Genomic DNA, 226,136 nt, shown 5'->3' on the forward strand with positions numbered 1-226,136 from the left:
CAATTTTGTCGTGAATAGACTCGCCCGCGGCCTGCGCTTCCTGGCTCATCAGCTTAATTTTTTCCCAGGCTTCCAGACCGGTGTTAAACATCAGCGCCGGAATGCCCATGCTCTTCAGGCCCTGCTCCAGCAGCTGACGCGCCACTTTGGAATCTTCTGCCACAATCGCCACCGCACCCGGGCGGTAGTTGAAGGCACGCGGTCTGGCCGCTTCAGGTTCGACGCCGCGTACTGATGGGATGATGTCATACAGGATTTGCTCAACGTCGAGCACCATCGCCAGCTCATTGCTCTGCTTGTCAGTGTCCAGGCAGGCGATACTGGTGATATTGCGGCCGCCGATACCGGCTTCGGCGGTATGCACCTGACTCCAGTCGAGACGCACAATGTTCTCCACTGACTCCACCGCAAACGCCTGGGTGTTACGGGCATACTCGGTGACCAGCAGCAGGTTAAGACCGGTTTCCGGCACACAACCCGCCACGGCCGGCAGGTCGATAACCGGAATGAACTGACCACGTATACTCGCCATCCCCAGTAGCGGCGAACGCATGCCTGCAGCTTTGGTGATGGTCGGCATCGGCACAATTTCACGCAGCTTGAAGACATTAATGCCAAACAGCTCAGATTTGCCTTTTAGCTGATCGGAACCTAAGCGAAACAGCAGTAGCTCAAACTTGTTCGATAACGCGAGGTTCGCTCTTTCATCGATCTCTTTCTGAAAATTATCCATGGTTGCCTCTGCATTAACGCAGCTGGTGAAATAGGGTGTGAACAGTTTATCGGCAGCAAACGGAAAAAGGTGAGAAGAGAAAGGTGAAATAAAACGGACGCCAATTATTGTGCCAGGCTTAACCCTGAAGGTTCAACATGGACACCTTTCCAATAAAGGAGTGTGAAATGAAAAAAGTGATTTTAGCATCGTTGCTGGTGATGATGAGTGCGGGTGTTTCGGCCGAAGAGGGCGGATACAAAGCGGGCGATACGCCGCCGCCGCAACACAAGCAGGATGCCGGCTATAAAGGATCAGAAGATACCGGTCAGACGCATATCGATCAGATCCGCGATTTCCGTCAGGGCGGATATGTGACACTCGAAGGTTACATCGTGAAGAAAGAGCAGGGCGAGCGGTATCAGTTCCGCGACAACACCGGAACCTTACCGATTATCGCGCCGAAGAAAACCTTTGGTGGTAAAACCTACACCGCAGAAGACAAAGTCCGCGTCAGTGGCAAAGTTCAGGGCAAAGGGCACAAAACCACGCTGCATGTGACACAAATCGAAGAGCCGTAAGAAAACGGGCGAGGTCATTACCTCGCCCGTTTTAATTTAGTCCTTCAGCAGAATCGCCCGGCAGGTTTTACCTTTGATTTTGCCCTGCTTGAGTTTCACCAGCGCAGCTTTAGCGTGGTTAGCCTCAATTGCCACGTAGGCATGGGTCGGCGTCAGGACAATTTTTCCGATCTGCTCGGCCCGATAACCCGCTTCACCGGTCAGCGCCCCCAGAATATCGCCCGGACGTATCTTGGCTTTACGGCCACCATCAATACACAAGGTCATCATGGCTGCAGGCAGCGGTTTACTGCTGCCCTTTTTCAGCGTGCTGGCAGAGACCCATGGCAGCTTCTGCTGCAGGAAATCTTCCAGCGCATGCGCGCGAGCCATCTCATCGGCAGCGACCAGGCTGACTGCGACGCCATGTTCGCCTGCGCGTGCCGTACGACCGATGCGGTGCAGGTGAATTTCAGGATCCCAGGCGAGCTGATAGTTAACCACCATCGCCAGCGATTTGATGTCGAGTCCGCGTGCGGCGACATCGGTGGCGACCAGCACGCGACCGCTGCCATTAGCGAAGCGGATCAGCACGCGTTCGCGATCGCGCTGCTCCAGATCACCATGTAAAGGCAGGGCGCTGATATCACGCGCGTTAAGCGCCGCGGCGACATCATCACATTCACGTTTGGTGTTGCAGAAGACCACACAGGATGAAGGCTGACGATCGCTGAGCAGTGCTATCAGCAGACCCAGTTTTTCATTGTGGCTGGCTTCAAAAAACTGCTGGTCGATTGAAGGCAGTTCGCTGACATCTTCAGTCACCACGCTCAGCGCATCACGCTGAAAACGGGTGCTAATGGCGGCGATGCCGTCTGGCCAGGTGGCGGAAAAGAGCAGCGTCTGGCGCGAGGCGGGCGTAGCTTCAATGATCGTTTCCATATCATTCAGGAAACCCATCTCCAGCATCCGATCCGCTTCATCCAGCACCAGCGTATGGAGCTGGTCCAGTTTGAGGTTTTCACGATGAATATGGTCAAGAATACGACCCGGCGTGCCAACCACGATATGGGGTGGATGCACCAGCGAATCACGCTGTGCGCTCATCGGCTGTCCGCCACATAGGGTGAGAACTTTGATGTTGCGGGTGAAACGTGCCAGCTGGCGCAGCACATTGCCCACCTGATCAGCCAGTTCACGGGTCGGACAGAGAATCAATGCCTGGGTCTGAAAGCGGGCACTGTCGATATGGTGCAGTAAACCAATCCCAAAGGCAGCCGTTTTACCGCTGCCGGTTTTCGCCTGCGCGCGCACATCGCGTCCCTGCAGAATGGCGGGCAGCGTAGCGGCCTGCACGGGCGTCATGGTGGTATAGCCCATCTCGCGCAGGTTATCGAGCTGGCTGTCAGGAAGCGAATTGAGGGTAGAAAAAGCGGTCACGGGCGCGGCCTCTGAGGCTGAAAGTGTAGGGCATTATTGCGGGGCAAGTCTGGCAGAAAGCACGCCTGACAGCAACGGGAACCTCGATGGTTAGCGGTATGAAACTATATACACCGCAAGGCTTAGGAATAGACTGAAGTTTACGGGAAAAAGGTGGTTTATTTTTATCGATTAACCCATGGCTGAATGTGACCAGGCTAAAAAGGTGATCGCTTAAGGCCAGTAATTATTTTATAAGTGGCCGTTTTTGAAAATTTATTTCATTGTTAATCAGATAAATCCTGAACTGCTACTCCAGTAATAGAATTAATCATTAAAAAATATTACCCCTGGTGCCGATAAAAATCCTGAGCTAATTGCTTTATATTTAGCGCGCCATATTCCTGGTACAACCACCGGTAGAGGGTATTTGCATTGAGTAATCGCATCCAGGGACCACATGAAAATGTGCTTAAAATAGTAGGCCGCGCCGTACTGACACTGCATGTTCATGGAGAGAGCTTATCAGCTGATAAGATCGCTTCGATGATTGCGTGTTATGCGGAAGATGAGCCCTGTGATCAGGAAGATCGTCGCTTATACGCGCTAGCAATGGAACTAATGTCGAATGATAAATGGGCCAAAAGCGCGTAATCCGCACTCCGCTCAGGTAAATGCAGAGCCTCCCCTGTGGAGGCTCTTTTTTTTGGTAAGGGGCTGTCTCCAGCAGCGTTGAGTCTGAGGCTGTGGAACAGGCGCTAGCTCAGGGAGCCTGCACCTTCCGCAAAGGGGCAATATCGTCATCCCTGGCGGCTCAGCGCGGGCTATCTCTGTCCCGCGATGCTTTGCTCCAGGGTGACTGACTGCGCAGTTTGGCGGGCAGGGTGCCAGGTCGTTGGACCTTGCCGTTGGTGCTGGCCACACTGTTCGGGCTGTTGCTCACCCCCAGACCAATAGCCTGAACAGAGGTCGCCGCGCTGCCTCTTTACTATCGCGGGCAGTATGCCGTTTATCGCCGGACAAAGGCATGTGCTCACCGGCCACTTTACCCGCGTCGGGTTATTGCAGGCGTCGGTCACGCTGCTACGGGTCGTACTTACTCTGCGTTTCCATCCGCGCAGCTATCAGCGCGTCTTCCCCGAGGTGAATCGCTGATTTTGGTCCGACCAAAACCGGCAATATTTTTTCTCTGGTTCACACTCCAGGAAAATTCGCGCAACTTCTGTTGCCATTGGTTAACAATGCATTAACTATCTGTTGCCATAAGCTCTGGCTAACCTTTTTTTGGTCTGACCACTCTGCCGGGGCCGAGGGTATGCAGCACTGGGGCTGCGTTCCACGTCACCTCTTCCTCTGGAGATACTGGCATGCAGGTCTGGCAACAAAACTACGATCCGTTGGGTAATATCTGGCTTTCAAGCCTGGTCGCACTGATCCCGATTCTCTTTTTCTTCTTTGCGCTGATTAAGCTGAAGATGAAAGGCTACCTGGCAGCCACTACCACCGTGGTGCTGGCGCTGCTGGTAGCGCTGTTTCTCTATCAGATGCCGGCTGCGCAGGCGCTGGCCGCCGTGATATATGGCTTTCTTTATGGGCTGTGGCCGATTGCGTGGATTATTGTCGCCGCGGTGTTCGTCTACAAAATCTCCGTCAAAACTGGCCAGTTCGATATTATCCGCGCCTCTATCCTGTCGATTACCGCCGATCAACGTCTGCAGATGCTGATTGTCGGTTTCTCGTTCGGGGCCTTCCTTGAAGGTGCGGCGGGCTTTGGCGCGCCGGTGGCGATTACCGCCGCGCTGCTGGTGGGGCTGGGTTTTAATCCGCTCTATGCCGCCGGACTCTGCCTGATTGTCAATACCGCGCCGGTGGCCTTTGGCGCAATGGGTATCCCGATTATCGTGGCGGGGCAGGTCACCGGGCTGGACAGTTTTGCCATCGGCCAGATGGCCGGGCGTCAGCTGCCACTGCTGACTATGATTGTGCTGTTCTGGATTATGGCGATCATGGATGGCTGGCGCGGGGTGAAAGAGACCTGGCCCGCAGTCGTTGTGACTGGCGGATCCTTTGCCATTGCCCAGTTCCTCAGCTCCAATTTCCTTGGCCCGGAGCTACCGGACATTATCTCGTCACTCGCCTCGCTGATTTCGCTGACGCTGTTCCTGCGGGTCTGGAAACCGGTGCGCATCTTCCGCTTTACCGATGCGGAGGCAAAGCCGGACGATCCACTACAGCCGCCGCAAAACTATCGGCTGGGGCAGGTGATCCGCGCCTGGATGCCGTTCCTGTTTCTCACCGCCACCGTCACGCTCTGGAGCATCCCGCCGTTTAAAGCGCTGTTCGCTAAAGGCGGTGCGCTCTATGACTGGGTGCTGAGCATGCCGGTACCGATGCTGAATGAGCTGGTGGCACGGATGCCGCCGGTGGTCGGCAGTGCCACGCCGTATCTGGCCATCTTCAAACTGGATCTGGTTTCTGCCACCGGCACCGCCATTTTAATTGCGGCGATCATGGCGATAATTTTCCTGCGCATGAAGCCAACATCGGCGCTGCAGACCTTTGGTGAAACGCTGAAAGAGCTGGCGCTGCCCATTTACTCTATCGGGATGGTGCTGGCCTTTGCTTTTATCTCGAATTACTCCGGCCTGTCCGCAACGCTGGCCCTGGCGCTGGCACACACCGGCCACGCGTTTACCTTCTTCTCGCCGTTCCTGGGCTGGCTGGGTGTCTTCCTGACCGGATCAGATACCTCATCGAATGCGCTGTTTGCCGCCTTACAGGCCACCACCGCCCAGCAGATTGGTGTCTCTGATATTCTGCTGGTGGCGGCCAACACCACCGGCGGCGTGACCGGTAAGATGATCTCGCCGCAGTCGATCGCCATCGCCTGTGCGGCGGTCGGGCTGGTGGGGAAAGAGTCCGACCTGTTCCGGTTTACCGTTAAACACAGCCTGATTTTCACCTGTATGGTGGGTGTGATTACTACGCTTCAGGCCTATGTCTTCCCCTGGATGATCCCATGACCCACACCGCAGATCCGCTGGTGATGCGCCTTCGGGCGTATATCACCGAACGTCAGCTTGAACCGGGCATGCGTCTGCCCGCCGAACGGCAGCTCTCTGCGGAACTCGGCGTCTCCCGTTCCTCACTGCGTGAAGCGATACAGCGGCTGATCAGCAGTGGGATGCTGATCAGCCGACGCGGCGGCGGCACCTGGCTACGTCAGCAGTTGGCTCCCTGGTCGGAACAGCGCATTGTCGAGCCGATTCGCCAGTTGCTGCACGACGATCCTGACTACCGCTACGACATTCTGGAAGCGCGTCACGCCATTGAGGCCAGCACCGCCTGGCATGCAGCCCTGCGCGCCACCGACGCCGATAAAGAGAAGCTGCAGTACGCCTTCGATGCCACCCTGAAGCTGAAAGAGAGTGACGATCCCGATCTCGCCGCCCAGGCGGATGTGCGCTTCCATCTGGCGATTGCCGAGGCGTCGCACAACGTGGTGCTGTTGCAGACCATGCGTGGCTTTTTTGAGCTGCTGCAATCGTCGGTGATGCAGAGCCGGCAGCGCATGTATACCCAGCCCGCGATTTTCGCTCACCTGACTGAACAGCATCAGATACTGCTTAATGCGATTCTCGCTGGCGATGCCGACACTGCCCGTCACGCGGCGATGCAGCATCTGGGATTTGTGCATACCACTCTGAAAAGCCTGCATGAAGATGAAGCGCGTCAGGCGCGCATCACCCGCTTACCGGATAATGACACACGCAACCCAAAGGAATCTGACTGATGATTATCTCCGCTGCCAGTGACTATCGCGCTGCCGCGCAACGTATCCTGCCGCCGTTCCTGTTTCACTATCTTGATGGCGGTGCCTATGCCGAGCACACTTTGCGTCGCAACGTAGAGGATCTTTCTGACGTCGCGCTGCGCCAGCGCATTCTGAAGAACATGTCGGAACTGAGCCTTGAAACAAAATTATTCAATGAAACCCTGTCGATGCCGGTTGCGCTGGCACCGGTGGGTCTGTGCGGCATGTATGCCCGCCGCGGTGAAGTCCAGGCGGCGCGCGCAGCGGCGCTGAAAGGCATTCCGTTTACCCTGTCGACGGTCTCGGTCTGCCCGATTGAAGAGGTGGCCCCGCAGATAAACCGCCCGATGTGGTTTCAGCTCTATGTGCTGCGTGACCGTGGTTTCATGCGCAATGCGCTGGAGCGCGCCAAAGCTGCGGGTTGCTCAACGCTGGTGTTTACCGTGGATATGCCCACGCCAGGCGCACGCTATCGCGATGCGCACTCCGGCATGAGCGGCAATCACGCGGCGCTGCGTCGTTACTGGCAGGCGGTCACGCATCCACAGTGGGCGCTGGATGTGGGCCTGCAGGGGCGTCCACACGATCTGGGGAATATCTCCGCTTATCTGGGCAAGCCGACCGGGCTGGAGGATTATATCGGCTGGCTGGCGAACAACTTCGATCCCTCTATCAGCTGGCAAGATCTGGAGTGGATCCGCGAGTTCTGGGATGGGCCGATGGTGATCAAGGGGATTCTCGATCCGGAAGATGCGCGGGATGCGGTGCGTTTTGGCGCTGATGGCATCGTGGTCTCTAATCACGGCGGACGCCAGCTGGATGGCGTGCTCTCCTCGGCGCGTGCGCTACCGGCGATTGCCGATGCCGTAAAAGGTGACATCACCATTCTGGCCGATAGTGGCATTCGCAACGGGCTGGATGTGGTGCGGATGATTGCGCTGGGTGCAGACAGCGTGCTGCTGGGACGGGCATTTATCTATGCGCTGGCAACGCACGGTCAGCGCGGTGTGGAAAACCTGCTGAATCTGATTGAGAAAGAGATGCGCGTCGCCATGACGTTGACCGGCGCGAAGTCGATCAGTGAAATCACCCGCGATTCGCTGGTCCAGGCAGAGGCATTACTGGCACCGCAGAGTCTGTCGCCCCGGCCGCGCGCGGTGAGTTAAGCCTGCGAAAATGAATGTGTTGTCTATACTTAGCTTTTTTACCAACAGGAGGAATGACATGACCATTCATAAGAAAGGTTCGGCGCATTGGGAAGGCGATATTAAAGGCAAAGGCACCGTTAGCACCGAGAGCGGGGTACTGAGCCAGCAGCCTTATGGCTTTAACACCCGTTTTGAAGGCGGCAAAGGCACCAACCCGGAAGAGCTGATTGGTGCAGCGCATGCAGCCTGTTTCTCTATGGCTCTGTCGCTAATGCTGGGCAACGCGGGTCATCCGCCAGAAAGCATTGATACCACCGCTGACGTGTCGCTGGACAAAAAAGGCGACGGCTTTGCCATCACCAAAGTGGCGCTGACCAGCACCATCTCTCTGCCAGGCATTGATGAGTCGACCTTCGACGAGATCATTAATAAAGCCAAAGCGGGCTGCCCGGTTTCTCAGGTACTGAACGCGGAAATTACGCTGGATTACACGCTGAACAACTGATGCCGGCAACGGATCGCCTTTTAGCGGCCCGGACGTTATGCTATGCCCTACCGGTCCTGTGGCTGACCGGAACAGATGCGCCTTCTGGCGCATCTTCGCTTTCTGACAGAGGGGAAACCGAGGTGACAAGATACCGGGCGGCCAAAAAGTACTGGAAAATGGTACTGGTTCTGTTGTGCATCTGCGGCGCGCTGCTGCTGATACGCTGGTCTGCCATGATCTGGGCCTGAGCAGATGAAGGGGATGGGCCGCCACACGCTGGGAATATTATTGATGGTGATTATTGTGCTGGAAGCGATTCACTTTCTGCTCACCGCTTCCTGGTTGCCGTGGCGATAAACGCGCTCACACATAGGCATCTTCGCGCCGTTTAGCCCGCACATCACTGCGTGCAATGCGATAAGCCTTACGCGGATCGCCCACCACAAACTCAAAGGTTGGCGTGTAGTAAAAAGGCAACCAGCCGCCATAGCTGCTCTCCCACTCCCATCGGACGGGGCAGGGCCACAGAATGCCATCATACAAAAGATAGTAGACCCAGCGTCCACCAGGACGACGGGGGCGTGATGTTTTCATGGGATTCACAACGATAATGGTTAACAACAGCTTATATTTTGTACGCTAAAGCCCCAGCATGCAATGTTGTGGCCCTGCTTTATTGACGCTGGCCTCGAATTAGCGATGTACCTCACCACACAACAGGACCACATTCGGTCTGACTTTATGAATACGGTTCGCCATCGTTTCACAGTCGACTTTCGTCGGATAGATGCGCTCCGAGACCGGCAGCGCCTCGCAGGCATCGTAGCCGCACGCGCTCACTAACAATACAAATCCTATCAACATAGACCCTCTCCTTTACGCGGTCTGGTGGCCCGGACTCTGGTGCTTATTATTCCTTTTTAACATGCAGTATAGACAAACGTGCCTGGGCGGTATTGTCAGAGTGAGCTTTGGCGCGCCACTCGGCGGTTGGTCGGCGTGTCAGAAGAGGACGTATGCTGGAACTAGCTAGCGAAATACCAGGCGGGTAGCAGCGCAATCAGGTTATTCAGGGTGTGCAGGAAGATCGGCAGCGCCAGACTGTTACTCCGCAGCCGGGCATAGCAGAGCAGCAGCGAAAACAGCGTCAGGGCGATAAGGGTCTGCCAGTGCACATACTGCGTATGCATCACCGCAAACAGCAGTGAGGTCAGTAGCATACAGGCGAAGCGGCTGCGCGGCGCCCACAACAGAAAGCCCTGTAGCAGAAAACCGCGGAACAGCACCTCTTCAAATACCGGCGCCAGCAGCACGGCGGTGAGCAACAGGATCAGCAGCGAATTACGTCCCTGCTGGGCTTGCATCACCAGCCATCCTTCCGGTTGCATGAACTGCATCTGTGCTGCCATCAGAACAAACAGCGCGCCGGTAAACAGCAGGGTCTGCAGCGTGCAGAGTTCGCCCAACGGCAAATCGGTACGGCGCTGGCAGTAGAAGCGGTAAAGCGGGTAGATCACAGCAAATTCAAACAGGCAGAGCACCGGCACCAGCAGGCCGTCATTACGCAGCACGCTGTAATTAGGGAACAGCGTGATCAGCATGGTAATCAGGTAATAGACCACAAAGCTGCCGACGTAGAACAGCGTCAGGGTCACTCTGTCGGAATTGGTGTTCATAGGCGACTCTGCCAGCGAAGATTAGCGCATAGTAGCAATGCACCAGATCGCTGTCGAGTCAGCCTGTAACACAATAGTTAATCACGAAATTTTAGCCGCAGACTAAACACCAGGGCGTGCAAGCCGATAACTGAGGAAACGCATCTGGTCAGCACCGCGTGTTGTATTGCAGGCCCGTCATCTCAAACCCTGGTTGTGTAGTGAGCACTCTTAATGACTTCTAACCCTCCGGCACCCCCCTCGCCGCCATTCAGACATGTCGCTGAAGACCGCACTGTCCGCTTTACGCAGCGTAGCCTGCGCACGCTCTCGCTGCTGCTGTTTGGCGTGCTGGTGCTCTCGCTGCTGATGGTGCTGACGATTGCGCAGCGGCAAAACAGCCTATCGGTTGAGCATGACCGGCTGCTGTTGCAGCAGGCCTGGAAAAATCGTCAGGAGGCGATGGTCACGGATATCCGGGATTATGCGTTCTGGGGCGAAGCCTGGCGCAATCTGCATGTCAGGGTGAACAAAGTCTGGGCTTATGACCAAGAGAACTTTGGCCCGGGCCTCTACGATGAGTATCACTATGAGGGCGTGTTTGTGGTCGACGGCAAAGGCCACACCACCTAAAGCGTGATTAATGGGCAACGGATGGATATGCCGCTGGAAGCCTGGCTGGGTAAAGAGAGCCGGACGCTGATTGCGGCGGCACGTCAGCTCAACAATAAGGCGGTGACCCGTGATGTGCTCATCAATCATCTGCCCGCCATTGTGGTTGCCGCCCCCATCAGCAGCGGCAAAATTGCCACTGTGCCTCAAGTGACGGGATCTGCGTCAATCATGGTGTTTGTGAATCTGTTTACACCTGCCAAATTACAGGCGCTGGGGGCAACGCTCGATATACGCGAACTGCGTTTGCCTGCCAGTAAAGAGGATGCGCTGCGTGAGCCGAGGAGGGTGCAGCGGTTGCCAGCCGGTGACCCGATTGTGCTGCGCTGGACGTCAAAGATGCCAGGTATGGGCTTGATCGGGTTTCTGCTGCCACTGCTGACGCTGATGGCGGTCATCATCGGCATGATCACCCATCGTGTCAGTCGCCATGCCCTCTCTAATGCAATTATCTCTGACCGGCGCTTTGCCCTGCTGGCGATCAGTCAGCAGGAGCTTGCCAGCAGTGAAGCGCGTTTTCGCGATCTCGCCGAGGCGGCGTCAGACTGGATCTGGGAAACAGATGAAGAAGGCCGCCTGATCTACCTGTCAGCGCGCTTTCATACGGTCACCGGCCACGACATTACACACTGGCTGGGACGTCACATCGATCACCTGCTGACCCATCCCAGTCATTCGCTGGTCGCCTGGCTGCGGCGTCAGGAAGAGGAAGGGCAGCAGATGCCGCTGCGCTGTCAGTTTATGTCGGCGCACGGCAATCGCCGTATCGGACAACTGGTCGCGAAAACAATCTGGCATGACGCGCGATGCATCGGGTTTCGCGGCACGGTATCGGATATTACCGTGGGCATGGAAGCGGAGGCGCGCATTCAGTTTCTTTCGCGTCACGACGTCTTAACCGGACTGTCGAACCGCGTACAGTTGCTGGAGTTTCTGACGCTACACCTTGAGCTGCCTGATGGCGCTGCACCGCTGACGCTGATTACCCTTGATCTCGATCAGTTCAGGCCGATCAACGACACCTGGGGCCACGCAGCGGGCGATGAGGTGCTGAGTCAGATAGCGCAGCGTCTGAAGCGCAGTATCGGCCCCCAGGAGCTGGTGGCGCGGCTGAATGGTGATGAGTTTGTGCTGGTATTGCATGAAACGAACCGTGAGCGGGTCGATCAGCGTTGTGCTCAGCTGGTGCATGAGGTTCAGCAGCCGATTAACACCGGCCAGCATGTCCACTATCTCACCGTCAGCATGGGTATTGCCTGTGTACCGCAGGATGCCAGCCATCCGGAAGCGCTGCTGCGAATGGCTGATATCGCGCTAAATGAAGCGCGCGAAGCGGGACGTAATCAGTGGGTCTGGTATGCCAATGAGATGGCCAGCCAGTATGAGGATAAACGTGAAATGGCGCGGCGGATTGAGAAAGCGCTGAAGAGCAATGAATTTCGTCTGCACTATCAGCCCCGTTATCAACTGCTGACCGGCCAGCTGGCGGGTGCCGAGGCGCTGATTCGCTGGCAGATTGCGCCGGATCAGTGGATTACCCCCGACCACTTCATTCCGCTGGCGGAAGAGAGCGGTCTGATCGCCACCCTCAGCGACTGGGTGCTGATGCGCGCCTGTGAGGATGCGCTGGGGTGGGGTGGCGATCGCTATGTTTCCGTGAATATTTCGCCCATGGAATTCCGCACCAGCGACCTGGTGAAGCGCGTGGCGTATGCCCTTGAGAAAAGTGGCCTGCCGGCTGCACGGCTGGAGCTGGAGATTACGGAGAATGTCACCTTTGAACATCCGCAGCATGCACTGGAAGTGATGCAGGGCTTACGATCACTGGGGGTAAGGCTAACCGTTGACGATTTCGGAACCGGCTATGCCGCGCTGGGCTACCTGAAGACTTTTCCGTTTAATGGTCTGAAGATCGATCGCTCCTGGATGAAAGATTTTCCGGAGTCGCAGCAGGCGCAATCAGTCGTGGCGGGGATTATTGCGCTGGCACGCGCCTTTGCCCTGACGATCACGGCGGAGGGGATTGAGACAGAAGCGCAGCTGAACCAGCTAAAGCAGCTTTCATGCGAAGAAGGGCAAGGTTACTTCCTCGGTCGACCCATGCCGCTGGCTGCATTCAGAACGCTTCTGGAAAGAACGACGCAGAATCGGGCTGAGCCGGTTTAACGGACTTTCACCGCTACGGCGGTCATCAGCATCGCGCAGACAACAAAAATAATCAGTTCCATCATCACCTCCACAGGACTAAGAAGATTCTTAAGATAGTGTAGCGGCTCACTGTGCTTTTTTTAGGCAGTGAGTGCGATTAATCTTAAAAACCGGGCCTGTACGACATCCTGATTCGCGCTGACTGTAACAACTTTACCTTTTCTGGCTTCTGGTCAGCAGGCACGCTTTGCTACTCTTGGGACAGGTTTTACACGTCCAACAGGAGAACAAACGTGAAATTTTATGGAAAAGGGCTGCTGGTAGTCGGTCTGTTTGCATTAACCGCCTGTCAGTCTGCCAGTAAACCTGACACCGCCAGCGTGCCGCAGGATCCGGAAGCGGACCGCTGTGGAGCCTCTCAGTTTCAGCACTATGTTGGCAAACCGTTAACCGCGCTGCAGGGTCCACACTTCGAACAGCTGGTGCGTCCCATCCCCTATAATTCTGCCGTCACCATGGACTTCAACCTCAACCGGCTTAACTTCCTGGCCGACAAAAATGGCAATATCAGCTCAGTTTATTGTGGCTGACGACCAGTCTGTCATCGGCTTGTCATAACGGCAGGCGAGGATAGCCGCACGTTTAAGAAACGTCCTCGTCACACAATAGAGAGTGCTCGTCTTGTTTATTCCCGCCCCGGCGGGAATTTTTTTCGCGCCGTTGGGCAGAAACAGGAGCAGAGAAGAGGGAACGCATCATCGGGTCGCTCCTGCCTGCGTTGTTACTCAGTCGTACAGGGGTGCAGGTGTCCAGGCGTCCAGTGAAAGCCCTGGCAAAAGCGCCGTCAGGTGATGGTTGCAGGCATGCATTAGCGCCTGCCACCGGAGCAACGTCAAGGTGCCGGGCGAGCCGATCGACTATGGCGATATCACAGGTTACAGCGTACGAGTGCTGGAGGGACGCTCTCCTCAGCAGTATATGAAAAATACGTATGGGCGGGACTCTGCCTGTTTTAGCGCAGCAGCGGACGGATCAGCATCAGTGAAATGGATCAATGGCGCTGGGTGAAGTAGGCGGCGGATTTACACCGCCGGTTGCGTGTCGATCAACTGTGCCAGCAGGGTGCGATAGCGCTGTAACTGCGTCTCATCACCTTCGACTTTCAGCTTATCGATAACCCGCGCAATAATGGCTTTATTGGTGGCGGGTTCTCCCGCTTCCATTATTTCACGCAGAATCACCGCCAGCAGATCGGACTCTGGGGGTAGCCGCCAGTTCGGGCTATTAAAATAGTCGTTGATAGCACGGCTGGCGCTGTCAGGTTGTACTCTCATTCCCCACCTCCGTTTAAACGCCTACCTCGTCCCTTACCGCTGAGTTTAAGGGCGTAGATTGATAAATATGCTGTTCGCCTCAGCGTAGCCGGACGGTCTTCACCGTGTTGTGCGGAGGACGTCGCGCCGATCAGAAAGATCGCCACAGCGCCGCGGCGGGCGGTTTTTTTAAACATAGAAGCGGCGTGAAGTGTTGTCAGTAACAGAATGACATATTTTTCCATATTGATGAGGCCGGGTTCAGGAAGATGGCCTCCGGGCAGGCCGCTGCCCGCGAGGTTTGCGCTATAAACCTTTAGGTCGGGAAAATTAGCGCCGGTGATCAAGCAGAATCAAAGAGGAATTCGGTATTTTGCCGTTTGTGCCATGTTTTGTCGGTCACGCAGGGAATGCCCGCGTTAGACTGAATATTCCTTCCCTCTGAATCATCTGCTCATGCCACGCATTATTGAACCCTGGAAGATAAACCTGATCTCGGTCTGGTTTGGCTGTTTTTTTACCGGACTGGCAATCAGCCAGATTATCCCGTTTCTGCCGCTCTACCTTGAGCAACTGGGCGTGACCGGTGGCGAATCACTGAGCCTCTGGTCGGGTCTCACCTTCAGTATCACCTTTGTGGTCTCAGCGGCGGTCGCGCCGCTATGGGGCAGTCTGGCCGATCGTAAAGGCCGTAAACTGATGCTGCTGCGCGCCGCGTTTGGCATGGGAGTGGTTATCCTGCTCCAGGCTTTTGTCACTGAGGCCTGGCAGTTGCTGCTGCTGCGTGCCCTGATGGGGCTGACCTCCGGATATATCCCCAATGCCATGGCGCTGGTGGCCGCCCAGGTCCCGCGTGAACGCAGCGGCTGGGCGCTGAGCTGTGTCTCAACCGGTCAGATTGGCGGGGTGATTCTGGGACCGATGCTGGGCGGGCTGCTGGCAGACTGGGTCGGTTTGCGCACGGTATTTATTGTAACCGCGGCTCTGCTGATGGTCAGCTTTCTGGTGACGCTGTTTTTGATTAAAGAGACGGGTTACACCCCGGTCAGTAAAAAGGAGAAGCTCAGCGGACGCGAGGTTTTCCGCTCGCTGGATAACCCAAAGCTGATGCTCTGCCTCTTTTTCACTACCATGGTGATTCAGATGTGCAACGGATCGGTGAATCCAATCCTGACGCTGTTTGTGCGGGAGCTGGCGCCCACCGCAGAGAACATCGCTTTTCTTAGCGGAGTCATCGCCGCGCTGCCTGGCGTCTCAGCACTACTGGCCGCGCCCCGGCTGGGACGACTCGGCGATCGCATCGGCACGCAGCGTATCCTGCTGGCAACGATGGTCATCTCGCTGCTGCTGTTCATCGCCATGTCCTTTGTCACCAGCACAACGCAACTGGGTGTATTGCGTTTTCTGCTGGGCTTCGCCGATGGCGCGATGATGCCCGCGGTACAGACCCTGCTGGTGCGTCACTCGCGCGACAACATTACCGGCCGGATCTTCGGTTATAACCAGTCATTTATGTATCTTGGCAATGTCGCTGGCCCGCTTCTGGGGGCTGCGGTTTCGGCGGTAGCGGGTTTCCGCTGGGTCTTTTTCGCCACCGCCGTGGTGGTGCTGATTAATGTGGTGTTTCTGAAGCGCTTTTACCGGCGACCGAAGACTGCGCTGCCTGCATCGGCTGGCAAATCGTCAGTTCAGCCTGCCAGCGCTGCTGAGTCAGCAGAAACTCAGGACTGACGCTGGGGCTCCAGGAGTCATCGCCGCCAACGCCCATGTGGAAGGCATCCAGATGCAGCCAGCAGCCCGCTTCCGGACGCAGGTGATGGCGGTGTGACGTCTCCCGCAGCTGCTCCAGACTGAAACGGCTCAGTGAGAAGGCAAAATCGCCGCTGACCTGCCAGCTGCCGCTGTCGAGCTGACGGGTGCCGCCTCGCAGACCGTTTTCACTGGGAAAAACGTAGGGCGTTGAAAGCTGATCCAGCGGCAGTTGCCAGCGGGAAAACTGCGCGGCCAGCTGGCGGTCGGGATAGTTTTCATGCGGACCCAGGCCGAGCCAGCTTACCCGCTGCGGGATCTGCGCCAGTGCGCAGCGCAACCCGATACGCGCGGGCGGCGGCAATCCGCGCGACTGCTCAGCAGAAAGCTGCAACTGCAGCTCACCCTGCGCGTTGATCAGATAACGTTTACGGCTGATAAAGGCGATCTCTCCGTTGGCGAGCCAGCAGTGCAGCGTCTCAATCTGCACCGCCTGCGACAACGCATTCGCCGCAATTGACACCAGATTGCTGCTCATCTGGTCATACCCTGCCGCTTTCCAGCGCTCGACCCAGGCATTTGGATCAACCCGTTCCGCTTCGCTGGTGCCGATATCATTGTCCAGCGGCGCGCGAATAAAGCAGTCCTGGAGTGGGGAGAGCAGCGTCGGCTGTTCATCAACAAACCACTGCGTCAGTTCGCCACAGTGGCGTGAAAAATGCCAGCGTTGCTGCTGATGGGTAACAATAATCTCACTGGCATCATCGTGCAGTCGCGGTGCTTCACCCGTCTGTGGCGCGGGAGGGAGCGCCAGTACCGAGGGCAGCGCCCACTGGTGCCAGGCGACACGCCAGTCAGCGGCGCTCCAGCGGGTCGGGTGAATCTGATGAACCGCGACGTTAAGCCAGCATTCGCCTTGTAACACGGGCGGTGACGGCAGCGTGATCCGCTGCTGGCCCTGTGCAGCGATATCCAGCCGCACCTCACCTTCTGTCACCACATGACCCGCCCGTTCGATGCGCCAGCGCAGCACTTCATTGTCACTGTGGCGGAACAGATAGTCGCTGCTGACCGTAAAGCTCAGTGGATCGCCGGGATCAACCGTAAACTGATAGAACTGCTGGGCGCGCTGCGCCTCATAAAGCGCCGGGTGCGGGGTGCGATCGGCAAACACCAGCCCGTTCATACAGAACTGGCGGTCGTTGGGTTTATCGCCAAAATCGCCGCCGTAAGCCTGCCAGGGGTGGCCCTGATCGTCATAGCGGGTCAGGCTCTGATCAACCCAGTCCCAGACAAAGCCGCCCTGCAGGCGCGGAAACTGGCGGAAAGCCTGCCAGTACTTCGCAAAACCACCGAAGCTGTTGCCCATGGCATGCGCGTACTCACACAGGATCAGCGGACGCGTCTCACCCGGCAGACCGACCCACTTTTTCAGTGACCATTTCGGCACCGCCGGAAACGGCTGATCTTCATCAACCCTGGCATACATCGGACAGATGATATCGGTTGCGGCGGTATCCGCACCGCCGCCTTCGTACTGAACCGGGCGGGTTGGATCGCTGCTTTTCACCCAGCGGTAGAGTGCGTCATGCGTAGCGCCATGTCCCGACTCATTGCCCAGCGACCAGATAATAATGCTGCAGTGATTACGATCGCGCTGCACCATGCGGGTCACGCGTTCGCTGTAGGCGGCAAACCAGCGGGGATCGTCTGAGAGCCGGTTCATCGGCTGCATGCCATGCGTTTCGATATTGGCCTCATCCACCACATAAAGCCCATACTGGTCGCACAGTCGATACCAGAGTGGATGATTAGGGTAGTGCGAACAGCGTACCGCGTTAAAATTGTGCTGCTTCATCAGCTCGATGTCGCGGCGCATCGTCGCCTCATCCATCACCTGACCCCGCTCAGGATGATGTTCATGACGATTAGTGCCGCGGATCAGCAGCGGTTTGCCGTTCAGACAGAGCAGGCCGTTGTCGATGGTGACCTGGCGGAAGCCCACATCATAGGCTTCCACCTCGATCAGCTGCAGGTTCTCATCCAGCAGCGCCAGCGTGGCACGATAGAGGGAGGGCGTTTCGGCGCTCCACAGCGCGGGCTGTTTCACCGGAAGGCTGAGCAGGGCACGTTCGGGATAGTGACCCCGTTCGTCAATAATGGCGCTGCCCAGCGGCTGCTGACACTGAGCAATCTGTTCTTCTCCCTGCCATAGCGTCAGGCGCAGCTGATAACGCGATGTGACAGCTGACGGCAGAGCGACGCGAACCTGGGCGCGCAGTTCGGCACGATAACACTCCGGACTAAGCCGGGTCTCAAGTTGAACGTCTGCCAGATGCACCTGCGGTTTATGCAACAACGTGACATCGCGGAAAATGCCGCTCATCCGCCACATATCCTGATCTTCCAGATAACTGCCGTCGCTCCAGCGCAGCACCATGACTGCCAGCCGATTTTTGCCCGGCCGCAGATAAGGACTCAGGTCGAATTCAGCAGGCAGACGGCTGTCCTGGGAGTAGCCAACCCAGTGTCCATTGCACCACACGTGAAAGGCCGAGTTGACGCCGTCAAAAATGAGGCGTGTCTGCCCGCACGTCAGCCATGCTGCATCAGGGCTGAATGTGAGCGAGTAACATCCGGTCGGATTTTCTGTGGGTACGTGCGGAGGGTTCACCGGAATCGGATACTGTACGTTGGTATAAATGGGGGCATCAAAGCCGTGCATCTGCCAGTTGGCCGGTACCGGAAGCGTGCTGGCATCCGGCAGATCCTGAAGTAACCAGCTTACCGGTACCGCTTCAGGCTGCATAAAGTAACTGAAACCCCACTCTCCGTTGAGACTTTTCAGTGACGCTGAAGGGCTATCATCACGCGCTGCCGCTTCATCGCGCCAGCTGGCGAAAGGCGGGTGTGCATCCAGCCGATTCAGCGAGGTTACGACCGGATTTTCCCAGTCGCGCCGTGAGAGAATGTTAGTGAAAGCAGCCTGAGCGAGAATCATGTTGATATCCTGAAAATGTGATGCGCTCACATTGCGCAAAATTAGTCAGACTGTAAAGCGTTACTCCTCCCGATTTGCACAAATAATGTGTCCCGCAAGCCGGCAGGGATGTTGAGAATGTGTTGGTTTACTGGTTGTAAAGCGTTAAGCCTGGTCAGCAAAGATGAATAGCTGCCGGATGCGGAAGAATCTCACTTGTCGCCATGCAGGTGGCTACATACACTCAGCCCGATTTCTTCACCCTGAGGTAGATATGGTACGAATCGTTAAGCTGGCTGCCGTTGTGGCATTGGTTACTGCATTAAGCGGATGTATTTTCCCACCTCCTGGCGGCGGCGGCGGTGGTGGTGGCTGGGGCGGACATGGCGGCGGGCCGGGCCGCGGATTTGTCGATCCGCGTTAAGCCTCACCACCTCTTCGGACAGGCGGAACGTTTAACAGCGGCACTCTTTACCCGTAAAACGTTTCGCCTGCTGGGTTAGCCGGAAATCGCTGAAAACAGGGCGAGAATGTCAGCTCACTCGCTGAAAAAGAGGGGGCAGTGAAAGAGCAAATGGCGCAGATCGAGGCGCTGGAGATAGTCGTCACCGCATGGGTTTGTAAACTGCAATCGCAACAACCTGGCGATGACCTGCAATATTGAAACCGCAATGGACAATGTGGCCGATAACGATGACACGCTGCGCACCTGCTGCACAATGACATCGTAAAAGCGATTCCGTCATCCACGCCAGTGACGACGCCAGTGCCAATAGGTAATGGGATCATCACATCACTTTGACCTGAAAATTTTCCGCTTTGCTTATTCGCTGCCAGAATAATAAAGGACAATCCACTGTGGAGATAACAAGATGAAAGTCGGTTTAATGGCGATGATGATGGCGGGCCTGCTGGTCAGCGGGCTGGCAGGTGCGGCGGAGAAGACTCCGCAGCAGGAGAAGATGAGGATGTGCAACCAGCATGCTAAATCGCAGGATCTTAAAGGCGATGCGCGCAAAACCTTTATGAGTGAATGCCTGAAAAAGGACAGCAAGTTGTCGCATATGTCACCGCAGCAGATGAAAATGAAAAACTGTAACGGCGAAGCTGGCGATAAAAAGCTGGCGGGCGATGCGCGTAAAAACTTTATGAGCCAGTGCCTGAAAAAAAGCTGATTACTTCCCCGGCCACCCAGGTGGCCGTTTCTCCTTTCCGCTCACTGCTGATTGAATTCCCACCTACTGCTGATTAAATTTCCTGCCATAACAGCAGGTTAACTTTCTGATAAACATTCATCGTCAGGCTTCCCGGTTCCTTTGCCACACTTACTGTTTGTGGGGATTTGCGCAGCGCTTTGTTTTACCGCGCATTACCAGACCCGAACAGCGAAAGGAGCCATGCCGTGAACTATCAATTTACCGTCAACCTGAAAGATCTGCCTCAGCGACAGCCGGTTAAAAAAACGCTTGGCGAGGTCGATCTTTTATTGATTCGCGATGGGGACAACGTACGTGCTTATCAGGCGAAATGCCCGCACGCGGGCGCGCCGCTGGAGCAGGGCGCGATCTGCGGCGACCGGCTAATCTGTCCATGGCACAAAGCAGCGTTTAATCTGGCCGATGGCAAAATGTGTGAACCACTGGCGTTAGCCGATCTCAAACAGTATCCGCTGCGCATTGAAGAGGGACAGGTGCGGGTGAATCCGAAAGCGATGTCGCCAGCTGCGCCGATTGGCAGCGGGGGAGCCGCGCCGGTTTATGTGGTGCTCGGCGGTGGAGCCGCAGGGAGCGCGGCATTGTGGCGTCTGCGTCATGACGGTTTTAAAGGTCGCCTGATTCTGGTGGAGCGGGAAGCGGACGCCCCTTACGACCGCACCGCGCTGACCAAATTTGTACCGTCGGGCAAAATGGCTATCAGCGAGGTGCCGCAGCTGCTGAAAGCAGACGTGATGGATCACGTTGAGCGTGTTCAGGCCACGGTGAGCCGACTCGACGCTCAGCAGCAGCAACTGATCTTCGAGGATGGCGGGACGCTCGCCTTCGACAAACTGCTGATCGCCAGCGGCGCAACGCCCATCCGTCCCGATTTACCGGGCAGCGATCTTGATGGGGTTTATCTGCTGCGCAGCAAAGAGCAGACAGATAAGTTGCTACAGGCGGTAGATGCCAGCCATAAAATCGTGATTATTGGCAACAGTTTTATCGGCACTGAACTGGCGTCTGCACTGCGCAACCGTGACATTGACGTTACGGTCATTGCCCGTCAGGCGTTGCCCTTTGCTAAACAGTTTGGCGATCAAATTGGCCGCTATTTCCATCAGTTGCATCAGCAAAACGGTGTGAAGTGGGTGCAGGGCGAGATCGAAGCGTTACAGGGCGACCAGCAGGTGAGTGGCGTGCAGCTCAGGGGCGGACGGCAGTTGGCCGCAACAGTCGTGCTGTTTGCCACGGGCGTTGAACCGGCAACCGATTTTATCCACGATCTGCCGCTGGCAGAGGATGGCAGCCTGCAGGCGGATGCGCAGTTGCGGGTCGCTGACAATATCTGGGTGGCGGGTGATATTGCTACCTATCCATCGGCACAAGGGCCGCTGCGCATTGAGCACTATCGCGTCGCCCATCAGCAGGGGCAGACCGCCGCATGGAATATGCTGGATCAGACTGTCGCCTTTGATCGTGTGCCGTTCTTCTGGACAACCCAATATGGCACCCGTTATGAGTATGTTGGCCACGCGGCAGACTGGGATAACGTCCAGCTGATCGGCTCGCTGGAGGATAAAAAGTTTATGGCGTTTTATGGTCAGCAGGGGCAACTGGCGGCGATCTGCTCATGCGGCATGTATACGCTGACCGCTGAGCTGGTGGAGCGGATGCAACAACCGCTGACGCTTGCGGACGCGGTGGCGCTTTGCCAGGCCCAGATCCGTTAAGCTGTGCGCAAGGCGGTTCTGCACGTCAGACTGCCTTGCGCAACGCCAGATCAGTTAGCTGCGACTCAGTTTCTCTGATTTCGCCATGCATTGCTGCATCGCTTCAATCACCGCTGAGCGCATCCCTTTTTCTTCCAGCACTCTCACTGCTTCTATGGTCGTGCCACCTGGGGAGCAGACCATATCTTTGAGTTCAGCCGGATGTTTACCGGTGGTTAGCACCATCTGCGCTGCCCCTTTCACTGCCTGCGCCGCAAACTGATAGGCCTGAGCGCGCGGCATTCCGCCTGAAACGGCGGCATCTGCCATCGCTTCGATAAACATAAACACGTAGGCTGGCGCAGAACCGCTGACGCCGACCACCGAGTGAATCAGATATTCATCCACCACGGCCGCTTTGCCGAAGCTCTCGAATATCGCCACGACGTCGTCGATTTCAGCCTGCTCAACCAGCACATTGGGGGTGACCGAGGTCATGCCTTCGCTCACCAGCGAGGGGGTATTCGGCATCGCCCGGACAATTTTACGATCGTAACCCAGCACCGATGAGAGCGAATCCAGCGTTACGCCAGCCGCAATCGACACCACCAGCGCCTCTTTTTTCAGGCTGCCCGCCAGCTCTTTTAATACTTTCAGGATAACATTGGGTTTTACCGCGCCGAACAGAATGTCCACTTCGCGCGCCAGCGACTCAGCGCTCTCCGCTGCGTTGATGCCATACTGCTTAGCCATCGCCTGGTTGGTCTCTGCTTTGCGATCGTAAACGAAAATATCAGACGGAGCGATTTTGCCGCTGTTAACCAGCCCGCCGATAATGGCTTTCGCCATATTTCCCCCGCCGATAAACCCGATTTTCTTTGCCAGCATCGCCATCTCCTTAAGACGTTATTCGTTTTTCTCAGTGGGCTAGCTTACTTCAGTCAGCCTGAATAACAAGTCAGCCGCGTGTGGGCCGGAAAGCGCGCCGCAAATAAAATTTGCCATTTAAGGGGAACCCGGCAAGATCTCAGGCTTCTCTGACTGTAAGGAATCATGATGTTTATCTGGGTTGATGCTGATGCCTGTCCGAATGTGATCAAAGAGGTGCTCTACCGTGCGGCCGTTCGCACCACGACCACGGTCACTTTTGTGGCGAACCAGTTTCTGCGTGTGCCGCCATCGCCTTATCTGCGCACCCTGCAGGTGCCTGCCGGGTTTGATGTAGCGGACAATGAGATTGTCAGACGTGTTCAGCCTGGCGATCTGGTGATCACTGCAGATATTCCGCTGGCAGCCGAGGTGATTGAAAAGGGGGCGGCGGCGTTGAATCCACGTGGCGAGCGTTACTCACCGGCGACGATACGTGAGCGTCTGACGATGCGGGATTTTATGGATACCCTGCGGTCAAGCGGCGTGCAGACTGGCGGCCCCGCAGCGATGAGTCCGCGTGACCGCCAGCAGTTTGCGAATGAGCTGGATAGCTGGCTCACCCAGCAGAAACGCTGAATTTAAACGAAGCTGTCGTCGTCGTCGAAATCATTGCCGCCAAAATCGTTAAGATCGCCGTTGTCGGCATAATTACTATCCCAGCCCGTATTCTGATCAAGGAAAGCGCTGTCGCTACCGCCGTTAAGGGTATCAGCATTGTCATCGCCACCATTGAAGGTGTTGAGATTATCATTCACCTCCGGCAGCGGGGGCTCATTGATAATGTTCACAATCTCTTCCGGCTGTGAATGATGAAACATGCTGGTCAACATATCGGCCATCACCACCCCGCCCGCTACGCCCACCGCCGTTTGCAATGCGCCGCCAAGGAAACCGGTGCCGCGTGGCGCTTGTGCAGGGGCATATTGCTGCTGGGCCGGTTGCTGTGGCGCACTGTTCCACGGTGACTGTTGTTGTGACTGTTGCTGCTGAACGGGCTGCTGCTGACGCGAACCGCTGCCAAACAGCCCCGACAGAAAGCCGCCGCTGCTCTGGGCGGGTTGCTGCTGTTGCTGTGCCCGCTGGCTTTCCAGCGCCGACACGCGCTCATTAAGTTTTTTCAGCGCCGCTTCCTGAATCAGGATCGCCTGCGCCATGTAGTAAGGCGCGCCTGGCTGCGCCTGAAGATGTTGGTTAATCAGTTGTTCGGCAGCGGCATCGCGTGCCACGGTCTGGCTTTCAGCCTGTTTCAGACGGCTGAACAGCCCTTCAATCAGTTGTTGTTCTTCGCGTTGCATAATGACTCTCCTGTGGCGATTGTTACCAGTATATGTGGGCGTCAGCGTGAAAAGTAAAATCGGGGCGGTAAGAAAATATTGCCAGCGCATTTTAGCCGCTATTTTGCATGTTTTTTATCGCGCTGTTGTAACTCTGATGCACAAAACGTGCATGCGTTTCTCCTTGAAAACATGAAGATTATCGCTCTTCAGGTAACGAAAATGCGTAAATCATGCCTGACAGGTAGAGGCCATAATAATTTCCAGTTATTATGCGACGCATAAATAAACTAACCCTGCAGCCGCATCGCGCGGTCAGGCGGAGGAACGGCCCTGATGTCACTACCCATCTTTTTGATTGGCGCTCGCGGTTGCGGCAAAACTACGGTCGGAGAGGCGCTGTCGCAGGCGCTGGGCTATGCCTTTACTGATACCGATCACCATCTGCAACTCAGTACGCAGCGCAGTGTGGCCGAGATTGTGGCGACAGAAGGCTGGGAAGGTTTCCGCGCTCGTGAAACCGAATCGCTCAGGGCCGTGACGGCACCGAAGACCGTCATTGCCACTGGCGGTGGCATGATTCTGGCTAAAGAGAATTGCCGTTTTATGCAGGAGCAGGGCCAGGTGATCTGGCTTAGTGCATCCCCCGAGGTACTGGCAGAGCGGCTGGAAAGCGAACCGGAAGCGGACCAGCGTCCAACCTTAACCGGACGCCCGATTGCTGATGAGATGAGCGATGTCCTGCGTGAACGCGCGCATCTCTACCAGGCTGCGGCCCACCATCAGGTGAATGCCATGCAATCGCCTGAGTGCGTGGTAGAGGACATTCTGCTGTCACTTTCCCTGGCGCGCGCCAGCTAACCCTCAGATTTTTCCCGCTTTGATCCCGCTTCAGACGGCATTGTCTATACTTATCCTATGACAGGCAGCAGCCTGTCCTGTGGAATGCTATTCAGACAAGAGGGACACAGTATGCCGACCAGACCACCCTACCCACGTGAAGCGAAAGTTGTGCCTGTTGAAAAGGGCCCTGAAGGTAATAAAGTTACTTCGTACGAATTGCGTGCTGATCATCCCAAGCCGAATTCATTAATCAGTGAGCACGAAACGGAAGAAGAAGCGCGTGACGCCAAAGAGCGCTACGAAGATGTTGAAAAAGAGTAAAACTTTGCTGCTGGCAGGGACGCCAGTCTGTGATTCAGCTTTAGTTACGCACGTTGTCAGCATACTGCTTTAGCATTCGGCATCATTTCATTACTCCATATTTTCTTAAACCTGTTTAAAAAGAAATATGCGCAGATTTACTGCTGAATGCCTTCTGCCTGAGCGTCTGCTCTGCTCCGTCTCACCCCCGCCAGATAAAGCCCCACCAATCATTTCTATTGCCTTATTATCTCTTCAGCCGACCTGGAAAAGGGGGCTTGACCGCTTCAGCACCACGCTTTAATTTTACCCATCCGGCAGAGGATTCAGCGTAGTGTCATACCGTGGAACAGGTTAACTGGCTGCCGTACAGAAAGCTGCCGCTCTCGGTCATGATTCGCAGCCAGCATCAAGGCAGAACGGTGGCACTCAGCCTCTTTTCTGTCACTGTAGACTGCATCGGTTATCTGGCCGCACTTGTCCAGCCATTACGCGTAACAGCCAAAGAGATAATCAAAACAGGGCGCGTAACAGCATCACGATTTAATCGGCGTAATACTTTCGCCACACCAGGGAAAATCAAGGCCTTCGGGCCTTTTTCTCTCGATCTTAATGTCACGCCAGATGCGGCAATCCGGTTGCCTTTCTCCCCCTCACTGCTCGTTTGTCACGATTTAGCCTCCGGGAGATAAAAGGTCGGATTAGCTGGCATACCCTGAGTATTACCCGCAGCATCGGGCAGAGAGGCGCAGCGGTCGGCTGTATCGTTGCTGCTCTTAAAACCGTGGATCGCCCGACGGCTGACGGAGACGCTGGCGCGAAGGATAAGATCACAAACGATCATCATTTCGCGTGACAGATCAGCGGGTTCCCTTCTACACTGCCCGCACACACAACATGTGCTCTGGAGAACTATTATGCTCAATGTAAGTGAGTATTTTGACGGAAAAGTTAAATCTATCGGTTTTGACAGTGCGAGCACCGGTCGTGCCAGCGTGGGCGTGATGGCTGAGGGCGAATACACATTTGGTACCGGGCAGCCGGAAGAGATGACCGTAGTCAGCGGCTCGCTGAAGGTGCTGCTGCCAGGTGAAACCGAATGGAAATGGTTTGAAGCGGGTTCGGTGTTTAATGTGCCGGGTCACAGCGAATTTCATCTGCAGGTTGGCGAGCCAAGTTCCTATCTCTGCCGTTACCTGAAAGATTAAAAAAAGGGCCGCTAAGCGGCCCTTTTTTTAGCGAACAATTTTCACATCGGTAAGCGTGATGGTATCCAGCGGCTTATCACCGACTTTAGCACTGACCGGTGCTAAAAGCCTTAAATCTTCAAGCCAGGCGTTATGCGAAATGATGAGAGGCTGTTTGTCTGACGCAATTTTACATATGACCTGCAGGTAACGTCCGCTAAAGGCCGGATTGATCTCCCGTGCCTCGCCACCGCTGGAGACCTCACAGGTTTCCCGCTGATAGCTTTCCTCTCCCTTGTTCACGCCCCCCTCACTGATGGCGCTGTTCTGATACTGCTGCCCGGCAGTCAGCGGATAGCGCAGCGTCGAACTAAGCTGTTTTAACCGGGCGGGGGAATTAGATATCGACATGGCAGATGCGAGCTGGACATCATTGGCAATCGAAAGGCGCTGCACTTTCCAGATACCGTAATCTTCCAGCTTGCGTATAAAGCCCGCCTCATCTGCCACCATCTGTACGCTGACACGACCTGCCCGACTGGTTTCGACCCAGCTGATCTGGCGAAAACGTGGCGTAGCCCAGGGATGAACGATGGCTTTCACCTGTTGCAGCAGGTCAGGGGCGAGCGGGACGGAGGCCAGCACCGAGGCCGGATTGCCGCCTAAGTCGGGCAGCGCGTGCTGTGCCGTAACACCAGGTGATTTATGCGAAGCGGGTCTGAAGCGCCCCAGCGCATGAAAAGTCTTCACCTCTGGCAGCTTACAAAGCTCGACAAAGGTTTCTTGCAGCAGAGGCGACAAACTAAAGGCGGCTGAACGTCGCGCCATTTCGCCGCCATCCAGCGAGTCGGTCACGTAACCCTTGTCATCAACATCCATAGCGGACAGCGGTTTGCTCGCACCGGTTTTGCAGTTGAAACGGTAATTTTCGACCTTCAGGCTATAGGGCGCATCATACGGTGGATCGAAATCGGTGGCCGCATAATCGGTGCCCACCCGGACCCGCAATGTCTCTGCCTCACGCTTCAGGCTGGCAACGTCAATCAGCGTCGTGGCGCCAAACTTATCAGCAGAGTCGATTTTTTCCCAGACCACTGACAGTTCAGGTAATCCGCAGATTTTTTCCAGAACAGCCGGATCCTGATTGGGGCCAGGCTGCGGCGCGCGGTAGCGGCCGTATTCATTGCCGTAAAACCGGCCCTGAGGAGTGCCTTCTGCATCGACCAGGTGGCGGTACAGCGCCTCGGCATAAGGTTTTTTGCAGTCATAAGCCTGCCAGATCTGCATTGCGCCCCCGTCTTTGCCGGGAATAGCCACCATGACATTCAGGCGATCGTTGATGCGCACGGCATTGAAACGACTGATGCTGGAAGGATCATCAGAGGCGGGCTGGCTGCGTGCAGAGAGTGATAGAAGCGACAGCGTGCAGAATAAAAAAAGGTGCTGAAATAAGCGTTTCATTCATGGAATTCCTTTGCCAAAGAAAGGGTTATCGGCAAAAAGAATTAAAACTACAGGGCGGAAAGGCTCCGCCCTGTATCAGGGCATTAACGCTGGGCTTCGCCGCCTAACGCTTCCACCAGATTGCTGGTCAGTGCTGCGAGTTCACTGGTCATCAGAATAAAGTCCGCATCAAAGCGCTGTGCAAAATCTTCGCGATCGATATCGTCGTTCTGGTCGCGCAGCGTGTCGCTGAATTTCAGACGCTTCACTGAACCGTCATCGGCCAGCACGAACTGAATGCGCTCCTGCCAGTCGAGAGCCAGTTTAGTTACCCGCTTGCCAGCCTCGATGTGGTTGGCGATCTCGTCGCACACCAGATCCTGTTTCTTACAGCGGATGACGCCGCCATCTTCCAGTAGCGCTTTCAGCTCCGCTTCATCCATCAGGGCGAAACCGGCTGGCAGATCGCCTGAACGCACCCACTCGGTCAGGGTCAGTTCAATCGGGCTTTCCAACGTCAACGGCACCACCGGCAGTGAACCCAGGCTTTTGCGCAGCAGCGCCAGGGTATCTTCCGCTTTTTTCGCGCTGGCACAGTCAACCATAATCAAATTATTGACCGTGTCGATCCAGAGATACGTCTGGCTGAAACGACTGAAGGCGCGCGGCAGCAGGCTGTGCAGCACTTCATCTTTTAGTGAATCTTTTTCAGTCTTCCTGAGCTTGCGGCTCTGCTCAGATTCCAGCTTGTCGATTTTCGCTTCCAGCGCTTGCTTCACCACCGGCGAGGGCAGGATTTTCTCTTCTTTGCGAGCGCAAATCACTATCTGGCCTTTGTTTTCGTGGGTCAGCGCGTCGCTGCGATTACCCATCGGCGAGACCCAGCCGGTCTTACTCATATCCTGACTGCCACACGGTGAAAAAGTGAAGGCGTCGAGCTGTTTTTCCATCTCATCTGCGGACAACGGAATGTCACGATTCAGACGATAAACCATCATATTTTTAAACCACAACATCGGGATTCCTTACCGTGGCGCGATCGGGCGCACAAGTCTGCGAGAGTCAGCGCGCATGATAGCGAAACATCGGAGTGGTTTCATTGCCTTTCCGGGAAACGCCTTTTACTGTATCTCCCACCTGAACGAATAACGAGGACGTAACCTTGCGCATAGGCATAGATCTGGGTGGCACCAAGACAGAAGTGATTGCTTTGTCAGATAAGGGACAGGAGCTGTTCCGCCACCGGGTGAATACCCCGCGTGATGACTATCAGGCCACGGTGCAGGCAATAGTGGGTCTGGTCACACTGGCGGAGCAGAAAACCGGCGAGACCGGGACGGTTGGCCTCGGTATTCCTGGCTCGCTGTCGCCTTACAGTAAGCGGGTGAAAAATGCGAACTCTACCTGGCTCAATGGTCAGCCGCTGGATAAAGATCTGGCGCAGGCGCTGAACCGGGAGGTACGTATCGCCAACGACGCTAACTGTCTGGCGGTATCGGAGGCGGTCGACGGGGCCGGTGCCGGACAACCGCTGGTGTTTGCTGTGATCATCGGCACCGGATCGGGCGCGGGCGTGGCGATCAACGGTGAATCGCGTATTGGTGGCAACGGCAATGCCGGTGAGTGGGGCCACAATCCACTGCCGTGGATGGATGAGGATGAGCTGCGCTACCGTCAGGAAGTGCCCTGTTATTGCGGGCAGCAGGGCTGCATAGAGACCTTCGTTTCAGGAACGGGTTTTGGTATCGACTATCAGCGGCTGAGTGGCGTACATCGCAAAGGCGCGGAGATCGTTTCACTGCTGGCGCAACAGGATCCGATCGCCGAACTGGCGATGAGTCGCTATGAGCTGCGGCTGGCAAAATCGCTGGCGCAGGTGGTGAACCTGATCGATCCCGACGTGATCGTGCTGGGTGGCGGGATGAGCAATGTGGATCGTCTCTATCAAACTGTGCCGGTGCTGATGAAGAAGTGGGTATTTGGCGGGGAGTGTGAAACGCCGGTGCTGAAGGCGCAGCATGGCGATTCCAGCGGCGTACGCGGTGCTGCATGGCTCTGGCCGCTCAACGGCTGATGCCGCAGGCACGCCCCTGCTGATGATTCAGCGCCGGACGCTGCAGGCGCTGAATCGTTAACTTCCGACGCGGCCCTCTGCCGCGCCGGTTTTATTCGCCAGCCAGCATACTGTCCTGCGGTGCCCGTTCGCGTTGCGCTTTGGTGGCGAGGAAATAGAGATAGCCCACCAGCATGATGACGAAAAACAGTGCGCCAATGACCGGATTAAACCATAACATCGCCAGCAGACAAACCACCGATAACAGCAGGGCGATGCCCGGCACTATTGGATAGCCAGGCGCGCGAAAACTGCGCGCCATCTCCGGCGCGCTGCGACGCAGTTTAAACAGACTCAGCATGCTCATGATGTACATCACAATCGCACCAAACACCGCCATGGTGATCATCGCCGCCGTCAGCGTCATCCCCTGCAGATTAATCACGCCATCGCTGTAAATTGCCGCAATACCCAGCACGCCGCCGATAATAATCGCGCGATGCGGCGTCTGGAAACGTGACAGTTTTGCCAGAGCCGGTGGCAGATAGCCTGCGCGCGCCAGCGCAAAGAATTGCCGTGAATAGCCGAGGATGATGCCGTGGAAGCTGGCAATCAGGCCAAACAGTCCAATCCACACCAGCATATGCATCCAGTTAGAGTGTTCGCCGACAATCATTTTCATCGCCTGGGGCAGCGGGTCGTTAATGTCAGAGAGTTTGCGCCAGTCACCTGCTCCGCCTGCCATCAGCATGACGCCAATCGCCAGCACCACCAGTGTCAGAATCCCGCTGATGTAGGCGCGGGGAATTGTCCGTGTAGGATCTTTCGCCTCTTCGGCCGCCATCGCTGCGCCTTCGATGGCGAGGAAAAACCAGATGGCGAAAGGAATGGCTGCGAAAATGCCGGAGAAGGCGGGCATACCGAAGCTGTCGCTGCCCGCCCAGCCGTGCGCGGCGAAGTTCGCCAGGCTGAAGCCGGGTGAAACCACGCCCATAAACACCAGCAGTTCAATGACCGCCAGCACCGTCACAACCAGTTCGAACATTGCCGCCAGTTTTACGCCGAGAATATTCAGCGTCATAAACAGCAGGTAGGCCCCGACCGCCGCGGTTTTCGGATTCAGTTCGGGATATTGCACGTTGAGATAAGCGCCAATTGCCATGGCAATCGCCGGAGGTGCAAAGACAAACTCGATCAGCGTTGCCAGACCGGCAATCAGTCCGCCGGTTTCGCCAAAAGCACGACGGCTATAGGCAAACGGCCCGCCCGCATGGGGGATCGCGGTGGTCAGTTCGGTGAAACTAAAAATAAAGCAGGTATAGAGTGTGGCGATCAGTGCGGTAGTGACCAGAAATCCCAGCGTGCCCGCCACAGCCCAGCCGTAACTCCAGCCAAAATATTCACCTGAGATGACCAGGCCAACCGCAATCCCCCACAGATGCAGGGTGCCCAGTGTGGGCTTGAGTCTGTTTGTCATACTGTTATCCCCGTCGTTGTTGGTCTCACGCGGCGTTATACCGCCATTACGCTACAGTAGAGGAATAATGCCGAAGCCTGACGCACCGCGACTTGACGCGGGCGCAGTGACTTCTGTCTTCCACGGTCAACTCACAGGCAACATCCGGGCCAGCTGCACGCTGCGGTCAACTTTATCTCCTCTGGGGTCAAGCAGCTCACCTTCTGGCAACGCATGCTGAGACAACGCAAGTGACAAGGAACCGGACTGATGAACGCGAAACAATATGACAACCTGACTGATTCCCAACTCACCCTGATGGCACAGCAGGCGCTGACCTGTTATCCCGCCGCGTTGCAGGGTCAGCTCAGCCTGCTGTGCCGCTCAGAGAACGCTACGTTTCTGCTGCAGGCCGCAGGCCAGCGTTATGCGCTGCGACTGCATCGCGGCGATTATCATCAAAAGGCGGACATCGTCAGCGAACTGCTATGGCTCGATGCGCTACGCGAAACCGGTATTAGGGTGCCGCAAGCGATTGCCGACAGTCAGGGCGAAAAGGTGCTGACACTGCGGTTGGCGGATGGCAGTGAGCGCTACGTGGTGCTGTTTCACTGGATCGACGGGGAAATGCCGACCACCGATGTCGATCCCCGCGCCTTTCAGCAGTTGGGCCAGATTACCGCTCGATTGCATCAGCACAGCAAGCAGTGGCAGCCGCCTGCGGGTTTCCAGCGGATTATCTGGGATCACCACACCATGACCAGCGCAGAGAGTCACTGGGGTCGCTGGCAGGATGCACCGAATCTGAATCCCGCCGATCACGGAGTGGTAGAGCAGGCGGTAAGCCAGGTTGGCATGGCGCTGGCGGAGTTCGGCAAAGGATCGGATCGCTACGGCCTGATCCATGCCGATCTGCGGCTGACCAACCTGTTACTGCACAAAGGCGAAACACGCGTGATCGACTTCGATGACTGCGGGCTTGGCTGGTATCTGCACGATCTGGCGGCGGCGATCAGTTTTGTTGAGCATCATCCGCGTGCGCCAGAGTGGATCGATCACTGGATCCGCGGTTACGAGCAGGTGGCGCATATCAGCGACGCGGAGATGGCACTGCTGCCCGCGCTGCTGATCCAGCGTCGCATCCAGCTCACCGCCTGGGTGGGATCGCATGCCGAAACCGGAATGGCGCGCAGTCTGGGCCCGGAGTGGGCCAACCACTCGGTGCGCCTCTGCCGCCGTTATCTGGAGGGTAAACAGCTGCCGGTTGGCGTCTGATGCACCAGCGGCGGGCGTCGCTGCGCCGCCGCAGTGCCGGATTCAGTGCTCGCGCACACTCCAGCCCGCTGGCAGGCGGCCCGTTGGGCCTTGGGGAACCTGGTATGGAATTTGCTCTGATCTTTAGTGACGGGTGATCCACCTGAATTCTGACTGAGGCGACCATGAATCCGACACTGATAAAGCCCGATGCGTTTGCGGCCTGCTCTGCGGCTGCGGGCGCAGGCAATCACGGCGTGCTGGCAGCGGCGGCGACCGGTTTAAGCGAGTTTATTCACACCCAGGGCGGCGATGTTGACCGCATCTTCGGCATCAGCGGCATTGATCCTGAACGGCTGGCCAGCCCGACGCTGAGCCTGGGGCTGGTTAACTACTGTCGGGTGCTGGAAGAAGCGGCGCGTCACTCCGGTTTTGATAACTTCGGTTTGCACTACGGCAGGCAGTTTAAACCGCAGTCATTAGGCTTGATCGGCTACATCGGTTTGTGTTCCGACACGCTGGAACAGGCGCTGCACAATGTGGTTAACGCATTTCCCTGGCACCAGCACGACACCTTAACCCGGCTGGTGGATAAGGGAGAGTGCTGGCGGCTCGACTATCAGGTGCGACATGGGGCGATCCTGTCGCGCCGTCAGGATGCGGAGCTGACGCTGGGGATGTTTATGAATCTGATCCGTCATGTGGCGGGCAGGCACTGGGCGCCGCGCGAAGTCCATTTTGAGCATCCGCGTCCCGGCCAGTGGCACGATCACTGCAAAGTGTTTGATGCGCCGGTCTGGTTCGATCAGCCGTTTAATTCACTGGTGATCCCGAAGCGCGATCTGCTGCGCGCCATGCCGGAGAGTGATCCGATCCTGCTGATGGTCATGCAGGATGCAATCCGGCGGCTTAACCGCGGGACATCGCAACAAAGCATGGTTGAGCAGGCGCGTTCGCAGGTTAATTTATCGCTGATGCAGGGTGAGCCGGTGCTGGAAGAGGTGGCTGATAAACTCGGACTGTCGAGCTGGTCACTGCAGCGGCGGCTGCGAGAAGAGGGCAGTAGCTTTACCGCGCTGGTGGATCAGGTGCGCTGCGAAATGGCGACGCACTATCTGCAGCAGAAGCAACTGCCTATCTCTGAGATGGCGCTGTTGCTGGGCTACTCTGAAGTCAGTGCGTTTTCACGCGCGTTCCGCCGCTGGTTCGGCATCAGCCCGCGGCAGTGGCGTCAGGAAGGTCTGGCCAGCTAACCACGCGGCGCAAAGCCGAACCACGCTGGCTGTCCAGGCGCCGGCGGTGGTGGCAGATCGCGAGCCTGTGCCACCAGCTGCCAGGCGCGCAGGCAAAGCGCTTCATCACCTTGTGTCTGGGTCACCGCATAACGTCCGCTCTGTTGCCACTCCATCCGTACCAGACATTGCTGACCCGCGTAACGCGCTGCATCGCTGAACTGCCGGTTGAGAACCGGTTGCATTTGGTTCGTCCAGTGACAGGATTGGCTGTTGGGATTTTTCGCAGGATCACACAAGTTTGCCACGCTATCCCGTTGCTTTAAAACAGGTTGCTGACAGGCGCTGAGCGACATTGCAATAATCACTCCCACGAGTCTTCTCATCTTTACATTAATTAAATTCATTTTACTGGCCAATTTTCCTTAACGATCTTCCGGTCTGCTGTCGACAGTCTACAGCCCGGCCTGCTGAATGCTATGGCATTCCTCCGACTGTCGGCAGAACCAGAATTTACCGCCCCTGTGCGGATGATGTTTCCTTCAATTTATGGCTTAGCCATGCAGAAAAAATTCGTGTTTGGGGGAGCCAGCAGCGATGACTCTATGCTGAACGGCAAAGTGAGGGATCTGGCGATTCGCGACGCGGTCGATCATTGCGTGGATGGAATTAACAACGGCGCATGGCGTCCGGCCAAATAAGCAAAAGCCCGTGCCGCTGGCATGTCCAGCTCGGCCTGCTCTATGCCAACACCGGCGATACCAGTAACGCCTTTAGTCAGTACGCCAGCGGGAAGTCGCGGTTTCCCGAATCGACTCCTTACGTGGATTATCTGATGAGTAAAAAAACAAGGAGTGGTACGGTGAAAAGCAGATTGCCCTGAGCGGCGTGCTGATGGTGGTGGTGCTGACCAGTTGTGCGCAGCCAAAATAGCCGTATGACGCCAGGGCGTTCCGTGCCAGCAAGCCGGCCTCGATTCTGGTGCTGCCTGCGGATAACACCTCGCCGGATATCAACGCTGCTCATCGCGTAACCTCGCTGGTGATGCGCCCGCTAACCGAAGCCAGTTACTACGTCTTCCCGGTCGCCGTGGTCGAAGAGACGTTTCAGCAGAATGGCCTGACCAGCGCCACTGACGCACAGGCTGTCAGCGCCGCGATCAAACAGATGTGGTACAACGTGTCTGACAAAGCACACACCGTGGCCTGACTGACCAGCCATCGTCTGCTGGCACAGAACGAGCAGGGCAGGTTACTCACCGGCCCTCGCTACAAGCTCGTCAGCGCCCGCTGATCGCACGTAAACGGGCGCTCTGGCGCCCTTTATCCCTGCGGCAGTTCCAGTTGGCTGTAACCCAATCCATTCATCTTGCGCACTTTGATCTGCACCGGAATACGCTCTTTCATCGCCTCAACGTGGCTGATCACCCCAATGGTTTTACCGCTGGCGTTAAGCGCGTCGAGGGCATCCAGCGCGGTGTCCAGCGTCTGCGCATCGAGCGTGCCGAACCCCTCATCCAGAAACAGCGATTCGATGCGCGTTTTGTGGCTGACCAGATCCGATAACGCCAGCGCCAGCGCCAGACTCACCAGGAAGCTCTCGCCACCCGACAGCGTGCGGGTATCGCGCGCCGCATCGGCCTGCCAGGTATCGATCACATCCAGCTCCAGCAGATCCTGCGCCCGGCGCTGCAACAGATAGCGGCCATGCAGCCGATCGAGCTGACGATTAGCGAGCGCGACCAGGTGATCCAGCGTTAAACCCTGGGCGAAGCGCCGGAATTTATCGCCGCTGGCGGAGCCAATCAAATCGTTGAGCAGGCTCCACTGCGCCAGCGCCACACCATCCTGTTCAATCTGCGTCATCAGGCTCTGCTGGCGCACACGAAGGCTGGCATCGCTGTGCAGCTGTTGCTGAATCTGACCCTGCTGGCTGGCGTTGTCGCGCAGTGCCAGCCGTAACTGCTCCAGCTGCTGCGGCAGTACCTCGGCGGATTCCGGCAGCGCATCGGGTTTCGCCTGCTGATGGACACTGAGCCGCTGACGCAGATCCGCCAGACGAGCCTGCTGCTGCTGGCATTGCTGATCGAGCTGCTGCAGCTGCTGACGCAGTTGCACTGCGGTCTGCTCATCCAGCAGCGCCGCGCGCAGGCTGGCTTCATCCACGAATCCGGCGCTCTCCAGTGCCTGCTGCAGCGCGCTTTCCGCCTCTGCCAGTTTGCTATTGAGCGTCTGACGCTGATTTTCCAGCCCCGCGAGTTCACCCTGCAGGCGACTGACTTCGGCCTGCGCCTGTTGCAGGGCGGTGAGTTGCTGTGCCAGTTGTTCATCAGCCTGCTGAACGCGGGCCTGCATCTGCTGACGGGCGTAGGGAATATCGCGATCGCCAAACAGCGCCTGACGGGCACGGCGCATCTCGCTGAGTTGCGTCTGGCTCTGGTGTTGCTGTTGCAGACGGGTCGCGAGTTGCTGCTGCTCCAGCTCTGCCTGTTGTTGCAGGGCAGTGAGCTGGGTTTCGCCCTTTAACAGCTGCGGCTGCAGGTTAGCGAGCAACTGCTCACTTTCCTGCCAGCGCTGCCAGCGCCGCTGCTGTTCTGTCAGCCACGCATCGCGATGGGCGGCGTCGGGCAGGGCAAGATTGTGCGCACTGAACTGCTGCTCCAGCCGACCCTGCAACTGCTGCCAGGCCTGCTGTTCCTGCTGCTGACGCTGTTGCAGCGCATCCAGCGCCTGTTGCAGGCTGGACAGCGACTGCTGCGCCAGTTGCTCAGCCTGCAAATGCTGCTGCCAGGCCTGCGACTGCTGAAGATGGTAATCCTTTGCGGCCTGACGCGCCTGTTCGGCGGCTTCCTGCGCCTGTCGCTGTTGCTCAAGCTGGCTTTCGCGTTCGCTTTGTTGCTGCTCCCACGCGGCTAAGGCATCCCGATCGGCGAGCGGGAAGGTAAGTGCCAGCTCACTGCTCAGCGCCTGCCATTGCTGCTCAAGCCGATCGAGTTGTTGCTGCATCTCCGCGATCTCATCACGCAGGGTCTGCTGCTGCACCGCTGACTGCTTCAGCTGTTCGCTTTTTGCGGTGCCTGCTTCGCGCAATGCCTCGGTCTGTTGTTGCAGGGCAGCCCGGCGCTGCTGGTTAGCACTTACTTCCAGCGTGCTGTAGGCCTCAACGGCGGGATGGGTACAGGAGCCGCACAGCGGACAGGGTTGATCGGCGGCGAGCCGGGCGCGGTAATCGCTAAGATCGACAATCTGCTGCTCCAGCGCGCAGATTTTTTCGACATCATCCAGCTGCTGTTTTTCGCGTTTCCACGTCTCGCGCAGCGCCTGGCGTTCCGCTTCACTCTGCTGATGCGCTTTTGCAAGCGTAGTCAGCCGCTGCTGGCGCTGGCCCAGCAGCTGGTGCAGCGGCTGCCACTGGGTTGAAAGCAGCAGCAGTTGCTGACGGGCCGGACGGCTGCTCTGCAACTGGCTCAATGCCTGACGCAGTGCGGCAGGCGGATGCTGCTCCTGTAACGAAGTTAGTGCTTGCTCCGCCTGCGACAGCGCCTGGCGGGCCTGTTGCTCCGCCTGCTGGCGCGGCAGCGCCTGTTGTGCCTGCTGTTGCTGTTTCGCCTGCTGCATGGCGATCTGCTGCTGCTGCTGCTCACGCTGTTGCGCCAGTCCGGCCAGCGTTGCTTCACGCTGCGCCAACAGGGCAAAGTTCTCCTGCCACACCGGCAGCGAGGCGCCCCATTGCGCCAGATCGGCAAGCTGCTGGCGTAACTGATGCTGTTCTGCAATCGCCTGCTGCCACGAAGTCACCTGGCGCCTGTGCTCCGCAAGGCGGGATTGCGTCTGGTCGGCATGTTGCTGCTGTCGGGCATTTTCCTGCTGCTGCTCCGCAACATGCTGCTGCAGTGTAGCCATCCGCTGATCCAGCGGCAGCACCTGTTCCGTCAGCAGGCTCTCCTGCTGCTGCTGTTCCTGCAATGCCTGCTGGCGGGCAGTGTGTGTGGCCGCGTAGTGCTGCTGATGCTGCTGCTGGTGGGTCTGCGCCTGCCGCTCCGCCGCCGTAAGCTGCTGACAGCGGATTTGTACCTGTTGCTGCTCAGTGCGTAAGGCGTCACGCTGCTGCAGTTTTACCCGCAGCTTTTCCGCCGGTTCGCTGCGTGCCAGCCGCTGACGATCCGCCTCTGCCGCCTGGGATGCCGCCTCGGCCTGCTGTAACGCCGTTTCAGCCTGTGCAATATCCTGCTGTAATTGTTGTGCCTGCTGTTGCCACTGCTGCTGTTGCTGCGCCTGCTGATAATGCGTGCTGAGCCGCTGTTCAGCATCGGTCAGATCGGTGAGCTGCTGTTGCAATGCGGCACGCGCGTCGCCATCCAGCAGCGCCATCGCACCCGCCTGACTGCGTAGCAGATCCAGCTGGGTTTTCGCCTCTTTGTGGCGCTCGTAGATGGCGGCGGAAATCAGACCGTAAATTTCGGTGCCGGTCAGCTCTTCAAGGAGTTCGGCGCGCTCACTGGCTTTGGCATTGAGAAAAGCGGCGAACTGACCCTGAGACAGCATCATTGAGCGGGTAAAGCGTTCGAAATCAAGGCCGGAGAGGGTTTCGATCAGCTTCAGCTTGTCACCGACTTTATCGGCAACAATGGTGTTGTCGGCGCAGCGCGCCAGCTCAACGCGCGGTGCCTGCAGCTTGCCGTCGGCGGTACCGCGCGCGCGGTTCTGGCTCCAGAAGGCGCGCCAGGCTTCTCCTTTGATCTCAAACTCCACCTCAGCCAGGCATTCCGCGCAGTCGCGGGTCATTAGCGCATTCTGGCTCTGGGAAATTGCGCCCAGCCGCGGCGTCTGGTGATAGAGCGCCAGGCAAATGGCGTCCAGCAGGGTAGTTTTACCGGCGCCGGTGGCACCGGTAATGGCGAACAGGCCGTTGCTGGCAAAGGGTTCGGCGCGGAAGTCGATAAACCATTCACCGCGCAGGGCATTGAGATTTTTAAACCGTAGCGTGAGGATCTTCATTGGGTCTCATCCATGGCGGCCAGTGTCTGGAGGAACAGGGTTGTCATCTCATCGATTTGCGCCGGTTGCAGCGCCTCATCCAGCGCCAGCCGACGGGCAAAGACCTCTTCCACCTTCAATTCACTCAGGGTTTCATTGTCGAGCCGCGTCAGGCTCTGCTGCCGCTGTTCGCGACTGCGGCGTAACAGCAGCACTTCGACCGGCAGGGTGGCAGTCAGGCTCTCCACCTGACGTTGCAGATCGCTGAGATACTCCTGCGTGGTAACTTCAATGTCGAGCCAGGTCGGTTTATCCTGCTCTGCCGTGCTGAAGGCGTTTAACTGTTCAGCAATCTGCGCCAGCGATCCTTTCAGCACCTGCATGGGCTGCGCCTGCGGCACCACCAGTGGTGTGACCGATTGCAGGCCGCTGGCCACGAGTTCCAGCAGGAAGACACTTTTTTCGCTGCCCAGCTCATCAAAACTCAGCGGAATGGGTGAGCCGCTGTAGCGAATATGCTCGCTGCCTGCGACGCGCTGGGCGCGATGAATATGGCCCAGCGCAATGTAGTCAGCAGCCGGAAAGGCGCTGGCGGGAAAGGCGTCCAGCGTGCCGATATAGATGTCGCGCACCGAATCGCTCTGGCTGACGCCGACGGTGGTGAGGTGACCGGTAGCGATAATCGGCAGTGCATGGCCCAGTGCCTGGGCCGCGGCGAAACGCTGCTGATAGTGGTGGGCGATTGCTTCCAGCAGCGAGGTCTGTTTGTCGCGTCCCGACTGACCCGCCCGGCTGCGCAGGATGTCGCGCGGCCGCAGATAGGGAATGGCACACAGCAGCGCGCCCGGTTCGCCCTGACGGGTATTGAGCAGCAGCACATCGCTGTTTTCCTGCGGCGTGGCGATGACCCGGGTATTGAGACAGGCCAGCAACTCGCGCGACTCATTGAGCGTTGCTACCGAATCGTGGTTGCCTGCCAGCACAATCAGCTGACAGCCCGTGGGCTGTAGTGCCACCACAAAGCGGTTAAACATTTCTCGGGCATAGCTGGGCGGCGTGCCGGTATCAAACAGATCGCCTGCGATGATCAATGCATCCACCTGGTGCTGTTCAATCTGGATCAACAGCCAGTCGAGAAACGCCTGATGTTCCGCCGCCCGACTTTTGTTGTAAAAGAACTGCCCCAGATGCCAGTCCGCAGTATGAATGATGCGCATGATGAGTCCCTGCTGTTGTGATTTGCCCGGCGATTATACTGGCTCTGGGGCCAAAGCAAAAAATTGTCGCTACGCTGTCATAAATGATTACCCGCGTGGTTACAGGCAGGTTATGTTTTTCATAAAAGTGTCACAAATCTGACGCATAATGGCGCCGCGAATCTCAGTGACAGCCGTCATAATCAGCAGGAGTAATAATGGCTAAGCGCATTTTGGTTGTGGAGGATGAAGCCCCCATCCGTGAAATGTTGTGTTTTGTTCTGGAGCAGAACGACTATCAGCCAATCGAGGCGGAAGATTATGACAGCGCCGTTGGCAAGCTGATTGAACCCTGGCCCGATCTGATTTTACTGGACTGGATGTTACCCGGAGGCAGCGGTATTCAGTTTATTAAGCATCTGAAACGCGAGGCGATGACACGCGATATCCCGGTGATGATGCTTACTGCGCGCGGCGAAGAGGAAGATCGGGTTCGCGGCCTGGAAGTGGGTGCCGATGATTACATTACCAAGCCTTTCTCACCCAAAGAGCTAATGGCGCGGATTAAAGCGGTAATGCGCCGTATTTCGCCGATGGCGGTAGAAGAGGTGATTGAGATGCAGGGGCTGAGTCTGGATCCCTCCTCACATCGCGTGATGTCCGAAACCACGCCGCTGGATATGGGCCCCACCGAATATAAGCTGCTGCACTTCTTTATGACTCACCCGGAACGCGTTTACAGTCGCGAACAGCTGTTGAACCACGTTTGGGGTACCAATGTGTATGTGGAAGATCGCACTGTCGATGTTCACATTCGCCGTTTACGTAAAGCGCTGGAACTCTCCGGCCACGATCGCATGGTACAAACCGTCCGTGGAACAGGGTATCGTTTCTCTGCCCGCTACTAAACGGAGCCTTTACCGTGCTGGAACGCCTCTCCTGGAAGAGATTACTGACAGAACTGCTGCTGGCCTGTCTGCCTGCAGTGCTGCTGGGCCTGCTGTTCGGCGGTCTGCCCTGGTGGCTGCTGTTGATCGTGCTGGCGGTGCTGTTGTGGCATTTCCACAATCTGATGCGGCTGTCGCACTGGCTATGGCTCGACCGCACCATGACGCCCCCTGCCGGACGTGCCAGTTGGGAACCGCTCTTTTATGGTCTTTACCAGATGCAGTTGCGCAATCGGCGGCGGCGGCGAGAGTTGGGCAATCTGATTAAACGTTTCCGCAGCGGTGCCGAGTCGCTGCCGGATGCGGTGATCCTGACCACGGAAGAGGGCACCATTTTCTGGTGTAACGGCCTGGCGCAGCAGCATCTTGGCCTGCGCTGGCCGGAAGATAATGGCCAGAATATCCTCAACCTACTGCGTTACCCGGAATTCTCCCGCTATCTGCGCCAGCGCGATTTTGACAAGCCGCTGACGCTGGTACTGAACAACAATCTCCACATGGAGTTCCGCGTCATGCCCTATAGCGAAGGTCAGTGGCTGCTGGTAGCGCGTGATGTGACGCAGATGCATCAGCTGGAAGGGGCGCGCCGCAACTTCTTTGCCAACGTCAGTCATGAATTACGCACACCGCTCACGGTGCTGCAGGGCTATCTGGAGATGATGAACGACTCCGTGATGAGTGAGCCTTCGCGCAGCAAAGCGCTGCACACGATGTCGGAACAGACGCGCCGCATGGACAGCCTGGTCGAACAGTTGCTGACGCTGTCGCGCATCGAAGCCGCGCCAGCGATCGATCTGAAAGAGAAGGTCGATGTGCCCGTAATGCTGAAACTGCTGCAGCATGAGGCCGCGACGCTGAGTGGCGGTCGCCACGATATCCATTTCCATACCGACCCTCATCTGAAAGTGTTCGGCAACGATGAGCAGCTGCGCAGCGCCATTTCCAATCTGGTTTACAATGCGGTGAATCACACCCCAGATGGCACGCGGATTGATATCAGCTGGCTGCGCGGCAAGCAGGGCGCCATCTTCCGGGTGTGTGATAACGGGCCGGGGATTGCGTCAGAACATATCCCGCGTCTGACCGAGCGTTTCTACCGGGTCGATAAAGCGCGTTCGCGTGCCACCGGCGGCAGTGGGCTGGGTCTGGCAATTGTAAAACATGCCCTGAGCCACCATAACACGCGGCTGGCGATCACCAGCGTGCCGCACAAAGAGACCTGTTTTACCTTTACGCTGCCCGCGAGGTTGATTGTCAGCAGCGTGATGCAGGAGAATGCGGTCAATTAATCGCTGCCGGATCTCCCTGATGCGCCTCCTTCTTTTGTTGATCGTCACTCTGCTGCCGGGCCTGGCAGTGGCTCAGCCCGGCACGCTCTCCGGCAATCTCAGCAGCGTTGGATCCGATACGCTGGGCTATCTGATGACCCTGTGGAGCGAAGATTTCAGTCGCCAGGCGCCGGGCGTCAATGTGCAGGTTCAGGCCTCCGGTTCATCGACCGCGCCGACCGCGCTGGCGGCGGGCGCAGCACAGTTTGGGCCAATGAGCCGTCCGATGCAGGCAGATGAGCGGCAGGCCTTTGAGGCGCGCTATGGTTATCCACCACTGGCGGTGCCGGTGGCGATGGATGCGCTGGTGGTGGTGGTGAATCAGCGCAATCCGCTGCAGCAGATTGAACCGCGTCAGCTCGACGCCATCTTCTCGGTTACCCGTCTGTGTGGCGCACACAGCGTGCCGCTGCGCTGGGGTGATCTTGGTTTAGCGGGCGCGGAATGGAGCCAACGGCCGATCCAGCGTTATGGCCGTAATTCCGCCTCCGGCACCTGGGGTTTCTTCAAGCAGCAGGTGCTGTGCAAAGGCGATTTTCGTCGTGACGTGGCGGAGTTCCCGGGATCGGCCGCGGTGGTGCAGGCGGTGGCCGGTAATCCGCGCAGTATCGGCTACGCCAGTTTTGGCTTTCATCTCAGCGGCGTAAAAATGCTGGCGGTAATGAATGATCAGGGCCAGGCGATTACCCCGGATGCCGATGCCATCCGCAGTGGCCGCTATCCCTGGGCACGCCCGCTCTATCTCTATGTTAATAAACCCCCCGGCAAACCCCTTCCGCCGCTGGTGGCCGCGTTTCTGCAGCAGGTGCTTTCGGTGCAGGGACAGCGGCGGGTTAGCGAAGCGGGCTATCTCCCCCTCTCTGCCAGCCAGATGGCGCAGGCGCGTGAAGCCCTGCGTTAATCCCTTAAGTTGAATTTTTTTCACCCTTACTGAATTTTCTTCAGTTGCAGATGAAAGCCACTCATGACACTCTGTGTTCAGACATGTAGCCATCCAGATGGCTATTTATATCAGGATGCAATTATTTCCTGCCGTCATTACCGGCAGGAGAGTCAGGAGTGATCATGCAAAGAGAAACCGCCCCGTTCCGTGCCGATACCGTTGGCAGCTTCCTGCGTCCCGCCGCCATTAAGCAGGCGCGCGAACAGTTTGCTGCCGGAGAGATTGATGCGGCGGCCTTGCGTCAGGTTGAAGATGATGCGATTCGCGATGTGGTAGCGAAACAGCGTGAAAATGGCCTGAAAGTCGTCACTGACGGCGAGTTTCGCCGCGGCTGGTGGCACTTCGATTTCTTCTATGGGCTGAATGGCGTAGAACGCTATGAAGCGGAGCAGGGCATTCAGTTTAATGGCGTGCAGACCAAAGCGCATGGCGTGAAAGTGGTGAGCAAACTCGGTTTCCCGGCAGATCATCCGATGCTGGCACATTTCCGCTTCCTGCAAACTATTGCCGGCGATGCGGTGCCGAAGATGACCATTCCCAGCCCCAGCGTGCTGCACTTCCGCGGTGGCCGCAAAGTGATCGACGCTGAGGTTTATCCCGATCTGGCAGAGTACTTCGACGATCTGGCGCAGACCTACAAACAAGCAATCAGGGCGTTTTATGACGCGGGCTGTCGCTATCTGCAACTGGATGACACCGTCTGGGCTTATCTCTGTTCCGAAGATCAGAAGCGCGATATCCGCGCGCGTGGCGACGATCCTGACCTGCTGGCACAGACTTATGCGCGGGTACTCAATAAAGCGCTGGAGGATAAACCTGCCGATCTGACCGTGGGTTTGCATGTCTGTCGCGGTAATTTCCGTTCAACCTGGATCTCTGAGGGGGGCTACGGCCCGGTGGCAGAAATTCTGTTCGGCAGCGTCAACGTGGATGCGTTCTTCCTGGAGTATGACAACGCCCGTTCCGGCGGCTTTGAGCCACTGCGTTATATTAAGCCGGGCCATCAGCAGGTGGTGCTGGGTCTGATCACCACCAAAGTGGGGGAACTGGAGGATCCGGCGCAGGTTAAAACCCGGCTGGAAGAGGCAGCGCACTATGTCAGCCTGGATCAAATCTGCCTCAGCCCGCAGTGTGGCTTTGCCTCAACCGAAGAGGGCAACAGCCTGAGCGAGGCGCAGCAGTGGCAGAAGATTCGTTTAGTGGTCGATATTGCTAATCAGATTTGGTAGCGTTGTAACGTTGTGCAGACAGGCGCGTAAAACGCGCCTTTTGTGTATCTACAGGCCCGTTTATGCGGAGATTTCTTACCAGCTGTTCATTATTCAGACATATCATCTTGTGTGCCTGCGGAAAAAATTAACGCTATCCACTGCCTTTTGACTAAATGGCGGGATAACCTTCTGGTTTTCCGATCCTGTATTGCCTTTCACCGCTATAAACGTTTTACTTAGCGCCGTTGTCAATCCATCCCTCTGTGAACAGAATAAAAGCAGCTTAAATCACCTGCGCTTTACACTGCGATGAGCATAATGCGCTGACATTGTCAGCCAGGTCGCGGTTTACACGCAGTAAGGGACAACACTAACCCAACTTCCACCGCAACATCAGTGACAGGCCGTATGACACATCGTTTAACTTCGAAGGACATTCTCGCGCTGGGCTTTATGACATTCGCCCTGTTTGTTGGCGCGGGCAACATCATTTTCCCGCCCATGGTTGGTATTCAGTCTGGCGAACACGTCTGGACTGCCGCGATGGGTTTTCTGCTTACCGCAGTCGGTCTGCCCGTGATAACCGTGATCGCACTGGCCCGTGTCGGCGGCGGCGTGGATGCGCTCAGCACCCCGATCGGCAAGGTTGCTGGCATTGTGTTGGCCACCGTGTGCTATCTGGCTGTCGGGCCGCTGTTTGCCACACCGCGCACGGCAACGGTCTCGTTTGAGATGGGCATTGCGCCTCTGACCGGTGATGGCGCGCTGCCGCTGTTCATCTATAGCCTCATCTACTTCGCGTTGGTGATTGGCGTGTCGCTCTATCCGGGTAAGTTGCTCGACACGGTAGGGCACTTTCTTGCACCATTAAAAATTATCGCATTGACCGTTCTGGGCGTTGCTGCACTGGTGTGGCCGGCAGGCGGGACGATTCCGGCTACTGCTGATTATCAGCATGCAGCCTTCTCCAGCGGTTTCGTCAATGGCTATCTGACCATGGATACGCTGGGCGCGCTGGTGTTTGGCATCGTGATTGTCAACGCCGCCCGTTCACGTGGCGTCGACAATGCCGCGCTGCTGACCCGCTATACCGTGCTGGCAGGGTTAATCGCCGGTCTCGGCCTGACGCTGGTCTACCTCTGTCTGTTTAAGCTGGGCGCGGGCAGCGGTGCGCTGGTAGATCAAAACGCTAACGGCGCAGCGATTCTGCATGCTTATGTTCAGCACACCTTTGGCAATATGGGCAGCTTCTTCCTTGCCGCGCTGATCTTCGTCGCCTGTATGGTGACCGCCGTGGGCCTGACCTGTGCATGTGCGGAATTTTTTGCGCAATACCTGCCATTATCGTATAAAGCGCTGGTGTTTATTCTGGGTCTGTTCTCTATGGTGGTGTCGAATCTCGGCCTGAGCCACCTGATTCAGATTTCCATCCCGGTACTGACGGCGATTTATCCGCCCTGCATCGTGCTGGTGGTGCTGAGTTTCACCCTTAACTGGTGGAATAAGAGCAGCCGGATTATCGCACCAGTCATGCTGGTAAGCCTGCTGTTTGGTATTATTGATGCGATTAAAACCACCGGGTTTAAAGATTTGCTGCCTGCATTCTGTCAGCATCTGCCGCTGGCCGATCAGGGTCTCGCCTGGTTGCCGCCGTCGCTGGTGATGCTGCTGATTGCCGCTGTTGTCGATCGGGTGAAAGGGCCGGAACAGGTGACGGTTCACTCGTAACAGAGAGCACTGATTCTTCTTTAACCACGGGCTTGCCCGTGGTTTTTTCATTTCACAGGTACAAGTTGTTATGCAAGAAACCAACAAGCTTAAACGCGGACTGAGCGCGCGCCACATCCGCTTTATGGCGCTGGGCTCGGCGATTGGCACCGGGCTGTTTTACGGTTCCGCTGATGCGATAAAAATGGCCGGACCGAGCGTGCTGCTCGCCTATATCATTGGCGGGGCTGTGGCTTATATCATTATGCGCGCGCTGGGTGAGATGTCCGTTAACAATCCTCAGGCCAGCTCCTTCTCACGTTACGCTCAGGACTATCTAGGGCCGATGGCAGGCTACATCACTGGATGGACGTACTGTTTTGAAATCCTGATTGTGGCGATTGCGGATGTCACCGCGTTCGGCATCTATATGGGCGTATGGTTCCCCGATGTGCCGCACTGGATTTGGGTGCTGAGCGTGGTGCTGATCATCGGTGCCGTGAATCTGATGAGCGTGAAGGTGTTCGGCGAAGTGGAGTTCTGGTTCTCCTTTTTCAAAGTCGCCACCATTATCGTAATGATTCTGGCCGGTTTCGGCATGATCATCTGGGGGATTGGCAATGGCGGCCAGCCGACCGGCATCCACAATCTGTGGATGAACGGCGGCTTCTTCGCCCATGGCGTAATCGGCATGCTGCTGTCGCTACAGATGGTGATGTTTGCCTATGGCGGTATCGAAATTATCGGTATCACCGCCGGTGAAGCGAAAGATCCGGAGAAGTCGATTCCGCGCGCCATCAACTCGGTGCCATGGCGCATTCTGGTGTTCTACGTCGGCACGCTGTTTGTGATTATGTCGATCTACCCGTGGAATCAGGTGGGTACCTCGGGCAGTCCGTTTGTGCTGACCTTCCAGCATATGGGGATCGCGGCGGCTGCGTCTATTCTCAATTTCGTGGTGCTGACCGCGTCACTCTCGGCGATTAACAGCGATGTGTTTGGCGTGGGCCGTATGCTGCACGGGATGGCGCAGCAGGGTCATGCCCCAAAAATCTTCATGAAAGTCTCTTCGCGCGGCATTCCATGGGTGACAGTGTTAGTAATGATGTTCGCCATGCTGATTGCGGTTTATCTCAACTACCTGATGCCGGAAAAAGTCTTCCTGGTGATCGCCTCGCTGGCGACCTTTGCGACGGTGTGGGTGTGGATCATGATTCTGCTGTCGCAGATCGCGTTTCGTCGCAAAATTGGCAAAGAGGCCGCCAGCAAGCTGCAGTTTGCGTTGCCAGGCGGCAGCTGGACCGCGGGCGTCGGCGTAGCCTTCCTCTGCTTTATTATCGGTCTGATTGGTTATTTCCCTGATACCCGCATCTCCCTCTATGTCGGTATGGTGTGGATAGTGGTGCTGCTGCTGGGCTATAAGCTGGTTCGTAAAGCCCGCTAATCTCCTCTTTTCTGCTCTCCCGATTTACGGGGGAGCAGATCCCGCCATTTCCCTCTTTTATTTCCTCCTGCCTCTGATTATTTGTGTGATTTGCTCCACAACAGGCTTTCCTTTTAGCCAGAGTTTAATCCTGTCTGCGAAATAAGATTAAGCGTCGGTTTATTTCGGCGAAGGTATCCGGGAATGATTATTTAAACTGGCAGTGAATATCGCTGAGGGTTATGAGCGGGTAAAGGGAGATAAAGGCGCTTCAGACGAGAGAGCGACCACACAGGTGCTGGATGGCAGCAGAAAAGGGAGGGTAAGGGAAATAAAAAACGGCGAAACCAGTCGCCGAAATATTCAAGAATTACAGGAAAAGAGTTAATAAAGGGATGATTGACGGGACTATCGTAAATCAAAATGAGTGGCGCTGATAGTCGGGCGATTTAAATAAGAAAAGGTCGGAATGGCGTTAATTAACAGAGGTTAACATTATTAAGGCCGCATTGCGGCTGCGGCCTTAATTTGATTAGCCACAGACTCAGGGCAATATAACCGAAACCGGCAGGACAGCGCTGTTATCCAGGTTTTTTCGCAGCTGAGTCAGCGTGGATTGATAAGGGCAGAGCAGACCGGTATCGGTGACTCTGCAGTCGGGCTGATGCCACTCCTGACGTAATAACGGGTGTTTATCATCGATCGGTTGCAGCTGACGGAGTCCATCCAGACTCTGCGCCTGAAAATAGAGCCGCAAAAAACGTTCGCCGCTGCGGGTATCGCGCCAGCGCTCCAGCACCAGACTGCTGCCTGGGGGTATGTTACCGCGTGAATAGCCGGGCAACTGCCAGCTAAAGCCCATCAGGGTGCGTACCATCGCAATATTGGTGTCATGCGCCACCAGAATCAGCCAGCGGGTCGGCGAGTTATCGGAAGTGATCGCCTCCAGCAGGGTGTTGAGCAGTATCGAGCCATGGCGCTGTGCCTGATAGAGGATGTCATTACTGAGATCGTAGTTTGCGGTCAACAGCGGCAGCAGCGAGGTAATTTGCGCGGCCGAGTTGATATGTCCCCAGGCGAGCTGATCAAATGGCAGATTTTCGCTGTAGCCCAGGCGCAGCGTTTCCACCATGCTCGCCATCACGCTCAGCCCGTAAACGTAACTGTTCCCGGTGCGGGTTTGCCGGAATGACCAGGGGATATCAAAGAAGGTGCAGTCTGTTGCGGGCGGGCAGACGCCGGCTTTCAGCTGCTGAATTGCGGGTTGCAACTGCTGTTGCAGCAGCGCCAGATCGCCCGCTTTCTGCTGTTTAGCCGCCAGCTCCTGAACGGGATCGGACCGGGTAACCGTCAGCTTTTCACTCTGAAACAGGGGATCAACATCGCCCGCTACGTGATGCACCGGTACGTCACAGTCGGGAAAGGCCCCGTCAGCCAGCGCTGCGGCGGTGGCGCGGGTACGCTGCAGCGGACTGGCGCGCACGTAAACCTGTGTCGCATCAGGACAGCCTGCACCCAGCAGGCCGAGCTGACGATAATGGTCGCCTTCCCAGCGTCCCTTATTCACCACTGCGCTGTAGCCGTGATGGGTCAGCTCGCCATCGGCAGTGCTCCACTGCGTCCAGGGGCGCTGGCTGGCAGCTTCAATCTCTTTGCGATTGCCCGGTGTGGGCGGACGCACGCCATGACGGCTCAGTTCGACCACTTTCTCCAGCTGGTAATCTGCCGCCTGTGACACTGAGCTTAGCAGCCAGAGAGAACTGAGGATCAGCGCACAGCGGCACAGGGTTGGCAAGGTCATTTACTCATCCAGTGCGCGATTACCGGTCAGCGCTTTAATTTTCGGATAAAGGGCCGCATTCGCCAGCAACACCGGGTTGCCATTTTTCAGTCCATCATTACGCAGATAATCGTTGGTGACACCGCCCGCTTCGCGCATCAGAACGATGCCCGGCAGACTATCCCAGGGATGCATATGCGCTTCGTAGTAGCCAATCAGTCGCCCGGCGGCAGCCCAGGCGCTGGTCAGCGCGCCAGAACCGATACGAATAAACATACCACCCTGTTCCATTAAGCCGCTAATCAGGCGCGAGACACTTTCGCCTGGCGTTCGGCTGGAGTTGCTGATGCCGAGTAAACCCTCATTAAGATGCTGAGCGCTATGAACCTGCAGTCGGCTCTCATTGACCCACGCGCCATGACCTGCTCGTGCGTGAAACAGCTCCTGATGGTTAGGATCGCAGACCACGCCGATGACCGGTTCGCCCTCACAGACCACTGCCAGCGAGACGCACCAGTTCGGCAAGCCATTGACGAAACAGGCGGTGCCATCAATCGGATCGACAACCCAGATAAAGGGCGCGCCCTGAACCTCCCCGCCGCTCTCTTCCCCATAGACGGCATCGTCAGGGAAACGTTCAGCGATTAAAGTCTTGATTAATGCTTCAACGTTACGATCAGCTTCGCTGACCACGTCCTGCAAATCCCTTTTGTGTTCCACCACCAGTGTCTGACGCTGCTGATACCATGACAAGCCCCGACTACCCGCCGCACGGGCGATGTCGCAGGCGTAACGGTAACGCGCGTCAATTTCAGAATGCGAAGCGGATGACATCTTTTCCTCTTATGATTTTTTGCCATAACGAACGGAAGGTGCACCTGAACAGGCGGTCTGACTGTGACGTTTACTTAGCTATTGTTAAGAAAGGCTTCATTAAGCCGCAGATAAGCAGCAATGGCAAGATGGTACGGAGCGGGTCGGCGGGCTTTTTTATTAGGTAAACGCTGGCGTCTGCCAGCCCGGCAGCAGAGGATCGGGTTTTACAGGGTTCTGCTGGACGCCAGCGCCATTAAACGCGGATAAAAATCAAAAAACAGCGCTTCAAGCTGATCATAATGTTGCGTGAAATCGTGGTAAGAGTCGCGCAGCGCCGCCAGGCGTGGGCGGCGGCAGGCCATGCCGTGCAGCACCCGCGCCAGCCGCGCTGGCTGGGCATAATGCTCAAACCAGCGCTCGCGCCACATCACCGCGTTGAGTGCCTGAAATTCAGGAGGGGTGTCTGCCAGTTGCGGCATAATTTCGTGCTCGGCGACGGCAGAAAACTGCACCAGCGTCTGGTTGGGTGTGAAATGCTGCCAGTGGCGGGCCAGAAAATGGTCCCAGATGACGTCCAGCGTAATCGGTGCCACGCGATAGGTTTCCGCCCGAAATAGCTGACGGGCGCTACGTACTTCCGGCAGCGCATCGGTCATCACGTCGAGACGACGATGCATCAGAATGCCGTCTGCGACAGGCGCAGACCAGTGCTGGTGCGGGTTGCCACGCACAAAGTCGGCCATCAGATTGCCAAGTAAGGAGCTGTCGGCCAGCTGAGCCAGATGGAGATGAGCAAGAAAGTTCATGCCGCATTATAGGCTGAACTGCCTTTGCGCAGCCAGTTGTTCAGAATTGATCGATTTTCCGCTAAACTATGCCGCCTGTTTTTGCCTGAGAAAGAACATTTCCATGCGTGTCGCCGATTTTGCTTTTGAATTGCCCGAATCCCTGATTGCTCACTATCCCCAGGCGCAGCGCAGCGGCTGTCGCCTGCTGTCGCTCGATGGGGCCAGCGGTACGCTGTCGCACGGTGTTTTCACCGATGTGCTGGATAAGCTTAATCCAGGCGATCTGCTGGTGTTCAACAACACCCGTGTGATTCCGGCACGCGTCTTTGGCCGTAAAGCCAGCGGCGGCAAAATCGAGATTCTGGTGGAGCGGATGCTCGACGACAAGCGTGTGCTGGCGCACGTGCGTGCCTCAAAAGCGCCGAAGCCCGGTGCAGAACTGCTGCTGGGCGAAGATGAGAGCGTGAAAGCGACCATGGTGGCACGCCGCGATGCGCTGTTTGAAATTGTCTTTAATGATGAACGCGCCGTACTCGACATCCTGAACAGCGTCGGGCATATGCCACTGCCGCCCTATATTGACCGTCCTGATGAAGAGGCCGATCGTGAGCTTTATCAGACGGTTTATAGCGCCCGTCCGGGTGCCGTTGCGGCACCAACCGCCGGTCTGCATTTTGATGAACCCCTGCTGAAGGCGCTGAAAGAGAAGGGCATTGAGATGGCGTTTGTGACGCTGCATGTCGGGGCGGGCACCTTCCAGCCGGTGCGCGTCGAGACCCTCGAAGAGCATCACATGCACGCGGAATATGCCGAAGTGCCGCAGGCGGTCGTCGACGCGGTACTGGCCTGTAAAGCACGCGGCAACAAGGTGGTCGCCGTGGGCACTACCTCCGTCCGGTCGCTGGAGAGCGCCGCCAAAGCGAGTCAGGATGCCCTGATTACGCCGTTCTTCGACGATACCCAAATTTTTATCTATCCGGGCTATGAGTATCAGGTGATCGATGCGCTGATCACCAATTTCCATCTGCCTGAATCAACTCTGATTATGCTGGTCTCGGCGTTTGCCGGTTATCAGCACACCATGGCCGCGTACCGCGCAGCCGTGGCTGAGGAATATCGTTTCTTCAGTTATGGTGACGCGATGTTTATCAGTAAAAATACGCAGGCGCCGCTGGAAAAAGTGGGCGACTGATTTATTAACCGATAGCCGGAATCGCCTGTAACGCGACTAAAGGCTATCTGCATCGGACTGTTTCTCCGATGGAGGCGTTGTGAAATTTGAACTTGATACCACAGACGGGCGCGCACGCCGTGGCCGTCTGATTTTTGATCGCGGCGTGGTGGAAACCCCTGCGTTTATGCCAGTGGGCACTTATGGCACCGTTAAAGGCATGACGCCGGAAGAAGTGCAGGAGACCGGTGCGCAGATCATTCTGGGTAATACCTTCCATCTTTGGCTGCGTCCGGGTCAGGAGATCATGAAACTGCATGGCGATCTGCATGACTTTATGCAGTGGAAAGGACCGATTCTGACCGACTCTGGCGGCTTCCAGGTCTTCAGCCTTGGCGACATCCGTAAAATCACCGAAGCGGGCGTTCATTTCCGTAACCCGATCAATGGTGACCCGATTTTCCTCGATCCGGAAAAATCGATGGAGATTCAGTACGACCTCGGGTCTGACATCGTCATGATTTTCGATGAATGTACGCCTTATCCGGCGGACTGGGACTACGCCAAACGCTCCATGGAAATGTCGCTGCGCTGGGCGCAACGCAGTCGTGATCGTTTCGATAGCCTCGGCAATAAAAATGCGTTATTTGGCATTATTCAAGGCTCGGTTTACGAAGATTTACGAGATGTGTCGGTGAAAGGTCTGGTAGAGATTGGCTTTGATGGGTACGCTGTGGGCGGCCTGGCGGTGGGTGAGCCTAAGCAGGATATGCACCGTATTCTTGAGCACGTCTGTCCGCAGCTTCCGCAGGATAAACCGCGTTATCTGATGGGCGTCGGCAAGCCAGAAGATCTGGTTGAAGGCGTACGTCGCGGCGTTGATATGTTTGACTGCGTGATGCCGACCCGTAACGCCCGAAATGGTCACCTGTTTGTGACCGAGGGCGTGGTGAAGATCCGCAACGCCCGCTACAAAGATGACACTGCGCCACTGGATGCGGAGTGTGATTGTTACACCTGTCGCAATTATAGCCGTGCCTACTTGTATCATCTCGACCGTTGTAACGAAATACTGGGCGCGCGTCTGAATACTATCCACAATTTGCGCTATTACCAGCGTCTGATGGCAGGTTTACGCCAGGCCATCGAAGAGGGTAAATTAGAGCGCTTTGTAACCGAGTTTTACCAACGGACGGGCAAAGAAGCTCCGCCATTAACGTCTGACAATTTATCAATGAGGGAATTTTAATGAGCTTATTCATTTCTGACGCCGTGGCAGCAGCTGGCGCACCGTCTCAGGGAAGTCCGTATTCTCTGGTGATCATGCTGGTGGTGTTTGGTCTGATTTTCTATTTCATGATCCTGCGTCCGCAGCAGAAACGTGCGAAAGAGCACAAGAAGCTGATGGATTCCATCTCTAAGGGTGATGAAGTGTTGACCAGCGGTGGGCTGGTAGGCCGCGTAACAAAAGTCTCTGACACGGGCTACGTTGCTATTGCGCTGAATGACACCAATGAAGTGGTCATTAAACGTGATTTCGTTGCCGCCGTGCTGCCTAAAGGCACTATCAAGGCGCTGTAATTCTTTCTTCCCTAAGGGAACTGCCGTGTTAAATCGTTATCCTTTGTGGAAGTACGTAATGCTGGTCGTCGTGATTCTCGTCGGCCTGCTCTATGCGCTTCCCAACCTGTATGGTGAGGATCCGGCCGTTCAAATCACTGGTGCGCGCGGAAGCGCCGCCAGTGAGCAGACGTTGGATCAAATTCAGTCCGCATTAAAACAAGACAATATCCAGAGCAAATCTGTTGCGCTGGAAAATGGTGCCATTACCGCGCGCTTCGCCAATACGGATGTGCAGTTACGCGCCCGTGAAGCGATCATGAAAGCGCTAGGTGAAAACTACGTTGTCGCGCTGAACCTTGCGCCAGCCACGCCTCGCTGGCTGACGATGCTGTCAGCCGAGCCGATGAAACTCGGTCTCGATCTGCGTGGTGGTGTGCACTTCCTGATGGAAGTGGACATGGACACCGCGCTTGGTAAGCTGCAGGAGCAGAATGCTGACACGCTGCGTAGCGACCTGCGCACCAAAAATATCCCTTACACCACCGTCAACAAAGTCGCGAACTACGGCGTGGAAATTCGTTTCCGTGACGCTGCAAGCCGTGATGCGGCGATCTCCTGGCTGACCTCGCGTCATCAGGATCTGGTGATCAACAGCAGTGGCAGTGATGCCCTGCGTGCCACCATGAGCGATGCCCGTCTCAGCGAAGCGCGTGAATATGCGGTTCAGCAGAACATTACGATTCTGCGTAACCGTGTAAACCAGCTGGGCGTGGCGGAACCGCTGGTACAGCGTCAGGGTTCCGATCGTATCGTGGTTGAACTGCCGGGCATTCAGGATACGGCGCGCGCTAAAGAGATTCTGGGCGCAACCGCGACGCTGGAATTCCGTCTGGTGAACACCAGCGTGGATCCAACGGCGGCGGCCAATGGCCGGGTTCCAGGTGACTCTGAAGTGAAAGACATGCGTGATGGCCAGCCGGTGGTGCTCTACAAGCGGGTGATCCTGACCGGTGACCACATCACCGACTCGACCTCCAGCATGGATGAGTACAACCAGCCACAGGTGAACATTTCACTGGATGGTGCAGGCGGTAACATCATGTCGAACTTCACTAAGGACAACATTGGCAAGCCGATGGCGACCCTGTTTGTGGAGTACAAAGACAGCGGTAAAAAAGATGCCAATGGCCGTTCAATTCTGGTGAAACAGGAAGAGGTGATTAACGTCGCTAATATCCAGTCTCGCCTGGGGAACAGCTTCCGCATTACCGGAATCAACAACCCGAACGAAGCACGTCAGCTCTCGCTGCTGCTGCGTGCCGGTGCGCTGATTGCGCCAATCCAGATTGTGGAAGAGCGTACTATCGGGCCGACCATGGGTCAGCAGAACATTACTCAGGGTCTTGAAGCCTGCCTGTGGGGGCTGCTTGCCTCAATCCTGTTTATGGTGGTGTTCTACAAGAAGTTTGGTCTGATTGCGACCAGCGCACTGTTGGTAAACCTGGTGCTGATTGTCGGCATTATGTCTCTGTTGCCGGGCGCGACCCTGACCATGCCGGGTATTGCCGGTATCGTGTTAACCCTGGCGGTGGCGGTTGATGCCAACGTACTGATTAACGAACGTATTAAAGAAGAACTCAGTAACGGGCGTTCGGTTCAGCAGGCAATTCATGAAGGCTATAAAGGCGCCTTCTCAAGTATTGTCGATGCGAACGTGACTACCCTGATCAAAGTTATCATTCTTTACGCGGTCGGCACCGGTTCGATCAAAGGTTTTGCCATTACCACTGCAATTGGTATCGCGACCTCAATGTTCACCGCGATTATCGGTACCCGTGCCATTGTTAACCTGGTTTACGGTGGCAAACGCATCAACAAGCTGTCTATCTGAGGAGTGCGTTGTGGCACAGGAATATAACATTGAGCAGTTGAACCACGGGCGTAAAGTCGTTGACTTTATGCGCTGGGATAAGCTGGCCTTCATCATTTCAGGACTGCTGATTCTGGCCGCGATTGCAATCGTGGGTGTGCGTGGTTTTAACTGGGGCCTTGATTTCACCGGCGGGACGGTGATTGAGATCGCGTTGGAAAAACCGGCCGAACTCGACATGCTGCGTAGTGAACTGGTGAAAGCGGGCTTTGACGAGCCGCTGGTGCAGAACTTTGGCAGCAGCCGCGACGTGATGGTGCGCATGGCACCGGTTACCGGCCCGGCGGGTACCGAGTTAGGTAACAAAGTGGTCTCGGTGATTAACCAGACCACTCAGCAAAACGCTACCGTTAAGCGCATTGAGTTCGTTGGCCCGAGTGTGGGCAGCGACCTGGCGCAGGCGGGAGCGATGGCGCTGTTGTCCGCGCTGATTGCGATTCTGATCTATATCGGTTTTCGCTTTGAGTGGCGTCTGGCGCTGGGTACCGTGCTGGCGCTGGCGCATGACGTAATCATTACCTGCGGCCTGCTGGCGCTGTTCCGCATTGAAATCGACCTGACGATTGTCGCCTCGCTGATGTCGGTGATTGGCTACTCGCTCAACGATAAAATCGTGGTGTCGGACCGTATTCGTGAAAACTTCCGCAAGATCCGTCGCGGCAGCTCTTACGATATTACTAACGTGTCACTGACCCAGACGTTAAGCCGTACGCTGATTACCTCGCTGACCACGCTGGCGATGATCCTCATCCTCTTCGTATTTGGTGGTGCGTTGCTGAAAGGCTTCTCACTGACCATGCTGATTGGGGTGACGATTGGTACGATTTCATCGATTTATGTCTCTTCAGCGCTGGCGCTGAAGCTGGGCATGAAACGTGAACATATGCTGGTGCAAAAAGTCGAGAAAGAGGGTGCCGATCAGCCTTCTATCCTGCCTTAATCGCGCGAAGAAATAAAAACGGGCAGCCTTGTGGCTGCCCGTTTTTTTTGCACTGCTTACTCAGGGCTAGCGGGTGAGGCAGGTGAGGTCTGGGTCGTCGCGTCGCCGGTAACGTTATGCACGCGGACATAACCTAATTGCTCCGGTGCAAGGCCGCTGAGGCGCAGTAGTATGCTCGCCGAATGCTGCGGTAACAGTGAGGCTGGCACCACGACTGTCTGGCTCAGACTGTCATTACTCAGCGGTTTACCGGTCGACGGGTCGAGTTCACCCCAGATTACCGTCGTGCGCAGGGCGGGCAGGGGCCGATCGTCCATTGAGCGTACGGTCAGGGTGGCCCGCGAGCCGCTGGCTTCAGCGGTAACAGGCGACAGTGTCAGTCGCAGCGTACCAAGCTGTGTTTGCAGCGCCACGGGCGTATTTGCCTGCGGCACCAGCCATGCACCCTGCTGCGAGTGGTTGTTGAGCTGCCCCTGAATCTCCAGCGCGCTGGCCTGCGTGGTCAGATGCTGCATCTGCTGATTAAGCTGACTCACTTCCTGATGCAGTTCTTTGACCTGCGGATTGCTGGCAGTGCTGCTGCAGCCGCTCAGCGTCACCAGAGCGAGCGCCACCGGAACCCAAACCATCCTTTTCATAAGTTATCTTTGTCCGTTATTTTGGAATACGTAAAACCTGGCCAGGATAGATCTTATCAGGATGAGTGAGCATTGGCTTATTCGCTTCGAAAATCTTGTTGTATTCGTTCGCATTTCCATAAACCTGCTTGGAAATGGCGCTCAGCGTATCCCCTTTTTTCACGGTATAAAGTTCTGACTCGGTCGCGCTGTCTGTCACGGAAACCTTATCTTCCACTTTAGTGATGCCTGCAACGTTACCTGCAGCGATCAGAATCTTCTCTTTCAGCTCCTGGGAGAGGCCCTCACCGCTCACGGTCACCGTATCGCCATTGACCTTAACGTCAACTTTGTCACTGTCGGGTAAACCGAGTTTGTTGATGTGATCCTGCAGCTTTTTATTCTGGTCATCACCGCCGTTGACAGCATCCCATAGTTTTTCACCTGCTTCTTTCACAAAGTTAAACAGACCCATACAACCTCCAATGTGTTAGTGGAAAATTTTAATTGTAGCTCTTAAAGCGTAGTCCCTTTTGCTGCAGACGAAATTTAGCATCGTTTATCCTGCGAGGAGATCTCCAGGAAAGGCACGGAAGAGATTTTGTTGATCCGCAGTTCGCGCTACACTGTCTGACCCATCTATTTCGCGTCAGGAAACGTCATGCATTGCCCATTCTGCTCCGCTGTGGACACCAAAGTGATTGATTCTCGTCTGGTTAGTGAAGGCTCCTCGGTGCGACGCCGCCGCCAGTGTCTGATGTGTCATGAACGCTTCACCACCTTTGAGGTGGCGGAACTGGTGATGCCGCGCGTGGTGAAAAGCAATGACGTGCGCGAACCTTTTAATGAAGACAAAATGGCCAGCGGGATGATGAAAGCGCTTGAGAAGCGTCCGGTCAGCGCCGACGCGGTTGAAAGCGCCGTTAACCATATTAAAACTCAGTTGCGCGCCACCGGCGAACGTGAGATCCCCAGTAAGCTGATTGGCAATCTGGTGATGGATGAGCTGAAGAAGCTTGATAAAGTCGCCTATATTCGCTTCGCCTCGGTTTACCGCAGCTTTGAAGATATTCGCGATTTTGGCGAAGAGATCGCCCGGTTACAGGATTAAACCATGGATGAACTTTATATGGCGCGCGCGCTGGAACTGGCGCGACGTGGTCGTTTTACGACGATGCCGAACCCCAATGTGGGCTGCGTAATTGTGCGGGATGGCGCCGTGGTGGGTGAGGGCTGGCATCAGTGCGCCGGTGAACCTCACGCTGAAGTTCATGCCCTGCGCCTGGCTGGTGAGAAAGCGCGTGGCGCAACTGCCTATGTCACGCTGGAACCGTGCAGCCATCATGGCCGCACGCCACCCTGCTGTGATGCGCTGATCGCTGCGGGCGTGACCCGTGTCGTGGCCGCCATGCAGGACCCTAATCCGCAGGTGGCGGGTCGCGGACTGCACCGTCTACATCAGGCTGGCATTGACGTGAGCCACGGTCTGATGATGCCGGAAGCGGAGGCGCTGAATCGCGGCTTTCTCAAGCGGATGCGCACCGGCTTTCCCTGGATTCAGCTCAAGCTGGGCGCGTCATTGGATGGTCGCACGGCAATGGCCAGCGGCGAAAGCCAGTGGATCACCTCTGAGGCTGCCCGCCGTGATGTGCAGCGTCTGCGTGCGCAAAGTGCCGCGATCCTGAGTAGCGGCGCCACGGTGCTGGCGGATGATCCTTCCCTGACGGTACGCTGGTCTGAACTCAATGCTGACAGCCAGGCACTGCTCAATGAGCAGCAATTGCGTCAGCCGGTGCGGGTGATTATCGACAGTCAGAATCGCGTCACACCCCAACATCGGCTCATTTCGCAGCCGGGCGAAACCTGGCTAATGCGTCATCAGCCGGATCAGCAGACCTGGCCTGCTGATGTGACGCAGATTGCTGTTCCGCTGCGTGAACAGCAGCTGGATCTGGTGGCGATGATGATGTTGCTGGGACAGCGACAGATTAACAGTGTCTGGGTTGAAGCAGGCGCAACGTTGGCCGGCGCGCTGTTGCAGGCCGGGCTGGTCGATGAACTGATCGTTTATCTGGCACCTAAGGTGTTAGGTCATGAAGGACGCGGCCTGTGCCAGCTGCCGGGACTCAGCCAGCTGGCTGATGCACCTGCCTTCCGTTTCAGTGACGTCCGGCAGGTTGGTGACGATTTACGCCTGACCCTGACACCACAATGACGCGGTCGGAAAAGCAAGAGCACGCCGCCCAAGAGTATGATAGAATCCGCCCCCCTGCGCGGGGCCAACCAAACCCCTGAAAGGATAAGTATGAAAGTTATCGAAGCTGCTGTTGCAACGCCTGAGGCCAATGTTGCCATCGTTATTGCGCGTTTTAACAACTTCATTAATGACAGCCTGTTGGATGGTGCAGTTGATGCCCTGAAACGTATCGGCCAGGTCAAAGATGACAATATCACTGTAGTCTGGGTGCCTGGTGCATACGAACTGCCTCTGGCAGCACGCGCCCTGGCCAACTCCGGCAAATATGATGCCATTATTGCACTCGGCACCGTCATTCGTGGTGGCACTGCGCACTTCGAATATGTGGCGGGTGAAGCCAGCTCCGGTATCGCCAGCGTTGCTATGAACAGCAACATTCCTGTCGCGTTTGGCGTGCTGACCACGGAAAGCATTGAGCAGGCCATTGAGCGTGCTGGCACCAAAGCGGGTAACAAAGGTGCTGAAGCGGCACTGACTGCGCTCGAAATGATCAACGTATTGAAAGCCATTAAAGCCTGATTTTTGTAAGGGGAATTTTGTGAAACCTGCTGCTCGTCGTCGCGCCCGTGAGTGCGCTGTTCAGGCGCTTTACTCCTGGCAGTTGTCGAATAACGACATTGCCGATGTGGAATACCAGTTTCTGGCGGAACAGGACGTCAAAGACGTCGACATTACCTACTTCCGCGAACTGCTGTCCGGTGTGGCGACCAACAGTGCGTATCTGGATGGACTGATGAAGCCCTACCTGTCGCGTCAGCTTGAAGAGCTGGGGCAGGTAGAAAAAGCTATCCTGCGCATCTCGCTGTATGAGCTGAGCAAACGTAATGATGTGCCTTATAAAGTGGCCATCAACGAAGGCATCGAGCTGGCGAAAGTTTTCGGTGCTGAAGACAGCCATAAATTTGTTAACGGTGTGCTGGATAAAGCCGGTCCACAAATTCGACCCAATCGCAAATAAACAAAAAGGCCGGCTTGCCGGCCTTTTATCATTAAGGGTTAAGCGGAACGCAATTATGTCTTGTGGTGAATTTGAACTCATCGCACGCTACTTCAACCGCAGAACACGCAGCCGCCGTGATGTCGAGCTCGGCATCGGTGACGATTGTGCGTTACTTAGCGTGCCGGATAAACAGACGCTGGCGATCAGCACCGATACCCTGGTCGCGGGTATGCACTTCTTACGGGATATTCATCCTGCCGATCTGGGCTACAAAGCCCTGGCTGTTAATCTCAGCGACCTTGCTGCCATGGGCGCTGATCCCGCCTGGCTGACGCTGGCCTTAACGCTGCCGCAGGTCGATGAAAGCTGGCTGTCTGCCTTCAGCGAAAGCCTGTTTGAACTGCTGGAATATTACGATATGCAGCTGGTGGGCGGCGACACCACGCGGGGTCCGCTGAGCCTGACGCTGGCGATTCACGGTCTGGTGCCGCAGGGACGCGCGCTGAAACGTTCCGGTGCGAAGCCGGGCGACTGGATCTACGTGACCGGCACGCTGGGTGACAGCGCGGCAGGTCTGGCGCTGCTGCAACACCACTGTCGCATCCACGATCCGGCGGTGCATGAAGCACTGATAAAACGTCATCTGCGGCCGATGCCGCGCATTCTGCAGGGTCAGGCACTGCGTTCGCTCGCCTCCTCAGCGGTAGATCTTTCCGACGGCCTGATTTCCGATCTCAGCCATGTGCTGAAAGCCAGCGGCTGCGGTGCACGGCTTAACCTCGATGCATTGCCCCTTTCGGCTGCGCTAAGCGACCATTTCGAAGCTGAACAGGTGTTGCGCTGGGCGCTGAGTGGCGGAGAAGACTACGAACTCTGCTTCACCGTGCCCGAGGTCAATCGCGGTGCGCTCGATGTGGCGCTGGGTCACCTGGGCGTGCCCTATACCTGCATCGGACAGATAGCACCGGAGTCGGAAGGCTTAACGCTGCTGGATAATGGCAAGCCAGCTAGATCCCGTCATAAAGGGTTTGATCACTTTGATACTAAATAACGACGTGGCGAAGCGTCGCTTGCGAATGAGCAATCCCTGGCATCTGCTGGCGACCGGCTTCGGCAGCGGATTAAGCCCGGTGGTGCCCGGCACCATGGGATCGCTGGCGGCCATCCCATTCTGGTGGCTGATGACTTTTCTGCCGCAGGATCTCTATTCGCTGGTGGTGCTGGTCGGCATCTGCGTTGGGGTTTATCTCTGTCATCGTACCGCCAAAGATATGGGCGTACACGATCACGGCAGTATCGTCTGGGATGAGTTTATCGGCATGTGGATTACGCTGATGGCGATTCCTGTCAACAGCTGGCAATGGGTATTAAGTGGCTTTGTGCTGTTCCGTATTCTTGATATGTGGAAGCCGTGGCCGATTCGCTGGTTTGACCGCAATGTGCATGGTGGCATGGGCATTATGGTGGATGACATTATTGCCGGCGTGATTTCCGCTGCCATGCTGTATGGCATTGGGGTCTGGCTGGCGGGTTAACCGCCGATGCTAATCATTTGATATAAGGTGCCGCCCGTGCCGGGCGCCACCTTCCTTTCAACGTTACTCAAATCCTACCGCCTGATGCGGCTGATAGTCCTCTTCCAGCTGTGCAATTTCCCCGTCACTCAACGTGACATTAACGGCCTTCACCAGATCCTCAAACTGCTCAGCACGCGACGCGCCAATAATCGGTGCTGTGACGGCAGGTTTACTCAGCAGCCAGGCCAGTGCCACCTGCGCCCGTGTGACGCCTTTACTGTCGGCAACCTGCGCCAGCCGCTGCGCAATAACGGCATCATTCTCTTCAGTACTGGCATAGAGCGACGACATCACCTTATCAGAGGCCGAACGCGCAGTGCTTTCACCCCACGGGCGGGTCAGCTTACCGCGCGCCAGCGGACTCCAGGGTAGCACGGCAATCTGCTCTTTCAGGCAGAGCGGATGCATTTCACGCTCCTCTTCGCGCTGAATCAGGTTGTACTGGTCCTGCATGCTGACAAAACGATGCCAGCCCTGTTCTGACTGCATCTGCAACGCGCGGGCAAACTGGCTGGCGTGCATTGATGAGGCACCGATATAGCGTGCTTTGCCAGACTGTACCACCTCATGCAGTGCTTCCAGCGTCTCTTCGAGCGGCGTGTCGTAATCCCAGCGGTGAATCTGCAGGAGATCGACATACTCCATGCTAAGACGCTGCAGGCTGTCATCAATGGATTGCAGGATATTTTTACGCGACAGGCCCTGTGACAGATTGGTCAGCGGGAAATAAACTTTGGTGGCGACCACAATCTCTTCACGGCGGGCAAAATCTTTCAGCGCCCGGCCCAGGATCTCTTCACTGCTGCCATCTGAATAGCTGTTGGCGGTATCGAAAAAGTTGATCCCCGCATTCAGTGCCTGCTGGATCAACGGACGGCTGCTTGCTTCCGGCAGCGTCCAGGCATGGTTGCCGCGCGTTGGCTCCCCATAAGTCATACAGCCAAGGCAAAGACGCGATACCTGCAGATCGGTGGTACCCAGTTGAATCGTTTTCATAGTGGAGGCTCCTGCGAAAGTGCAAAGGTTTTAGCATAGCAGGATGTTGCGCTCCCCGAGAGGAGAGCGCAGAGAAGGAGAAGGGAGGTTATTGTGCCAGCCAGCGGGCGATCTGTTGCTGAATGCCCTTTGCGTCCAGCAGATAGTCATGACGGACTTCATCCTGCGTACCCTGCGGGATGAATTCATCGGGCAGGCCGATGTTCAGTACCGGAACAGCCAGACGTTTCGCCATGATAAATTCATTTACGCCGCTGCCAGCACCGCCTTTAATTGCGCCTTCTTCCAGCGTAATCAGTGAGTCGTGCATGGTGGCAAGCTCGGCGATCAGCGTCTCATCCAGGGGTTTCACAAAGCGCATATCGACCAGGGTTGCATTCAGTGCTTCTGCCGCGGCGGCCGCTTCTGGCAGCAGGGTACCAAAGTTCAGAATTGCCAGCTTTTCACCCTGACGTTTCACAACCGCTTTACCCAGCGGCAGGCTCTGCAGCGGTGCCAGTGGCGTACCGACACCGGTTCCGCGCGGATAGCGCACCGCACTGGGACCATCCTGATGATGATAGCCGGTGTAGAGCATCTGCCGACACTCGTTTTCATCGCTGGGGGTCATGATCACCATATCCGGCACACAGCGCAGATAGGCGAGATCAAACGCGCCCTGGTGAGTCTGACCATCCGCGCCAACAATACCACCGCGATCGATAGCAAACAGGACCGGCAGTTTCTGGATAGCCACGTCATGGATCAGCTGATCGTAGGCGCGCTGCAGGAAGGTAGAGTAGATGGCAACAATCGGCTTATAGCCGCCAATTGCCATACCGGCAGCGAAGGTGACTGCATGCTGCTCAGCAATCGCCACATCAAAATATTGCTTCGGAAATTCGCGTGAGAAGGCCACCATACCGGAGCCTTCGCGCATCGCCGGCGTAATTGCCATCAGCTTCGGATCGTCCGCGGCCATTTCGCACAGCCAGTTACCAAAGATTTTAGAGTAGCTCGGCAGACCCTCTGCGCTTTTAGGCAGTTCGCCAATCGCCGGGTCAAATTTTGGTACGGCATGCCAGGCAATCGGATCTTCCTCTGCCGGGGCGTAGCCTTTGCCTTTCTTCGTCATGATATGCAGGAACTGCGGCCCTTTCAGGTTGCGCATGTTGCTCAGCGTATTCACCAGCGTCAGCACGTCGTGACCGTCAACCGGCCCGATGTAATTAAAGCCTAACTCTTCAAACAGGGTGCCCGGCACGACCATGCCTTTGAGGTGCTCTTCGGTGCGTCTTACCAGCTCTTTAATTGGTGGCAGGCTGGTCAGCACACGCTTGCTGCCTTCGCGCAGTCGCGCGTAGGTTTTACCCGACAGGATCTGCGCCAGACGGTTATTCAGCGCGCCAACGTTTTCGGAGATGGACATCTCGTTGTCGTTGAGAATAACCAGCATGTCCGGCTTGATATCACCGGCATGATTCATCGCTTCAAACGCCATGCCTGCGGTGATGGCACCATCGCCAATAATACAGGCGGTGCGACGGCCCTGACCTTCACGTTCTGCCGCTGCTGCCATGCCGAGACCGGCACTGATTGAGGTCGACGAGTGACCCACGCTCAGCACGTCATATTCACTTTCGCCGCGCCACGGAAATGGATGTACACCATTTTTCTGACGAATAGTGCCGATGCGATCGCGGCGACCGGTCAGAATTTTATGCGGATAAGCCTGATGACCCACATCCCAGACCAGATGGTCAAAGGGGGTGTTATAGACATAATGCAGTGCGACCGTCAGTTCGACTACGCCCAGACCCGATGCAAAATGGCCGCTGGAGCGGCTCACACTGTCTAACAGATACTGACGCAGTTCATCACACAGCGCAGGCAACTTCTCTTTTGGCAGGGCGCGCAGCGCCTGAACCGTGTTTGCCAGCGACAGTGTCGGGTATTTAGCAATATCAAAACTCATCAGAGACTCATTATGGAAGTTATTTGTCGCGTTCAATTATGAAGCTCGCCAGCGCCTGCAGTGCTGTGGTGTTATAAGAGTGCGCAGCGAGCAATTCTAAAGCATCAAGGGCTTCCTGATACAAATCCCGCGCTTTGGCACGGGCATGTTCAAGGCCTAACAGTGAAGGATAGGTGCTTTTTCCCAGGTGCTGATCGGCACCCTGACGTTTTCCAATCACCGCCGTGTCACCCACCACATCCAGAATATCGTCCTGCACCTGAAACGCGAGGCCGATAGCTTCTGCATAACGATCGAGCAGCGGCAGGACTTCACGGCCAGCATCGCCTGCCGTTAATGCACCTAACCGCACCGCTGAGCGAATCAGCGCGCCGGTTTTATGACGATGAATCTGCTCCAGCTGGTTGAGATCCACGGATTTACCTTCCGCCGCTAAATCGAGCGCCTGTCCGCCACACATCCCGGCTACCCCGCTGGCTTTTGCCAGTTCTGAAAGCATCATCAGACGATATTCAGCGCTGACACCCGGCATCACTTCGTCTGCCAGAATGGAAAAGGCCAGCGTCTGCAGGGCGTCGCCTGCCAGGATCGCGGTATCTTCGCCATATTTAATGTGACAGGTTGGCTGCCCGCGACGCAGTGCATCATCGTCCATCGCAGGAAGATCGTCATGAATCAGAGAGTACGCATGAATGCATTCAACCGCGGCTGCGGGGGCATCCAGACTCGCCGGGTGGGCGTGGAGCATTTCGCCAGTAGCGTAGACCAGAAAAGGACGCAGGCGTTTACCGCCTAATAATGCCCCATAATGCATGGCATTCACCAGAGGAGAACTCTGAAAAGGAAGTGGCTCTATAAAACGCGTCAGCGCGGCGTTCACCTGCTGCTGATATGCGTCGAGTAATCGGGCGAAATCCATTAGTCGTTTTCCGGCGTGAAAGCAGTGAGGTCGGCATCTTTATCATCGTTCAGCAGAATTCGAACCCGCTGTTCAGCCTGCTGCAGCGTCTGCTGACCAGTCCGCGCCAGCTGCACGCCGCGCTCAAATTCGTTCAGGGCTTCTTCCAGCGGCAATTCACCACTTTCCAGACGGCTGACAATCTGCTCCAGCTGCTGCAATGACGTTTCAAAGCTGGCTGGCTGTTCGGCTTTTTTCGGCATATTTCGTGTCGACTCACGGTTGGGACATTATCTCGCAATCGGTCATGGTAGCTGAGACCCTATGATTAGCAAAATAATCAATGCGGCGGCTGATGAAGAAGCAGTCACCTGACAAAAGTGATATACTCCCGCGCCTCGGATGCGGTTGCGCCTTGCAGCCCGCAATTTTGTGATTTTACCAGCTAAGTGCTGCCTGTTTTAGCACTTATTTGCCCAACGAAGCTGTGTCGCCATGAAGTTTATTATCAAGTTATTTCCTGAAATCACCATCAAGAGTCCATCGGTGCGTTTGCGCTTTATTAAGATTCTTGCCAGCAATATTCGCAACGTCCTGAAAACCGTTAGCGACGAAATCGCCGTTGTGCGTCACTGGGATCACATTGAAGTGCGTTCGAAAAATCCGGTGCTGCGGGACATTATTCCCGATGAGCTGACGCGCATTCCGGGGATTCATCACGTTTTAGCGGTTGAAGATCGCGAGTACACCGATATTCATCACATCTTTGAACAGACGTTAGCGCAGTATCGCGACAGCCTTGAAGGGAAGAGCTTCTGCGTGCGTGTTAAACGTCGTGGTAAGCATAGCTTCAGTTCACAGGATGTGGAACGCTATGTTGGCGGGGGGCTGAATCAGCATATTGAAAGCGCCCGCGTGCAGCTTAAAAACCCGGACGTGACGGTAAATCTTGAAGTTGAAGAGAATCGCCTGACGCTGGTGACTGCACGCTACGAAGGATTAGGCGGCTTCCCGATCGGCACGCAGGAAGATGTGCTGTCACTTATTTCCGGCGGTTTTGACTCCGGCGTCTCCAGCTATATGTTGCTGCGTCGCGGCAGCCGCGTGCATTACTGCTTCTTTAATCTTGGCGGCGCCGCTCATGAGATTGGTGTCCGTCAGGTTGCGCATTATTTGTGGAATCGTTTTGGTCGTTCACACCGCGTGCGGTTTGTGGCTATTAATTTTGAGCCGGTAGTGGGTGAAATCCTTGAAAAAGTGGATGACGGCCAGATGGGCGTGGTGCTAAAGCGCATGATGGTGCGTGCCGCCTCGACGATTGCAGAGCGCTATGGCGTGCAGGCGCTGGTCACCGGTGAAGCGGTGGGTCAGGTGTCGAGCCAGACGCTGACCAACCTGCGCCTGATTGATAACGCGTCTGATACGTTGATTCTGCGTCCGCTGATCTCTCATGATAAAGAGCACATCATCAGGATCGCCCGGGCGATCGGGACCGAAGATTTTGCCAGCACCATGCCGGAATATTGTGGGGTGATTTCAAAAAGCCCCACGGTTAGAGCAGTAAAAGCGAAGATTGAGGCTGAAGAGCAGAATTTCGACTTTACGATTCTGGATCGGGTAGTGGAAGAAGCGACCAACGTCGACATCCGAACCATCGCTGAGCAGACAGAAGAAGAGGTAGTGGAAGTTGAGACCGTCGCCCTGCTGAGTGAAAATGACGTGGTGCTGGATATCCGGGCCATCGACGAGCAGGAAGAGAACCCACTGAAGCTGAAAGAGACGGAAGTGAAATCGCTGCCGTTTTACAAACTCAATACGCAGTTTGGCGACCTCGATCAGAACCGGACCTGGTTGCTCTATTGCGATCGTGGTGTCATGAGTCGTCTGCAAGCGCTCTATCTGCATGAGCAGGGCTTTAAAAACGTTAAAGTCTACCGCCCGTAGTCATGCACTGGTGCCAGTCAGCGCCTGTTAAGGTCTGACTGGCTGCATTGTTTATACCCAGATGGCTTTAAGCCTGATAGTCATAAATGCCCGGTGCCACCACCAGTTGCGCGGCAACCTCGCGCGCCATCTCTGTTCCCACCAGCAGATCAATCAGCTTCAGCGCAAAATCTATTGCTGTGCCGGGCCCCTGGCTTGTCAACAGATTGACGCGTGGATCCCAGACGACACGTCGTTCCATCCACTTGTCTGCCGGGATGGTCTCTTTTAAGCCCGGAAAGCCGGTCATGTTGCCAACCGGAAAAAGATCATGAGGGATCAGTACCGTACCTGCCGCTGCGCATATTGCGGCGACAATCCTCTGATTGAGGTGAAACTGACGTACCGTTTCGACTAACAGTGGACTGTCACGAAAGGTCTCGGCGCCTTTCAGTCCGCCGGGTAAGACGAGGGCGGCGAAATTATTGTCGGCTACCTCGACCAGCGGCACGTCAGCCAGCAGACGAACACCCCGTGAGCAGACAATCTCCCGATTGCCATCGCTTTCGACGCTGGCGGTGACGACCTTCATCCCGGCCCGAACCAGCAGGTCAATGGTGGTGACAGCTTCGATCTCTTCACTGCCATGTGCCAGGCAAACCAGCACCGATGCGTTCGCGGTCATAATGCGACTCCTTGCGTTTAACAATGTCATACAGACGGGTATTCTCTGTCAGCATCAGGCCATGCGTCCGGGCGCGGCGCAGCAGAAACCCGCTGATGTAGTCTATCTCGGTCAGCCGCTGGGCGCGTACGTCCTGCAGCATTGAAGAGGTGTTAGCCGCGGTGCTTTCAATCACGTCGAAGATAATGTCCTGCAGGCTTTCGCTGGCAACGCTCTGGCCTTCGCGCTCCATGACCCAGCTGATCTCTTCACACAATTGCGCAATCTGCTCCGGATAAGCGCGCAGTGCGCCGTTCTGGCACTCATACTCCACACTGAGCGGGTTGATGACGCAGTTGACTGCCAGCTTGCGCCAGCAGGCCGCGCGGATATTGTCATGCCATGCGACGTCGGGCAGGGCAGGGTGCAGGATGTCAGCGAGATCACTGTAAGCGGCGCTTTTACGATTACCGGGGCCGATGTGGGTGATGCCACTGGCAATGTGTTTGATGACGGTGCCATCGCGCATCGCCGCATGGGTGGTGACGCCGCGCAGCAGCGGTTGCGTGAGTCCTTTCAGTTCTTCCAGCGTTCCCATGCCATTGTGCAGCAGCATTACCGGACAGTTTTCTGGCAGAACACTTTCCAGATTTTTCACCGCGGGCGAGACCTGCGGGGCTTTGAGCGTGACCAGCAGCAGCTGGCTTTCCGCCAGAAACAGCGGATCGTTGGCGATAAAAGTGCGATTCGAAATGTTGCCTTGTGGATCGATCACATTGGCTGAACAGTAGGGCTGCGGCACCCGCAACCATCCCTGTACCTCATGTCCCTGGCGGGCAAGCGCTGTCAGCCAGATCTGACCCAGAGCACCGCAACCTAACACGGTAATTTTCATGCTGCCTCCCGCTGGCGGGCTATCCATTTGTTATTCACTGTCACAACTTCATTATAGCGTTGTGTGCAGCCTGATTTTATTTAGCACCCTAAGACGCGTATTATGCATGTCACTTTAGCGTCAGGAGAAGAAGAGATGCCATCTTTCGATATCGTTTCAGAAGTCGATCTGCAGGAAATTCGCAATGCGGTGGAGAATGCCAACCGTGAAGTGTCTACCCGCTTCGATTTCCGCAACGTGAGCGCCGAGTTTGAGCTCAACGAAAAGAATGAAACCATCAAAATTACCAGCGAGTCTGATTTTCAGGTTAAGCAGCTGGTGGATATTTTGCGTGAGAAGTTGCTGAAGCGCGGGATTGAAGGTGGCGCCCTGGAGGTGCCGGAAGAGATTGAGCACAGCGGCAAAAGCTGGGCGGTCGATGCCAAACTGAAAAAAGGCATTGAAAGCGACGTGGCGAAGAAGCTGGTGAAGCTGATTAAAGACAGCAAGCTGAAAGTGCAGACCCAGATTCAGGGTGAGGCGTTGCGGGTAACCGGCAAAGCGCGTGATGATTTGCAGGGTGCGATGGCAGTCGTGCGCGGCAGCAATCTGGGGCAGCCGTTCCAGTTTAAAAACTTCCGCGATTAAGCGGGCAGGCTGAATTTAAGCATGAATGCAGTGATAAAAACCCGGCTAAGGCCGGGTTTTTTGTTGTTGAGTTTGGGTGGGCTTCTATTGCTTTAAACAAGTCGAAATTCTGGGGTGAGTTGGATGGCGTCTGTGCGATCGCGCGCTTGCTCAGGGAGCCTGTGCCTTTCGCAAAAACGCAAAAGCGCCCTCCATGACGGCTCAGCGCGGGCCATCCCTGGCCCGCGATGCTTTGCTACAGGCACAGTCTCCCGTCGCTTTAAGTTTATGAGTCGTCTGCAACAGAACGAGTGCGTGTTTGAAGCTTAAGCTCGTGCTTGCTCCCATCAAGCCGGTTTCTAATGCACGCACGATCTCACAGCTAACCGGCCAGATTTAACCGCCAGAATCGGTGTTAAATTAGCAACTACCCAGCAGAGCTTCCAGTTGGGGGCGGCTGGTGACCTTACTGTCGATTTTGATGTAGGCGCTTTTCTCTTCAGGCACGATAAACACAGAGTTAACCCCCGGCTGCGCTTTCAGACGCTGCTCAAGATTCGGCACAGCCAGTGCGGCATCACTCAGCACAATGCGCAGGCTGCTGACATAGGGCGGCTCCTGCATTGTCATGCTGACAAACAGCCAGGCCGCAGCCACCATCGCGCCCACCAGAAACACGGTTTGTGCATCGAAATGCCCAAATACCCAGCCACCCATGCTGCCGCCAACCGCCACGCCCAGGAACTGGCTGGTGGAGTAGAGCCCCATCGCCGTGCCTTTATAGCCCGCGGGCGACTCTTTACTGATCAGTGAAGGCAGAATGGCTTCCATCAGATTGAAGGCAAAGAAGAAGAGCTGAACACCAACGACCAGCGTCCAGAAATGACCTTCTGCGCCCCACAATATGATCTCGGCAATGACAATCATCCCTACGCAGCCAATAAATACGCGCTTCATACGCCGCTTGACTTCGGCATAAATGATGAAGGGTACCACGCCGGCAAAGGCGATCAGCATGGTGGAGAGATAGACTTTCCAGTGTTCGGGGGCGGGGAAACCTGCCTGTTCAAACTGCCCCGGCAATGCAACAAAGCTCGACATCAGCAGGACGTGCAGGCAGAAAATACCGATATTGAGCTTCACCAGACGCGGGTTAGCCAGCACTTTACGGAAGCTGCCTTTAACCATGCCCGATTCACGGTTCAGTACATGATGAGACGAGGATGGAACCACCAGCAGGGTGATTATGATACCCAGCGATGCCAGAATCGCAATCATCCAGAACAGCGCCTGCAGGCCCAGTGCGTGAGTGACAATCGGGCCGACCACCATGGCAATCGCGAAGGTGACGCCAAAACTGATGCCAATAAACGCCATCGCTTTGGTGCGGTTCTGCTCACGGGTTAAATCAGATAACAGTGCCATCACGGCAGCGGCAATCGCCCCCGAGCCCTGCAGCGCACGGCCCAGAATAATGCCCCAGATAGAGTCGGTGCAGGCAGCGATAATACTGCCAAGGACAAACAGTAACAGTCCGCCGACGATCAACGGCTTACGACCAATGCGATCGGAGAGCAAACCAAAAGGAATCTGAAATATTGCCTGGGCAAGGCCATAAATGCCTATTGCCAGGCCAATTAAGGTTTCACTCGCGCCCTGTAATGCCATGCCATAAGTGGTCAGTACCGGCAGGACCATAAACATTCCCAGCATTCGCAGGGAAAAGACCGTACCGAGGCCCCATGTGGCGCGCAGCTCCACCGGAGTCATTTTATTATCGTTCATTCCAACCTCTGTTAATGTGCTGCATTTATTCTAGGGGGCGGGGCAGGGCGGGTAAAACAATAGTTTTTAAGCAGTGGTAACAAAAAGAAAGGGCGCGAAAATCGCGCCCTTTTCATACTGTATCGGTACCGGTTACCAGACGTAAGTCAGCAGATCCTTCGAGGCCGGAGCCATCGAATCTACCGACATCATCACGCTCAGCGCGGTGATGGTAACGATAGAGAAGACAAACAGTTTACGCGCCCAGACACGGTCATCTGCGGTTTTGTAACCCGATAATGCCATGCCGAGCCACCAGACGCTGACCGCAGCGGCCACCACCAGATATTTGTAGCCCGCGTAGCCTCCCAGCGTCAGCATCAGCGTGGCAATCATAAATGCCAGGATATAAAGCGTAATATGATTCTTAGCCACGGAAATGCCTTTCACCACCGGCAGAACCGGGATGTTTGCTGCCTGATAATCTTTAAAGCGGAAGATAGCAATCGCGTACGAATGCGGCATCTGCCACAGGCTAAAGATAGCCAGCAGGATCAACGCGCCAGCATCAAACTGGTTGGAGACCGCGCAGTAGCCGATAACCGGCGGCGCAGCACCCGACAGGCTTCCAATCAGCGTACCGTAAACGGAGTTACGCTTCATGTAGAGGCTGTAAATGCCCACGTAAACCACGAAGCCCATTACCGCCAGCCACATGGCCAGCGGATTAGCACCGAAGTAGAGCAACGCAAAGCCAGCAATACCCAGCACAGTGGCATAAACCAGGCTTACTTTCGCGGAGATGAGGCCTTTTACCAGCACCCGATTCCTGGTTCTCTCCATCTTGATATCAATGTCACGGTCAATCACATTGTTGAAAACACAACCGGATGCAACCACCAGTGACACGCCCACCAGGGTGATGAGAAACAGGGCGTAATCCGTGTTGCCTTTAGAAGCCAACAGAAATCCGCCGATCACAGAAATTAAATTCCCGAAAATAATTCCTGGTTTTGTAACTTGCAGGTATTGCTTAAACATTACGCGTGACTCTTTAGTGAGGCATCATGTTGTAGTTGAGGTTCCACATGATCCACAGTGAGCCTACTACGACAATCAGGATGATGATGGCCGAGAAAACAATGGCTACCATGTTCCAGCCACCCTCAGATTTGCTGTCTAAGTGCAGGAAGTAAACCAGGTGAACCAGCACCTGAATCACTGCGCAAACCAGAACAACACCGAGGATAGTACCGTGAGATGCACTGCCATCCATTACCATCCAGAACGGGATTGCTGTCAGGATGATAGAGAGGATGAAGCCAATCATGTAGGACTTCACGCTACCGTGTGAAGCACCATGTTCGTTAACAGAATGACTCATTACATGGCTCCCATCAGGTAAACAACGGTGAAGACGCAAATCCAGACCACGTCCAGGAAGTGCCAGAACAGGCTCAGACACATGATACGGGTGCGGTTAGTCGCGTTCAGGCCACGTTTGGAAATCTGGAACATCAGGACCAGCATCCAGATCAGACCTGAGGTCACGTGCAGACCGTGGGTACCGACCAGTGTAAAGAAGCCAGACAGGAAGCCACTGCGATTCGGACCAAAGCCTTCAGCAATCAGGTGATGGAACTCATAGATTTCCATCCCGATGAAGCCCAGACCGAACAGGAAGGTCAGCGCCAGCCAGCCGATAACGGCACCTTTTTGCTCCTTGTTCATGGAGATAACAGCCATGCCGTAAGTGATCGAACTCAATAGCAGCAGGGCGGTTTCTACCAGAACAAACGGCAGCTCAAAGATATCTTTGCCTGCCGGGCCACCGGCAGTGTTATTGACCATGACGGCATAGGTCGCAAACAGGGTTGCGAAGATAATGCAGTCACTCATCAGGTAGATCCAGAAGCCAAAGACTTTATTGGCTCCTGCATCGTGATGCCCATGTTCCGCATGGGCGTCGTGGTGATGTTTAAGAGTTTCAGTTGACATTATTTCAGACCTGCTTTGCTGATTTCGTCAAAGTGCTGGTTCTCAATCTTCTGAACCTCGGCAACAGGAACATAGTAGTCCACGTCTTCGTCGAAGCTCTTCACGATCCAGGAAACGATCATGCCGAGGAATGAAACACCCGCCAGCCACCAGATATGCCAGATCAGCGCGAAACCCATCACCGTCGCGAATGCGCAGATGACAATTGCGGCACCGCTGTTTTTCGGCATATGAATCTCTTCATACGATTCCGGCTGTTTGTACGCTTCGCCTTTCTCTTTCATTTCCCAGAAAGCGTCACGCTCATGCACATGTGGGATGACAGCAAAGTTATAGAACGGTGGTGGTGAAGAGGTTGCCCACTCCAGCGTACGACCGCCCCATGGGTCACCTGTCACATCACGGTTCTGATCGCGGTCACGTACAGAGACGTAGAACATGGTCAGCTGACACAGGATACCCAGTGCAATCAGACCGGCACCGCCCGCAGCCACTACCAATAAGGTGTGGAACTGTGGATCGATATCCTGGCTCAGACGACGGGTCATACCCATGAAGCCCAGTGCGTACAGCGGCATGAAGGCGACGAAGAATCCAATGATCCAGAACCAGAATGCGCGCTTGCCCCAGGTTTCGTTCAGGGTGAAGCCGAATGCTTTCGGGAACCAGTAGGTTACGCCTGCCATACAACCGAACACCACGCCACCGATGATAACGTTATGGAAGTGTGCAATCAGGAACAGGCTGTTGTGCAGAATAAAGTCAGCACCTGGAACGGCCAGCAGTACGCCAGTCATACCCCCTACGGAGAAGGTTACCAGGAAGCCAACGGTCCACAGCATGGCAGAGTGCATCTGAATGCGGCCCTGATACATGGTGAACAGCCAGTTAAAGATTTTCACCCCGGTTGGAATGGCGATGATCATCGTCATGATACCGAAGAAGGCGTTAACGTTGGCACCTGCACCCATGGTGAAGAAGTGGTGTAGCCAGACGATAAACGACAGCACGGTAATGGCGATGGTCGCCCACACCAGTGAGGTATAACCGAACAGGCGTTTTTTGGAGAAGGTCGCGGTAATTTCTGCGAATACACCAAACACCGGCAGAACCAGGATATACACTTCCGGATGGCCCCAGACCCAGATCAGGTTGACGTACATCATCATGTTCCCGCCCATTTCATTGGTGAAGAAATGGAAGCCGAGATAACGATCAAGGGTCAACAGTGCCAGAGTCACCGTCAGAACCGGGAACGCAGCGATGATCAGGACGTTGGTGCACAGCGCGGTCCAGGTAAATACCGGCATTTTGAACAGGCTCATGCCCGGTGCGCGCATCTTCAGAATGGTCACGAAGAAGTTAATACCGGTTAAGGTCGTACCAATACCTGAGAGCTGAAGGCTCCAGATCCAGTAATCGACCCCGACCCCGGGACTGTACTCCGCACCAGAGAGCGGCGGATACGCCAGCCAGCCGGTCTGTGCGAACTCGCCCACACCCAGCGACAGGTTAACCAGGATCACACCGACCGCAGTAAACCAGAAGCTCAGGTTGTTCAGGAACGGGAACGCGACGTCACGTGCGCCAATCTGCAATGGAACGGCGATGTTCATCAGGCCAACCACGAAAGGCATCGCTACGAAGAAGATCATAATCACGCCATGCGCGGTGAAGATCTGGTCGTAGTGGTGCGGTGGCAGAATGCCTGCTTCACCGGCCGAAGCCATAACCTGTTGGGTACGCATCATAATGGCATCAGCGAAACCACGAATCAGCATGACGAACGCCATGATGATATACATGATACCCAGTCGTTTGTGATCGACTGACGTCAGCCATTCAGACCACAGATATTTCCACTTACCAAAATAGGTGAGCGCAGCGACCAGCGCCAGACCACCTATGATGATAGCGGCGACCGTAACCATGATAATCGGCTCATGATACGGCACTGCATCCAGTGTTAATTTTCCGAACATCGTATTATTCCTCGGCTCCCGCGGAAGCGGCGTGACTCATGTCCATACCTTCATGCTGAGGCATGTCCATTTTCCCGTGGCTCATCTTGAACTTGTCGATGACTTGCATGAACAGTTTCGGATCAGCTGAAGAGAAATATTCCACCGGGTGATTTTCGCTTGGCACGGCCACTTTCTCGAAATCATCCATAGTGCTCAGCGTGTTAGGGGCTGCTTTAACTTTAGCCACCCACTGCTGGAATTCCGCATCATCTTTGGTTGCAATGGCTTTAAACTTCATGCCAGAGAAACCACGACCACTGAAGTTCGCAGAGATACCGTCAAAAATGCCCGGCTCATTCGCAATCAGATGCAGCTTGGTCTGCATACCAGCCATCGCATAAATTTGGCTGCCGAGCGTTGGGATGAAGAAAGAGTTCATGACGGAATTAGACGTGATTTTAAAGTTCACCGGAGTATTTGCCGGGAAGGCAATCTGGTTCACGGTCGCAATACCCTGTTCCGGGTAAATAAACAACCATTTCCAGTCCAGCGCAACCACATCGATCTCAACCGGTTTCACATCAGATTGCAGCGGTTTGCTGGGCTCCAGTGCGTGGGTTGATTTCCAGGTCAGCACGCTGAGGAAGAGAATGATCAGGATTGGAATGGTCCAGACCACGGCTTCCACTTTGTTAGAGTGTGACCAATTGGGGCTGTACTTCGCATTCGTGTTGGACGCCCGATATTTCCAGGCAAACACCACGGCCATCAGGACTGCGGGAATCACGACGATCAACATCAGGCCAAAGGCAGTCAGTATCAGCGAACGTTGCTCCAGTGCAATCTGTCCTTTGGGATTCAACAATGCACTATCGCAGCCACTCATTAATAAAGTGCCTGCAATTAATGACAAAATCCCCAAACTTTTATTGTATTTACTGAGTCTCATTTAACGACCTCAATGACAAAGGGCTCTATTGTCGTTTAAGTGTGCGCGCATTTTACGGGAAGGTTTATGCAGTGTAAACCAGCTTAAGGATGTGTCAGATACGTGTTGACACCTTTTGCTAAGGGTGTCACAGATGTTGCGTCAGGTGACAAATAATTAACGCAGACAAGCAGTTGGCGTCAATATAACAAAAACCAGTGGAAGTAACCGTAAAAAAATCAGGGAAAGGAATAACCCTTACTTTTAACTCCCAAATATTTAACAAGTCTGCATCATTTCCGCGATGAAATTTAACTAAAGTAATTGCTCACCGTTTTTTAGTATTTCCGCTGCGCCTCCTCAGGCCATATTGTTATTTTTTAAAAATAACACGCGATGATAAATGACGGCGACTTATCCGTTTGTCATAAAATAAGCCGCAGCCCGTTAACCTGTCGATTTCTCTTGAGCGTCTGATGCAGGTAACACAGGGGTTCTCTTCAGCGCCCGATAGTCCAGCAATACCCCCAAAAGCACCGCCAGCAGAGAGAGCGTCATCCCCAACTCAAAAAGGCGGGTGAGCAGCGGTGTCAGTACAGTGACTTCCAGGGCATTCAGTGCCAGAGCGACCAGCCAGAGAGCCAGTACGCCACATCCTGCTGCAAACAGACGATTAGTCCAGCGATAGCCATGAGGATAGTAGCTACGTGTGGGAAAATTGCCACTTTGCTCGACCTGATTCAGCGTTTGCCGGCAAAAAGCCAGAAGCACCAGGCCTGGCAGTCCCGCCACCACCGTAAAAGCATAAAAGGTTGGCCAGCCCCAGAGTTCCACCAGCCAGCCCGCTGCCGGGCCGACATAGACACGGCCTACCGCTGAGAGCGCCGATAACAGGGCAAACTGGGTCGCTGAAAATGATTTATTGCACAGCGTCATTAATAGCGCCACAAAGGCCGCGGTACCCATGCCGCCACAGAGATTTTCGACAAAGACTGCGCTGGCCATGCTCCACAACTGTTTGTCTGTTACCGCCAGCAGCCAATAACCAAAGTTCGAGACCGCCTGCAGTGCGCCGAAAATCATCAGCGCCCGGAACAGACTCAGGCGCTGCATCAGCACGCCCCCATAGAGTGCCCCGATAATGGTTGCCAGCAGACCCAGCGTTTTGTTGACCAGGCCGACGTCACCGGCATTGAACCCAACGCCGCGAATCAAAAAGGTGGTGGTCAGCGAGGCGGCAAACGCATCGCCCAGCTTATAAAGAATGATCAGAGTGATCAGCAGCCAGGCATTGTTACGCTGAAAGAAATCGTTTAGCGGATCGACAACCGCCTGACGCAGCGAATGGGGGGGAGAGGAGCGTGTGTCTGGCTCGCTCGCCATCAGTGTCGCGATAATGCCCGGCACCAACATGAGTGCCATCAACCAGTAGGTCACCTGCCAGCCCAGATAGCGGTCAGCGAGCCACAGCGCAAGCCCGCCTGAAATCAGCATCGCCAGTCGATAACCCAGCACGGTGATAGCCGCGCCGCTGCCGCGCGCTTCAGGCGGCAGGATATCGGTTTTCCAGGCGTCAAAAACAATGTCCTGAGAGGCGGAGCAGAAGGCGATCAGCACCGCCAGCGCTGCCATTAGGGTAAGGTCGCGCCCTGGTTGCAGAAATCCCATTGCGATAATGCCGCCAATCAGCGCCAACTGACTGACCAGTAACCAGCCGCGACGCCGGCCCAGAAAAGGCGGCGTATAACGATCCATCATCGGCGACCAGAGAAACTTAAAAACATAAGCCTGGCCGACCAGCGAAAAGAAGCCGATGGTTTTCAAATCGACATTTTCCACTGTCATCCACGCCTGCAACGTGCCCGAGGTCAGTGCCAGCGGCAGTCCGGATGCAAAACCGAGGAGCAGTAACACGGCTGCGTTTTTCTGGCTGAAGAGGCGAAGATAGTGATTCATGCGGATCCTGCAGATAACAAGAAGCCCTGCGCAAGGCAGGGCAGAGGAGAGACTGGATTAACGGGCGTTCTGCTTAATGAAGTCGTTGACGCTGGTGTCCTGAGCCATGTCCGCGATCACATCGCTCATGGTCGCATTCACCGCGTTAGTAATCTTCTGGTTATTAGCGCTGAACGCGCCTTCTACACTGTAAGTCTGGCGGTAGTTTTTAACCTGCTTGTTGCCATTTTTCGCTGTCGCGATAATGGAGATGTCCGCTTTAGTGGTAATGCTGTAGCGCACATTGCCCTGGGTGACATCAGCATAAAGGTTGTTAACCACAATCTGCAGATCGACAGCGCCATTAGGACCAACCATATAGCCGCGGGCTGTCATCTGTTTCTCCAGCACTTCCTGCAGCAGGAAACGCAGATCACGCGATGGCGTTAAGGTCACTAACTGACCATCACGGTTAACTTTTGCCAGCGCCTGATCTTTACGCTGATCGGCACCGTTAATACTAACGGTCACGCCCATCAGGCCTGGATCCTGCTGCGGAAGCTGAATTTTAGGCTGGATAGTCAGGGTATTATTGCTGGTTGCACAGCCAGCTAAAATGAACGCAGCCAACAGGGGTAATAACAGTTTTTTCAACATACTTTTTCTCGTTGATGTCAGGGGGTTGGTTTGCAAAAACTGCGGTCATCATAGCATTGCCCTGCTGTGAAAAAAGCCCTGTTCCAGGGGAATTTGTGTCTGAAACTATTTTAAGCGGGGCGATGGGTAGGACAGTTTGCGGTTCGTTTCAGCTGCGTTATTATGCGCGTCGTCGGCATGCAGCCTACAAATGCAATATTTAGCGTCAGCTGGCGGGTAAGCGCACTAAAAGCGACTAAGATTGAATGAGATGGGGCACCGCGCTCGCCATTGAGGAGTAATAGCCATGATCCGCGAACAAATAGAAGAAAAGCTGCGTGTGGCGTTTCAGCCAGCTCATCTGGAAGTGCATGACGAAAGTTACCGGCACAACGTTCCTGCCGGATCGGAAAGTCACTTTAAAGTGGTCATTGTCAGCGACTGCTTTGCAGGTCAGCGCTTTCTGGCGCGTCATCGCCTGATTTATGGCGAACTGGCGGCTGAATTAGCGGGCAGTGTACATGCCTTAGCTCTGCATACTTATACTTTGAAAGAGTGGGAAGGGCTGCAGGATACCGTACTGGCATCGCCTAACTGCCGTGGTGCCGGAACACTCGCCTGATCTCCCTTCTCTGAAACGGCCCACGGGCCGTTTTTTCTGTAATTTAGCGAAAAACGCGATCCCCGGCTCAAAAAAGCAGCAAACCTGCTGAAAAGTGGTGAGTTAGTATCCTCGACTCATTCCAGCGATGCCGCTATAATGCTGCGTCTATTTTTCCGGAATGTCTTCGGGACGCTTCTGGTAACAGGGATCAGGTTCTCTTCACGGAAGCCGTCCCGGTTGTTGGATACGGCGCATTTCACTATGTGTGGTGTCTGAAGTTGACCGAGCACGTGATTTTTTGAGGTAACAAGATGCAAGTTTCTGTAGAAACCACTCAGGGCCTGGGCCGTCGCATTACGATTACTGTCGCTGCTGACAGCATCGAAAGCGCAGTAAAAAAAGAACTGGTTGACGTTGCCAGGAAAGTTCGCATCGATGGTTTCCGTAAAGGCAAAGTGCCGATGAACATCGTGGCGCAGCGTTACGGCGCTTCTGTCCGTCAGGACGTGCTGGGCGAGCTGATGACGCGCAACTTTGTTGACGCTATCATCAAAGAAAAAATCAACCCGGCTGGCGCGCCTAACTATGTGCCGGGCGAATACAAAGAAGGTCAGGATTTCACCTACTCGGTTGAATTCGAAGTCTATCCGGAAGTTGAGCTGAAAGGCCTGGAAAACATCGAAGTTGAAAAGCCATTGGTTGAAGTGACTGATGCCGATGTGGATACCATGCTGGACACCCTGCGCAAGCAGCAGGCCAACTGGATCGAGAGTGACGCTGCTGCAGGTCCGGAAGATCGTGCCACTATCGATTTCAACGGTTCCGTTGACGGTGAAGAATTCGAAGGCGGCAAAGCCGCTGATTTCGTTCTGGCCATGGGCCAGGGCCGCATGATTCCAGGCTTTGAAGAAGGCGTTGTGGGTCACAAAGCGGGCGAGACCTTCACTATTGATGTGAAATTCCCGGACGACTACCACGCAGAAACCCTGAAAGGGAAAGAGGCGAAGTTCGAGATCGTGCTGAAGAAAGTCGAAACGCGCGAACTGCCAGAGCTGACTGAAGAGTTCATCAAACGTTTCGGCGTTGAAGATGGTTCAGTTGCCGGTCTGCGCACTGAAGTGCGTAAGAACATGGATCGCGAGCTGAAAGGCGCTATCCGTAACCGCATCAAAACTCAGGCGATCGACGGCCTGGTTGACGCTAACGAAATCGACGTGCCAGCGGCACTGGTTGACAGCGAAATCGACGTTCTGCGTCGTCAGGCTGCACAGCGTTTTGGTGGCAACGAACAGCAGGCGCTGGAACTGCCACGCGAACTGTTTGAAGAGCAGGCTAAACGCCGTGTTGTTGTCGGTCTGCTGCTGGGCGAAGTGATTCGTACCCACGAGCTGAAAGCTGATGAAGCACGCGTAAGCACAATGATTGAAGAGATGGCTTCTGCGTATGAAGATCCGCAGGAAGTGATTGAGTTCTACAGCAAGAATAACGAGCTGATGAACAATATGCGCAACGTCGCGCTGGAAGAGCAAGCGGTTGAAGCGGTCCTGGCGAAAGCTAAAGTGACCGAGAAAGAGACTAACTTCCAGGATCTGATGAATCAGACCACTCAGGCCTGATTACGCATTTAACCGTCAGTGCTAAGCCCGTGGCTGAAAAGTCGCGGGCTTTTTTGTGTTTTGCGTCCAGATAGCAACTCTTTGCCGCTATTTGTCTAATTAATCGGCAAATTATTCACGCATCGCTTTTTGCGGGTTAGCGAACAGGGAAAAGATTGTTATGCTTGAAACATGCGTGCAGTACCCCCAGATAAAGGGAGTATGCAGGAATGAGAGTGAGGCTGGCTGATTAACCGTCCTGAAGGTGTCGGAAAGGGGCGCCGCGTGGAGTTTCCCGTGCGTCTTACGTAGAATCGGTACAGAATGTTGCCAATGAATTTTTTCCAGGAGACGGTAATGTCATACAGTGTCGATCGTGAATATACTGCACCGCACAATGCGCTGGTGCCAATGGTGGTTGAACAAACTTCGCGTGGTGAGCGTTCTTACGACATCTACTCCCGTTTGCTAAAAGAGCGTGTAATCTTTCTGACGGGTCAGGTTGAAGACCACATGGCTAATCTGATCGTGGCGCAGATGCTGTTTCTGGAAGCTGAAAACCCGGAAAAAGATATCTATCTCTACATCAATTCACCGGGCGGTGTGATCACGGCCGGTATGTCGATTTACGACACCATGAAATTTATTAAACCGGATGTCAGCACCATCTGTATGGGGCAGGCCTGCTCAATGGGCGCCTTCCTGCTGACGGCGGGTACCAAGGGCAAACGTTTCTGTCTGCCAAACTCACGTGTGATGATCCACCAGCCACTGGGCGGCTATCAGGGTCAGGCATCAGACATTGAAATCCATGCGCGCGAGATCCTTAAAGTCAAACAGCGTATGAATGAACTGATGGCTGAGCACACCGGTAAAACGCTGGAAGAAATCGAGCGCGATACTGAGCGTGATCGTTTCCTCTCTGCAAGTGAAGCGGTAGAGTACGGATTAGTCGATTCAATTCTGACGCATCGCCAATAAGACCCGACTGACCCCTGTCCCTGGTCTATAGTTAACAGGACAACGGGTCTATTATGGGTTGAATGAATTTCGGTCGTCCATGTACGGCCTGAGCCGTACGCGGGTATGGCCTGAGAACAAGAAGAGGTTAACTGATGACAGATAAGCGCAAAGACGGTTCAGGAAAGTTGCTGTACTGCTCTTTTTGCGGCAAAAGCCAGCATGAAGTGCGAAAGCTGATTGCCGGGCCGTCAGTGTATATCTGCGATGAGTGTGTTGACCTGTGCAACGACATCATTCGCGAAGAGATTAAAGAAGTTGCTCCGCATCGTGAACGTAGTGCATTGCCAACCCCACATGAGATTCGCCATCACCTCGATGATTATGTCATCGGTCAGGAAAGAGCGAAGAAAGTGCTGGCGGTCGCGGTCTATAATCACTACAAGCGTCTGCGCAACGGCGATACCAGTAATGGCATCGAGTTGGGTAAAAGTAACATTCTGCTGATTGGCCCGACCGGTAGTGGTAAAACGCTGCTGGCAGAAACTCTTGCACGCCTGCTGGATGTGCCGTTCACCATGGCTGACGCCACCACACTGACTGAAGCCGGTTACGTGGGTGAAGATGTTGAAAACATCATCCAGAAACTGCTGCAGAAGTGCGACTATGACGTACAAAAAGCGCAGCGCGGCATCGTCTACATTGATGAAATCGATAAAATCTCACGTAAGTCTGATAACCCGTCGATTACCCGTGACGTGTCAGGTGAAGGCGTACAGCAAGCACTGCTTAAGCTGATTGAAGGCACCGTGGCTGCCGTTCCACCGCAGGGTGGACGTAAGCATCCACAGCAGGAATTTTTGCAGGTTGATACCTCTAAAATTCTGTTTATCTGTGGCGGCGCATTTGCCGGCCTGGACAAAGTGATCTCCCAGCGTGTGGAAACCGGATCCGGTATCGGCTTCGGTGCAACCGTAAAAGGGAAATCGCAAAAAGCCAGCGAAGGCGAACTGCTTTCACAATGTGAGCCAGAAGATTTGATCAAGTTTGGTCTGATCCCTGAGTTTATCGGTCGTCTGCCTGTGGTTGCGACCCTGAGTGAGCTGAGCGAAGAAGCGCTGATTCAGATTCTACGTGAGCCGAAAAACGCGCTGACAAAACAGTACCAGGCGCTATTTAACCTGGAAGGCGTTGAACTGGAGTTCCGTGATGAGGCGTTAACCGCCATTGCTAAAAAAGCAATGTCACGTAAAACCGGAGCGCGTGGTCTGCGTTCAATTGTAGAAGGTGCGTTGCTGGAAACAATGTATGACCTGCCTTCCATGGATGACGTAGAAAAAGTAGTGATTGATGAATCAGTTATTGAAGGTCAGTCTGAGCCCATGTTGATCTACGGTAAGCATGAAGCGCAGGCATCTGGCGAATAATTAAACAGATCATCCATGTTGTACTATTAAAAAAGGGGAAAATGTTTCCCCTTTTGCTTTTCTCGCCTCTGTGACGTTGAATGTCGGACAATCATCCCCATATACTCAGATACCTGTGGGTTTAACTGCATACCTGCCTGATGCGGTTCCCATCACCTGGCGGACATTAAACAAAGAGAGAGCTCTATGAATCCTGAGCGTTCTGAACGCATTGAAATCCCCGTGTTGCCGCTGCGCGACGTGGTGGTTTATCCGCACATGGTAATTCCGTTGTTTGTTGGCCGGGAAAAATCAATTCGGTGCCTTGAAGCCGCAATGGATCATGATAAAAAAATCATGCTGGTCGCACAGAAAGAGGCTTCAACGGATGAACCTGGCATTAACGATCTTTTTTCAGTAGGGACCGTTGCATCAGTACTGCAAATGCTGAAACTGCCGGATGGCACTGTCAAAGTTCTGGTCGAAGGTTTACAACGCGCCCACATTACGACGCTGGCCGATAACGGTGACCATTTTGTGGCACAAGCTGAATATCTGGTTTCGCCAGAGATTGAAGAGCGTGAGCAGGAAGTGCTGGTGCGCACGGCGATCAATCAGTTTGAAGGCTATATCAAACTCAATAAAAAGATCCCACCTGAGGTTTTAACCTCGCTGAATAATATTGATGATGCGGCCCGCCTTGCCGACACCGTCGCAGCACATATGCCACTGAAGCTGGCAGACAAACAGTCTGTGCTGGAGATGTCCGACGTCAACGAACGTCTGGAATATCTGATGGCGATGATGGAATCTGAAATCGATCTGCTGCAGGTTGAGAAGCGTATTCGCAACCGTGTTAAGAAGCAGATGGAGAAGAGTCAGCGCGAGTACTATCTGAATGAGCAGATGAAGGCGATTCAGAAAGAGCTGGGCGAGATGGACGATGCGCCTGACGAGTATGAAGCGTTAAAACGCAAAATCGACGCGGCGAAAATGCCGCAAGATGCGCGCGAGAAAGCGGAAGCTGAGCTGCAGAAGCTGAAAATGATGTCCCCGATGTCTGCTGAAGCGACCGTGGTTCGTGGTTACATTGACTGGATGGTTCAGGTTCCGTGGAACGCACGCAGTAAAGTGAAGAAAGATCTGCGTAAAGCGCAGGAGACGCTGGATACCGACCATTACGGCCTGGAGCGCGTGAAAGACCGTATTCTTGAATATCTTGCGGTTCAGAGTCGCGTCAGCAAAATTAAAGGGCCGATTCTGTGCCTGGTCGGACCGCCAGGGGTAGGTAAAACCTCCCTTGGTCAGTCGATCGCCAAAGCCACCGGACGTAAATATGTGCGTATGGCGCTGGGTGGCGTGCGTGATGAAGCTGAGATTCGCGGTCACCGTCGTACTTACATTGGCTCTATGCCGGGTAAATTAATCCAGAAAATGGCAAAAGTCGGGGTTAAAAATCCCTTATTCCTGCTGGATGAGATCGACAAAATGTCCTCTGACATGCGCGGTGATCCTGCGTCAGCGTTGTTGGAAGTGCTTGACCCTGAGCAGAACATTGCGTTCAACGACCACTATCTGGAAGTCGATTATGACCTCTCTGATGTGATGTTCGTGGCGACCTCGAACTCAATGAATATCCCGGCACCGCTGTTGGATCGTATGGAAGTGATTCGTCTGTCGGGTTACACCGAAGATGAGAAACTGAACATCGCCAAGCAGCATCTGCTGACCAAGCAGATTGAGCGTAACGCCCTGAAAGCCAGTGAGATTACGGTCGAAGATAGCGCGATTGTGGGCATTATCCGCTACTACACCCGTGAAGCTGGCGTGCGTAGCCTGGAGCGTGAGCTGTCAAAATTGTGCCGTAAAGCGGTGAAATCACTGCTGATGGACAAGACGAAAAAGCATATCACTATTAACGGCGAAAACCTCAAGGACTTCCTGGGCGTACAGCGCTTTGATTACGGTCGTGCTGACAGCGAAAACCGTGTAGGTCAGGTGACGGGGCTGGCGTGGACGGAAGTGGGTGGCGATCTGCTGACTATCGAAACCGCCTGCGTACCGGGTAAAGGCAAGCTGACTTACACCGGTTCTCTGGGTGAAGTGATGCAGGAGTCGATTCAGGCTGCGCTGACTGTGGTGCGTGCACGTGCCGAGAAACTGGGTATCAATGGTGACTTCTACGAAAAACGTGACATTCACGTTCACGTTCCTGAAGGCGCTACACCGAAAGATGGTCCAAGTGCCGGTATCGCTATGTGTACTGCGCTGGTCTCTTGTCTGACCGGCAACCCGGTGCGGGCAGATGTGGCGATGACCGGTGAGATTACCCTGCGTGGTCAGGTGCTGCCGATTGGCGGGTTAAAAGAGAAACTGCTGGCAGCACACCGTGGTGGTATTAAAACCGTGCTTATCCCGGATGACAACAAGCGTGACCTGGAAGAGATTCCGCAGAACGTGATTGCCGATCTGGAAATCCATCCGGTGAAACGCATTGAAGAGGTGCTGAATCTGGCACTGGAAAATGCGCCTTACGGTATGCAGGTCGCAACAGCAAAATAGTGATTAACGGCATAAACCGTTAAAAAGCGGAGCTGGCAAGGCAATTGGCGCTTGCCAGCTTTTTTTTGTGCCGCTAATTTAGGTGGTTGCCGACGCAACGTTCTCAGAGAAATTCCGTTGTTTCGGCTCCACAGGCTTGATATAACTTGCTGCGCGTTCGTACCAGGCCGGAATCCGGGTACGATGTGAAATAATAAAAGAGGGGATGAAGAGAGTGAATAAGTCACAATTGATCGACAAAATTGCTGCGGATGCTGATATTTCTAAAGCGGCAGCGGGACGTGTTTTAGATGCATTTATGGGCTCAGTTTCAGATGCGCTGAAAGACGGTGATGAAGTGGCTCTGGTGGGTTTCGGCACATTCTCTGTGCGTGACCGTGCTGCACGTACCGGCCGCAACCCGCAAACCGGTAAAGAGATCACCATCCCGGCCGGTAAAGTACCAGGCTTTCGTGCTGGTAAAGCATTGAAAGACGCTGTCAATTAATAACAACGAATAGATTCATTGACGCATTTTCTTCAGTGGATTAGAGGACGATTAACGCGTTCTCATGTAACATACGGGCACATCAATCAGATGTGCCTTTTTTGTTTTAGCGCCGGTGAGATATCGGGCCGTAAGATGGACCTGGACCGGATTGAGACTGCCAGTTAAGCCAGCAGTTGCGTGAGTCGCCAGCCAGTGGCGAATTGCGACCGAGCTTTACATTCACACTACAGCGGAGCGTTGCCATACCATGATGGACAATTTACGCGCGGCGTCGAACCATGTCGTGCTCAAGATTATTTTGGGGCTGATTATCTTCTCCTTTGTGCTGACGGGCGTTGGCAACTATCTGATTGGCGGCAATAACGATTATGCGGCCAAAGTTAACGGCCAGGAGATTAGCCGGGGACAGCTGGAGCAGGCGTTCAACAGCGAACGCAGTCGTCAGCAGCAGATGCTGGGCGATCAGTTCTCGCAACTGGCCAGCAACGATGGCTACATGCAGCAGATTCGCCAGCAGGCGTTGTCGCAGTTAATCGATCAGGCGCTGCTCGATAGCTACATTAAAGATCTCCACCTCAGCATCAGTGATGATCAGGTCAAGCAGGCTATCTTCAATCAGCAGGCTTTTCAGACCAACGGCAAATTCGACAATGCTAAATATCTGTCTCTGATCGGCAACATGGGTTTCAGTGCCGACCAGTATGCTGAAGCGCTGCGTAAGCAGCTCTCCAATCAGCAGCTGATCAATGCCGTGGCTAACACCGACTTCACGCTGAAAGGCGAAGCCAGCAAACTTGTGGACCTGGTTTCACAGCAGCGCGATATTCGTCAGGCGACGCTGGACGTCAATGCGCTGGCGGCGAAACAAACCGTCACCGACGGCGAAATCAGTCAGTACTATCAGCAGCATAAAACCAGCTTTATGGCACCGGAACAGTTCCGTGTCAGCTACATCCTGATGGATGCCGCCAGCATGCAGCAAAATGCCAGCGAGGCCGATATTCAGGCCTGGTACGACCAGCATAAAGCGGACTATTCGCAGCCACAGCGTACGCGCTACAGCGTCATTCAGACCAAAACTGAAGCCGATGCGAATGCGGTTCTGGCTCAGCTGAAAGGTGGTGCCAGCTTCACAGATGTGGCGAAAGCCAAATCAATTGACCCTATCTCTGCGCGTCAGGGCGGTGATATGGGCTGGCTGGAACCGTCAACAACGCCGGATGAGCTGAAAAATGCCGGTCTGACCGAGAAAGGTCAGATGTCAGGTGTGATCACATCTTCAGTGGGCTTCCTGGTGGTTCGTCTCGACGATATCCAGCCAGAGCAGGTTAAGCCACTGAATGAAGTTCGCAATGCCATTGCAGCGAAAGTGAAGCAGGAGAAAGGTGTTGATGCCTTCTACAAACTGCAACAGAAAGTCAGCGAAGCGGCCAGCAATGACAATGAGTCACTGGCGGGTGCCGAGCAGGCTTCGGGTTTGAAAGCGAAAGAGACAGGTTGGTTCAGTCAGGATACGCTGCCAGACGATCTTAACTTCGATGCAGTGAAGCAGGCGATCTTTAACGGTGGGCTGGTAGGGCAAAACGGCGCACCGGGCAATAACTCCGATATCATCACTGTCGATGGCGATCGTGCCTTTGTGCTGCGTATCAGTGAACATAAACCGGAAGCGGTAAAACCGCTGGAGCAGGTTAAGGCGCAGATCACTGACACGCTTAAGCATGATAAAGCGACGCAGCAGGCGAAAGCTCAGGCCGATAAGCTGCTGGCCGATCTTAAAGCAGGTAAACAGGATGCGCTGACTGCCGCAGGTCTGACGCTCAGTGCCAGCAAGACCGTTGATCGTAATGCACAGGATCCGGTGGCACAGGCCGCCTTTAATCTGCCTCAGCCTGCGGAAAATAAACCTTCCTGGGGTGTCAGCGAAGATATGCAGGGGAATGTGGTACTGCTGGCGGTTGATAAGGTTAAAACCGGCAGCATGCCGCAGGCGCAGATTGACGAAATGGTCAAAGGCGTCACGCAGAATAATGCGCAGCTGACGTTCGAAGCGTTACTGCAAAACCTGCGTAAAGAGGCCAAAATTAAGTACGGCGCTGCCGCACAAATGCAGTAAGCCTCGCAAAAACTGCGCAACAACTGTAATAACAAAAGGCCGCATTCGCGGCCTTTTCCATTTCTGTCATCTCGCTTTTGAGCCTTGTGCGCAGTAGTGACACTCTGTCGCTGCTGTTTACACACAAGGAGAAACACAGCATGGCTAAACCTAAACTCGTTGCCCTCTTTTTTTCACTCGCGCTGGGCGGTGCATTCTGTCACAGCGGCGTCGCTGCGGCCCCTGAACCTGTCAGCACTGCCGACGCAGCATTGCCTGCGTCGAAGCCAGAAGCATCCGCACTGCCACAGCATGAGCAGGAGCAGGTCAGCATCAATGAAGCGACAGCTGAACAGCTCTCTGCCGTCATGAATGGTGTGGGACTGAAAAAGGCGCAGGCGATTGTGGGCTATCGTGAACAGTACGGACCATTTAGCGCGATTCAGCAACTCAGTGAAGTGCCGGGTATCGGTAATGCGCTGATAGAGCGGAATGCGGCTCGGCTGAAATTGTGAGGCAGTACGCATCTGTGATGCTTAACCCACGATAACCAGGCGACTCTGCTAAAGTGAACAGGTCCAACCAGTTCATTCACAGCAGCAGGAGAGCATGATCATGCAGACCACCCTCAAAGTGCGCGGCTATCATCTGGATGTCTATCAGCACGTTAACAATGCGCGCTATCTTGAGTTTCTGGAGGAGGCGCGCTGGCAATGGCTGGAAGAGATTGAAGCCTTTCACTGGTTGCAGGAACAGAAACTGGCTTTTGTGGTGGTAAACATTAACATCAATTACCGTCGCCCTGCCGTGCTGGGCGACGTACTGACCATAGACAGTGAAATCACGCAGTTAAATGGCAGGAGCGGTATTATTGCACAGCGGGTGATGCTGGCAGACCAGGAGACACTCGTGGCTGATGCTGCAATCACCTTTGTCTGTATTGATTTGCAGACCCAAAAGGCAGTGTCGCTGGAAGGGGAATTACGTGAACGACTGATGCGTTTGATGACATGAGCTGACAAAAGGCGGCAAACCGGGGTTCTGTGCCGCCATGCCAGACGGCCTCAGTTAAGGCCGCTCTTTGCCTTCAATGCGGCCATCACGCCAGCACGATCATTGAGATAACCCTGCAAACCATTGGCGCGTAAATGACAGGCGGCACACTCGCCACATCCGTCACCTTTTATGCCGTTATAGCAGGTCAACGTCTGTTCGCGTACCAGCGAAAGTTGCTGCCAGTAATCTGCCAGCGCCCAGGTTTCCGCTTTGTTGAGCCACATCAACGGCGTTTCAAAACGGATATTGCGCGCCATACCAAGTGTGACCGCCTGGTTCAGCGCTTTGACAAACTCATCGCGGCAATCGGGATAGCCGGAAAAATCGGTCTCACAAACGCCGGTGATTATCGCTTCCGCTTCTACCTGATACGCATAAACCGAGGCCAGCGTCAGAAAGAGAATGTTGCGTCCCGGCACGAATGTACTGGGTAATCCACTGGCATCGGGATTGTAAGCCGGCACCGGAATATTATCTCGCGTCAGGCTGCTGACGGCGAGGTCGTTCAGCATGGTGACATCCAGCACTTTATGCGCACGCGCACCCAGCTTAATGGCCAGATCCTTTGCTACATCGATCTCTTCCCGGTGGCGTTGCCCATAATCGAAAGTGACGCAGTGGACTTCATCATATTGCTGTAAAGCCTGAATAAGGCAGGTAGTGGAGTCTTGTCCACCGCTGAAAACTACAACAGCGCGTTTCATGGCGTTTTCCTGATAATTAAATTTTGCGCTTATGGTAATGCCTCATTCCTCGGCTGAACAGCTGTAGGGCGAATCAATAGGCGGCGGAATCCATGCGCGACTGAAATCGAACCAGCCTGGCGTATTCAGTTCAATCCCTTCAACGCAAGGCGGTGCGTAAATCTGGTAGCGATAATTGAAGAGTGGCAGCAGGATGCCGCCCGTCATAGCAATATTGTTATTGCCGCACCAGTCGGTGGCACATTCAGCATAGGTAAACTGATCCATAAAATGGCCGTTAAGCTCTCGCGCCAGCCGTTCAGACTCAACATAAAGCTGACAGGGATGCTCGACAAAATGGCACTGCCCGCCATAAAACGTGATCTTTTCAATTTTACTCTTCGCGGTACTGGCGGCCATTACCGCAATAAAGGGCAGCCCCAGCAACTTTGCGAAGTAAGCCTCAGAAACAGCAGTACTGCCTGACGAGGCTTCAATAATCGGCGTGTGCTGTTTGATCCAGCCGTTGGAAAGGCCGTAGAGGAACAGGGATCGTGCCAGCCGGTGTTTAAGACTGCCACTGGGATGGGTGCTCTCATCTTTCAGATAGAACCAGATGCCGGGATGCCGGGAAAGTCCGCCAGATCGAAACGGATCAAATGGGTCTCAGCCGATCGTTGAAAATCAGCGTTAATTTCGTTGATAGCGTGATGAATCCAGCAGGTATGCACCTCAGGCGTCCGGTAAAAAATGATGCAGCGATTTTATGGCACGTGCAGGAAAAAGAGATGGCGAAATTACCGCTAAAATCGCGGTAATGGAGAAAATGATTCTCTCGGAGTTCCTAATGCTAGACAAAACTGACCTGAAATTGCTCTCACTGCTGCAGCATGACTGTGCGCTGTCGCTGCAGTCGCTGGCGGATGCCGTCAACCTCACCACCACACCCTGCTGGAAGCGACTGAAAAAGCTTGAAGATGATGGCATTATCCGCGCACGGGTGGCGTTATTGGATGGGGACAAAATCGGACTGTCACTGACGGCATTTATGTTTGTTAAAACACAGCAGCATAGCCGCGAATGGTATCAGGCATTTGTCTCGATGGTGAGCAGCATGCCAGAGGTGATGGCCTTCTACCGTATGGCAGGCGAGTATGATTACCTGCTGCGCATCCAGGTGGCTGACATGAAAAGCTATGATGCTTTCTACAAGCGATTAGTGAATGGTGTGCCAGGCCTGATTGATGTGACATCCAGCTTTGCCATGGAAGAAATTAAATACACCACGGCTTTACCTGTCGCCCCCTAAGGGCCTGAGATTGAGAACAGCGTTGTGCGATTATTCAGTCAATTAAGTTGGTATTTTCTGCGGGAGTGGCGGCGCTATCTGGGCGCGGTCATCCTGCTGATTGTTATTGCTATTTTGCAGTTGCTGCCGCCACATGTGGTCGGGGTAATTGTTGATGGTGTAACGCATGACAACATGAGTACCAGCCGCATTATGATGTGGATTGGGATCATGCTGGCAACGGCACTGGTGGTCTATCTGCTGCGCTATGTCTGGCGCGTACTGCTGTTTGGTGCTTCTTACCAGCTGGCGGTTGAACTGCGCGAAGATTTTTATCGCCAGTTGAGTCGTCAGCAACCAGCATTTTATTTGCGTCACCGCACCGGCGATCTGATTGCGCGCGCCACTAACGACGTGGATCGGGTGGTGTTTGCCGCTGGGGAAGGCGTACTGACGCTGGTCGACTCGCTGGTAATGGGCTGCATGGTATTGCTGGTGATGAGTACTCAGATCAGCTGGCAGCTGACACTGCTTGCGCTGGTGCCGATGCCCATTATGGCAATCGTGATCCATCGCTGCGGTAATCAGTTGCACCACCGCTTTAAGCTGGCACAGGCGGCATTCTCCAGCCTGAACGATCAGACACAGGAGAGCCTGACCAGCATCCGAATGATTAAATCCTTTGGTCTGGAACAGCATCAGTCGCAGCAATTTTCTGACATCGCCCGTGATACCGGTGAAAAAAACCTGCGCGTGGCGCGGATCGATGCCCGTTTCGATCCCACTATCTATATCGCTATCGGCTTCTCAAACCTGTTGGCGATTGGCGGCGGCAGCTGGCTGGTGTGGCATGATCAGATGACGCTGGGGCAACTTACCAGCTTTGTGATGTATCTCGGCCTGATGATCTGGCCAATGCTGGCGCTAGCGTGGATGTTTAATATTGTTGAACGCGGCAGCGCCGCCTGGAGCCGCATCGGCGCGCTGCTGGCGGAAGCGCCAGCGGTGGAAGATGGCGATAATTCACTGCCACCTGAACCGGGCACGCTGCAGGTAGCGATTCGCGCCTTTCACTATCCGGCCAGCGCTGGCCCGGTGTTAAGCGATGTCAGCTTCCAGCTGAAACCCGGCCAGATGCTGGGGCTGTGCGGGCCAACTGGCAGTGGCAAAAGTACACTGCTCAGCCTGATTCAGCGCCACTTTGATATTCAGCAGGGCGACATCCGTTATCATCAGATCCCGCTGCCGCAGCTGCGGCTGGATAGCTGGCGCAGCCGTCTGGCCGTGGTCAGCCAGACACCGTTCCTATTCTCAGACAGTGTGGCGAACAATATTGCGCTGGGGAAACCAGGCGCAACCCAGCAGGAGATTGAACATGCCGCCACGCTGGCCTGTGTTCATGACGATATCCTGCGTCTGCCGAAGGGCTATGAAACGGAAGTCGGGGAGCGTGGTGTGATGCTGTCAGGTGGACAGAAGCAGCGTCTTTCGATTGCCCGGGCGCTGCTGCTGAATGCCGAAATTCTGATTCTGGACGATGCGCTTTCTGCGGTGGATGGGCGTACCGAACACGAAATCCTGCATAACCTGCGCATCTGGGGGCAGGGTCGAACGCTGATTATCAGCGCGCACCGCCTATCGGCGCTGACGGAAGCCAGTGAAATTCTGGTGCTGCAGCAAGGCAGCGTGGCTCAGCGAGGCGACCACGACGCGCTGACCGCCCATGCTGGCTGGTATCGTGATATGTACCGTTACCAGCAACTGGAAGCAGCGCTGGATGATGATGAAAATGAGAAAGGAGTGCCGCATGGCTAAGTCTGCACGCTTGTGGCCTACCCTGAAGCGCCTGCTGAGCTACGGTAAGCCATGGCGTAAATCCCTGTCGCTGGCGGTAGCCATGCTGTGGATCGCTGCCGCGGCTGAAGTGACCGGTCCGGTGCTGGTCAGCTACTTTATCGATAATCTGGTGGCGAAACATCAGATGCCCTGGGGGCTGGTCGCGGGGCTTGTAGTTAGTTTTATCCTGCTTCAGCTGCTGGCCGCCGCGCTGCACTACTGGCAGGCGCTGTTGTTCAACCGTACTGCTATCGGTGTGGTACAGCAGTTACGCAGTGATGTGATGAATGCCGCCCTCTGTCAGCCCCTGAGCGCTTTTGATACTCAGCCGGTCGGGCAGATTATTTCGCGTGTAACTAACGATACGGAAGTGGTCCGCGATCTCTATGTCACGGTGGTTTCAACTGTGCTGCGCAGCGCCGCACTGGTTGGCGCGATGATGGTGGCGATGTTCAGCCTTGACTGGCGAATGGCGCTGGTGGCGATGATGATTTTCCCGCTGGTACTGGTGGTGATGTTTATCTATCAGCGCTACAGCACACCGATTGCGCGCCGGGTTCGCAGCTATCTGGCAGACATCAATAATGGCTTTAACGAAGTGATCAGCGGGATGAGCGTGATTCAGCAGTTTCGTCAGCAGGCGCGATTTGGTGAGCGGATGGGCGAAGCGAGCCGCTCTCACTATCTGGCACGAATGGAAACGCTGCGTCTTGATGGCTTTCTGCTGCGTCCGCTGTTGAGTCTGTTTTCAGCAATGGTGCTGTGCGGGCTGTTGATCCTGTTTAGTTTCTCAGTGCCTGGCGTGTTTGAAGTGGGTGTGCTGTATGCCTTTATTACTTACCTGGGTCGCCTGAATGAGCCGTTGATTGAGTTGACTACTCAGCAATCGATGCTGCAGCAGGCGGTAGTTTCAGGCGAGCGTATCTTTGAGCTGATGGATGCCGCGCAGCAGCAGTATGGTGCCGATGAGCAGCCACTGGCATCAGGTCATATCGCCCTGCACAATTTGAGTTTTGCTTACCGTGAAAACCGTGATGTGCTGAGTGATATCAATCTTGAGGTCGCACCGCGTGAGTTTGTGGCGCTGGTGGGACATACCGGCAGCGGCAAAAGCACCCTGGCTAACCTGTTAATGGGTTACTACCCGGTGACGCGTGGCGAAATCCGTATTGATGACCGACCCATTGGCGAGCTGAGCCATGCCGTGCTGCGACGCGGTATCGCGATGGTGCAGCAGGATCCGGTGGTGCTGGCCGATACACTGCTGGCGAATGTCCGGCTGGGCCGCAACATTAGCGATGAGGCCATCTGGACAGTGCTGGAACAGGTGCAGCTGGCTCCGCTGGCGCATGCCCTACCGGAGGGTGTTCATACCCGGTTGGGCGAGCAGGGCAACAATCTGTCGGTTGGGCAGAAGCAGTTGCTGGCGCTAGCCCGGGTGCTGGTTGATCTGCCGCAGATACTGATCCTTGACGAGGCGACGGCTAATATCGACTCCGGTACTGAGCAGGCCATTCAGCAGACGCTGACGACGCTTCGCCAGCACAGCACGCTGGTGGTGATTGCTCACCGACTCTCAACGATTACTGAAGCGGACAAAATTCTGGTGCTGCATCGCGGTCGAGTGGTTGAGCAAGGCACCCATCAACAACTGCTGGCGATGCAGGGACGTTACTGGCAGATGTATCAGCTGCAGCAGGCAGGTGATGAACTGGCGTCGGGCGTGACGATAACAACTGAAAGCTAAGTTGCACCTTTTTTGCACATCTTTCTCGGAATAATCTGTACTAACGCACTCTTTTGATGCCTGTGGCACCAAAGGGGTGCACTCCTCCGCTGCAATCCCTGCCACAAGTTAACCCTGTTGCAGTACTCCTATAAAACATCCCTTGTCATGTCTCGCCTGAATAACTGATTAACGACAGTTTTACACTCTGGCACAGGCTTTGCTTATATCCCTGCGTGTCCGTAAACGTTACCTATTTACTCGCTGGAGGGGATCCAATGAAGCTGGTTACCGTCGTAATTAAGCCATTTAAGCTGGAGGATGTACGTGAAGCTTTATCCTCTATCGGCATTCAGGGACTGACTGTCTCCGAAGTGAAAGGTTTTGGCCGTCAGAAAGGCCATGCAGAACTCTATCGTGGCGCAGAGTACAGCGTGAACTTCCTCCCGAAGGTCAAAATTGATATCGCTATTGCCGACGATCAGTTAGACGAAGTGGTGGATGTCATCAGTAAAGCGGCTTACACCGGTAAAATTGGCGACGGTAAAATTTTCGTGGCTGAACTGCAGCGCGTCATCCGTATTCGTACCGGCGAAACCGACGAAGCCGCTCTGTAATTAAGACTCAGTACTGTGAAGGGATGGAATAAAAATGAATAGAATTTTCGCTAAGTTGGGCCTCACCAGCCTGGCACTGTTACCCTCACTCGCGATGGCAGCGCCTGCCGTTGCGGACAAGGCTGATAATGCATTTATGATGATTTGCACCGCGCTGGTGCTGTTTATGTCAATTCCAGGTATTGCATTGTTTTACGGCGGTTTGATTCGAGGCAAAAACGTCCTGTCAATGCTGACGCAGGTTGCTGTCACCTTCTCACTGGTGTGCGTTTTGTGGATGGTTTATGGCTATTCACTGGCGTTCAGTGAAGGCAACGCTTTCTTTGGTGGCTTTGGCTGGGCAATGTTGAAAAATATTCAACTCACCGCCGTTATGGGCAGCTTCTATCAATATATCCACGTGGCATTCCAGGCTTCCTTTGCCTGTATTACGGTGGGTCTGATCGTTGGTGCCATTGCAGAACGCATCCGTTTCTCTGCCGTACTGATTTTTGTCGGTGTCTGGCTGACACTGGCTTACCTGCCAATCGCGCACATGGTGTGGGCAGGCGGTTTCCTGGCACAGGATGGCGCTCTGGACTTTGCAGGTGGCACCGTGGTGCATATTAACGCTGCTGTGGCGGGGTTGGTGGGTGCTTATCTGGTTGGCAAACGTGCTGGCTTTGGTAAAGAGGCATTCAAACCACATAACCTGCCGATGGTCTTCACCGGCACCGCCATTCTCTATGTCGGCTGGTTCGGTTTTAATGCCGGTTCTGCTTCTGCAGCAAATGAAATCGCGGCGCTGGCCTTCCTGAACACTGTTGTCGCCACAGCGGGCGCGGTGTTGTCATGGACCTTTGGCGAGTGGGCGGTTCGTGGTAAGCCTTCACTGCTGGGTGCCTGTTCAGGCTTTATTGCCGGACTGGTGGCGATTACGCCAGCTTGTGGTTATGTCGGCGTGGGCGGTGCATTAATCATTGGCCTGGTCGGCGGCCTGGCGGGATTGTGGGGCGTGACTACCCTGAAAAAATGGCTGCGTGTGGACGACCCCTGCGATGTGTTCGGCGTGCATGGCGTGTGCGGCATTGTCGGCTGTATCCTGACTGGCGTGTTTGCCTCCTCTTCACTGGGCGGCGTCGGGTATGCTCAGGGCGTAACCATGGGCCATCAGGTCTGGGTACAACTCTTCAGCGTGGGGCTGACTATCGTCTGGTCGGGCGTTGTCGCCTTCATCGGCTTCAAGCTGGCTGACCTGATTGTCGGTCTGCGTGTGCCGGAAGAGCATGAACGTGAAGGTCTGGATGTAAATAGCCACGGCGAGAACGCTTACAACCAGTAATGGGTGGACACTGAAGAACAATCGGGGGCGAGCAATCGCCCCCTTTTTTTATTCGCTGCGCAGACGCATCACCCCTTCCTGAACCGTTGAAGCCACCAGCACACCCTGCTGATTGTAAAACTCGCCGCGAACAAACCCCCGAGCGCCAGAAGCCGAGGTACTGACCACGCTGTAGAGCAGCCATTCGCTGAAGTCGAATGGGCGGTGGAACCACATTGAGTGGTCAATAGTAGCGACCTGCATATCCGGCTCTAAAAAGCCTTTGCCGTGCGGCTGGAGTGCGACCGGCAGGAAATTGAGATCGGACGCATAGCCGAGTAGGTACTGATGGATGCGTAAGTCGGCGGGCAGTGGGCCGGTGGCACGGATCCAGACCTGGCGCTCAGGCTTATCCACATGTCCCCGAAGAGGGTTGTGAATTTGCACCGGACGGATCTCCAGAGGACGTTCAGCAATGAATTTTTCGCGTAATTTTTCTGGCAGCAGATGCGCCATTTTCTGCGCCATCGCTTGTTCAGTTAACAGATTCTCTGGGCCCGCCACCTGTGGCATCGGATTTTGGTGTTCAAACCCGCTTTCCGGTGACTGGAATGAGGCGGTCATATAAAAAATCGGCTGCCCATTCTGAATGGCACTGACGCGTCTGGCGCTGAAACTTTTGCCATCGCGCAGGGTTTCAACATCATAAATAATTGCTTTCTGGCTATCGCCGGGCCGCAAAAAATAACTGTGGAAAGAGTGAATAACGCGATCTTCCGCAACGGTTTGCTTTGCGGCGTACAGCGCCTGACCCACCACCTGTCCGCCAAACACCTGGCGCAGACCCAGATCTTCACTCTGGCCGCGATATAAACCCTCTTCCAGTTTTTCCAGATTCAACAAATTCAGCAGATTTTGCAGTGCCTGACTCATGGCGCATTCCTCGATATAGTGACCCGCTCAGTGTGAAAGATCGGACCAGTTGACGTCAATCAGACTTTGCGCTTTACCGGTCCCAGGCAAAATTTCATTTTTGTGCCAACATTAAGGACATACGGCGAGTGAAGCGCTGTAAGCAGGATTCGCTGCCGACAATCATTTTGATCAAATGGAGACGACATCAATGAAGCTCAGGCATGTGTTCAGTGGAGTAGTTATGGCGGTTGCTGTTGTGGGATGCGCCGACAAGAGTAAACCAGTACCAACGCCAACCCTGGGTTCAGCGGTTGCAGGACAGACGGCGGCGATTGCGCAGCCTAATGTAAGTGGTTCCGTATTTATCCGCCAGCGTATTGCGTTGCCGCCGGATGCGGTGTTAACCGTGACGCTATCTGATGCGTCCGTTGCCGATAAGCCATCAAAAGTTCTGTCGCAGCGCGTGGTGCGTACCGAAGGCAAACAGGCACCGTTCCAGTTCGTGCTGCCGTTTAACCCAGCCGATATCCAGCCTGATGCACGCATTCTGTTAAGTGCAGCCATCTCAATCGACGGCAAGCTGGCATTTGTCACTGATGGCGTGAAGCCGGTGATCAACCAGGGTGGCACCAAAGCAGAGCTGCTGCTGGTACCGGTACCGTCAATGGCGATGCCAACCCAGCCGGGCGCAGCGACCACTGTTCCTTCGACTTCACCGACTCTGGTGACACCGTCTGCTGCTGTTCCTGCACCAACGCGTATTTAATTATCTGTCGGGGCGACATTGTCGCCCCTTTTCCTGCCTAAAATCGCCAGCGGTAAGTCTCAAGATCGAGCTTTCCATCATCACTCATCTCAATGCCTTCCGTTTCCAGTGCATCTCGCTGCCGTAACAGACGGTCGCCCTGAAGTGAAAGGGTGCCGTGACGATTGACTACGCGATGCCAGGGAAGGGTAGTGTGCTCGGGTAACCGGCTTAGTACACCACCGACCTGACGTGCTGCGCGCGGAGAGCCGGCCAGCAGTGCAACATCGCCATAGGTGGCGACGCGGCCAGGGGGAATCGCGGCAACAATTTGCCAGATGCGTTGCTGAAAAGTGTCTGGCTGATCCATGTGCTTATTTCATCAGGAAAAAGAATTTTAACTCTAGCATGGAGAGAGGACGATGAAAGCGTCAAAACGGCGGTTGTTCAAGAAAACAACGGTTGTCCCGACTACGCTTGCAATTGCCACCCCCTTCCCCGATAATGCCCCCGCTCTCGTAAAGAGGGCTTGTCAATGGGGGCCCTGTTGGTTCTCCCGCAATGCTAGCTTGTGAACTCGGTCAGATCCGGAAGGAAGCAGCCGTAGCAGGTGATGCGTGTGCCGGGATGTAGCTGGCAGGGCCCCCACCACTTTATCCCTTCGATAACCCCTTTCCCAGAAACTGCAGACAGGCAAAACCCGCCTGAGCCGATCCTTTGCTGGCAGGCAGGAATATCCGGTACTAACCTGGGGTCAAGCTAAACAGTAAACGATCGGATTAACGGACAAATTTCCATACTGAACCCGGGACTTTATCGTAGAGCTTGTTCATCGTCAATTCTGCTAAACGATGGTCCGCTGCCGAATAAAATACCGCTAACTCGTCTTCCGGTAATTCATACTTATTTTTTTCAATTACCCTTTCCAGGGTATCAAGTGAACGGCAACGCCGTAGTCTCATCAAATAATCGGTTTTAGTCAGGGTTTTGTTCATAAATAAACCGTTCTCATGTCTGTACTATAATGAATGGCTCGGTTGCTGGAGAAAAGCGCACTCTTCAGTGAACAGATTAAATAAGCGTTTCGCTGAACGTTGCCACCGTTGAAGATCCGGACTATTGACACCATAGTTGCTGAATAGCATAAAAGTATCATCAAGATATTCATCGATTTGCGAAATCAGCGCTTCATCTTCAACGTGCTTAATTTTGTAATTCATGGTGTAAGAGGCGATATGTTCAATCAAATCGTTAAGCTGCAAATTGCTTTCAGAAGTGGGATCATTTACCCAGCCATGATGGCTGTCGGTCAACGTTGCCATGCTGTCGTCAAACAGACTTTCACACAAGAATTTAAGCTGGGCAATATCATGCCGTTTCGGTGAGTATTCGTCCATCTTTTTCCCCTCCATAGCTAGCACAGTTGCCGCAGGGCGGCGATATAGGAGAACGCGGCCAGGAAGCGATTATTCGGGCAGTTATTAAATGGGATGCTTTAAAGATAGTGTAAAACCATTAGTTCTGCTCACCTCCATTACTAAATATTACAATTCATCACCAGGGGAGGGTTGCTGATTGTCAACCACATCAAACTCAAGTGCACCGGGCTTAATGTGAAAATTTACCCGCTCTGACTGAGTAACGGTTTCATTTAGATCCTGACAAGGACTAAATAAATTCCAGTCAAAATCGTAAAGTAATTTAAAACTATTCAGATCCAGGTATTCAACCGAGACAATTTTCAAACTGCCTGGAACTAACCGGGCATTTTGTGAGTACCAGCGTAAATCCCCCACCAGCAAATCAGTTATTTTGAGAATATTCCGCTGAATAATCTCTGCTATTTTTGTACAGTCTGATTCACCCGCAGCAATATCACATTCAATTCGTGACAGCATATCCGACCCGCTAATAACCGCTAATAAACCTATCATTGGTTTTCTGCAACCGGTTTGCAAGTCAATTGAGCACCAAACTCTTCATTTCTGCGATCTGCCAGACGCAGCCGCGGGCCGTTCTGCCTGTATACGTCTACCTGTGAGTGCAGGCGGTATTTATCTTTTGATACACAATCACCCATTCAACTGATGGCAACATCGGGTATGCTTGTTGTTATGTTATAACATATTGTTGGAATGATGCGTCGGAGTGGATTACTTATGTCATGGGTTGAGCGGCTGGGAGTCGCACTGCTATTCATTGCGCTGATTGCCGTGGCGATAAAATGGGGGATGAGTGCATGATCCTGTTTAACGCGCTTCGTGCTGGTTATCGGGGACAGGTTGTGACTCCGGCCATCACTGGCCAACTCGCCGCAGGATCAATGACCGCTCTGGTCGGGGCTAACGGCAGCGGCAAATCAACCCTGCTAAAAACCATTGCTGGCTTACTGCCACCCATAGCCGGGCGCTGTGAGCTGCAGGTTGCGCGCCGGGATATAGGCTGGTTGCCGCAGCGCACCGAACTGGAGACGCGTTTACCTCTGACGGTATTTGAACTGGTCTCAATTGGCTGCTGGCCACGCTGCGGCTGGTTCGGTGGCATTAACCGGATACTGCGCCGCGAAATCTGGCAGGTACTGGACGCGGTTAAGATGAGTGATTATGCGGATGCGCAGCCAGCGACGTTATCAGGAGGACAACTTCAGCGGGTATTGTTTGCGCGGCTCATGTTGCAGCGCAGTCAGCTCTGGCTGCTCGATGAGCCTTTTAACGGCATTGACAGCCAGACGGTCACATTGCTGATGTCGATCCTTGAGCAGCAGCAACAGTCCGGTACAACCCTGCTGGTGGTGCTGCACGATCGTCCGCTGGTGGCACGTTACTTCAATAACATCATGTCGATGGATGAGAGTAATGTCAGCTGCACCGGTATGCCTGTTTCCCCTCTACGGAGCGTTGTGCCGTGACCCTGATGCAGCCTTTTATTGAGTTTGGTTTTATGCGGCGCGCGTTGGTCGCCTGTCTGGCGCTGGCTGTCAGCGCTACGCCGCTCGGCGTATTTCTCTCGCTGCGTCGTATGAGTCTGATCGGTGATGCCTTATCACACGCAGTGCTGCCCGGAGCTGCCATTGGCTATCTGATCTCTGGACTGTCACTGGTTGCGATGGGTATCGGCGGCCTGATCGCCGGTTTAGCTGTGGCGCTGCTCTCTGGTGCGGTCAGCCGCTACACGCCCCTGAAAGAGGATGCCAGTTTTGCCGGGTTTTATCTCGGCTCACTGGCGCTAGGCGTCACGCTGGTTTCATTACGCGGCTCAAGTGTGGATCTGCTTCACGTGCTGTTTGGCTCGCTGCTGGCGGTAGATAACACTGCGCTGTTGCTGGTGGGCGGCATCGCTGCCTTTACGCTGATTCTGTTGGCGCTTATCTATCGTCCGCTAGTCATAGACGCGTTTGACAGTGACTTCCTGCGAGCGCAGGGAAGATGGAGCGCACCGCTGGTGCATGGGCTGTTTTTAATGCTGGTAGTGCTGAATCTGGTGGCGGGCTTTCAGGTACTGGGCACCCTGATGTCGGTGGGTTTAATGATGTTGCCCGCTGCCAGCGCCCGTTTCTGGAGTCGCCATCTTGACGCGATGCTGGTTATCGCCATTTTCATGGCAATGATTTCAGCGCTGGCTGGCCTGATGCTCTCCTGGCATTTTTCATTGCCGGCCGGTCCCGCTGTGGTGCTGAGCGCTGCCATGCTGTTTTTTTTCTCCATTCTTGCAGGGCCATGCGGCGGAATTTTGCGCCGCCATTAATTTAAAGGGGTATCTATGAAAAAATTACCGGTTAGCCTGGCGCTCGCTGCGCTGTTTGCCACACCACTAACGATGGCAAAAACAGTGGATGTGGTAGCCAGCTTTACCGTGCTGGCAGACATCGTTAAGCAGGTTGGCGGCGATCATGTCGAAGTAAAAAGCCTGGTGGGGCCGAATGGCGATCCCCATTCGTTTGAACCGACGCCACAGGACAGCCAGGCTCTGGCGAAGGCCGATCTGGTGTTTGTCAGCGGATTGGGACTGGAAGGGTGGATGGATCGGCTGGTTAGCGCCTCGGGGTATCGCGGCCAGCCCGTTGTGGCCTCAAAGGGTGTCACCACCCGCAGCATGCAGGAGGAGGGCAAAACCGTTACCGATCCTCATGCCTGGAACAGCATGCAGAACGGCGTTATCTACGCGACCAACGTGATGAACGCGCTGGTCAAAGCCGATCCCGAAGATGCTCCGGCAATTCGTCAGCGTGGCCAGAATTACATACAGCAGCTGCAATCCCTGGATCGCTGGGCAAAAACAGCCTTTGACGGCGTGCCAGCCGACAAGCGTAACGTGCTGACCAGTCACGATGCGTTTGGTTACTTTGGACAGCGATATGGCGTGACTTTCCTGGCACCCGTGGGGTTCTCTACTGAAGCTGAAGCGAGTGCCAGCAACGTGGGTAACTTAATCACTCAACTGAAGCAGCAGCACATCAACCGCTATTTCATTGAGAACCAGACCGACCCGCGCCTGGTAAAACAGATAGCCAGCGCCACCGGAGCCGAGCCGGGGGGGGAGCTTTATCCGGAAGCGTTATCCACGGGCTCTGGCCCGGCGGCCACTTATCAGGCGGCCTTTAAACATAACGTGAATGCGATGCTGAAGAGCATGCGCTAAGCATAAAAAAGGCCGGGCAAGCCGGCCAGTTATCACGACACAAACTAGCGTCTTTTCTTTCTTCCCTGTACGGCTTTAAAGCGTGGGTTCGTTTTACAGATCACGTAAATCCGTCCCTTACGGCGGACGACCTTACAATCGCGATGACGATTTTTTGCTGAACGCAGCGAGCTTAATACCTGCATGAGACTCTCCCTTATTTACGGCCAAGAAAGCGCCCGAAACGCTGGTTGAAGCGCGCGGTGCTGCCTTCTTTAGCAAAATCTTTTTGTTTGCCGGTGTAGAAAACATGCGAGGCCGACGACACATCCAGGGTGACGTAGGGCAACGTCTCGCCTTCAAACTCTACGGTGCGATCAGTTTTGATGGTCGATCCGATTTTGAACCAGACATCTGCCGATGTGTCATGGAAGACCACCTGACGATAGTGAGGATGAATATTCGCTTTCATAATACCTGTCTATGTAATGTTATAATATAACAATATTATGCGCTGCACCGGTCTGGATTGCAACTACCAGAGCGTCAGCAAAAGTGAAGAATCAGGAAAGGAGAAGGGCAGAATCGCAGGCATAAAAAAGGCCGCTTGCGCGGCCTTAGAGGAATGACAGTTTAGTGAGTCTGGTTATGCTCAACCGGATGACTGTTCCCCGGTTCCTCTTTGTTCTTACTGAAGCGGCGGCGAACCACTACGAAGAAGACCGGAACGAAGAAGATAGCCAGTGCAGTTGCGGTCACCATACCGCCGATAACACCGGTACCCACGGCGTTCTGCGAACCAGAACCGGCACCGGTACTGATCGCCAGCGGCAGTACCCCAAGGATAAACGCCAGTGAGGTCATCAGGATCGGGCGCAGACGCATACGACAGGCTTCCAGCGACGACTCAACCAGGCCTTTACCCTCTTTATCCATCAAATCTTTAGCAAATTCGACGATAAGGATGGCATTCTTCGCCGAGAGGCCAATGGTTGTCAGTAACCCCACCACGAAGTAGACGTCATTACTCAGGCCACGCAGGGTCGTGAAGATCAGTGCACCCACAACCCCCAGCGGAACAACCAACATGACCGCGAACGGAATTGACCAGCTCTCATACAGGGCCGCGAGGCAGAGGAAAACCACAATCAGCGAGATAGCGTAGAGCGCGGGGGCCTGATTACCTGACAGACGTTCCTGATAGGACATCCCCGTCCAGTCATAGCCGATACCGGCAGGCAATTTCGACGCCAGCTCTTCCATCAGGTCCATTGCCGCACCGGAGCTTTTGCCAGGTGCAGCCTGTCCCAGGATTTCCATCGCAGGCAGACCGTTGTAACGCTCAAGGCGCGGTGAACCATATTGCCATTTCGCCGAAGAGAAGGCGGAGAAGGGCACCATAGTTCCGCTGCTGTTGCGCACGTACCATTTACCAATGTCGTCTGGCAGCATGCGGGAATCCGCTTTACCCATGACGTAAACTTTCTTCACACGACCACGGTCGATGAAGTCATTGACGTAGGAACCACCCCAGGAGGCGGCCAGTGTGGTATTGATATCGCTTAACGCTACGCCCAGCGCCTGTGCTTTCTCCTGATCGATGATCAGCTTGTACTGCGGGGTATCTTCCATACCGTTAGGGCGCACCCCAACCAGCGTATCAGGATGCTGGGCAATCATGCCGAACAGTTGATTACGCGCTTCAGTCAGCTTCTCATGGCCAAGGTTGCCCTGATCGATGAGTTCAAAATCGAATCCGGTGGCATTACCCAGTTCGATAATGGCGGGCAGGTTGAATGGGATCACCATTGCATCTTTGATGGCACCCAGCGCCTGCATGGCGCGGCCAGCAATCGCCGGTACTTTCATATCGCTGCTGGTACGTTCATCCCATGGCTTCAGACTGACGAAAGCGATACCGGTGTTCTGTCCGCGACCGGCAAAACCAAAGCCGTTAACGGTGAACACCGATTTAACCGTGTCTTTCTCCTGCGTCAGGAAGTAATCAGTCACCTGATCCAGCACTTTCTGTGTACGTTCCTGCGTTGCGCCAGCAGGCAACTGCGCCTGAGCCAGCAGCAAGCCCTGGTCCTCTTCCGGTAAGAACGAAGAGGGCAGGCGCATAAACAGAAACGCCATGCCGACTACGATCACCAGGTAGATCACCATATAGCGGCCAGTACTGCGAATGATGTGGCCTACGCTATCGACATAGTGGTTGGTGCTTTTATCGAACATACGGTTAAACCAGCCGAAGAAACCGGTGGTTTTGCCGTGGTCGCCTTTTTTAACCGGCTTCAGCATAGTGGCGCAGAGCGCCGGTGTCAGAATCAATGCAACCAGTACCGACAACGCCATGGCCGAAACGATAGTGATGGAGAACTGACGGTAGATAACACCGGTCGATCCACCAAAGAACGCCATCGGGATAAATACCGCAGCCAGCACCAGGGCAATACCCACCAGCGCGCCCTGAATTTGTTCCATGGAACGCTTGGTCGCCTCTTTTGGCGGCAAGCCTTCTTCCGCCATAACGCGCTCAACGTTCTCAACCACCACGATGGCATCATCCACCAGCAAGCCGATGGCCAGAACCATTCCGAACATCGTCAGGGTGTTTATCGAATAGCCAAAGATGCTGATTACCGCGAAGGTTCCTAATAACACCACCGGTACGGCGATCGTTGGGATCAGTGTTGCACGGAAGTTCTGCAGGAACAGATACATCACCAGGAAGACCAGCACTATGGCTTCGATCAGCGTTTTCACCACTTCGAAAATGGAGATCTTAACGAACGGCGTAGTGTCGTACGGATAAACCACTTTCATGCCAGCAGGGAAAGTCGACTGCATTCTGGCCAGTTCAGCTTTCACCGCATTCGCGGTATCCAGGGCATTCGCACCGGTTGCCAGCTTGATACCGATACCGGAAGCAGGCTTGCCATTATAACGGGCAACGATCTCGTAGTTTTCAGCCCCGAGTTCAATTTTTGCCACATCACGCAGACGTACCTGCGAGCCATCTTCATTCACTTTCAGCAAAATTTTGCCGAATTCCTCAGTCGAGGTGAGACGGGTTTGCGCAATAATTGAGGCGTTAAGCTGCTGGCCCGGCACCGGCGGTGTGCCACCTAACTGACCGGCAGCGACCTGGGTGTTCTGGGTGTTCAGCGCACTGATAACATCAACCGGCGTCAGGTTGTAATTGTTGAGTTTGTGCGGATCCATCCAGATGCGCATTGCATACTGCGCACCAAACACCTGGGTATCACCAACACCTGTAGTTCGGCTCAGCGGATCTTTGATATTAGAGGAAATATAATCAGAAATATCATTCTGGGTCATATTGTCATCGTCGCTGATGAACCCCGCCACCATCAGAAAGCTATTGGACGATTTTTTAACCTGAATCCCCTGTTGCTGGACTTCCTGCGGTAACAGCGGCGTCGCCAACTGCAGTTTATTCTGCACCTGGACCTGCGCGATATCTGCATCTGTGCCTGACTCAAAGGAGATCGTCAGGGTCAGCGTACCGGATGAATCGCTGCTCGAGGACATATACATCAGTCCATCGATACCGTTCATATTCTGTTCAATGACCTGGGTCACCGAGTCCTGCAGGGTTTTAGCATCCGCACCAGGGTAGGAAGCCTGAATCTCAATTGCCGGCGGCGCAACATTAGGATATTGCTCGATCGGAAGTTTGAGAATCGACAGCGCACCGGCCAGCATGATGATGATGGCAAGGACCCACGCAAAGATGGGGCGATCGATAAAGAACTTAGCCATGAATCAACGGCTCCTGTTATGACGATGACTTGTCAGACTGCGGTTTTGAATCGGGTGCCGCTTTCGCATCGTCTGAGACTTCTTGTGGGGTAACCTGTGCGCCTTGCTTGGCGCGCTGCAGACCCGTGCTGATCACACGTTCACCCGCTTTAACACCGTCGGTGACTAACCATTTGTCGCCAATCGCCTGAGAGGTAGTGACCTGACGTGCCTCCACTTTGTTATCTGCACCGACCACCATAACCGTTGCCTGACCCGTAGGGGTACGGGTTACCGCCTGTTGTGGAATCAACAACGCATTTGGATTAGTGCCTTCATCCAGACGCGCACGAACAAACATGCCCGGTAACAGGACATGGTTCGGGTTCGGGACAATGGCGCGCAGGGTGATAGAACCTGTGGTTTCATCAACGGTGACGTCAGAGAACTCCAGCGTACCTGTTTGTGCATAGCTGCTGCCGTTCTGCATCAGTAGTGTCACGTTGGCTTTGCCATCGTTCTGCTTCAGCTGACCCGACTCCAGCTCTGAACGTAAGCGCATAAAATCTTCGCTCGACTGGGTGACGTCGACATACATCGGATCAAGTTGCTGCACGGTAGCCAGCGCAGTCGTTTGTGCGCTTTGTACCAGCGCACCTTCAGTTACCGACGATTTGCCAATACGGCCACTGATAGGCGAGGTGACTTTGGTATAAGCCAGGTTAATGCGGGCCGTTTCTACGTTGGCTTTTGCCACCTGAACCGCAGCATCATTTTGCGCGGCCGTGGCAACGGCGGTGTCGTAATCCTGCTGACTGATATATTTGGTGCCGAGCAGCGGCTTATAGCGCTTGACGGTCAGCTGAGCGATTTGTGCATTGGCCTGCGCCTGCGTTAAATCCCCTTTGGCGCTGTCGTAGGCTGCCTGGTAGGTAGCAGGATCGATCTGATAAAGAGACTGACCTGCTTTGACATCGCTGCCCTCAACAAAGTTACGCCTCAGAATGATACCGGAAACCTGCGGACGGACTTCGGCCACACGATATGCCGAGGTGCGGCCAGGTAATTCAGTCGAGATTTTCAGGGGTTCAGTTTTCAGTGTTACAACACCCACTGCTGGCGGTTGCTGGGCGGCTTGTTCGGATTTATTGTTGTCACATCCTGTTAATAAAAAGCTGCCTGATAGCATCAGGACGGCCGCCAGAGGCGATAATCCTCTGATTTTATTCATAAATAAACCTCTAGTGTCCGATATCAATTGGTTAATGGATCACAAACTGAAAAACCCATTGCTGTGTCAAGTCGCAGGTCATGCTATGGTACATACATTCACAAATGTATGTAAACTTACCTGTTTGTAAAAAAAGCCCCTTATGGCACGAAAAACCAAAGCGCAAGCACTTGAAACGCGACATCAAATTCTGGATGCCGCCATTGTTCTTTTTTCAGAACAGGGCGTTTCTGCCACTTCTCTGGCGGATATTGCAACGGCTGCCAGCGTCACGCGAGGGGCTATTTACTGGCACTTCAAAAATAAAGTCGATGTGTTACATGAAATATGGCTTCGTTGTGATGCCGGTCTGGATGATGTGGAACTTGAGTATCAGACAAATTACCCTGGTGATCCACTCTCTGTGTTGCGTGCAATGCTGGTCTATATCTTTGAAGCCACAGCAAAGGATCCGCAGCGCCGCGCTTTGATGGAAATCATTTTCCACAAATGCGAATTTGTGGGCGAAATGTCAGCACTAAAAAATATGCAGCAGAGCTTACTGCTGGAATCCTACGATAAAATCGAAGATGTCCTGCGCCAGTGTATTGAAGCCGGACAACTTCCGGACACTCTGAGCACGCGTCAGGCAGCCTTTATCCTGCGCGGTTACGTCAACGGCATGATAGAAAGCTGGCTGTTTGCACCGGATAGTTTTGATTTAGCCGGTGACGCACCTGTTCTGAGCAATGCCTTTATCGACATGCTGCGTCTCAGCCCTACGCTGACAGCCCGGCGCTAAGCAGGCTGTCGGTCACGCTTGTTCTCGAAATCGCGCTGCACGATGACCAGCGCTGAGAGCACGGTTTCCACCGGCAACTGATGCTCTTCCAGTAGCTGAATCAGATCAACGGCCAGTTTGATGTCGTCAGGGGCGTTTTCCAGAGGCATTTTTTCTCCTAAATACGTAATCGGGCCGCGACCAGTAGCATCAGCAATGCGCCAATAATCGCCATGCCCAGCGCGCCGACATGCAGCGTTGCCAGCGTGCCCAGTTCAAAGTAAGTGGCGACATAGCCGCCAATCAGAGCGCCGATCATCGACAGCGTCAGGGTCGCTATCAGGCCACCGGGTCGTCCCGGCATCAGCAAACGCTTCAGCAATCCCAGCAGTAGTCCGCATATCAGCCAGGTTAGTAAACCCATGGTTTTTCTCCGCGCAGAATCACACCCAGTATAGAAGCGCTTTTGTCACGCTGCGCTTTATTCGCTGTGCTCGCTATCGCGCAATGAAGAGGCCCATTCAACCGAGCGAATGGCCTGCCGACAGCGTGCCAGTCGTCCCTCTAACGTTTCCAGATCCTGTTTCAGCTGATGCTGTACCGCCAGCGTTTCGGCCAGCGCCAGTCGCTGCTCACGATTCTCGATCATCGCCAGCAAACGCCGTTCAAATTCACGGTACTCCTGATATTTTGTGGCGCGTGGATTAACGAGCGGCTGTTCGCGTCGGGTACGCAGCTGTTGGGTACCTGCCTCACGTTGCAGGGCGGCAATCTGATCGACCAGGCGTTCAGCCAGCCAGGCACTGCGGGCCAGATCGTGGCTGTTGTCGCACAGCCGGGCAAAGTTTTGTTCCACTTCCAGCAGGTAATCAGCCAGCCGTGTGCCTTTGGTGCGGAACAGCTGAGTGTCAAAACGAGGCAGACGGCAATATCCATCGGGATGGCGGACAATCTCCTGACGCAGGCTGATAAGGAGCTGTTGCAGGCGTTGTTCTGTAGAGATCGCACTCATCGCGTGACGCTCAATTGTGCTAACGTAAGCAAATGAGGAAAGAGCTGGGCGGCATTCATGCAACGCATTCTGTTATTAACCCTCGGCTGGCTGGCGATTGTGCTGGGGACGCTGGGCATTGTATTACCTTTATTACCCACCACGCCATTCATGCTGCTGGCCGCCTGGTGTTTTGCCCGTTCATCACCGCGTTTTCACCATTGGCTGCTGTGGAAATCGCCCTTTGGTCGTTATCTGCGTCACTGGCAACAGTATCGCGCGATGCCGCCGGGTGCGAAAGCGCGCGCTATCTGCCTGATCGTGGCGACCTTTAGTCTCTCACTCTTCCTGGTGCATCAGCTCTGGGTACGCATCATGCTGCTGATCATGCTGGCGGGGTTGCTACTGTTTATGTGGCGTATTCCGGTGGTGGCAGATGCAGCAGACGCACCACCGCCGCCGCGATAAAGTTGCATTTAGCCGGTCATTTGCTTAGATTTGGGCGTCTTCGTGCGTGGCTTCCCTTTGTGAATTGACTTCCGCTGAGCCTTTTATCAGGTATTAGCGCTTTTGAAGCTGCGCGAAACAGAATTTTTTACCAGGCGTATCATTATGACCGACACTGCGCAGCAGCTTGAATTCATTAAAAACAGCATTAAAAGTATCCCCGATTACCCCAAGCCAGGCATCCTGTTCCGTGATGTCACCAGCCTGCTGGAAGATCCCAAAGCCTATGCCGCGTCAATTGCGCTGCTGGTTGAACGTTACCGTAATAAAGGCATCACCAAAGTGGTGGGCACAGAAGCGCGCGGTTTTCTATTTGGCGCACCGGTGGCATTAGGTCTCGGCGTTGGTTTTGTACCGGTGCGTAAGCCCGGCAAACTGCCGCGTGAGGTTTACAGCGAATCCTATGCGCTGGAATACGGCACCGATCAGCTGGAATTGCACAAAGATGCTATCCAGCCAGGCGATCAGGTGCTGGTGGTTGACGACCTGCTGGCAACCGGCGGGACAATTGAAGCGACCGTTAAACTGATTCGTCGTGCAGGCGGTGATGTTAAAGACGCAGCTTTCATTATTAATCTGTTCGATCTCACCGGCGAAACCCGTCTTAATGCCCTGGGTGTTGAGAGCTATAGCCTGGTCAAATTCCCTGGTCACTAAGGCCACACTTTCGGCCTTGTCATCCGGCGAGGCCGTCACGCCGTTGGCGTCAGATAACGAGTGCCAGCCTAAAGCGTAGCTGGTAGACTACTGCAATCTTAAGGGGTTGCAGAGCGTCTGCGCTCATCTTTCCATCCAACTTCGTCGAATCCACATGAGCTATCAGGTACTTGCGCGAAAATGGCGTCCCCAGGCTTTTGCTGATGTTGTCGGTCAGGAACATGTTCTGACGGCGCTGGCGAATGGATTATCTCTGGGACGCATCCATCATGCTTATCTCTTTTCCGGCACCCGCGGCGTAGGGAAAACCACCATTGCGCGTCTGCTGGCCAAAGGCCTTAACTGCGAAACCGGTATCACTGCCACACCCTGTGGTCAGTGTGATAACTGCCGTGAAATCGAGCAGGGCCGCTTTGTCGATTTGATTGAGATTGACGCCGCATCGCGTACAAAAGTTGAAGACACCCGCGATCTGCTCGACAACGTGCAGTACGCCCCGGCGCGTGGCCGCTTCAAAGTCTATCTGATCGATGAAGTGCATATGCTGTCGCGTCACAGCTTCAATGCGCTGTTAAAGACGCTCGAAGAGCCACCTTCACACGTTAAATTCCTGCTGGCGACCACCGATCCGCAGAAACTGCCGGTGACCATTCTCTCGCGCTGTCTGCAGTTCCATCTCAAAGCGCTGGATGTTGATCAAATCCGTCAGCAGCTTGAGCATGTGCTGAAGCAGGAACAGATTGAAAGCGAAACCCGGGCGCTGCAGCTGCTGGCGCGTGCCGCCGATGGCAGTATGCGCGATGCGCTGAGTCTCACCGATCAGGCGGTTGCCATGGGGCAGGGCGCGGTGACCAGCAGCACGGTCAGCGTCATGCTCGGCACGCTGGATGATGAGCAGCCGCTCGGATTGCTGGAAGCGTTGGTTGACGGTGACGGCCAGCAGGTGATGAACCTGCTGAGCCAGGCCGCGTCACGCGGTGTTGAATGGGAGGCGCTGCTGGTAGAAATGTTGCGCTTGCTGCACCAGATTGCGATGGTTCAACTGCTGCCGACCTCGCTCAACGATGACGATGAGAGCAACGCCCTCAGGCTGCGTGAACTGGCACGCGTGGTGCCCCCCGCCGATCTGCAACTCTATTATCAGACCCTGTTGATGGGTCGCAAGGATTTGCCGATTGCGCCCGATCGTCGCATGGGGGTGGAGATGGCGCTGCTGCGCGCACTGGCGTTTCATCCCAAAGCTGCGGTGGCTGAACCCATTGCACGTCCCGCGTTAACCCAGCAGATGGCACCTGTGGTACCTGCGCAGACATCGTCGGCAGCATCTCCACCTTCACCGGTAGCACGGCAGCCGGCAGCACAGCCCGCCACACCGCCACCTGCCGCCGAAATGCCGCAAACAGAGTTGCCTGTAGCGCAGCGGACTCAACATCAGATGTCTGGGCCGCAGAATGTTGCCGCTCAGCCGCAGATGGCCGCGCCCGATCCTGCCCCGCAGAGTTCACCGCCGCCGGATGACCCCGCACTCTCCAGTTCAACCAGTCAGCTCCTGCAGGCGCGCACTCAGTTGTTGCGTCAGGGAGCGAACAAGCCAAAAAAGAGTGAGCCGGCAGCGCCAGGTGCGCGGCCGGCCAACTCTGCGCTAGAGCGGCTGGCCTCAGTCACCGAGCGCAGTCAGCAGCGTATCCGCGATCGCGATCCTGCCGCTCCGGTAAAAGAGGAAGCGTACCGCTGGAAAGCGGTAAATCAGCCGGTTGAAGTGGCGGAGCCGGTGGCGACACCAAAGGCCTTGCGTTCTGCTCTGGAGCATGAGAAAACCCCTGAGCTGGCGGCGCGTCTGGCCGAAGAAGCGCAACAGCGCGATTCCTGGGCTGCAGAGATTGCGACCCTGCCGCTGCCGAAACTGGTGCAGCAGCTGGCGTTAAATGCCTGGAAAGAGACCACCGAAAGCGGGGTCTGCCTGCATTTGCGTAGTAGCCAGCGTCACCTTAATTCACCATCGGCACAGCAGGTGTTAAGCGATGCGTTGAGTCAGCGTGCCGGGCAGAGAGTTGAACTCTCGGTAGTTGAAGACGATAATTCATCGGTGTTGACGCCATTAGAATGGCGTCAGGCCATTTACGAAGAGAAACTGGCGCAGGCGCGTCAGTCGATCACCTGTGATACCCACATCCAGACGCTACAGCGATTTTTTGATGCCGATCTGGATGAGGAGAGTATCCGACCTGTTTGAACACGCTACTGCTATTTTAACAATAGCGCTGTAGCCTCAGCTGAGAGAGAAAACTATGTTTGGTGGTAAAGGCGGATTGGGCAACCTGATGAAACAGGCCCAGCAGATGCAGGACAAAATGGCCAAGGTTCAGGAAGAGATCGCCGCGATTGAAGTGACCGGTGAATCGGGTGCTGGCCTGGTAAAAGTTACCATTAATGGCGCGCACAACTGTCGTCGCGTGGAAGTCGATCCCAGCCTGCTGGAAGATGATAAAGATATGCTGGAAGATCTGATTGCGGCAGCATTCAATGATGCTGCACGTCGCATTGATGAAACCCAGAAAGAGAAGATGGCTTCCGTTTCCTCAGGCATGCAGTTGCCACCAGGCTTTAAGATGCCGTTCTGATGCAAACCAGCCCACTGCTTGAATCATTGATGGAGTCGCTGCGCTGTCTGCCCGGCGTTGGGCCGAAGTCGGCACAGCGCATGGCGTTTCAGTTGCTGCAGCGCGATCGCAGCGGGGGCATGCGGCTGGCGCAGGCGCTAACCCGGGCTATGTCGGAGATTGGTCACTGTGCCGATTGCCGGACATTCACCGAGCAGGAAATTTGCACCATCTGCGCCAATCCACGGCGTCAGCAAAATGGTCAAATCTGCGTGGTGGAAAGCCCGGCGGATATCCATGCCATTGAGCAAACCGGCCAGTTTGGCGGTCGCTACTTTGTGCTAATGGGCCATCTCTCGCCGCTCGACGGAATCGGCCCGACTGATATCGGTCTGAATCGTCTGGAGCAGCGACTGGAGAGTGAAACCCTACAGGAAGTGATCCTCGCCACTAACCCAACGGTGGAAGGCGAGGCGACCGCAAACTACATTGCGCAACTCTGTGGTCAGTATGGCGTGGACGCCAGCCGTATCGCTCATGGCGTGCCGGTGGGTGGTGAGCTGGAGATGGTTGATGGCACCACGCTCTCCCATTCACTGGCAGGTCGCCAGAAGTTTAAATTTTAATCACTTGCCGGTGTTGTGACAGATGCCGGCTTGAAAATCTCCCCGTCATCCCCACATCAACCTCAACGTTTGTTCAACTTATTTTGTTGAGGTAGTAATGACCATGAAAGGACAAGAGACCCGTGGCTTTCAGTCGGAAGTAAAACAACTTCTGCATCTTATGATCCATTCTCTCTATTCAAACAAAGAAATTTTCCTGCGTGAGCTGATCTCCAACGCCTCGGATGCGGCAGACAAACTGCGCTTCCGCGCCCTGTCAGATTCCAGCCTTTACGAAGGTGATGGCGAGCTGCGTGTTCGTCTCTCTGTTGATAAGGAAAACCGTACCCTGACGCTCAGCGACAACGGTATCGGTATGCGTCGCGATGAGGTCATTGAGAACCTCGGGACTATCGCCAAATCGGGCACCAAATCTTTCCTTGAATCACTGGGCTCCGATCAGGCTAAAGATAGCCAGCTGATCGGTCAGTTCGGTGTTGGTTTCTACTCCGCATTTATCGTGGCGGATAAAGTCACGGTGCGAACTCGTGCAGCGGGTGCGTCAGCGGATGAAGGCGTGTTCTGGGAATCAGCGGGCGAGGGCGAATATACCCTGGCAGAGATCGAGAAAGCCGATCGCGGCACCGAGATTATCCTGCATCTGCGCGAAGGTGAGGATGAGTTCCTGGATGCATGGCGCGTACGCAACATCATCAGCAAATATTCCGATCACATCGCGCTGCCGGTTGAGATCGAGAGCAAAGATGAAGAGAGCGATGCGACTCACTGGGAGAAGATCAACAAAGCCCAGGCGCTGTGGACCCGCAACAAGTCTGAGATTAGCGACGAAGAGTACAACGAGTTCTACAAGCATATCGCCCACGATTTCACGGATCCGGTCGCCTGGAGCCACAATCGGGTGGAAGGTAAGCAGGAATATACCAGCTTGCTGTACATTCCGGCTCGTGCGCCATTCGATATGTGGAACCGCGATCAGAAACATGGCCTGAAACTCTACGTGCAGCGCGTCTTTATCATGGATGACGCTGAGCAGTTCATGCCGAACTACCTGCGCTTTGTGCGTGGCCTGATTGACTCCAATGATCTGCCGCTTAACGTTTCCCGTGAGATCCTGCAGGATAGCCGGGTGACGCAAAGCCTGCGCGCTGCGCTGACCAAGCGTACTCTGCAGATGCTGGAAAAACTGGCGAAAGATGACAGCGAAAAATACCAGACTTTCTGGAAAGAGTTTGGTCTGGTGTTGAAAGAGGGACCCGCGGAAGATCATGCTAATCAGGAAGCGATTGCTAAGCTGCTTCGTTTTGCCACCACCCAAAGTGACGGCGCGGCGCAGACCATTTCGCTGGAAGATTACGTCAGCCGCATGGTAGAAGGTCAGGAGAAGATTTACTACATCACGGCTGACAGCTATGCCGCCGCGAAGAGCAGCCCGCATCTGGAGCTGTTCCGCAAAAAAGGCATTGAGGTGCTGCTGCTTTCCGATCGCATCGACGAATGGATGATGAGCTACCTTACTGAGTTTGATGGTAAAACCTTCCAGTCAGTCAGCAAAGCGGATGAATCGCTGAGCCAGCTGGCGGATGAAGAGACCGAAGAGCAGAAAGAGGCGGAAAAAGCGCTGGAGCCTTTTGTTGAGCGGGTGAAAAACCTGCTGGGCGAACGGGTGAAAGAGGTGCGTCTGACGCATCGCCTGACCGATACCCCGGCTATTGTTACCACCGATGCCAATGAGATGACCACGCAGATGGCGAAGCTGTTTGCGGCGGCCGGACAGGAAGTGCCGGAAGTGAAGTATCTGTTCGAAATCAACCCGGATCATCCACTGGTGAAACGGGTTGCTGATACTCAGGATGAAGCACGCTTCGGTGAATGGATTGAACTGTTGCTGGATCAGGCTTTGTTGGCTGAGCGCGGCACGCTGGACGATCCTAACCAGTTTATCCGTCGCATGAACCAGTTGCTGAGCGAATAACGGTAACAGGCCGGTGGTTTTCACCGGCCTGACGCTGGTTGTGCAGTGCTGGCTCAGGGAGCATATGTCCTCTGCAAAGACGCAAAAGCCGCCTTCTCTGGCGGGCTATTCGTAGTCCGCGCTGCTTTGCACCCGGCATAAGCTCCCATCGCTTTGATTTTGGAGCCGTCTGTCTGACCCTGTTCACCCTTAATGTCGAGCAAGTTTACGCCGTTAAAAGCATAGAGTTTTCAGCAGTCTGAAACCGGTGATCATCACCGGCTTTTTTATGGCTGTGCGGCATCCTGCAGCCAGTTACGAAACAAACTAATCTCCATATCGTGACGACGGCTCTGCTTCGTCATCATCCACGTCGCTCGCTCCACACGTACAAAGCCCAGTGGGGCGATCAGGGTGCCATCTTCCAGCTCCTGGCGTACCAGCAAACGGGGTGCCATTAAAACGCCAAGGCCGTTTCGTGCCGCCTGAATGCCTAGCGTCAAACTCTCGAAATGCTTGCCACTGTTAAAGTGGCCACTAACACCCGCTGTTGCTGCCCACTCTGACCAGGCATGCAGCCGCGTATCCGCATGCAGCAAGGGCATTGTTGCCAGATCCTCACCGGCTTGCAGCTGCGAGGCAAAGTGAGGGGCGCAGAGCGGTCCAATCTCATCTTCGCTGACCAGGGTCGCGTCTATACCGGGTTCAGGGCGTTCACCCTGACTGAGGATCAGTACATCCACATGTTCGCTGCGCAGTTGTGGGACCTGTGTTAGTGGCTGAAAGTGAACTTCAATCTCTGGATAACGTTGATAAAAGCTGGCGATACGGGGAATCAGCCACTGTGCCAAAAAACTGGGGGCGCAGGAGATCCGAATCTGCTGAGGCAGGCCGGTGCGAATGTTTTCGCAACTGCTACGTAACTCACTGAATGCCTGCTGACAGCTCAGTAGCAGGCGATCGCCATGTGAAGTCAATTTAACGCGACCATTACTGCGGACAAAAAGCGGTTTGCCCATCCAGCTCTCCAGCTGACGAATCTGGTGGCTGATGGCGCTGTGCGTGACATGCAGATGTTCAGCCGCCGCACTAAAGCTGCTGTGCAAGGCTGCATGGTGAAAATAGTGCAGCGCTCTCAGTGGCGGCAGACCGTTCATCCTCATTTCCTGTGCAAAAAACTAACAGGGATTGTCAATTTATATCATTTTAAAGTCCAGCCGTATTGACCTACTTTATAGGGCAGATTCTGGCGGGTTGACTCAGCTTTATATTTGTGATTTTCCATGGATATTCCGCCTCGCTCAACCTGCGCTAACGCCGCACATTCTTTGAAGCGAGACAACCATGGCTCACGGTCCATTATCCTCTGAAACGTCAGCAGAGGCGCGCCATCGGTTACGCCTGGCGCTTTCACGTTTTTACAGGCTGGAGACGTTCGATCTCTTCTTCGCGCCCTCGATGCATGTGGCGAAGGTCCTTCTTTCCCAGCTCTTTCTGCGGCAGGAGCAGGCTCGCAATCAGAACCGTTACGCCTCGCACTATCCCGTCACCGAACTCAACAACCTGCCAGCGGTTCCGCTAATAGCGGGCAGCATTATGCTGGTACCGCATGTCGAATTGCCCCATGGCCGCGTGCGTCCGCTGCGGGATTGCCAGAATCAGGGCGTGACAGAGGCGAGCGAGAGTTTTGCCAGTGTGCTGCACCAGAAATTGATCGACGAAGCCCATCTGTTTGTCACCCGACTGGATCGCCACGCCGAGATCTGTAGCGATCTGGTGCTGGTGGCATTACGGACTCACGACTTCAGTACGCTGGTGCGAAGCGAACTGCGCCTGTTTGAACAGGGGTTGAGCCTGACCGCCACAGACGAGGCTCTGCGCCGCTTCAACGATCCGCAGTGGCGACCCTACAATACCGCCACCGTCGATGCGCTTTCCCTGTCAGGCCCGCTGCCGCTAAACTCCTGTCATCAGCCTGGACTGCCGTTTGCCAGCTTTCACATCCCGGCCTCCGTGATCTCTGCGCTGTCAGATGCCGAAGATGTGGTGAAATGGCCGCAGCAGGCGCGGCTGCTGCTCAAGGCTAATGTGCGCGGCAGCGGCCAAAAAAGTGTGAATATGTCGAATCATCTGAGCCTGCGACTGCAATCCCTGCTCAGTGCAGGCGGTAAATCTGAAAAAACGTGAGGCAGGCCAGCCGGGTCGGATTCAGGGCCATAATGCCAGTAAAGTTGCCCTGAGCGATCGGCGCCCTTCCTTGTGATGAGCGGGTCATAATGGTATGTTCTTCGGCTTCTAAGATAGATCAATGCGATTCGCAAGGGGATTTACGCAATGCGTATTATTCTGCTCGGTGCTCCGGGCGCAGGTAAGGGGACTCAGGCCCAATTCATCATGGAGAAGTATGGCATTCCGCAAATCTCCACTGGCGATATGTTGCGTGCAGCAGTAAAAGCAGGCAGCGAGCTGGGCAACCAGGCCAAAGCCATCATGGATGCTGGCAAACTGGTGACCGATGAGCTGGTAATTGCGCTGGTCAAAGAGCGTATCACTCAGGAAGACTGCAAAAACGGTTTCCTGCTGGACGGTTTCCCGCGCACCATTCCTCAGGCAGATGCAATGAAAGAGGCCGGGATCACGGTTGATCACGTGCTGGAGTTCGCTGTACCGGACGAATTGATCGTTGAACGTATCGTGGGTCGTCGTGTTCACACGCCATCTGGCCGCGTTTATCACGTCACTTTTAATCCACCGAAAGTGGAAGGCAAAGATGATCTGACCGGCGAAGCGCTGACCACGCGTAAAGACGATCAGGAAGAGACCGTGCGTAAGCGCCTGGTGGAGTATCATCAGATGACCGCGCCGTTGATTGCTTATTACAGCAAAGAAGCGGAAGCGGGCAATACCGCCTATCACAAAATCGATGGTACCCGTAAGGTGACCGAAGTCAGTGCCGAGCTGGCTAAGATTCTGGGCTAGGCTCAAAGGGGCTGGTATTACTGGCCCCTTTTGCAGTAATTGCTTTTACCTCCCACTAATTCCGCTACAATTTCCCTGTTTTCACGCATCCCCGTTGTTATCAAGGAACTCCAATGAGGCAAGATAAGCCCGGCGTGTTACTGGTTAATTTAGGTACGCCAGACGCGCCCACCACACCTGCTGTTAAACGTTATCTGAAACAGTTTTTAAGCGATCCTCGCGTGGTCGATACGCCCCGCTGGCTCTGGTGGCCGATTCTCAATGGTGTCATTCTGCCGTTTCGCTCGCCGCGCGTGTCTAAGCTCTACGCATCCGTCTGGATGGAAGGCGGCTCACCGCTGCTGGTTTACAGCCAGCGTCAGCGCGACGCCCTGGCGGCACGTGTCGATATGCCCGTTGAGCTGGGCATGAGTTACGGTAATCCCAGCCTGAAAAGCGCGGTGGATAAGCTGATGGCACAGGGCGTGACCCGTCTGATTGTGCTGCCACTCTATCCGCAATTTTCCTGCTCCACCGTGGCAGCGGTTTGGGATGGCCTGACCGCGGTATTCAAAGATTACCGTTCGTTGCCCGATGTACAGTTTATTCGCGACTACGCTGAGCATCCGGCCTATATCGCCGCGCTGAAAGCGTCAGTGGAGCGATCTTTTCAACAGCATGGCCAGCCCGATCTGCTGGTGATGTCGTTCCACGGCATTCCGCAGCGTTTTGCCAACGAAGGTGATGACTATCCGCAGCGCTGTGCCGACACCGCGGCGGCGCTGACCAAAGCGCTGGGTCTGCGTGACGATCAGTTTATGATGACCTTCCAGTCGCGTTTTGGTCGCGAGCCCTGGCTGATGCCTTATACCGACAAAACCATGGAGAGCCTGCCCGCCAAAGGGATCAAGCACGTTCAGGTGATGAGTCCGGGCTTCTCGTCTGACTGCCTGGAGACGCTGGAGGAGATCAGCGGTGAAAACTGCGAAATCTTCATGCATGCGGGCGGGGAGAAGTTTGAGTATATCCCTGCGCTGAACGCCGATGAGGCGCATATCGACATGATGGTGCAACTGGTCGACGCACGCCGTTAAAGCGCAGGCGGAGAGTGTGATATCATTCTCCGCCTGTTTTCCCAGACGGCACCTTCCGATGAAATTTCCCGGCAAACGCAAATCCAAACACTACTTTCCTGTCAGCGCACGCGATCCCTTGTTACAGCCCGCTCAACACGACATTGATGCAGGCAGTTGGGTAGTGGGTATTGATCAGACGCTGGTGGATATCGAAGCAAAAGTCGATGACGCTTTTCTCGCACGTTATAGCCTGAGTGCCGGGCACTCGCTGGTCATCGATAATGCCGTCGCGGAAGCGTTGTACAACGAGTTGATGCGGGATGCACTGATCACTCATCAGTTTGCGGGTGGCACCATCGGTAACACACTGCATAATTTCTCGGTGCTGGCCGATGACCGCTCTGTGCTGCTGGGCGTCATGTGCAACAACATCCAGATTGGCGGCTACGCCTATCGCTACCTTTGTAATACGTCCAGCCGGGTCGATCTTAACTATCTGCAGGGCGTAGATGGCGCCATTGGTCGTTGCTTTACGCTGATTGGTGAACATGGCGAGCGAACCTTTGCTATCAGTCCGGGACAGATGAACCAGCTGCATCCGGATAATGTGCCGGAAGAGGTGATTGCCGGAGCTTCTGCGCTGGTGCTGACCTCCTATCTGGTGCGCTGTGCCGAAGGTGAACCCATGCCGCAGGCGACGTTACGGGCGATTGAGTATGCCAAACGCCATAATGTGCCGGTGGTGCTGACATTGGGCACCAAACATGTGATTGGTGACAATCCTCAGTTCTGGCGTGAATTCCTGCGCGAACATGTCAGCATTGTCGCGATGAATGAAGAGGAAGCGCTGGCGCTGACCGGCGAAGCCGATCCACTGCTCTCAGCCAACATGGCGCTGGATTGGGTAGACCTGGTGCTGTGTACCGCTGGCCCGATTGGGCTTTATATGGCGGGTTACACCGAAGAAGAGTTCAAACGCAAAACCAACCATCCGCTGCTGCCTGGCGCGATTGCTGAATTCAACCAGTATGAGTTCAGCCGCGTGATGCGCCAGCAGGATTGCCAGCAGCCGCTGCGTATCTTCTCGCACATCGCGCCTTATATGGGCGGGCCGGAAAAGATTATGAACACCAACGGCGCTGGAGATGGTGCGCTGGCAGCGTTACTACACGACATTACCGCTAATAACTATCACAGCCTGAATGTGCCGAACTCAAGCAAACACGCGCGCCCGTATCTGACCTATTCATCACTGGCGCAGGTGTGTAAGTATGCCAGCCGCGTCAGCTATCAGGTGCTGAATCAGCATTCGCCGCGTTTAACCCATGGCCTGCCGGAGCGGGAAGACAGTCTGGAAGAGTCTTACTGGGATCGCTAAAGCTGGCAGCGTCAAAGCGTACAAATGGCCCTTCTGAACAGAAGGACCTTAGGGTATGGCAATGTCTGGTTTTGGTAGCGGTAAAATCGCGTTGGCGAAAGGAACAGGGTCAGGTCGGAAAGTCGCTTAACCCATCCCTTGCCGCTCGTCCCACGCTGTCCCTGGCGCGGGACGCTTTCCTGCTCTGCCCGTGTTTCCTGCCCATCGGGTTTATTCGCTGCGGCAAAATTCCCCCTGATTCAGGTGTGTCAGCTGTCTGCCAGGCCCCTTTGAACAAGAATCAGCGCACGACATCGCACGGCTGTAAATGTTCGCCCTGCATCATCTCATCCTGCAGGATTTGCAGCATACTGCTGGCAATCTCACGTTCCCCCATCACGACGCGGGTGGCACCACGTTCCATGATGTACTCCACTTCATCGTCATAGTGGGCGCGGGCGATAATCTCGATATTCTGATGTTTTTCACGCGCCGCCGTCACCACTTCACCTGCTTCATAGCCGTTCGGGATAGTCAGTAACAGCCAGCGGGCGCAATCCAGCCGCGCCAGTTCCATGGTCTCAGCCCGTGCTGCATTGCCCAGCACGGCTTTTATGCCTTGCTCACGCAGCGCTTCAACGCGTGTACGGGAATTTTCAACTACCACCAACGGGACATTGGCCTCAAGAAGCTTCTGACCAATCAGGCTGCCAACACGGCCGTAGCCCACAATCACCGCGTGATTGCAGAAATCGACCGGGATCTGCTTCTCTTCTTCAATCGCCTCTTCCAGCGTCTGCTCTTCCATGGTCTCTGTTTTCGCCAGGAAACGCTCCAGCAGGGTAAACAGAATCGGGTTAAGCATAATCGACAGGATGGCTGCCGCCAGCACCAGGTTGCGACCCTCATCACTCAGCAGGCCCAGCGAGATACCCAGACCGGCCAGAATAAAGGCGAACTCGCCAATCTGCGCCAGGCTGACCGAAATCGTTAATGCGGTACGGCGGGAGTGGCCCAGCAGCGTCACCAGTAGCCAGGCGGCCACGGATTTTCCGACCACGATAATCACCAGCGCGCCCAGCACCGCCAGCGGCTGTGTTACCAGAATTGACGGGTCAAACAGCATGCCGACCGAAACAAAGAACAGCACGGCAAACGCATCACGCAATGGCAGAGTATCCCGTGCGGCTCGGTGGCTCAGCTCCGACTCGTTTAGCACCATACCGGCAAAGAAAGCGCCCAGCGCAAACGAAACATCAAAGAATTCAACCGCACCGAAGGCGATACCCAGCGCCAGCGCTAATACCGCCAGCGTAAACAGCTCACGCGAACCGGTGGCGGCGCTGCGGGCGAGGATCCAGGGCACGGCTCGGCGTCCTACCACCATCATCAGCACCATAAAGGCGGCCACTTTGCCGATGGTCCACAGCAGGTCCCAGGCCAGCAGTCCGGCGCTGGCGTTGCCCTGTTCCATCATGCCGGCAATTGCAGGCAGCAGCACTAGCGTCAGCACCATTACCAGATCTTCAACAATCAGCCAGCCAATCGCAATTTGCCCGCGCTGGCTATCGATCAGCTGTCGCTCCTCTAACGCGCGCAGTAACACCACGGTACTGGCGGTAGAAAGGCAGAGACCAAACACCAGTCCGGTCATCCATGACCACCCCAGCGTCCATGACAATCCCATTCCCAGTAACGTCGCGACCGCAATCTGTGCGATGGCCCCGGGAATAGCGATCGACTTTACCGACATGAGATCTTTCATTGAGAAGTGCAGGCCGACACCAAACATCAGCAGAATAACGCCGAGTTCTGCCAGTTCAGGGGCCAAATTGGTATCTGCAACAAAGCCGGGGGTGAAGGGACCCGCCAGCACGCCTGCCATCAGATAGCCCACGAGGGGGGAGATACGCAGGCGGTTCGCCAACATCCCAAGGAGAAATGCCAGAACCAGGGCCCCGACAATGGTAGTGATCAACGGTGTGGTGTGATGCATGCCAGTCTCCTTGTATGCAAATGTATCCGCTTGTAACAAATGAGTTTAATGCAAAATCTACTCTTCCGCTGAGCAATTTGCGGGAATACCCTAAAAAAATAGGAAAAAAAGAGAAATATGCAATCGGAAGTCCATTTTTGCTCATTATCCACAATGTCGGCTGATTTGGCGCTTTAATCAGGAAAGGATAAATAAAAATTAGTATCTCTAAATGCCATAGGGGTGACACGAATAAGGGTTAAATGTGTGCACAGAGAGGTTAAAGCGCGTCAGCGTGACTTTTGCAGGGGTAAACAATTAGTTAACAACATCGTTGACTGCCTGTTTTTGCTGATTCAGCAGAAACAAGCCCGCCCCTGGCGTGGTAGTTCGCTAGTGTGCTGGTGTCGCCTTGCCTGTGCTGACGCGCTCAGCAACGGCGGACCAGAAATAAAAAGAGAGGACAACTCTGGCAGGCTGATGTGTGTTGGCCTTGAGTTCGCCGGGGGAATGTGCGACACAGTGGGGCAAACCGGCAGAAAAATCGGGCCAGACGGCAAATTAAGGAGAATCACAGTGTTGTTATCAAAATGGACAGGGGCGGGTGTGGCGTTACTAGCGGCTTTGATGCCGCTGTTTTCACAGGCCGCCGAGGCCGATCGCACCTATCGTTTCAGCCTGCTGCACACCAACGATGAACATGGTCATTTCTGGTTTAATGAACAGGAAGAATATGGTCTGGCGGCGCAGAAAACGCTAATGGATACGATGCGCTACGATGTTCAGGCCAGAGGCGGCGGCGCATTGATTCTCTCGGCTGGTGATGTGAACACGGGCGTGCCAGAATCCGACGAGCTGGACGCTGAACCCGATTTTCGCGCGATGAACCTGATTGGCTATGATGCCATGGCGCTGGGCAATCATGAGTTCGACAAACCGATCGCGGTCCTGCGTAAGCAGGAGAAGTGGGCGCGATTCCCGCTGCTGGCCGCCAACATTTATCACAAAAGTACCGGTCAGCGCCTGTTCAAACCCTGGGTGGTATTCAACCGCCTCGGACTGAAAATTGCAGTGGTCGGACTGATCACACCGGACACCGCGAAATTGGCCAATCCGGCGGATCTGACAGAGACAGAGTTCCGCGATCCCATTGTGGAAGCAGTGAAGGCCGTTGCCGAACTGCGCGCCACAGAGAAGCCGGACGTGATTGTTGCGCTGACCCACCTGGGCCACTATGACGACGGAAAACATGGCAGTAACGGCATTGATGATGTCACCCTGGCGCGTAGCCTGCCTGCCGGAACGATCAATCTGATTGTCGGGGGGCATTCGCATGACGCGGTTTGTATGGAAAAAGAGAACGTCAGCGTAAAAAATTATCAGCCCGGTCAGCCGTGTCAGCCTGATAAGCAAAACGGAATCTGGATCATGCAGGCCGACAAGTGGGGTAAATATGTCGGACGCGGCGACTTTACCTTCCGTAATGGTCAGGTGATGCTGGAGGCTTATCAGCTAGTGCCGGTCAACCTCAAACATCAGGTAAAAAATGCTGATGGCAGCAAAACCTGGCTCACCTGGCAGGAAGAGATACCGAAAAACACCGCCATGATGAAGCTGCTGATGCCGTTCCAGAAACGGGCAGAGGCGAAGTTAACCGTGAATGTCGGCAGCGTCGACGGCAACTTCAGCGGTGAAAAAGAGCAGGTTCGCTTTGAGCAGACTAATCTCGGCCAGCTGATTCTGCGCGCCCAGATGGCGCACACTAAAGCAGATTTTGCGGTGATGAGCGGCGGTGGTATTCGTACCTCGCTGAAATCGGGTAAGCTGAGCTGGCGTGACCTGCTGCAGGTCCAGCCGTTTGGCAATCAGGTGGTCTCGGTCAGCCTGACCGGGGCGGAGATCAAAAAATATCTGGATGTGGTCGCCAATATTCAGCCTGACTCAGGCGGCTACGCTCAGTTTGCCGGTATCAGCCTGACCGCCGACGGTAAACACGTCAGTGATGTCAGCATTAACGGTAAACCGCTTCAGGAGATGCAGCACTATCGTATGGCGACCAACAGCTTCAATGCCGCTAGCGGCGACGGCTATCCGCGCCTGGATAATCATGCGGGTTATCTCAATAGCGGGGCAGTGGATGCGCAGGTGTTGCGTGACTGGATCAGGACGCATTCGCCGGTTAAAGCCAGCGACTATCAGCCGAAAGGGCAGATTGTGCATTTGAACGAAGAGCAGATCCGGGCGCGGGATGACGCGGCGGAAAAAGTGCATAAGCGTAACTATCCAAAAATGATTCTGGCGTGGATCTGGCCGTGGAAGAACGACACAGCTGCCACGCATTGAACTCACCGGGAGGCGCTTGCACCTCCCGGTTTTCTCACGCCCGGCAGGGATGACGTCTGATCCAGCGCTCACGCAGTTTGTCCCATCCCCAGTTGTAGGCCATGGTGAAGGGCAGGAAGAAGAGGAAAAAAGCCACTTCAACCAGGAAAGCCTGCCACAGGGAAATATCCAGCATCAGGGCAGCAATCGGCAGACCAATCAGGATAAATCCGCCTTCAAATCCCAGCGCATGTAATACACGCACGCCCGGCCCGCGTTTCTGGCCTGGCGCATAGAGTCGATCAAATCCGCTGTTGTAAATCATGTTCCACAACATTGCGGCCGTAGAGAGCATAATCGCCAGCGATCCCATCTGAAACAGCGGCTTATTCATTACCCATGCCGCGAGAGGCGATACGGTTAGAATCGCCAGCGTTTCAAAGCAGACAGCATGAAGAACACGTTCTTTGAGTGAGCGGATACGCATTGTTAATTCTCCTTCAATAATGCGGCGCATTTTCACACGTCAGAATGCTAAAATAAAATGAACACCTATCGGAAAAAGCGATGGACTAAATGCGTTACTCCCCGGAATCTCTTGAGGCTTTTATGCAGACTGTGGCGAGCGGTTCATTTTCTGCGGCTGCGCGCGCGCTGGGTAAAAGTCAGTCCACCATCAGCGCGGCGGTCGCTAATCTTGAAGACGATCTCGGCTTTGCGCTGTTTGATCGGTCGGGCCGTCAGCCGCTCCTCACCGAGCAGGGACGCCGCGTTATTCCTCAGGTCCAGCAGATCCTGGCGGCCAGTGAGCGCCTGGATGCGCTGGCGATACGTCTGTCGCAGGGCATTGAACCCCGACTCAGTTTTGCCATGTCCGATTTCTGGCAAACCGATCATCATGAACATCTGCTTAAGCAATTTGATGCCCGTTATCCGGAGATCGAACTGGAGTGTATGATTGCCGAGGATGGTGATGTGCTGGATCTGCTGCAAGCCGGGCGAGTCCATTTGGGCGTGGTGAGGGCGCAACCTAAGCTGCCGGTGGATATCGCCGTGGCGCGGCTGCAGGTTGAAGCGCAGATGGCGGTCTTTCTACATCGCGATCATCCGCTGGCAGCGCATAATACCCTTAGCGAAAGCGAGCTGGAAGGGGTTCGTCACCTACGGCTTAATACCTGGGTTGAGGCGCATGAACCCGCGCCAATGGGACGCATCTGGTCGGCACCTACCTATTTATTGCTGCTGGAAATGGCAGAGCAGGGATTTGGCTGGACGATTCTACCGCGCTGGCTGGTGAAACAGTTTGGTCATGGCGTGCTGAAAGAGTTGTCGATGCCGGGCTGGCCGCAGCATATCGCCGTTGAGGTTGTCTGGTCACGACGTACGCCGCCCGGCCCGGCGGGGCGCTGGATGATCGATCAGCTATGCGCCCAGCCGCGGGTTTAGTCGTGACGGGCGATATCCGCAAACGGGGCATCCAGCAGCCGTGAAAGATCCTGAGGTGCCAGTTCAATATCCAGTCCACGCTTGCCGCCAGAGATAAACATGGCGTGAAACGCGCTGGCAGAGTGATCTATCACCGTGGGCAGCCGCTTTTTCTGCCCTAGCGGACTGATGCCACCCACCAGATAGCCAGTGATCCGCTGGGCCAGCTGCGGATCGGCCATATCCGCTTTCTTCGCGCCCAGCGCTTTAGCCACCTTCTTGAGATCCAGCTGCGTCGATACCGGCGTAATCGCTACCGCTAGCTGTTTCGCCTCGCCATTGAGTGCAACCAGCAGCGTCTTATAGACCTGACGCGCATCCAGATTAAGTTTACGTACCGCTTCGTCGCCAAAATGGGTTTCGTTACTGTCATGCTCATAGGGATGCAGGATGAAGCTGACTTTATGTTTTTCCAGCAATTTTACGGCGGGCGTCATACAGGTTCCTTACTGAGAAAAATCTTATTACGCATAATCATGGAAAAAGGTGGCGGAATTTTGTTCTTTGAGTGAAAATTGGCCGCGCGCCAGCAATATGATTGCTGAGCGATAACCAAAATCATAAACAAATTCCTCTTTGACGGGCCGATAATATTATCGGCTCTCTTTTTTCAGTGCTTCTTCAGCATCTCAGGCAGGTTATCTTCGCCGTAAAGATGCAACGCACCGACCGCCACCACATAATTTCCCGTCGCTAACCCCTGCAGCCTGTCACACCACTGCGCATTCCGCTGACCGATCAACGTATCATTCAGTGCCTGACTGAAAGTGGCGGGGAGGGTGATTTCAGGCTGGCGTGGCGGCGTATTAAGCCACCAGCTCACCATCATCTGCAGCAGTCGTGCATTGGTGTGCCAGTGCAGCAACGTATCCTGTAACAGTGCGATGCCATCATCCGGCAGCGCAGTCAGCAGGGCGATTTGCGCATCTGCACCTTCCAGTTCAATCACCGGCTTGTTCAGACCTTTCGCTGCTTGCAACAGCTGATAATCGATGCCGTAGTCAGGACGTAATCCCAGTCTTTGCGCTTGCTGTGCCTGCAACATCAGCGCCACCTGCCAGGCGGGCAGGTTATCAAACAGGCTCAGATCCAGACTCATCTCCTTACACAGTGCGGTGAAAGTTTGCATCGCGCTGCTCTCCAGCCGGTTGGAGAGCGCAGGACGATCGCCGCAGTGATCAAAAGGTGAGCCGCCCTGAGTAATATCCGCTTCCACAATCAGCGCATCGGCTTGCTGCAACTGGTGCAGCAGGCGCGCGGGTAACGGCTGCATATCGCGCGTTCCCATGTGGATGCTGCCTACCAGATGCAGCTGACGATCGCCAAGCCGGACATCAATCGCAGGCCAGCGGTAACTGGCGGGAAAAAGTTGGCTGATAAAGCCGCGCAATGAGCGCCAAACGTTGCCTGTCATTCCCGGTCCTTTGCGACTCAAAACCCCATGCTAGCGACTTCAGCGTGCGAACAACAGCGCTGAAACAGTGATTACTGGCGCGGCGGCTGGTAACGCAGCAAGCGGTTAGCATTGCTGACCACGGTAATGGAGGAGAGCGCCATCGCTGCACCTGCCACAATCGGGCTGAGCAGGGTACCGGTCAGCGGATAGAGCACACCCGCTGCCACCGGAATGCCGATGCTGTTATAGATAAATGCCCCAAACAGGTTCTGCCGGATATTGCGCAGCGTCGCGGATGAGAGCGCTAACGCGTCCGCCACGCTGTTAAGGTCGGCGCGCATCAGGGTAATGCCAGCGGTTTCCACCGCCACATCGCTGCCGCCACCTATGGCAATTCCCACATCGGCCTGGGCCAGTGCAGGCGCGTCATTGATGCCATCACCCACCATCGCGACGCGACGGCCATACTGTTGTAACTGCTCTATAGCGGCTGCTTTGCCTTCAGGCAACACGCCCGCAATCACTTCATCAATGCCCGCTTCGGCAGCAATGGCTCGCGCGGTATTTTCGTGGTCGCCTGTCAGCATAATCAGGCGATAACCCTGGTGATGCAGCCGCTTCAGGGCTGCGCCGCTTTCCGGTCGAAGCGGATCGCTCAGCGCGATCAGCCCGGTTAGCTGGCCCTGCTCAGCCAGTAACACCGGCGTTGCACCCTGTTGCGTCAGGCGCGCAATCTCTGCTTCTGCCGCCCGGTAATCGACGCCGTTATCCTGCAATAGCGCGGCATTACCCAGCAGCAGCGTTTTGCCATCCAGATTACCGCTAACCCCTTTGCCGCGTATTGTACAAAATTGCGCTAATGAAGCTGGTTGAGTCAGTTTCGCTTCGGCGACGATGGCTTTCGCCAGCGGATGACCTGAGGCGAACTCCAACTGTGCAGCCGTTTCTAACACCGATTCACGACTGGCATCGCCCCAGACCATCACTTCACTGACCTGCGGTTTTCCGGCAGTCAGTGTACCGGTTTTATCAAACACCAGGGTGTCGATTTGGCTGGCACGTTGCAATGCATCGGCATCGCGCACCAGTACGCCTAGTTCGGCGGCGCGGCCAACGCCGGCAATAATCGACATCGGCGTCGCCAGTCCCAATGCACAAGGACAGGCGATTATCAGTACGGTTGTCGCGATCACCAGCATATAGGCAATTTGTGGTTGCGGCCCGAACAGATACCACACAGCGCCACTCAGCAGCGCAATCAATACCACTACCGGGACAAAAACGGCGGAAATGCGATCGGCCAGACGGCCCACATCCGGTTTGCTGCTCTGTGCCTGCCGCACCAGCCGGATAATGCGCGACAGGGTGGTATGACTACCCGTCGCCCGGGCGATAAATTCTACCGAGCCATCCTGCACCAGGGTGCCGGCAAAGATGGCCGCACCCGGACTTTTGCTTTGCGGTGCCGCTTCGCCGGTCAGCATTGCCTCATCAAACCAGGCTTCACCCGTGGCGATTTCGCCATCGACCGGCACCCGATCGCCGGTGACCAGTCGCAGTGTCATGCCGGGCTGCACCTCGCTGACCGGAATCAGCTTGTCGCCCTGTTGATCAACCTGCCGCGCCCGGGCCGGTGTCAGATCAAGTAGTCGTTCCATCGCCTTAGACGAGCGCTGACGCGCCCGCTGTTCCAGGGCATGCCCCAGATTGATTAATCCCAGGATCATGACGCTGGCTTCGAAATAGAGATGGCGGGCCGGGGGCGGGAAAAAGTCGGGCCACAGCATCACGCTAAAGGAATAGAGCCAGGCGGCACCTGTACCGAGTGCTACCAGCGTATCCATGGTGGCGCTGCCATTGCGTAAACTGCGCCAGGCGCTGCGATAAAAATGCGTGCCGGTAACGATCATGATCAGCAGGGTCAGGATGCCCAGCGTCAGCCAGATGCTGTGGTTATGGTTGGTGAGCATCATGTTGTCGCCTGCCATGCCCCAGATCATCAGTGGCACGCCAAACGCTAATGCCACAGCAGCCTGCCAGCTGAAACGCCGCATCGCGCGGCGGGCGCTGTGCTGCTGCTTCTCACGTCGCTCCTGCTCGTCATCCACTATCTGCGCGCCGTAACCTGCGGCGTCAACGGCGGCAACCAGTTGGTGCGGATCAGCTTCGCCCAGCACCAGCGCACTGCGTTCGCCGAGATTGACCCGCGCCTGGCTGACGCCTGCGACCTGCTGCAGCGCTTTTTCCACCCGACTCACGCAACTGGCGCAGGTCATGCCCTCAATTAATAGCATATGGGCAGGTAATGTTTTTTCTGCCGGATAAGAAGCGGTCTCCGTTGTCAGCGCCTCCGGCGGCGGCTCCGATGCTGTCAACGGTTCAGACTTTGGGGAGGCCGCTGTATTCAGTGTGGCATGGTAGCCCGCCTGTTCTACGGCGGCGATCAGCGCAGCCGCATCCGCCTGCCCGTAAACCTGCGCCTCCTGTTGAGTCACCTCAGCCTGGTCAACATCGTCACGCTGCTCAAGTGCCTCTTTAACCCGTTTGACACAGTGGCCGCAGGACAAGCCGTCCAGTGCCAGAGAAATGGTGTGTGACATATCAACTCCTCAGATAACACATTTGACCCACAGGCCAGTTTCGATTCATGCTTAAGCATAAACCTTCCATCAAGGGGAAGGTCAAGGGGACGAAAATGAACATCAGCGATGTGGCAAAAAAGACCGGGCTGACCAGCAAGGCGATCCGTTTTTACGAAGAGAAAGGGGTGGTGACGCCGCCATTGCGCAGTGAAAATGGTTACCGCAGCTACAACGCGCACCATCTTGATGAACTGAACCTGTTACGGCAGGCGCGCCAGGTTGGGTTCACGCTGGATGAGTGTCGCGAGCTGGTAGCCCTATTTAATAATCCATCGCGCCACAGTGCAGATGTTAAAGCCCGTACACTGCTGAAAGCGGATGAGATTTCTGCGCATATTGAAGAGCTTCACGCTATGCGAGCGCGCCTGCTGGCATTGGCGGAGGCCTGTCCGGGCGATGACAGTGCCGAATGTCCCATTATCAACAATCTTGCCGGATGCTGCAGTCAGCGTGGCTGAATACGCAGGGTGATACCCTCAATGCCGACCACGATCACCAGCGTGCCAGCAGGGAGATCCTGATCCGCCTTGACCCGCCAGCTGCTGTCTCCGATGCGAACATGGCCGGTGCTATTCTGCAGCGCGGTATCCAGCGTCAGCTGCATACCGATCATCTGGCTGCCGCGCTGGTTCAGAGCATTGGGGGTTTGACTCGCCTCACGATAGCGCATCCAGCGATACCATAAAAAAACGCAGATTAGCGTCAGCACGGCAAACAGGGAACCCTGCGCTGTCCAGCTCATCGGGACCAGCCACTCAATGAGGCCGACGATGACCGCCGCCAGCCCGCTCCATAGCAGGTAACCGCTAGTGCCCAGCATCTCTGCCGCCAGCATTAATCCACCCAGCGTCAGCCAGAACCAGTGCGGGTGGGCGATAATATCGACCAGCATCAGCGTTTCAACTCAGTGCGTGATTCCTTCAGCAGTTCACCGATGCCCGCAATCGAACCCAGCAGACTGCTCGCCTCCAGCGGCATCATCACCACTTTGCTGTTGTTGGCTTCACCGATTTTTTGCAGCGCATCGGTATATTTTTGCGCCACAAAGTAGTTGATGGCCTGAATGTCCCCCGCCGCTATCGCTTCTGAGACCATTTTAGTGGCGTTAGCTTCCGCTTCAGCCTGACGCTCACGCGCTTCTGCCTGCAGGAACGCCGAAGTACGTTCACCTTCTGCTTTGAGTATTTGCGACTGCTTATCCCCTTCAGCCCGCAGGATCGCCGCCTGTCGCACCCCTTCGGCCGTCAGAATATCAGCGCGTTTGGTTCGCTCCGCTTTCATTTGCGCATTCATTGCGCCAATCAGTTCCTGAGGCGGACGCACGTCACGAATTTCGATGCGCGTAATCTTGACACCCCACGGATTGGTTGCTTCATCCACGATATGCAGCAGACGGGTGTTGATGCTGTCGCGTTGTGACAGCATTTCGTCCAGTTCCATGCTGCCCAGTACGGTGCGCATATTGGTCATGGTGAGGTTCAGAATAGCCTGCTCAAGATTGCTGACTTCATACGCGGCACGCGCCGGGTCAACGACCTGAATAAAGCAGACCGCATCAATGGTGACGTTGGCATTGTCTTTGGAGATGATCTCCTGCGAGGGAATATCCAGTACCTGTTCCATCATGTTGATCTTACGACCAACACGATCCATGAAGGGCACCACCAGGCTTAATCCTGGCTGCAGCGTGCGGGTATAACGGCCAAAGCGCTCAACTGTCCACTGAAAACCTTGCGGCACAATCTTGACGGTCGCCCAGACTGCCACCAGCGCCAGAATGATCAAGGCAGGAATTACAGTTATCATACAACCTCCGCGTTGTCAGATTAACGGGCCGAGTCGCTTCGGCCCGTGGTGGTGCCGGTTAGTAGAGCAGGGAATAGAGCTGGCGACGGTAACGTGCAGCTAGTGCATCGCCGGTACCCAGCGCCGCCAGAATCTCCTGCAGCATTTTACGCGCCTGGCCATCAGCGGCATTAAGATCGGATTTCAGGAAGCTAAACAGCAGTTCCAGTGCTTCTTCATTACGACCCACCTGATGCAGCTGTAACGAGAGTTTAGCAGCCAGCCCGGCGTTAGTCGGGTCAGCTTCCAGCTGGGATTGCAACTGCTGAATCTCCGGCGTATCCGCGGCCTGTTTCAGCAGATCAATCTGCGCCATCAGGCTCTGATAGCGGGTATCCTGATCCTGCAACGGTACCACTTTCAGTACCGCTTCCGCTTCATCGCTGCGGTTCAGCGTAATCAGTACGTCAGCCAACAGGAAACCGATCTCGCTGGACTGATTGCTCAGCTGCCACGCATCTTTCAACAGCGGCAGCGCCTCCAGCGGTTTATCTTCCTGCATCAGCGCCATCGCCTGCTGCGCTTTCAGCTCTTCTTCGCGTGGCAGGACTTTTTCCAGTAGCGTGCGGATCGCTTCTTCCGGCTGGGGTCCCTGGAAGCCGTCAACCGGCTGACCATCCTGGAACAGATAGACGGTCGGGATTGAACGCAGACCAAACTGCGACGCCACCCTTTGCTCTTTGTCGCAATCCAGTCGGGCAAGAATAAACTGCCCCGCGTATTCCTGCGCCAGGCGCTCCAGCACAGGCGTTAACTCCTGACAGTGCTGGCTGCGCTCAGACCAGAAGTAGAACAGCACCGGCAGCTGCATCGACTGCTCAAGGGTCTGCTGCAGGTTAGATTCGTTGATGTCGATGATCGAAGCTTGTGGTGACATGGATAAGTCTCTTTGCAAAAAGTGTTCTAAGAATATGGGGCCAACTGGCCCGGCTTCAAGCGCTATTACGTATGTCTGATTAATGGCTGCGCAAAATGCGATCCAGCATCCAGCCAGGCAGTAGCCGTTTCAGCAGGCTCATCACGTGTGCAACCAGCGTCACCGGATAGCGTAAGCGCGGATGTTTACTCTCCAGTGCGTGACGAAGTTTAGGCAGAATAGCCTCCGGTGGCAGGGTAAAGCGTGCTGCGATGCCAGGGTTGCGCACCGGGTTATGTTGTTCGCCCTGTGTCACATTGTCGGTAAAACGGGTCTGAATCGGGCCGGGTTCAATCAGGCTGACCCGAATACCGCTGCTGCGCACTTCAAGCCGCAGCGCATCGCTCCAGGCTTCCAGCGCATATTTACTGGCGGCATAGGCACCCCGGCCTGGCGTGGAGATCAGCCCCAGCACCGAGCTGGTATTAATAATGCGACCATCGCCGCTGGCCTGCAACGCGGGTAGCAGACGCAGTGTCAGCTGATGAATGCCAAAAAAGTTGCTGGAAAACTGCTGTTCCAGCTGCTGGCGGGAGAGGGTACTGAGCGGGCCATAGAGGCCAAAGCCAGCATTGTTGAATAGCGCGGCCAGACGGTTATTGCAGAGCGCGATCACTGTGTCCGCAGCCTGATCCACACTTTGCGGATCGTCGAGATCCAGTTGTAGCCCGGTAAAGCCCAATGCTTCCATGCGGGCGACATCCTCTGCTTTACGGCAGGCGGCGATCACCCGGTAACCCCGCGCCAGTAAATCATGGGCGGCGACCAGGCCAATACCACTGGAACAACCTGTAATCAGAATGGTTTTTTGCACAAATTCATACTCCTTTGAATTATATAAAAAAATCAATAACTTAATTGATTTTAGTTAACGCTTTTATGTTGTGGATTAACAGTTTATGCCGCCCTTTCAGGCCAGCTGCTTTAGAGCACAGAACGGCTTTATGTTCTTCAATCCCAGCATGCCTTCGTGTGGAGTAGATTTCACCAGCAGATCTACTGCCCACATCATAGCCTCGACCAGGTGTAACCCTGAAAAATTCGTGGGCGGCCATTGACGAATGCGTGAAAAATTGGGATAGCGGCGCTGTTTGAAAGACTCCACGGCGGTTATGTAGTCGATGCCTTCGGCGTCAAAAGTAATTTGTCCTTCGCTGACTCGTAAGGGGCCAGGGGTATTAGAAGGCCGCCAGCCTGGCGTGGTTGCTTCACATATTGGCCTGATAAACCCTGTGTCGGTTGGCTGAACCAACCCATTCGAAGAGACATTCAGCACCCGCTGATACCAGCGTATAGCCTCAGTGGTGGCTGTATCGCATTGTCCATTTGTTGGGAGCATGCGACCAGTTGCGAACTGATAGCCAGCATCATTTATCATGCGCTGAGTTGACTTTACTTCATCGGGATTATGGGTCCCACAAGCGCCGACAGCTCAAGTCAGGCGAAATATGCGAGGGTCGTGATAGGGTGATAGGGCATAAAGATTCCTTTGCAACTAAAATTCCGTGCAGAAATGTTAACCAGTTGGAGAGGGTAACGCTAACGTTTATGCGACTGTTCAAATGCTAATTTAAGACGCATTAAAGTGAATTTAAAGAAACGGCAGAATTATCTTTTCGCATTGATATTGTTTAGGGAGTAAGCCTGGATACGCAGGAATGGCAAAGCGGTTGAAAAGCTCCATCGCCACCTTGCCATCATTTTGAATGGAATTAATTTTAACTTAATGATTCGAAATTATTTTTAATGAATCAAAAGCACTTTTGCATTTCTTTACCCTTTGGGCGCATCCCGGCGCGCTACGGCTGCTTAACTAAGGGGGACAGTTCTTTCGCCATTAAGCTGGCGATAAACGGCTGGGCATCAGGATTGGGATGAATGCCATCCTGCTGCATCCACTCGGGTTTAAGATAGACCTGCTCCATAAAAAAGGGCACCAGAGGAATGTTATGCTGCTGGGCTAAACCGGGATAGATGCCGCTGAACGCTTCAGTGTAGCGGCGGCCATAGTTGGCAGGCAGACGAATCTGCATCAGCAGCGGCTTCGCATTGGCGGCTTTAACATCGTCGATCACTTTACTCAGATTCTGCGCGATAGCGTCGGGCGGGAAACCGCGCAGACCATCGTTACCGCCCAGTTCGATTAACACCCATTGCGGCTGATGCTGTTTTAATAGCGCAGGCAGGCGCGCCAGCCCCTGTGCGGCCGTATCACCGCTGATGCTGGCGTTGATCACTTTAGGTTTCTGCTGCCACTGCTTATCGAGCAGGCTGGGCCAGGCCGTGGTGGCAGACATGCGATAGCCCGCACTCAGGCTGTCGCCGAGCACCAGCAGGGTATCCGCAGCAGCAAGACGCGACACCATCAGAAGAATCAATAACAGGAAGGGATAATGCCAGCGGAAAACATTGTTGAAGTTCATCATCTTACTAAGTCCGTCGGTCAGGGAGAGCATCAGTTAACCATCCTTACCGGAGTTGAGTTGGTTGTCAAACCAGCTGAGACCATTGCGCTGATTGGCGAGTCCGGCTCCGGCAAGTCAACCCTGCTGGGGATTCTGGCCGGGCTGGACGATGGCAGCAGCGGCGAAGTCCATCTGCTGGGGCAGCCGTTACATCAGATGAACGAAGAGCAGCGCGCGGCTCTCCGTGCCCGGCAGGTCGGCTTTGTGTTTCAGTCTTTTATGTTAGTTCCGACCCTGAATGCGCTGGAGAACGTGCAGTTGCCCTCGCTGCTGCGCGGCGAAAGCGACCGCCTGAGCCGGGAACAGGCGCGGGAATTGTTAACGCTGCTTGGGCTGGGTGAACGTCTGCACCATCTGCCCGCCCAGCTTTCAGGCGGCGAGCAGCAGCGGGTGGCGCTGGCCCGCGCTTTCAGTGGCCGTCCTGGCCTGCTGTTTGCCGATGAGCCGACCGGCAATCTCGATCGTAAAACCGGTGACCGTATCGCCGATCTGCTTTTTTCCCTTAATCGCGACTTCGCCACTACGCTGATTCTGGTGACGCATGATCAGCAACTGGCGGCGCGCTGCGACCGTCGCCTGCGGCTGCGCGACGGTAAATTGTGGGAGGAGCAATGATCTGGCGCTGGTTCTGGCGCGAGTGGCGTTCGCCCTCGCTGCTGATTGTCTGGCTGGCCCTGACGCTGGCGGTTGCCTGTGTACTGGCGCTGGGGTCGATCAGCGATCGCATGGAAAAAGGACTGAATCAGCAGAGCCGTGACTTTATGGCGGGCGACCGCACGCTGCGCAGTAGTGATGCCGCGCCTGAAGCCTGGCTGGAGAAAGCGCGGGAAACCGGCCTGACAGTCAGTCGTCAGCTGACTTTTATGACCATGACCTTTGCCGATCAGTCACCTCAGCTCGCCTCCGTTAAAGCGGTGGATGACCGTTACCCGATGTTTGGCACGCTGCAGACGCAGCCGCCAGGAGTCAGACCGCAGGCGGGCACCGCGCTGGCGGCACCGCGCCTGATGGCGCTGCTGAACCTGAAAGTGGGCGACATGCTGGAAGTGGGTGACACCCAGCTGCGCATCAGCGGTGAGGTGATCCAGGAACCGGATGGCGGCTTCAACCCCTTTGAGATGGCACCGCGCCTGCTGATTAACCTGGCGGATGTCGCGAAAACCGGCGCGATTCAGCCTGGCAGTCGCATCACCTGGCGCTACAAATTTTCCGGCAACCCCGATCAGCTTGGCCGCTATGACCGCTGGATTGAACCGCAGTTGAAGGTGGACCAGCGCTGGATTAGTGTGGAAAACGCGGAAGATGCGCTAGGTCGATCAATGCAGCGGGCGCAGCAGTTCCTGCTGCTCTCGGCCTTGCTGACGCTGATGCTGGCGATTGCGGCCGTGGCGGTCGCCATGAGTCACTATTGCCGCAGCCGCTACGATCTGGTGGCGGTGCTCAAAACCCTGGGGGCGACGCATGGCGCGTTGCAGCGGTTGATCATTGGTCAGTGGCTGGCGGTGCTGCTGCTGGCGGCGATTGCCGGTGGTCTGGTCGGGCAGGGCGTTGAAGCGATTCTGATGGTAATGCTGAAACCGGTACTGCCCGCCAGCTTACCGGCGGCCAGCGTCTGGCCGTGGATCTGGGCAGTGGGTTCGCTGTTTGTCATTTCATTGCTGGTTGGCCTGCGTCCCTATCGTCTGCTGCTGGCGACGCAGCCGCTGCGGGTGCTGCGGCGCGATGCAGTGGTAAACCTCTGGCCACTGAAGATCTATATTCCGGTGATGATGGCGGTCGTCGTCACGCTGTTAGCGCTGCTGGTCGGCGGCAGTAAAATGCTCTGGGCGCTGCTGACAGGTGTGGTGGTGCTGGCGGGATTACTGGCCTTACTCGGCTGGGGAACCCTGCTGCTGCTGCGTCGGCTGGTGATTCGCAATCTGGCGTTGCGACTGGCGATTAACCGACTGCTGCGCCAGCCCGGCATGACGCTGAGCCAGCTCGCGGCCTTTTCGCTGTCTTTTATGCTGTTGGCGTTGCTGCTGGTGATGCGTGGCGATCTGCTGGATCGCTGGCAGCAGCAGTTACCAGCAGATAGTCCGAACTTCTTCCTGCTCAATATGACGGCCGAGCAGGTGCCGCAGGTACGTGATTTCCTGCAAGCGCACCAGATTAGGCCCGAAACTTTTTACCCGATTGCGCGGGTGCGGCTCAGTGAACTCAACGGTAAACCGGCCGATCCTAAGCTGGATAACGCGCTGAACCGCGAACTCAACCTGACGGCGCTGTCCGATCGCCCCGATCACAATCCGCTGGTGGCAGGCCGTTGGCCGCCGAAAGCAGGTGAGGTATCGATGGAAGTGGAACTGGCGGATCGGCTGGGACTGAAGCTCGGCGATACCCTGACGTTCGACGGCGATACGCAGACCTTCAGCGCACGCATCACCAGCCTGCGTAAAGTGGACTGGGAAAGCCTGAAGCCGAACTTCTTCTTTATCTTCCCGCCGGGTGCGCTCGACAGCCAGCCGCAGACCTGGCTCACCAGTTTCCGCATGGAGGCTAATCCTGCTCTGCTGGCGCAGCTAAACCGCGCCTTTCCGGCGCTGAGTCTGCTGGACATCGGCAGCATCATGCGGCAAGTCGGGCAGGTGCTGACACAGGTCAGCCGGGCTCTGGAGATCATGGTGGTGCTGGTCACCGCCTGTGGCCTGCTGCTCTTGCTGGCGCAGATTCAGGTGGGGATGCGTCAGCGTCGTCAGGAGTTGGTGGTCTATCGCACGTTGGGTGCGAGCAAGCGGCTGCTGCGCACGACACTGTGGTGTGAGTTTGCGCTGCTCGGCGTGGTTTCTGGTGTCGCAGCGGCGATGGGAGCAGAAGCGGCGCTGTGGGGATTACAGCGGAAGATTTTCGACTTCCCGTGGCAGCCTGACTGGACACTGTGGCTGGCGTTACCGTTATGCGGCGCGCTGCTGTTATCGCTGTGCGGTGGCTGGCTGGGCATCCGATTACTGAAAGGGAAAGCGCTGTTCAGGAAGTTTGATGCGGCGTAAGTGAGGGCTGGGTTTAACTATCGTCCAGACCTTACCCAAAGCCGTCGTTAGCACTCTCAGCACTCGACGGTAAGGTGCTGGCTCAGGGAGCATACGCCCTTCGTAAAGACGCTATCCATGGCAGGCTCAGCGCGGGCCATCTCTGGCCCGCTATGCTTTGCTCCAGGGGTATGTTCCCATCGCATTGAGCTTCTGAGCTGTCTGATAAAGGTACTATCAGGCGGTGCGGAGATTACAGTTTTTCAACGGCCCAGGCGATGCCGCTGGCGTAGGCTTCCGGTAACTGAGGCACCAGCGCGTTAAGGGCCGCCTTAAGGCGCTCTGCATCGCTGTCGGTCAGATTGAGATGGCCCACTTTACGACCCGGGCGCACCTCTTTGTCATACCAGTGCAGATGCACTAGTGGCTGCTGCAGCCAGCTGAGATTCACTGCGGTGCCGATCAGATTGACCATCGCTGATGGGGCAAACACTACCGGCTGCGGTAATGCCAGGCCAAGAATGGCGCGCAGATGCAGCTCGAACTGGCTGATTGACGCGCCGTTCTGCGTCCAGTGACCGCTGTTGTGGACACGTGGCGCCAGTTCGTTGATCAGCAAGCCGGCAGGCGTAACGAAACACTCCATCGCCATCACGCCAACGTAATTCAGCGCTTGCATGATCGCGCTCAACATCGCTTCGGCCTGCTGCTGCTGTGCCTGATCCGCCTGTGGCAGCGCGACACTGGTGCGCAGAATGCCGTCCTGATGCAGGTTATGCGTGAGCGGATAGAACACAACGTTGCCATCGTGACCGCGCGCGCCCACCAGTGACACTTCACCGGAAAAGTTGATGCCCTGCTCAACGATGCATTCGCCGTAGCACGCCTCCGGCAGCGTATGAGTTTCATCGGCACGCAGACGCCACTGACCCCGCCCGTCGTAACCGCCGGTGCGGCTTTTCACAATCGCCAGCTCGCCCAGCGAGTCAAACACTGCTGGCCATTCGCTTATGTCCGTCAGCAACTGCCACGGCGCAGTGGCGAGTCCCAGCTGATCCAGCAGCTGTTTCTGCGTCAGGCGATCGGCCAGACGCGGAAAAATATCACGGTTAACAAAGGCCGGATGGCTGGCCAGTTCACGCGTCAGTGTTGTTTCCGGCCAGCGTTCGATTTCGGCGGTGATCACGCTGTCGGCTATCGGCAGTGCGGCGGGATCGGCATCTAAACCCACCGGATATACCGCGATGCCCAAGGGCTCACCCGCCTGACGCAGCATACGACCTAACTGGCCGTTGCCCAGTACGCAAACCGGCTTCATGCATCCACCCGCGGATCGGGATGGTTCAGCACCTCATCGGTCTGGCTCTGACGCCAGGTCGTCAGGCGTGACGCAAGCGCACTGTCATGCAGCGCCAGAATCTGCGCCGCCAGCAGCGCGGCATTGGCTGCGCCCGCCTTGCCAATCGCCAGCGTACCGACCGGAATACCGCGCGGCATCTGCACAATCGAATAGAGGCTATCGACGCCGCTCAGTGCTGCGCTCTGCACCGGCACACCCAGTACCGGCACCAGCGTTTTTGCCGCCAGCATACCCGGCAGATGCGCCGCGCCACCTGCGCCAGCAATAATCACCTGAAAACCATTGCCGGCTGCCGTTTCGGCGAAGCTGAACAGTTTATCCGGTGTGCGGTGCGCAGAGACCACTTCAACATGAAAAGGGACGTCCAGGCTGGTAAGGATTTCAGCGGCGAACTGCATGGTGGCCCAGTCACTTCTGGAACCCATAACAAGGGCGATGCGGGCCGGGGCGTTGGATGACATGCGGTCAACTCCTGTGAATGAACAAACAGACCTGGCCGGGCGGACAGGTTTTGAAGGGCACCGAGAATAGCATGAGAAGCACCCAAGGAAAACGGTTGCGTCGGGGTTAAGGGCGTGGATTTAATTGCAGATTAAAAGTCGAAATCGATGAGCTGAATGCCGTTGGCGTCGAGCTGGATCATCGAGCCACGGCTGTGCCAGGCACCCAGCACCGCGCGTTGCGCCGTTTCACCCTGCAGGCTCAGCGTATGAATAGCCGGACGATGGGTGTGACCGTGAATCAGTAAAGGCACCTGCTGGCGCAGCATAGCGGCGGCGACCGCCTCCTGATTCACATCCATGATGGTCTGTGATTTGTGCTGGTTAGCCTGTTTGCTGTCTGCACGCATTCGGGCGGCAATGCGTTTGCGGAACGACAATGGCAACACCAGGAACAGACGCTGGATCCACGGATTGTGTACTTTGGCCCGAAAACGCAGATAACCTGCATCGTCTGTACAGAGCGTATCGCCGTGCATGATCAGCAATCGCTGGCCGTGTAGCGTTAGTACCTGCTCTTCCGGCAGCAGCGTCATCCCGCTGGCGCGCGCGAAGCGTCGGCCAATCAGGAAATCGCGATTGCCATGAATAAAATAAACCGGAACCGGCAGGGCGCGCAGGGCGCGAGCCACCTGCTGATGCAATGGATTGGGATCGTCGTCGCCAATCCAGGCTTCAAACAGATCGCCGAGAATATAAAGCGCGTCGCAGTGGGGCGCTTCGCGCTGTAAAAAATGCAGAAAACCGGCGGTAATCGCCGGTTCTTCCTGACACAGATGGAGATCTGCGATAAACAGCGTGCGCGACATTACTCGCTGACGGTCACTTTCTGGATAACGACGTCGTCTTTTGGCACGTCCTGGTGCATGCCGCTGCGGCCGGTAGAGACCGCTTTGATCTTCTCGACCACATCCATACCTTCAACCACTTCAGCGAACACGCAGTAGCCCCAGCCCTGAACGCTTTCGTCACGGAAGTTCAGGAAGTCGTTGTCAGCGACGTTGATGAAGAACTGTGCGGTCGCAGAGTGCGGCGCAGAGGTACGCGCCATTGCCAGTGTACCTTTGGTGTTTTTCAGACCGTTGCTCGCTTCGTTCTGAATTTCGGCTTTGGTCTCTTTCTGCTTCATGCCCGGTTCGAAGCCGCCGCCCTGAATCATAAAGCCGTTGATTACGCGGTGAAAAATGGTGTTGTCGTAAAAACCTTCACGGCAGTAATCCAGGAAGTTCTGTACGGTTGCCGGCGCTTTATCGTCGAAAGTTTTGATTACGATATCGCCATGGTTCGTCTGGAAAGTTACCATTTTTGTCATCCTGTAAAGGTTGTCATCAGTTGCTGGGGCCGATCTGTCGATTGACGTACCCCTTTTTGTCGACCGTTCTTATATCATAATTTCCAATGACGCGTCAGCAGCGTGGCGCAGTTGGCTTGCTTTGCGTCGCGCGAGCGATAAAAATACGGCACAATGTCTGGATACTTAAAAGTGCCAACCACACGCGAAAACGGAACCGTTCAATGCTTAAGATTTATAACACCCTGAGTCGACAGAAAGAGGAATTCAAACCCATTCATGCCGGTAAAATCGGGATGTATGTTTGCGGCATCACGGTGTATGACCTCTGTCACATTGGTCATGGGCGGACGTTCGTGGCGTTTGACGTGGTGGCGCGCTACCTGCGTTACCTCGGTTATCAGCTTAATTATGTACGTAACATCACCGATATTGATGACAAAATCATTAAACGCGCCAACCAAAACGACGAAAGCATCGAAACCCTGACCAACCGCATGATTGGCGAGATGCACAACGACTTCGCCGCGCTGGGGATTCTGCCACCCGATCAGGAGCCGCGCGCTACCCGTCATATTGCTGAAATCATTGAGCTGGTGGAGACGCTCATCGCTCGCAATCACGCCTATGTGGCAGAGAATGGCGACGTGATGTTTGATGTACTCAGCGACACCGATTACGGTGCGCTGTCGCGTCAGGATCTGGAGCAGCTGCAGGCGGGCGCACGGGTTGAAGTCGCCGACGTGAAGCGCAATCCGATGGATTTCGTGCTGTGGAAGATGTCCAAAGCGGATGAACCGGCCTGGTCATCGCCATGGGGCAACGGCCGTCCTGGCTGGCACATCGAGTGCTCGGCGATGAACTGCAAACAGCTGGGCACCTATTTTGATATTCACGGCGGCGGTTCAGACCTGATGTTCCCGCACCATGAAAATGAAATCGCCCAGTCAAGCTGCGCCCATGACGGTCCTTACGTTAATTACTGGATGCACTCCGGCATGGTGATGGTAGACCGCGAGAAGATGTCTAAATCGCTCGGCAACTTCTTCACCGTGCGAGACGTGCTGCAACATTATGATGCAGAGACGGTGCGTTATTTCCTGATGTCCGGTCACTATCGCAGCCAGCTCAACTACGGCGAAGATAACCTGAATCAGGCGCGTGCGGCGCTGGAGCGTCTCTATACGGCGCTGCGCCACACCGACAGCAGCGTGAAAGCCCACGGAGGCGAAGCGTTTGAAGCGCGTTTCCGTAGCGCGATGGATGATGATTTCAACACACCGGAAGCCTATTCAGTGCTGTTCGACATGGCGCGTGAAGTCAACCGCCTGAAAAGCGAAGACGGTGCTTCAGCGCATGGACTGGCATCGAAGCTGCGCGAGATGGCCAACGTGCTGGGTATTCTGCAGCAGGATCCTGAACTGTTCCTGCAAAGCGGCGCACAGGTAAATGATGAAGAGGTTGCCGAGATTGAGCATTGGGTGAAAGCCCGTGCCGATGCACGCGCCGCCAAAGCCTGGGCGGAAGCAGATATTGCGCGCGACAAGCTTAACGCACTGGGCGTCATCGTCGAGGACGGGCCGCAAGGCTCCAGCTGGCGTCGAAAATAAACCGGGGAGGGCGAGCAATCGCCCTTTTTTATTATGGCGATTGAACAAATTCCAGATCCGTGGCTTTCGCTCAATACGCCACCTGACGCTGTCGCTGCAACGGCTGAATGTGGTAAGTGGTCCCAACGGCTGTGGTAAATCCAACCTCTATAAAGCGGTGCAGTTGCTGCATGAGGCGGCCAGCGGCCGTCTGGCGCGGGCATTGGCTGACGAAGGGGGCATTCAGAAAGCGATGTGGGCAGGCGGTTTACGTTGGAGCGATCGCCGACACGATCCAAAGCGTCTGAAGCTGGCCGTGGTGATGGATGATATGGATTACCAACTGGAGATTGGCTTTCCTGAGCCACTGGAAACCAGTCTGTTCAATCTCGATCCACTGGTGAAACAGGAGAGGCTCTGGCTCAGCGGTCAACAGCGCCGGCCTTCCAGCTGCATTATGCAACGGGAGAACCAGACTGCCTTTCTGCACAACGTTGAGGGCAAGCGCGTCGCTTATCCGGCAGTGCTGCATCCGGAAGAGTCGCTGTTTGGTCAGCTTGGGGAGCCTCATCTCTATCCGGAGCTTTCGCAACTGCGCGAACGACTGCAGCAGTGGCGCTTTTATCATGAGTTCGCAGTCTGGCCTGGCTCACCGATACGTGCGCCGCAGATTGGCGTGCGTGCGCCGGTGCTGAGCCATGATGGCAGTAATCTGGCGGCGGCCTGGGCGACCATTGTGGAGCGTGGTCATTCAGAACTCTTGTCTGAAGTGATGGCGCAGGCCTTTCCCGACAGCCAGTTTGACGTCGAGGTGCAGTTTCAGATGCTGATGTCCCGCTACGGCATTCTGCGCCCGCTTGAGAGCGCGGCGTTTTCTGACGGCACGTTGCGGTTTCTCTGTCTGGTTGTTGCGCTACTCAGTCCGCGTCCGCCCGCCTTTATGGCACTCAATGAGCCGGAAAACAGCCTGCATGAAGATCTGTTGCCTGCGCTGGCACGCTTAATCGCCGAAGCCAGCACGTTCAGTCAGCTCTGGATTACCCGTCATTCACCCCGGCTCGCGACGCTTATTGCGCAGTACACGGCGGTAAATCGTATAGCACTGGAACAGCAGGAAGGGGAGACGCGGGTGAAAGGGGAGGAGGGGGTGTTGTAACAGCGTCCCCGCAGGGACGCCCCGGAATTACTCGACTACAGTAATGCGGAAACCAGAGAATTCCACGGTCTGACCGGCAACGATTTTGCAGCGTTTACGGGTTTCTACCGCGCCATCGACCTTCACTTCACCCTCAGCAATCACGACTTTCGCCTGTGCGCCGCTCTGAACCCAGCCTTCCAGCTTCAGCAGGTCACACAGATCGACATGCGGGAATTTACCCAGTGAGAAACTTGTCATTTAAACACTCTCTTTATCATGAAACTCTTCACACGCCTGCAGCGTGTTTTGAATCAGGGTGGCGACGGTCATCGGTCCGACACCGCCCGGTACCGGGGTGATGTAGGAGGCGCGCTCTGATGCGCTCTCAAAATCAACATCGCCCACCACTTTGCCGCTCTCCAGCCGGTTAATACCCACGTCGATGACAATGGCGCCCGGTTTGATCCACTCACCCGGAATAAAACCTGGCTTACCGACCGCGACCACCAGCAGATCGGCATGCTCAACGTGATGGCGCAGATCTTTGGTAAAGCGATGGGTAACGGTCGTGGTGCAGCCCGCCAGCAGCAGTTCCATGCTCATCGGACGGCCGACGATGTTAGACGCCCCGACCACGACGGCATTCAGGCCATAAGTGTCAATGTCATAGCGCTCCAGCAGCGTCACGATACCGCGAGGCGTGCAGGGACGCAGAGTTGGCGCACGCTGACACAGGCGACCAACATTATAAGGGTGGAATCCATCAACATCTTTATCAGGCGTAATACGCTCCAGCACCTTCACGTTATCAATACCGGCTGGCAGAGGCAGTTGCACCAGGATACCGTCGATTTCATTGTCCTGATTGAGCATATCAATCAGCTCTAGCAGCTCAGATTCGCGGGTCGTGGCGGGCAGATCGTAAGAGCGGGAGTGAAAACCCACCTCTTCGCAGGCGCGGCGTTTGCTGGCTACATAGATCTGCGATGCCGGGTTTTCACCTACCAGAACAACCGCCAGACCCGGCGCGCGTTTTCCGGCGGCCAGACGCTGCTTCACTTTTTCCGCAACTTCAACGCGCACCTGCTGCGCAATCGTTTTACCGTCAATAATTTTTGCTGCCATCAGAGAGGAAATCCACTGTGTTGTGTTGAATCGGGGAAGGGGGCTATTTTGTCAGAAGCGCGGCGCGCTGTCAGGTTTTGAATTGCTGACATTGTCTTATTCTTCAGCAACCAGGCTGCCCGGCGGGTCAAAAGCGTTGACTCAAACGGGCCGGCCCGTATAATCCGAGCCATCTCCATGCGCCCTTAGCTCAGTTGGATAGAGCACCGGCCTTCTAAGCCGTAGGTCACAGGTTCGAATCCTGTAGGGCGTACCAAATTCTCTTCTGTTAACTAAGTATCCAGGTTATATCCGCGCTGTAGATGGCGAAGAAAAAATACTGCCACGTATTGAATCTGAGCTGGTCAGAGAAAAATGCAGTCACTGTGACGGTATGCACCCCGGCATAGTTAGCATTCTGGATGTCAGTGAGTGACGGCTAACCATAATCCAAATTTTTCTTTCCAGTGCGGAGCAAGTTATGGCGGCATATCCAACCCCCACATTGCGCTTTAGCACTCATAATAACAGCCTTATACTGCCCGACTTCGTCATAATCTTTGAAACTGCTTGCTAACTCTTTTAAGCATAAATAAAGATATTTTCCGCCACAAACGTGGCCAATATTCGTTGCTGCTCCGGTAGTGGTTCTGTTAATAAAACCGAATCCATAAAGTTAATTACAACCTGACAGGCTACAATGAATTTCTTCTTTGAATCTGCAGTAGCCAATGATTTTCATAAGGTTGCTATCACCTTTCTTTATCTAACGATGGAAGTTTTGTTGAGAAGTGATTTCTGAGTATTCATCAATTTGCTTGCTGCCATATTCAGTCTGTAAGAAGATTATTAAAGCCACCATTTTTTATAGTTCCCTGGAACGATAACCTGTTTGCTCGTCGGGTTATTTTCCTGATAACCCGATATGAATTCAAATGTTGATTAAAGCCTGTGTAACAGATAAGCACACTTCATAACGCCGGAGCCAACGGGGAATGCCAGGCAGAGATGGAATATAAGGGGGCTTCTCTGAACTGTAAATGTTATTAATTGATTAACAATGCTGACACTTAAATCAGAGCATGCTGTACTTAATCAGCTATTCCTTAACGGAACGGGAAAGCTGATATGCCTTTAGGACTTAATAAGAGTTCGCTCACCGGAATTCTCTGTGTAGAAATCCTCAGGCAGTAGCTCAAAATCAGCTCATTAATGGCGGAGACGGTTCTGTCGGTTGCTGGCGAGATAGGTAAGGCATTTCCTGCGTCGTTTGCGCAGGTTGAACACGCACCAGACTCTACGCAGAATCACACTCAGCCTACAATCTATAAGCGTTGACCCTGCGTTAACCTGCCGGATGGTATAAAAGCGCTGCTGCGGTGAATCCCCCTGTGCGGCGGGGCCCAGGCCTGAATGAAGTGAGGATGAGCGGGCGGGTTTAATGTCAGGTCTAAAACTCACCGGGAGGCACCCGGCACCGCGGCGGCTCACTAATAATAATCTTTGCTACTCCTGATTGGCTCACCCTGATGGTGGGCCTTTTTATACTGAAAACCCTATGTTGATAATGAGTTGATGCTGCTGGCGTTATTGTTTTATCGCTGCGGTGAATTCACCTGCGCGGTGGGCCTAAGTCAATGGAGCTTTATGTCGAAGGGCGAGGCGGGTAATGACTTCTCCGCCTCACCGGCCAGCAACCGGCATCGCAGCGTCTCCAGACGTCACAATGTTAAGCAGCCAAAGACTTCCGTCGCGGTGAGCTTTTTTTCTCTCATTCAGCAGGAAATATCAGACAGACAGGATGTTAATCGGTTTATCGTTAACAGCGATAAATTCTGCCGAAACGATCTGTATTAACGATAGGCAGTGCGTGGGCGGCCGGAGTAAGTATTTATGAGGCAATAAATCCAGGCCTTCTCATTAATCGCTGGCGACCAGTAGGTTGAAGCGGGGTAGGCAGTACGGCCCACAGCAGAGGAGACCGTCAAAAACAGATTCCATTGGGATATAAAATTAATAATTCAGGTTCTGAAATAAGGTTTTATCAGGTGATTTATTGCTTTGATTCAGGGTTACCACACCTTTAATGCAGTGCCCGTTTTAGCCAGTGTTAATCGTTTTCATTTTGTGACTGGTGAGCAAATGCTTATCAGCCACAGTAGCTGGCAAAGCAGCCGGCCGCCATCATCACCGATATCAATCAGCGCCACCAGCAGCTGGCCACGCTCGATTAAACCCGCACGGAGGCACTCGGTGGATCCGAATTTCAGAATGATGCTCTTCGCCGCCAGCTTGCTGCGGGTCCTCGCTGCATGACGGTCCACGCCAAATGCCCGGTGCCGGCTCAGCGTCTGGCCGATGGCGTCGCCGTCGCACTCTCCGGATTCTTGATGAAACACTCTCGATATCCGCGCCGGCATCTTCTATGACCTGCTCTCCCTATCACGCCTCTCTCAGAGACGGCGCGCGCAAACAGGTAATCGAACGTTTAAAGCGCTCGCTGCACCATTATCGATCGTTGAGAGATTAATGTGATGTTGATCATTTTTGCAGCTGCGCTTTAGTCGCATCATTTATTCGTGAATTGAAAAAAATAGAATCCACTAATGAAGAAGAGATGTCTGACGGAGAGGATTCAGACAAAGAGTCTGTCAGCGCTCGCAATTGCTTATCCTAATCCACTGACGCCAGGCAATATCTCACAGCCTTTGATGTATATAGCGAGCCAGTAATGGCGGAGACCGTGAATGCTCTGTTCAAACGGGAACGTGTCAGAAAAGAGGCAATACACAGTTGTAGCAGGATTCAATTTTTAAAACTTTCAGAGCTGACTCTTATATTCGAGTAATGCCTATGGGTATGAATGGAAGAATAAATTAAACATAATGTAAATGATAAGTGATTGTCCAAAAAAATCGGGTGTTTACCGTTGATCGTCATGCTCAATAATTATTATGATTTCAAAATTAATGATAAGGTTATCATATTATGACCGATTTTATCTTATCACTGAAATTACAGAAGGATATCATTAAGGCATTGTCCCTCTTCCAGCCATATGCAATGACCGCACGGCAATATATGAGTTGCTTTGGTGATGTTGATGAGTTCGTCATCATTGCCAATGTTGAATAGCTCATCAGGCTGGGATGGATTCATCATGACGCGATTAGGTCCTTCGCCGGAGAGCAATTTTTATGGCTTGCAAGGCTAAGACGGTTGAGTAAAGGGCATGAGGGTGCTGTTGATAAGTGAGCTGATTAACATAAGGAAATGGCAGCAATGAGAACACATTTTTCCGAATATGCTCAATGGGGCATACTGAAATATCTGTATCAAATTTGCCCTCGTTCGATTACCGATAATGCGGTTCGTCAGCAATTCGAGGGCGTTGCCAATGCAGGTCTTATTGCCAACATTCGTCGGCTGATTTCTTAAGGCAGTATTGAGCATCATGCCATGATCATGGACAGGGTCAGAAAAGTGCTCAATCCTTCGGATTTTAGACTGACAAAGGAAGGCGTTAAACTCATGACAAACTCAGTCGTTGAATAATGAGGGAAAGTCGCCTGTAATTCTGAATCTGATTCAATTCTCGTGTATAGAGGTAAAGTATGAAATCATCAATCTTCATATTCATCCTGTTAGCTTTGACAGGATGCAGTTCTTCAAGCGCGCATAAAGAAGATTCAGCTGAACGATATTGTCACCAGAAGAACGGACAGCTGACTTTTCAAAACCGTACCTTCGGGAAGGTGGAATACTGTACGCTACCGGATGGAACCCATATTGAGCACTGGCGGTTTTATCTGAAAGACCGATTACTGCCTGATGCACCAGTTCATCACGGTATGCTGGCAATCTGATCATAAATAAAGGCCATGGCCAACACATACAGGTCCAGTCATTCGGAGACCATCAATACTGTTGATGATTTTTTCAGGTTGCCACCTCATGAAAAAACGCCTCTTGCGCACCAGTTAAGGAAGAATCCTATCTCCACGAAAATCGCTGCAAATTAATGATAATAAAAATTTTTTCTGGGTTTCTGATCTCGTCATCCAGGTATTGAACACCTTGCATGCTCAACAGCATTAAAATAAAAATGCAATTGATGAAGAAGCGAGAGGCAGAAAACGAAAACGTAGTGACTCAAATTAATTTTCATCAAAAATTGAATACTGCTATCCACATCTGCACCCTGTAAACATTCTGTGTAAATGCCATTTCTTTGTAGTGACCGCCCAGGCGGTTACTGGACTCGACAATAAATCGACTCATTGCCATGCGCCCGTCCTGCAAAGACATTGTCCATTTCTGTGATGCTGCCTGGACTGCCAGCCCGTTTATCTGCGGATAACGGTGATCCTATGTTCCGCCGAAGGTCTCCAGCGTCTGAAGCGCGGCTTCTCTGCTGGGGCTGGATGAACGGCTTTGAGGTCGCGTGTCAGCGCTTTAACCTCCTGCCGGGCGAAAACGCAGCCGCTATCTTACGGGTGGTCATCCCCCTGGCGTAAAAAGATAAAATCGGGTTATCCATTCCAATAACCCGCGGGTCTGGTCTTTCTTCACCCGTCAGGGGGCAAAGGAGCCATCACGATCGCGTGGTGTACGAAGTTCCAGCGGACCAACACCGGTGGTAACAATCTTTGTGGAGTGGCCATCGGGGGAGGATTTCTGTTTTAGACTGATTTTTATCGTAGCCAGGAGGGTGGCCCATTTCAGCATTGAGGCTGCTTCAACGTTGATTTTTTTCAACAGTGGATCAAACTGGCTGAGATCGTCCGGGGTATTGAGATTTCTGGTCCGCTCGTCAGCCCGCGCCTGCAACTATTTTTCGTCCACAGAGTCACCTGCTCTACTGCCGGACTGAACATATCAAAATCAGGCAATGACATAATCTTGTGTACAGGCGCAATTACTGCCGCAGTACTGCGCGGGATGTTACGCTGATCGACGGGTACGGCAAGATCATGGATATGGGCACCCGTTTCGATGAGATAAGTGAGCACTTCCATACTTTTCATCCTGGGGTGGCGATTCAGGCGCAGTACAACCGGCTGATGCTTAATGCCATCATATTGGGTGGCGGCTTCACGGGTATTGCGACTGAAGGGTGGCATTTTGAATTGCCCGGTGCAGAGATCGATCTGTTGATTGACGATATGTGCGGCTGTAATTTCTCACCACAGGCCGAAAATATTCGCTTAAAGAATATGTAATATTACGCTCAGACAAAAAGAAACCGCCGTGCTGCGATGACGTTGGGAAATTTCAGGTAGCGCTAATTTTTATTGAAAAGGCAAAAGTATATTGCGGTTAAAATAGCGGTTTACGGGCAGGGTGATGTCTGAAAAATATGTTATCGCGCAGGAAAAAAATAAGCCGTAGCGGGTGCCACGGCTAGCGTATTATGCAGACTGCCATTCACTTTCAATATCATCCCTGGCTTTAGACAGAATGACTTTATTATCGTCAACCTCTTTAACCCAGCTAAAGGGGATAATGTGATGTTTGCCACCCGCTTCAGGATCGCTTTTCGCCAGCTTAATTTTGTCGTCGCCTTCAAAATGGTCAACAATTCCGACATGCTCGCCATTCACATCAACAACCTGCGCGTGATCTAAAATCTCTGATTTATCTACCATGTTGACTTAATCCTTATATTTTATGAGTTCAGTTGCCCTCAGACAGAACAAGCATGGTTGTTAAACGCTGTTTTCGCCAGGTAATTAACAAAATGAAATAGTTAAGCTGACTGGACCTGATTGATAGTTTTTTATTTGCAGCGAGAGTAAAAAAGCCAAACAAATGAAACCGCAAACCGCAAACCGCAAACCGCAAACCGCGCCGGGTCTGCTTAGCTGAGTGCCTTTCGCACCAGTATAACCCGGTTTACCACGATCCTCTGCTGCTCGTTCACCATTGAGCGCTATGATACTCAGGTCAAATTCCACGCAGCCGGTCTGCCTGAGCGCGGGCGGTTTAACTTACTGAAGGAAGTGCCTATGACCGCAGTCAGCTCATTGACTACCGAAGGCGGCGTCTGGATTAATCAGCCGCCGGTGCAGAGTCTGGATGGCGATACGCTGCAGTTTGAAACCGCGTTAAACAGCGATTTCTGGCAGCACACCGGGTACGGCTTTGAACGGTACAGCGGCCATGCCTTTGGCTTCTGGGTGGAAAACGATTTTACCGTTCAGGTGCAGGTGAGGGCAGATTTCAGCCATCTCTATGATCAGGCCGGTCTGTTTATTCAGGATAACGAGACGCATTGGGTCAAGGCAGGGATCGAGTTTAATGACGCCCAGCCCGCAATCGGTAGCGTGGTGACGCGGGAGTTCTCTGACTGGTCCACCGGTGTGTTTCCTGGCGATGCACGTCAGTTCTGGCTACGCGCCACGCTGGAAAATGCGGCGCTGAGAATCCAGTACTCTACCGACGGGGTGACCTGGCCGCTATTGCGGCTCTGTCCGTGGCCGGGTCAGGTGCGGCGCTTTGTCGGCGTGATGGGCTGCTCGCCGGAGCGTCAGGGCCTGGCGATTCGTTTTACCGATTTCACGCTGGGCTTACCACTCGGCAAAGCATTGCACGACCTGTCATAAACCTGGGCGCATTGCATATCGCCGCAGAATCGGCTTAATTATCAGGTCAGAATTTGCGGTGACGCGTCGCCCGTGCGGGACGACGCCTTTACAGGGAAAGCTATGCGTTGCGCCACCTCGTTTACCAGGCTACTGGTCATTATCTGCTGCGCCGGTTGGGCTCAACTGGCCGTAGCCGATACGGTCTGGCTGAATAATGGCGATCGGCTGACGGGCACCCTTCGTTACCTCAGCGACGGCAAGCTGGCGATAGAGACCCACTATGCCGGCACTATCACGCTGGACTGGACTGTGGTCAGTACGCTCTCCAGTGATCATCCGGTGAATGTCGAAAACAAAAAGACTGGCGAACATTATCAGGTGCGTCTCACTTCTTCCGATCCCGGTTATGTCTGGGTGGAACGTGACGAGCAAGAACAGCAGGTCTCAGTGCGGCGTATCGATGAGTTCATGAAAGCCAAAGTCCGCAGCGATCAGCTTGCCTGGACCGGCAACATTGATGCTGGCGTGAAGGTTAAAAAAGCCTCGACCAAAACTGACGACTACCGTTTTGCGCTCAACACTAAACTTAACCAGGGGAAATGGCGGCACGATATCGGCGCAACCTACAATCGCGAGCAGGAAAATGAGAGCGTCAACACTGACAACTACAGCCTGCGCTACGCCTTTGACTATCTGGTCAGAGAGCAGTTTTTCTGGCAGACCCGTGCCACCTACAAGCGCGACTGGGTGGAAAATCTGTCGCGCCAGGCGCTGATCGGCACCGGACCGGGTTATCAGCTGTGGGACACCGAGCTCAGCACCTTCTCACTCTCAGTGCTGGGCGGTGCCTTTGCGTATGGCTACAGCGACGATCGGGAAGAAAAGCATTTTGGCGGCTCGCTGCGCTGGAACTATCAGCGTTATCTGCTGGGCAAGTCGGTCACGCTCTATAGCAATGGCGATGTCGGCCATTCGCTGGATGATGACGGCGTATTTATGCTGGATGCTGAAGTGGGGTTGCGCTACAGCCTGACCTCCTGGTCAACCCTGCACATTGGCTATCATCGCAATCTGGTCAGCGGCATACCCGATACCCTGAATGAGGGCATTTTCTCCACCGGACTGGGGCTGAAGTGGTAACCCGCTGTTCGCACAACATCGCAGCAAATCCTTACTGTTTTTATCCGGTTACTGGTCCGGCATTGGCTAAGCTGCATGTACTGTCAACACGGGAATGCAGAAGATGATCGTAAGCAGCAGAGTGTATCGTCCGGGATGCGCGGGCGAAGAGGTTGAAGTCGATGATATCAGTGAAGTGATCAAAGAGCCGGGGGCGTTTATCTGGCTCGGGCTGTGGCAGCCAGACGCTGAGTTTATGGCGAAGATTAAAGAGGAGTTCGGACTCCATGAACTGGCAGTGGAGGATGCACTGAATGCCCATCAGCGACCTAAAATCGAACATTACGGCGAATCGCTGTTTATCGTGGTGAAAACGGTATGTGCAAAGGATGACAGTTGCGAACTGGGCGAATCCCATTTCTTTGTCGGAAAAAACTTTCTCATTAGCATCCGACATGGTGCATCTGAAAGCTATACCCCGGTGCGGCAGCGGGCGTCTGAAAACCCGGCGTTGCTGAAGTTTGGCCCCGCTTATCCGCTCTACTGCCTGCTCGATTTTATTGTTGATCGTTATGCTGAGCTGTCCACTTCACTGAATGAGCGGGTCGGGCAGATGGAGAACGATCTCTTCACCAGTGAATTTGATCGTAAGTCAGTCCAGTCGGTCTACACCATGCGGCGTCATCTGCTGTCGCTACGCAATGCGGCGCAGCCTGTGGAGGAGATCTGCAACCAGCTTATCCACCTGCATGAAGATTTGATCCCGCGTCCGCTGCGCGCCTATATCCGCGACGTGCAGGACCACGCCCGCCATGTAGTGACCGACGCGGAAGATATGCGCGAGATGCTGACCAGTGCCATGCAGGTCAATCTGGCGCTGGTGACGGTGCAGCAGAATGAGGTGGTAAAAAAGCTGGCGGGCTGGGGTGCGATCCTGGTGATCCCGACCGTGGTGTTCAGCATGTATGGCATGAACTTCGAGCATATGCCGGAGCTGAAGTCGCTGTATGGCTATCCGCTGGCGGTGGGACTGACACTGGTGGCCTGCGGCGGGCTGTGGGCCAGATTGCGTGGCTCCGGCTGGCTATGATCGCAGCCGGGCGGAATCGGATGCTGAGGCGATCGGCCCGGTGCTGATACCGCGTCATTTCACTATGCTTAACGTAGCTATCCGTTTTTGTCGCTGTGCCAACAGAAGATGAGGTCAAGGTGGAAAAAGAGGATATCAGCCGTCAGGCGATGCCGATTAAGGAAAACTTCCGCTGGGTACGCCGTGAATGGCTGATTCAGCGGGCAGGGGAGTATTTGCTAATCCTGCTGGTGATTCTGGGTGCGTGCGGACTTTTTTCTAAAGGCGTGCTGAGCGACAGCAGTACCCGATCGCCAGACGGCACAATCCAGGTGGAGTATGAGCGATTTGGCCGCGTTGAAAGCAATATGGATATGCGTATACGCTACAACGCCCCGACAGGCGATCGTTTCAGCGTCACGATTGGTGGTGGCGCACTGGATAACCTGCAAATTCAGACGCTGCAGCCTCAACCACTTGAGGCGGTGACCACAGGCAGCGATTTGCGGCTGACCTTCTCTGCCCGTGACACCGGGCCGGATCACGCGATCTGGCTCGGCCTGCAGCCGCGCAACGCAGGCCGCATTCACGTCACTATCCACGGCGGTGACCCTTCTCCGGCCCGTTTTACTCAATGGATCTATCCCTGACAGAGGCGGTTTATGGAAACGGTATTACGCGCGGCAGCAATCTACCTGGTGTTGATGGTAGTGTTCAAAATCGCCGGCAGACGCACGTTGTTGCAGATGACCTCGTTCGATCTGATTCTGCTGTTGATCATCAGCGAAGCGACTCAGCAGGCGCTGCTGGGTGACGATTTCTCAGTGACCGGCGCGGCGCTGACCATCATCACGCTGGTGACGATTGACATTGTGCTGGGCAAACTAAAAAGCCGCTTTCCGCTGGTGGAGCAGGTGATCGATGGCGGGCCGGTGATCCTGGTCGAGAATGGCAATCTGCTGACCGAACGCATGAAAATGACGGGTATCAGTCCTGACGATGTGCTGGAAGCCGCGCGATCCGGGCAGGGGCTGGAGCGGTTCGATCAGATTAAATATGCGGTGCTGGAGGTCAATGGGCATATTTCGATTATTCCGCAGGCAGATTAGCCGAAATGCCGGGCGACCGCCTCTCTTCAGCCAGCGCCGCGTCTCTGATAACGGGAGGTACAAGCGTGATTTGTCAGCGTCCGCCTGTTATGGCAGGCTTCGGGTGCCGCAATGTTGCGCGCCGTTTGACGCTGCGCTTATTCTGCCGCTGCCCTTGTAATCCTGTCGATTTCGTTCAGACTCAACACTCCACTCATGTTTTATCATCAGAGCTGGCCTGACGCCCAATCAGCGTTATGCTTTCGCAGTCAGGATTAAAGTGAATGAATTTACGCGTTTTACCTTCTATCCGGTTACCGGCTGGCATATTGGCCCCCTGAACACGCATCAGGGATTGGTACTGAAATTTGGTTACATCGATCCCGACGCGCCGCGTGAACAGGGCCCGCAGGAGACCCTGTTCATGGGGCTGACCCTCGAAATGGCGAAAACACTGGTCACGAATCTTTCCGAGCATATTGAATACGCTGAAAAAAACGGCCTAAGACAATAGATTTGTACCGCCCCGGCTTCAGCGCACGCAGGCTATTTTGCTGGGCTGTCGCCCGGCGCATAAACCCGCAGCGCATTGGGGATCAGACGGAAATGTGCGGGCGTCTGACCAATAACCTCGCCGTCTGCATTGATGTAATGGGGACGACGTGTCTCAATGGTCAGCTCGGTGGCGCTAAATGCCCGTACGTTGCGCCAGCGGCCGTGTGTGCCGCGCCGCAGAAAGGGTAGCAGCGCAATAAGCTGCCAGCTATGTTTCAGCTCCAGGCTATAGACATCCAGCAACCCATCGTCGGGTGCGGCCCGCTGTTCCACGGTCATGCCGCCACCATAAAAGCGCCCATTACCCACCGACACCTGAACCGTTTTGATTGGCGTCCGATGGCCCTGATGCACCAGCATAGCGCTGAACGGACGACTCTGCCGCAGCAGCCGCAAAGCCGCCAGTGCATAACCGCCCACTCCCCAGCGTTTTTTCGATTCCGCCGTAAGATTGCGCGCCAGCTCCGCTGAAAAGCCGATGCTGGAGACATTCAGGAACAGATGCTGATTCACTTCCCCCAGGTCCACTGCGCGCGATTGCCCGTCAGCGATAATTTTTACTGCCTGCTCGAGGCTGGCCGGAATCCCCAGCGTACGGGCAAAATCGTTGGCGGTGCCCAATGGTAAAATCCCCAGTGGCAGGCCGGTCTGCATCAGCCCCGGTGCCGCCGCGTTAAGCGTGCCGTCGCCCCCACCGACGATCACCGCATGAATGCGATCGGCATAAGCCGCGATCAGTTCACTGTAGCTGCGAGTCTCATCTCCGGTTGGGTGCAGCAGGTTAAACCCGGCCTGTGCCAGCAGCGTCTGCGCCCGGCTGGCTTCGGTACGCCCTTTGCGTGAGCGCTGGTTAATCAGCAGCAGGGCGGTTCTCTCCTGTTGAGGCATACTGTTGCGTCATCCTGATGTCAAAATGGCTGTAACGAGGTGGCAAGTACAGCACCGGCATGAACCGTGAACAACCCTGCTTGCGCTACTTTACGTAACGTATTGCGTGCCATACGCGGCGATAAGATCGTCTACACTGCAAAGGGTCAGATCCACATTGAGGAGTTGAGATGACAGAACACGAATTCAGAACATTGTTAGCCGAACAGGGTTTTGACGAGCCGCTGCTGATTGAGCGCGCAGCCGCAGCCCAGCTTGATAACCACGTCCATCCCTTTGAAGCGCTGGCACTGATTCTCAGTGGTGACATTACCATCAGTACCGAGCAGGGGGAGACCACCTATCATCCCGGAGAGACATTTCACCTGCAGCCGAATGAGCTTCATCGTGAGGCATTCGGGCCGCAGGGCGTAAGCTATCTGGCGGGACGTAAATATGAGTGAACGGCATTCAGCATGAAGGATTCTGACGATCTTTTTACCCGGCTGGCACGCTCGCCGTTCCGCCAGCGCTTTCGTCTGGGACGGGCTGAATATGATTATGCGTACAGCAAAGGCGAGCCGGTATTGCGTCAGCATGCTGCAGAGTTTGTCGCACAGCGGCTGGCTCCCGCCCAGCCTGAGAATGATGGCAGGCAGACGCCAATGCGTGGTCATCCGGTGTTTATCGCCCAGCACGCCACAGCGACCTGCTGTCGTGGCTGTCTGAGCAAGTGGCACAACATCGGACAGCACCAGCCGCTCAGTGCAGACCAGCAGGCTTGGGTGGTCACGGTGTTGTTGCAGTGGATCACCCGGCAGATGCAGCAGCCTGCGCCGCCCGCTCGCAAGAGCCGAAGCACGCTGAAACCAGACGACGATTCGCAGCTCGCCCTTTGGTAATGGACGAAAAAACTACAATTAGCGGCTTTTTCTTGTGAAAACTGGCCCTTTTCCATTCCTGGTTTATTCTTAAATCTTTCCTGGGAGCGCTATGCCAGGATTAAAACCTACACGGCAACGATGAATACAGAGGGAATTATGAAGAAATCAATTATTGCACTGTCTGCTATTTTGCTGGCCTCGCCGGTATTTGCTGCTACTACCACAGACAACACCGTTGCAGAAGCGCATAAAGGCGCCGATACCGCAAAAGAAAAACTGCATCAGACCCAGAATGAAGGCAAAGAGCTGAAGCTGAAGTCTGAGCACGCAGCTGAAGGCAAAAGCCATACCACCGGTAGTAAAATCACCGAAGGTACGCAGAAAGGCTGGCACAAAACCAAAGAAGGCACTGAGAAAGGCTGGGATAAAACCAAGCAGGGTGCTGAAGATCTGAAAAATAAAGCGACCAACTAATTTGCAACTTTTTTCAGGTTAAAAAAAGAACCCACCGACAGGTGGGTTTTTTTATTGTGGAACAACCCCAATCAGAATGAGTCGGGTAGCAACACAGGAGTTTAACGCGCAGGAAACACGGTCAGAAGAAAATCATCCCGCGCCATGGTACAAACACGGCAGAAGCGTTTTTGAACAACGCAAAGCGCACCTCAGGGATGAGGTGCGCTTGTCGCGCAGGCCGGGCATGTCAGAGATTGGCTATTCGTCTTTCCGATCGGATCGCATTTCCTGAGCAGGCACACTCTCACCGGGAAACGAACCCGTATTCGTCAGCAAACGCTACTCACTGCACGATGGGTTTTTATTGCCCGTCGCGCATCAGGCTTTCTTTTCCGCCGCCTTTCTTTCTGCGGCTTCTCTTTCCGCCGCAGCTAAAGCTGAAACTTTGATTTCAGCTTCTGCAGCCGCATCCGCCGCTGCTGCAGCGGCTTCAGCCGCAGCCTCTGCGGCGGTATCGGACTGTTTCTTGCCTTCTTCGATAAACTCTTCGTCGATGGCTTCAATGTTCTCGCGGTTATCGCGTCCGGAAAGCAGATTCCAGCAGGCGATAAACAGGGCAGCGATGACCGGACCGATAACAAAACCGTTGATGCCGTAAATCTCCATGCCGCCCAGCGTGGCGATCAGGATCATATAGTCAGGCATTTTGGTGTCTTTGCCGACCAGCAGCGGACGCAGAATATTATCCACCAGACCGACAATCACCACGAAGAAACCGACCAGGAACAGCCCTTTCCACACGGCCCCGGTGGCGAAGAAGAAGATCGCCGCAGGGACCCAGATGATAGCGGAACCCACCGCCGGAATAAGGGAGAGGAACGCCATTAGTGCGCCCCACAGCAGGCTGCCGTCGATGCCGGTAAACCAGAATGCCAGCCCGCCGAGAATACCCTGAACGATACCGACCACCACCGTGCCTTTCACCGTTGCGCGTGCCACAGCAGCAAATTTCACCATCAGGTGGTGCTTCACGTAGGTAGAAAGCGGCAGCGCTTCCAGGATCAGATGCACCAGATAGGAGCCATCTTTCAGCAGGAAGAACAGCAGATAGAGCATAATGCCAAAGCCGACGGTGAAGCTGAACGTCCCTTTACCGATGATAAAGGCGCTGCCCGCAACATACTGACCGCCCTTAAGGGCAAACGAGGAGAGCTTCTGCTGAATCTGTTCGGCGTTATCCAGATTATTTTCAGCCAGAAAATGCTTCGCCCAGCGCGGCAGATGCTGCAGCAAATCGGCAAAGACCGCCGGGAACTGCGCCGAGTTGGTTTGCAGTTTGTGATAGACCGCGTTGGTTTCGACCACCAGTGATGAGGCGATGATCGCCATCGGCGTGAACACAATCAGGCAGATACAGAACAGGGTGATCAACGCGGCCACGCCATTGCGGTCACCCAGTCGGTTGCGCAGCCAGGTTTTCAGCGGATGGAAAATGACCGCCAGAATCGCCGCCCATAAAATCGGCGAGAAATAGGGCGATAGCACCTCAAAAAAAGCGACGGTGGCGATAGCCAGAATCAAAATGAAAAACCCGATGTTCAATCCTTTAAAACGCATGGAAAAACCTCATCTGGAACAAACTCTGATAAACCCGACGCGCGAATTTTCTGTGTCTGGCTTCGCTCACGCGGCTGCCTCGTTACGAATTAACGGTCAGGCTTTGCTCTTTATACGCTGCTGTTGGCAGCATCATGCTGGCTAACGCTATGAAAGATCTGGCAGAAGTGATGAACGAGCAATGTGCGTTCGCTGCGTGACTTCCGGTCGATAGCAGGCTGCCTCTGACTGCAGCGCGCTGAATCCTACATTAGCGTAGCGGTTTCGACCATTATTGGTAGGTCAGAGACTCATGATCTCTGTTGAAGCGGCCGATAACAGGCTTAATTGGGCAAAAAACAGGCAATGAAAAATGGGTAAACAGAGATTCTTAATAGTGCTGCTGGCGCTGGTATTAACCGGCTGCGCCACCAAGCAGTATCCGCAGGCGGCGGCGGTGACCCCAGAAGAAAGTGCGACACTGAACTGCAGCGCACTGGATCAGGAACTGGTCAAAGCGCATAGCGTGCAGAGTGATATTGAGCAGACCGGCCAGTTCGATGCCCTGACCGTGCTGGGATTTGTCGGGGATTTCGGGCTGGGCAATGGCATTGCGAAATACAATGCCAGCCAAAAGGCAGAGCGGCGACTGACTCAGTTGCAGTCGCTGAAAGCCGCAAAGTGCAGCCAGCGTCTTTCGTAGCGGACTGTGTCGGGTCAGCCAAGCGTCCGTTCGCTGACATGTTGCAGCCGGACATTTTCGGCGGCGCGTTTACCGGCAAGGAAGGCGTGATCGGAGTTGTAATATTCCCACTCGCTGTAGCGGCCTGACAGATGGATATCCTGGGTTAGCAGCCACTGGCGGATCAGCGCCACGTTATCGCTGCGCGCATGGTCATAAACCACGTAGGCGTAGGGCATATCAACCTCTGAAGCGCAAAGCAACGGATCATCAGCGGTGATCATGCCGACCCGGATGCAATCCTGACGGCAGCGCTCAATCAGCGCATCCCCCTCAAGCGGCAGCGGATTAGTGGCGTTGTAGGTGATTTCACAGGTTAAGCCGAAACCGCCCGGTGGGTTGCAGTGTGGACTGGCATTGCCCTGTACAAAGATGCGGTGAAAAAGTGTATCGCCAGGGTAGTAAATCCAGTGTTTTTCGGTCAGGTTAGCCCGACCAATGCCCAGATTAACGCAGCGCACCGACACAAACTGCAACTGCTGCGCCGCCAGTTGCACACTCTCCGGCACCTCATCACCCATCAGTTTAATCAGCGCCGGCAGCGGCATGGTGCTGATCAATTGCTCATAACGGTAGTGGCGACCCCCTGCCAGCAGTGCGATATGCGCCTGTGGGTAGATGCGGGTCAGGGTCGTGTTGGTCTCCAGCGTACATTTCAGGTGCGGCAAAAAGCCGGACATCAGGGCCTGAAAACCGCCGCGCAGCGGATAGCCGAAACGGGCATTGGGGCCGACCGGCTTTGCCAGCGGTTGCAGCGCACCATCTATGATCTGCGACAGATCGGGCAGCGGAACGCGTCCGCCCAGCCACGAGGTTTCCATTTCGGTCAGCGGCACTTTCCACAGCTTCTGGTTGTAAGGCAGGGCAAAGTGACGCGCGATGCCTTTACCCCAGGTGCGCATAATGAAGTGCTGGAAATCCTCTTCACCTTCCACCTCACCGGTGCTGCTGCCCTCATCGGGAATCGCGCCATCAGCACAGCAATCCCGCCGCGCCCGCGCCCGGTCCAGCGGCACAGCGGCGGCTGCCGTTTCGCCGTAACGCGCCTCGATAGCCCCAAGCACGCACTCTTTTACCACGTCGATCGGCAAGCCGTGCAGTGCTGACTGGAAAGGGTAGCGGGTATAAACGCCGTCGCTGTAGACCCAGGCTTCACGCGCCTGCCAGTGCAAGTTGTCACCCAGCAGCATCTCATACAGCTGCAGCACGTAAGGGTCCTGTGAGAACATAATGTGACCGGCATAATCGAAGGTAAAACCCTGATCGTCAATGGAGCGGCACCAGCCGCCTGGCGTGGCATTTTTCTCCAGCAGGACAGCACCTTCGCCATAGTGATAACCGGCACTCAGCCCGGTTGGTCCGGCGCCGATAATCAGGCAGGGCACGGCTTCACTCTCCAGCATCAAGGGGGTTAACGGCATAACATTAGCCTGCACGCTGGCCGGGTTGGCCGACTTTAGTGCGGGCTGACGCTGAATCAGCGCCTGCTGGATCAAATCCTGTATCTGCGCTGCGGTGCGATCCCAGGATGTCGCATCCACTTTTGCCTGCATCCGTCCCGCCAGCGCCAGCCGCTCAGCCGCACCCATCATCATTGCTTCTTCACAGGCGGCAATAAATTCAGCATGGTTCTCTGCCACCGCCACTTCCTCTGCATAATGCCGCGCAACATCGATAATCGCAGTACTGACAATCGGCAATTGTGCCGCCATATATTCCAGCACCTTAGTTGGCGAGATATAGCGGGTTGATGCATTAATGGCAAACGGCATCAGACAGACATCCCAGCCCGCCAGAAACTGCGGCAGCGCCTGATAAGGCTGCTGGCCGAGCCAGTGAATATTGTCGCGCTGCGGCAGGCTGGCGGGATCAATTTTTACCACCGGCCCCACCATGATGATCTGCCATTCGGGGTGGCTGTCCGCCAGTGCTGCAATCAGCAGCAGGTCAATACGCTCATCCAGCACGCCGTAATAGCCAAGGCGCTGCGCCGGAATCGCATCCTGCAGTGGATGACGGTTACTGCGGTCGCGCGCCTGCTCAAAATGGATAGCATCGACGCTGCTGGGAAAGCAGTAGACCTGAGGATGTTTATCACGCTTCGCTTCATAGAGGCTGGAGCCGCCGGTAAACACCAGATCGGCACGGGTCATCAGCGCCGATTCGCGCTGCTGCAACTGGCGCGGCGCATTCTGGAAGGCGGAAAGCTCATCCATGCAGTCGTAAATCACCAGTGACGGATCAAAGGGCGTCAGCAACGGCAGCGCCATCGGCGTATAAAACCAGATTAACGGCTGTTCATCTTCCGCCAGCAGCGGGGTCAGCAACAGTAGCAGCGGGGCGATCTGGCTGTCGTGAAAACCGGGTGCATCGCTGTCGGTATATGGCTGGATTACCGTGATGTTAGCGGCAGGTGAACTCTGATGCAGGCCCGGTGGCCCCGACTGCCAGACGGGCTCCTCGACAAACAACACGCGATAGTGCTGTGCCAGACGTGTCAGCAGCTGTTGCGGGCGCTGGAAAACAAATCCCCAGCGTAAATGACTGAAAACGATGAGAACAGGTGGTTTCATAGTGTGCTCCTGACAGGGGTGTAGTGGAGATTGCACATGCTGCAAAAAGCGCTGCGCCTGACGTAATGCGTCGGCATAAGGCTGCTGTAACTGGCGGGCGTAAGGATCGGGCCCCAGCCGATCGAGATCCCACAAACCGCTGCGGGTCCAGAAGGTGGTCTCCTCCCATAAGGGGCGATCGAGAATCGGATAGAGGCAAATGCCGAGCAGCTCAACGCCCGCCAGCTGCGCCTGCGCAACCTGCGCGGCGATCTCACTTATCCAGGCACCGCGTCCGCTGCCGACATGGCTCGTTTCTGCCAGCAGCAGCGGGCGCTGATAACGCTGCCAGACCTGCTGCAGCATCTGATGCAACGGCAGGCGTTGGCTATCGCCCAGATGCCAGTAAAGTCGCTGGTTTGAACCCTGTTCCCACTGGTTGTCATGGTAGTAATTGACGCCAATCAGATCGAGATAACGTGGGGCGCCACCCAGTTCCGGATTACGCCTGCCGCCTAACATGTCCCACGCCTGGTATTGGGTGTCGCACATCTCACGGGCAAGAACGTCACTGGCCGGATCGGTGGGATCCGGCACGATATGGATCAGCGGATCGCAGTGGAGAAAACGGGCACGCGGATCGGCCTGCCAGATCGCATCGCAGGCTGCCAGCGTGGCACGAACCAGCTGCTGTTTGGCGGCATCGGCCCGATCCTGCTCAGGGATCGCAGTGCAGGCGAAGAGCCCCACAGAGATGCCCCAGCTCATAAAAGAGATCTCATTCATCGGGGCGTAGACCGGCGCCTGCTGATACCAGGGGGCCAGGAAGCGAGCCAGCGCGCCACAGAAAGCGGCAAAATGGCTGACAAAGTCGTGATCAAACAGACTGATGCCAGCGGGCCAGCCGTAGTGGCAGATTGTCCAGCTCAGCTGAATGCCCTGCTGTTGTGCTGCCTGCATCCGCGCTGCTACCGTCGAGAAGTCATACCGACCATCACGCTCACACAGTCGCCAGCCGACGCTTTCGCGCACCGTGTGAATGGAAAAGGGGGCAAGGACGGCATAATCCTCTGCTGCACGCGCCTGATGCTGATTGAGATCGTTCATCGACAGTGCAAGGCCGGCAGGATTGATATGATCGGCTCCTTCATAGCCGGCCTGCCAGAAACTGGAAAAGGGTGCCATGGCATCTCCTGAAAAAAAGCAACACGCTTCCCGCTGACGAACCGTCGCAAAACGGGTCAGGGTGTTATGGGTATGCAAAACAGACTGGCCGAGATGACCACTCTGAACAGATGGGCGATCCTTGCCATAATCCACCGACACGACGTTGCAGGCATCAGGTCCTGTGGCGCAGGAGACGAGTGAGATAGCAGGTATATACAGGCAGCGCTATCAGCAGGAAAAGGCTGGCTTCTCGTAATGTTAATGAGTTTGTGGAAGCCTTACTGGAAATTATAGACAGGGTAAATTGTTTGGCAAATTATTGATGTAATGAGAAAAAGCGTAGCGGTAAAAATAATACAACCAGAAACAGGATCTTTTTGAGTCCAGTTTTATCCATCGGATTGATAAGCGCAGCGTGAAAGAACAGGTGCCATTTTCAGCATTGTTAATCTTTTCCTCAACATGCAACCAGGGCAGCCCCAACCGCATTAGCGTTACCGCTTCGCTTGTCTTTTGGTCTGCTAATGACAAGATTGACTTATCACTGGCCTGAATCGGCGGGTCATCAACGGGCAGCGGCGAAGATGCGCGCCCCTCAAAACAGGATGTTTAGCAGACTATGTTCTCATTCGACTGGCACCGGTTTTTGCTTAACGATCAACCCGCCACTTTTTTGTTCGAAGTGGTGGCGCGAGTCATGATTGCCTGGCTGGTGGTTTTCACTTTTCTGAAAGTGTCAGGCCGGCGCGGCGTGCGTCAGCTATCGCTGTTCGAACTGGTGGTAATCCTGACGCTGGGTTCTGCTTCCGGAGACGTCACTTTTTATGACGATGTGCCGGTGCTGCCAGTCATTATGGTGTTTGTGGTATTGCTGACGCTTTACCGCCTGACCACCTGGCTGACGGCACACAGCCCGCGCTTTTCACGGCTCATTCAGGGCGACGTCATTACCCTGATTAAAGAGGGTTTATATGTGCTGGAGAGCCTGGATAGGCTGAATATTTCGGAAGATGAGTTCTATATGGAGTTACGGCAGAGCGGCGTGGAACATCTGGGGCAGATTCGGCTGGCACTGGTGGAGGTCGACGGTCAGCTTAGCCTCTATTTCTATGGTGACGATGAGATGCGGGCGGGGTTAAGCATACTGCCGCCGGAGCACCGGCAGGATTACAGCGCTGTACCGGTCAGCGCACTCTATGCCTGCACCCATTGCGGCCAGACGCAGAGAATTGAGGCGGAGCAGCAGGCTGTCTGCCCGCGCTGTCAACGACAGCGCTGGTCTGCGGCGCTGAACGTGCGTCGGCTGCATTAACCGGCAGCACCCGCTCAGCGTTCAGGGATTGTCGCGTTCGCATCGGGCGGATTAACGTCGGCGAAGCAGGCGCTGAGCGGACGCGTTTGCTGCCCCCCGGCGGTGAAATTTCCCGCACTCAGCCAGGCGCTCAGGGCGCGCCGCACCTCCGGCCATTCAGAGTCAATAATCGACAGCCAGTCGGTATCGCGATTACGTTGTTTACGTGTCATCACCTGACGAAAACGCCCCTCAAAGCGAAACCCCAGCCGTTCTGCCGCCCGTCGTGACGCGACATTCGTAGAATCACAGCGCCATGCCACCCGACGATAGCCGAGCGAAAAAGCCTGTTGCAGCAGCAGAAAAATCGCCTCGCTGCCCATTACACTGCGCTGCATCAGCGGTGACCAGGTGACGTGACCGATTTCAATGGTGCCATGTTCGGGCTCAATGCTGGCGAAGCAGACCACACCACAGGGCTGATGATTCAGCGAGCAGACCGTGAACGCCACCAGGGCCGCATCCGCCACTTTATCTGCAATCCATCGCTGCATCTGCGGCAATGAGGCGGGTCGCTCCGCACTCAGCCAGGTCCAGTCGCGATCATCCGGTGCCTGCATAAATGCCTGAAACAGCGGTTCCGTATGATCAACGCTCAGCGGCAGCAGAAGGCAGTGCTGGCCCGGGATTGGCGCGCAGGGCGGTCTGGCAACCGGCTTCCAGTGGGGCAGGGCCTCACCGACCGGCTGATCAAACTGATTGATGTTCAATAGCCTCCTCCTGAAGGAAAACGGACTGTAAGCGCGGAAAACGCCTGATGCCGAACTGGCGGGCTATCCTGAACCGTGGGTAAACGCGTCACAGCTTATTTCCGCATACTACATAACTTTGCCTGTTACTGACGGAAACTGTAAACCCTTCGGGCAGCATAACGGCACCCTTTCCTTTGAGGTGTGCTTATGAAAGCCAGGCTGGCCAGTGCATTACTGTTTTTGCTGTTATCGTTTGGCGCGTTTTCACAACAGGTAATCAGCGAAAGTCATCCCCATTCACGCAGTGCGCGACTGCTGAGTCAGGGGAGCCAGGTGGATACGGCTGATTTGCCGGATGAACATCTGCTGGAGACGCGCGAGTGGCGAAGCAGTCTGCAACGCAAGCCGTTTTAAGATGAGGTCCCCGACAGAGGACTCTGCCGGGATTCAGGGATTAGGGTTCTGGCCGTTCAGGTTTGATGCAAAATTATATCGTGGCCTGCGTGGCAGCCAGGCCTGGGACCAGAATCACCTTTCGGCACTCCTCTTCGCGTTTGGCGAAAATATCATAGCCGCGCGCGGCGTCTTCCAGCGGCAGATGGTGGGTTACAATCTCTTCCGGCGTAAGATGGCCCTGCTCAATCAGCTTCAGCAGGTCGGGCAGATAAGCGTGTACATGGGTCTGTCCCATCTTAAAGGTCAGTCCTTTGTCGAAGGCGTCCCCAAACAGGAAGCCGTGAATGAATCCGGCGTAGACGCCCGGAACGCTGACGATACCGCCACGCCGCACTGCAGCAATACACTGACGCAATGCTTTCCCGCTGCTGCCTTCTAGCTTGAGGTTGCTGAGCACGGTTTCGGTCAGGCTGCCTTTTGCCTCAAAACCTACTGCATCAATGACGGCATCCACACCGCGATTACCCGTGCTATGTTCAATGATCCAGGCGGCCGGGTCATCGATTTCATCGAAGTTAATCGGGATCACGCCGTAGCGTTCGCGGGCAAAGTTCAGACGGTAGTTATTGTGGTCGATCATGTAGATCTGTTCGGCACCCTGCTGTCGGGCGCAAGCGGCACTGAGCAGGCCAACCGGTCCGGCACCGAAAATAGCCAGGCTGGATCCGGGTTTCACCTCGGCGTTTTTCACCGCCTGCCACGCGGTGGGAAGAATATCTGACAGGAACAGCACCTTCTCGTCTGACAGCACCGAAGGCACTTTAAACGGGCCGGTATTGGCTTTAGGCACCCGGACATATTCCGCCTGGCCGCCGGGCACACCGCCATAAAGTTTACTGAAGCCAAACAGCGCCGCAGGCGGCGTAATGTTTTTCCGGTTCAGGATGGCACCCCGTCCGCTGTTGGTATTTTCACAGGCAGCATACTGACTCAGCAGGCAGAAAAAACAGTCGCCACAGGCGATAACGAACGGGATCACTACCCGATCGCCTTTGGCGACGGCGGTCACTGCGCTGCCTGTTTCAACCACTTCGCCCATAAACTCATGCCCAAAGATATCACCATGCCCGGTACCGGGGATTTTACCGCGGTAGAGGTGCAGGTCTGAACCGCAAATGGCCGTAGCCGTTACGCGCAAAATAATGTCATCTGCGGCTTCAAGCTCCGGGTCCGGCACATTATCAACGCTGACTTTATGCGGGCCGTGCCAGGTTAATGCTTTCATCTATTCATCTCCTGCTGACAAAGGGAACGGCGGCCAGACCAGAAGGGTGGCCATCTACGGGAAAAACTCAGGAAGCCGGCAATAGAAACCTGCCTGAAGTGTAGTAACCCTTTGAGGAGTAAGCAGAGCGGTGCAACAGACTGGCTTTTTTCAACCGGGGTGAGCGGGAGGATTCACCCTTATTGTGGCGGGTTTCACGGGCCGTGAATCGGGTTGCCAGTTCGCCGTCGTCCCTGGTGCACACAAACTCAATCGGTACTGCAGTACCCTCATGATGTCACTGACTGGCCACCGGCAGTGCGCCAGTTTTCCAGAGTAACGATCCCCATCCAGGGCAGACAATGGGCATGCTTTTCTCCAGTGCATCAGTCAGCATAATCGCAACATAGAAAGTTAAAGCTTAGACCTTTATGCTGAACCGTTACAGAGATCACCTTTTTAGGGGGGTAAAAGCGCCACAAAGATGGCATGATCGCCGCGCAGTCATTTTGCACAACCTGACGGTTTTTTCAGCAATCTATGCGTGTTTATCTGCGTGGCTTGAACTTTTATCGTCAGGTAGTGTAAAAAGTGGCGCACGCAATCGATTACCTATGCACGAGCGGGTCAGCATCACGTTGGCTGATCCGGTGGCAACTGAGGCGGAGAGCGGGGCGTTATATTACCTGCCTGACGGCTCAGGTTACTGGCGGCTTTTAACACGGAATATCTGATGAAAACCACGCAAACTGGCACGCTGGGCGCGCTTGAGAGTGACGTTGATACGGGATGGCGTAAAACCGACACCATGTGGATGCTGGGTTTATACGGCACGGCTATTGGGGCGGGTGTGCTGTTCCTGCCCATCAATGCCGGCGTCGGCGGGCTGATCCCACTGATCATCATGGCGATACTGGCGTTTCCGCTGACGTTCTTTGCACACCGCGCCCTGACTCGATTTGTTCTCTCCGGTAAAAATCCGGCCGGAGATATCACCGAGGTGGTCGAGGAGCATTTTGGCGTCGGTGCGGGCAAGCTGATTACGCTGCTCTATTTCTTCGCTATCTATCCGATTCTGCTGATGTACAGCGTAGCGATTACCAACACAGTGGAGAGCCTGATGGTGAATCAGCTCGGCATGGTGCCACCGCCGCGTGTGCTGCTCTCACTGCTGCTGATTGTCGGACTGATGACCATTGTGCGCTTCGGCGAGAAGATGATTGTCAAAGCGATGAGCGTGCTGGTTTACCCCTTTGTGGCGGTGCTGATGCTGATGGCCTGCTATCTGATCCCGCACTGGCATGGCGCAGTGCTTTCGACCCTGCACGTTCAGCCCGCGGGCAGCAGCCTGTGGATGACGCTGTGGCTGGCGATCCCGGTGATGGTCTTCTCATTTAATCACTCGCCGATCATCTCCTCATTTGCGCTGGCGAAACGCGAAGAGTATGGCAACGCCGCAGAGAAAAAGTGTTCGCGCATTCTGGCCTGCTCGCACCTGATGATGGTAGTGACGGTGATGTTCTTTGTCTTCAGCTGCGTGTTGAGCCTGTCGCCTGAGGATTTGCATGCCGCCAAAGCGCAGAACATCACCATCCTCTCCTATCTGGCTAACCATTTTCAGGTGCCGATGATCGCCTGGCTGGGGCCGCTGATTGCCATTGTGGCGATCACTAAATCGTTTCTCGGTCACTATCTTGGTGCGCGCGAAGGGTTTAACGGTATGGTCAATAAGGCGCTGCGCAGTCGCGGCAAAATCATCGCGCCCGCCAGACTGAATCGCATGACGTCCATCTTTATGCTGCTGACGACCTGGCTGGTGGCAACGCTGGACCCGAATATTCTCGGCATGATTGAGACGCTTGGCGGACCGGTGATTGCCATGATCCTGTTCCTGATGCCGATGTATGCCATTCAAAAGGTGCCAGCGATGCGGCAGTACAGCGGTAAAATCAGCAACCTGCTTGTGGTGCTGATCGGACTGATAGCTATCTCGGCAATCTTCTATTCGCTGGTGAAGTAAAACTTAACGCAGAAGGCGCATCTCAATCCGGTTGAGGTGCGCCTGCCATCCGGCCCACCACTTGCCATCCTCCCTGTGTGATTTCCCCAATTCAATGACGTCGCCCCGGTGATTTAAGCCGGCATACGCATCTGGTCAGCAATACTGTCTTCTGGTACTTATTCGCAGGGTAGAGTTAACGCGAATAATTGTTATTTCTTTAAAGGACAAGGAGAGAAATGAATATCTGCATAGTGGCGACCACCATACTTTTACTGTCAGCCGCCAGTGCGGCTACTCCCTATCCGGTCACAGTGACCGATATGGATGGTCAGAAATTACGCTGGAAAAAGAGCCTCAGCATGTGATTTTGCAGGATGGGCGCGACGTGATGGCGCTGGCATTACTGGATCGGCAGAACCCCTTTCAGCGAGTCGTCGCCTGAAACAACCTGCCGAAAAAGCAGGATACGCAGACCTGGGACCTGCTGAAGCAGCGCTGACCGCAGGCGGCATCGATTGTCGATATGGGCTTTAACGATCTGGGGCAGGTCAATCTGGAGAGCGTGCTGGCGAAGCAGCCCGATCTGATGATTGCGCAACTGCGCGCTAAACCCGCACTGACGCAGTCCGGTGTGCTGGCTACCCTGAAAAATCTGCATATTCCGGTACTGTTCCTCGATGATGAGCGCCATCCGAAAGAGAACACCCTGAAGCGCGTGAAAGTGCTGGGCACCGTTCTGAATCGCGAAGCCGAGGCGAAAGCCTACGCCGATTTTTATCAGCAGCGCTGGCAGGCTATCCAGCAGAAGATTGCAAAGGTGCAGCATCCGCCGACGGTGTTTATTGAGCCGATTGCCGGTAATAGCGACAACTGCTGCTTTACCCACGGTCATAACGGCTGGGGCGCACTGGTTGAAGCGGTTGGCGGGAAAAAATATCGGTTCTGCACTGTTGCCCGGCAGCTCAGGATTTGTGTCGCTGGAGAAGATCATCGCCATGAAGCCGGACGTTTATATCATGACCGGCTCCAAACGTCTGAACAGCAACGTGCTGCCGTTTGGTTACGGTGCCAGTCAAACCGACGTGACTGCGACTTTTAACCGTTTGCTCAGCCGTACCGGGCTGGAGCAGATTGAACCGGTGAAACAAAAGCGGGTATATGGCGTTTATCACCATTTCTATAACCATCCTTACAACATCATCGGCATGGAAATTCTGGCAAAAGATCTCTATCCGGCGCTTTTCAGCGATCTTGACCCAACGGCCGATTACCACCACATCGTGACCCACTTGACCGGATTACCGGACGCACCTGTGATCCTCAACACGCCATAACCGGCTCACATAACCGGGTGCAGCGTTGGGGACTTTCAGCACCCTGATTCTTCACAGGTCCTGACCGGTCAGCCTGAGGCGTCATGTTCAGGCAGCACTGGCTGACCAGTTAAAATCTGGATTTCGTCAGGAAAGTTGTAACAGCATGACCTGTGTTAAGAAATCGCTAAGCAAGCGTAATGGTTTGTAAGTTACCGGATTTTAAGAATTTTACTGATGTCTCCTGCCATAATTATTGCCATCATGCCGATTAACGGTGACTGAACAGCCGTTATTTTCGGAGGCAGTATCATGAAAAAAACAACATTAACGCTTATCGCTTCACTTTTGACATGCAGCACGCTCTTTTCTCAGGCCTCATGGGCTGACGATCATAATGACGCGCACCGCATGCCCGTGCCGCATCAGAACGGTGATCAACGTCCTGACAATCGCGGCAATGACCAGAATCGTGACCGCGGCAATAACCGTCATGAGATGGCTGATAATCGCCATGATCAGGATAACAACCGTCGTGGCAAACCGGCCCGCAATGACCGCGACCATTTCGCCTGGCAGGGCCACGAGTTCCGTCGCGGCCATGCTATTCCGCAGGAATACCGCGGTGACCGTTACCGCGTAGCTAACTGGCATGAACGCGGTCTGCGTGAACCGCCGCGCGGTTATCACTGGGCAAGCATCGACGGCAACTATGTACTGATTGCTGCCGCGACCGGGGTTATTACCGCGCTGGTGCTGAACAGCGCCCTGAACTGATCCTCAAGGGATGGCTGCGGCCATCCCTCTTCTTTTTCCGTTTTGCTGCGCCAGCGGCTATCCTGAGACTCCACTCTGAAAATTTTCTGTGTAAGGAGTCATGATGACGACGGTTAAGATGGTTGCGGTAGATATGGATGGCACTTTTCTGGACGATAACAAGCAGTATAATCGCTCCCGTTTTCTCGCTTGCTATCAGCAACTCACCGCCCGTGGCATCAAATTTGTGGTGGCCAGCGGCAATCAGTATTACCAGCTCAAATCCTTCTTCCCAGAGATCGCCAGCGATATTGCCTTTGTGGCAGAGAACGGTGCATGGATTATCGATCGTGATGAGGAGCTCTTTTGCGGTGCTTTTGAACGTCGCGATGTCGAAGCAGTAATCAGCACCTTGCAAAACGGCAACTATCCTGGCCTGCGTTACCTGCTGTGTGGCCGTGACAGTGCTTACTACTTCAATGGCATGGAAGAGAGCTGGCTGAAGAAGATGCGCCATTACTGTCACCGGCTGAAGCCGATTCATCATCTGGATGAGGTGCAGAATGACCGGCTCTTCAAGTTCGCGCTGAATCTCTCTGACGACTACATCGAGCCACTGATGGCAGATATTGGACGACTGCATCAGGGCCGCGTGGCCGCGACCTCAAGCGGTCACGGCTCAGTTGATTTGATCGTGCCGGGAAATCATAAAGCGCACGGTCTGGATCTGCTGGCACAACGTTGGGGGACCACGCACGACCAGGTGCTGGCTTTTGGCGATGGTGGTAACGATCTGGAAATGCTCAGACAGTCCGGCTTCAGTTTCGCCATGGGCAATGCGCCACTGCGGGTGAAACAGGCCGCTCGCTATGCTGCGCCCACTAACAATGAGCAGGGCGTGTTGCAGGTCATTGAGCAGATGCTGGCAGGTGAGGAGCCTTTTAGCGCTTCTCAGGCGTAGCCCGAATGGTTTTGCGACCCGACGTAACAGAATAGCACTGAGGTTCAGCCTAGCCTGGCAAGGTTGTCAGGCCAGGGTTGCAAGGTGATTGAAAGCGAGCAACGTAGCCCGCCTTTGATCACTCTGTGATACGCCAGGCCTGCGCGAGCATCATCTGCATCTGTTCGCGGCTGTAATTCACCAGCGAATTTTTGCTGTTGGCACGCGCCAGTATCCACTCCACCTCGTCACGGTTCAGCGTGGGGCCATCCAGCCAGAACGGGGTGATCGCGTGCTGCTGCAGCCACTGCTTCAGAAACTGTGCCGGTGAGTCCGTGATTTCACTGAAGAGCTGCGGCTGCAGATCCGCCATCAGCGTACGCTGCAGCGGCTGTTCGCTGTCTGATAACAGATCCAGGAATGGAAACAGCAGACGTCCGCACACTTCCCCGTGATGGAACGGCTTCATCGCGCCCAGTTCACCCGCGATACCGTGGATCACGCCCAGACCCGCGCTGCTGAGACTGATCCCCCCCAGCCACGACGCCATCATCATTGCCTCTCGTGCCGCATCTCCCGCAGCATCATCGCGATTAAGTGCTGGCCAGGCCTGAATAAACTGACGCAGGCCGGTCAGCGCCAGCTGTCGGGTGAAGAGGTTGCCTTTGCTGGAGAGATACGCTTCAAACAGGTGGGTAAAGGCATCAATACCGCAGGTCGCCAGCACAAGGTCAGGTGCGCCTTTCAGCAGATCAGCGTCGAGAATCGCCACCTCCGGCACAAATACCGGGTGGCGCAGTGACGCTTTTATCTGAATATCATGCTGATCAGTCACTACCGCATTTTGCGTCACTTCACTGCCGGTACCCGCGGTGGTCGGAATAGCAATCAGCGGCAACGTGATGGGCTGAACGGCGGTGTCCCCCACCTTTTCCAGATAGCGGGCGGTGGGCAATGGGTGTTGTATCATCGCGCTAAACGCTTTCGCGGCATCCAGCACACTCCCCCCGCCAATCGCTACCACCCGATCCACATGACCACGCCAGCGTGCAACCCAGCCATCGATTTCAGCGGGTGAGGCTTCATGGCGGACAATTTCATAGCCAATAATATTTTCGTTCAGTTCGGTTTTTATTCGGGCGTAGGCCGGGCCCTGCAGAAAAGATTGTCCGCAAAACAGCAGGGTAGGCTGTGATCGGGCGGCCAGCAGCGGCACCAGTTTATTGAGGCTGCCCCGGCCAAAGAGGGTTCGTTGATTACTGTACAGCTCACTCAGGTTCTCACGCACCAGCACATCCTTTTTACATTTCGCTAAAATCTGAGTGTAACGAAAAGCGCGCCATTGGCATTGGCAAACTTTCTGATAACGCATTGGTAAAAAGTTGATCACCTTCGCAAAACAGAAATTCACCGCCGGCGGGGTGGTGCTTTCCTGCTGATGTTACCCTTAACATGTTATCGGTAACAGCGTTTGTCGGGATGTGTAGACATCTTACAGATGCACTGTTTTGTCGCCCTCCGGGGATCATGATAATAAATCGACACTGAACGCCGTTCAGTGCAAAAGGTGGAGAAAAGCTATGCCATTACTCTATGTGGCGATTGGCGTCGCGTTACTGCTGCTGCTGATGATTCGCTTTAAGCTCAATGGATTTATCGCGCTGATCCTGGTGGCGCTGGCGGTCGGTGTGATGCAGGGCATGCCGGTTAATAAAGTCATTACCTCAATTAAAGCGGGCATGGGTGGCACACTGGGCAGCCTGGCGCTGATCATGGGCTTTGGAGCCATGCTCGGTAAATTGCTGGCCGACTGCGGCGGTGCGCAGCGTATCGCCACCACCCTGATTGAAAAATTCGGGACTCAGCATATTCAGTGGGCGCTGGTGCTAACCGGTTTTATCGTCGGATTTGCGCTGTTCTATGAAGTCGGCTTTGTGCTAATGCTGCCGCTGGTGTTCAGCGTTGCAGCGTCGGCGCGTGTGCCACTGCTCTATGTCGGGGTGCCGATGGCGGCGGCCCTCTCTGTAACGCACGGCTTTCTTCCGCCGCATCCCGGCCCGACTGCCATCGCTACGCTATTTAACGCTGACATGGGTAAAACGCTGCTATACGGTACCCTGCTCGGAATTCCCACGGTTATTCTGGCTGGCCCGGTCTACGCTCGTTTCCTGAAAGGCATCGACAAACCGATTCCGCAGGGACTCTATAACCCGAAAATCTTTACTGAAGCGGAAATGCCCGGGTTTGGTGTCAGCGTCTGGACTGCACTGGTACCGGTGGTGCTGATGGCGCTGCGTGCCGTGGCGGAGATGCTGTTGCCTAAAGGCCATGTGCTGCTGCCGTATGCGGAGTTCTTTGGCGACCCGGTAATGGCGACACTCATTGCCGTGCTGATTGCAATCTTCACCTTTGGGCTGAATCGTGGACGCACGATGGAACAGGTGATGGACACCCTGACCGACTCGATCAAAATCATCGCCATGATGCTGTTAATTATTGGCGGTGGTGGTGCTTTCAAACAGGTGCTGGTCGACAGTGGCGTGGATAAATATATTGCCAGCATGATGCATTCTACTCAGCTGTCGCCAATCTTTATGGCCTGGTCGATTGCCGCGGTACTGCGTATTGCACTGGGTTCTGCCACGGTAGCGGCGATTACCGCCGGGGGGATTGTGGCACCGCTGATTGTCACCAGTGGCGCAAGTCCGGAACTGATGGTGATCGCCGTGGGGTCCGGCAGCGTGATTTTCTCGCACGTTAACGACCCAGGCTTCTGGCTGTTTAAAGAGTATTTCAACCTGACGATTGGCGAAACCATTCGCTCCTGGTCGACACTGGAAACCATTATTTCGGTCTGTGGTCTGGTCGGTTGCCTGCTGCTCTCCTGGGCGATTTAAGCTCTTGCCGCTGGCGCACCTGCCAGCGGCTCTCTGCTTTCGCTTCTCTCCCGCTACCTGTATGTCTTGCAGCTTCTGGTCATTCCGCCGCTCCTGCTATCCCTGGTGTCGGCTAAGCAGGAAAGAGCGGATTTGTGTGGGACATTCAACATAAAAAGGGCCGCAAAGCGCGGCCCAGCCGGTTAATCACAGCATCAATCTGACGCCTTAATAAGGCGGTTCAAAACCGGCTTTGACCATCTGTTCCCGCAGCGCACGCGCGATTTCACGATTGCCTCCGGTGACAGGGTAGATCACGTTATTCACCACATCATCAAGATAGTGCTCGTCAAACTCCTGCATAGAGAGCTGCGTGCCACCTTCATCGTTAATGGCGAACGAACCTTTGATGTGGTTACCGCTATTTTTTGCCTTGAGGCTATAGCGGCCCATGCTGGTATTAATTGTGCTCATACGATCTCCTCGCGACTCATTTTCACTCTCATCTTCATTGAGGGCTGCTTTGCTGTCTGAATTTTAGCCAGGAATGTTCTGGTAAATGAGAAAACAGAGCCGTTAAAAAGTGGCGTTGCGATCGTTATCTCAGAAAATAAATAAAGGGGAAATTTGGTGAACTTATGACCAGTTGGCCTTTAAGTGAAGCGGCATGACCGATTTTTCTGTCTATACTGCTTAGCGGAGAAGTGTTTAATCAGTGAGAGGAAAGGAAATGAAAATTATTCTGTGGATTATCGCGATCATTTTTATCGTGGGCTTACTGACTCTGACAGGGGTGTTCAAGCTGATCTTCTGATTTCTGTTAAAGCTATATTGACGGCGGGCACCTAATCAGGTGCCCGTGCTGTTTTCTGGCTGGCCAACAAGCAGTGTGTAATAGGATCCATTGGCGTATTGGGCAGCAGATCCTGTGATACCAGACGTTTTTTACAGCACGCGCAACGGGCACCATGAAACTCAGGCTGCCCCTCCAGGTAATCAGTAAAAATGAACCGGGCGCTTCCACACTGACTGCAGCGTATCTTCATCACCATCCTGTGTTTCACCCTCCTTTATACTCAGCATTAATGAATATCTGTCTCTGCATGTTAAGCAGAATTTATCTATTGCCAGAAAATATTATTTCGGACTGCGATGAGAAAAGTAGTTTCTTATTACCCTTATTGTTTGCTGCCAAATGCGAATTTACCCACTAAAAAGCACTTCATTGATCTTACTCAATGTTTTTGTTTTTTTGTCTAAAAAATGCACTAACGGCCCGCAGTGACGCGTATCAATGACACGTCAGACTCATTTTTGCTGAACAGCCAGGGGGATATCCGTTAAGGAATTTAGAGCGTTATGTTTATTTAATGACCATTTGTGGGATGGCGATGCACAGAACCCCAAAAATTGTGTCTGTGTGATGAGAAAAGATGTCCTGATAATGATAAAAGTATTGTTTGTTTATTGACCTGATTCTTATTAATAATAGGAAATACGTCTTGATAAGATTTTTCTTTATAGTGTGAATGCTGCATCAGTTTGAAATTAAAAAGGTACGCCTTTCCAGCAGGTTAGCAACAGGAAGACGCTCTGAGCCTGATGCCCGTTGAAAGGTGTTTCGCAAGTCGAAAAGCAGAAAGTGTGATGGATGCACGGAAAGCCAATATTTATCACTTTTTCATCAAATCATGCTGGACAAATCCCTCCGCAATTGCTGTACTAGACGCCGACACAGTTTAGTGTCCATTTTTCATGTAAAGGTAATATAGATGTCTAAGATCAAAGGTAACGTTAAGTGGTTTAATGAATCTAAAGGATTCGGTTTCATTACTCCTGAAGATGGCAGCAAAGATGTATTCGTACATTTCTCTGCAATCCAGAGCAACGGCTTCAAAACTCTGGCTGAAGGTCAGCGCGTAGAGTTTGAAATCACCGACGGCGCTAAAGGCCCATCTGCTGCTAACGTTATCAGTCTGTAAGTTAACAGTCAGAATTCTAAAAACCCGCCTATGGCGGGTTTTTTTATGGCTGTAATCTGCGCTTCATCCCCCTCATCGTATTCTCTGCTATCGACGTGTTGCCGCACAAACTGCGCGGCGGTTCACAACAAATCTCCGTAACATATTAATAACATCCCGTTATGCAGCTTTTTAGCTTGTAACACTATATAACTGTGCGACAGAACCCGATGAATAAGGAGGCAGAATGAACATCCGTCAGGCAGAGTTGAAAGACAGTTTTGCGTTGAGTGCATTGCTGAGCGAGTTAGGCTATGGCGGCACCGAAAACTTTATTGAACAGCGCCTGGCGCAGTTATGCAGCGATCCCAGTGAAGCGCTGTTAGTGGCTGAACATGGCAGCCAGGTGCTGGGTTTCCTTTCGCTGCATTTTATTCCTCAGCTGGCTCTGGCCGGTGATTTCGCCCGCATCAGTTATTTCTGCATTGCAGAAGGTGAGCGCAGCAAAGGAGTAGGCCAGCAACTGATTCAGTATGCCGAAACGCTGGCGGCACGTCGGGGCTGCGATCGCATGGAAGTCCATTGCCATCAGTCGCGTCTTAAGGCGAATCAATTCTACGCCCGCGAAGGCTATGCTGAATCACCCTGTTATCTCATCAAAAATCTGCAAGCGGGTTAAATTCCCGTCCTGAGGCGATGACCAGCGCCTCGGCAATCATCTCCCGCTGTTCATCCCTGAGGCTGGCGATACTGACGCGAATAAATTGGGTAGGGCCGAGCCGGCAGCGCTCGCCAGGCACGACTGCAATACCGCGAGCAGCCAGCGTAATCATAGCAAACTGCTCTGAAGCAACCGGAATATAGAGGCTTAACCCGTCGCGAAGCGGCAGAGCCAGACCGCGCTGTGCCAGCGACGCAAGCAATGCCTCACGCCGTTGCTGGTAGATCGCACGGGCGGTGGCAATCTGTTGTTGCGTTTCCTCATCTTCCAGCAGCCATGCAACCGCGTCCTGCAGAATCCGACTGGTCCAGCTGACACCAAAATTTCGCCATGACTGAATACGCTTAACCATTTCCGAGGTGGCAGAGAGCACGGCCAGCCGCAGATCCGGTCCGTAGGCTTTTGAAAAGGAACGGACGTGCAGCGTTCGTTCAGGGAAGGTTGAGCCCAGGCTCCAGCTCGCCTCAGCGGAGAGATCGCCAATACCATCATCTTCAACGATCAGCGTGTTGCTCTGTTGCAGAACCTGCGCCAGAGCCTGACGTCGCGTCGGGCTGATGCTGTTCCCGGTGGCAGAGTGGGTTCGCGGCTGATAGATCAACATTACTGGTGCCTGCTCGAGCAGGGCAGACAAGACATCAGGCAGTGGACCCTGCTCATCACATGCCAGCGGCAGAATCTCTGCGCCGACGTTATCCAGCATATCGAGCAGCCGGGTTGCCGTCGGGTCTTCAATAATTACGCGGTCGCCCGGTGAGACCAGGGTTTGCACCAGCAGGTTCATTGCATCAAAACCGCCATCCGTTGCCAGAAATGCTTCTGCCGCATAGGGCCAGCGCGGCGTTATCGCCTGAAGCAGCGGTGCTGAAATCGCCTCGCGGGTGTAGCTGTTGAGCCGTGGTGAATGCAGGGCTGATTGCAGCGCGCGCTGCAGGTCAGGCAGCAGGGCGGGGTCGGGCGAGGCCAGAGCCAGGTCGGCGCGAATGTTATCGCCATAGTTGCCGATCTTCTCAAATCGAATCGGACGCGGCATCACCGTGTTGCCACTGACCCAGACACCACTGCGTCCTTTGCCCGCCAGTACTTTCTGCTTTCTGAGTTGCGCCCAGGCAGCAGAAACGGTTGCCGGACTGACGCCCAGCCGCTCCGCTATCTCCCGTACTGCGGGCATCTGCATACCCGTGGCGATATGTCCGTCACGAATCAGCGTTGAAGCTGCCTGCGCGATGCTTTTCACTGAAGGCGATTTTATCTGGCTACAAAACCAGTCGAGGTCGACGCTCTCTGTCATAAGAAAATACTTTGTTCAGTAACAAATTAATGATTGTTCAGGTAAGTATTCCGGATTTAGTATCAAATTCAAGCACTATTTTGCCCCATCCTGACGGTGCAGCGTAAACGGAGAGATCATGGCAAGGTTAATCATCAGACTGGCGGTACGCGACTGGGACTACTTCACCCCGCTGGCGCTGGGCGATATCAGACCAGAAGACTTTGAGCTACAGATCGACCGCGTGGGTACGCTGGTGAATGACCTGGCGACCAGCCCCGATTATGACGCAGGCGAAGTTTCTTTCAGCCGCTACGCCCAGAGCCGGGCCAGAGGCGACGAATCCCTGCTCGGCCTGCCGCATTTTCTGATGCGCGGCTTCCGTCAGCGCTGCATTATCACCACCGCCAGCAGCCCCATCACTACGCCAGCGCAGCTAAAAGGCAGGAGAATTGGCGTTACTGGCTGGCAGGATTCGGGCAATACCTGGACACGCACGGTGCTACGTGAAGCGGGCGTCGGAATTGATGATGTCTTCTGGTATGCCGGTCGCCTCACTGCCGATCATCCGATTGTCGATCGGCTAGCGGGATTTGGCCGGCCGGGCCGCATTGAACCTGCGCCCGACGAGCGACCGCTGATTGAGATGCTGCAGGCGGGAGAACTGGATGCCATCTTCACTCCATTTATGCCGGAGGGCTTTTTCCTGCCTGATTCAGGTTTGCGGCAGCTGCAGACCGATTTTTATCAGGCAGAGCGGGACTACTTTAACCGTGTCGGCTATGTGCCGGGCATTCATATTCTGGCGCTTAAACCGGCGCTGGCAGCGGCGCATCCGTGGCTGCCTGCGGCGTTAAGTGAGGTCATCGATCGCGCCTACAGGCTATGGATGCAGAAAAGAGAGAAATATGCCGACACCACGCCGTGGCTGCTGGACGATCTGCGACGCACTGCGCAGGAATTACCGGCGGACTGGAATCAGAATGGTTTTCACGTTAACAGGAAGATGATTGCGGACTTTGGTCGCGAGCTCTATCAGCAGGGGCTGACCCACCAATTACTGACGCCGGAAGCGATGTTTCCGGCCGCTGCGGGAGAAGAGAAATGATGAAAGTGGCACTGGGACAGTTTGCGGTAAGCCGAGAATGGCAGGACAACGCTCATATCTGTCTGGATTTAATGCAGCGGGCGTCAGAAGGGGGGGCCGATCTGCTGGTCCTGCCGGAAGGCGTGCTGGCGCGTGATATTGCCGACCCTGATTTAGTGCTGAAGGCAGCACAGCCGCTGGATGGCCCTTTTCTGAGCCAGTTGCTGGCCGCCAGCAAGCACACTGCGCTGACTACCATGATGAGCGTTCACGTTCCCACCGACCAGCAAAAAGCGCTCAACGTGCTGGTGGCTATCCGTAACGGTGAGATCATCGCCGCCTATGAAAAGCTGCATCTGTACGATGCCTTTGCGATGCAGGAGTCGCAGCGGGTCAATCCGGGCCACGTCATTCCGCCGCTGATTGACGTCGCGGGTATGAAAGTCGGATTAATGACCTGCTATGACGTACGTTTCCCGGAACTGGCGCGTCGGCTGGTGCTGGATGGTGCAGACGTACTGGTGCTGCCTGCTGCCTGGGTTAAAGGTCCGCTGAAAGAGATGCACTGGGAGTTACTGACCCGCGCCCGTGCGCTGGAGAATACCTGCTATATGGTGGCGGTGGGCGAGTGTGGCCCACGCAATATTGGCAACAGTCTGGTGGTCGATCCGCTGGGCGTGGCGGTGGCGAATGCGGCGGAGTCACCCGCACTGCTGTTTGCCGATCTCGATCCTGAGCGCGTCGCCTATGCCCGCCGGGTACTGCCAGTGCTGGAAAACCGACGCTTCGCCCGTCCCGAACTCAACTGATCCGCTGAACCAGGAATCCCTTATGACGAAGAGAGCAACCGCCTTAATCGTGGCGCTGGGGCTGACTGCCTCCCTGGCGCAGGCTGCCGACGCTATTCCGGTGCAAAAAGTTGACCAGGCCCTGCATGATCGGCTGCCGGATGAGATCAAAAAAGCGGGCAAAATGATTTCAGTGAATAACGGTTCATTTCCGCCCTATGAAATCGTTAATGGCCCACACGCGATGGAGGGCGCCTCAGCGGAGTTAACCACCGCGCTGGCGCAACTGTTGGGTGTGAAGATCGAGCATGCGACGGTGAGCGGCCTGTCAGGCGTGCTGACCGGCATCAATGCGGGTCGCTATCAGCTGGCGATTGGCCCGATTGGTGATTACCCGGACCGCCAGCAGAAAGTGGACTTCGTCGATTTTGTGCAGGAGTTTGTGGTGTTCGGCGTGCAAAAGGGGAATCCGGCAAAAATTAATCAGTTGGATGACACCTGCGGCAAGCGTATTGCGGTTATGGCCGCCGGCTCTGCGGAACAGGTTATCCGTAAACAGTCAGCACAATGTGTGGCCGATGGAAAACCGGCGGTGACGGTGCAGGCCTTTACCGATCAGCCTTCGTCTATTCTGGCGGTGCGCTCTAAACGTTCCGATGCCTTCTTCTCATCACAGGCTCCACTGACTTACTTTGTTAATCAGGCGAAGGGACAACTTGAACTGGCGGGCAAAGGGCACAAGAACGGTTTTGGCGATATCTTCCAGGGTACTGTTGTGCCAAAAGGCTCACCGCTGGGTCAGGTGGTGCTGGATGCCTACAAAGAGCTGTATCAGAACGGGACTTATGCAGCGATCATGAAAAAGTGGCAACTTGAGGGCAACATGACCACAGCGCCTGGACTGAATCTGGCGAAAGAGGCCAACAAATGAGCCCGCCGCGCCATCTGCACCGCGGTGACAGAGGCGAGTCGGAGCTACGCGATGTGGCGTTCGCCCGCAGCGCGCCCACATACGGACGCTGGATCAGCTGGATTGTGGTGCTGGTGATCGGCACTAATCTGTTGTGGCTGGTGGCGACCAATCCCAACTTTGAATGGCAGGTCGTGCTGCAGTGGTTTACCGAAGAATCCGTGCTGAATGGATTGCAGGTTACTCTGGGTCTGACGGTCGTATCGATGGTGCTGGGCACGCTGTTGGGTCTGCTGCTGGGTGTCTGGCGGTTATCTGAAAACCGGCTGCTGCGCGGCGTCGCCGGGCTCTATATCTGGTTCTTTCGTGGCACGCCGCTGCTGGTGCAACTGATTTTTTGGTACAACCTTTCCACACTGTTTCCCGTACTGTCGCTGACTCTGCCGTGGACGGACATGACACTGGCCAGCTGGAACACCAACGATCTGATTACGCCGCTGACAGCGGCTATCGCCGGACTGGCACTGAATGAAGCGGCTTATATGGCGGAAATAATCCGCGCTGGTCTGCTGTCGGTGGATAGCGGCCAGGTGGAGACGACGCAAGCCTTCGGCATGAGCCGGTCACGGGCGCTGCGGCGCATCATTATTCCTCAGGCGATGCGTTCTATTATTCCGCCCACCGGTAACCAGTTGATCAGCATGATCAAGGCAACTTCGCTGGTCAGCGTGATCGCAATGGGCGATCTGCTCTACTCGGTGCAGGCGATCTACAACCGCACCTTTGAAATTATCCCGATGCTGATGGTGGCGGTGATCTGGTATCTGCTGATCACCTCGGTCCTTAATCTGGGACAATCTGCCATCGAGCGCTACTACGCGCGGGGTACCCGCCGGGTAACCAGCACTCCCCGGCGAGCCGCCGCCGTGGCGGGCGATGTGCAACCCCAGCAGGAGGAGCGATGAGGCAGAATAAACCCCTGGTCTGCGCCCGCAACGTGAAGAAGCATTATGGCGACAATCAGGTTCTGAAAGGGATTGATCTGGATGTTTATCCCGGTGAGGTGGTCGTGATTCTCGGGCCATCCGGTTCCGGCAAATCCACTTTTCTGCGCTGCATCAATCACCTTGAAGAGATGAACGCCGGATCGATTCAGGTCGGCAATGAGCAGATTGGCTATGTGCTGAAAGGACATGTGCTGCACCGGCTCTCATCACGTCAGATCGCCCGCCAGCGTCAAAAAATCGGCATGGTGTTTCAGCAGTTCAATCTCTATCCGCACATGACGGTGCTGCAGAACATCATTGAAGCGCCCGTTGGCGTGCATAAATTTCCGCGTCAGGAGGCAATGGCCCATGCCCGATCGCTGCTGGCGACGGTAGGATTGAGCGATAAAGCGGACGCCTGGCCACGTCACCTGTCGGGTGGGCAGCAGCAGCGTGTGGCGATTGCGCGGGCGCTGGCGATCAAGCCACAGCTGATCCTGTTTGATGAGCCAACCTCTGCGCTCGATCCGGAACTGGTGGGGGAAGTACTGGCGACAATGCGTACCCTGGCTGACCAGGGATTAACGATGATCGTGGTAACCCATGAAATCAGCTTTGCGCGTGAAGCCGCCGATCGCGTGGTCTTCATGGATGGCGGCGTGGTGGTAGAACAGGGAACGCCCGAAGAAGTGATCGCGAATCCGCAGCATCCGCGTACCCAGGCGTTTCTCAGTCGCTTTATCTGAGATCTTACTCTGTTACAGATTGCAGTTGTCGCCGCAGCCAAACTGCGCGTAAATAACAGTCACCGTTATTCGATAATGTTGAAAGGTTAAATATGGAAGGTATCAGTATTGCCAAGCTGCTGATTATCGGTGCGCTTATCGTACTGCTTTTTGGTACCAACAAGTTGCGCTCACTGGGCGGCGATCTGGGCTCCGCAATCAAGGGCTTCAAAAAAGCCATGAAAGATGAAGATACCAGCGCAACCCGAACGACGGCTGAAGACGTGCCAGCAGAACGCGTCGTTCATAAAGATTAATCAGTTATTTGCTGCAAATAACTGTTACTTTTTATTTCAGGCGCACATAAAAAAACCAGGCTGTTACCAGTCTGGTTTTTTGTTTTCGGATATCGCAAACTCTACCTGGCGCTTATTTTACTTCCATGCCTTTGGCCTGCATATCCGCATGATAGGAAGACCGAACAAACGGACCGCACGCGGCATGCGTGAAGCCCATCGCCATCGCTTCTTCTTTCATCTCATCGAACTCAGCCGGGCTGACATAGCGCTGAACCGGCAGGTGATGGCGGCTCGGTTGCAAATACTGACCCAGCGTCAGCATGGTGACGCCATGGCGGCGCAGATCGCGCATGACTTCCACGATTTCTGCATTGGTTTCACCCAGGCCAACCATCAAACCTGACTTAGTCGGGATTTCAGGATGTGCTTCTTTGAAACGCTCAAGCAGCTTCAGTGACCACTCATAGTTAGCGCCTGGACGCACCTGACGGTAAACGCGCGGAACGTTTTCCAGGTTGTGGTTAAACACATCTGGTGGCGTCGCGGTGAGAATCTCCAGCGCGCGATCCATACGGCCACGGAAGTCAGGTACCAGCGTTTCGATTTTGATGGTTGGATTTTTTTCGCGAATCGCGCGGATGCAATCGGCAAAGTGCTGTGCGCCACCATCACGTAAATCATCGCGGTCAACCGAGGTGATCACTACGTAGCGCAGACCCATATCGGCAATCGTCTGCGCCAGTTTAGCGGGTTCGTTAGCATCAGGGGCATTGGGACGGCCATGAGCCACATCGCAAAACGGACAACGACGGGTACAAATTGCGCCCAGGATCATAAAGGTGGCGGTGCCGTGGTTGAAGCATTCGGCAAGGTTAGGGCAGGACGCTTCTTCACAGACCGAGTGCAGCCCGTTTTTGCGCATCGCGGCTTTAATGCCCTGAATACGACTGGAGTCAGCTGGCAGCTTGATTTTCATCCATTCCGGCTTACGCAACATCTCCTGCCGTTCAACAGCCACGGTTTTCACCGGGATCAGCGCCATTTTGTCTGCGTCACGATATTTGACGCCGCGTTCCATCTGAATTGGTTTACTCATAAATCAGCAGGTTCCGGTCGGATTGCGATTTGAAAGCGTTCCCATTCAAACCGGGAAGGGGGCTTTCAACTTTATTTGAAAAAAGTGCAAAAATTATATCATCACATCGCCTGCGAAGCAGCCACAGTCAGCACGGATAGGTTACATATTTGTAAATTCACATTCTGCGTTAAGGCTTAACAGGGAGATCGCCTGATACCCATTCAAGATTTTCATAACCTGACAGCCGCGCAAACGCACTCACCAGCGGAGAGCGTATCTGTTCCGTCGTCACCCCTGGCTGGAAATTTTTCAACTGGGTCATGCTCATCCCGGCGTAACCACAGGGATTGATACGCAGGAAAGGCGACAAATCCATGGCAACATTCAGCGCCAGACCGTGAAACGAGCAGCCTTTGCGGATGCGCAATCCGAGTGAACAAATCTTCTCTTCCCCGACATAAACGCCAGGTGCATCCGCGCGGGCGCGGGCGCTGACGCCAAACTCTGCCAGGGTGGCGATAACCGTCTCTTCCAGAATCGTCACCAGCTGGCGTACGCCGAGCTTACGACGTTTCACATCGATCAGCACGTACATCACCTGTTGTCCCGGCCCGTGATAGGTGACCTGTCCCCCACGGTCGCTTTGCACCACCGGAATATCACCTGGCATTAGCAGATGCTCCGCTCTTCCCGCCTGACCCTGCGTAAAGACCGGAGGATGTTCGACCAGCCAGATTTCGTCACGACTCTGGTCATCGCGCTGGTCGGTATAGTGATGCATGGCGTCGGAGACAGATTGCCAGTCGCGCAGACCTGACTGGCGGACAAGAAGGGTTTCAACTGACAAAGCGATAGCCCGCTAAAGGAATAAACGTTGAGGATAACGTCGGCAAAACGTCAGGCAGAGGCGCCTTGCCGACCCGTAAATTACAGGACCATACGCACAATTTCGATGTTGCCCAGCTCTTCGTACAGGCGTTCGACCTGTTCGATATGAGTGGCGGTGATAGTGATGTTTACGGAATGATAGTTGCCTTTGCTGCTCGGCTTAACTTCAGGGCTGTAGTCGCCGGGCGCATGGCGTTGCACCACTTCAACCACTTGATCAACCAGCTCCGGTTGCGCCAGACCCATTACTTTGTAAGTAAACGGGGTAGGAAATTCGAGCAGCTCATTCAGTTTGGTTTTCATATTCACTCCGGTGCATAAAAAACAGGCTCCCGCCTGAGCGGGAGCATCATAATATCGATTAATGGGGGCGAAGGGGGGATTTTTCAATCACCCCCAGCGCTTAACCGAACCAGTGATGGAACATCAGCTTGATGTAATCAACAATACGACCAAAGAAGCCTCCTTCAGAGATCTCGTTCAGCACTACCAGCGGACGCTGTTCGATAGTCTTGCCATCCAGCTGGAAGTTGATGCTGCCAACCACCTGGTTTTTCTTCAGGGGTGCATGCAGCTCAGTGTTAGTCAGCACATAGCTGGCTTTCAGATCTTTCATGCGGCCACGTGGAATGGTCAGGTAAGCATCTTTTTCCACGCCCAGCTGCACACGGTCGTTATCGCCGAACCAGACTGGCTCAGAAGCAAACTCTTTGTCCGCTTTCAGTGGCGCAACGGTTTCAAAGAAGCGGAAACCCCAGGTGAGCAGTTTCTTGCTCTCGGTTTCACGGCCTTTATAGGTATGACCGCCCATCACAGCGGAGATCAGGCGCATCTGGCCTTCGGTCGCTGACGCCACCAGGTTGTAACCTGCTGAGTTGGTATGACCGGTTTTGATACCATCTACGTTCAGGTTGGTATCCCACAGCAGACCGTTACGGTTCATCTGACGGATATTGTTGAAGGTGAACTCTTTCTCTTTATAGACAGCGTACTCTTCCGGTACGTCGCGAATCAGCGCCTGACCAATCAGGGCCATGTCGCGCGCGGAGCTGTACTGACCTTCGGCGTCCAGGCCATGAACGGTCCCGAAGTGTGTATTCTGCAGGCCAATTGCTTTGACGTAGTTGTTCATCAGATTGACGAACGCATCCTGGCTGCCAGCGACATAGTCCGCCATCGCGACACAGGCATCATTACCGGACTGCAGCACAATCCCACGAGTCAGCTGTGAGACCGGCACGCGGTCGCCTGGCTTCAGGAACATCAGTGAGGAGCCTTTGAACACCGGGTTGCCAGTCGCCCAGGCATCCGGGCCGACGGTGACCATATCGTCCTGATGAATTTTGCCCGCTTTAACGGCCTGACCAATGACATAGCTGGTCATCATCTTGGTCAGACTCGCAGGATCGCGGCGTGCATCGGCGTTTTTCTCTGCCAGCACTTTGCCTGAGTTGTAGTCGATAAGGACGTACGCTTCGGCATCAATGTCCGGCACGCCCGGAATCATGGTCTTGAGATTGACGTCATCAGCAATAGCAGCATGGCTGAGAGAGAAAGCGATCAGTGATCCCACTGTCAGGCGTTTCAGCAAACGAGATGATTTCAGCGTGTTCATGTGTAGGACTACAACATCCGTGAGTTTGAGGTTAGAAAGGTCACTCATCATACCCAATGCCAGATTATCTGGCACCGGGCATGATGATTGGGTTGTTAGCAGACGTAACGTGCAGCGGTCTGACAAACGGTTCAGCGACGCGTGTTAGTAATAAATGAAGCGGTCTGGCCTTCACTGCTCAGGCGCTGTTGCAGCGCAGCCGCTTCGGCGCGGGAGGCGTAACCGCCGAGCTGAACGCGATAAACATTGTTGCCTGCGTCTTCGACCTTACCGGGCACACCATAACGCTGGCTCAGGTTTTTCATCATCTGCTGGGCACGCGCCGGGTCATTCAGCGCACCGACCTGCACGACATATCCGGTAGTGCCACTGCTGGTTGCCGTCGCGGCACTGGCTGCTGCGGGAGCAGCACTGCTGGCTGTAGGTGCGGCACTGGCGGGTGCGGAAGCTGGTGGTTCGTTACCTTCCAGTACACCGGTCGCTAAGGGCTGGGGTGCGCCAAGAAAACCGCTGCTCTGCACCGGCGCGCCCATGTTGTCACCGCTCTGCAGTGTGTTGTTGCTGATAGCCTCAACATTTTGCGCAGGGGGTTCAGATGTTGCTGCACTGCCGCCGTTCATTACCGCGCCGCCACTCAGGTCGGGGCGGGCAGGCAGAGAGTAACTCTGTTTTGCTACCACGGTGCCGATGGTGCCGGGGCCGGAGAGCGAACCGTCTGGTGCCACCTTGATATAGTCGACCCGCACCCGCGAATTATTTGAGATGTTCAGACGGTCACCGGCAGCCCGCGACAGGTCGATAATACGTCCTGGCGTGTAGGGACCGCGATCGTTAATGCGCACGACAATCTGACGGCCATTCGCGATATTGGTGACGCGCACATACCCCGGCAGTGGCAGAGTAGGGTGGGCCGCGGTCAGTGCATCAGGATCGTAGGCTTCGCCGGTGGCGGTGCGGTTGCCCTGCGCCTCTTCACCGTACCAGGTTGCCAGGCCGACTTCGCTGTAGTTCGACGGATCTTTGATAATGCGATAATTTTTGCCGTTAACGCTGTAATCCTGGCTGGTACCCGGATTAATCGGCTCATAACGTGGCTCAACGCCAGGAATTTCTACCACCGGTCCATTGTAAGCCGGTTGCGGCGGCGCCGTATTTTGGGGTTCGGGCGTGGTACAGGCCGCCAGAACCAGTGATGCCAGTGCAACGCCAAGCCATTCCTTACGCATCTGCAGCCTCTTAGACACTTCTAGATAACATTTTTCGGTGAGTGTGGATCGACATCACAATGCCAAATCCCGCCATAAGCACGATAAGCGCGGAGCCGCCATAACTGACCAGCGGCAGCGGCACGCCAACTACCGGTAAGATACCACTAACCATGCCAATGTTAACGAAAACATAAACGAATAAAATCAGCATTAAACCGCCTGCCATGACCCGACCAAAGGTGGTCTGCGCCCGTGCTGCCACCACTAATCCCCGCATGATCAGCAGCAAATAGAGGGTCAGTAGCAACAGCACGCCGACCAGACCTAACTCTTCGGCCAGAACCGCAAAGATAAAGTCGGTATGACGTTCCGGCAGAAACTCCAGCTGAGACTGGGTGCCCTGAAGCCAGCCTTTGCCGCGCAATCCTCCCGAGCCAATAGCGATTTTCGACTGGATGATGTGATAACCCGCGCCCAGCGGGTCTGTTTCTGGATCGAGCAACATCATGACGCGGTCACGCTGATAGTCATGCATCAGGAAAAACCACAAAATCGGGATAAAGGCGGCGACCAGCAATACGGCAACGCCAATCAGTTTCCAGCTCATCCCCGACAGAAACAGGACAAACAGGCCGGAAGCGGCAACCAGAATCGAGGTGCCGAGGTCGGGCTGTGCCGCCACCAGCAACGTTGGCACGAAGATCAGCAGCAGCGCAATGCCGGTGTTTTTCAATGTTGGCGGGCAAACATCGCGGTTAATAAAGCGCGCTACCATCAATGGTACCGCTATCTTGGCTATTTCAGAGGGCTGAAAACGCACAAAGCCGAGATCGAGCCAGCGCTGAGCACCTTTACTGATCTGCCCGAAGGCATCTACCGCCACCAGCAGGATGACGCAGACAATATAAAGATAGGGCGCCCAGCCTTCATAGACGCGCGGTGGCACCTGTGCCAGCACAATCATAATCACCAGTCCCATAGCGATCTGACCGAGTTTACGCTCCATCATGCCGGGATCCTGACCACTGGCACTCCAGATCACCACGGCGCTGTAGGTCAGCAGGCCGAGAATGATCAGCATAAACAGCGGATCGATGTGCATACGCATCCAGATCGATCGTTTCTGCGGACTATCTTGCATCGACATGTTTATTCACCTTCATAACCGGGCGGCACAGGTGCGGCGTCCGGCAGGACTGTATTATTATCACCCAACATAATGTGATCCAGAATCTGGCGCATAACAGTACCGACAGCCGGACCGGCGCCACCGTTTTCCAGGATAATGGTCACGGCGACCCGAGGTTTGTCATAAGGGGCAAACGCGGTCATTAATTTATGGTCGCGTAATCGTTCAGCAATTCTATGGGCGTTATAAGTTTCATTCTCTTTCAGGCCAAAGACCTGTGCCGTACCAGACTTGGCGGCGATTTTATAGGGCGCATCAGCAAAGCTCTTGTGCGCGGTGCCGTTGGGCCGATTCGCTACGCCGTACATGCCATCTTTGGCGATTTCCCAGTAGCCGGAATGGATGTCTCCAATCGGGGCCGCAGGCGCCTGACGATAGGGTACCAGGGAACGGCCTTCGCGGGTTGCGCGCAGCATATGTGGCACCTTGACGACGCCGTCGTTGATCAGAATCATCATCGCTTTGTTCATCTGCAATGGCGTCGCTGTCCAGTAACCCTGTCCGATCCCCACCGGAATGGTATCACCCTGATACCACGGCTTTTTAAAACGTTTTAGTTTCCAGTCACGTGTCGGCATATTACCGGTGCTCTCCTGCGGTAAATCGATGCCGGTACGGCTGCCGTAACCAAATTTATTCATCCACTCCGACAGACGGTCAATACCCATGTCATAGGCGACCTGGTAAAAGAAGGTATCGGCAGACTCTTCCAGTGCTTTGGTGACGTTCAGACGACCGTGGCCCCATTTTTTCCAGTCGCGAAAACGCTTTTCTGAACCGGGAAGCTGCCACCAGCCGGGATCAAACAGGCTGGTGTTACGGTTAATCACGCCAGCACTTAGGGCAGAGACCGCAACATATGGTTTGACTGTTGAAGCCGGTGGATACGCCGCCTGAATTGCACGGTTGTAGAGCGGGCGATTTTCATCTTCAAGCAGGCCGCGGTAATCCTTACTGGATATACCGTCGACAAATAAGTTGGCATCGTAGCTGGGTGTTGAGACCATGGCGAGAATTTCGCCGGTGCGCGGATCGCTGACCACGACTGCCGCGCGACTGCCCGCCAGCAGGGTTTCAACATATTGCTGTAGTTTGAGATCGATAGTCAGATAGATGTCTCGGCCTGCCTGAGGTGACTCCTCATGCAGCTGGCGTATGACCCGGCCACGGTTGTTAACCTCGACCTCTTCAAAACCGGTTTTGCCGTGCAGCAAATCTTCGTAGTACGCTTCAATCCCCAGCTTGCCGATGTCGTGCGTCGCGGCGTAGTTAGGCCATATGCCCTCTTTATCGAGGCGTGCCACATCACGATCATTGATTTTTGAGACGTAGCCGACCACATGCGTCAGCGTGGCACCGTAAGGGTAGTAGCGGCGCTGGTAACCTTTGACTTCCACGCCGGGAAAGCGGTACTGATTAACCGCAAAGCGCGCAACCTGCACTTCATTCAGACCGGTTTTAACCGGGATTGAGGTGAAACGACGTGAGCGGTTACGCTCTTTCTGGAAGTTTTCGAGGTCTTCGTCAGTCAGCTCAAGCACCGGACGTAAGTTTTCCAGGGTCTGTTGCAGGTTGTCGACTTTTTCAGGGACCAGTTCTGCCTGATAGATGGTGCGGTTCAGTGCCAGCGGCGTACCGGTGCGATCGTAGATTATGCCGCGGCTGGGGGCGACAGGCACCAGTTTGATACGGTTCTGGTTAGAGCGGGTGCTGTAATCATTAAAACTAAGGATCTGCAGATGGTAAAGGTTAACCACCAGAATTGAAGAGAGAAGTAAGATACCGACGAAGGCGATGAACGCCCGACGGACAAAGAGTTTCTGTTCGGCGCTGTAATCGCGAAAGGCGTTGCTTTGTAATTTCATCCGCTACTTGTCATGTCTGATGTGGGCTGATCGGTCATTCACGATGATAAGGATGATTTGTCGTTATACTCCAGGCCCGATACAGACTTTCGGCAACCAGCACGCGCACCAGCGGATGGGGCAACGTCAATGCTGACAGTGACCAGCTCTGCTCTGCCGCCGCTTTACAGGCGGGGGCCAGGCCTTCAGGCCCGCCAATCAGCAGGCTGACATCGCGACCATCCAGCTTCCAGCGTTCAAGCTGCTGCGCCAGTTGTGGGGTTTCCCATGGATGACCCGGAATATCCAGCGTGACGATGCGATTGCCTTTGCCGACCGCCGCTAACATCGCCTCACCCTCTTTTTCAAGAATGCGTTTGATATCAGCATTTTTGCCGCGTTTACCAGCGGTCACTTCGGTCAGCTCAAGCGACATATCTTTCGGGAAGCGACGCAGATATTCCATAAAACCGGTCTGCACCCAGTCAGGCATTTTGGTGCCGACGGCAACAAGTTGCAGTTTCACGGATTAGCCCCAGAGTTTTTCCAGCTCATACAGCTGGCGACTCTCTTCCTGCATCACATGCACGATGACATCACCCAGATCGACCACGACCCAGTCTGCCGCGCTTTTACCTTCAATGCCTAAGGGCATCAGGCCCGCTAAACGCGACTCCTGCTCAACGTGTTCTGCGATCGAAGTCACATGACGCGTGGAGGTGCCGGTGCAGATGATCATGAAATCGGTGATGCTGGATTTGCCCTGAACGTCGATGGTGACAATGTCCTGGCCTTTGAGATCATCAATCTTATCAATAACGAACTCTTGGAGTGCTTTACCTTGCAAAAGGTTCCCCTTGGAATCTGGTGGTAACGAGCCGGCTGTAAGCCCGGAGAGTGCAGCCAAAAAATTAAGCGGCGCAGTATAGCATGCCCGGATCAGTCGCGATATAAGCCTTCGCGGTCGATATAATCGATAACTGCCGCGGGTAACAGGTCGTCGCAGGGCTGATTGTGATGGCGACGGCAGCGGATTTCGGTCGCCGAAATGTCATAGAGTGGGGTTTCACCCAGCCAGATATGGCCTGCGGGCTGCTGATGCAGTTGCCCGATATCCTGAGCGAGATGTTGATCGAGCCAGTGCTGCATCTCCGGCGCGTCAAACCGGGTCGGATAGCCCGGGCGCTGGCACACTAGCAGGTGGCAGAGTGACAGCAAATCCTGCCAGCGGTGCCATTTTGCTAAGCTCAGCAAGGAATCCTGACCAATAATAAAGCCCAGCGGCTGCGCGGCACCGCGTTCTGCGCGCCAGGCTTCCAGGGTGGTCACTGTCCAGGAGGGCGTGTCGCGGTCCAGCTCACGGGTATCTATCTCAAACAGCGGAAGGTCGCGGATCGCGCAACGCAGCATCGCCACCCGCTGGGCCGGGCTGGCTTCCGGTTGTGGACGATGCGGTGGCACATTGTTGGGCAGCAGCGTAACACGCTGTAAGCCGGTCTGTTGAGCCAGCGCTTCGACCGGGCGCAGATGGCCAAAATGAATCGGATCGAAGGTGCCACCGAACAGCGCGTGTAACTCAGACATGGGCAAAGCTCGTTGGAAAAGCACGACTGCTGAGCAGCAGCGTCAGGGTCTGTAACTGTGGCCACACCGGCTGCCCATAGTCCTGCTTCAGGGTGATCTCAATCTGACTGAGCAGATGAATCGCGCGTTGCAGACGCGTGGCATCCAGGCGTTGCAGTGCGTCGGTGAACAGCGCGCGGCGGTTCTGCCAGATACGCTGCTGATCCATCAGGGTACGCAGCGGCTGCTGTGCCTGGTGGCGTTGCAGATGCAGCAAAGTCAGCAGATCGCGTTGCAGCGTACGCAGCAGAATGACCACCTCGCTCTCTTCTTTCTCCAGCTGATGCAGGATATGCAGCGCACGGCGGCTCTTACCCGCCAGCAGGGCGTCCACCCAGTGGAACGGGGTAAAGTGCGCCGCGTCACTGACCGCCTCTTCAACCCGGGGCAGGGTCAGCTTTCCATCCGGCCACTGCAGCGAGAGACGCTCCAGCGCCTGGGCCAGTGCCAGCAGATTGCCTTCATAGCAGTAACACAGCAGCTGCACCGCCGCGTCATCCACGGAGAGTTTCAGCGCTTTAGCGCGGTTAACCACCCAGCGTGGCAGTTGCGCCTGTTCAGGCGTCTGGCAGGGCACTAAGACCGCAGAGGCGGACAACGCTTTAAACCAGGCGCTGTTTTCCTGCGTTTTGGTCAGCTTTGCCATCCGGCAGATCAGCAGAATATCGGCGTGCAGCAGCTGCGACAGCTTCAGCAGCTGCTCAGCCATCGCGGCGTTAGGACCATTTTCGGGGAATTGCAGCGTCATGGTCTGACGCTGGGCAAAGAGGCTCAGTGACTGGCAGCTGACGAACAGGCTCTCCCAGTCGGTCTGAGCATCCAGCGTAAAACTAAAGTGTTCTTCGAATCCCTGTGCGGTTGCGGCGACACGAATCGCATCTGAACTCTCCTGCAACAGCAGCGGTTCGTTACCGGCTAACAAATAACAGGCGCGCAGTCCCTCACGGAGCTGCGCGCTGAGTTGTTCAGGATAAATCCTGATCATTGCAGGCTGTTTGCAGAGGAAGAAGGCGCTTCCTGTGAACCCTGACCCGGCACCGGAATCACATACGCCGGTAAGGTTTCTTTGCTGTTAATCTGCGCGGCATGCACCGTCAGCAGTTTACGCACCAGCTGTTCGGCAGCACGCTGACGCATCTCCTGCGTAATCAGATCCTGTTCGGCATCTTTCGCCAGCGCAGCATTCGGGTTATCGAAGAACGAACGATAAACCGTAGTGCTGATTGGGTAGATACCTTTACCTGGCAAAAGAACCTGAGCCGTGAGGGTCATGACCAGCTGATACTCAGCAGAGGTGCCGCTGATAAAGACCGACGCGGTGTTACGCCCCGACACTTCAGGACCCAGACGCAGCGTCGGAATATCGATGCGGTTTTGTTTGCTGTCTTCAACGATGGTGACATCATTGATACGCAGTTGCTGACGCACAGTACGCGCCAGCGGTCCATAAGGATCGCCGGTTGCAACAATAAGAGTTTTTAGTTCGCTGGGCACCTGCGTGGTGCCGCGCGGATGAAAACCACAGCCAGCGGTGATCACCACCGCCAGCATGACAAACAGCCTGATAATCGGATGTCGCACAGTTCCTCCTGAACTTAACCTACGACCAGGTTAAGCAGTTTGCCCGGTACATAAATGACTTTACGGATAGTCACGCCGTCCAGATATTTCGCCACCAGATGCTCTTGCGCAGCGCGTGCCTGAACCTGTTCCTGTGTGGCATCGGCGGGTACGGTAATTTTGCCGCGCACTTTACCGTTAACCTGCACCACTACCAGCAATGAATCTTCAACCATAGCGGCTTCATCAGCAACCGGCCAGCTTGCTTCATCGATCGTGCCTTCGCCACCCAGCGTCTGCCACAGGACGTAGCAGGCGTGCGGGGTAAACGGATAGAGCAGACGGACGATAGCCAGCAGCGCTTCCTGCATCAGGGCGCGATCCTGCTCGCTCTCCTGCGGAGCGCGCGCCAGTTTGTTCATCAGTTCCATGATCGCCGCAATGGCGGTGTTGAACGTCTGACGGCGGCCAATATCATCTGCCACTTTGGCGATGGTTTTGTGCAGATCGCGACGCAGCGATTTCTGCTCGTCATTCAGGCTCTCCACATCCAGCAATACGGTCGTACCTTGCTGCGTGTGCTCGAAGACCAGCTTCCAGACACGTTTCAGGAAGCGGTTAGCGCCTTCAACGCCCGACTCCTGCCACTCCAGCGTCATATCCGCCGGTGAAGCAAACATCATAAACAGACGCACCGTATCCGCGCCGTAACGCTCAACCATCAGTTGTGGGTCGATGCCGTTGTTTTTCGACTTCGACATTTTGCTCATGCCCGCATAGATCACTTCGTGGCCCTGGGTGTCCGTGGCTTTTACAATGCGGCCTTTCTCGTCACGCTCCACCTCAACGTCAACCGGTGAAACCCAGTTACGCTCGCCGTTGTTACCGAGGTAGTAGAAAGCGTCAGCCAGCACCATGCCCTGGCACAGCAGACGTTTGGCTGGCTCATTGGAGTTCACCAGGCCCGCGTCACGCAGCAGCTTGTGGAAGAAGCGGAAATACATCAGGTGCATGATGGCGTGTTCAATGCCGCCTACATACTGATCAACCGGCAGCCAGTAGTTTGCCGCGGCCGGATCCAGCATGCCTTCCTTGTAGCTGGCGCAGGTATAACGCGCGTAGTACCAGGAAGACTCCATAAAGGTGTCAAAGGTGTCGGTTTCACGCAGTGCAGGCTGGCCGTTTACCGTGGTTTTCGCCCACTCTGGGTCTGCTTTGATCGGGCTGGTAATGCCATCCATCACCACATCTTCCGGCAGGATCACCGGCAGCTGGTCTTCTGGTGCAGGCATAACGGTGCCATCTTCCAGCGTGACCATCGGGATAGGCGCACCCCAGTAGCGCTGGCGGGAAACGCCCCAGTCGCGCAGACGGTAGTTCACCTTACGCACGCCCACGCCTTTTACCGCCAGTAACTCCGCGATGGCGTTAAAACCTGCTGTATGATCCATGCCATTGAACTCACCTGAGTTAAACAGCGCGCCTTTGTCGGTCATCGCCGCAGCGCTGACGTCAGGAATTGAACCATCCAGGTTGAGGATAACGGGCTTAATGGCCAGATCGTATTTAGTGGCAAACTCCCAGTCGCGCTGGTCGTGCGCCGGAACTGCCATCACCGCGCCGGTGCCATATTCCATCAGCACGAAGTTGGCGACCCAGACCGGGATAAGCTCGCCGGTCAGCGGATGAATAACAGACAGGCCGGTCGCCATGCCTTTCTTCTCCATGGTCGCCATATCCGCTTCGGCCACTTTGGTATTGCGACATTCAGCGATAAAGTCAGCCAGCGCCGGATTATTCACCGACGCCTGGGTAGCCAGCGGATGACCGGCGGCAACGGCAACATACGTTGCACCGATAAAAGTATCCGGGCGGGTGGTATAGACGGTGACTTTCTCTTCACTGTCAGCCACGTCGAAGGTGATTTCAACGCCTTCACTGCGGCCAATCCAGTTACGCTGCATGGTTTTGACCTGCTCAGGCCACTCTTCCAGCGTATCCAGGTCGTTCAGAAGCTCTTCCGCATAATCAGTGATTTTGATAAACCATTGCGGGATCTCTTTGCGTTCAACTTTGGTGTCGCAGCGCCAGCAGCAGCCATCAATCACCTGCTCATTCGCCAGCACCGTCTGATCGTTTGGGCACCAGTTCACGGCGGAGGTCTTTTTATAGACCAGACCCTTTTCATACAGTTTGGTAAAGAACCACTGTTCCCAGCGGTAATATTCTGGCTGGCAGGTTGCCAGTTCACGACTCCAGTCATAGCCAAAGCCCAGCAGCTTGAGCTGGTTTTTCATGTAGGCGATGTTGTCGTAAGTCCAGGGGGCCGGTGCGGTGTTATTTTTAACCGCAGCGCCTTCCGCAGGCAGGCCGAAAGCATCCCAGCCAATCGGCTGAAGTACGTTTTTGCCGAGCATACGCTGATAACGCGCGATTACGTCGCCGATGGTGTAGTTACGAACGTGGCCCATGTGCAGGCGGCCAGAAGGATAGGGCAACATGGAGAGGCAATAGTATTTCTCTTTACCTTCCTGCTCAGTCACTTTAAACGTTTCGTTTTCATCCCAGTGCTGCTGCACACGGGATTCAATCTCTTCCGGGCGGTATTGCTCTTGCATGGCTGCCTGTGGTCCTTTATGAATAACATTTTTCTGGCTCTACGATCCGCATAGCATACCCATAAGGCCGCGTATCAACAACACTTCCCACTTTTGCCGGCACGATTTCTGCTGAAAGCGTCAGCCTCTTCACCCTTTTGTAATTCACTGTACAGACGACACGGCAAAAGCAACATTACGACTAAACTTAATTCAGTGAGCGTCTGCATAAAGGAGAACAAAATGAATAAAGTGGCTCAGGAATATCGCGAGTCGTTAGCCGTATTGACCGAGCGTCTTCGTCAGGGCGATCGTAATCTTGATGAGCTGATTGCCGGGCGGCGAAGCCAGTTGTTGGTACGCGATGATATGACGGAAGAAGAGATTGACCAGGCGCTGAACTCAGTGCGACGTGATCTCGGCGAGTTTGCACGCAGTTATACCGATGTTGAAGAACCGCTGGCTGACTCACTGTTTATGCGCATTATTCGCGAGAGCGTCTGGAAAGAGCTGGCGGATATCACTGATAAAAGCCAGCTGGAGTGGCGTGAAGTCTTCCAGGACCTGCATCACCACGGTGTTTATCAGAGCGGTGAAGTGGTGGGGCTGGGCAATCTGGTATGTGAAAAGTGCCAGTTTACCCGGGCAATCTATACGCCTGAAACATTGTCCCGTTGTCCGGAATGTGGCAACGATCAGTTCCAGCGCCAGCCTTTTGAACCCTGATCTCAAAAATTATGCGGGCCACCCAGGTGACCCGCATAACTTGATTAGTGCAGGATTTTAGCGAGAAAATCTTTCGCACGGTCAGACTGTGGGTTGTTAAAGAAGTCATCTTTGTTGGTGTCTTCAATAATTTTCCCTTCATCCATAAAGATCACGCGATTGGCGACTTTACGGGCGAAGCCCATCTCATGTGTCACCACCATCATCGTCATCCCTTCCTGTGCCAGCTCAACCATCACATCCAGCACTTCGTTAATCATTTCCGGATCCAGCGCGGAAGTCGGCTCATCAAACAGCATCGCGATAGGGTCCATGCAGAGCGCACGCGCAATCGCCACGCGCTGCTGCTGACCACCCGATAACTGGCCAGGGAACTTCTCTGCATGGGCTGACAGACCTACACGCTTTAGCAGCTTCAGCCCTTTATCGCGGGCCGCCGCTTTGTCGCGCTTCAGCACTTTCACCTGCGCCAGAACCAGATTGTTGATAATGCTCAGATGCGGGAACAGCTCGAAGTGCTGGAATACCATCCCGACCTGACTGCGAAGCTGCGCAAGGTTGGTTTTTTTGTTATTCACTTCGGTGCCGTTCACCGCAATCACGCCCTGCTGGATAGGCTCAAGCCCGTTCACCGTTTTGATTAACGTCGATTTACCGGAGCCGGACGGCCCGCACACCACCACCACTTCACCGGTTTTGACTTCGGTTGAGCAGTCGGTCAGCACCTGAAAGTGACCATACCACTTAGAAACATTTTTCAGGCTAATCATTTAAACCGTCCTTTTTCTTTTTAGATAGCTGACCAACAGCGATGCGCTCAGGCTGATAACGAAGTAGACCAGACCTGCAAACAGAACCATTTCAACCTGGGTGCCGTCGCGCTCACCAATGGTGGACGCGGTACGGAAGAAGTCCGCCAGGCTTAAGACATAGACCAGCGAGGTATCCTGGAACAGCACGATACCCTGCGTCAGTAACAGCGGAACCATCGCGCGGAACGCCTGCGGCAGTACGATCAATCGCATTGACTGCCACTGCGTCATACCCAGGGCCAGGGCGGCATTGCCCTGGCCACGAGAGATACTGATGATGCCGGCGCGAATAATTTCAGAGTAGTAAGCCGCTTCGAACAGCGAAAAGGCGACCATGGCTGAAATCAGTCGGATATCTGTTTTAGGCGACAGGCCCAGCACCTGCTGCAGGAAACTTGGCACCACCAGATAGAACCACAGCAGCACCATTACCAGCGGCACCGAGCGGAAGAGGTTGACATAAATTTTGGCGAACCAGCTGATGGGCTTAAAGCTCGACAGACGCATCACCGCCAGCAGGGTTCCCCACAGAATGCCGAATACCACGGCGGTGATCGTGATTTTAAAGGTAATCACTAAGCCGTTAAGCAGATAGGGCAGGCTGGGTGTAATTGAACTCCAGTCAAATTCGTACATTACTTGCCTCCCGCATTGCCTGGCAGCCGGACTTTGCGCTCGACCAGACTCATCAACAACATAATCACCAGGTTAATCGCAACGTAGGCCAGCGTAATGGCGGTAAAGGATTCATAGGCATGGGCAGAATAGTCGAGCAGTTTGCCCGCCTGCGCCGCCATATCGACCAGACCAATGGTGGAGGCGATAGCCGAATTTTTCACCAGGTTTAGCATTTCCGAGGTCATCGGCGGGACAATCACGCGATACGCATTAGGCAGCAGCACATAGCGATAGGTCTGCGGCAGGGTTAACCCCATCGCCAGACCGGCATTCTTCTGTCCACTCGGCAGTGACTGAATCGCTGCGCGAACCTGCTCGCAGACGCGGGCAGCGGTAAACAGGCCAAGACAGATCATTGACGAGAGGAAGAACTGAATGTTGGGATCCAGCTCAGATTTAAACCACATGCCAAGCTTTTCGCCCACTAGCTCGGGTGCCACCAGATACCAGAAGAAGAACTGGACAATCAATGGGATGTTACGAAACAGTTCGACATAGCAGGTGCCAATGGTGGCCAGCAGGCGATTAGGCACGGTGCGCAGAATGCCAAAAAATGAACCCACGCAGAAGGCGATAATCCAGGCGCAGCAGGAGACGGCTATCGTCACCTGAAAACCGGACCACAGCCAGCCGAGGTAGGTTGTGTTACCGAACGGGGCCTGTTCGAGGAAAATGCCCCAGTTCCAATCGATACCCATAACGAGCTCCGGAAAAAAAGGGTAGCTAAGCTACCCTGAAGATTGATGAACGGCGTTTTATTTCCTGACTCAGGGGAACGACCCGTGTCAGTCTGTCTGTCCATGCCGCGGTTTCAGCAATCGAGAGGGCAGCCAGGCCGCCCTTGTTATACCCGTCGTCTTTCAGGTTGCATTTTTGTTGGCTATGTTCACTCACCCGAATCACTTACCTGAGTAAGCTCATCGCGATTCATTCTCTTGCCGCCTCAATGCAACCTGAAATCCATTGGGTATTTTTTTGTTAATTCAGTGCTTTGTCATTTGGCGTTTTGAACAGTGCTTTCATGTCATCAGAGAGTTCAAAGTTCATGTTCAGGTTCTTTGGCGGGATGGGCTGTTTAAACCAGGTGTCGAACCATTTTTCTGCCTGGCCAGAGGTCTGGGCTTTAGCGATGGTTTCATCCACCAGGGCTTTGAACTGCGGATCGTCTTTACGCAGCATGCAGCCATACGCTTCTTTTGACTGTGGCGTGCCTAAGATTTCCCAGTTGTCCGGCTTTTTGGCTTTGGCGCGTTCGCCTGCCAGCAGGGCATCATCCATCATAAAGGCCACTGCACGACCGGTTTCCAGCGTACGGAAAGAGTCACCGTGATCTTTTGCGCTGATGATGCGCATATCCATTTTCTGTTCGTCGTTGAGTTTGTGCAGCAACACTTCGGAAGTGGTACCTGACGTCACCACCACGGTTTTGCCTTTCAGGTCAGCGAAATCTTTGATCGGGCCATCTTTCTTAACCAGCAAACGGGTGCCGATGACAAAAATGGTGTCAGAGAATGCGGCCTGTTTCTGGCGCTCAAGGTTATTGGTGGTAGAGCCACACTCATAATCGTAGGTGCCGTTTTGCAGCAGCGGAATACGGTTTTGTGAGGTGATCGGGATCATTTTGACCTGCAAATCAGGCTTATTCAGTTTTGCTTTAATCGCTTCCACGATGGCGTTTGAATAATCCTGTGAATAACCGACGACTTTTTGCTGGTTGTCATAATAAGAAAAGGGAACTGATGATTCGCGATGCCCTACCACAATGACGCCATTGTCATTGATCTTCTTCAGGGTGCCGCTGAGATCTTCCGCCTGGGCCGCTCCCGCCGCTGCGCTGATCAGCAGAAGAGATAATGCCACTTTGCGTAGTTGCATGTTCCAACTCCTTCGTATGAAAAAGGCACAAGATATAACCTGTGCTGATTATGGTGTTGTGTCTGTTTTCTGCTGCGTCTCTGCTCATTCTGCGGTTTTATTGGACGCAGAAGAGTCATTAACATAGCGGATTGTTAACGCAATGAAACAGGAATGTTTCTTTTTTGCGAGGTGATTCGCACCAAAAAAAGGCAATTTCCCCGTTCTGCGCCGTAGCGGTGCAGCAAAGTCGATTGCTTTGGTGCAACCGCCTTGCCTCAGCGCCTGCAATCAGCTTGTTTACGAAAAACACGGAAATATTTAGCAATCATCGTGCCAGAAAGAGATGCAAAGCGAGAAAGGCAGCAGAGTATGCGGTCGGGGGAGTGAACCAGGCCTGGGCAATGAAAGAAAAAAAGGCGAAGCCTGCGCTTCGCCTTTCAGCCTTTGAGTATTTATCGACGCCGACGCAGGAGGGCTATCACCGCCGCCAGCAGCGTCAGTAACCAGACTGGCCAGATGCCTGCCCGCGTATAGGGAGTTTCCCCTTGAGTCGGTGTGACCTTGCTGGTCAGCACATTGCGGGTAAACTGCGGCAGCATCGCTGCCACATCACCACTGGCATTGACTACCGCAGTCACGCCGTTATTGGTGCTGCGCAATAGCGGACGGCCCAGTTCCAGCGCCCGCATCCTTGCCATCTGGAAGTGCTGCCATGGGCCGATAGAGTGACCAAACCAGGCGTCGTTTGAAACGGTCAGCAGGAGGTGGGTGTCGGGATGAAAGTTGGCCCGCACCTGTTCACCCAGCACGATCTCATAACAGATAGCACTGGTCAGGTTATAGCCCGCCACGCGGAGTGGCGGCTGGAGATAGTTGCCACGACTGAATGCCGACATCGGCAGATCAAAGAACGGAGCCAGCGGACGCAGCAGATCGGCGAGTGGCACAAATTCGCCAAACGGCACCAGGTGATTCTTCTGGTAACGATTGCCGCTAAAGTAGTTGTACGGCGCCTTGCCGCCCAGCACAATAACGGTGTTGTAATCATGATAGCGGTTCTGCTCCAGGCGGGAATCTACGATGCCGGTGACCAGTGAGCTGCCGCGCTCACGCAGTTCGTCATCCAGCGAACGCAGGAACGGCTGCTGATTACTTTCCAGATCGGTAATCGCCGACTCAGGCCAGATAATAATCGGCGCTTTGCCTATCAGCGGCTGACTGAGGTCGTTATAAATGCGCAGGGTAGTGAGCAGCTGCTGCGGATCCCACTTCATCGATTGCGGGATATTACCCTGCACCAGCGCCACCTCTACTGCACGCTCGGGCATTGGCTGAACCCACTGGATGTAGCGCAACGGCCATGGCAATGCCAGCAGCAGCAGCGCCGCCACCAGACTTCTGACATTACGTCGTTGCAGAGCATAAGCCAGCAGGCCAGCGACGACCATCAGCAGGAAGGTCAGGGTCTCTACGCCCGCCAGCGGGGCCAGGCCTTTTAACGGGCCATCAATCTGGCTGTAACCAAACTGCAGCCACGGAAAGCCGGTCAGCACCCAGCCGCGCAGGAACTCGGTGATCTGCCACAATGCCGGTGCCGCCAGCGCCAGGCGCCACAGCGTTGTTCGCGGCCAGAGGCGATTCAGTATGCCAGCAAACAGCGCCGGATAAATCGCCAGATAAGCCGCCAGCAGTGCCACGATAAAGATATTGACCGGACCAGGCATGCCGCCAAAGGTGGCAACACTGACATAAACCCAGTTGATGCCGCTGCCGAACAGGCCCAATCCCCAGACAAAGCCGATTGCGGTGGCCTGCGGGCTGGAGCGGTTCAGAGTCAGCAGTTGCAAACCGCACAGCGACAGCAGTGCGGCGGGCCAGAAATCATAGGGAGAGAAGGCGAGGGTGCCCGACGCACCCATTATTAAAGCCAGCAGCAGGCGAACCCGCTGGCGCGGGTAGAGTGAGGCTAAAGCCATAGACTTATTCGTCTTCCAGTTGAGGTTGTGGCGAATTTTCCGGAATAGTCACGTGAACCTGGATAATGCGGCGGCTGTCAGCCGTCGCCACCTTGAACTGGTAACCCTCAATCTCGATGCTTTCACCACGAGCGGGCAGATGGCCAAAGCCCTGCATCACCAGGCCACCAATGGTGTCGACTTCATCATCACTGAACTGCGTGCCAAACACCTCGTTGAAATCTTCAATGGCGGTTAGCGCGCGCACTGTAAAGGTGTGACGGTTGAGCTGACGGATATCACGATCTTCTTCGTCGTCATACTCATCTTCAATCTCACCCACGATCAGCTCCAGAATGTCTTCAATGGTGACCAGGCCGGAGACACCGCCAAACTCATCAATGACGATCGCCATGTGATAACGCTGAGAGCGGAACTCTTTCAGCATTCGATCAACACGCTTACTTTCAGGCACCACCACCGCCGGACGCAGCACTTTTTCAATGCTGAAAGGCTCAGATTCGCTGCTCATGAAGGGCAGCAGATCTTTAGCCATCAGAATGCCTTCGACATGATCTTTATCTTCGCTGATCACCGGGAAGCGGGAATGTGCGGAGTCAATAATGACATCCAGACACTCTTCAAGGTTCTGATTACGTTTCAGGGTGATCATTTGCGAACGCGGGATCATGATGTCACGCACGCGCTGCTCCGCAATATCCAGTACCCCTTCGAGCATGTCGCGGGTATCCTGGTCAATCAGCTCTTTATGATTCGAGTCGCGGATCAGCTCCAGTAGCTCATCACGGTTTTTAGGTTCACCGTGAAAGAGTTGGTTGATCAACAGGGAAAAAAATCCCTTTTTACTACTGGGTGCATCGCTGTTTTGAGAATGGTCGTCGCTCATGGCGGTTTTTAAAGATCTCTCTGGTGAGGAAATAGTGTTGTCAGCAACCTGTACCGACAGCCGGATAGACTGAATTCAGGATTCAGGCCTCTTCTTTCTCCGAAATGTACGGATCAGGATACCCAAGAGCAAGCATTATCTCGGTCTCCAGCCCTTCCATCTCGTCAGCTTCGTCGTCATCAATATGGTCGTAACCCAGCAGATGCAGCGTGCCGTGTACCACCATGTGTGCCCAGTGGGCTTCAACGCTTTTACCCTGTTCAGCGGCTTCCTGCTCAACCACCTGACGGCAGATGATTAGGTCGCCCAGCAGCGGCAGCTCAATGCCAGGTGGCGCTTCAAACGGGAAGGATAACACGTTGGTGGGCTTATCTTTGCCACGATAAGTCAGATTAAGTTCATGACTTTCCGCTTCATCAACCAGACGCACAGTGACTTCGCTTTCGGGCTGAAAAGGGATGACAGCCGCTGACAGCCAGCGATGAAACTGGCTCTCATCAGGCAGGGCAGCGGTGTTGTCACAGGCGACCTGCAGGTCGAGAATCACCTCGCTCATTTGCTCTCCTGCGCGGCGCTCTGTGCTGCCAGCGCTTCACGTTTACGCACTTCAGCCTGCTGGTCGCGGCGGGTCTGATCGGCAGCTTCCCATGCCTCATAGGCGGTGACAATGCGGGCAACCACCGGATGACGCACCACATCTTCGCTGTGGAAGAAGTTGAAGCTGATCTCTTCAACGTCAGCTAGCACCTCAATGGCATGACGCAGGCCCGACTTGACGTGACGCGGCAGGTCAATCTGGGTAACGTCGCCGGTAATCACCGCTTTGGAGTTAAAGCCGATACGCGTCAGAAACATCTTCATCTGCTCGATGGTGGTGTTCTGGCTTTCATCAAGAATGATAAACGCATCGTTAAGGGTACGACCGCGCATGTAGGCTAGCGGTGCGACTTCAATGACGTTGCGTTCCATCAGTTTTTCCACCCGCTCGAAACCGAGCATTTCGAACAGCGCGTCGTAAAGCGGACGCAGATAGGGATCGACTTTCTGGCTCAGATCGCCCGGCAGAAAGCCGAGCTTTTCACCTGCTTCTACCGCAGGGCGGGTCAGCATGATGCGGCGAATCTCCTGACGCTCCAGTGCATCCACTGCTGCTGCTACCGCCAGATAGGTTTTACCGGTACCGGCTGGGCCGACGCCAAAGGTAATGTCGTGGTCGAGCACATTCGCGATGTACTGCGCCTGGTTAGGCGTGCGCGGCTTGATGACACCGCGTTTGGTCTTGATATTGACCGCTTTACCGTACTCCGGCACGCTTTCGGCGGTTTGCTCCAGTACGCGGCTCTCTTTGATCGCCAGGTGAATCTGGTCAGGCTCGATATCCGGGATGTCGCCCCGTACAGGTGCGGTATCGACATACAGAGTTTTCAGAATATCTGCGGCGGCATTAACGCAAAGTGGACGTCCCACCAGCTTAAAAACGTTGTCGCGACGATTGATCTCAATGCCCAGACGACGTTCAAGCTGTTTCACATTATCGTCGAAAGGCCCACAGAGGCTCATCAGACGACGGTTATCAGCCGGTTCAAGGGCGATTTCACGAGTTTCGATATTCAAACGAATCCTTTGGGTCACTCAGGGCCAGTTATGGGATGTGTCTGACGCACCGTTGGGCTTAACCGGATGCACCATAACGAAATTATTTATGCCGTAACGCCTGGGCGCAAGCTCAAGGAGAGATATTTGGGCGATACTTTCAGAAACCAAGAGGTGCAGGGTGATATTGGCGGCAACGCAGTGCGCGCTGCCGCACAGTAAACCAGGCATCACGGCTGGAACAGATTCACGCCGATTTCATTTTCTTTGCGGGTACGGGCAATCACCGACGCCGGGCTTTCCGCCATGCGCAGGCCCATCTCCTCTTCGGTGCGTACCAGTTTGCCGCGCAGCGAATTGGGGTAGACATCAACAATTTCAACGTCGACAAAGCGGCCAATCATCTCAGGTGAGCCTTCAAAATTCACCACGCGGTTATTTTCGGTGCGGCCAGAGACTTCCATTACGTTCTTGCGGGAGATGCCTTCCACCAGAATACGCTGCACTGTACCCAGCATATGACGACTAATCGCCTGCGCCTGCTGGTTAATGCGCTCCTGCAAGATCCACAGACGCTGCTTTTTCTCCTCTTCGCTCACATCATCCGGCAGGTCAGCGGCGGGCGTGCCGGGACGGGCAGAGTAGATAAAGCTGAAGCTAACGTCGAAATTGATCTCGGCGATGAGCTTCATGGTCTGCTCAAAATCCTGCTGCGTTTCACCTGGGAAACCGATGATGAAGTCGGAGCTAATCTCAATATCCGGGCGCGCCGCGCGCAGTTTGCGGATAATCGCCTTATACTCCAGCGCTGTATGTGCACGCTTCATCATTGTCAGAATGCGGTCTGAACCACTCTGAACCGGCAGATGCAGGAAACTCATCAGTTCCGGAGTATCGCGATAGACCTCGATGATATCATCGGTGAACTCAATCGGGTGGCTGGTGGTGAAACGAATGCGGTCAATACCGTCGATGGCGGCGACCAGGCGCAGCAGTTCAGCGAAAGTACAGATCTCACCATCGAAGGTGGCACCACGATAAGCGTTGACGTTCTGGCCAAGCAGGTTAACTTCGCGCACGCCCTGCGCCGCCAGTTGGGCGATTTCCAGCAGAATGTCATCGCTGGGACGGCTCACTTCCTCGCCACGGGTGTAAGGCACCACGCAAAAAGTACAATATTTATTGCAGCCTTCCATGATGGAAACAAAGGCTGTCGGGCCTTCTGCCCGCGGTTCCGGCAAGCGGTCAAATTTCTCGATTTCCGGGAAGCTGATGTCGACTACCGGGCTTTTGCTACCGCGCACGGTGTTGATCATTTCCGGCAGGCGGTGCAGTGTCTGCGGACCAAACACGATATCCACGCAGGGCGCACGCTGGCGGATATGATCCCCTTCCTGGGACGCCACGCAGCCACCCACACCGATAATAACATCCGGGTTGCGCTCTTTTAGCTTTCTCCAGCGTCCCAGTAGATGGAACACTTTCTCCTGCGCTTTCTCACGAATAGAACAGGTGTTAAGCAGCAGAATATCCGCCTCTTCAGGAGCCTCGGTCAGCGTATAGCCGTGCGTACTGTTCAGCAGATCAGACATCTTGGATGAATCATACTCATTCATCTGACATCCCCAGGTTTTGATATGCAGTTTTTTTGTCATCGCGCTAGCCATTGATTCAGTGCAGTGAAGTGCGGGGCGCGTATTGTAATGCTTTGATGCTGTTGTGACCAGCCTCAGGGGTTTTCTGTCAGCAATCGGGTTTTCCGGTACACTTTGCTGCATGCAGATCCATGTTGCGCAGGTTGGCGGGAATAAGAGAGGGACATAAGCAATGCAGGATAATCAGTTTGATGTAGTGATTGTCGGCGGTGGCATGGTCGGTGCTGCGCTGGCCTGTGGGCTGACGCAGCAACATTTTCGCGTGGCGGTGATTGAGCGCGCCGAACCCGCTCCGTTTGATGCCGACAGCGATCCCGATCTGCGGATTTCGGCGATTGGGTCATCCTCGGTGGCGTTGCTAAAGCAACTCGACGTTTGGCCACGGGTAGAAGCGATGCGCAGCGCGCCCTATCGCAGGCTGGAAACGTGGGAGTGGCAAACGGCGCAGGTGAATTTTGATGCTGCCTCACTGGGGCTGCCCGAGCTGGGCTTTATGGTGGAGAATAGCGTGCTTCAGCGGGCGTTATGGGAGGAGATGAAGTCGCTGGGCGTGACCTGCTATTGCCCGGCCTCGTTGGAAAACCTGCAGCCAGAAAATGGCGGCTGGCGGGTCGACCTCAACGATGGCGTTGCCTTACATACTCGTCTGGTGATTGGTGCCGATGGCGCAAACTCTCAGGTGCGGCAGATGGCTGGAATCGGGATACATGGCTGGAGCTATGCGCAGTCCTGTTTACTGATCAGCGTCACCTGCGAACATCCGGCAGGCGATGCGACATGGCAGCATTTTACGCCTCAGGGTCCGCGTGCCTTTTTGCCGCTGTATGACAACCGGGCTTCGCTGGTCTGGTATGACGCGCCGGCAAGAGTCCGTCAGCTGCAGGCGATGCCGATGGCCCAGCTGGAAAAAGAGATTGCCAGCCACTTCCCGATGCGGCTGGGGCGTTTCAAAGCCCACGCGGCGGGCGGCTTCCCGCTGGTGCGGCGTCATGCTTCGCGCTATGTTCTGCCAGGACTGGCGCTAGTCGGTGATGCCGCGCATACCATTAATCCGCTGGCCGGGCAGGGCGTGAATCTGGGCTATCGTGATATTGATGCGTTGATTGATGTTCTGGTCAGCGCGCGCGGTGCGGCGGAGGATTGGGGATCTGAGCGGATACTGCAGCGCTATCACCGGCAACGTCGTAGAGACAATATGCTGATGCAGGGCGGTATGGATCTGTTTTATTTTGCCTTCAGTAATCAGCTGGCACCGCTTCGGTTTGCGCGTAATCTTGGATTGATAGCCGCCGAACATTCCGGGGTACTGAAGCGGCAGGTATTGCGTTACGCGCTGGGGCTATAGCAGATAGCGCGTCTCGGCTCGCCGCAGGGCGGGCCAGCAATCAGTAAGCGAAATCTGCAAAAACAACAAAGCCCGCAAAAGCGGGCTTTGTTGTGCAATTTGGCTGGGGTGCAGGGATTCGAACCCCGGAATGCTGGTATCAGAAACCAGTGCCTTACCGCTTGGCGACACCCCAATAATGGTGTTTTTCAAATTGTCTTTTGTATGGCTGGGGTGCAGGGATTCGAACCCCGGAATGCTGGTATCAGAAACCAGTGCCTTACCGCTTGGCGACACCCCAATTATATGGTGGCTACGACGGGAATCGAACCTGTGACCCCAGCATTATGAGTGCTGTGCTCTAACCAGCTGAGCTACGTAGCCAAATTGTACTGCATTTCAATGATGGCTGGGATACCTGGATTCGAACCAGGGAATGCCGGTATCAAAAACCGGTGCCTTACCGCTTGGCGATATCCCATTCGTCCGTTCTCAGTCTCAAGAATCATCGAAATTGGCTGGGATACCTGGATTCGAACCAGGGAATGCCGGTATCAAAAACCGGTGCCTTACCGCTTGGCGATATCCCATCCACGCTGCCGAATAATGAAATGGTGCGGGAGGCGAGACTTGAACTCGCACACCTTGCGGCGCCAGAACCTAAATCTGGTGCGTCTACCAATTTCGCCACTCCCGCAAAAAAGATGGTGGCTACGACGGGAATCGAACCTGTGACCCCAGCATTATGAGTGCTGTGCTCTAACCAGCTGAGCTACGTAGCCATCTTTTTTCGCGTTACCTTCATCGGCGTTGCGGGGCGCATTATGCGGAGTTGACCAGACAGCGTCAACAAGTTTTTTACCGTTTTTTGCCAGATAATCGCTGTTTGACTGGCTTATAACCAGCCTGGCGCTTTATTCGGCAATTTTTCAGTGAATACAATGCTAATCGTCAAAAAATGGGCCGCTGCGGGCCCATTCTGGCTGCTCTCTGTCGGCTTATTTATACGCTGACTGATGCACACCCACGGCACGTCCGGAAGGATCGTCCATGTTTTTAAACGCTTCATCCCATTCAATGGCTTTGGCTGATGAACAGGCGACCGATGGACCGCCGGGCACACACTCTGCCGCACTCGCTAACGGGAATAGCTCTTCAAAAATCTCACGATAGAGATAGGCTTCTTTTGACCCTGGCGTGTTGAACGGGAAACGGAAATGGGCGGTGGTCAGCTGCTGATCGCTGATTTGCTTCGCGGCCACTTCTTTCAGTGAGTCGATCCAGCTGTAACCCACTCCATCTGAGAACTGCTCTTTCTGGCGCCACGCCACGCTTTCCGGCAGGTAAGAGGAGAAACATTCACGCAGAATGTGCTTTTCCATTTTCCCGTTGCTGCCACACATTTTGTCTGCCGGGTTAATACGCATCGCCACATCCAGGAATTTTTTATCCAGGAACGGCACGCGAGCTTCAACGCCCCAGGCGGACATCGCTTTGTTGGCACGGGCACAGTCGAACATATGCAGTGCCTGCAATTTACGCACGTTTTCTTCGTGAAATTCTTTGGCGTTTGGCGCCTTGTGGAAATAGAGGTAGCCGCCGAACACTTCGTCTGCACCTTCACCCGACAGCACCATCTTAATGCCCATCGCTTTAATTTTTCGCGACATTAAGTACATCGGCGTAGACGCCCGAATGGTAGTCACGTCATACGTTTCAATGTGATAAATCACATCGCGAATCGCATCCAGTCCTTCCTGCACGGTGAAGTGAATTTCATGGTGCACGGTACCCAGATGTTCCGCCACCGATTTTGCCGCTTTTAAATCCGGTGAACCTTCCAGTCCTACAGCGAAGGAGTGCAGTTGGGGCCACCACGCATCACTTTTATCCTGATCTTCAACCCGCTTCGCTGCGTAACGTTTGGTCACGGCTGAAATGATGGAGGAGTCCAGACCGCCTGACAGCAGCACACCGTAAGGAACATCTGACATCAGGTGGCTTTTCACAGACTCTTCCAGCGCATGTTTCAGGCCAGCGGCGTCGGTGGTGTTGTGCTCAACGTTTTTGTAATCCATCCAGTCACGCTGCCAGTAACGACGCATTTCCCCATCGGTGCTGGAGAGGTAGCTTCCCGGAGGGAACTCTTTGATCGAACGGCAGACAGGCACCAGCGCTTTCATTTCTGATGCTACATAGAGGTTGCCATGCTCATCATTACCCATATAGAGCGGGATGATGCCGATGTGATCGCGACCAATCAGGTATGTGTTTTTAACGCTGTCATAGAGGATAAAGGCGAACATCCCTTCCAGCTCATCGAGGAAATCGGCACCTTTCTCCTGATAGAGTGCCAGAATCACTTCACAGTCAGAACCAGTCTGAAATGCGTAACGATCGCTAAGTTCAGCACGCAGTGCCTGATGGTTGTAAATCTCGCCGTTTACCGCCAGTACATGAGTGTGATCGGCGTTGTACAGCGGCTGTGCGCCATTGTTAACGTCAACAATTGAGAGGCGTTCATGCGCCAGAATAGCATGGTCATCCGCGTAGACGCCTGACCAGTCCGGGCCGCGATGACGCATCAAGCGTGAACATTCCAGCGCTTTTCTGCGCAGTTCAACAGGATCGGTTTTCAGATCCAGGACACCAAAAATTGAACACATAACTGACTCCTGAACTCACCTTACGGCGATGTTATCTTTTACGTTTGTCCGGCAGCCTGATGCTGCGTGATACATAAGAAAATGCGCTATTTAGTGCATTCAATGCAAGAGGAATCGTGATTTACTGATAAAAATATTGCTCTTATGGTTGTTAAATTGAATAAACGATAATTTAAGTGTTGTTTTAGTGTTGAATCAGCAATGGAATGGTTTTTTTGAGCGAAAATCAGGCAGGGAAAGTGGGAGAGGCGAGCAAAAAGGTGCGACGCATCGCAGATTAGCCGGATGCGTCATAAGAGAAACAAATCAGAACAGGTCAATATCGGCAACAGAAGGGTAGATCCAGTCCGGACGGAACGGCATGGCATCAATATCAGTCAGCGTTGAGACGCCGGACAGCAACAGCACCGTCTCCAGACCCGCCTGAAAGCCGGCCAGAATGTCTGTGCGCAGGTTGTCACCAACAATCACCGTCTCTTCGGAGTGGGCCTGCATTTTGTTCAACGCGGCGCGCATGATGTAGGGACTGGGTTTGCCGACAACAAACGGGCGTCGGCCCGATATCTTCTCAATACCCGCACAGAGCGCGCCACAGGCTGGAACAAAACCGCGCGCATGGGTATCGGGGTTAGTGGCAATGAAGCGAGCGCCGTTAGCCACGAAAAAGGCTGCTTTATGCATCATGTCCCAATTAAATGAGCGCGTTTCCCCCACAATGACAAAATCGGGATTTACATCGGTAATGGTAAAGCCCGCTTTGTAGAGTTCATGAATTAGTGCGCCCTCACCAATCACATACGCCTTTTTGCCCTCCTGACGGCGCAGGAAATCGGCTGTGGCCATCGCGGAGGTATAGAAAACGGATTCGGGCACCTCGACACCGGCCGAGGCAAAACGGTTGGCCAAATCCTGTTCGGTTTGCGAGGGATAGTTCGTCAGCACCACCAGCGGCATCTCTTTGGCCAGAATGCGCTGTAAAAATTCCTGTGCGCCGGGAACGGCGGTGTTATCGTGCATTAGCACGCCATCGATATCACAAATTACGCTTTTAATGGTCATAGTCAGATCCGATGTGGCCCGCCAGAGCAGCGGGTTAGCTTAGTCTTCCAGAAGATGTTGCAGCAGAATGCCGTTAAGCATGGCACGTTTAGCAAGCGCAAACGCGCCAATAGCAGAACGATGATCCAGGGTGGATCGCACGACCGGCAGATTTTTACGGAAGGCCTCTAATGCCTGGGTGTTAATGCAGCTCTCAATTGCGGGCAGCAATACTTTCTCTGCCTCAGTAATCTCACCCGCCAGCACCACTTTTTGTGGATTGAACAGGTTGATCGCGATAGCAATAGCTTTGCCAAGATAACGGCCAACGTGCTCGACCACTTCGCAGGCCAGCGCATCACCCTGATTGGCTGCTTTACAGATGTGGGGCATCTGGCATGCCTCCAGCCTCAGTACGCTGGGATAGCCCTGGTTCAGCAGATGCCGAACACGATTCTCAATAGCGCCGTTGGCGGCAATGGTTTCAAGACAGCCAAAGTTGCCGCAGTGGCAGCGCTCACCAAGAGGATCGACCTGAATATGGCCTATCTCGCCAACGTTGCCGTTGCTGCCGAGAAAAATATGGCCATTCGCAATAATGCCGGCGCCGGTGCCCCGGTGTAAACGCACCAGAATTGAGTCAGCACAGTCGCGGCTTGCACCGAAATAGTGCTCGGCCAGCGCCAGGCTGCGAATATCGTGACCAACAAAACTGGTGACATTGAACCGTTTTTTCAGGCTGGCGACCAGCGGCCAGTGGCTGACAGAGATGTGTGGCATATAACGGATCACGCCGTTAATCGGATCGACCAGCCCTGGCAGGATGACTGAAATCGCGATCAGCTCACGTATTTTACGCTGGTGCTGCTCAATGAAGCTGCTGATGGCGTTAAACAGCGCGTGTTCCAGCGTCTCCTGAGTGCGTTCAGGCAGCACATAATCCTCCTGCGCCAGCGATTTACCGCTGAGGTCGAACAGGGTCAGGGTGGCATCGTTGCGTCCGAGGCGGACGCCGATGGTATGGAAATGGCGGGTTTCAGTGATGATGGAGATGGCGCGGCGACCACCGGTAGACGCCTGCTGGTCTACCTCTTTGATCAGGCCGCGCTCAATCAACTGACGGGTAATTTTTGTGACGCTGGCGGGGGCGAGCTGGCTGAGTTCGGCAATCTGAATGCGCGATATCGGCCCCTGTTGATCAATCAGCCGGTAAACCGCTGCGCTATTGAGTTGCTTAACAAGATCGACATTTCCTATTTGTGACTGGCCGCCAGTGGTCATTCAGTGCTTACTCGCTCAGGACGTCGTCTCCGTTGACAAACGTCTTAATGATTTTAAAGTCGCGCGTAAACACAGTCAGGTTCGCGATTTTTCCTGCTTCGATCGAGCCTAACTGCCTTTCCACGCCCATCGCCCGTGCCGGGTAGAGTGATGCCATGCGCAACGCCTCATCCAGTGCGATGCCGACATGCTCAACGCTGTTTTGTACCGCTTCAATCATCGTCAGGGCTGAACCACTTAATGTGCCGTTTTCATCGACACAGAGCCCATCGCGATAATAGATTGTTTTGCCTGCAAAAATAAACTCGTTAATCGCCGCGCCAGCTGGTGCGGTGGCATCCGTTACCAGCACCAGTTTATCGCCTTTAATGCGTTTTGCATTGCGCACGTTAGCGTAATGTACATGTAAACCATCCGCAATAATGCCGCAGTATACATCAGGCGAATCAAACAGCGCACCGATAAGCCCAGGTTCACGTCCGGCAAAGTTCGGCATCGCGTTGTAGAGGTGCGTCGCGAAACTTACGCCAGCAGAAAAGCCCGCTTTAGCCTCTTTATAGGTCGCATTCGAGTGACCGGCTGAGACAATAATCCCTGCATCCGTCAATTGACGAATCACATCGCTACCCGCATTTTCAGGGGCAAGCGTCACTTTGCTGATGACGTCGGCATTATCACAAAGATACTGCACCATCGCAGCATCCGGCAGACGAATAAGCGCCGGGTCGTGGGTGCCTTTTTTCGCCTTACTCAGCCAGGGCCCTTCCAGATGCAGACCCAGCGCCTGATGCTGATGTTTCTGCAGATATGCGCGCATGGTTTCAATCGCCCGCTTCATCAGGGCGTCGCTGCTGGTAATCAGCGTAGGTAAAAAGCTGGTGCAGCCAGACTTTTCATTGGCGCGCTGCATCGTTTCCAGCGTTTCAATGCTGAGCGCGTCAATGCTGTCATTGAACTGCACACCCCCACAGCCGTTGAGCTGGAGATCGATAAATCCCGGCGCAATGATCGCACCCGCCATATCCTTCTGCTCAATACCGGTTGGGAGCGCTTCACGCGGGCAAACGTGCGCAATATGCCCGTCGGCTACCACGACCGCGTGATTATCCAGAACCTCATGGCCGCTGTAGATTCGACCGTTAATTAATGCGTACATCTCTTTTCTCCCGTCCTGGCCTGCTATCACTCAGGGTAATAGCAGGCATGACAATGTTTTGTTACACGCCTTTCATATTTTCCGCTTCCATTTCGCGGAAATATTTCACGGTTTTCACTTTGAGTTCCATGGTGGCCGGCTCATCACACACCACAACCGATTTCGCGTGGAGCTGCAGGCAACTGATGGTCCACATGTGATTAACGTTGCCTTCAACTGCCGCCTGCAAGGCCTGGGCTTTAACATGGCCGGTAACCAGAATCATCACTTCCTCAGCATCCAGCAGTGTGCCGACGCCGACCGTCAGCGCATATTTAGGCACCTGGTCAACGTCGCCGTTAAAGAAACGGGAGTTCGCCACACGGGTATCATGGGTCAGGGTTTTAATGCGAGTACGGGAGGCCAGTGAAGAAGCCGGTTCGTTAAATGCGATATGACCGTCGTTACCAACACCGCCCATAAACAGGTGAATTTTACCCAATGCGCGAATTTTCTCTTCGTACTGACGACATTCTGCGTCAATATCGGGTGCATTACCATTCAACAGATTGATATTTTCTGGTTGAATATCAACATGATCGAAGAAATTGCGATACATAAAGCTGTGATAGCTTTCAGGATGCTCTTTTGGCAGGCCAACATATTCATCCATATTGAACGTAATCACATGTTTAAAAGTCACCTGGCCCGCTTTATGCATATCAATCAGGTGTTTGTACGCCTCTAGTGGCGTGCCGCCTGTTGGCAGACCCAGGACAAAAGGTTTATCCGCCGTCGGGTTAAACGCATTGATACGGTTAACAATATGTCGGGCGGCCCATTTACCCACCTGGGTTGGCGTCGCTAAAGGAATCAGTCTCATGTTTCACCTCAATAGATAATGGAAGGGGATCGCTAACACCGCTGCGTTATTCAACAACCTGAACAGAATGTTTATTCTCGCCACGACCGGAGCGTAATTCAATATTTCGGATCATAAAATAAGTTTGTAGCTTTAGCCAGATGTTGCAGGGTGAAACGATGTTTTTTAGTGATTAAAATCACATTTACAAGGCTTTTAATTTGCGAGGCGAATTAATTTATCATTACACTTCGCTGCGTGATATGAAGTGTATTAACAATCTTTGTAGCTGACATAACAACATTAAGCGGCGCAAAGCGACAAGTCAGGCTCATAGGGGGAAGGATACATGTTAGGTTACTTACAAAAGGTGGGGCGCGCACTAATGGTGCCGGTAGCAACCCTGCCAGCAGCAGCAATATTAATGGGGGTTGGTTACTGGATTGATCCAGTTAGCTGGGGTGCAGGTAATGCGCTGGCTGCGTTGCTAATCAAGTCTGGTGCAGCCATCATCGAAAACATGTCAGTGCTGTTTGCGATTGGTGTCGCATATGGCATGTCGAAAGATAAAGATGGAGCCGCCGCCCTGACTGGTTTTGTCGGATTCCTGGTGGTCACCACGCTCTGCTCACCGGCCGCGGTGGCGATGATTCAGAAGATGCCGGTTGACCAGGTGCCTGTGGCGTTTGGCAAAATTAATAATCAGTTTGTCGGTATTCTGGTTGGTATTCTGTCGGCGGAGGTCTATAACCGCTTCAGTCACGTCGAACTGCCTAAAGCGCTCTCCTTCTTCAGCGGCCGTCGGCTGGTGCCGATTCTTGTCTCGTTCCTGATGATCCTGGTCGCCTTTATCCTGATGTATATCTGGCCGGTTATTTTTAATGGTCTGGTGGGTTTTGGTGAACATATTCAGAAACTCGGCTCTGTCGGTGCTGGTATCTACGCTTTCTTCAACCGCCTGCTGATTCCGGTAGGTCTGCATCACGCCCTGAACTCGGTGTTCTGGTTTGATGTTGCGGGTATTAATGACATTCCTAAATTCCTTGGCGGTGCGCAGTCACTGGCTGACGGCTCAGCAACTGTAGGCATTACCGGTCGCTATCAGGCAGGGTTCTTCCCGATTATGATGTTTGGTCTGCCGGGTGCTGCGCTGGCCATCTACCATTGTGCGCGTCCTGAGAACCGCGTCAAAGTGGGGAGCATTATGCTGGCTGCTGCGTTTGCCGCCTTTTTTACTGGCATCACCGAGCCGCTGGAGTTCTCCTTCATGTTCGTGGCACCGGTGCTTTATCTGATCCACGCCGTCCTGACCGGTATCTCTGTCTTCATCGCTGCCAGCATGCACTGGATTGCCGGATTTGGTTTCAGCGCCGGGCTGGTGGATATGGTGCTGTCGACCCGTAACCCGCTGGCGACTCACTGGTACATGCTGATCCCGCAGGGCCTGGTCTTCTTCGTTATCTATTACGTAGTTTTCCGCTTCACCATCAAAAAATTCAACCTGATGACGCCGGGCCGTGAGCTGGCGGTCGCCGGAGATGAAAGTGATGGTTATGACGTGAACGTTGATAAAACCGATGATGGTGAAACAGCCACTGAATCGCTGGCGCGCCATTACATTGGTGCGATAGGTGGTTCTGCTAACTTAACCAGCATCGATGCCTGTATTACCCGTCTGCGCCTTAACGTAAATGATTCGGCTCAGGTGAATGAGGGCGTTGCTAAGCGTTTGGGGGCGTCAGGTGTGATCCGCCTTAACAAACAGAGCGTGCAGATCATCGTGGGTACCCAGGCAGAAAGCATCGCTTCGGCCATGAAAAAAGTGCTGACCAAAGGCCCGGTCTCTGCAGCAGCCACCAGCAGTGCGCCGGCTGAGCCGGAAGTTAAACCGCAGGCGGTGCTGAACAGTGAGAAGCGTGTAATCGCTACATTAGTGGCACCGGTAACTGGTGAAGTGGTCGCGTTGGATGATGTTCCAGATGAAGCCTTTGCCAGCAAAGCCGTGGGTGATGGTCTGGCGATCAAACCCAGCGACAAATGGGTGGTGTCACCGATTGCCGGAACGCTGGTGAAAATCTTCAACACCAATCACGCCTTCTGTCTGGAAACAGATAACGGTGTGGAGATTGTGGTGCATATGGGACTGGATACGGTGGCATTGGACGGTAAAGGCTTCACCCGTCTGGTTGAAGAGGGTGCCAGCGTGGTTGCCGGTCAGTCAGTGCTCGAGATGGACCTGGAATTCCTTAACGCTAATGCCCGCTCAATGGTGAGTCCGGTGGTGGTGAGCAACAGCGACGATTTCGCCGGTCTGACTTTACTGGCCCGCGGTCAGGTGGTGGCAGGGGAAACCCCGCTATATGAAGTGAAAGGCTAATCCCCGCAACACAACCCCACAGGCAGGAAGCGATTCCTGCCTTTTTTGTTTTAAAGGCTTAACAAACGGTTGTTTCCCTCAGACGCTTTGTGGATCATACTCCGTTACTTCGTAGTACAAATCACCCGTTATTCGTATTGAGGATTTTTGAGATGAGTGAGGCTGAAGCCCGCCCAACTAACTTTATTCGTCAGATCATTGACGAAGATTTGGCGAGCGGTAAGCACAGCAGCGTGCATACCCGTTTTCCGCCGGAGCCCAATGGCTATCTGCATATTGGTCATGCGAAATCGATCTGTCTGAATTTTGGCATCGCCCAGGATTATCAGGGGCAATGTAATCTGCGTTTCGACGATACTAATCCGGTCAAAGAGGATATGGAATTCGTTGAATCCATCAAGCGTGACGTCCAGTGGCTGGGTTTTGAGTGGAGCGGTGAGGTCTGTTACTCATCAAACTATTTTGATCAGCTCTATAACTATGCTATCGAGCTGATTTCCAAAGGGCTAGCTTACGTTGATGAACTGAGTCCGGATGAGATTCGCGAATATCGCGGCACGCTTAAAGCGCCAGGAAAAAACAGTCCTTATCGCGATCGCAGCGTGGAAGAGAACCTGGCGCTGTTTGAGAAGATGCGAAACGGTGAGTTTGCCGAAGGCAGCGCCTGTCTGCGCGCCAAAATCGATATGGCCTCTAATTTCATTGTGATGCGTGATCCGGTGCTTTACCGCATCAAGTTCGCGGAACACCACCAGACCGGCAACAAGTGGTGTATCTACCCAATGTATGACTTTACCCACTGCATCTCCGATGCGCTGGAAGGCATTACGCACTCGCTGTGTACGCTGGAGTTCCAGGACAACCGCCGTCTCTATGACTGGGTACTGGATAACATCACCATTCCGGTTCATCCGCGCCAGTATGAATTCTCGCGCCTGAATCTGGAGTATGCGGTGATGTCGAAACGCAAACTGACTCAGTTGGTGATCGAGAAGCACGTCGAAGGCTGGGACGATCCGCGTATGTTGACCGTCTCAGGTTTGCGTCGTCGTGGTTACACCGCCGCTTCTATCCGTGAGTTCTGCCGTCGTATTGGCGTCACTAAGCAGGATAACATCGTGGAAATGGCCTCGCTGGAGTCCTGCATCCGCGATGATCTTAACGAGAATGCACCACGCGCCATGGCAGTTATGGATCCCCTTAAAGTGGTGATCGAAAACCTGCCAGCAGGACATAGCGAAATCATCACCATGCCCAATCATCCGGCCAAAGCGGAGATGGGCACGCGTGAAGTGCCGTTCAGCCGCGAGATCTGGATCGATCGTGCAGATTTCCGTGAAGAAGCGAACAAGCAATATAAGCGTCTGGTGCTGGGCAAAGAAGTACGCCTGCGCAACGCCTATGTGATTCGGGCTGAGCGGGTCGCCAAAGATGAAGCGGGTAATATTACCTGCATCTACTGCACCAGCGATGTAGATACGCTGAGCAAAGATCCTGCCGATGGTCGCAAGGTGAAAGGGGTGATTCACTGGGTTTCTGCGGATCACGCGCAGCCTGCTGAGTTCCGTCTGTACGACCGTCTGTTCAGTGTGCCAAACCCGGCCGCTGCAGAGGACTTCCTGGCGGTAATCAATCCCGCGTCACTGACAATCAAAAATGGTGTTGTTGAACCCAGCCTCCGCGAGGCAGAACCGACCACACCGTTCCAGTTTGAACGTGAAGGTTATTTCTGTGCTGACAGCGTTTACTCTACGCCGTCGCAGCTGGTGTTTAATCGCACCGTCGGTCTTCGTGATACCTGGACTAAAGCTGGCGAATAATTTTTTGAGGCTGGCCTCATAAAATGACAAAAGGGCGATTTATCGCCCTTTTTTGTTGCTCCGATTTTCACCATTGCCGACATTTATTCTGCATTAGGCACAACCGGTCCAATATGGCATTGTGGGAGTAATCTGAGTTTAAAAAAATTAATCAATTTCAGGATGTGAATTGTCACCATTCAGGTAGGCTATGCGCTCTCAGAGGTTGCAAAGCGGGTTGCAGAAGGAAAAAAAATGACCGTCCTCGCTCAGGAAGCCAAACACAGTGTCGTCGTTTTACATCAGCTCATTGAACGTATTTTTAATCAGCCAGTCGGATCAGACGACAGTTTTGAGCTGCTGATGTCCTATTTTCATCCTGAATTCCGCATGGTGACGCCAAAGGGCAAAGAGTACAATTTGAACGATGTCGAAGATCTTTTCCGACAGTTGCAGGGACAGCGGGAAGGCATGCGAATCGCGACCTGTGAACATGTGATCCTCTCTCATCATGAAAAAGAGATCACCGTACAGTATCGTGAAATGCAGATAATGAATGGTAATAACCAGAGCCGAATTTCGCTGGCGATTCTGGATTGCAGTAGCTCAATTCCGCGCTGGCGTTATTTGCAGGAAACGCTGGTCGCCTGACTGACAGCAGAAAAGCAACGAAAAAAACCGGTGAATTCACCGGTTTATTTTCATGACACACCCGTTTTACTGGTCGTGCAGGGTTTCGTCTTCACGACAATCGCCCAACGTACAGTGCCCATACAGATAGAGGCTGTGGTTGGTTAGCTTGATGCCATGGCGTGTCGCGATTTCACGCTGACGGGTTTCGATCGACTCATCGCTGAACTCAATAACCTTGCCGCAATCCAGGCAGATCAGATGATCGTGATGATGCTGCTGCGTCAGTTCGAAGACAGATTTGCCGCCTTCAAAGTTGTGGCGGGTCACAATACCGGCGTCATCAAACTGGTTCAGAACACGGTAAACGGTAGCCAGGCCAATCTCTTCGCCGATGTCGATCAGGCGTTTATACAAATCTTCCGCACTGACGTGATGGCACTCAGGTTCCTGAAGCACTTCCAGAATTTTCAATCTGGGCAGCGTTACTTTCAGGCCAGCCTTCTTTAATGCGGTGTTGTTGTCAGTCATGCGGATTTTGTCCTGTTACTAATATTCACTTTTGTGGCTTGTCGCCTTGAATGTCGATCTATGCTCATTCTCATTTGCGTCTCATTATAGAACCGAAGCGATGAAATGAAAACCAGAGGGCGTGCCTGAATCATCATGGGCTATAGGGATGGGTCACCGGGCCGGGGAAGATTCTGGCAGATGTCTGTTAGTCCATCGCTTAGTCTTGCCGCCTGAGAAATAAGCGGAAGATCGATGCGGGTATTCTACAGATTAAACGGAGAAAGTTAAAAAAATGTGGCTATTATTTCTATAGGAATTTCCATTGCCTCAATGTGAGCTGGCGCTCACATTGGGTCGGGTAGGATCAGGCTTCGATGATCTCTTTCAGCTGCAGTTCATCAAAAATTTGCTTAACCCACAGTTCTACTCGCTGGCTGGTCAGTTCAGGCTGGCGATCTTCGTCAATGGCCAGACCCAGGAAGTGGGTATCATCGGCCAGACCTTTTGAGGCCTCAAAATGGTAGCCTTCAGTCGGCCAGTGTCCCACAATCACGGCGCCGTGCGGCTCGATGATGTCGCGGATAGTGCCCATCGCATCACAGAAGTACTCTGCGTAATCTTCCTGGTCGCCGCAGCCAAACAGCGCAACCAGTTTGCCGTTAAAATCGATCTCTTCCAGCGTCGGGAAAAAGTCATCCCAGTCGCACTGCGCTTCACCGTAGTACCAGGTCGGAATACCCAACAGCAGGATATCAAACGCTTCCAGATCTTCTTTTGTACTTTTCGCGATGTCATGCACTTCTGCAACGTCTTTACCCAGCTGTTTCTGGATCATTTTTGCAATGTTTTCGGTGTTGCCGGTATCGCTGCCAAAGAAGATGCCTACGAGTGCCATGAGTAAAATAACCTCTTAAATCCTGATGATATGATGTGTGCCGCAGCACAATTCAGCGAATAATAGCAGACGAGACAAACCCGCGGAACGGTTAAAGCCTCGACATTTGCTCCTGCGTGCGATTTGCCCGCATTAATCCAGTTTGAGCTGCGCCAGTAGTATCTGTTCAATCAGTTCGCTACGGCTAAGATTGCGCTGTTCTGCCAGCGTATTGAGTGCATCGACGGCTTCACTGTTCATTTTCAGTTCGACACGACGAAGTCCGCGTCCTTTGTCACGTTTCAGTTGATTGCGCTTGTTAATGCGCAGTTGTTCATCACGCGAAAGCGGACTGGTTTTGGGTCGACCAGGACGGCGCTCATCAGCAAAGAGATCGAGCGTCGTGCGGTCAGTCTGTTCTTTTGCCATGGCTTAGTAAAACTGAATGGGGGCGGGCGCCAGACACTCACCGCGCAGATTATAAATTATTGGCCATTGCCGCAGCAAAACTGACCCGCGGCAAAATTTTAGCGCGCCATCATACTTCACGCTTACTCCGGACGCCAATCCTAAACTTTTGCCGCCATCTATTTGCTTTTAAAGCGCAAAGAAGCGTCGGACAGTGCGCAAAACGGCATCGGGTTTCTCTGCATGAACCCAATGTCCTGCGCCACCAATCACATGCGCCTGAGCGGCCGGAAATTGCTGCAGCAAGGCATCACGATAACGGTTATCCAGGTAACTGGAATCGCCGCCGCGAATAAACAGTGCCGGATGATCCCACGCAGGAACCGGCTGCCAGCCAGAAATCGTGGTGTAGTTGTCCCACAGCACCGGTACGTTGAAGCGCCACTCACCCTCCTGAAATGATTTCAGCAGGAACTGGATTACCCCTTCTTCTTCGATCACCGTGCGCATAATGCGGGCCGCCTCGCTGCGAGATGAGACACCCGCATCGGTTACGGCACGAATGCCAGAAAATATCTGGTCATGGCGGCGGGTCTGGTAATCCACCGGGGCGATATCAATCATCACCAGTCGCTCAATGCGTTCCGGCACCAGCGCGCTCATGGTCATGGCGATTTTACCGCCCATCGAGTGACCAATCACTGCGACGCGATCAATGCCATGTGCATCCAGCGTATCGACCATATCCTGCGCCATTACAGCGTAGTTCATCGCGTCAGATTGTGGTGAGAGTCCGTGGTTGCGGACATCGACCTGCATTAGGGGGCCGGCATCTTTCAGCCCGCGCGCCAGCACGCCAAGGTTATCGAGACTGCCAAACAGACCGTGGATGAGCAGGATGGGCAGAGAATCAGCAGGGGATTGTTCAGTTTGCAGACGGGCGTTCAAAATCATAGCAAAGTTCTTAAGTTTGAGACCTGAGCTTAGGTTATCATGGTTTCACCTTTTCAGGCGCGCCGGTTCCGGCGGCATTAGGACATATTCTGACTTTTGCCCGTAAACCGTTTGATTGCTAACAACCCGCCTGAATTTAACTTTATAATCCTGATGTTAGAACCCGCACACCCTTTGAATTGACTGACTATACTCAGAGCTTTTTAGGGAACATGTGGTTCTGCCATGAGAAAGAACCGTACGGAATAAGATGAAAACGATCGAAGTTGATGAAGAGCTCTACCGTTATATTGCCAGCCACACGCAACACATTGGTGAAAGTGCATCTGATATTCTGCGTCGTATGCTGAAGTTTACGGCCGGTCAGACTGCACCCGCTTCGCCTGCACAGTCATCATCAAAAGATGCAGCGAAAGAGGCCCAGTCAGCGTCTGTGGGTTCGCGCCCGCAGGATCGTGTACGCGCGGTGCGTGAGCTGCTGCTTTCCGATGAATATGCGGAGCAGAAGCGGGCGGTGAATCGCTTTATGCTTGTCTTGTCAACGCTCTATCGTCTTGATACCGCAGCCTTTGCTGAGGCTACTGCATCTCTGCAGGGCCGCACCCGCGTCTATTTTGCAGGTGATGAGCATACGCTGTTGCAGAATGGCA

The 226,136-nt window shown here is 54.7% G+C and carries 218 protein-coding genes, 8 tRNA genes, 1 other RNA gene, 5 pseudogenes and 1 other annotated feature (2 of these 233 cut by a window edge); of the genes and pseudogenes, 117 read left to right on the forward strand and 115 right to left on the reverse strand.

Annotated elements, in window-relative coordinates; genetic code table 11:
* On the reverse strand, window positions 1–733 hold the 5' portion of the coding sequence (locus WFO64_RS00305) for a chemotaxis protein (protein ID WP_337007956.1). The gene continues 230 nt to the left of window position 1, outside the view; only the first 733 of its 963 coding nucleotides appear in the window; the start codon lies at window positions 731–733; the stop codon falls past the left edge of the window.
* A gap of 167 nt (window positions 734–900) precedes the next feature.
* On the opposite strand from WFO64_RS00305, the gene WFO64_RS00310 reads away from it, so the two are divergent.
* Window positions 901–1,293: a YgiW/YdeI family stress tolerance OB fold protein gene (locus tag WFO64_RS00310; RefSeq protein ID WP_337007958.1), complete on the forward strand. Its 393-nt coding sequence runs from the start codon at window positions 901–903 to the stop codon at window positions 1,291–1,293.
* Between the two features lie 36 nt (window positions 1,294–1,329).
* On the opposite strand, the gene dbpA is transcribed toward WFO64_RS00310, so the two are convergent.
* Window positions 1,330–2,712, reverse strand: a complete 1,383-nt coding sequence (gene dbpA / locus WFO64_RS00315) for an ATP-dependent RNA helicase DbpA (protein WP_337007960.1) — start codon at window positions 2,710–2,712, stop codon at window positions 1,330–1,332.
* A 981-nt stretch (window positions 2,713–3,693) separates the two neighbouring features.
* Here dbpA and WFO64_RS00320 point away from each other — a divergent pair.
* From WFO64_RS00320 to yniD, 6 genes are all read left to right on the forward strand, one after another.
* Window positions 3,694–3,846 (forward strand): hypothetical protein, encoded by a 153-nt coding sequence (locus WFO64_RS00320; protein ID WP_442956114.1) that lies wholly within the window; start codon window positions 3,694–3,696, stop codon window positions 3,844–3,846.
* Between the two features lie 212 nt (window positions 3,847–4,058).
* Window positions 4,059–5,714: an L-lactate permease gene (gene lldP / locus WFO64_RS00325; RefSeq protein WP_337007962.1), complete on the forward strand. Its 1,656-nt coding sequence runs from the start codon at window positions 4,059–4,061 to the stop codon at window positions 5,712–5,714.
* Window positions 5,711–6,484 (forward strand): transcriptional regulator LldR, encoded by a 774-nt coding sequence (gene lldR, locus WFO64_RS00330; RefSeq protein ID WP_337007964.1) that lies wholly within the window; start codon window positions 5,711–5,713, stop codon window positions 6,482–6,484. Before lldP ends, lldR begins: the two co-directional genes overlap by 4 nt.
* Window positions 6,484–7,671, forward strand: a complete 1,188-nt coding sequence (lldD, locus tag WFO64_RS00335; protein WP_337007966.1) for an FMN-dependent L-lactate dehydrogenase LldD — start codon at window positions 6,484–6,486, stop codon at window positions 7,669–7,671. Before lldR ends, lldD begins: the two co-directional genes overlap by 1 nt.
* 58 nt (window positions 7,672–7,729) lie before the next feature.
* The gene (locus WFO64_RS00340) at window positions 7,730–8,158 is read left to right on the forward strand and encodes an OsmC family protein (RefSeq protein ID WP_022625164.1); all 429 of its coding nucleotides are present in this window, start codon (window positions 7,730–7,732) and stop codon (window positions 8,156–8,158) included.
* A 158-nt stretch (window positions 8,159–8,316) separates the two neighbouring features.
* Complete coding sequence (gene yniD / locus WFO64_RS00345; protein WP_442956122.1) at window positions 8,317–8,388, forward strand: small membrane protein YniD; 72 nt, start codon at window positions 8,317–8,319, stop codon at window positions 8,386–8,388.
* Window positions 8,389–8,503: 115 nt separating this feature from the next.
* Here yniD and WFO64_RS00350 read toward each other — a convergent pair whose 3' ends face one another.
* The 3 genes from WFO64_RS00350 to WFO64_RS00360 all read right to left on the reverse strand — a co-directional run bounded on the left by WFO64_RS00350 (window position 8,504) and on the right by WFO64_RS00360 (window position 9,816).
* Window positions 8,504–8,734 carry a hypothetical protein gene (locus WFO64_RS00350; RefSeq protein ID WP_337007970.1) on the reverse strand — a complete coding sequence of 77 codons (231 nt, stop codon included), beginning with the start codon at window positions 8,732–8,734 and terminating at the stop codon, window positions 8,504–8,506.
* Between the two features lie 99 nt (window positions 8,735–8,833).
* Window positions 8,834–9,004, reverse strand: coding sequence for a hypothetical protein (locus WFO64_RS00355; RefSeq protein ID WP_003850083.1), 171 nt, complete (start codon window positions 9,002–9,004; stop codon window positions 8,834–8,836).
* Between the two features lie 161 nt (window positions 9,005–9,165).
* Window positions 9,166–9,816 carry a CPBP family intramembrane glutamic endopeptidase gene (locus WFO64_RS00360; protein WP_337007972.1) on the reverse strand — a complete coding sequence of 217 codons (651 nt, stop codon included), beginning with the start codon at window positions 9,814–9,816 and terminating at the stop codon, window positions 9,166–9,168.
* 213 nt (window positions 9,817–10,029) lie between these two features.
* Between WFO64_RS00360 and WFO64_RS00365 the strand changes: the two are divergent.
* Window positions 10,030–12,633, forward strand: a pseudogene (locus WFO64_RS00365) (bifunctional diguanylate cyclase/phosphodiesterase).
* Between the two features lie 275 nt (window positions 12,634–12,908).
* The gene (locus WFO64_RS00370; RefSeq protein ID WP_337007974.1) at window positions 12,909–13,205 is read left to right on the forward strand and encodes an I78 family peptidase inhibitor; all 297 of its coding nucleotides are present in this window, start codon (window positions 12,909–12,911) and stop codon (window positions 13,203–13,205) included.
* Between the two features lie 492 nt (window positions 13,206–13,697).
* Here the strand turns inward: WFO64_RS00370 and WFO64_RS00375 are convergent, their stop codons facing one another.
* Entirely contained in the window at window positions 13,698–13,949 is a 252-nt protein-coding gene (locus WFO64_RS00375) for a biofilm development regulator YmgB/AriR family protein (RefSeq protein ID WP_337007976.1), read from the reverse strand.
* A 435-nt stretch (window positions 13,950–14,384) separates the two neighbouring features.
* Between WFO64_RS00375 and WFO64_RS00380 the strand changes: the two genes are divergently transcribed.
* Window positions 14,385–15,659: a multidrug efflux MFS transporter gene (locus WFO64_RS00380; protein ID WP_337007978.1), complete on the forward strand. Its 1,275-nt coding sequence runs from the start codon at window positions 14,385–14,387 to the stop codon at window positions 15,657–15,659.
* Here WFO64_RS00380 and WFO64_RS00385 read toward each other — a convergent pair.
* Entirely contained in the window at window positions 15,541–18,678 is a 3,138-nt protein-coding gene (locus tag WFO64_RS00385) for a beta-galactosidase (protein WP_337007980.1), read from the reverse strand. The genes WFO64_RS00380 and WFO64_RS00385 overlap by 119 nt on opposite strands.
* A 253-nt stretch (window positions 18,679–18,931) precedes the next feature.
* On the opposite strand from WFO64_RS00385, the gene WFO64_RS00390 reads away from it, so the two are divergent.
* The 4 genes from WFO64_RS00390 to WFO64_RS00405 all read left to right on the forward strand — a co-directional run bounded on the left by WFO64_RS00390 (window position 18,932) and on the right by WFO64_RS00405 (window position 21,586).
* Window positions 18,932–19,081 carry a hypothetical protein gene (locus tag WFO64_RS00390; protein WP_181016782.1) on the forward strand — a complete coding sequence of 50 codons (150 nt, stop codon included), beginning with the start codon at window positions 18,932–18,934 and terminating at the stop codon, window positions 19,079–19,081.
* Window positions 19,082–19,219: 138 nt separating this feature from the next.
* Entirely contained in the window at window positions 19,220–19,321 is a 102-nt protein-coding gene (locus tag WFO64_RS00395; RefSeq protein WP_337007983.1) for a hypothetical protein, read from the forward strand.
* A gap of 208 nt (window positions 19,322–19,529) precedes the next feature.
* Window positions 19,530–19,832, forward strand: a complete 303-nt coding sequence (locus WFO64_RS00400; RefSeq protein ID WP_337007985.1) for a PsiF family protein — start codon at window positions 19,530–19,532, stop codon at window positions 19,830–19,832.
* 227 nt (window positions 19,833–20,059) lie between these two features.
* Window positions 20,060–21,586 carry an FAD-dependent oxidoreductase gene (locus tag WFO64_RS00405; protein WP_337007987.1) on the forward strand — a complete coding sequence of 509 codons (1,527 nt, stop codon included), beginning with the start codon at window positions 20,060–20,062 and terminating at the stop codon, window positions 21,584–21,586.
* A 54-nt stretch (window positions 21,587–21,640) separates the two neighbouring features.
* Here the strand turns inward: WFO64_RS00405 and proC are convergent, their stop codons facing one another.
* Complete coding sequence (gene proC, locus WFO64_RS00410) at window positions 21,641–22,453, reverse strand: pyrroline-5-carboxylate reductase (RefSeq protein WP_337007989.1); 813 nt, start codon at window positions 22,451–22,453, stop codon at window positions 21,641–21,643.
* A 168-nt stretch (window positions 22,454–22,621) separates the two neighbouring features.
* Between proC and WFO64_RS00415 the strand changes: the two genes are divergently transcribed.
* Window positions 22,622–23,071 (forward strand): YaiI/YqxD family protein, encoded by a 450-nt coding sequence (locus WFO64_RS00415; RefSeq protein ID WP_337009454.1) that lies wholly within the window; start codon window positions 22,622–22,624, stop codon window positions 23,069–23,071.
* 2 nt (window positions 23,072–23,073) lie between these two features.
* On the opposite strand, the gene WFO64_RS00420 is transcribed toward WFO64_RS00415, so the two are convergent.
* Window positions 23,074–23,790 (reverse strand): DUF2076 domain-containing protein, encoded by a 717-nt coding sequence (locus tag WFO64_RS00420; RefSeq protein ID WP_337007991.1) that lies wholly within the window; start codon window positions 23,788–23,790, stop codon window positions 23,074–23,076.
* A gap of 315 nt (window positions 23,791–24,105) precedes the next feature.
* Here WFO64_RS00420 and aroL point away from each other — a divergent pair, with 315 nt between their 5' ends.
* The 4 genes from aroL (at window position 24,106) to ppnP (ending at window position 26,120) form a co-directional block, all read left to right on the forward strand.
* Entirely contained in the window at window positions 24,106–24,630 is a 525-nt protein-coding gene (gene aroL, locus WFO64_RS00425) for a shikimate kinase AroL (RefSeq protein ID WP_337007993.1), read from the forward strand.
* A 111-nt stretch (window positions 24,631–24,741) separates the two neighbouring features.
* A complete protein-coding gene (locus tag WFO64_RS00430) occupies window positions 24,742–24,933 on the forward strand; it encodes a YaiA family protein (protein WP_033731718.1) in 192 nt (63 codons plus the stop codon).
* Window positions 24,934–25,256: 323 nt separating this feature from the next.
* Window positions 25,257–25,604: a hypothetical protein gene (locus tag WFO64_RS00435; protein WP_337007995.1), complete on the forward strand. Its 348-nt coding sequence runs from the start codon at window positions 25,257–25,259 to the stop codon at window positions 25,602–25,604.
* A 225-nt stretch (window positions 25,605–25,829) separates the two neighbouring features.
* Window positions 25,830–26,120, forward strand: a complete 291-nt coding sequence (gene ppnP, locus WFO64_RS00440) for a pyrimidine/purine nucleoside phosphorylase (protein ID WP_009091800.1) — start codon at window positions 25,830–25,832, stop codon at window positions 26,118–26,120.
* 27 nt (window positions 26,121–26,147) lie between these two features.
* On the opposite strand, the gene WFO64_RS00445 is transcribed toward ppnP, so the two are convergent.
* Together WFO64_RS00445 and rdgC are read right to left on the reverse strand one after the other, a co-directional pair.
* Entirely contained in the window at window positions 26,148–27,560 is a 1,413-nt protein-coding gene (locus WFO64_RS00445) for a hypothetical protein (RefSeq protein ID WP_337007997.1), read from the reverse strand.
* Window positions 27,561–27,646: 86 nt separating this feature from the next.
* Window positions 27,647–28,558, reverse strand: a complete 912-nt coding sequence (gene rdgC / locus WFO64_RS00450; RefSeq protein WP_337008000.1) for a recombination-associated protein RdgC — start codon at window positions 28,556–28,558, stop codon at window positions 27,647–27,649.
* 146 nt (window positions 28,559–28,704) lie between these two features.
* Between rdgC and mak the strand changes: the two genes are divergently transcribed.
* The gene (gene mak / locus WFO64_RS00455) at window positions 28,705–29,616 is read left to right on the forward strand and encodes a fructokinase (protein WP_337008002.1); all 912 of its coding nucleotides are present in this window, start codon (window positions 28,705–28,707) and stop codon (window positions 29,614–29,616) included.
* A gap of 91 nt (window positions 29,617–29,707) precedes the next feature.
* Here the strand turns inward: mak and eat are convergent, their stop codons facing one another.
* The gene (gene eat, locus WFO64_RS00460) at window positions 29,708–31,072 is read right to left on the reverse strand and encodes an ethanolamine permease (protein WP_337008003.1); all 1,365 of its coding nucleotides are present in this window, start codon (window positions 31,070–31,072) and stop codon (window positions 29,708–29,710) included.
* A 249-nt stretch (window positions 31,073–31,321) separates the two neighbouring features.
* Between eat and WFO64_RS00465 the strand changes: the two genes are divergently transcribed.
* Both WFO64_RS00465 and qhpR read left to right on the forward strand, forming a co-directional pair.
* Window positions 31,322–32,326 (forward strand): phosphotransferase enzyme family protein, encoded by a 1,005-nt coding sequence (locus WFO64_RS00465; RefSeq protein WP_337008005.1) that lies wholly within the window; start codon window positions 31,322–31,324, stop codon window positions 32,324–32,326.
* A gap of 164 nt (window positions 32,327–32,490) precedes the next feature.
* Window positions 32,491–33,558 (forward strand): AraC-like transcriptional regulator QhpR, encoded by a 1,068-nt coding sequence (qhpR, locus tag WFO64_RS00470; RefSeq protein WP_337008007.1) that lies wholly within the window; start codon window positions 32,491–32,493, stop codon window positions 33,556–33,558.
* Here qhpR and WFO64_RS00475 read toward each other — a convergent pair.
* Window positions 33,555–33,944 (reverse strand): cell envelope integrity TolA C-terminal domain-containing protein, encoded by a 390-nt coding sequence (locus WFO64_RS00475; RefSeq protein ID WP_337008009.1) that lies wholly within the window; start codon window positions 33,942–33,944, stop codon window positions 33,555–33,557. The genes qhpR and WFO64_RS00475 overlap by 4 nt on opposite strands.
* A 153-nt stretch (window positions 33,945–34,097) precedes the next feature.
* Between WFO64_RS00475 and WFO64_RS00480 the strand changes: the two genes are divergently transcribed.
* Together WFO64_RS00480 and WFO64_RS00490 are read left to right on the forward strand one after the other, a co-directional pair.
* Entirely contained in the window at window positions 34,098–34,238 is a 141-nt protein-coding gene (locus WFO64_RS00480) for a hypothetical protein (RefSeq protein WP_337008011.1), read from the forward strand.
* 247 nt (window positions 34,239–34,485) lie between these two features.
* A pseudogene (locus WFO64_RS00490) lies at window positions 34,486–34,746 on the forward strand (GNA1162 family protein); the annotation flags it as partial.
* Window positions 34,747–34,859: 113 nt separating this feature from the next.
* Here the strand turns inward: WFO64_RS00490 and WFO64_RS00495 are convergent.
* Together WFO64_RS00495 and sbcD are read right to left on the reverse strand one after the other, a co-directional pair.
* A complete protein-coding gene (locus WFO64_RS00495) occupies window positions 34,860–38,534 on the reverse strand; it encodes an AAA family ATPase (protein ID WP_337008015.1) in 3,675 nt (1,224 codons plus the stop codon).
* Complete coding sequence (gene sbcD / locus WFO64_RS00500) at window positions 38,531–39,730, reverse strand: exonuclease subunit SbcD (RefSeq protein WP_337008017.1); 1,200 nt, start codon at window positions 39,728–39,730, stop codon at window positions 38,531–38,533. The genes WFO64_RS00495 and sbcD overlap by 4 nt, the downstream gene beginning before the upstream one ends.
* A 197-nt stretch (window positions 39,731–39,927) precedes the next feature.
* Between sbcD and phoB the strand changes: the two genes are divergently transcribed.
* The 6 genes from phoB to proY all read left to right on the forward strand — a co-directional run bounded on the left by phoB (window position 39,928) and on the right by proY (window position 47,289).
* Entirely contained in the window at window positions 39,928–40,617 is a 690-nt protein-coding gene (gene phoB / locus WFO64_RS00505; protein WP_337008019.1) for a phosphate response regulator transcription factor PhoB, read from the forward strand.
* A 14-nt stretch (window positions 40,618–40,631) separates the two neighbouring features.
* Window positions 40,632–41,945 carry a phosphate regulon sensor histidine kinase PhoR gene (phoR, locus tag WFO64_RS00510; protein WP_337008021.1) on the forward strand — a complete coding sequence of 438 codons (1,314 nt, stop codon included), beginning with the start codon at window positions 40,632–40,634 and terminating at the stop codon, window positions 41,943–41,945.
* Between the two features lie 19 nt (window positions 41,946–41,964).
* The gene (locus WFO64_RS00515; RefSeq protein WP_337008022.1) at window positions 41,965–42,885 is read left to right on the forward strand and encodes a PstS family phosphate ABC transporter substrate-binding protein; all 921 of its coding nucleotides are present in this window, start codon (window positions 41,965–41,967) and stop codon (window positions 42,883–42,885) included.
* 164 nt (window positions 42,886–43,049) lie between these two features.
* The gene (locus tag WFO64_RS00520; RefSeq protein ID WP_337008023.1) at window positions 43,050–44,156 is read left to right on the forward strand and encodes a cobalamin-independent methionine synthase II family protein; all 1,107 of its coding nucleotides are present in this window, start codon (window positions 43,050–43,052) and stop codon (window positions 44,154–44,156) included.
* Window positions 44,157–44,546: 390 nt separating this feature from the next.
* A complete protein-coding gene (gene brnQ, locus WFO64_RS00525) occupies window positions 44,547–45,866 on the forward strand; it encodes a branched-chain amino acid transporter carrier protein BrnQ (protein ID WP_337008026.1) in 1,320 nt (439 codons plus the stop codon).
* Window positions 45,867–45,936: 70 nt separating this feature from the next.
* Entirely contained in the window at window positions 45,937–47,289 is a 1,353-nt protein-coding gene (gene proY / locus WFO64_RS00530; protein ID WP_337008028.1) for a proline-specific permease ProY, read from the forward strand.
* A 523-nt stretch (window positions 47,290–47,812) separates the two neighbouring features.
* On the opposite strand, the gene WFO64_RS00535 is transcribed toward proY, so the two are convergent.
* The 3 genes from WFO64_RS00535 to WFO64_RS00545 all read right to left on the reverse strand — a co-directional run bounded on the left by WFO64_RS00535 (window position 47,813) and on the right by WFO64_RS00545 (window position 50,670).
* Complete coding sequence (locus WFO64_RS00535) at window positions 47,813–49,069, reverse strand: histidine-type phosphatase (RefSeq protein ID WP_337008030.1); 1,257 nt, start codon at window positions 49,067–49,069, stop codon at window positions 47,813–47,815.
* Window positions 49,070–49,882, reverse strand: coding sequence for an inositol monophosphatase family protein (locus tag WFO64_RS00540; RefSeq protein WP_337008032.1), 813 nt, complete (start codon window positions 49,880–49,882; stop codon window positions 49,070–49,072).
* Window positions 49,883–50,088: 206 nt separating this feature from the next.
* Window positions 50,089–50,670 carry an ACP phosphodiesterase gene (locus WFO64_RS00545; protein WP_337008034.1) on the reverse strand — a complete coding sequence of 194 codons (582 nt, stop codon included), beginning with the start codon at window positions 50,668–50,670 and terminating at the stop codon, window positions 50,089–50,091.
* A gap of 103 nt (window positions 50,671–50,773) precedes the next feature.
* On the opposite strand from WFO64_RS00545, the gene queA reads away from it, so the two are divergent.
* The 5 genes from queA to secF all read left to right on the forward strand — a co-directional run bounded on the left by queA (window position 50,774) and on the right by secF (window position 56,256).
* Window positions 50,774–51,844: a tRNA preQ1(34) S-adenosylmethionine ribosyltransferase-isomerase QueA gene (queA, locus tag WFO64_RS00550; protein ID WP_337008036.1), complete on the forward strand. Its 1,071-nt coding sequence runs from the start codon at window positions 50,774–50,776 to the stop codon at window positions 51,842–51,844.
* 79 nt (window positions 51,845–51,923) lie between these two features.
* Window positions 51,924–53,072: a tRNA guanosine(34) transglycosylase Tgt gene (gene tgt, locus WFO64_RS00555; RefSeq protein ID WP_337008038.1), complete on the forward strand. Its 1,149-nt coding sequence runs from the start codon at window positions 51,924–51,926 to the stop codon at window positions 53,070–53,072.
* A complete protein-coding gene (gene yajC / locus WFO64_RS00560) occupies window positions 53,072–53,404 on the forward strand; it encodes a preprotein translocase subunit YajC (RefSeq protein WP_009091760.1) in 333 nt (110 codons plus the stop codon). Before tgt ends, yajC begins: the two co-directional genes overlap by 1 nt.
* Before the next feature lie 25 nt (window positions 53,405–53,429).
* Complete coding sequence (gene secD, locus WFO64_RS00565) at window positions 53,430–55,277, forward strand: protein translocase subunit SecD (protein ID WP_337008040.1); 1,848 nt, start codon at window positions 53,430–53,432, stop codon at window positions 55,275–55,277.
* Between the two features lie 10 nt (window positions 55,278–55,287).
* Entirely contained in the window at window positions 55,288–56,256 is a 969-nt protein-coding gene (gene secF, locus WFO64_RS00570) for a protein translocase subunit SecF (protein ID WP_337008042.1), read from the forward strand.
* A 56-nt stretch (window positions 56,257–56,312) separates the two neighbouring features.
* Here secF and WFO64_RS00575 read toward each other — a convergent pair whose 3' ends face one another.
* Window positions 56,313–56,894 carry a DUF3251 domain-containing protein gene (locus tag WFO64_RS00575; protein WP_337008044.1) on the reverse strand — a complete coding sequence of 194 codons (582 nt, stop codon included), beginning with the start codon at window positions 56,892–56,894 and terminating at the stop codon, window positions 56,313–56,315.
* 16 nt (window positions 56,895–56,910) lie between these two features.
* Window positions 56,911–57,348 (reverse strand): peptidoglycan-binding protein LysM, encoded by a 438-nt coding sequence (gene lysM, locus WFO64_RS00580; RefSeq protein ID WP_337008046.1) that lies wholly within the window; start codon window positions 57,346–57,348, stop codon window positions 56,911–56,913.
* Window positions 57,349–57,534: 186 nt separating this feature from the next.
* On the opposite strand from lysM, the gene nrdR reads away from it, so the two are divergent.
* From nrdR to pgpA, 6 genes are all read left to right on the forward strand, one after another.
* Window positions 57,535–57,984 carry a transcriptional regulator NrdR gene (gene nrdR / locus WFO64_RS00585; RefSeq protein WP_009091750.1) on the forward strand — a complete coding sequence of 150 codons (450 nt, stop codon included), beginning with the start codon at window positions 57,535–57,537 and terminating at the stop codon, window positions 57,982–57,984.
* Between the two features lie 3 nt (window positions 57,985–57,987).
* Window positions 57,988–59,088: a bifunctional diaminohydroxyphosphoribosylaminopyrimidine deaminase/5-amino-6-(5-phosphoribosylamino)uracil reductase RibD gene (gene ribD, locus WFO64_RS00590; RefSeq protein WP_337008048.1), complete on the forward strand. Its 1,101-nt coding sequence runs from the start codon at window positions 57,988–57,990 to the stop codon at window positions 59,086–59,088.
* A 90-nt stretch (window positions 59,089–59,178) separates the two neighbouring features.
* Window positions 59,179–59,649, forward strand: a complete 471-nt coding sequence (ribH, locus tag WFO64_RS00595) for a 6,7-dimethyl-8-ribityllumazine synthase (protein WP_337008050.1) — start codon at window positions 59,179–59,181, stop codon at window positions 59,647–59,649.
* A 19-nt stretch (window positions 59,650–59,668) separates the two neighbouring features.
* A complete protein-coding gene (gene nusB / locus WFO64_RS00600; protein WP_010255372.1) occupies window positions 59,669–60,088 on the forward strand; it encodes a transcription antitermination factor NusB in 420 nt (139 codons plus the stop codon).
* A gap of 55 nt (window positions 60,089–60,143) precedes the next feature.
* Window positions 60,144–61,121 carry a thiamine-phosphate kinase gene (thiL, locus tag WFO64_RS00605; protein WP_337008052.1) on the forward strand — a complete coding sequence of 326 codons (978 nt, stop codon included), beginning with the start codon at window positions 60,144–60,146 and terminating at the stop codon, window positions 61,119–61,121.
* Entirely contained in the window at window positions 61,066–61,605 is a 540-nt protein-coding gene (pgpA, locus tag WFO64_RS00610) for a phosphatidylglycerophosphatase A (RefSeq protein WP_337008054.1), read from the forward strand. The genes thiL and pgpA overlap by 56 nt, the downstream gene beginning before the upstream one ends.
* Window positions 61,606–61,668: 63 nt before the next feature.
* Here the strand turns inward: pgpA and WFO64_RS00615 are convergent, their stop codons facing one another.
* From WFO64_RS00615 to xseB, 4 genes are all read right to left on the reverse strand, one after another.
* Window positions 61,669–62,643, reverse strand: a complete 975-nt coding sequence (locus tag WFO64_RS00615; protein ID WP_337008056.1) for an aldo/keto reductase — start codon at window positions 62,641–62,643, stop codon at window positions 61,669–61,671.
* A gap of 88 nt (window positions 62,644–62,731) precedes the next feature.
* Window positions 62,732–64,597: a 1-deoxy-D-xylulose-5-phosphate synthase gene (gene dxs / locus WFO64_RS00620; RefSeq protein WP_337008058.1), complete on the reverse strand. Its 1,866-nt coding sequence runs from the start codon at window positions 64,595–64,597 to the stop codon at window positions 62,732–62,734.
* A gap of 19 nt (window positions 64,598–64,616) precedes the next feature.
* Window positions 64,617–65,516, reverse strand: coding sequence for a (2E,6E)-farnesyl diphosphate synthase (gene ispA / locus WFO64_RS00625; RefSeq protein WP_337008060.1), 900 nt, complete (start codon window positions 65,514–65,516; stop codon window positions 64,617–64,619).
* Complete coding sequence (xseB, locus tag WFO64_RS00630) at window positions 65,516–65,758, reverse strand: exodeoxyribonuclease VII small subunit (RefSeq protein ID WP_337008062.1); 243 nt, start codon at window positions 65,756–65,758, stop codon at window positions 65,516–65,518. The genes ispA and xseB overlap by 1 nt, the downstream gene beginning before the upstream one ends.
* Window positions 65,759–65,990: 232 nt before the next feature.
* On the opposite strand from xseB, the gene thiI reads away from it, so the two are divergent.
* Entirely contained in the window at window positions 65,991–67,439 is a 1,449-nt protein-coding gene (gene thiI / locus WFO64_RS00635) for a tRNA uracil 4-sulfurtransferase ThiI (protein ID WP_337008065.1), read from the forward strand.
* A 67-nt stretch (window positions 67,440–67,506) separates the two neighbouring features.
* Here thiI and yajL read toward each other — a convergent pair whose 3' ends face one another.
* Window positions 67,507–68,103 (reverse strand): protein deglycase YajL, encoded by a 597-nt coding sequence (gene yajL, locus WFO64_RS00640; protein WP_337008067.1) that lies wholly within the window; start codon window positions 68,101–68,103, stop codon window positions 67,507–67,509.
* Window positions 68,057–68,977 carry a 2-dehydropantoate 2-reductase gene (panE, locus tag WFO64_RS00645; RefSeq protein WP_337008069.1) on the reverse strand — a complete coding sequence of 307 codons (921 nt, stop codon included), beginning with the start codon at window positions 68,975–68,977 and terminating at the stop codon, window positions 68,057–68,059. Before panE ends, yajL begins: the two co-directional genes overlap by 47 nt.
* Before the next feature lie 135 nt (window positions 68,978–69,112).
* On the opposite strand from panE, the gene WFO64_RS00650 reads away from it, so the two are divergent.
* Window positions 69,113–69,604 carry a YajQ family cyclic di-GMP-binding protein gene (locus WFO64_RS00650; protein WP_337008071.1) on the forward strand — a complete coding sequence of 164 codons (492 nt, stop codon included), beginning with the start codon at window positions 69,113–69,115 and terminating at the stop codon, window positions 69,602–69,604.
* 399 nt (window positions 69,605–70,003) lie between these two features.
* Here the strand turns inward: WFO64_RS00650 and WFO64_RS00655 are convergent, their stop codons facing one another.
* The 8 genes from WFO64_RS00655 to WFO64_RS00690 form a co-directional block, all read right to left on the reverse strand.
* On the reverse strand, window positions 70,004–71,368 hold the full coding sequence (locus WFO64_RS00655; protein WP_337008073.1) for an MFS transporter: 1,365 nt from the start codon (window positions 71,366–71,368) through the stop codon (window positions 70,004–70,006).
* Window positions 71,369–71,500: 132 nt separating this feature from the next.
* The gene (gene cyoE / locus WFO64_RS00660) at window positions 71,501–72,388 is read right to left on the reverse strand and encodes a heme o synthase (RefSeq protein WP_010255394.1); all 888 of its coding nucleotides are present in this window, start codon (window positions 72,386–72,388) and stop codon (window positions 71,501–71,503) included.
* A 13-nt stretch (window positions 72,389–72,401) separates the two neighbouring features.
* Window positions 72,402–72,731 carry a cytochrome o ubiquinol oxidase subunit IV gene (locus WFO64_RS00665; protein ID WP_008924889.1) on the reverse strand — a complete coding sequence of 110 codons (330 nt, stop codon included), beginning with the start codon at window positions 72,729–72,731 and terminating at the stop codon, window positions 72,402–72,404.
* Window positions 72,731–73,345 (reverse strand): cytochrome o ubiquinol oxidase subunit III, encoded by a 615-nt coding sequence (locus tag WFO64_RS00670; RefSeq protein ID WP_337008075.1) that lies wholly within the window; start codon window positions 73,343–73,345, stop codon window positions 72,731–72,733. Before WFO64_RS00670 ends, WFO64_RS00665 begins: the two co-directional genes overlap by 1 nt.
* Complete coding sequence (gene cyoB, locus WFO64_RS00675) at window positions 73,345–75,327, reverse strand: cytochrome o ubiquinol oxidase subunit I (RefSeq protein WP_337008077.1); 1,983 nt, start codon at window positions 75,325–75,327, stop codon at window positions 73,345–73,347. Before cyoB ends, WFO64_RS00670 begins: the two co-directional genes overlap by 1 nt.
* A 4-nt stretch (window positions 75,328–75,331) precedes the next feature.
* Entirely contained in the window at window positions 75,332–76,258 is a 927-nt protein-coding gene (gene cyoA, locus WFO64_RS00680; RefSeq protein ID WP_337008079.1) for a cytochrome o ubiquinol oxidase subunit II, read from the reverse strand.
* Window positions 76,259–76,684: 426 nt separating this feature from the next.
* Complete coding sequence (ampG, locus tag WFO64_RS00685; protein ID WP_337008081.1) at window positions 76,685–78,193, reverse strand: muropeptide MFS transporter AmpG; 1,509 nt, start codon at window positions 78,191–78,193, stop codon at window positions 76,685–76,687.
* 57 nt (window positions 78,194–78,250) lie between these two features.
* Window positions 78,251–78,829, reverse strand: a complete 579-nt coding sequence (locus WFO64_RS00690) for a lipoprotein (protein WP_337008083.1) — start codon at window positions 78,827–78,829, stop codon at window positions 78,251–78,253.
* Between the two features lie 286 nt (window positions 78,830–79,115).
* Between WFO64_RS00690 and bolA the strand changes: the two genes are divergently transcribed.
* From bolA to WFO64_RS00735, 9 genes are all read left to right on the forward strand, one after another.
* On the forward strand, window positions 79,116–79,430 hold the full coding sequence (gene bolA, locus WFO64_RS00695; RefSeq protein ID WP_008924895.1) for a transcriptional regulator BolA: 315 nt from the start codon (window positions 79,116–79,118) through the stop codon (window positions 79,428–79,430).
* Window positions 79,431–79,723: 293 nt separating this feature from the next.
* Entirely contained in the window at window positions 79,724–81,028 is a 1,305-nt protein-coding gene (gene tig, locus WFO64_RS00700; RefSeq protein WP_337008086.1) for a trigger factor, read from the forward strand.
* A 336-nt stretch (window positions 81,029–81,364) separates the two neighbouring features.
* Entirely contained in the window at window positions 81,365–81,988 is a 624-nt protein-coding gene (gene clpP, locus WFO64_RS00705) for an ATP-dependent Clp endopeptidase proteolytic subunit ClpP (RefSeq protein ID WP_337008088.1), read from the forward strand.
* 134 nt (window positions 81,989–82,122) lie between these two features.
* Entirely contained in the window at window positions 82,123–83,394 is a 1,272-nt protein-coding gene (clpX, locus tag WFO64_RS00710; protein ID WP_003850494.1) for an ATP-dependent protease ATP-binding subunit ClpX, read from the forward strand.
* Window positions 83,395–83,580: 186 nt separating this feature from the next.
* On the forward strand, window positions 83,581–85,935 hold the full coding sequence (lon, locus tag WFO64_RS00715) for an endopeptidase La (protein ID WP_337008090.1): 2,355 nt from the start codon (window positions 83,581–83,583) through the stop codon (window positions 85,933–85,935).
* A 214-nt stretch (window positions 85,936–86,149) separates the two neighbouring features.
* Window positions 86,150–86,422: a nucleoid-associated protein HU-beta gene (gene hupB / locus WFO64_RS00720; RefSeq protein WP_009091701.1), complete on the forward strand. Its 273-nt coding sequence runs from the start codon at window positions 86,150–86,152 to the stop codon at window positions 86,420–86,422.
* A gap of 250 nt (window positions 86,423–86,672) precedes the next feature.
* On the forward strand, window positions 86,673–88,541 hold the full coding sequence (gene ppiD / locus WFO64_RS00725; protein WP_337008092.1) for a peptidylprolyl isomerase: 1,869 nt from the start codon (window positions 86,673–86,675) through the stop codon (window positions 88,539–88,541).
* 140 nt (window positions 88,542–88,681) lie between these two features.
* Window positions 88,682–89,035, forward strand: a complete 354-nt coding sequence (locus tag WFO64_RS00730; RefSeq protein WP_337008094.1) for a helix-hairpin-helix domain-containing protein — start codon at window positions 88,682–88,684, stop codon at window positions 89,033–89,035.
* A gap of 100 nt (window positions 89,036–89,135) precedes the next feature.
* Window positions 89,136–89,534 (forward strand): YbgC/FadM family acyl-CoA thioesterase, encoded by a 399-nt coding sequence (locus tag WFO64_RS00735; RefSeq protein ID WP_337008095.1) that lies wholly within the window; start codon window positions 89,136–89,138, stop codon window positions 89,532–89,534.
* Window positions 89,535–89,584: 50 nt separating this feature from the next.
* Here the strand turns inward: WFO64_RS00735 and queC are convergent, their stop codons facing one another.
* A complete protein-coding gene (gene queC / locus WFO64_RS00740; RefSeq protein WP_337008097.1) occupies window positions 89,585–90,280 on the reverse strand; it encodes a 7-cyano-7-deazaguanine synthase QueC in 696 nt (231 codons plus the stop codon).
* A gap of 207 nt (window positions 90,281–90,487) precedes the next feature.
* A pseudogene (locus WFO64_RS00745) lies at window positions 90,488–90,990 on the reverse strand (pyridoxal-phosphate dependent enzyme); the annotation flags it as partial.
* Between the two features lie 116 nt (window positions 90,991–91,106).
* Here WFO64_RS00745 and WFO64_RS00750 point away from each other — a divergent pair.
* From WFO64_RS00750 to amtB, 5 genes are all read left to right on the forward strand, one after another.
* Window positions 91,107–91,568 carry an Lrp/AsnC family transcriptional regulator gene (locus tag WFO64_RS00750; RefSeq protein WP_337008099.1) on the forward strand — a complete coding sequence of 154 codons (462 nt, stop codon included), beginning with the start codon at window positions 91,107–91,109 and terminating at the stop codon, window positions 91,566–91,568.
* Window positions 91,569–91,592: 24 nt separating this feature from the next.
* Entirely contained in the window at window positions 91,593–93,362 is a 1,770-nt protein-coding gene (locus WFO64_RS00755) for a SmdA family multidrug ABC transporter permease/ATP-binding protein (protein ID WP_337008101.1), read from the forward strand.
* Window positions 93,355–95,130 (forward strand): SmdB family multidrug efflux ABC transporter permease/ATP-binding protein, encoded by a 1,776-nt coding sequence (locus WFO64_RS00760; protein WP_337008103.1) that lies wholly within the window; start codon window positions 93,355–93,357, stop codon window positions 95,128–95,130. The genes WFO64_RS00755 and WFO64_RS00760 overlap by 8 nt, the downstream gene beginning before the upstream one ends.
* A 257-nt stretch (window positions 95,131–95,387) precedes the next feature.
* Window positions 95,388–95,726 carry a P-II family nitrogen regulator gene (glnK, locus tag WFO64_RS00765; protein ID WP_003850469.1) on the forward strand — a complete coding sequence of 113 codons (339 nt, stop codon included), beginning with the start codon at window positions 95,388–95,390 and terminating at the stop codon, window positions 95,724–95,726.
* A 34-nt stretch (window positions 95,727–95,760) separates the two neighbouring features.
* Entirely contained in the window at window positions 95,761–97,047 is a 1,287-nt protein-coding gene (gene amtB, locus WFO64_RS00770; protein ID WP_337008105.1) for an ammonium transporter AmtB, read from the forward strand.
* A gap of 48 nt (window positions 97,048–97,095) precedes the next feature.
* Here the strand turns inward: amtB and tesB are convergent, their stop codons facing one another.
* Window positions 97,096–97,959 carry an acyl-CoA thioesterase II gene (gene tesB / locus WFO64_RS00775; protein WP_337008107.1) on the reverse strand — a complete coding sequence of 288 codons (864 nt, stop codon included), beginning with the start codon at window positions 97,957–97,959 and terminating at the stop codon, window positions 97,096–97,098.
* 190 nt (window positions 97,960–98,149) lie between these two features.
* On the opposite strand from tesB, the gene WFO64_RS00780 reads away from it, so the two are divergent.
* Window positions 98,150–98,707: a YbaY family lipoprotein gene (locus WFO64_RS00780; RefSeq protein ID WP_337008108.1), complete on the forward strand. Its 558-nt coding sequence runs from the start codon at window positions 98,150–98,152 to the stop codon at window positions 98,705–98,707.
* A 37-nt stretch (window positions 98,708–98,744) separates the two neighbouring features.
* Here the strand turns inward: WFO64_RS00780 and WFO64_RS00785 are convergent, their stop codons facing one another.
* Window positions 98,745–99,056 (reverse strand): MGMT family protein, encoded by a 312-nt coding sequence (locus WFO64_RS00785; RefSeq protein WP_337008110.1) that lies wholly within the window; start codon window positions 99,054–99,056, stop codon window positions 98,745–98,747.
* Window positions 99,057–99,231: 175 nt separating this feature from the next.
* Here WFO64_RS00785 and ffs point away from each other — a divergent pair.
* Window positions 99,232–99,328: signal recognition particle sRNA small type (ffs, locus tag WFO64_RS00790), an RNA gene on the forward strand.
* 137 nt (window positions 99,329–99,465) lie between these two features.
* On the opposite strand, the gene WFO64_RS00795 is transcribed toward ffs, so the two are convergent.
* The 3 genes from WFO64_RS00795 to WFO64_RS00805 all read right to left on the reverse strand — a co-directional run bounded on the left by WFO64_RS00795 (window position 99,466) and on the right by WFO64_RS00805 (window position 100,584).
* A complete protein-coding gene (locus WFO64_RS00795; RefSeq protein WP_003850458.1) occupies window positions 99,466–99,681 on the reverse strand; it encodes an HHA domain-containing protein in 216 nt (71 codons plus the stop codon).
* A 24-nt stretch (window positions 99,682–99,705) separates the two neighbouring features.
* Complete coding sequence (gene tomB, locus WFO64_RS00800) at window positions 99,706–100,083, reverse strand: Hha toxicity modulator TomB (protein WP_337008112.1); 378 nt, start codon at window positions 100,081–100,083, stop codon at window positions 99,706–99,708.
* A gap of 147 nt (window positions 100,084–100,230) precedes the next feature.
* A complete protein-coding gene (locus tag WFO64_RS00805) occupies window positions 100,231–100,584 on the reverse strand; it encodes a hypothetical protein (protein ID WP_337009456.1) in 354 nt (117 codons plus the stop codon).
* A 341-nt stretch (window positions 100,585–100,925) separates the two neighbouring features.
* Between WFO64_RS00805 and WFO64_RS00810 the strand changes: the two genes are divergently transcribed.
* The 3 genes from WFO64_RS00810 to WFO64_RS00820 are packed head-to-tail and all read left to right on the forward strand — an operon-like array spanning window position 100,926 to window position 103,324.
* Entirely contained in the window at window positions 100,926–101,594 is a 669-nt protein-coding gene (locus WFO64_RS00810; RefSeq protein ID WP_337008114.1) for a metal ABC transporter ATP-binding protein, read from the forward strand.
* Window positions 101,591–102,430, forward strand: coding sequence for a metal ABC transporter permease (locus WFO64_RS00815; RefSeq protein WP_337008116.1), 840 nt, complete (start codon window positions 101,591–101,593; stop codon window positions 102,428–102,430). The genes WFO64_RS00810 and WFO64_RS00815 overlap by 4 nt, the downstream gene beginning before the upstream one ends.
* Before the next feature lie 15 nt (window positions 102,431–102,445).
* Window positions 102,446–103,324, forward strand: coding sequence for a metal ABC transporter substrate-binding protein (locus WFO64_RS00820; protein ID WP_337008118.1), 879 nt, complete (start codon window positions 102,446–102,448; stop codon window positions 103,322–103,324).
* A gap of 44 nt (window positions 103,325–103,368) precedes the next feature.
* On the opposite strand, the gene ykgO is transcribed toward WFO64_RS00820, so the two are convergent.
* The 4 genes from ykgO to WFO64_RS00840 all read right to left on the reverse strand — a co-directional run bounded on the left by ykgO (window position 103,369) and on the right by WFO64_RS00840 (window position 108,302).
* On the reverse strand, window positions 103,369–103,509 hold the full coding sequence (gene ykgO, locus WFO64_RS00825; protein ID WP_337008120.1) for a type B 50S ribosomal protein L36: 141 nt from the start codon (window positions 103,507–103,509) through the stop codon (window positions 103,369–103,371).
* An 11-nt stretch (window positions 103,510–103,520) separates the two neighbouring features.
* Window positions 103,521–103,775, reverse strand: a complete 255-nt coding sequence (locus tag WFO64_RS00830; protein ID WP_337008122.1) for a type B 50S ribosomal protein L31 — start codon at window positions 103,773–103,775, stop codon at window positions 103,521–103,523.
* A 161-nt stretch (window positions 103,776–103,936) separates the two neighbouring features.
* On the reverse strand, window positions 103,937–107,092 hold the full coding sequence (locus WFO64_RS00835) for an efflux RND transporter permease subunit (protein ID WP_337008124.1): 3,156 nt from the start codon (window positions 107,090–107,092) through the stop codon (window positions 103,937–103,939).
* 16 nt (window positions 107,093–107,108) lie between these two features.
* Window positions 107,109–108,302, reverse strand: coding sequence for an efflux RND transporter periplasmic adaptor subunit (locus WFO64_RS00840; RefSeq protein ID WP_337008126.1), 1,194 nt, complete (start codon window positions 108,300–108,302; stop codon window positions 107,109–107,111).
* Window positions 108,303–108,444: 142 nt separating this feature from the next.
* Here WFO64_RS00840 and acrR point away from each other — a divergent pair, with 142 nt between their 5' ends.
* Window positions 108,445–109,083, forward strand: a complete 639-nt coding sequence (acrR, locus tag WFO64_RS00845; protein WP_337008128.1) for a multidrug efflux transporter transcriptional repressor AcrR — start codon at window positions 108,445–108,447, stop codon at window positions 109,081–109,083.
* Here acrR and rsmS read toward each other — a convergent pair.
* The 3 genes from rsmS to priC are packed head-to-tail and all read right to left on the reverse strand — an operon-like array spanning window position 109,080 to window position 110,074.
* Window positions 109,080–109,232 (reverse strand): pleiotropic regulatory protein RsmS, encoded by a 153-nt coding sequence (rsmS, locus tag WFO64_RS00850; protein ID WP_337008130.1) that lies wholly within the window; start codon window positions 109,230–109,232, stop codon window positions 109,080–109,082. The genes acrR and rsmS overlap by 4 nt on opposite strands.
* Before the next feature lie 8 nt (window positions 109,233–109,240).
* The gene (locus tag WFO64_RS00855) at window positions 109,241–109,486 is read right to left on the reverse strand and encodes a hypothetical protein (protein WP_337008132.1); all 246 of its coding nucleotides are present in this window, start codon (window positions 109,484–109,486) and stop codon (window positions 109,241–109,243) included.
* Between the two features lie 57 nt (window positions 109,487–109,543).
* Complete coding sequence (gene priC, locus WFO64_RS00860; RefSeq protein WP_337008134.1) at window positions 109,544–110,074, reverse strand: primosomal replication protein; 531 nt, start codon at window positions 110,072–110,074, stop codon at window positions 109,544–109,546.
* Window positions 110,075–110,131: 57 nt separating this feature from the next.
* Here priC and WFO64_RS00865 point away from each other — a divergent pair, with 57 nt between their 5' ends.
* The 6 genes from WFO64_RS00865 to htpG all read left to right on the forward strand — a co-directional run bounded on the left by WFO64_RS00865 (window position 110,132) and on the right by htpG (window position 116,415).
* Window positions 110,132–110,521 carry a DUF454 family protein gene (locus WFO64_RS00865; protein ID WP_337008136.1) on the forward strand — a complete coding sequence of 130 codons (390 nt, stop codon included), beginning with the start codon at window positions 110,132–110,134 and terminating at the stop codon, window positions 110,519–110,521.
* A 144-nt stretch (window positions 110,522–110,665) separates the two neighbouring features.
* On the forward strand, window positions 110,666–111,217 hold the full coding sequence (gene apt / locus WFO64_RS00870; RefSeq protein WP_337008138.1) for an adenine phosphoribosyltransferase: 552 nt from the start codon (window positions 110,666–110,668) through the stop codon (window positions 111,215–111,217).
* A 154-nt stretch (window positions 111,218–111,371) separates the two neighbouring features.
* Window positions 111,372–113,450: a DNA polymerase III subunit gamma/tau gene (gene dnaX, locus WFO64_RS00875; protein WP_337008140.1), complete on the forward strand. Its 2,079-nt coding sequence runs from the start codon at window positions 111,372–111,374 to the stop codon at window positions 113,448–113,450.
* Window positions 112,792–112,853, forward strand: a sequence feature (DnaX frameshifting element). (Overlaps the previous gene by 62 nt.)
* Window positions 113,451–113,505: 55 nt before the next feature.
* Window positions 113,506–113,838, forward strand: a complete 333-nt coding sequence (locus WFO64_RS00880; RefSeq protein WP_003850423.1) for a YbaB/EbfC family nucleoid-associated protein — start codon at window positions 113,506–113,508, stop codon at window positions 113,836–113,838.
* Entirely contained in the window at window positions 113,838–114,443 is a 606-nt protein-coding gene (gene recR, locus WFO64_RS00885; protein WP_337008142.1) for a recombination mediator RecR, read from the forward strand. Before WFO64_RS00880 ends, recR begins: the two co-directional genes overlap by 1 nt.
* Window positions 114,444–114,540: 97 nt before the next feature.
* Window positions 114,541–116,415 (forward strand): molecular chaperone HtpG, encoded by a 1,875-nt coding sequence (htpG, locus tag WFO64_RS00890; protein ID WP_337008144.1) that lies wholly within the window; start codon window positions 114,541–114,543, stop codon window positions 116,413–116,415.
* A 266-nt stretch (window positions 116,416–116,681) separates the two neighbouring features.
* Here the strand turns inward: htpG and WFO64_RS00895 are convergent, their stop codons facing one another.
* Window positions 116,682–117,551 carry a LysR substrate-binding domain-containing protein gene (locus tag WFO64_RS00895; protein WP_337008146.1) on the reverse strand — a complete coding sequence of 290 codons (870 nt, stop codon included), beginning with the start codon at window positions 117,549–117,551 and terminating at the stop codon, window positions 116,682–116,684.
* 187 nt (window positions 117,552–117,738) lie between these two features.
* Between WFO64_RS00895 and WFO64_RS00900 the strand changes: the two genes are divergently transcribed.
* The 4 genes from WFO64_RS00900 to WFO64_RS00915 all read left to right on the forward strand — a co-directional run bounded on the left by WFO64_RS00900 (window position 117,739) and on the right by WFO64_RS00915 (window position 121,806).
* Window positions 117,739–118,581, forward strand: a complete 843-nt coding sequence (locus tag WFO64_RS00900) for a DUF6024 family protein (RefSeq protein WP_337008148.1) — start codon at window positions 117,739–117,741, stop codon at window positions 118,579–118,581.
* Between the two features lie 147 nt (window positions 118,582–118,728).
* Entirely contained in the window at window positions 118,729–119,373 is a 645-nt protein-coding gene (gene adk, locus WFO64_RS00905; RefSeq protein ID WP_337008150.1) for an adenylate kinase, read from the forward strand.
* 113 nt (window positions 119,374–119,486) lie between these two features.
* Window positions 119,487–120,446, forward strand: a complete 960-nt coding sequence (hemH, locus tag WFO64_RS00910) for a ferrochelatase (RefSeq protein WP_337008152.1) — start codon at window positions 119,487–119,489, stop codon at window positions 120,444–120,446.
* Window positions 120,447–120,504: 58 nt separating this feature from the next.
* On the forward strand, window positions 120,505–121,806 hold the full coding sequence (locus tag WFO64_RS00915) for an inosine/guanosine kinase (RefSeq protein WP_337008154.1): 1,302 nt from the start codon (window positions 120,505–120,507) through the stop codon (window positions 121,804–121,806).
* Between the two features lie 280 nt (window positions 121,807–122,086).
* On the opposite strand, the gene ybaL is transcribed toward WFO64_RS00915, so the two are convergent.
* Window positions 122,087–123,781, reverse strand: coding sequence for a YbaL family putative K(+) efflux transporter (ybaL, locus tag WFO64_RS00920; RefSeq protein ID WP_337008156.1), 1,695 nt, complete (start codon window positions 123,779–123,781; stop codon window positions 122,087–122,089).
* A gap of 606 nt (window positions 123,782–124,387) precedes the next feature.
* On the opposite strand from ybaL, the gene ushA reads away from it, so the two are divergent.
* Window positions 124,388–126,103, forward strand: a complete 1,716-nt coding sequence (ushA, locus tag WFO64_RS00925; RefSeq protein WP_442956123.1) for a bifunctional UDP-sugar hydrolase/5'-nucleotidase UshA — start codon at window positions 124,388–124,390, stop codon at window positions 126,101–126,103.
* 34 nt (window positions 126,104–126,137) lie between these two features.
* Here ushA and WFO64_RS00930 read toward each other — a convergent pair whose 3' ends face one another.
* Window positions 126,138–126,569, reverse strand: coding sequence for a multidrug/biocide efflux PACE transporter (locus WFO64_RS00930; RefSeq protein WP_337008160.1), 432 nt, complete (start codon window positions 126,567–126,569; stop codon window positions 126,138–126,140).
* Between the two features lie 89 nt (window positions 126,570–126,658).
* Between WFO64_RS00930 and WFO64_RS00935 the strand changes: the two genes are divergently transcribed.
* Window positions 126,659–127,528: a LysR family transcriptional regulator gene (locus tag WFO64_RS00935; RefSeq protein WP_337008162.1), complete on the forward strand. Its 870-nt coding sequence runs from the start codon at window positions 126,659–126,661 to the stop codon at window positions 127,526–127,528.
* On the opposite strand, the gene ybaK is transcribed toward WFO64_RS00935, so the two are convergent.
* From ybaK to copA, 3 genes are all read right to left on the reverse strand, one after another.
* On the reverse strand, window positions 127,525–128,004 hold the full coding sequence (ybaK, locus tag WFO64_RS00940) for a Cys-tRNA(Pro)/Cys-tRNA(Cys) deacylase YbaK (protein ID WP_337008164.1): 480 nt from the start codon (window positions 128,002–128,004) through the stop codon (window positions 127,525–127,527). The two genes, WFO64_RS00935 and ybaK, sit on opposite strands and share 4 nt — an antisense overlap.
* 173 nt (window positions 128,005–128,177) lie before the next feature.
* Entirely contained in the window at window positions 128,178–128,981 is an 804-nt protein-coding gene (locus WFO64_RS00945; protein WP_337008166.1) for a TraB/GumN family protein, read from the reverse strand.
* A 71-nt stretch (window positions 128,982–129,052) separates the two neighbouring features.
* Window positions 129,053–131,563 (reverse strand): copper-exporting P-type ATPase CopA, encoded by a 2,511-nt coding sequence (copA, locus tag WFO64_RS00950; protein ID WP_337008168.1) that lies wholly within the window; start codon window positions 131,561–131,563, stop codon window positions 129,053–129,055.
* Between the two features lie 95 nt (window positions 131,564–131,658).
* Here copA and cueR point away from each other — a divergent pair, with 95 nt between their 5' ends.
* Window positions 131,659–132,063, forward strand: coding sequence for a Cu(I)-responsive transcriptional regulator (gene cueR, locus WFO64_RS00955; RefSeq protein WP_337008170.1), 405 nt, complete (start codon window positions 131,659–131,661; stop codon window positions 132,061–132,063).
* Here cueR and WFO64_RS00960 read toward each other — a convergent pair.
* The 6 genes from WFO64_RS00960 to tesA form a co-directional block, all read right to left on the reverse strand.
* Complete coding sequence (locus WFO64_RS00960; RefSeq protein ID WP_337008172.1) at window positions 132,051–132,497, reverse strand: NfeD family protein; 447 nt, start codon at window positions 132,495–132,497, stop codon at window positions 132,051–132,053. The two genes, cueR and WFO64_RS00960, sit on opposite strands and share 13 nt — an antisense overlap.
* Window positions 132,497–133,411, reverse strand: coding sequence for an SPFH domain-containing protein (locus tag WFO64_RS00965; RefSeq protein WP_337008174.1), 915 nt, complete (start codon window positions 133,409–133,411; stop codon window positions 132,497–132,499). Before WFO64_RS00965 ends, WFO64_RS00960 begins: the two co-directional genes overlap by 1 nt.
* 58 nt (window positions 133,412–133,469) lie before the next feature.
* Window positions 133,470–134,327, reverse strand: coding sequence for a co-chaperone YbbN (locus WFO64_RS00970; RefSeq protein WP_337008176.1), 858 nt, complete (start codon window positions 134,325–134,327; stop codon window positions 133,470–133,472).
* Between the two features lie 79 nt (window positions 134,328–134,406).
* Window positions 134,407–135,180: an SDR family oxidoreductase gene (locus WFO64_RS00975; RefSeq protein WP_337008178.1), complete on the reverse strand. Its 774-nt coding sequence runs from the start codon at window positions 135,178–135,180 to the stop codon at window positions 134,407–134,409.
* 96 nt (window positions 135,181–135,276) lie between these two features.
* Window positions 135,277–135,744: a hypothetical protein gene (locus WFO64_RS00980; protein ID WP_337008180.1), complete on the reverse strand. Its 468-nt coding sequence runs from the start codon at window positions 135,742–135,744 to the stop codon at window positions 135,277–135,279.
* A 421-nt stretch (window positions 135,745–136,165) separates the two neighbouring features.
* Complete coding sequence (gene tesA / locus WFO64_RS00985; protein WP_337008182.1) at window positions 136,166–136,792, reverse strand: multifunctional acyl-CoA thioesterase I/protease I/lysophospholipase L1; 627 nt, start codon at window positions 136,790–136,792, stop codon at window positions 136,166–136,168.
* Between tesA and ybbA the strand changes: the two genes are divergently transcribed.
* Both ybbA and ybbP read left to right on the forward strand, forming a co-directional pair.
* On the forward strand, window positions 136,760–137,446 hold the full coding sequence (gene ybbA, locus WFO64_RS00990) for a putative ABC transporter ATP-binding protein YbbA (RefSeq protein WP_337008184.1): 687 nt from the start codon (window positions 136,760–136,762) through the stop codon (window positions 137,444–137,446). The genes tesA and ybbA overlap by 33 nt on opposite strands.
* On the forward strand, window positions 137,443–139,860 hold the full coding sequence (gene ybbP / locus WFO64_RS00995; protein WP_337008186.1) for a putative ABC transporter permease subunit YbbP: 2,418 nt from the start codon (window positions 137,443–137,445) through the stop codon (window positions 139,858–139,860). The genes ybbA and ybbP overlap by 4 nt, the downstream gene beginning before the upstream one ends.
* A gap of 232 nt (window positions 139,861–140,092) precedes the next feature.
* Here ybbP and purK read toward each other — a convergent pair whose 3' ends face one another.
* The 4 genes from purK to ppiB all read right to left on the reverse strand — a co-directional run bounded on the left by purK (window position 140,093) and on the right by ppiB (window position 143,002).
* Entirely contained in the window at window positions 140,093–141,157 is a 1,065-nt protein-coding gene (gene purK, locus WFO64_RS01000; RefSeq protein WP_337008188.1) for a 5-(carboxyamino)imidazole ribonucleotide synthase, read from the reverse strand.
* Window positions 141,154–141,660, reverse strand: coding sequence for a 5-(carboxyamino)imidazole ribonucleotide mutase (purE, locus tag WFO64_RS01005; protein ID WP_337008190.1), 507 nt, complete (start codon window positions 141,658–141,660; stop codon window positions 141,154–141,156). The genes purK and purE overlap by 4 nt, the downstream gene beginning before the upstream one ends.
* A gap of 131 nt (window positions 141,661–141,791) precedes the next feature.
* On the reverse strand, window positions 141,792–142,508 hold the full coding sequence (gene lpxH, locus WFO64_RS01010; RefSeq protein ID WP_337008192.1) for a UDP-2,3-diacylglucosamine diphosphatase: 717 nt from the start codon (window positions 142,506–142,508) through the stop codon (window positions 141,792–141,794).
* Window positions 142,508–143,002, reverse strand: coding sequence for a peptidylprolyl isomerase B (gene ppiB, locus WFO64_RS01015; protein ID WP_010259052.1), 495 nt, complete (start codon window positions 143,000–143,002; stop codon window positions 142,508–142,510). Before ppiB ends, lpxH begins: the two co-directional genes overlap by 1 nt.
* A 212-nt stretch (window positions 143,003–143,214) precedes the next feature.
* Here ppiB and cysS point away from each other — a divergent pair, with 212 nt between their 5' ends.
* Complete coding sequence (gene cysS / locus WFO64_RS01020; protein ID WP_337008194.1) at window positions 143,215–144,600, forward strand: cysteine--tRNA ligase; 1,386 nt, start codon at window positions 143,215–143,217, stop codon at window positions 144,598–144,600.
* Window positions 144,601–144,640: 40 nt separating this feature from the next.
* Entirely contained in the window at window positions 144,641–145,735 is a 1,095-nt protein-coding gene (locus WFO64_RS01025) for an AAA family ATPase (RefSeq protein WP_337008196.1), read from the forward strand.
* 27 nt (window positions 145,736–145,762) lie between these two features.
* Here WFO64_RS01025 and ybcJ read toward each other — a convergent pair whose 3' ends face one another.
* Together ybcJ and folD are read right to left on the reverse strand one after the other, a co-directional pair.
* Window positions 145,763–145,975, reverse strand: a complete 213-nt coding sequence (ybcJ, locus tag WFO64_RS01030) for a ribosome-associated protein YbcJ (RefSeq protein ID WP_337008198.1) — start codon at window positions 145,973–145,975, stop codon at window positions 145,763–145,765.
* Complete coding sequence (gene folD / locus WFO64_RS01035) at window positions 145,976–146,842, reverse strand: bifunctional methylenetetrahydrofolate dehydrogenase/methenyltetrahydrofolate cyclohydrolase FolD (protein WP_337008200.1); 867 nt, start codon at window positions 146,840–146,842, stop codon at window positions 145,976–145,978. It abuts the gene before it with no gap.
* Between the two features lie 179 nt (window positions 146,843–147,021).
* On the opposite strand from folD, the gene WFO64_RS01040 reads away from it, so the two are divergent.
* A tRNA-Arg gene (locus WFO64_RS01040) sits at window positions 147,022–147,098 on the forward strand.
* Window positions 147,099–148,396: 1,298 nt separating this feature from the next.
* Window positions 148,397–148,678 carry a hypothetical protein gene (locus tag WFO64_RS01045; RefSeq protein WP_337008202.1) on the forward strand — a complete coding sequence of 94 codons (282 nt, stop codon included), beginning with the start codon at window positions 148,397–148,399 and terminating at the stop codon, window positions 148,676–148,678.
* A gap of 263 nt (window positions 148,679–148,941) precedes the next feature.
* On the opposite strand, the gene WFO64_RS01050 is transcribed toward WFO64_RS01045, so the two are convergent.
* A complete protein-coding gene (locus WFO64_RS01050; protein ID WP_337008204.1) occupies window positions 148,942–149,220 on the reverse strand; it encodes a hypothetical protein in 279 nt (92 codons plus the stop codon).
* A gap of 883 nt (window positions 149,221–150,103) precedes the next feature.
* Between WFO64_RS01050 and WFO64_RS01055 the strand changes: the two genes are divergently transcribed.
* Window positions 150,104–150,259: a hypothetical protein gene (locus tag WFO64_RS01055; protein WP_337008206.1), complete on the forward strand. Its 156-nt coding sequence runs from the start codon at window positions 150,104–150,106 to the stop codon at window positions 150,257–150,259.
* A gap of 176 nt (window positions 150,260–150,435) precedes the next feature.
* Window positions 150,436–150,687: a DUF333 domain-containing protein gene (locus WFO64_RS22490; RefSeq protein ID WP_442956115.1), complete on the forward strand. Its 252-nt coding sequence runs from the start codon at window positions 150,436–150,438 to the stop codon at window positions 150,685–150,687.
* Between the two features lie 608 nt (window positions 150,688–151,295).
* Here WFO64_RS22490 and WFO64_RS01060 read toward each other — a convergent pair.
* Window positions 151,296–151,651, reverse strand: a pseudogene (locus WFO64_RS01060) (transposase); the annotation flags it as partial.
* A gap of 74 nt (window positions 151,652–151,725) precedes the next feature.
* Between WFO64_RS01060 and WFO64_RS01065 the strand changes: the two are divergent.
* Window positions 151,726–152,043 (forward strand): M15 family metallopeptidase, encoded by a 318-nt coding sequence (locus WFO64_RS01065; protein ID WP_337008208.1) that lies wholly within the window; start codon window positions 151,726–151,728, stop codon window positions 152,041–152,043.
* 189 nt (window positions 152,044–152,232) lie between these two features.
* On the opposite strand, the gene WFO64_RS01070 is transcribed toward WFO64_RS01065, so the two are convergent.
* Window positions 152,233–152,469, reverse strand: a complete 237-nt coding sequence (locus WFO64_RS01070) for a DUF2171 domain-containing protein (RefSeq protein ID WP_337008209.1) — start codon at window positions 152,467–152,469, stop codon at window positions 152,233–152,235.
* Between the two features lie 360 nt (window positions 152,470–152,829).
* On the opposite strand from WFO64_RS01070, the gene WFO64_RS01075 reads away from it, so the two are divergent.
* The 6 genes from WFO64_RS01075 (at window position 152,830) to WFO64_RS01100 (ending at window position 157,198) form a co-directional block, all read left to right on the forward strand.
* Window positions 152,830–153,426, forward strand: coding sequence for a DUF1349 domain-containing protein (locus tag WFO64_RS01075; protein WP_337008211.1), 597 nt, complete (start codon window positions 152,830–152,832; stop codon window positions 153,424–153,426).
* 102 nt (window positions 153,427–153,528) lie between these two features.
* Entirely contained in the window at window positions 153,529–154,548 is a 1,020-nt protein-coding gene (locus WFO64_RS01080; protein ID WP_337008213.1) for a DUF481 domain-containing protein, read from the forward strand.
* Window positions 154,549–154,651: 103 nt separating this feature from the next.
* Window positions 154,652–155,617 carry a magnesium and cobalt transport protein CorA gene (locus tag WFO64_RS01085; RefSeq protein WP_337008215.1) on the forward strand — a complete coding sequence of 322 codons (966 nt, stop codon included), beginning with the start codon at window positions 154,652–154,654 and terminating at the stop codon, window positions 155,615–155,617.
* A gap of 119 nt (window positions 155,618–155,736) precedes the next feature.
* The gene (locus WFO64_RS01090) at window positions 155,737–156,246 is read left to right on the forward strand and encodes a hypothetical protein (protein ID WP_337008217.1); all 510 of its coding nucleotides are present in this window, start codon (window positions 155,737–155,739) and stop codon (window positions 156,244–156,246) included.
* A gap of 12 nt (window positions 156,247–156,258) precedes the next feature.
* Window positions 156,259–156,705 carry a DUF421 domain-containing protein gene (locus tag WFO64_RS01095; RefSeq protein WP_337008219.1) on the forward strand — a complete coding sequence of 149 codons (447 nt, stop codon included), beginning with the start codon at window positions 156,259–156,261 and terminating at the stop codon, window positions 156,703–156,705.
* A gap of 259 nt (window positions 156,706–156,964) precedes the next feature.
* Entirely contained in the window at window positions 156,965–157,198 is a 234-nt protein-coding gene (locus WFO64_RS01100; RefSeq protein WP_337008221.1) for a hypothetical protein, read from the forward strand.
* Window positions 157,199–157,230: 32 nt separating this feature from the next.
* Here WFO64_RS01100 and WFO64_RS01105 read toward each other — a convergent pair whose 3' ends face one another.
* The gene (locus tag WFO64_RS01105; protein ID WP_337008223.1) at window positions 157,231–158,127 is read right to left on the reverse strand and encodes a lipid kinase; all 897 of its coding nucleotides are present in this window, start codon (window positions 158,125–158,127) and stop codon (window positions 157,231–157,233) included.
* Window positions 158,128–158,297: 170 nt separating this feature from the next.
* On the opposite strand from WFO64_RS01105, the gene WFO64_RS01110 reads away from it, so the two are divergent.
* The 3 genes from WFO64_RS01110 (at window position 158,298) to WFO64_RS01120 (ending at window position 159,464) form a co-directional block, all read left to right on the forward strand.
* Complete coding sequence (locus WFO64_RS01110; protein WP_337008225.1) at window positions 158,298–158,570, forward strand: cupin domain-containing protein; 273 nt, start codon at window positions 158,298–158,300, stop codon at window positions 158,568–158,570.
* 12 nt (window positions 158,571–158,582) lie between these two features.
* A complete protein-coding gene (locus tag WFO64_RS01115; protein ID WP_337008227.1) occupies window positions 158,583–159,008 on the forward strand; it encodes a DUF4186 domain-containing protein in 426 nt (141 codons plus the stop codon).
* A 138-nt stretch (window positions 159,009–159,146) separates the two neighbouring features.
* The gene (locus WFO64_RS01120; protein WP_179896602.1) at window positions 159,147–159,464 is read left to right on the forward strand and encodes a hypothetical protein; all 318 of its coding nucleotides are present in this window, start codon (window positions 159,147–159,149) and stop codon (window positions 159,462–159,464) included.
* 360 nt (window positions 159,465–159,824) lie between these two features.
* Here WFO64_RS01120 and WFO64_RS01125 read toward each other — a convergent pair whose 3' ends face one another.
* Window positions 159,825–161,063 (reverse strand): AI-2E family transporter, encoded by a 1,239-nt coding sequence (locus WFO64_RS01125; protein WP_337008231.1) that lies wholly within the window; start codon window positions 161,061–161,063, stop codon window positions 159,825–159,827.
* Window positions 161,064–161,415: 352 nt separating this feature from the next.
* Between WFO64_RS01125 and WFO64_RS01130 the strand changes: the two genes are divergently transcribed.
* Window positions 161,416–161,745 carry a hypothetical protein gene (locus WFO64_RS01130; protein ID WP_337008233.1) on the forward strand — a complete coding sequence of 110 codons (330 nt, stop codon included), beginning with the start codon at window positions 161,416–161,418 and terminating at the stop codon, window positions 161,743–161,745.
* Window positions 161,746–161,759: 14 nt separating this feature from the next.
* On the opposite strand, the gene WFO64_RS01135 is transcribed toward WFO64_RS01130, so the two are convergent.
* Window positions 161,760–165,521, reverse strand: coding sequence for an NAD(P)-binding protein (locus WFO64_RS01135; RefSeq protein WP_337008235.1), 3,762 nt, complete (start codon window positions 165,519–165,521; stop codon window positions 161,760–161,762).
* Between the two features lie 601 nt (window positions 165,522–166,122).
* Between WFO64_RS01135 and WFO64_RS01140 the strand changes: the two genes are divergently transcribed.
* Complete coding sequence (locus WFO64_RS01140) at window positions 166,123–166,815, forward strand: YetF domain-containing protein (protein ID WP_337008237.1); 693 nt, start codon at window positions 166,123–166,125, stop codon at window positions 166,813–166,815.
* A 14-nt stretch (window positions 166,816–166,829) separates the two neighbouring features.
* On the opposite strand, the gene WFO64_RS01145 is transcribed toward WFO64_RS01140, so the two are convergent.
* On the reverse strand, window positions 166,830–167,564 hold the full coding sequence (locus WFO64_RS01145) for a GNAT family N-acetyltransferase (protein WP_337008239.1): 735 nt from the start codon (window positions 167,562–167,564) through the stop codon (window positions 166,830–166,832).
* A gap of 189 nt (window positions 167,565–167,753) precedes the next feature.
* On the opposite strand from WFO64_RS01145, the gene WFO64_RS01150 reads away from it, so the two are divergent.
* Window positions 167,754–167,960 carry a hypothetical protein gene (locus tag WFO64_RS01150; protein ID WP_337008242.1) on the forward strand — a complete coding sequence of 69 codons (207 nt, stop codon included), beginning with the start codon at window positions 167,754–167,756 and terminating at the stop codon, window positions 167,958–167,960.
* A gap of 73 nt (window positions 167,961–168,033) precedes the next feature.
* Here the strand turns inward: WFO64_RS01150 and WFO64_RS01155 are convergent, their stop codons facing one another.
* Window positions 168,034–169,227 (reverse strand): zinc-dependent alcohol dehydrogenase, encoded by a 1,194-nt coding sequence (locus WFO64_RS01155; protein ID WP_337008244.1) that lies wholly within the window; start codon window positions 169,225–169,227, stop codon window positions 168,034–168,036.
* 712 nt (window positions 169,228–169,939) lie between these two features.
* Here WFO64_RS01155 and WFO64_RS01160 point away from each other — a divergent pair.
* From WFO64_RS01160 to WFO64_RS01175, 4 genes and pseudogenes are all read left to right on the forward strand, one after another.
* A complete protein-coding gene (locus WFO64_RS01160; RefSeq protein ID WP_337008246.1) occupies window positions 169,940–171,226 on the forward strand; it encodes an HAAAP family serine/threonine permease in 1,287 nt (428 codons plus the stop codon).
* Between the two features lie 218 nt (window positions 171,227–171,444).
* Window positions 171,445–172,542 (forward strand): annotated as a pseudogene (locus WFO64_RS01165) (ABC transporter substrate-binding protein).
* A 291-nt stretch (window positions 172,543–172,833) separates the two neighbouring features.
* Window positions 172,834–173,298 carry an RcnB family protein gene (locus WFO64_RS01170; protein ID WP_337008248.1) on the forward strand — a complete coding sequence of 155 codons (465 nt, stop codon included), beginning with the start codon at window positions 172,834–172,836 and terminating at the stop codon, window positions 173,296–173,298.
* A 103-nt stretch (window positions 173,299–173,401) separates the two neighbouring features.
* On the forward strand, window positions 173,402–174,238 hold the full coding sequence (locus tag WFO64_RS01175) for a Cof-type HAD-IIB family hydrolase (protein WP_337008250.1): 837 nt from the start codon (window positions 173,402–173,404) through the stop codon (window positions 174,236–174,238).
* 118 nt (window positions 174,239–174,356) lie between these two features.
* Here WFO64_RS01175 and WFO64_RS01180 read toward each other — a convergent pair whose 3' ends face one another.
* Window positions 174,357–175,505, reverse strand: a complete 1,149-nt coding sequence (locus WFO64_RS01180; RefSeq protein ID WP_337008252.1) for an iron-containing alcohol dehydrogenase — start codon at window positions 175,503–175,505, stop codon at window positions 174,357–174,359.
* A gap of 292 nt (window positions 175,506–175,797) precedes the next feature.
* Between WFO64_RS01180 and gntT the strand changes: the two genes are divergently transcribed.
* Window positions 175,798–177,114, forward strand: coding sequence for a gluconate transporter (gntT, locus tag WFO64_RS01185; RefSeq protein ID WP_337008254.1), 1,317 nt, complete (start codon window positions 175,798–175,800; stop codon window positions 177,112–177,114).
* A gap of 207 nt (window positions 177,115–177,321) precedes the next feature.
* On the opposite strand, the gene WFO64_RS01190 is transcribed toward gntT, so the two are convergent.
* On the reverse strand, window positions 177,322–177,567 hold the full coding sequence (locus WFO64_RS01190; protein ID WP_337008256.1) for a hypothetical protein: 246 nt from the start codon (window positions 177,565–177,567) through the stop codon (window positions 177,322–177,324).
* A gap of 256 nt (window positions 177,568–177,823) precedes the next feature.
* Between WFO64_RS01190 and WFO64_RS22495 the strand changes: the two genes are divergently transcribed.
* The 3 genes from WFO64_RS22495 to WFO64_RS01200 all read left to right on the forward strand — a co-directional run bounded on the left by WFO64_RS22495 (window position 177,824) and on the right by WFO64_RS01200 (window position 179,733).
* Window positions 177,824–177,907 carry a membrane protein gene (locus WFO64_RS22495; protein ID WP_019105993.1) on the forward strand — a complete coding sequence of 28 codons (84 nt, stop codon included), beginning with the start codon at window positions 177,824–177,826 and terminating at the stop codon, window positions 177,905–177,907.
* Window positions 177,908–178,865: 958 nt separating this feature from the next.
* Window positions 178,866–179,075, forward strand: coding sequence for a transcription antiterminator/RNA stability regulator CspE (cspE, locus tag WFO64_RS01195; protein ID WP_006118399.1), 210 nt, complete (start codon window positions 178,866–178,868; stop codon window positions 179,073–179,075).
* Between the two features lie 226 nt (window positions 179,076–179,301).
* Window positions 179,302–179,733 (forward strand): GNAT family N-acetyltransferase, encoded by a 432-nt coding sequence (locus tag WFO64_RS01200; RefSeq protein WP_337008258.1) that lies wholly within the window; start codon window positions 179,302–179,304, stop codon window positions 179,731–179,733.
* Here WFO64_RS01200 and WFO64_RS01205 read toward each other — a convergent pair.
* A complete protein-coding gene (locus WFO64_RS01205; protein ID WP_337008260.1) occupies window positions 179,711–181,066 on the reverse strand; it encodes an aminotransferase-like domain-containing protein in 1,356 nt (451 codons plus the stop codon). The genes WFO64_RS01200 and WFO64_RS01205 overlap by 23 nt on opposite strands.
* A 118-nt stretch (window positions 181,067–181,184) precedes the next feature.
* Here WFO64_RS01205 and WFO64_RS01210 point away from each other — a divergent pair, with 118 nt between their 5' ends.
* From WFO64_RS01210 to tatE, 6 genes are all read left to right on the forward strand, one after another.
* The gene (locus tag WFO64_RS01210) at window positions 181,185–182,153 is read left to right on the forward strand and encodes an ABC transporter substrate-binding protein (RefSeq protein ID WP_337008262.1); all 969 of its coding nucleotides are present in this window, start codon (window positions 181,185–181,187) and stop codon (window positions 182,151–182,153) included.
* Complete coding sequence (locus tag WFO64_RS01215) at window positions 182,153–182,941, forward strand: deaminated glutathione amidase (protein WP_135910584.1); 789 nt, start codon at window positions 182,153–182,155, stop codon at window positions 182,939–182,941. The genes WFO64_RS01210 and WFO64_RS01215 overlap by 1 nt, the downstream gene beginning before the upstream one ends.
* Before the next feature lie 22 nt (window positions 182,942–182,963).
* Complete coding sequence (locus WFO64_RS01220; RefSeq protein ID WP_337008264.1) at window positions 182,964–183,851, forward strand: ABC transporter substrate-binding protein; 888 nt, start codon at window positions 182,964–182,966, stop codon at window positions 183,849–183,851.
* Entirely contained in the window at window positions 183,848–184,795 is a 948-nt protein-coding gene (locus WFO64_RS01225) for an amino acid ABC transporter permease (RefSeq protein ID WP_337008266.1), read from the forward strand. The genes WFO64_RS01220 and WFO64_RS01225 overlap by 4 nt, the downstream gene beginning before the upstream one ends.
* Window positions 184,792–185,562 carry an amino acid ABC transporter ATP-binding protein gene (locus WFO64_RS01230; RefSeq protein ID WP_337008268.1) on the forward strand — a complete coding sequence of 257 codons (771 nt, stop codon included), beginning with the start codon at window positions 184,792–184,794 and terminating at the stop codon, window positions 185,560–185,562. The genes WFO64_RS01225 and WFO64_RS01230 overlap by 4 nt, the downstream gene beginning before the upstream one ends.
* 92 nt (window positions 185,563–185,654) lie before the next feature.
* Window positions 185,655–185,858 (forward strand): twin-arginine translocase subunit TatE, encoded by a 204-nt coding sequence (gene tatE, locus WFO64_RS01235; RefSeq protein WP_003854033.1) that lies wholly within the window; start codon window positions 185,655–185,657, stop codon window positions 185,856–185,858.
* A gap of 112 nt (window positions 185,859–185,970) precedes the next feature.
* Here tatE and lipA read toward each other — a convergent pair whose 3' ends face one another.
* The 13 genes from lipA to leuS all read right to left on the reverse strand — a co-directional run bounded on the left by lipA (window position 185,971) and on the right by leuS (window position 199,463).
* Entirely contained in the window at window positions 185,971–186,936 is a 966-nt protein-coding gene (lipA, locus tag WFO64_RS01240) for a lipoyl synthase (protein WP_337008270.1), read from the reverse strand.
* A 169-nt stretch (window positions 186,937–187,105) separates the two neighbouring features.
* Window positions 187,106–187,765, reverse strand: a complete 660-nt coding sequence (gene lipB, locus WFO64_RS01245; protein ID WP_337008272.1) for a lipoyl(octanoyl) transferase LipB — start codon at window positions 187,763–187,765, stop codon at window positions 187,106–187,108.
* An 80-nt stretch (window positions 187,766–187,845) separates the two neighbouring features.
* On the reverse strand, window positions 187,846–188,109 hold the full coding sequence (ybeD, locus tag WFO64_RS01250; protein WP_003854030.1) for a DUF493 family protein YbeD: 264 nt from the start codon (window positions 188,107–188,109) through the stop codon (window positions 187,846–187,848).
* A 100-nt stretch (window positions 188,110–188,209) separates the two neighbouring features.
* Window positions 188,210–189,421: a D-alanyl-D-alanine carboxypeptidase DacA gene (dacA, locus tag WFO64_RS01255; RefSeq protein WP_337009460.1), complete on the reverse strand. Its 1,212-nt coding sequence runs from the start codon at window positions 189,419–189,421 to the stop codon at window positions 188,210–188,212.
* A gap of 131 nt (window positions 189,422–189,552) precedes the next feature.
* Window positions 189,553–190,647: an endolytic peptidoglycan transglycosylase RlpA gene (rlpA, locus tag WFO64_RS01260; protein ID WP_337008274.1), complete on the reverse strand. Its 1,095-nt coding sequence runs from the start codon at window positions 190,645–190,647 to the stop codon at window positions 189,553–189,555.
* Between the two features lie 10 nt (window positions 190,648–190,657).
* Window positions 190,658–191,770 carry a peptidoglycan glycosyltransferase MrdB gene (mrdB, locus tag WFO64_RS01265; RefSeq protein WP_337009462.1) on the reverse strand — a complete coding sequence of 371 codons (1,113 nt, stop codon included), beginning with the start codon at window positions 191,768–191,770 and terminating at the stop codon, window positions 190,658–190,660.
* A gap of 8 nt (window positions 191,771–191,778) precedes the next feature.
* Window positions 191,779–193,683: a peptidoglycan DD-transpeptidase MrdA gene (mrdA, locus tag WFO64_RS01270; protein ID WP_337008276.1), complete on the reverse strand. Its 1,905-nt coding sequence runs from the start codon at window positions 193,681–193,683 to the stop codon at window positions 191,779–191,781.
* Between the two features lie 34 nt (window positions 193,684–193,717).
* Complete coding sequence (gene rlmH, locus WFO64_RS01275) at window positions 193,718–194,188, reverse strand: 23S rRNA (pseudouridine(1915)-N(3))-methyltransferase RlmH (protein WP_337008278.1); 471 nt, start codon at window positions 194,186–194,188, stop codon at window positions 193,718–193,720.
* A 3-nt stretch (window positions 194,189–194,191) separates the two neighbouring features.
* Complete coding sequence (gene rsfS, locus WFO64_RS01280; RefSeq protein WP_010258968.1) at window positions 194,192–194,509, reverse strand: ribosome silencing factor; 318 nt, start codon at window positions 194,507–194,509, stop codon at window positions 194,192–194,194.
* Window positions 194,510–194,601: 92 nt separating this feature from the next.
* Window positions 194,602–195,246, reverse strand: a complete 645-nt coding sequence (gene nadD / locus WFO64_RS01285) for a nicotinate-nucleotide adenylyltransferase (RefSeq protein WP_337008280.1) — start codon at window positions 195,244–195,246, stop codon at window positions 194,602–194,604.
* A complete protein-coding gene (gene holA / locus WFO64_RS01290; RefSeq protein WP_337008282.1) occupies window positions 195,239–196,270 on the reverse strand; it encodes a DNA polymerase III subunit delta in 1,032 nt (343 codons plus the stop codon). Before holA ends, nadD begins: the two co-directional genes overlap by 8 nt.
* Entirely contained in the window at window positions 196,267–196,866 is a 600-nt protein-coding gene (lptE, locus tag WFO64_RS01295; protein WP_337008284.1) for an LPS assembly lipoprotein LptE, read from the reverse strand. Before lptE ends, holA begins: the two co-directional genes overlap by 4 nt.
* Window positions 196,867–196,880: 14 nt before the next feature.
* A complete protein-coding gene (gene leuS, locus WFO64_RS01300; protein ID WP_337008285.1) occupies window positions 196,881–199,463 on the reverse strand; it encodes a leucine--tRNA ligase in 2,583 nt (860 codons plus the stop codon).
* A 222-nt stretch (window positions 199,464–199,685) separates the two neighbouring features.
* On the opposite strand from leuS, the gene WFO64_RS01305 reads away from it, so the two are divergent.
* Window positions 199,686–200,168 carry a zinc ribbon-containing protein gene (locus tag WFO64_RS01305; protein ID WP_337008286.1) on the forward strand — a complete coding sequence of 161 codons (483 nt, stop codon included), beginning with the start codon at window positions 199,686–199,688 and terminating at the stop codon, window positions 200,166–200,168.
* Between the two features lie 44 nt (window positions 200,169–200,212).
* Here WFO64_RS01305 and WFO64_RS01310 read toward each other — a convergent pair whose 3' ends face one another.
* The 9 genes from WFO64_RS01310 to miaB form a co-directional block, all read right to left on the reverse strand.
* Complete coding sequence (locus WFO64_RS01310) at window positions 200,213–200,938, reverse strand: amino acid ABC transporter ATP-binding protein (protein WP_147788532.1); 726 nt, start codon at window positions 200,936–200,938, stop codon at window positions 200,213–200,215.
* Entirely contained in the window at window positions 200,939–201,616 is a 678-nt protein-coding gene (gene gltK, locus WFO64_RS01315; RefSeq protein WP_337008289.1) for a glutamate/aspartate ABC transporter permease GltK, read from the reverse strand. It lies immediately after the preceding gene.
* Window positions 201,616–202,356 carry an amino acid ABC transporter permease gene (locus tag WFO64_RS01320; protein ID WP_337008291.1) on the reverse strand — a complete coding sequence of 247 codons (741 nt, stop codon included), beginning with the start codon at window positions 202,354–202,356 and terminating at the stop codon, window positions 201,616–201,618. Before WFO64_RS01320 ends, gltK begins: the two co-directional genes overlap by 1 nt.
* 280 nt (window positions 202,357–202,636) lie before the next feature.
* The gene (locus WFO64_RS01325) at window positions 202,637–203,533 is read right to left on the reverse strand and encodes an amino acid ABC transporter substrate-binding protein (protein WP_337008293.1); all 897 of its coding nucleotides are present in this window, start codon (window positions 203,531–203,533) and stop codon (window positions 202,637–202,639) included.
* A 434-nt stretch (window positions 203,534–203,967) separates the two neighbouring features.
* On the reverse strand, window positions 203,968–205,491 hold the full coding sequence (gene lnt, locus WFO64_RS01330; protein ID WP_337008295.1) for an apolipoprotein N-acyltransferase: 1,524 nt from the start codon (window positions 205,489–205,491) through the stop codon (window positions 203,968–203,970).
* Window positions 205,492–205,495: 4 nt separating this feature from the next.
* Window positions 205,496–206,377: a CNNM family magnesium/cobalt transport protein CorC gene (corC, locus tag WFO64_RS01335; RefSeq protein WP_337008297.1), complete on the reverse strand. Its 882-nt coding sequence runs from the start codon at window positions 206,375–206,377 to the stop codon at window positions 205,496–205,498.
* Window positions 206,378–206,459: 82 nt separating this feature from the next.
* Window positions 206,460–206,933 carry an rRNA maturation RNase YbeY gene (gene ybeY / locus WFO64_RS01340; RefSeq protein ID WP_337008299.1) on the reverse strand — a complete coding sequence of 158 codons (474 nt, stop codon included), beginning with the start codon at window positions 206,931–206,933 and terminating at the stop codon, window positions 206,460–206,462.
* Window positions 206,930–207,991 carry a PhoH family protein gene (locus tag WFO64_RS01345; protein WP_337008301.1) on the reverse strand — a complete coding sequence of 354 codons (1,062 nt, stop codon included), beginning with the start codon at window positions 207,989–207,991 and terminating at the stop codon, window positions 206,930–206,932. Before WFO64_RS01345 ends, ybeY begins: the two co-directional genes overlap by 4 nt.
* A 209-nt stretch (window positions 207,992–208,200) precedes the next feature.
* Window positions 208,201–209,625 (reverse strand): tRNA (N6-isopentenyl adenosine(37)-C2)-methylthiotransferase MiaB, encoded by a 1,425-nt coding sequence (gene miaB, locus WFO64_RS01350; RefSeq protein WP_337008303.1) that lies wholly within the window; start codon window positions 209,623–209,625, stop codon window positions 208,201–208,203.
* A 172-nt stretch (window positions 209,626–209,797) separates the two neighbouring features.
* On the opposite strand from miaB, the gene ubiF reads away from it, so the two are divergent.
* Window positions 209,798–210,970, forward strand: coding sequence for a 3-demethoxyubiquinol 3-hydroxylase (ubiF, locus tag WFO64_RS01355; protein ID WP_337008305.1), 1,173 nt, complete (start codon window positions 209,798–209,800; stop codon window positions 210,968–210,970).
* Window positions 210,971–211,070: 100 nt separating this feature from the next.
* Here ubiF and WFO64_RS01360 read toward each other — a convergent pair.
* The 12 genes from WFO64_RS01360 to nagB form a co-directional block, all read right to left on the reverse strand.
* Window positions 211,071–211,145 (reverse strand) — tRNA-Gln (locus WFO64_RS01360).
* Window positions 211,146–211,175: 30 nt separating this feature from the next.
* Window positions 211,176–211,250: transfer RNA gene (locus WFO64_RS01365), tRNA-Gln, on the reverse strand.
* A 6-nt stretch (window positions 211,251–211,256) separates the two neighbouring features.
* Window positions 211,257–211,333 (reverse strand) — tRNA-Met (locus WFO64_RS01370).
* Window positions 211,334–211,355: 22 nt separating this feature from the next.
* Window positions 211,356–211,430, reverse strand: a tRNA-Gln gene (locus tag WFO64_RS01375).
* A gap of 34 nt (window positions 211,431–211,464) precedes the next feature.
* Window positions 211,465–211,539: transfer RNA gene (locus tag WFO64_RS01380), tRNA-Gln, on the reverse strand.
* 22 nt (window positions 211,540–211,561) lie between these two features.
* Window positions 211,562–211,646 (reverse strand) — tRNA-Leu (locus WFO64_RS01385).
* A gap of 8 nt (window positions 211,647–211,654) precedes the next feature.
* Window positions 211,655–211,731 (reverse strand) — tRNA-Met (locus tag WFO64_RS01390).
* Window positions 211,732–211,947: 216 nt separating this feature from the next.
* On the reverse strand, window positions 211,948–213,615 hold the full coding sequence (gene asnB / locus WFO64_RS01395; protein WP_337008307.1) for an asparagine synthase B: 1,668 nt from the start codon (window positions 213,613–213,615) through the stop codon (window positions 211,948–211,950).
* A 306-nt stretch (window positions 213,616–213,921) separates the two neighbouring features.
* Window positions 213,922–214,674, reverse strand: a complete 753-nt coding sequence (locus tag WFO64_RS01400) for an HAD-IIA family hydrolase (protein ID WP_337008309.1) — start codon at window positions 214,672–214,674, stop codon at window positions 213,922–213,924.
* 39 nt (window positions 214,675–214,713) lie between these two features.
* Window positions 214,714–215,934 (reverse strand): DNA-binding transcriptional regulator NagC, encoded by a 1,221-nt coding sequence (nagC, locus tag WFO64_RS01405; protein WP_337008311.1) that lies wholly within the window; start codon window positions 215,932–215,934, stop codon window positions 214,714–214,716.
* Window positions 215,935–215,941: 7 nt separating this feature from the next.
* Window positions 215,942–217,090: an N-acetylglucosamine-6-phosphate deacetylase gene (nagA, locus tag WFO64_RS01410; RefSeq protein ID WP_337008315.1), complete on the reverse strand. Its 1,149-nt coding sequence runs from the start codon at window positions 217,088–217,090 to the stop codon at window positions 215,942–215,944.
* Window positions 217,091–217,151: 61 nt separating this feature from the next.
* A complete protein-coding gene (nagB, locus tag WFO64_RS01415) occupies window positions 217,152–217,952 on the reverse strand; it encodes a glucosamine-6-phosphate deaminase (RefSeq protein WP_337008317.1) in 801 nt (266 codons plus the stop codon).
* A 328-nt stretch (window positions 217,953–218,280) separates the two neighbouring features.
* Here nagB and nagE point away from each other — a divergent pair, with 328 nt between their 5' ends.
* The 3 genes from nagE to WFO64_RS01430 all read left to right on the forward strand — a co-directional run bounded on the left by nagE (window position 218,281) and on the right by WFO64_RS01430 (window position 222,758).
* Window positions 218,281–220,308, forward strand: coding sequence for an N-acetylglucosamine-specific PTS transporter subunit IIBC (nagE, locus tag WFO64_RS01420; RefSeq protein WP_337008319.1), 2,028 nt, complete (start codon window positions 218,281–218,283; stop codon window positions 220,306–220,308).
* A 152-nt stretch (window positions 220,309–220,460) separates the two neighbouring features.
* Window positions 220,461–222,128, forward strand: coding sequence for a glutamine--tRNA ligase (gene glnS, locus WFO64_RS01425; RefSeq protein WP_337008321.1), 1,668 nt, complete (start codon window positions 220,461–220,463; stop codon window positions 222,126–222,128).
* A gap of 234 nt (window positions 222,129–222,362) precedes the next feature.
* The gene (locus tag WFO64_RS01430; RefSeq protein WP_337008323.1) at window positions 222,363–222,758 is read left to right on the forward strand and encodes a hypothetical protein; all 396 of its coding nucleotides are present in this window, start codon (window positions 222,363–222,365) and stop codon (window positions 222,756–222,758) included.
* Between the two features lie 66 nt (window positions 222,759–222,824).
* On the opposite strand, the gene fur is transcribed toward WFO64_RS01430, so the two are convergent.
* The 4 genes from fur to ybfF form a co-directional block, all read right to left on the reverse strand.
* On the reverse strand, window positions 222,825–223,268 hold the full coding sequence (gene fur / locus WFO64_RS01435; RefSeq protein WP_009091454.1) for a ferric iron uptake transcriptional regulator: 444 nt from the start codon (window positions 223,266–223,268) through the stop codon (window positions 222,825–222,827).
* Window positions 223,269–223,614: 346 nt separating this feature from the next.
* A complete protein-coding gene (gene fldA / locus WFO64_RS01440; protein ID WP_337008325.1) occupies window positions 223,615–224,145 on the reverse strand; it encodes a flavodoxin FldA in 531 nt (176 codons plus the stop codon).
* A 132-nt stretch (window positions 224,146–224,277) separates the two neighbouring features.
* Window positions 224,278–224,553: a LexA regulated protein gene (gene ybfE / locus WFO64_RS01445; protein ID WP_337008327.1), complete on the reverse strand. Its 276-nt coding sequence runs from the start codon at window positions 224,551–224,553 to the stop codon at window positions 224,278–224,280.
* A 168-nt stretch (window positions 224,554–224,721) separates the two neighbouring features.
* Window positions 224,722–225,486 (reverse strand): esterase, encoded by a 765-nt coding sequence (gene ybfF / locus WFO64_RS01450; protein ID WP_337008329.1) that lies wholly within the window; start codon window positions 225,484–225,486, stop codon window positions 224,722–224,724.
* A 250-nt stretch (window positions 225,487–225,736) separates the two neighbouring features.
* Here ybfF and seqA point away from each other — a divergent pair, with 250 nt between their 5' ends.
* Window positions 225,737–226,136, forward strand: partial view of a replication initiation negative regulator SeqA gene (gene seqA, locus WFO64_RS01455; protein ID WP_337008330.1) — the 5' portion only. The gene runs 149 nt beyond the window's last position; 400 of the gene's 549 nt are visible here — the first part of the coding sequence; its start codon is at window positions 225,737–225,739; its stop codon lies beyond the right edge, outside the window.

It is taken from the genome of Pantoea sp. AS142, assembly GCF_037152305.1.
Lineage (GTDB): Bacteria > Pseudomonadota > Gammaproteobacteria > Enterobacterales > Enterobacteriaceae > Pantoea.

What these genes read in the sequence shown, in the direction of transcription:
- WFO64_RS00310 (WP_337007958.1), top strand. Translation starts at nt 901, where the DNA reads ATGAAAAAAGTGATTTTAGCATCGTTGCTGGTGATGATGAGTGCGGGT.
- WFO64_RS00320 (WP_442956114.1), top strand. Translation starts at nt 3,694, where the DNA reads ATGCCGTTTATCGCCGGACAAAGGCATGTGCTCACCGGCCACTTTACC.
- lldP (WP_337007962.1), top strand. Translation starts at nt 4,059, where the DNA reads ATGCAGGTCTGGCAACAAAACTACGATCCGTTGGGTAATATCTGGCTT.
- lldR (WP_337007964.1), top strand. Translation starts at nt 5,711, where the DNA reads ATGACCCACACCGCAGATCCGCTGGTGATGCGCCTTCGGGCGTATATC.
- lldD (WP_337007966.1), top strand. Translation starts at nt 6,484, where the DNA reads ATGATTATCTCCGCTGCCAGTGACTATCGCGCTGCCGCGCAACGTATC.
- WFO64_RS00340 (WP_022625164.1), top strand. Translation starts at nt 7,730, where the DNA reads ATGACCATTCATAAGAAAGGTTCGGCGCATTGGGAAGGCGATATTAAA.
- WFO64_RS00350 (WP_337007970.1), bottom strand. Translation starts at nt 8,734, where the DNA reads ATGAAAACATCACGCCCCCGTCGTCCTGGTGGACGCTGGGTCTACTAT.
- WFO64_RS00355 (WP_003850083.1), bottom strand. Translation starts at nt 9,004, where the DNA reads ATGTTGATAGGATTTGTATTGTTAGTGAGCGCGTGCGGCTACGATGCC.
- WFO64_RS00360 (WP_337007972.1), bottom strand. Translation starts at nt 9,816, where the DNA reads ATGAACACCAATTCCGACAGAGTGACCCTGACGCTGTTCTACGTCGGC.
- WFO64_RS00375 (WP_337007976.1), bottom strand. Translation starts at nt 13,949, where the DNA reads ATGAGAGTACAACCTGACAGCGCCAGCCGTGCTATCAACGACTATTTT.
- WFO64_RS00380 (WP_337007978.1), top strand. Translation starts at nt 14,385, where the DNA reads ATGCCACGCATTATTGAACCCTGGAAGATAAACCTGATCTCGGTCTGG.
- WFO64_RS00385 (WP_337007980.1), bottom strand. Translation starts at nt 18,678, where the DNA reads ATGATTCTCGCTCAGGCTGCTTTCACTAACATTCTCTCACGGCGCGAC.
- WFO64_RS00390 (WP_181016782.1), top strand. Translation starts at nt 18,932, where the DNA reads ATGGTACGAATCGTTAAGCTGGCTGCCGTTGTGGCATTGGTTACTGCA.
- WFO64_RS00400 (WP_337007985.1), top strand. Translation starts at nt 19,530, where the DNA reads ATGAAAGTCGGTTTAATGGCGATGATGATGGCGGGCCTGCTGGTCAGC.
- proC (WP_337007989.1), bottom strand. Translation starts at nt 22,453, where the DNA reads ATGCTGGCAAAGAAAATCGGGTTTATCGGCGGGGGAAATATGGCGAAA.
- WFO64_RS00415 (WP_337009454.1), top strand. Translation starts at nt 22,622, where the DNA reads ATGTTTATCTGGGTTGATGCTGATGCCTGTCCGAATGTGATCAAAGAG.
- WFO64_RS00420 (WP_337007991.1), bottom strand. Translation starts at nt 23,790, where the DNA reads ATGCAACGCGAAGAACAACAACTGATTGAAGGGCTGTTCAGCCGTCTG.
- aroL (WP_337007993.1), top strand. Translation starts at nt 24,106, where the DNA reads ATGTCACTACCCATCTTTTTGATTGGCGCTCGCGGTTGCGGCAAAACT.
- WFO64_RS00430 (WP_033731718.1), top strand. Translation starts at nt 24,742, where the DNA reads ATGCCGACCAGACCACCCTACCCACGTGAAGCGAAAGTTGTGCCTGTT.
- ppnP (WP_009091800.1), top strand. Translation starts at nt 25,830, where the DNA reads ATGCTCAATGTAAGTGAGTATTTTGACGGAAAAGTTAAATCTATCGGT.
- WFO64_RS00445 (WP_337007997.1), bottom strand. Translation starts at nt 27,560, where the DNA reads ATGAAACGCTTATTTCAGCACCTTTTTTTATTCTGCACGCTGTCGCTT.
- rdgC (WP_337008000.1), bottom strand. Translation starts at nt 28,558, where the DNA reads ATGTTGTGGTTTAAAAATATGATGGTTTATCGTCTGAATCGTGACATT.
- eat (WP_337008003.1), bottom strand. Translation starts at nt 31,072, where the DNA reads ATGACAAACAGACTCAAGCCCACACTGGGCACCCTGCATCTGTGGGGG.
- WFO64_RS00465 (WP_337008005.1), top strand. Translation starts at nt 31,322, where the DNA reads ATGAACGCGAAACAATATGACAACCTGACTGATTCCCAACTCACCCTG.
- qhpR (WP_337008007.1), top strand. Translation starts at nt 32,491, where the DNA reads ATGAATCCGACACTGATAAAGCCCGATGCGTTTGCGGCCTGCTCTGCG.
- WFO64_RS00475 (WP_337008009.1), bottom strand. Translation starts at nt 33,944, where the DNA reads ATGAATTTAATTAATGTAAAGATGAGAAGACTCGTGGGAGTGATTATT.
- WFO64_RS00480 (WP_337008011.1), top strand. Translation starts at nt 34,098, where the DNA reads ATGCAGAAAAAATTCGTGTTTGGGGGAGCCAGCAGCGATGACTCTATG.
- WFO64_RS00495 (WP_337008015.1), bottom strand. Translation starts at nt 38,534, where the DNA reads ATGAAGATCCTCACGCTACGGTTTAAAAATCTCAATGCCCTGCGCGGT.
- sbcD (WP_337008017.1), bottom strand. Translation starts at nt 39,730, where the DNA reads ATGCGCATCATTCATACTGCGGACTGGCATCTGGGGCAGTTCTTTTAC.
- phoB (WP_337008019.1), top strand. Translation starts at nt 39,928, where the DNA reads ATGGCTAAGCGCATTTTGGTTGTGGAGGATGAAGCCCCCATCCGTGAA.
- WFO64_RS00515 (WP_337008022.1), top strand. Translation starts at nt 41,965, where the DNA reads ATGCGCCTCCTTCTTTTGTTGATCGTCACTCTGCTGCCGGGCCTGGCA.
- WFO64_RS00520 (WP_337008023.1), top strand. Translation starts at nt 43,050, where the DNA reads ATGCAAAGAGAAACCGCCCCGTTCCGTGCCGATACCGTTGGCAGCTTC.
- brnQ (WP_337008026.1), top strand. Translation starts at nt 44,547, where the DNA reads ATGACACATCGTTTAACTTCGAAGGACATTCTCGCGCTGGGCTTTATG.
- proY (WP_337008028.1), top strand. Translation starts at nt 45,937, where the DNA reads ATGCAAGAAACCAACAAGCTTAAACGCGGACTGAGCGCGCGCCACATC.
- WFO64_RS00535 (WP_337008030.1), bottom strand. Translation starts at nt 49,069, where the DNA reads ATGACCTTGCCAACCCTGTGCCGCTGTGCGCTGATCCTCAGTTCTCTC.
- WFO64_RS00540 (WP_337008032.1), bottom strand. Translation starts at nt 49,882, where the DNA reads ATGTCATCCGCTTCGCATTCTGAAATTGACGCGCGTTACCGTTACGCC.
- WFO64_RS00545 (WP_337008034.1), bottom strand. Translation starts at nt 50,670, where the DNA reads ATGAACTTTCTTGCTCATCTCCATCTGGCTCAGCTGGCCGACAGCTCC.
- queA (WP_337008036.1), top strand. Translation starts at nt 50,774, where the DNA reads ATGCGTGTCGCCGATTTTGCTTTTGAATTGCCCGAATCCCTGATTGCT.
- yajC (WP_009091760.1), top strand. Translation starts at nt 53,072, where the DNA reads ATGAGCTTATTCATTTCTGACGCCGTGGCAGCAGCTGGCGCACCGTCT.
- WFO64_RS00575 (WP_337008044.1), bottom strand. Translation starts at nt 56,894, where the DNA reads ATGAAAAGGATGGTTTGGGTTCCGGTGGCGCTCGCTCTGGTGACGCTG.
- lysM (WP_337008046.1), bottom strand. Translation starts at nt 57,348, where the DNA reads ATGGGTCTGTTTAACTTTGTGAAAGAAGCAGGTGAAAAACTATGGGAT.
- nrdR (WP_009091750.1), top strand. Translation starts at nt 57,535, where the DNA reads ATGCATTGCCCATTCTGCTCCGCTGTGGACACCAAAGTGATTGATTCT.
- ribD (WP_337008048.1), top strand. Translation starts at nt 57,988, where the DNA reads ATGGATGAACTTTATATGGCGCGCGCGCTGGAACTGGCGCGACGTGGT.
- ribH (WP_337008050.1), top strand. Translation starts at nt 59,179, where the DNA reads ATGAAAGTTATCGAAGCTGCTGTTGCAACGCCTGAGGCCAATGTTGCC.
- thiL (WP_337008052.1), top strand. Translation starts at nt 60,144, where the DNA reads ATGTCTTGTGGTGAATTTGAACTCATCGCACGCTACTTCAACCGCAGA.
- pgpA (WP_337008054.1), top strand. Translation starts at nt 61,066, where the DNA reads ATGGCAAGCCAGCTAGATCCCGTCATAAAGGGTTTGATCACTTTGATA.
- WFO64_RS00615 (WP_337008056.1), bottom strand. Translation starts at nt 62,643, where the DNA reads ATGAAAACGATTCAACTGGGTACCACCGATCTGCAGGTATCGCGTCTT.
- dxs (WP_337008058.1), bottom strand. Translation starts at nt 64,597, where the DNA reads ATGAGTTTTGATATTGCTAAATACCCGACACTGTCGCTGGCAAACACG.
- ispA (WP_337008060.1), bottom strand. Translation starts at nt 65,516, where the DNA reads ATGGATTTCGCCCGATTACTCGACGCATATCAGCAGCAGGTGAACGCC.
- xseB (WP_337008062.1), bottom strand. Translation starts at nt 65,758, where the DNA reads ATGCCGAAAAAAGCCGAACAGCCAGCCAGCTTTGAAACGTCATTGCAG.
- thiI (WP_337008065.1), top strand. Translation starts at nt 65,991, where the DNA reads ATGAAGTTTATTATCAAGTTATTTCCTGAAATCACCATCAAGAGTCCA.
- yajL (WP_337008067.1), bottom strand. Translation starts at nt 68,103, where the DNA reads ATGACCGCGAACGCATCGGTGCTGGTTTGCCTGGCACATGGCAGTGAA.
- panE (WP_337008069.1), bottom strand. Translation starts at nt 68,977, where the DNA reads ATGAAAATTACCGTGTTAGGTTGCGGTGCTCTGGGTCAGATCTGGCTG.
- WFO64_RS00650 (WP_337008071.1), top strand. Translation starts at nt 69,113, where the DNA reads ATGCCATCTTTCGATATCGTTTCAGAAGTCGATCTGCAGGAAATTCGC.
- WFO64_RS00655 (WP_337008073.1), bottom strand. Translation starts at nt 71,368, where the DNA reads ATGAACGATAATAAAATGACTCCGGTGGAGCTGCGCGCCACATGGGGC.
- cyoE (WP_010255394.1), bottom strand. Translation starts at nt 72,388, where the DNA reads ATGTTTAAGCAATACCTGCAAGTTACAAAACCAGGAATTATTTTCGGG.
- WFO64_RS00665 (WP_008924889.1), bottom strand. Translation starts at nt 72,731, where the DNA reads ATGAGTCATTCTGTTAACGAACATGGTGCTTCACACGGTAGCGTGAAG.
- WFO64_RS00670 (WP_337008075.1), bottom strand. Translation starts at nt 73,345, where the DNA reads ATGTCAACTGAAACTCTTAAACATCACCACGACGCCCATGCGGAACAT.
- cyoB (WP_337008077.1), bottom strand. Translation starts at nt 75,327, where the DNA reads ATGTTCGGAAAATTAACACTGGATGCAGTGCCGTATCATGAGCCGATT.
- cyoA (WP_337008079.1), bottom strand. Translation starts at nt 76,258, where the DNA reads ATGAGACTCAGTAAATACAATAAAAGTTTGGGGATTTTGTCATTAATT.
- ampG (WP_337008081.1), bottom strand. Translation starts at nt 78,193, where the DNA reads ATGAATCACTATCTTCGCCTCTTCAGCCAGAAAAACGCAGCCGTGTTA.
- WFO64_RS00690 (WP_337008083.1), bottom strand. Translation starts at nt 78,829, where the DNA reads ATGTTGAAAAAACTGTTATTACCCCTGTTGGCTGCGTTCATTTTAGCT.
- bolA (WP_008924895.1), top strand. Translation starts at nt 79,116, where the DNA reads ATGATCCGCGAACAAATAGAAGAAAAGCTGCGTGTGGCGTTTCAGCCA.
- tig (WP_337008086.1), top strand. Translation starts at nt 79,724, where the DNA reads ATGCAAGTTTCTGTAGAAACCACTCAGGGCCTGGGCCGTCGCATTACG.
- clpP (WP_337008088.1), top strand. Translation starts at nt 81,365, where the DNA reads ATGTCATACAGTGTCGATCGTGAATATACTGCACCGCACAATGCGCTG.
- clpX (WP_003850494.1), top strand. Translation starts at nt 82,123, where the DNA reads ATGACAGATAAGCGCAAAGACGGTTCAGGAAAGTTGCTGTACTGCTCT.
- lon (WP_337008090.1), top strand. Translation starts at nt 83,581, where the DNA reads ATGAATCCTGAGCGTTCTGAACGCATTGAAATCCCCGTGTTGCCGCTG.
- ppiD (WP_337008092.1), top strand. Translation starts at nt 86,673, where the DNA reads ATGATGGACAATTTACGCGCGGCGTCGAACCATGTCGTGCTCAAGATT.
- WFO64_RS00730 (WP_337008094.1), top strand. Translation starts at nt 88,682, where the DNA reads ATGGCTAAACCTAAACTCGTTGCCCTCTTTTTTTCACTCGCGCTGGGC.
- WFO64_RS00735 (WP_337008095.1), top strand. Translation starts at nt 89,136, where the DNA reads ATGCAGACCACCCTCAAAGTGCGCGGCTATCATCTGGATGTCTATCAG.
- queC (WP_337008097.1), bottom strand. Translation starts at nt 90,280, where the DNA reads ATGAAACGCGCTGTTGTAGTTTTCAGCGGTGGACAAGACTCCACTACC.
- WFO64_RS00750 (WP_337008099.1), top strand. Translation starts at nt 91,107, where the DNA reads ATGCTAGACAAAACTGACCTGAAATTGCTCTCACTGCTGCAGCATGAC.
- WFO64_RS00760 (WP_337008103.1), top strand. Translation starts at nt 93,355, where the DNA reads ATGGCTAAGTCTGCACGCTTGTGGCCTACCCTGAAGCGCCTGCTGAGC.
- glnK (WP_003850469.1), top strand. Translation starts at nt 95,388, where the DNA reads ATGAAGCTGGTTACCGTCGTAATTAAGCCATTTAAGCTGGAGGATGTA.
- amtB (WP_337008105.1), top strand. Translation starts at nt 95,761, where the DNA reads ATGAATAGAATTTTCGCTAAGTTGGGCCTCACCAGCCTGGCACTGTTA.
- tesB (WP_337008107.1), bottom strand. Translation starts at nt 97,959, where the DNA reads ATGAGTCAGGCACTGCAAAATCTGCTGAATTTGTTGAATCTGGAAAAA.
- WFO64_RS00780 (WP_337008108.1), top strand. Translation starts at nt 98,150, where the DNA reads ATGAAGCTCAGGCATGTGTTCAGTGGAGTAGTTATGGCGGTTGCTGTT.
- WFO64_RS00785 (WP_337008110.1), bottom strand. Translation starts at nt 99,056, where the DNA reads ATGGATCAGCCAGACACTTTTCAGCAACGCATCTGGCAAATTGTTGCC.
- WFO64_RS00795 (WP_003850458.1), bottom strand. Translation starts at nt 99,681, where the DNA reads ATGAACAAAACCCTGACTAAAACCGATTATTTGATGAGACTACGGCGT.
- tomB (WP_337008112.1), bottom strand. Translation starts at nt 100,083, where the DNA reads ATGGACGAATACTCACCGAAACGGCATGATATTGCCCAGCTTAAATTC.
- WFO64_RS00805 (WP_337009456.1), bottom strand. Translation starts at nt 100,584, where the DNA reads ATGCTGTCACGAATTGAATGTGATATTGCTGCGGGTGAATCAGACTGT.
- WFO64_RS00810 (WP_337008114.1), top strand. Translation starts at nt 100,926, where the DNA reads ATGATCCTGTTTAACGCGCTTCGTGCTGGTTATCGGGGACAGGTTGTG.
- WFO64_RS00820 (WP_337008118.1), top strand. Translation starts at nt 102,446, where the DNA reads ATGAAAAAATTACCGGTTAGCCTGGCGCTCGCTGCGCTGTTTGCCACA.
- ykgO (WP_337008120.1), bottom strand. Translation starts at nt 103,509, where the DNA reads ATGCAGGTATTAAGCTCGCTGCGTTCAGCAAAAAATCGTCATCGCGAT.
- WFO64_RS00830 (WP_337008122.1), bottom strand. Translation starts at nt 103,775, where the DNA reads ATGAAAGCGAATATTCATCCTCACTATCGTCAGGTGGTCTTCCATGAC.
- WFO64_RS00835 (WP_337008124.1), bottom strand. Translation starts at nt 107,092, where the DNA reads ATGGCTAAGTTCTTTATCGATCGCCCCATCTTTGCGTGGGTCCTTGCC.
- WFO64_RS00840 (WP_337008126.1), bottom strand. Translation starts at nt 108,302, where the DNA reads ATGAATAAAATCAGAGGATTATCGCCTCTGGCGGCCGTCCTGATGCTA.
- acrR (WP_337008128.1), top strand. Translation starts at nt 108,445, where the DNA reads ATGGCACGAAAAACCAAAGCGCAAGCACTTGAAACGCGACATCAAATT.
- rsmS (WP_337008130.1), bottom strand. Translation starts at nt 109,232, where the DNA reads ATGCCTCTGGAAAACGCCCCTGACGACATCAAACTGGCCGTTGATCTG.
- WFO64_RS00855 (WP_337008132.1), bottom strand. Translation starts at nt 109,486, where the DNA reads ATGGGTTTACTAACCTGGCTGATATGCGGACTACTGCTGGGATTGCTG.
- priC (WP_337008134.1), bottom strand. Translation starts at nt 110,074, where the DNA reads ATGAGTGCGATCTCTACAGAACAACGCCTGCAACAGCTCCTTATCAGC.
- WFO64_RS00865 (WP_337008136.1), top strand. Translation starts at nt 110,132, where the DNA reads ATGCAACGCATTCTGTTATTAACCCTCGGCTGGCTGGCGATTGTGCTG.
- apt (WP_337008138.1), top strand. Translation starts at nt 110,666, where the DNA reads ATGACCGACACTGCGCAGCAGCTTGAATTCATTAAAAACAGCATTAAA.
- dnaX (WP_337008140.1), top strand. Translation starts at nt 111,372, where the DNA reads ATGAGCTATCAGGTACTTGCGCGAAAATGGCGTCCCCAGGCTTTTGCT.
- WFO64_RS00880 (WP_003850423.1), top strand. Translation starts at nt 113,506, where the DNA reads ATGTTTGGTGGTAAAGGCGGATTGGGCAACCTGATGAAACAGGCCCAG.
- recR (WP_337008142.1), top strand. Translation starts at nt 113,838, where the DNA reads ATGCAAACCAGCCCACTGCTTGAATCATTGATGGAGTCGCTGCGCTGT.
- htpG (WP_337008144.1), top strand. Translation starts at nt 114,541, where the DNA reads ATGACCATGAAAGGACAAGAGACCCGTGGCTTTCAGTCGGAAGTAAAA.
- WFO64_RS00895 (WP_337008146.1), bottom strand. Translation starts at nt 117,551, where the DNA reads ATGAACGGTCTGCCGCCACTGAGAGCGCTGCACTATTTTCACCATGCA.
- WFO64_RS00900 (WP_337008148.1), top strand. Translation starts at nt 117,739, where the DNA reads ATGGCTCACGGTCCATTATCCTCTGAAACGTCAGCAGAGGCGCGCCAT.
- adk (WP_337008150.1), top strand. Translation starts at nt 118,729, where the DNA reads ATGCGTATTATTCTGCTCGGTGCTCCGGGCGCAGGTAAGGGGACTCAG.
- hemH (WP_337008152.1), top strand. Translation starts at nt 119,487, where the DNA reads ATGAGGCAAGATAAGCCCGGCGTGTTACTGGTTAATTTAGGTACGCCA.
- WFO64_RS00915 (WP_337008154.1), top strand. Translation starts at nt 120,505, where the DNA reads ATGAAATTTCCCGGCAAACGCAAATCCAAACACTACTTTCCTGTCAGC.
- ybaL (WP_337008156.1), bottom strand. Translation starts at nt 123,781, where the DNA reads ATGCATCACACCACACCGTTGATCACTACCATTGTCGGGGCCCTGGTT.
- ushA (WP_442956123.1), top strand. Translation starts at nt 124,388, where the DNA reads ATGCCGCTGTTTTCACAGGCCGCCGAGGCCGATCGCACCTATCGTTTC.
- WFO64_RS00930 (WP_337008160.1), bottom strand. Translation starts at nt 126,569, where the DNA reads ATGCGTATCCGCTCACTCAAAGAACGTGTTCTTCATGCTGTCTGCTTT.
- WFO64_RS00935 (WP_337008162.1), top strand. Translation starts at nt 126,659, where the DNA reads ATGCGTTACTCCCCGGAATCTCTTGAGGCTTTTATGCAGACTGTGGCG.
- ybaK (WP_337008164.1), bottom strand. Translation starts at nt 128,004, where the DNA reads ATGACGCCCGCCGTAAAATTGCTGGAAAAACATAAAGTCAGCTTCATC.
- WFO64_RS00945 (WP_337008166.1), bottom strand. Translation starts at nt 128,981, where the DNA reads ATGACAGGCAACGTTTGGCGCTCATTGCGCGGCTTTATCAGCCAACTT.
- copA (WP_337008168.1), bottom strand. Translation starts at nt 131,563, where the DNA reads ATGTCACACACCATTTCTCTGGCACTGGACGGCTTGTCCTGCGGCCAC.
- cueR (WP_337008170.1), top strand. Translation starts at nt 131,659, where the DNA reads ATGAACATCAGCGATGTGGCAAAAAAGACCGGGCTGACCAGCAAGGCG.
- WFO64_RS00960 (WP_337008172.1), bottom strand. Translation starts at nt 132,497, where the DNA reads ATGCTGGTCGATATTATCGCCCACCCGCACTGGTTCTGGCTGACGCTG.
- WFO64_RS00965 (WP_337008174.1), bottom strand. Translation starts at nt 133,411, where the DNA reads ATGATAACTGTAATTCCTGCCTTGATCATTCTGGCGCTGGTGGCAGTC.
- WFO64_RS00970 (WP_337008176.1), bottom strand. Translation starts at nt 134,327, where the DNA reads ATGTCACCACAAGCTTCGATCATCGACATCAACGAATCTAACCTGCAG.
- WFO64_RS00980 (WP_337008180.1), bottom strand. Translation starts at nt 135,744, where the DNA reads ATGATAAATGATGCTGGCTATCAGTTCGCAACTGGTCGCATGCTCCCA.
- ybbA (WP_337008184.1), top strand. Translation starts at nt 136,760, where the DNA reads ATGCCAGCGGAAAACATTGTTGAAGTTCATCATCTTACTAAGTCCGTC.
- tesA (WP_337008182.1), bottom strand. Translation starts at nt 136,792, where the DNA reads ATGATGAACTTCAACAATGTTTTCCGCTGGCATTATCCCTTCCTGTTA.
- ybbP (WP_337008186.1), top strand. Translation starts at nt 137,443, where the DNA reads ATGATCTGGCGCTGGTTCTGGCGCGAGTGGCGTTCGCCCTCGCTGCTG.
- purK (WP_337008188.1), bottom strand. Translation starts at nt 141,157, where the DNA reads ATGAAGCCGGTTTGCGTACTGGGCAACGGCCAGTTAGGTCGTATGCTG.
- purE (WP_337008190.1), bottom strand. Translation starts at nt 141,660, where the DNA reads ATGTCATCCAACGCCCCGGCCCGCATCGCCCTTGTTATGGGTTCCAGA.
- lpxH (WP_337008192.1), bottom strand. Translation starts at nt 142,508, where the DNA reads ATGTCGCGCACGCTGTTTATCGCAGATCTCCATCTGTGTCAGGAAGAA.
- ppiB (WP_010259052.1), bottom strand. Translation starts at nt 143,002, where the DNA reads ATGGTAACTTTCCAGACGAACCATGGCGATATCGTAATCAAAACTTTC.
- cysS (WP_337008194.1), top strand. Translation starts at nt 143,215, where the DNA reads ATGCTTAAGATTTATAACACCCTGAGTCGACAGAAAGAGGAATTCAAA.
- ybcJ (WP_337008198.1), bottom strand. Translation starts at nt 145,975, where the DNA reads ATGACAAGTTTCTCACTGGGTAAATTCCCGCATGTCGATCTGTGTGAC.
- folD (WP_337008200.1), bottom strand. Translation starts at nt 146,842, where the DNA reads ATGGCAGCAAAAATTATTGACGGTAAAACGATTGCGCAGCAGGTGCGC.
- WFO64_RS01045 (WP_337008202.1), top strand. Translation starts at nt 148,397, where the DNA reads ATGCTGCTGGCGTTATTGTTTTATCGCTGCGGTGAATTCACCTGCGCG.
- WFO64_RS01055 (WP_337008206.1), top strand. Translation starts at nt 150,104, where the DNA reads ATGAGAACACATTTTTCCGAATATGCTCAATGGGGCATACTGAAATAT.
- WFO64_RS22490 (WP_442956115.1), top strand. Translation starts at nt 150,436, where the DNA reads ATGAAATCATCAATCTTCATATTCATCCTGTTAGCTTTGACAGGATGC.
- WFO64_RS01070 (WP_337008209.1), bottom strand. Translation starts at nt 152,469, where the DNA reads ATGGTAGATAAATCAGAGATTTTAGATCACGCGCAGGTTGTTGATGTG.
- WFO64_RS01075 (WP_337008211.1), top strand. Translation starts at nt 152,830, where the DNA reads ATGACCGCAGTCAGCTCATTGACTACCGAAGGCGGCGTCTGGATTAAT.
- WFO64_RS01080 (WP_337008213.1), top strand. Translation starts at nt 153,529, where the DNA reads ATGCGTTGCGCCACCTCGTTTACCAGGCTACTGGTCATTATCTGCTGC.
- WFO64_RS01085 (WP_337008215.1), top strand. Translation starts at nt 154,652, where the DNA reads ATGATCGTAAGCAGCAGAGTGTATCGTCCGGGATGCGCGGGCGAAGAG.
- WFO64_RS01095 (WP_337008219.1), top strand. Translation starts at nt 156,259, where the DNA reads ATGGAAACGGTATTACGCGCGGCAGCAATCTACCTGGTGTTGATGGTA.
- WFO64_RS01105 (WP_337008223.1), bottom strand. Translation starts at nt 158,127, where the DNA reads ATGCCTCAACAGGAGAGAACCGCCCTGCTGCTGATTAACCAGCGCTCA.
- WFO64_RS01110 (WP_337008225.1), top strand. Translation starts at nt 158,298, where the DNA reads ATGACAGAACACGAATTCAGAACATTGTTAGCCGAACAGGGTTTTGAC.
- WFO64_RS01115 (WP_337008227.1), top strand. Translation starts at nt 158,583, where the DNA reads ATGAAGGATTCTGACGATCTTTTTACCCGGCTGGCACGCTCGCCGTTC.
- WFO64_RS01120 (WP_179896602.1), top strand. Translation starts at nt 159,147, where the DNA reads ATGAAGAAATCAATTATTGCACTGTCTGCTATTTTGCTGGCCTCGCCG.
- WFO64_RS01125 (WP_337008231.1), bottom strand. Translation starts at nt 161,063, where the DNA reads ATGCGTTTTAAAGGATTGAACATCGGGTTTTTCATTTTGATTCTGGCT.
- WFO64_RS01130 (WP_337008233.1), top strand. Translation starts at nt 161,416, where the DNA reads ATGGGTAAACAGAGATTCTTAATAGTGCTGCTGGCGCTGGTATTAACC.
- WFO64_RS01135 (WP_337008235.1), bottom strand. Translation starts at nt 165,521, where the DNA reads ATGGCACCCTTTTCCAGTTTCTGGCAGGCCGGCTATGAAGGAGCCGAT.
- WFO64_RS01140 (WP_337008237.1), top strand. Translation starts at nt 166,123, where the DNA reads ATGTTCTCATTCGACTGGCACCGGTTTTTGCTTAACGATCAACCCGCC.
- WFO64_RS01150 (WP_337008242.1), top strand. Translation starts at nt 167,754, where the DNA reads ATGAAAGCCAGGCTGGCCAGTGCATTACTGTTTTTGCTGTTATCGTTT.
- WFO64_RS01155 (WP_337008244.1), bottom strand. Translation starts at nt 169,227, where the DNA reads ATGAAAGCATTAACCTGGCACGGCCCGCATAAAGTCAGCGTTGATAAT.
- WFO64_RS01160 (WP_337008246.1), top strand. Translation starts at nt 169,940, where the DNA reads ATGAAAACCACGCAAACTGGCACGCTGGGCGCGCTTGAGAGTGACGTT.
- WFO64_RS01170 (WP_337008248.1), top strand. Translation starts at nt 172,834, where the DNA reads ATGAAAAAAACAACATTAACGCTTATCGCTTCACTTTTGACATGCAGC.
- WFO64_RS01175 (WP_337008250.1), top strand. Translation starts at nt 173,402, where the DNA reads ATGACGACGGTTAAGATGGTTGCGGTAGATATGGATGGCACTTTTCTG.
- gntT (WP_337008254.1), top strand. Translation starts at nt 175,798, where the DNA reads ATGCCATTACTCTATGTGGCGATTGGCGTCGCGTTACTGCTGCTGCTG.
- WFO64_RS01190 (WP_337008256.1), bottom strand. Translation starts at nt 177,567, where the DNA reads ATGAGCACAATTAATACCAGCATGGGCCGCTATAGCCTCAAGGCAAAA.
- WFO64_RS22495 (WP_019105993.1), top strand. Translation starts at nt 177,824, where the DNA reads ATGAAAATTATTCTGTGGATTATCGCGATCATTTTTATCGTGGGCTTA.
- cspE (WP_006118399.1), top strand. Translation starts at nt 178,866, where the DNA reads ATGTCTAAGATCAAAGGTAACGTTAAGTGGTTTAATGAATCTAAAGGA.
- WFO64_RS01200 (WP_337008258.1), top strand. Translation starts at nt 179,302, where the DNA reads ATGAACATCCGTCAGGCAGAGTTGAAAGACAGTTTTGCGTTGAGTGCA.
- WFO64_RS01205 (WP_337008260.1), bottom strand. Translation starts at nt 181,066, where the DNA reads ATGACAGAGAGCGTCGACCTCGACTGGTTTTGTAGCCAGATAAAATCG.
- WFO64_RS01210 (WP_337008262.1), top strand. Translation starts at nt 181,185, where the DNA reads ATGGCAAGGTTAATCATCAGACTGGCGGTACGCGACTGGGACTACTTC.
- WFO64_RS01215 (WP_135910584.1), top strand. Translation starts at nt 182,153, where the DNA reads ATGAAAGTGGCACTGGGACAGTTTGCGGTAAGCCGAGAATGGCAGGAC.
- WFO64_RS01220 (WP_337008264.1), top strand. Translation starts at nt 182,964, where the DNA reads ATGACGAAGAGAGCAACCGCCTTAATCGTGGCGCTGGGGCTGACTGCC.
- WFO64_RS01225 (WP_337008266.1), top strand. Translation starts at nt 183,848, where the DNA reads ATGAGCCCGCCGCGCCATCTGCACCGCGGTGACAGAGGCGAGTCGGAG.
- WFO64_RS01230 (WP_337008268.1), top strand. Translation starts at nt 184,792, where the DNA reads ATGAGGCAGAATAAACCCCTGGTCTGCGCCCGCAACGTGAAGAAGCAT.
- tatE (WP_003854033.1), top strand. Translation starts at nt 185,655, where the DNA reads ATGGAAGGTATCAGTATTGCCAAGCTGCTGATTATCGGTGCGCTTATC.
- lipA (WP_337008270.1), bottom strand. Translation starts at nt 186,936, where the DNA reads ATGAGTAAACCAATTCAGATGGAACGCGGCGTCAAATATCGTGACGCA.
- ybeD (WP_003854030.1), bottom strand. Translation starts at nt 188,109, where the DNA reads ATGAAAACCAAACTGAATGAGCTGCTCGAATTTCCTACCCCGTTTACT.
- dacA (WP_337009460.1), bottom strand. Translation starts at nt 189,421, where the DNA reads ATGAACACGCTGAAATCATCTCGTTTGCTGAAACGCCTGACAGTGGGA.
- rlpA (WP_337008274.1), bottom strand. Translation starts at nt 190,647, where the DNA reads ATGCGTAAGGAATGGCTTGGCGTTGCACTGGCATCACTGGTTCTGGCG.
- mrdB (WP_337009462.1), bottom strand. Translation starts at nt 191,770, where the DNA reads ATGCAAGATAGTCCGCAGAAACGATCGATCTGGATGCGTATGCACATC.
- mrdA (WP_337008276.1), bottom strand. Translation starts at nt 193,683, where the DNA reads ATGAAATTACAAAGCAACGCCTTTCGCGATTACAGCGCCGAACAGAAA.
- nadD (WP_337008280.1), bottom strand. Translation starts at nt 195,246, where the DNA reads ATGTCTGAGTTACACGCGCTGTTCGGTGGCACCTTCGATCCGATTCAT.
- holA (WP_337008282.1), bottom strand. Translation starts at nt 196,270, where the DNA reads ATGATCAGGATTTATCCTGAACAACTCAGCGCGCAGCTCCGTGAGGGA.
- leuS (WP_337008285.1), bottom strand. Translation starts at nt 199,463, where the DNA reads ATGCAAGAGCAATACCGCCCGGAAGAGATTGAATCCCGTGTGCAGCAG.
- WFO64_RS01305 (WP_337008286.1), top strand. Translation starts at nt 199,686, where the DNA reads ATGAATAAAGTGGCTCAGGAATATCGCGAGTCGTTAGCCGTATTGACC.
- WFO64_RS01310 (WP_147788532.1), bottom strand. Translation starts at nt 200,938, where the DNA reads ATGATTAGCCTGAAAAATGTTTCTAAGTGGTATGGTCACTTTCAGGTG.
- gltK (WP_337008289.1), bottom strand. Translation starts at nt 201,616, where the DNA reads ATGTACGAATTTGACTGGAGTTCAATTACACCCAGCCTGCCCTATCTG.
- WFO64_RS01320 (WP_337008291.1), bottom strand. Translation starts at nt 202,356, where the DNA reads ATGGGTATCGATTGGAACTGGGGCATTTTCCTCGAACAGGCCCCGTTC.
- WFO64_RS01325 (WP_337008293.1), bottom strand. Translation starts at nt 203,533, where the DNA reads ATGCAACTACGCAAAGTGGCATTATCTCTTCTGCTGATCAGCGCAGCG.
- lnt (WP_337008295.1), bottom strand. Translation starts at nt 205,491, where the DNA reads ATGGCTTTAGCCTCACTCTACCCGCGCCAGCGGGTTCGCCTGCTGCTG.
- corC (WP_337008297.1), bottom strand. Translation starts at nt 206,377, where the DNA reads ATGAGCGACGACCATTCTCAAAACAGCGATGCACCCAGTAGTAAAAAG.
- ybeY (WP_337008299.1), bottom strand. Translation starts at nt 206,933, where the DNA reads ATGAGCGAGGTGATTCTCGACCTGCAGGTCGCCTGTGACAACACCGCT.
- miaB (WP_337008303.1), bottom strand. Translation starts at nt 209,625, where the DNA reads ATGACAAAAAAACTGCATATCAAAACCTGGGGATGTCAGATGAATGAG.
- ubiF (WP_337008305.1), top strand. Translation starts at nt 209,798, where the DNA reads ATGCAGGATAATCAGTTTGATGTAGTGATTGTCGGCGGTGGCATGGTC.
- asnB (WP_337008307.1), bottom strand. Translation starts at nt 213,615, where the DNA reads ATGTGTTCAATTTTTGGTGTCCTGGATCTGAAAACCGATCCTGTTGAA.
- WFO64_RS01400 (WP_337008309.1), bottom strand. Translation starts at nt 214,674, where the DNA reads ATGACCATTAAAAGCGTAATTTGTGATATCGATGGCGTGCTAATGCAC.
- nagC (WP_337008311.1), bottom strand. Translation starts at nt 215,934, where the DNA reads ATGACCACTGGCGGCCAGTCACAAATAGGAAATGTCGATCTTGTTAAG.
- nagA (WP_337008315.1), bottom strand. Translation starts at nt 217,090, where the DNA reads ATGTACGCATTAATTAACGGTCGAATCTACAGCGGCCATGAGGTTCTG.
- nagB (WP_337008317.1), bottom strand. Translation starts at nt 217,952, where the DNA reads ATGAGACTGATTCCTTTAGCGACGCCAACCCAGGTGGGTAAATGGGCC.
- nagE (WP_337008319.1), top strand. Translation starts at nt 218,281, where the DNA reads ATGTTAGGTTACTTACAAAAGGTGGGGCGCGCACTAATGGTGCCGGTA.
- glnS (WP_337008321.1), top strand. Translation starts at nt 220,461, where the DNA reads ATGAGTGAGGCTGAAGCCCGCCCAACTAACTTTATTCGTCAGATCATT.
- WFO64_RS01430 (WP_337008323.1), top strand. Translation starts at nt 222,363, where the DNA reads ATGACCGTCCTCGCTCAGGAAGCCAAACACAGTGTCGTCGTTTTACAT.
- fur (WP_009091454.1), bottom strand. Translation starts at nt 223,268, where the DNA reads ATGACTGACAACAACACCGCATTAAAGAAGGCTGGCCTGAAAGTAACG.
- fldA (WP_337008325.1), bottom strand. Translation starts at nt 224,145, where the DNA reads ATGGCACTCGTAGGCATCTTCTTTGGCAGCGATACCGGCAACACCGAA.
- ybfE (WP_337008327.1), bottom strand. Translation starts at nt 224,553, where the DNA reads ATGGCAAAAGAACAGACTGACCGCACGACGCTCGATCTCTTTGCTGAT.
- ybfF (WP_337008329.1), bottom strand. Translation starts at nt 225,486, where the DNA reads ATGATTTTGAACGCCCGTCTGCAAACTGAACAATCCCCTGCTGATTCT.